The sequence below is a fragment of the Mesorhizobium sp. WSM4842 genome, from assembly GCF_055901575.1.
The window spans coordinates 568,659-796,027 of record NZ_CM148372.1 but is presented as its reverse complement, the minus strand read 5'-3'; the positions used below and the strand labels follow the sequence as shown (position 1 = coordinate 796,027).

Sequence of the window (227,369 nt, the reverse complement as noted above, 5' to 3'; positions counted from 1 at the left end):
AATATCTGATCAGATCGCGATGCCGGCGTTGCGCAGCCCCTCCACCAGCCGACCGAGCTGACCGGGATCCCGATAGGGGAGTATCTGACCGAGGCGTTCGACGGAAAAATTCGGATTGACCTGCTGCGTCTCCTGCCAGTAGCGGCGCGCTTCGTCGTGGCGTCCGGTGAGGCCATAGAGGCAGGCGAGATAGAAGCGCGTCATGTCCGTCCGCGGCGCTAGCACCAGCCGCCGCTTGAACGCGATCTCGGCTTCGTCCAAGCGGCCAAGCGCCAGGAGGGCCCTTCCCATTAAATGCAGGGACAGGTCGAACTGGGGATCGAGCCGATGGGCTCGGGTGAAAAGCGCAACCGCATCTTCATGCCGCCCCTGAAAATCCCTCACGTTGCCGAGTACGCTGAAGGCCTGCGCGGAATTGGGGTCGAGAGCGATGGCGCGCTCCGCTTCATGCTCCGCCTCGTCCAGGCGCCGCATCCAGGAAAGGCAGATCGCAAGCGCGACATGGCCTTGCGGCTCGGTGTCGTCGGTTTCGATCGCCTTGTGCGCCAGTTCCCGCGCCTTGGTCAGGTTGTCCTCGGTCGCGCCGTTCCACTGGTTGGCGTAGTCGGCGAAGGTGACCATGGCGAGCCCCGAATAGCCGAGAGCCAGCCCCGGATCTATCGCCAGTGCGCGCTCCAGCATCTTGCGCGCTTCCACCGATGCCTCGGGACGAAATTGCAAGGCGGTCTGGCGGGCGCGGACGATCAGATCGTAGACCTCCGGATCGACCTTGCCGTGCTTCCCGCGCCGCGCCTCCTCGCCGGTGGTAAGCTTCACCTCGAGCGCGCTGACGATGGTGCGGGTCACCTCGTCCTGAACCGCGAAGATGTCTTCGAGACCGCGATCGTAGCGCTCCGCCCAGAGATGGCCGCCCGTCGTTCCGTCGATCATCTGGGCGTTGATGCGGATGCGATTGGCGGCCCGACGCACGCTTCCCTCCAGCACGTAGCGGACGCCGAGCTCGCGGCTCACCTTGCGCACGTCCGGTGCCTGGCCCTTGTAGGCGAAGGAGGAATTCCTGGCGATGACGAACAGGCCCGAGACCTTCGAAAGGTCGGTGATGATGTCCTCGGTGATCCCGTCGGCAAAATAGCCCTGCTCGGGATCGCCCGACATGTTGTCGAACGGCAGCACCGCAATCGACGGCTTGCCGCGCGGCGGCTGCAATCCACCGACTGCATCGGCGGGCGCGGCTGTCTTCGGCGACCAGGTCCAGATGTGCAGCGCGCGCTCGATGTTCTTGACCTCGCGATTGCCGCCGTCGACGAAATCGATGCCCAGGCGGCCGCGCATATGCTCGTGGATACCATCTGAAATCACCACGCCCCCCGGATCGGCGAGCCCCTCGATGCGGGTGGCCACGTTGACGCCGTCGCCATAAAGATCGCTGCCCTCGACCATTACATCGCCGAGATGGACACCAATGCGCAGCACGATGCGCCGTTCCGCGGGAACGTCGGCATTCGCCGCGGCCATGGCCTGCTGCACTTCGATCGCACATTCGACGGCGCCAATGGCACTGCCGAACTCGGCCAGTATCGCATCGCCGATCGTCTTAAAGACACGGCCCTGATAGCGGGCGACGAGCGGCTCCACCATATCGCTCCACCGGAGCTTCAGCTCCGTCAGCGTGCTTGCTTCATCCCACTCCATGAGCCGACTGTAGCCGACGACGTCAGCCGCCAGAATGGCGGCAAGCCGACGTTGAATGCGTTCGTTACTCATATGCCTAACATTCGCTGAGAACGTATTAGCAGATAGGTACGCATGGCCTTCAAGTCCACTCGGTTTGACAGATCCGAGACCAGAAACGGCAGCGTCGCCTTACTTAGTAGCTGCGCCACCGCAAAAGAGTACTGCAATGGCACAGAAACCAAAGATAACGACAGGCACCAACGACCGGCCGCGCAACGAAACCATCGGCCAATCCGGCGAAGGCCCGCCGGGCAGCAAGCCGCTTGAAGTCGACGAGACCGCCGCCCGGTTGCGAGGCAAGCTGCAAGGCAAACCTGTGCAACTTGCGGAAGATCAAGCCAATGCCGACGCGGCAGGCATTGCCGGCGCCGGCGAGCATATGTGTCACCGCTGCGCCGGGACAGGCATGATCGACGGCCGCACCTGCCCCGAATGCGGCGGAACCGGAAAGGTGACGACGCCGATAGGCTGAGGCGATCAGGACAGCGATCTCGCGGCAACCTCGATCCCTGAAGCGCCAAGGGCGATGCAAATTGCGCGGATCAGATCGCCGGCACCCACTTCCAGAACACGCCCTCCATCCGTTCGGGGTAGTATTTGAACTCGCATTCGAAGCGCCATCCGTAAGTCTTGGCCGCCGCCAGCGCTGCCGGGCTGACCGGGTTCATGCCCGTTCCCGGCGCGAACCAGTCTTCCAGCAAATCGTCGGGCACGTAGGCGCCGATCCTCAAAGGCAGCTTTTCGAGGACGACATCCATTTCCTGCGGTGCGGACAATGGTTTCTCCCTTCGAGATCTACCGACAACAAACCATTCGAGGCCGATTGGGTTCCAGACTATCGCGAACTCGTTGATCGCAGGTGCCGCCCTGGATCGCAAGTCACGGAGAGCGCCCTCGAACGTTTCCTGCGCAGCGCCGTCGGCGATGAAGTCGAAGAGCAAGCCCTGGAGACGCGCGAAGCCGCCTAGCCGAGAACGTCATATTCGATCAGTGTCGACGCAGCGTGGACAAGCTGCTTCAAGCGCGAGGCAATTTCGTTCGCAGAGCTAACGTCAATGGTCGCTGTTTCAAGGCGATGGTCACTGCCGGTGATCACATTCGAGACCAGCACCCCGGCATCGTGTTGTAAGCCGAAATGGTGGGGATAGAGCAACGTCAGTCGGCTGCATCCATAGAGCCGTCCATAGGCCATCATCTGATAGACGTCCGCTTGTGACACGCCCTGCTTTGGGTCGTCCATACGCGATGAGATACGCTTCCACTTCGTATCGATGACCTGCACGACGACGTCGCTGCGCTTGATCAGAATGTCCGGCCGTGTCTGGAACAGCCCACGACGATCCTCGGTTTCGAGGCAGTAAAGCCGGCCACCCTGGCTCACCACGCGCAGATTCGTCTCGGCCAGCGCTCTCTTCAACACCCGAGCGACATATTCCTCGAACAGCGTGTTCATCTCGAACAGCAGCGAAAAGCCGTCGCTGCCGCCGGCGGATGTGGTCTGGAATCGCTCCCCTAGCAGCAGGCGCGCGAGGTTGATCAGTTCGCGCCAACGGCTGTTTGTGCGGTCCAGCACAACTTCGTCCCACCTGAGCGCAGCGGCGGGTATATCGGCGATATCGACATAGGCGAACGCCAATTCGCGAAGCCGTCGCTGGTTGTCCGTGGTGCGTGCGATGCGGGAGAGCTGGGTGACCGCCGCCTTCATGATTCGGTTGAGCGAGATATCTGGAGTTAGCCCGTCGAAGCGGCAAGCCAGCCGCGACGGCTCCACCGCGAGCGTGGTGAATTGGCGGGACACATTCAGGCGTCCGCGCAGCGTCGGCAGATCATCGGCGTGCTCAATATAGCGACGCGGCATGCCACGGCGTACCGCCTCGACCAGCTTTTCCGAAAACAGGCGGATCAGGATCTCGAGCAGTGTCTCGCGCTGCCAGTCAAGCGTAGTGATCTGTCCTGCGTCGATCTTCAGGTCGAGCGCGACGGCGAGCATGTGGACGAGGCGACGGCGGATGCTGCCGGTCGCCTGAGCGCCGTCCTCGCCGGGAATGTCGATTTTTGGCAGGATTTCCAGCGCGCAGCCATCAGCGGCGATGACGCCCACGACACCACGCGCGCGAAGCCCCTTGCGACCATGTTCGAGAACACCGTCACCGCCTCGCCCGGCAAGGGGCGACGCGGCCGCGACCGTCGCGATCCGATCGGCGGCCCGTACCGGCATTTGGCGCTCTGGGTGATCGCCATAACCGATTGTCTCCCATTCCAGAATCGTCCGTCGGATCACGCCGCAGTGAACCCGTCATAGGAGAAATTCCCGCGGCGAACGCTCCAGCGATAGCGCGGCGCGGTATCCTCATCGCTGCCCATGCCCTTTGGCGCCCCGAGGCGGCGCCGGTCGATGAAACGACCTTCTCGATCGCCCTCGCCATCGTCCCCGTCACCCAGCACCGCCGCGACCTTGGCCCAGTCTTCGTAGAAGTATTCGGCGAGGAGTGGGATCACCTTGTGCCGCATCACATCGTCCACGTCGGCGCGGGTTTCGCAACGGATGAAATAGGCGTGACCGATCTGGTGCTCGCGATCGAAGAGATATTCGATCCGCTCATTGATGGTCGCAAGGAGTGTGGCGAGGTCGATCCCGTCGACCGGCTTCAGCAGCGACGGATCCGGCATCAGCTCGCGGAACTCGAACCGGCGCCGGAGCGCGGTGTCGAGGAGCGCGATCGATCGGTCGGCGGTGTTCATCGTACCGATTATATGGAGGTTTGCAGGTACGCCGAACCGCGCATTGCTGTACGGCAAGGAGAGGCGCATGCCCTCGTCCATGCCGAGGCGCTTGTCCGACTCGATCAACGTGATGAGCTCACCGAACACCTTGGAGATGTTGGCGCGGTTGATCTCGTCAATGACGAGGACATGCTCCTCCGCGCTGGTCTCGGCCGCCTCGGCCATCTGGCGCAGGATGCCGGGCTGCGCCTTGAGGGTGAAGCCGATGCCGTCGGTTAGCGGCTGAGGGCGCAGCCCCTCGACGAAATCCTCGTACGCGTAATTCTGATGGAAGGTGACGAAGCCGATCTGACCCTGGCCCTTCAACTCCTCATAGGCTTGGCGCAGTTCCTGCCGTCGCGCCGGGTCGTTCAACAGGGGATCGTTGTCAGCAAGACCGCGGCACAGCCGCACCGCCTCGGCAATGGTTCGGTAGGTCTTGCCCGTGCCCGGCGGACCGTAAAGTATCAGGTTGAGCGGCGAGCGCTTGACCGGATCCGGCGGCGGTGCCTCATCGGCCGGCAGCCCGCCCCAATGCGACAGGTTTTGCAGGAACCAAGCATAGTCCTGCGCCTCACCGTAGAAAGCGAAGCGGATCAATCGCTGCGCCATCTCGTTAGAGGGGTACACTTCCCAGATCGTCGGCTGGTAGGTGTAATGATACCATTCGCGAGGGCTGAAGCTCGGTTCCCAATTGACCGATATCTGTTCCCCGTTGCCGGCGTTTGCGGTGATCGTACCGATCGCCTTGATCGACATTACAGATACCGAGCGGCCGCGGCTGTCGAACGGCAGTCCATTCTTCCGGACATACGTCGCCTTGATCGCTATCCGCTCGCCTGGCTGCATCCGCAGTACCTGTTCGCGATGCCGATCGCTGGGAGCGTCGATCTCCCAGATGCCCTCGGCGATGAAGCGATCGAATTGGTCGCTGGTGCGACCGAAGGACGCGCCCACGAACCAGTAGGGTCCGTGCTCGAGAACACTGACTTCCTCGGCGACTATAGTTTGCGGTTCCGTAGGCGGGGTGCCTTCTTCGTCGTCCCACTTGCCCTCGAGCGCGACCCAGACGAAGCCCTGCACGTCGAACAGATCGGCGGGATTCCAGCCTATCTCCCCTGCGAACAACGCGAACAGGGCCCGCATGAGCTGGAGGAATTCGTCGAGATCAGCCGGCTTGAAGTCGTTGTGCGCGAACAGCTTGCGGCCGAAGAGCCGCTGCCCCATCGCCTCAATGCGGCTGACCTTGAACCAGCTTGCTGCCTCAGGGTGAACGGTGCCGACGACGCTGATGGCGATCCCGAGCACCTCACCCCGCCGAAGCCCGGCAATGCCGTCCGTCCTCAGTTGCTCGAGCGCCTTGGCACCGTCGCCGATCGCGGCGAGAGGATCATCCTCGCTCCGCGCCAGCCGAGCGACCGTCTCATAGAAGCGCTCGCGCAGGTTGGCGTCGGCCTTCTGCACCTCGTTGAGCGTTCGCCAACTGAGCGGGGCGCCGTCTGGGATTTCGATGCTAAGCGCGCGATAGATCTGTTCGCCGGCAGTGCGATTGTCCGCTAAAGATGCCGCAATCGTTTGGACCTTCTTGATCGCTTGGTCCTTGTAGCGACGCTCACCTGTCCAATAATCGCCGTCCTGACGGCGGAAATCTTCAAACCCCGTCATACGAGCGAGAAAGGTATCGCGCAGCGACTTGAAGGCGGGCCAGTCGATGACGACAAAGCCGAGGGCGTCGAGGGCGGTCTTACACTGGGCGCCGCCCGGAAGCACGTCGCTGCCAACATGGCCTAGCGCGTCGCGGGCAATAGCCTTGCTGGGATAGCGCTTCCCGTGGTGCAGGATCCAGAACTTGGCTGGAGGTCCCAATCCCTCGTGGCTGGCGATGAACGCCTCAACCGAACCCGCGGAGTCGCAACGATCTATGGCCTCAAGAATATCCTGTGGTGTAAGACCGTATGTCGATTCAGGACGCACTGTCGATTGGGCATTGAGGAAGCGCTGGTAGAAATTAAGCGCGGCGCGATAGTGCGCAAGATTTTCGTAAAGATCACCGTCGATAGCGAACTTGCAGGGGTTGGGCCTCCCGGCGCGCTGATCAGCCTTGGAATATGTAAGCGATTCTCTAATACTGGCAAGCGATTGACCGTTAGCTAGAGCATCGAGATCGCCATAGGCCTTATCTAAGCGACGTATGTCGGCCATTTGCGTGTTGACGGTGGCCTTGGAATAGCCTTCTGCTTCCATCCAGGCCTTGAATTCAGCTTCTCTCACGTCTTACCTTCCCCCTATGCTGCCGGAACAGCCCCTTTTTCCTGACAGAGACGCCGAGCCAGTACGATCATGGTCTCGGTGTCGCGGCTGCAATAGACGCGCAACGCCATATCCAGCGCGCTTGGGGCACTGCTCGAAGGCAGTTAACTTCGATTTTGAGGGGCCGAAGCGACGCGGCTGGTTCGTCACTGACATCCTCAATGTCATCCTGCCGGAAGGGAAACGTGCTCGTCGTTTCCACTCAGAAAGACCTCGAGAAACTTTGAGCGGCTGATCGCACTTCGGGCCATTCCATTGATATGGAACGGAAAGAGAGTAGGCGTGCTCTGGAGCGCGGAAAACGACAATGATGATCGAGAATAACGCAGCGCAGCCTCGACAAGCCAAGAGATTAGCTCGGGGGCGGTAAGTTTCAGTTTGGCCATACGCGCTATGCGCTTCCCGCGCATTGTGCGTTCTATCGCGCCCCAGCTTGCCTGAGATTGAAGTACCATATTCGTCATGCGTCGAGTTCCCTCGCGCTCGCCGTAGATTTCGGCCATGCGCCTATGGACTTCGGTCGACGCACAGTCCCCTTGCAGCGCCGTCAGCCGCCCAACGATCTCTGAGGCCTTGCCGAAGAACGGATAGGTAGTGAGGGCCATGCCCCAGGTCAGCGCGGAAATGGGGGTCTCAGGGCATTGTCGATAGATGCGGACGCCGCGGTCCGCGAAGTCAACGAGATCTGGTCTCGGCTCAAGCCACAGGCGATTGAGCACAGTACGAGTCTTCTTCTTGGCGGCTACGCCGGCATGGCTCGCGTCGATCAACGCGGTCAGTTCGTCCACCCCGGTTAGGCCAGCGCGAACGCCAAGCGCCGCTGCTGCCCAGTCGAGTTGAATAAAGCGATCGAAACCGATCTGTGGGGTCACTGAACTCATTTTCTCGTGATCGCCTGCGTGACTTTGATGAATGGGACGATGAGTTCCTCGACGGAGACACCGCCATGCGAAACGATTGGCTCTCCGCGCGGAATGAATGCACCACGGCCGCCCGCGAAGAGCGGCAAGAAGTCTGAGGGGAGCCCTCCGATGTCGAGCCGAAACGCATCGATACCATCAGGAGTCGAAGCGGCTATGGCCTCGCTCCGGTAGGCCCGCACTCGCTCGCCGCGAAGCTCGGCCGCGACACCCTGATTGAGCCGGCCGATACCGACGGCTTCTACGTTGCCATGGTCGGCCGTCACGTAGATGTGAAATCCTTGATCGAGGAACATGCGGAACAGCCTCTCGACGAAACCGGAGTCGCACCAGGATGCAATTTGATTGGCAATCCCGCGCTTGCCGAAGATCGCCCCGTGTACGATCTCGTCAACCGTATCGACAACGAGTCCCACCGCCTTGATCGTCGGGTCGGCAATCCCTGTTTCGATCTCAAAGAGTTGCTCCGTCCGCTTGATACCTTTCCGATAATAAATCTCGTTGGCACGCAACCCATGGTCTTGCCAGAAGTGTGACCAGAGCGTCGGCTCCTGCGCGGTAGTTTCGATCGAGTTCGCAAATTCCCGAGGCTTCAACCCCGAGAACAACGCCTGACGTGACACGGATGTGAGCGTAGGGAGCCAAGCAAAGCAGGCATTCTCCTCAAAAGCGAATACGGGCGCCCGCTCCGCCAAGCGCTCCCGGATCTGAACCCATTGGTCCATGGCCAGCCCGTCAAACACGAGAAGAGCCACGCGTGCCTCGCCAGCGTCGCGGCGAAGCGAGAGGTATCGCGGCATATGATGCACCATCACCGGCCCCTTCGCGGCAGGCAGGGATGGCAGGTCAGCGTAGTGAATGCTCACCCATTCACGAAGGCGCTCGTCGGCCGCCTTCTGGAGATCGAGCACCTTGTCACTTATGGGCTCGGTCTGTGCGGGTGCCAGACTGTGGAAGCGGAAAATCACCTCGCCGAGACGGCGCGAAAGCTGTGTCCAGTCGCGATGGGACGCGTCGTTTCCGGGCAATGAACCGGCGAGACGCGAGGCTCCTTCCACGACGAGCTTCGCTAGGGCGTCAGGATCTTCGACGGTTCCGACCTTAGCCCAGTCTGGTAAGCCAGCCGGCTTGCCCTCGAGGACCATCGGATGAAGCGTCCCGTCGAGGAACATCGAATCGACCAGCACTCTGACGTCGGGATGTTCGAACGGAATCTCCGGCGCGGCTTCGCGATCAGGCCCGGCGGCATCAGTCAGGCGCGGACCGGTTACGCCGTTCCGGGCCAAGAACTGCCCCCAAGCGTCCTGGACCACCTTTAGGCAATAGCCCTTCGACGAGAACAGCTCCTCGAGTGCCAAGGCTTTGAACACGCCTTGCCCGGCGACGACGCTGGCGACATGGCTTGCAAGAACAGGTGGCAAGACCTTGTCACTGAAATGCAAGCGCAGCAGCTCGCGCCATAGAGCCTCCGGCCGGGATATCAGATAAGGGCTAAAGCCAAAGATATGAGTGAGAACAAAATCCTTCGTCCCGGCATCGCCGAGCGCCTGGGCTGCATGCTTCGACTGCGCGTCGAACAGCCCCTCGAGATGCTCGGACCCGATCGCACGCACGACGCCATAGCTGAGCTTCGGAAAGAGGTTCGCAAGGCTTAGGCTGATCCGCCGGCCATCGCGTAGATAGTCCCACGGCAGCTCGTCGACGCTACCGCTCCTCAGGTGGAGCACCAACGCATCGAACGGACCAGACTCTCCGCGATCCCATGCCGAGCGATACCGCTCCTCATAGTCCGTCCGAAACGCCACGGAATCCTCGAACGGCAGCACTTCGAAACCGAGGCGCCGCAGGCTCGCGAGGATATGCTCGTCGAGAAGAACGTCATCGGGATCGGCTACCAGCCAGAGGCGCGAGAGCTCCGATGGAAACTCCTTCAATATGCGTTCGATCCAGCGGCTCATGGCGCGATTGCCTTCTCCCGGCCGACCCGGAGCATCAGCACCGCATTCAAGTCGGGCGAGTAAGACTCGGCGATGTCCAGCATCGCCATGCGGGCTTCGTGGTCGGCGAGGAGACGCTTACGCCGATGGTCGCGCACCGCGGGGAGGCCGATGCGTCCGATTGCCTGGCGACGAGCCTCATAGGCGTATTGCGCCTTTGCCCGCTCTTCACGGAGACGCGTTTGGTGTTCTTCCACCAGTTCGGAAAACTGCCGCTCTCCTTGCGCGCGCGCCGCCTCATAGGAGGCTTCGTACCAGTGCGCCGCATGATGCACAGACGGCGCGGCCGCAAGATCGATCTGCTCCGTCAAAAGCAGGTCCCAGATGCGCTTGGCGGTCGGCATGAAGGTGCGGCCATCGTCTGTAACGAAGACGCTCAGGAATCGCCTCCGGCTGAAATCCTCGGCCGACAGGCTGATCTCCCAAAGCGACCAGATGCCGTTAACCGTGTTGGGCAATCCACCAATCTGGACCGAAGGGAGAAGCTGTCCCGCTACGCAGCGCGGCAGTTCGGTAATGACGGCGCGGGCGCGTGGATCTTCCAACGTGATCCATTCTAGTTCGGGATGCTCCTCCGCCGATCTGGCATCGAAACAGACCCGGGCGGACTCGCTTCCATCCACCCAGCGCACGCGCCAAGCATCGCCCTCCTTGATCGCAGCTCCGCCGCGCCCCGGCAACCCCGTAGTGATGGCCCGTTCCAGCCAGAACTGCGCCGGATGATCGCGCCACTTGCGAGCGTCGTCGGCGTCGAGCTCATGACTGGAGGCGATCAGGTCGCTGCTCTCCCGGCTGTCAGCGAGCCTTGACCGAAGCTGTGAGACGACCGCATCGCATTCCTTTTCGATCGCGTCCGGGTTCTGGAGCCCCTGGACGAAAAGCTCATCGAACAGCGGCGCGGTTTCGACCGAGTCCATGACGTCCGCCGCCTTGTCGAAGCCGAACTCCTCGGCGATCACAGCGAGCTTGGCTTCCAAAACCTCCCGGACGCGATGTTCGACGGTCTCTTCGAGCACGAAGTTGAACGCGCGCACGATATGCGGCTGACCGATGCGGTCTACGCGACCAATGCGCTGTTCGACGCGCATCGGATTCCACGGCATGTCGAAGTTGACGATCACGTGGCAGAACTGAAGGTTCAGACCCTCACCGCCGGCATCCGTTGAAATCATGATGCGCACGTCTTGCGCGAATGCCTGCTGCGCCTTGGTGCGCGCATCAAGGTCCATCCTCCCGTTCAGGGTGGTGACGGAGAAGCCGCGGCTCTCGAGAAACTCCGCCAGCATCGCCTGGGTCGGCACGAACTCGGTAAATACCAGCAGCTTCAGCGCGGGATCGTTTTCCTCCTGCTGCAGCTTGTAGATCAGCTCCAGCAGCGCTTCTGCCTTTGCGTCCGTACCCTGAGCTTCAGTGGTTCGAGCGAGTTCAAGGAGCGCGTCGACCTCGACTTTTTCCATTTCCCAGCCCTTCGCCTGAACGGCGACATCCACCTGGGCCTGGCCGTCGAGTTCGGCCCATTCGTCCAAATACGGCGCATCGAACAGCGACTGCTGAAGCTCTGGCTGATCGAGTAGGGCCTGCCGCTTCTCGAGCGTGGTGCGGATCGCGGCAGTGCTCGACGTCACCAGCCGCTGCATCAGGATCATCAAGAAGCCAATGTGGCGCTGCTTGGCGGCCATGGCCTGGTTGTAACCATGGCGCACATAGTCGGTGACTGCCTCATAGAGCCGCTGCTGGGCCGCGTGGCGATTCTGCCAGGCGACGGCTTGGAGGCGCGTCCTTCGCGGCTTGAACAGCGGCTGCCCTTCCGCATCGATCGCGGCGCGCTTTTCCGTGCGGATCACGAATGGACGGACGCGATCGCGATTGACGGTACCCTCGTCGGGGAAGGAATCCCGGTCGACGAGCTGCATAAGCCGCATGAACTGGTCGGTCTTACCCTGGTGGGGAGTCGCCGACAGGAGCAGCAGGTAAGGCACGGCCTCCGCCAGAGCCGCGCCCAGCTTGTAGCGCGCTACCTGCTCGGTGCTGCCGCCCATGCGGTGCGCCTCGTCGATGATGACCAGGTCCCATGATGCCGAAATCAAATCCTCGAACCGCTCCCGATTGTAGGTGCTGAGCTGATCCAGGCTCCAGCCACGGCGACCCTCGAGCGGCTTCACCGAATCCAGCGAGCAGATCACCTGATTATGAAGACGCCAGAGGTTCTCCTCATCATTCCGCCATTGACGGAATGCAGTCAGCTCAGCCGGCTCAATAAACTGTAGTGTCTCGCCGAAGTGCAGCCGCATTTCTGTCTGCCACTGACGCACCAGCCCCTTCGGTGCCACGACCAACACGCGGCGGACCATACCGCGCAGCTTTAGTTCGCGAAGGATCAGCCCAGCTTCAATTGTCTTTCCCAGCCCAACCTCGTCGGCCAGCAGATAGCGGATCTGATGCCGGCTCATTGCCCGGTTCAGCGCATACAGCTGGTGCGGCAGCGGCACGACGCTTGACTGGATCGGCGCCAGCAGCAGGTTGTCTTCCAGAGCGTCCAGCAGCTTCGCCGCCGCCGCCGTATGGAGGATGTGCTCTACGGTCAGCTGAACGGAGTCGAGCGGGACCAGATCCTTGGCACCGGAACGAACGACGGCATCTTTGGTCGGAAGCCAGACGCGATAGGCGATCTCACCCCAGACCTCCTGTCGTTCGACGACGCGGCACGGCCCGGCTTGACGCTCATGCCAGCACCAGTCGCCAACGTTGTGCCCGCCGCCGCCATGCGTCACGCATCAGCCTCCATGCGGGTGAGCGCCTGGTCATACCAAAGCAGCAGCTTCTCGTCTTCCTGGAGCGCCTCCTCCGGGATCTTCTGCGCGATGGCGATGATGGTCTTGTAGTCCTTCGCCGCCCACGCGGTCTTAAACCCAGCTCGAAGGGCCTCCAGACGGAATTCCTTCAACCGCCGCCCGGGCGCGGCCAGGTAAGCTTCGAATTCCTTGAGCAACGCCTTGTCGCGCTTCTGTTCCAGATCCTGCGCCTTGTTCGGATCTGGCACGTACCACCGGTCCTTGGCCTTCGCCTTCAGGCGCGAGTCGCTCTTCTCTAGCCCGCGCAGATCTTTGTGGTTGGTAGACAGATAGCTGTGGATTTGGCTCGGCACGTCGCCGACGGCGTCGTGGCGGAGGAAATTGTCCTCCAGCAGAGCGGCCAATTCCGGCCTTGTTTCGTGCTTCTTCCAGCCCGCCCCCAGTTGGGTGATAAATTCGGGATGGAGTTCCTGGTAAGTGGAGGGGCGCCTTTTCAGGAAGTCGGTCAACCAATCGATCGCCGAGCGCTCATCGCTGACGAACAACTCCATTTGAGGCGCGTCCGCAACCTGAGCTCGCGCTTTGTCGTATTCAGCTACCTGTTTGGGGAGAAAAACCATGCCGTCGCGCTCTTCAAAGCGCTGCCGCAGTCCTTGTTGAAATTCCTGGCTGGAAAGAGGCACCGGGGTATTGTGCCGAACAAACCACGCGACCATCCGATCAAAAACAATTCGTGGATCTCGTTCAGCTATAAAATCCAATGCCCCACTCTTCGACTTGACTACAGGTAGGTAGCCTAAGTGAGTGCCAACGAAATCCCAGACTGACTCCTCAGTACCCCCAGACCTCACAAATCGTGCTTCAAGACCACCGTTCGGCTTGTAGGCCGAAATGACAAGGTCTTGCTTTACTGCCGTCGTCGTCGTGACAGCTTTGAAGCTGCCCTGCTTCTTATCGAGCGCAGAGACGTTCGCGACGACGAACCCGGCTTCCTGCAACGCGGTTTGAATCGCGTTCCAGACGGATGCTTGAGTGTTCGAGAACTCGACGGTCATCCACCGTCCCGGCTTAAGTATCCTATGGGCCTCTCGAAAGCACGCGGTCATCAAGAGACGATAGTCGTTGAGGGACTTCCCGTGTCCGTTATTCTCGGTGGCTTCAGCCCGTACATTTGTAAAAACCTTCAGCCACGACTCCCAAAGAAAGTTAAGCTCAGAATAGCTAATATTCGCACCAAATGGCGGATCAACAAATACATAGTCCAAGCTATCGTCTGGAATCAGCGTATTCGTCGACGAACCGGTAAACACGAACTGACGAGTACGTCCATCCCTCTTCCCCAGGTACGATGCTACATCCGCAATGCGGTAAGATATCATCTCGAGAACGGAATACTCGATCTGATTCGATGGCACGTAAAGCGTTCCGGCGAGAATGCCGGCCGTTTTGGAGAGATTCGTATTGAGTCGACTCACCGCAATCTTGTGCATTTTACTCGCTCTGGGAAGTTGATCTCCCACAAGGCATAGTAGTTGAGCAGCCATGCTTGACTTCGCGATGTGCGACCTCAAGCTAGCCAAGACAGACAGGTTCCGCTTGGTATAGAAGTGATGAACGTTCGTAATCCCAATTGGATCGTTCCTCCGCGCCTCCCGCCCTTCCATCATTCTGTCGGTCGGGTACCAATCCTTGATAGCGGAGCTTTCAATCTTCTCGACGATTGCCAGATCCACGGGGTCGGGGCGCTTCTCAAAACGCTTCTTCCCAATGCTATAGTTTATTAGGACGGGAGATTGCTTGGCCTGCCGCACGGGTTGATTTGTAATGTCGTCAACGCGAGAGACCCACGCGCGTTCAAGAGTGCGCTTCGTGAGTTTCGCGGAGCAATGCGGGCAATCGAACACTTCACGGACAGCCCCCGCTTCCTCGTCAACAGCCGCATCCCAGAAAATCAGTTCTCCTGCGCATTCATTACAATGGAATACATCGGACCAGACGGTATAGTTTATGCGCCCCACCGGACATATTTTGGACAACCTTGGACGCGGATCGGACGTAACAAGCTTAACCCCGGCTTCTACCTGCTCTGGTGAAGGAGAATGCAGAGTCTGATACATCCAGCCACAATCGTCTTCCACTGCCGCGAGCGACTTTCTCGCTTCGAGATCAAAGGCGCGGACATCGGCAGGGGTATTGTAATTATACGCGATAAATGTCGCAGCAGGGGAGGTATCGTTTAGTATCGCTCGCCTAATTCCAATTTTGGAGAACGGCCTCCACCCAGATCGCCCATTATCATGGTGCTGTTCGTAAACGACCCCATCGGCATCGACCCGGAACCCTAGTGACTCCACGGCAGAACGGTCGCCGCACATTTGCGCAGCAACGCCAGTCATACCGGTTCCGCAAAATCCATCGTAAATGACGTCTCCGGGTTGGGTATAATGCAGTATATACCGCATGATAGCTCTGTGCGGCACTTTCGTGTGGTAGCTGTGCGCATTGTAGATGGGATCGTTTTTACCTTCGCTTACGTCTGCGGCAAACGGCTCCTTGCTGTAGACATTCGTGGCGTCATGCGACGATGCATAAAGCCTCACGAATTCTTCGACGAAGGGGTTGGGACAGGCGGTATAGTAAGGGGGATCAGAAAGGGCGAGGATGTCCGCGTCCGTGCCGACTGGGAACCCATCCAGCGCACGGAACTTCGGGTCCTTTAGCTTCGCCGCCAAGAGATTCAGAAAGTGCTCCCGACGGGCCGCTTCACTTGGAAACGTCAAACCCAGGCATTCCGCGGCCCGGCCGTGCAATTCTGTATTCATTTGAAGAAAATCGTTCATCTATTCGGTCTCATTTTTTTGGCTGCAGGCGGCCATGACGGATCACTCCACCACAAAGCGAAGCTTTGTGGTGTCCCGGCCCTTGCAGCGATCGTTTAGAAATGTCTCAAAGCGCTTGCGCAGATCGTCCGGCGTCGCTGGCGACCCACCTTGGAGCAAGGCCGCCTTGATATCGTCGCCCGTTACATTGATCTTCTCGAGATCCGACAGCGCTTCCTGAACCGCCGCCACGAATTCAGGAGTCACTATGTCTGGAAGCGTCTTCTTCTCTGCGAAGCCCGTCACGATCATTCGGGACGATGCCTTGAGAAGCTCGAAGTTCGACTGGATGATCGGGTCCTCGAGGTTCCCCACCAGCGTCTGAACCCAGTTCTCCAACAGCTTGTCGAGTTCCTCGTCGAGCTGCTTCAGCACATTGGCGGCGGGCAACAGATCGCCCTGCTCATTGGAAGGTCGGTACTGGCAGTGGGGACAGACCGGGCTGGCGGAGAGCTCCGATTCCATCAGCGCGGCGCAGCTCTTCAGCTTGTCCAGCTTGTCGTCGAAGCTCGTCAGTTGACTGGTCGGCATCAGCGAGATCCCGGCCAGCGCGCGCATTGCCACGAGCCGCGGATCCTTCCTCAGCGACGTCTTAGTCTTGTCCTCCGCGACACCCAAGCGGGCCTTGCTGTGCTGGGCAACGTAGGCATTGACGTAATCCTTCTTCAGCTGGGCCAGCGTCTGACGATACTCGGCGCCCTTCTGAGCGGTCCGGTCCTGCGCGAGTTTATCGAAGACCTCCCTCCGCGTGGCTTCCGCCCGCTTGGCCCATGGGTGTTCGGGCGAGAGCACCATTTCGGCTTGCGACAGGTAGCTCGCCGTGCCGCCGAGTTCGGCGACCATCTCCAGCATCCGCTCGACAGCGACGAGGGCCTCAAGGTTCTTTTTCTGCGCGTCGATTTCGTCCGAGCCGATGCGCAGATTCTTGAGCTTGCCCACCGTGTTGTAGGGCGACAGGCTCTCCGTGAAGGCCTTCAAGGCCTCCAAACGGCTGCGCCATTCCCGAATTTCATCCTCTCGAAGCAGCGGCTGCCCCCAGAAGCTGAGCCGGCCCTGCATATCCGTGGTGGCATGAAGCACCCGCCGGACCAGTCCGCCTACGGCTTCCATCAGCTGCTTGACGGGCTCTTCGGAGCCCTGTGTCGCCAGCTGCGCCAGCCCCGGGGAGAGCCCGAGCAATTCGAACAGCGAGCGCAGAACGGCGACGTTGATCTCCTTGGGCGCCTCGACGTGCTTGAACTGCCTCAGGTCATCCAGCGGCCGCTCGGAGAGCAGTGTGACCTTGCCGGAGTCGATCTTGTCGCCGGTGATCGCCAAGACGATGTCACCGGAATGGACGAGCCCGCCGAGCACTGTGACCAGCAGATCCGGCTCTAGGCGATATTTGAGAGGCGCGAAATGTTCGACGTCACTTGTCCCGCTCAGCAGTTCGCTGCGGTTGAGAACCTGGCCATGCCCCTTGCCCTTCAGACGGGATAGCACCTCCCGCGCGTAACGCGATCGCGTGGGATCCACGCGATCGCCATCCAACATCTCCAGGGCGTCTAGAATCCCAATGGCGTCCTTGGTCCGCGTGCCACCAGCCAACGACTTCAGCGCATTCGCCACGAGCTGCTTGCGGTTGGATTCCGTGACCAGCGCCGAGAATGTCGGATATTCGGGTGAGACCTCGGCGAACTGGTTGTTGAGCGCCAGGCCGGAGATGACGTTCACGACATCGCGGAAATTGATCCGGTCATCCGGCCCGAGCCGGGCCTTGTCGCGGAGCGAGACTCCCTTGGTCCATTCCTGCAGAGTCTTGGTCTTGCCCTGATAGGTGACCTCGTAAGCGGTCATCTGCTTCTCTTGCAGCCATTTTCTCATGTCACGCAGGGCGTCGTTCACCTTGTCGAGATAGGTGGACTTGGCGCCGCCGCTGGCAGTCGAAGCGAGATCCTGAGCGGCCGCATAGAAGGACAAGTGACGCTTGAAGGATTCGTCCAATCCCTTTAGCCTGAGGAACACTTCGTCAGGCTTGGTTTCGTCGCGGAACCGCGGCGGTTCGAATGGCTGGATGAAGTAGATGTAGAAATCCCGCTCGGGCTGAGCCGTTGGTCGGTCGTTCGGCGCGCCGAAGAAAAGATAGCCGTTGCGCTCGACGCGCCGGTCCTGCCACTCGATCTGATACTGCCAGATTTGATGGCCTGTGACGTAAGCAGTGTCGTCGGTACGCTCCATCAGCTGGCGGATCGCGCCGTAATAGGCACGGTCGAGGGCATCATCCGACAAGGCCTCCGCACGCTTTTCAATCTGGGCGTCGTAATCGACGTCCTTCTTCAGATCGAGATAGTACTGCTCGGTATCGGGCGTCTTCGAGATGAACTGGCCGTTCACGGTCTTGATCGTTTCGCGTAGCACTGTTTGCACGAGCGAGAGGAGATCGGTGGCCGGCTCACCACCCATATCCTCGATGCCCGGCTGATAGAGACACAACGTGTCGCGCAGCTCCTCGGCCGTCGGCCCGATCGGAACGTATATGTCGCCTCCCGTCGTGAGCCTATAGACGGAGAGGCCATTGACAATGCGTAGCGCCATCGGGCGGTACGAAGGACGCGTAAAGGCCTTCTGAACGCGCTCGGCCAAGATCTCTGATACCTTGAGAACCGGCCCGATGTTGGGGTCGGCGCGCAGCACTGAATTCGACATCACCGTGTCCCAGAACTTGTCATAGCCGATCAAGCCGGGCCGGTCGGTCGGCACCTCATCGTTGAGGATGGCCTGGATTTGGTCTCGCAGCGTCACCAGCGCGCCACGCTTCTCCGTGAAGATCAAGCGCTCGAATGTGCTGATATATTCTGGATGGACGGGGAACAACCTGACGTACTCGTCCATCCGTTCATTCATCGAGCCATAGAATTTGGCGAATGATGTGAGATGCGTCCGGATCTTGTTCTGTTGATCGGCCGACTTTTTGAGCAGTCTCTCGGCGACCACGAAGCTAACGTCCTGCCGCGCCAGCAGCACCTGGGCGAACCGCTCCTGAACGCGCCGCAGGCTGTCGGCGACGTGCTGGAAGCGGCTGCTATCGAAGATCGCCTCCTGAACACCGGCCACGAAACGGAATCGCAAATGCTTCGTCACTTCTCCGATTTCGCGCAGGAACGAAAGGTCCAGGATCAGATCATGATCCTTGCGGGACCGAAGATACTCGAGGAACTCATCGACGACGAGCAGCACGCCCTGGTTCGGATGGACATCGGCGAACGCAGCCATCATCTCCTCGAAGGCTGGCTTATTGCTGACAACCTTGTCGGCCGGGGGGAAGGAGAAGCTGACGCCCTGCCTTTCGAGAAAAAGCTCCAGCTGCTGCGTGATGATATCCCGTAACGACATCTGGCTGGAGATCTCGATCCGGTGGACTTTGAACTTTCCCGCGATAGCGTTGGCAGCTTCGGCTACCTTGGGATGGCGGATCATCGGCACGTAGGCGGCATCCTCCGCCACCAACGAAAGAACAGACATCAGGTGCGATTTACCTGTGCCGTAGTTGCCAACGATCAGAACACCTTTGTGGTCGACCGACTCGTCGAAGGAGAGCTGCGGGATGATCTGCTTGCCGATCCTCTCGGCCATGTCGTTGGAAATAACGTAGGTCGCGACGAGCTTCTTGGCCTCGTCCGGACGGTTGGCGTCCAGAAGCTGGATCACCGACTCAATCGGCTCAAACTGAATTAGATCGCTGTAACGCATCGAAAACTCGCCTTCCCCCATCAATTGGTCTTGAACGGGACCAGGCCATCGACGCCACAGTCCTGATATTCTGGATGCCCCCGCACCGCGTAGGTGAGCCGACTGCCGTTGAATTCGCCGGGCCAGACAGCCACGACCCGACGTACGTGCGCCTGTCGCTTCAACAGATCGAGCGGGTTGAGCTGCAGGGACCGATCGAACAGCAGCTCGATATTGTCGAGCAGGACGAGCCCATCTGCTGCGTGAGCAGCGGCTACGTCCTTAAACAGGCCACCCGCCTCAGCGTGCCGACGAGTCCCCGGAACCTCCAGCAACAGGTGGCCCAGCACCACTCCGACGTTGACCGCACCGACCTGCCGCTGCTTCGCCAAAGCATTCAGCAGTCTGGTCTTCCCAGATCGGGGCGGACCAATCACAATGATCAGCTTGCTGTTGAGGCTCGCGACATCGTCAACTCGCTGGTTCAAGGCTTCAAGCATCTATCCCTCGATCACCGATGAAGAGCCGTCAGCGGATAGAGCGCAGGGTAACGCACCAGCGTTTAGGAGCACGATTTGCTGGTCCTGTGGCCGACGCGCTGCCGGATCCGTGTCGAGTCCCAGCCGCTTCCGCGTGTAGTAAAGCAGCGCCTTTCGCACGGTGATCTTCGCCTTGCGGCCTCGCATCCCGTAGTCAAGCGCGATCACCTTTTGCTGAGTCTCCGACAGCTCCGGATGCGGGCCAATTTCGAGCGTGACCAGCTCGCACCAGTCGGCATCGTCTTCCGGCTTCACATCGCTCGGCCGCGTCCCGCGCGTCTCCATAATCCGCGAGAGCACGAAATCCTTGAACGCCTCATCGATCTCGCAGAAAGCGCGCACGTGCCACCGAAAGCCGTCGAATCCGATCGCATGCGGCGCAATCCAGCGCCATTGAGGCTCGGGCCGCGAGAGGGACTGGTATTTAACCTCAATCGCGTTCGACAACCGAATGGCCGCGATAACAGAACGCAGGGTCCCGGTCCTCACGCCCCGCGCCGGCGTGGGCGTCGCGTCATAGAGCGGAAACTGCCCGATCCACGCATGGGACTGGTCCAAAATTCCCTCGGCCACTGACCGAAGTTGGTTCAGATACGCGGCGGAGTCCGGCTTCAAAAAGCAGGGCTGGAATTGATCGCTCGCGATATAGCGTTTCGCGCTCTTGTCGTAGACGGCGTTGTGCTGGGCACGCTCTTGGTAGAGCGTTAGATCCTTCGATGCCTGTGGGACCGATACGTCGAACATGTTGACGATGTCGGCGCGATTGACGCCGCCATCCCAGAACAGCCGAAACTCGATAAATTCGAGCCGACGCTCAACGCCCCATTTCAGGCTCGCGCCCCCTTGCCCCACTCTGCCCCCTAACAAGCGCACTGCCCACGCGTATCTACGCGATCCATCGAGTTTCTATGCCCATCCCCTTTGGTGGGTCAAGATAGACAGTGAGAGTGTGGATCTGGTTTTCCGTGAAGGGTTAAGGATTGGGAGAGAAGGCTCCCGGCGCCCGTCATGGAGACCATGACCCCATGTTGAGATTCTGGACGCTGCTCGCGATCGTGCTGGCGGCTCCAAGGTGGCTACCCGCCCGACTTGGAGCAGAGGCAGTCCAAACTGTGCTGGCGCAGGGTGAGCTGATGTTGCGTGAGGTGGCGGGACATATCTGACATTGGCGCACCCGACAGGATTCGAACCTGTGACCTCTGCCTTCGGAGGGCAGCGCTCTATCCAGCTGAGCTACGGGTGCCTTCAGGATCGACGATCCGGAAAACGAACCAGCCGGTAAACCGGCCGGCCACGGCTTCTTAGCGGAAGCCGGCGTAGCCTTCAACGGGCAAGTGGGCGGCGGCAAGGCTGCGAACTCGGAATAACGCATTTTTCCGATCGCTCATTCCACGGAGGCCCGCGAACTGGAGCCTGCCATGACCCTCGAAAGTGCCAGAAGCAGGCCCGCAGGCCGGCAAACCTGCGGTTTTGTCGGACCTATGAAGATTGGCGCCGAAGCCTAAAATGAAAAACCCGCATCAGCGGGCGGGTCGTTGGCGCAATCAGCACTACGAATAAATTCCTAGCATAATTGCCGTCACCCGTCAAGTTGAAACCGCCGATCACCAGCTCGCCCCCGTCACTGCCAAACGCCACCCCTCACTGCTCCCCGGCATGCAGCAACCTTGTCGTCGTGTTCGACGCCGGCGACAGGTTGCGCTGGATCAGCGCCTCGACGTGGTCGTTGCGCTGGCGTGCGCTGTCGGCGCCCATCACCACGAGGATGAGCCGGCGGCCGTCGGCATCGTAGGAGGTGACGATGTTGAAGCCTGAGGCTCTGATATAGCCTGTCTTGATGCCGTTGACGCCGCGGACGCGGCCGAGCATGTCGTTGTGGCCGCGCACCACCCTGCCCCGGAACATGAAGTCGCTTTCGGAGAAATAGTGGAAATGCTGCGGGAAGCGGGCGCGCAGCGCCGTGCCGAGCACCGCCATGTCGCGCGCCGTCGTCAGCTGGCCGGCGTCCGGCAGGCCCGACGCGTTGCGGAAGACGGTGCTGCGCATGCCGATCTGGCGCGCTTTGGCTGTCATCATCGCGGCAAACGCCTGTTCGCTGCCGCCGAGATATTCGGCGACGGCGACCGCCACGTCATTGGCCGATTTGACGGTGATCGCCCGGATCGCCGATTCGACATCGATCGTCTCGCCGCGCCTGAAGCGCAGCTTGGTCGGCGGCTGCCTGGCGGCGTTGTCCGAGATGGGGATCAGCGTCGTCTTGCTGACGCGGCCCTGATCCAGCGCCTCGAACAGCAGGTAGAGCGTCATCATCTTGGTCAGCGACGCCGGATAGCGCGGCGCCGTCGAATTGGCCTCGAACAGCGTCTTGCCGGTGCTGCCATCGATGACAACAGCCGCATATTTCTGCGCCGGCGCCGGCACCGCCAGCATGGTCTCCGTCGGCGTCGTCGCGCAGCCGGCGACGAGCACCAGCAGCGCCAGCGCCGCGACAAATCTTTGGATGAACGGAAAGAGGCGCGGGTGGGACAAGGTGGATCTGTTCTGAAGGTAAGCTGTTGCTGAAACGAGTGGGAAACTAGCGTAACCCAATGGCGCCGTCTATTTCGTTAACACCGGTCTTCAGGGTAATCGCTTCAGGTTTGAATTCGCCCCCCGGGCGTTGGCGCTGCCCCTCACCTGCCTGCCGGCATCCTCTCCCCGTAGAACGGGGAGAGGGGCGCTATCATCAACGGTTTCGCCAATCACCGGCGTTTGCATGGCCGCCGGCGTTGCGGCCAGCCCCTTCTCCCCGTCACTATACGGGGAGAAGTGCCCGGCAGGGCGATGAGGGGCAACGCCGACGATCGACAATTGAGCTCCACATGGAGTTCCGGCCTGACATGAAATGCCCATCACCCAGCTTGCGCAACCGGCACCGAGCGGGTTTGCTGGCGCCGGCAGAATCAGCAGGTGCGCCATGGATACGCTCACGATCAAGGCAAAGGGCATTTCGGTAACGGTCGATCTCACCGTCGGCCATCTCGCCGACATGACGGTCGATATCGACGGGCGCCGGCTAAAACCGCTGCATCGCGCGCCGTGGATCGACGAGCCGCGCGAGACGCTGTCGCAAGACCTGCCCGAGGGCACCGTTCGCCTGTCCGGCGATTTTCTCTGCGCGCCGTTTTCGCGCAGCGATGTCGAGGAAGCACCCCTGCATGGCTGGCCGGCCAACAGCCGCTGGGATGTCGTCGCCTCCGAGGCGACTGCCGATGGCTGGCGGGCCGTTTTCAGGCTGCAGCACAAGGTTATGGGCGCCACGGTCGAGAAAATCCTGACCCTGCGCGACGATCATCCCTTTCTCTACCAGGAGCATGTCTTTTCCGGCGGTTCGGGCGCGATTTCCGTCGCCCATCATCCGATGACGGTGATGAAGGACGACGGCAAGCTCGCCTTTTCGCCGAAGCGGTTTGCGGCAACGCCGGACGACCCGCTCGAGCCCGATCCGGCCCGCGGCCGTTTCCGCTTCGCCTATCCCGCGCGCTCCGCCGACCTGACGCGTTTTCCCGCCGCAGATGGCGGCACGCTTGATTTGACTGACTATCGCATGGACCAGAGCCGAGAGGATTTTGTCACGCTGGTCGAGGCCGACCATGGCGGGCCCGGCTGGACCGCGCTGGCGCGAAAGGCGGAAGCCGATCTCGTTGTGGTGCTGAAGAACCCGGCCGAACTGCCGGTCACCATGCTGTGGATCAGCAATGGCGGGCGCGACTACGCGCCGTGGAGCGGCCGCCATCGCGGCGTGCTCGGCATCGAGGACGGCCGCACCGCGCTCGGCCATGCCGCGTCGCTGGGTGACAACTGGCTGAAGCGGGAAGGGGTGGCGACCGCCTTTGCCCTTGGCGAAGGCCGCAACGTCTCGTTCCGCCACGTCATCGGGGCACTGCCCTTATCTGGCGGCGAGCCGCCGCGCGACATCGCCACCGAACAGGGGCAAATGCGCCTCACGGCTGCCGACGGTTCGATGCGGGACGTACCTTTCGACGGCGATTTCCTGCGGATTGGCCGATCCGTGCCCGCCTGATTGGGCTGTGTCGTGGGCGGCGCTTCCGGTTGGAGTTAGCCCTCCTATTGCGAGCGTTGGCGCTGCCCCCTCACCCGGATTGCCAACCGAATTGCAAAGGGCAATTCGGGGCAATCCGACCTCTCCCCGAGGGGAGAGGAGATCGCCAGCGCCGACGCTTCTCTCTTCTCCCCAACGGGGAGAAGGTGGCCGCGAAGCGGCCGGATGAGGGGGCAGCGGCGTCGACCTCGACAATTGGTCGGTCTTCAACACAAGTAGCAAGAGATCACTACTGAAGCGACTACCCTGGGCAACGCCATTCCCGCGTTTGAAATTCCCGCGAACTATCGCCAAGATGCGATCCAAAACACCCAGCCAGAAAGGCTCCGATGTCCGAGACTGCTCATCTCGCCGCCACCATCTTCAAGCGCGCCGGCAAGGCGCGGCGCTTTGTCGTTGCCATCGCCGGTCCTCCGGGCGCCGGCAAGTCGACGCTTTCGGCCCGCCTGCATGAGCTGCTGCCGGAAGGGGCGGCCGAAATCGTGCCGATGGATGGCTTCCATTACGACGATGCCGTGCTCGAGCAGCGCGGCCTGCGCGCGCGAAAGGGCGCTCCGGAGACCTTTGACTTTGCCGGCTTCGAAACCTTGCTGAAGCGCATCCGCGCGGCCGAGCCCGACATCGCCATTCCGGTGTTCGACCGCAGCATGGAGCTCTCTCGCGCTGCCGCTTCGATCATCGCCGCCGACACCAAGTTCATCCTGGTCGAAGGCAATTACCTGCTGCTTGACGAGGAACCCTGGTCGCGGCTGGCGCCGCTGTTCGATTTCTCGATCTTCGTCGATGTGCCGCGCGCCGAGCTCGAGCGCCGGCTGTTGGAGCGATGGCATGAGCATGGCCGCTCCGACGAGGACGCCCGCGCCTGGATCGCCTACAACGACATGCCCAACATCGACCGCGTGCTTGCCCGCCGCCGCCCTGCCGATCTGGTGATCGGCGATCACGCCTGATTTGCAGGACAGCCCGCGCCTGGAACCTTAGGACTTTCCGGCCGTTATGGCAGATACGGCAATGATGCTGACATGAGGAAACTGTCCGATGGCAACTCCGATGGCAACCAAAGCAAGAAAGCCTGCGCCCGGCAAGGGCAGGGCAACTCGATCAAAGGCAACTGAATCCAAGACCGGCGCTGGCCCGGCGGTCGCCGCCCGCTCCAAGGATGCGACTAAGCGCACCTTTGGCAAGGCAGCACCGAAGAAGGTGATGCCCGCCGCAGCCAAGACCACGGCAAAACCGGCCAAACGCAGGAAATCGGCAAATGGCGGCTCGATGGCAGACAGCGCAATGCGCACCGTGAAGGCAACGGCCAATGTTGCGGCCGGCGCGGTTGTCGCCGCGGCCAAGAGCGCTAAGTCCCTTGCCGCTTCCGTCATGGGCAAAGGCAGCCATGGCCAAGGCCGGCGCTAGATCCAAAGCCAAGGCGAAATAGGCCGAGTTTCAGCGCTACGGTCGGTTTGATCAGCCGCGAGCGGGGATGGTGAGGCCCTTTTGCACCGCCGGGCGGGCAAGGCCGCGTTCCAGCCATGCCGCGACATTGCGAAAGTCGTCGAAGCCAACCAGCTCTCTTGCTTCGTAAAAACCAATCAAATTGCGCACCCAGCCCAGCATCGAGATATCGGCGATGGTGTAATCGTCGTCCATGATCCAGCTGCGGCCCTTCAGCCTCGTCTCGAGCACACCGATCAGCCGCCGCGATTCGTCGCGATAGCGCGCCAGCGGCCGCTTGTCGGCGATCTCGCGTCCGGCGAATTTGTGGAAGAAGCCGACCTGCCCGAACATCGGCCCGATCGAGGCCATCTGGAAGAACACCCACTGGATCGTTTCGTAACGCCGCACCGGGTCGGCCGGAACCAGCTTGCCGGTCTTGTCGGAGAGGTAGAGCAGGATGGCGCCGGATTCGAACAGCCCGATCGGCTTGCCGCCCGGGCCGTCCGGATCGATCATCGCCGGAATCTTGCCGTTGGGGTTCAGCGACAGGAATTCCGGCGTCCAGCTCTCGTTCTTGCCGATGTTCACCGCATGCGCCTCGTATAGCAGGCCGAGTTCCTCCAGCGCGATCGACACCTTCACCCCGTTCGGCGTCGGGTACGAATAGAGCTGGATGCGGTCGGGATGGCTGGCCGGCCAGCGCGTGGCGATCGGAAAGGCGGACAGGTCGGTCATCGAAACTCCTGGGCGGATTTTTTCGCGCGCAATCGCGCGGTCGTGGCGAGTGGCAACAAGTGTCGCCGTATCTGGATGATCCGGTTGCGGTCAGACCGCCTTGAACGCCAGCACCGCATTGGTGCCGCCGAAGGCGAAGCCATTGCTGATCGCCGCGCGCACCTTGCGCTCGCGCGCCACATTCGGCGTGATGTCGAGATCGCAATCGGCGTCGGTTTCGCGAAAATTGGCCGTCGGCGGCACGATGCCTTCGCGGATCGCCATAACGCAGGCGATCAGCTCCAGCGCGCCCGACGCGCCGAGGCAGTGGGCGTGCATCGATTTGGTCGAGGAGATCGAAAGCCTGTGGGCATGATCGCCGAAGACGCGCTTGATCGCCGCCGTCTCGATCTGGTCGTTGGCCTTGGTGCCGGTGCCATGCGCGTTGATATAATCGATGTCTTCCGGGTTGAGCCTGGCATCGACGAGGCAGAAGCGCATCGCCGCCTCCGGCCCTTCGATGGTCGGCGCGACGATGTCGGAGGCATCGCCGGAAAGGCCGGCGCCGGCAATTTCGGCAAGAATCGCAGCGCCGCGCGCCATGGCATGCTCGTAGGTTTCCAGCACAACCATGCCGGCGCCCTCACCGAGCACCAGGCCCTGGCGATCGGCCGAAAACGGCCGGCAGGTGTCGGGCGCCAGCACCCGCAGCGCCTCCCAGCCTTTCAGGATGCCCCAGACCAGCGGCGCATCGGTGCCGCCGGCGAGCATGACATCGGCGCGGCCGAGCCTGATCTGGTCGACCGCCGAGGCAATGGCGTGGTTGGACGAGGCGCAGGCCGAGGTGATGCCGAAGACCGGCCCGCGCAGGCCGAGATTCATGCTGACATGACCGGCCGCAGCGCCCGGCATCACTTTCGGCACGGTGAAGATGCCGGTGCGGTTCTTGCCTTCGAGCAGGATGGCGCGATAGCTCTCTTCGATCGCCTCCCAGCCGCAGACGCCGACGCCGACGATGGCGCCCATCCGGTAAGTGTTGGCCGCGTGCGGGTTCAGCCCGGCTTGTTGCGCGGCCTCCCGCGCGGCGATCGTCGCCAAAAGGCTGAAGCGGTCCATCGAGACGACCTGCTTGCGGTCGATGCCGTGATCGGGAAGCGTCCTGATTTCGCAGCCGACCCTGATTTTCAGGTCATGCAGCTCCGAATTGACGATCGGGCCGATGGCCGAGCGGCCGGCGCGCATCTCGCCCCAGATCGCGGGCACATTGGTGCCGAGCCCGCATATGCCGCCGATGCCGGTAATGACGACGCGCTTGTGCATTCAGTCAGGCTTTTTTCGCGATCAGCGCGCGAACCGCCTCGACCATGTCGCCGACGTTCTTCAGGTTGCTCCAGGCATCGACCGTGTTCATCTCGATCTCGATGCCATACTGTTCCTCGAGGTCGAAGATGATCTCCGTCAGTTCCAGCGAATGAATGCCAAGTGAGGTCAGTTCGGTGCTGGTGGTGATTTCATCACCACCGGGCTCGGCATGAGCCTTGATCTTCGCGATGATGTCCGTTGCCAGCTGGTCAGCCATTCGGTTCCTTCCCCAACCCTTGTCGTTTCTCGACGCCAACTGATCGGCGCCTCTTTTTCCCCAGGCTCAAATCGTCATCATCGCCTTTTATCCCGCCAGGCGCTGCGTGACCGTACCAAGACGGCTCCTCTATAGAAACCGAAACGTTGTCAAGCAACAAGCTATATGTCGACAAAGCCGGCTGAGTGCTTAAGTTGGCGCCGTGGATATCATCGAACGTGGCCTGACCTTTGTGCCGCCGGCCCAGCGCGTCGCCGGAACGGCGCAGCTCGGCTGTGACAGGAATGGCGGCCGCACGCGTCTTCGGCGGCTTTATCAGGATGGTTCCGCCAAGATCCGCATGCCGGCCGTCTCGGCCGATCCGCTCGAAGCCGTCCTGATCAACACCGCCGGCGGGCTGACCGGCGGCGACCGCCTCGGCTGGGAGGTCGATGTCGGCGCCGGCGCCTCCGCCACCATAACCACCCAGGCCTGCGAGAAGGTCTACCGCGCCGCGTCCGATCGTGCCGAGGTGCGGGTGAAGCTGACGGTCGGCGCCGGTGGCCGCATCGCCTGGCTGCCGCAGGAAACCATCGTCTTCGATCGATCGGCCTTTGCCCGCAGGCTCGACCTGGAGCTTGCCGCCGGTGCCGAGGCGCTGGTGCTCGAGGCGACCGTCTTCGGCCGCCTCGCCATGGGCGAACGCGCGGCGCATGGCAGCTTCCACGACCGCTGGCGCATCAGCCAGGACGGAGCGCTTGTTCATGCCGAGGATTTCCGCATCGGGCCCGGCATTGCGGCCATTCTGGGCCGTTCGGCCGTGGCCGGCGGCGCCATCGCCATGGCGACGGTGCTGATGATCTCGCCGCGGGTGGAGGCTTTGCTCGATCCGGCCCGGGACATCATCGGCGGCCAGGGCGACGCCAGCGTCTGGAGCGTGAAGAAATCTGGCAAGCTTCTTGCGAGGCTGTTTGCCGAGGACGGCTACCAGCTCCGCAAGCGGCTGGTTCCGCTCGTCGAATTGCTCAACACACGGGCGGGTCTGCCCAAATTATGGTCACTCTGATTCCGATTATGTCATTGCAATTTACGCTATCTTAGGGAAACGCATGAACCTGACGCCAAGGGAAAAGGACAAGCTGCTCATCGCCATGGCGGCGATTGTGGCGCGCAAGCGGCTCGAACGCGGCGTCAAGCTCAATCACCCGGAGGCGATCGCGCTGATCACCGATTTCGTCGTCGAGGGCGCCCGCGACGGCCGCCAGGTCGCCGAGCTGATGGAGGCCGGCGCCCATGTCGTCACCCGCGCGCAGGTGATGGAGGGCATCGCCGAGATGATCCACGACGTCCAGGTCGAGGCGACGTTTCCCGACGGCACCAAGCTGGTGACCGTGCATGAGCCGATAAGGTGAGGGCCGATAAGGTGAGGAGAGAAAAGATGCTTGAACTGCGCCCCAACTGCGAATGCTGCGACAAGGACCTGCCGCCTGAGGCGGCGGATGCGCTGATCTGCACCTTCGAGTGTACCTTCTGCGCCGAGTGCGTGGAACATGTGCTGGGCGGCGTTTGTCCAAACTGCGGCGGTGATTTCGCACCGCGCCCGATCCGCCCGGCAGCGATGCTGACGAAACATCCCGCCTCGACAAAGCGCGTCCGCAAGGCCGAAGGCTGCGGCCCGGCCCGCAACGCCGCGTGACGGCACGATCCTGACAACGAAAAGGCATACCGATGGTCCCCGCAACGATCAAACGCACGTCGCTCTCGGCGATCCTGCTTTTCGCCGCCGGCCTCGCCTTCGGCGTCTTGTGAGGCTGGCGATGATCCCGGGCGAAATCATCACGGCAGGCGGCGAGATCGAACTCAACAAGGGCCAGCCGACCGTCACCATGAAAGTGGCCAACAGCGGCGACCGGCCGATCCAGGTCGGCAGCCACTACCACTTCTTCGAGACCAATGAGGGGCTGAAATTCGATCGCGACATGGCGCGGGGCATGCGCCTCGACATCGCCGCCGGCACGGCGATGCGCTTCGAGCCCGGCCAGGAGCGCGACGTCACCTTAGTGCCGCTCGGCGGCAAGCGCGAGGTCTACGGGTTCCAGCAGAAGATCATGGGCGCGCTGTGAGATCCAAGGCGTCGAGCAGTTTCGGCTCAGCTGGGCGGCTTGGCCGCCGCGTAGATGACGACCCTTCCAGGATCGTCGAATTCCACGGCGAGAACGTCTTCGGTCAGCACGCGTCGAGAGTCGATGGCGTTGAACAGCAATGCGTTCGCCTCGATCTCCTGGCGCAGTTCCGCAATGTCGTCCTGATGCTGTTCGACCTTGCTTTCTATCGCCGGCGGCAGACCGCCTTCCGTGCGCGCGGCGTCGGTGAGGAACACGATATCGACTTTGTCGAGCTTGGATGTCTTGCGCACCGTGCCGATGTTTTCACGCGTCCGGTCGATCGCCGTGGCGACTTTGCCGGCTTCCACAGCCGTGTTGGTCTCTTCCTGGCCGACCTCCGAGCCGATGATCTTGTTGACCGTATCAGGGCCTTCAAGGCCCTGCGCATTCAGCGCCGCCTGGGGAATGCTCGCCGCGAGAAACGCAGTTGCGGCAATCAAATGCAGCCATCTGGTGTCGGGGAAGGTGGTGATCGCCATCGCTCGCTCTCAGAGCCTCTTTCGAGACTCGCTTCTACGCCAAAAAGTCGAAACGTATTCCGCCCTGCGAAGGTTCCCTCCCCGATGCGGCAGGCCGACCTTGTGCCGGCCCGCCACAGCGCATCGTCAGCTCGCTTTCTTGGTGATCAAGGTCAGCGAGCCGTTGGCGTCCATGCTGGCGGCGATCACTTGCGCCGAGGTGAGTCCTTTGGCTTCGAGCGCGGATTTGACCTGCGGGGTCGCGTCAATCGAGCTGCGCAATTTCTGCAGGCCGTCCTCGCCGCGCTTGGCGATCACTTCGTTGACCTTCGTCTGCGTTTCCTTGGGCAGTTCCTCGATGTCGACGACGTTGACGGTCTGAATCGCCGGAACTTCCGGCTGAGCCGGCTGAGCGCCGGGCGCCGCGGGGGCGGGCGAAGCCGGCGGCTCGCCGGGTTGCGGCGCCGGCTGTTGCTGGGCGCTGGCAGCGGTCGCGAGCAGGAGGGTGGCGGCGGCTGCGAGACTTATCGTTTTGCGCATGGATCTTCCTTTCCATCGATTGGCAGACGGTCGTTTTGGGGTGACCCGGCCACCTCAAACGTTAAATGGGATCGGAAGGTGTCGCTCAGCGGGTCATTGCGTGACCATAGGATGGCGACAATGTGGGGCCGGGCTTCGACCGGCTATGTTTTGGGCCGTATTTCGGGAGCAATTGCTGATGGCTAGAATCACCCGCGCCGCCTATGCGCAGATGTACGGCCCGACCGTCGGCGACAAGGTCAGGCTTGCCGATACCGAACTGTTCATCGAGGTCGAAAAGGATTTCACCCTTCATGGCGAAGAGGTGAAATTCGGCGGCGGCAAGGTCATCCGCGACGGCATGGGCCAAAGCCAGGTATCCCGCGCGCAAGGCGCGGTCGACACCGTCATCACCAATGCACTGGTCGTTGATGCGTCAGGCGGCATCTTCAAGGCCGATATCGGCCTCAAGGACGGACGCATCGCCGCGATCGGCAAGGCCGGCAATCCGGACATGCAAAACGGCGTCACCATCATCATCGGTCCCGGCACCGAGATCATCGCCGGCGAGGGCAAGATCCTCACCGCCGGCGGCTTTGACGCGCATATCCATTTCATCTGCCCGCAGCAGATCGAAGAAGCGCTGATGTCAGGCATCACCACCATGCTCGGCGGCGGCACCGGACCGGCGCATGGCACGCTGGCGACGACCTGCACGCCGGGGCCGTGGCATCTGGCGCGCATGATCCAGTCCTTCGACGCCTTCCCGATGAACATCGGCCTGTCGGGCAAGGGCAACGCGTCCTTGCCGGCCGCGCTTGAAGAGATGGTGCTGGGCGGTGCCTGCTCGCTTAAGTTGCACGAGGACTGGGGCACGACGCCCGCGGCAATCGACTGCTGCCTGTCGGTCGCCGACAACTACGACGTGCAGGTGATGATCCACACCGACACGCTGAACGAATCCGGCTTTGTCGAAAACACGGTGGCGGCGATCAAGGGCCGCACCATCCACGCCTTCCACACCGAAGGCGCCGGCGGCGGCCATGCGCCTGACATCATCAAGGTTTGCGGGCTGCCCAACGTCATCCCGTCCTCGACCAATCCGACCCGGCCCTACACCGTCAACACGCTGGCCGAGCATCTCGACATGCTGATGGTCTGCCATCATCTGTCGCCGTCGATTCCCGAAGACATCGCCTTTGCCGAAAGCCGCATCCGCAAGGAGACCATCGCCGCCGAAGACATTTTGCACGACATTGGCGCCTTCTCGATCATCTCGTCCGACAGTCAGGCGATGGGCCGCGTCGGCGAAGTCGCGATCCGCACCTGGCAGACCGCCGACAAGATGAAGCGCCAGCGCGGTTCGCTGCCGCAGGAGACCGGCGACAACGACAATTTCCGCGTCCGCCGCTACATCGCCAAATACACGATCAACCCGGCCATCGCGCATGGCCTGTCCAACGAGATCGGTTCGGTGGCGGTCGGCAAGCGCGCCGACCTGGTGCTGTGGAACCCGGCCTTCTTCGGCGTCAAGCCGGACATGGTGCTGATCGGCGGCATGATCGCCGCCGCCCCGATGGGCGATCCCAACGCCTCGATCCCGACGCCGCAGCCAATGCACTACCGGCCGATGTTCGGCGCCTATGGCAAGGCGATGACAAACTCGTCGGTAACCTTTGTCTCGAAAGCCGCGCTCGATGCCGGCCTGCGCGGCAGGCTCTCCGTCGACAAGCAGATGGTCGCCGTCGACAACACCCGCGGCGGCATCGGCAAGCATTCGATGGTGCTCAACGACGCCACCCCGCACGTCGAGGTCGACCCCGAAACCTACGAGGTCCGCGCCGACGGCGAATTGCTCACCTGCGAACCGGCCACGGTGCTTCCGATGGCGCAGAGGTATTTTTTGTTCTGACACCGACCATCGCCTTGGCGGCATCGTTGCCTCAGAGCGTTACGACGGTGCAGAACCTTTGAAGGCCGAGGGACAGCGCCCCCCTCTGTCCTGCCGGACATCTCCCCCACAAGGGGGGAGATCGGCAGCTTGGGCGCACCGCTCGCTTCTGCGACAGTGGCGGTTCGCGAAGGCGGTGGTGACGGCTGATCTCCCCCCAAGTGGGGGAGATGTCCGGCAGGACAGAGGGGGGCGCGAAGGATCACTACAGATCAGCATTTATCCTGCGGCTCTTCGACACGATTGTTTGAGCACCATTGGGGCGGCGGACGCGATAGGCTACGCTTGTTGGGAAAGGCAGTTTTTACATGAAGCTCGACATCCGCACCGATTTCACCAAATTCCCGCGTGCCGTCTCGGTGCTCGCCGCCGGCCAAGCGGGAGCGGTCACGCCCTATGATCGTGCCGTGCTTGCCCATGACGAGCGGCATCTGCGCCGCCGCGCCATCGAAACGGCCCGTAGCGATAGAGTGCTGGTTGACCTGCCCGAACCGGTGACCTTGAACGATGGCGACCGGCTGGTGCTGGAGGATGGCCGTCATATCGAGATCGTCGCGGCCGAGGAACCGCTCTACGATATCCGTGCCAGCGGCCCTGTCCATCTGTCCGAGCTTGCCTGGCATATCGGCAACCGGCATCTTGCCGCCGCCATCGAGGCTAACCGCATCCTCATCCTGCGCGATCACGTCATCAAGGCGATGCTTGAAGGGCTGGGTGCAACCGTGAGCGACGTTTCCGAACCGTTCGCACCGATGCGCGGCGCCTATTCAGGGCACAGTCACGGTCATACCCATGCCGAGGCGCATGCACACAGCCATGCTGAAGCGCATTCCCACGCCCATGGGGAGTCGCATTCCCACAGCCACTCGCACGACCATGACTGACCAGCCTTCCAACATCGCTCTGTTGCGGCTGATGGCGTGGCTGTCGCCTGCCTTCCCGGTCGGCGGTTTTTCCTACAGCCATGGTCTCGAACAAGCCGTGCATGCCGGGCTGGTCGCCGACAGCGAAAGCCTCGCCGCATGGCTGGAGACGCTGGTCGAGATGGGCTCGGGCTGGAACGATGCCGTGCTGTTTGCCGAAAGCTGGCGGCGCGCCCGCCAAGCCGGCGATCTCGCCGAAATCGCCGCACTCGCCGAGGCTTTGGCCGGCTCGCGCGAGCGCCATGCCGAGACCATGCTGCAGGGCGCCGCCTTCCTGAAGGCAGCATCGGCATGGCCGTGTCAGGTGCTGGACCGTCTGCCGGCCGAGTGCGCCTATTGCGTCGCCGTCGGCGCAACTGCCGGTGGCAATGGCATCGCGCTGCAGGACGCGCTGTCGGCCTTCCTGCAGAGCTTCTTCTCCAACCTCGTCCAGGCTGGGATCCGACTCGGCGTCGTCGGCCAGACCGGCGCCACCGCGCTGCTCGCCGGCTTCGAACCGCTGGCGCTCAGCGTCGCCGCCCGCGCTGCCGGCTCGACGCTGGATGATCTCGGCAGCTGCGCGTTCGTCTCGGATGTCATGGCGATGAAGCACGAGACGCAATATTCGCGGCTGTTCCGCTCATGATCGTCCTCGCTTTCGCCCTCTCGCTAGTCCTGCTGCTGATCACCGCGCTGCATGTCTATTGGGGTATTGGCGGGATCTGGCCGGGCAGGGACGCTGCCTCCTGCGCCCGCGCGGTGGTCGGCTTCCTCGGCGTCGACGAGATGCCGGCGCCCTTCGCCAGCTTCGCCGTCGCCGCCTGCCTCGGCCTGGCGACGCTGTGGCCGATGGCGCTCGAAGGCGTGTTTGCCACGCCCTTTCCCAAGGCCGGGCTCGCCGCGACAGCGCTGCTCATCGCACTGGTCTTCCTGGGGCGCGGCATTGCCGGTTTCACGCCCTGGTGGCGCCGGCTGGCGCCCGAACAGCCTTTCGCGCGGCTCGATGTCAGCTATTATTCGCCGCTCTGCCTGGTTATAGGGCTCGGCTTTGCAGTGCTAGCCATCACGGAGTTCCCTAGATGACACAAGCCAACGGTCCTCTTCGCATCGGCATCGGCGGCCCCGTCGGCTCCGGCAAGACGACGCTCACCGAAAAACTCTGCAAGGCGCTGCGCGACGAGTTTTCGATCGCCGTCGTCACCAACGACATCTACACCAAGGAAGACGCCATGATGCTGGCCCGGCTTCAGGCGCTGCCCGAGGATCGCATCATCGGCGTCGAGACCGGCGGCTGCCCGCACACCGCCATCCGCGAGGACGCCTCGATCAATCTGCAGGCGATCGCCGAGATGACCAAAAAATTTCCCGATCTCGACATCGTCTTCATCGAATCCGGCGGCGACAATCTTGCCGCCACGTTTTCCCCCGACCTCGCTGATCTGACGCTCTACGTCATCTCGGTCTGCCAGGGCGAGGAAATCCCGCGCAAGGGTGGGCCGGCGATCACCCGGTCCGATTTCCTGGTCATCAACAAGAGCGATCTCGCTCCCTATGTGAACGTCAATCTCGACGTCATGGAGAGCGACGCCGCCCGCATGCGCGGCAAGCGGCCGTTCGGCTTCACCGACCTGTCGCGCGGCAGGGGTCTGCAGGAGGTGATCGATTTCATCGTCGAGCATGGCGGGCTACGCGTCGACGCCGCCAGAAGCACTGCGGCGTAAGGCAAAGCGCTCGTCTGCACCAAACGAAACCGGTTGCGCGCATCTGCGGCGCGCGGCATCCTTGTTTCTTTCACGGAGGTTTTCGATGAGCATCGCCCGCCTGCAGAAGGAAATGCTGACCAACCTGCCCTTCTACGAGGAGCGCGTCGATCTGGCTTGCGCCTTCCGCTGGACGGCGCGGCTCAACATGCATGAGGCGGTGGCCAATCATTTTTCGCTGGCCGTCAACGATGACGGCTCGCAATTCCTGATGAATCCCAACCAGGTGCATTTCTCACGCATCAAGGCGAGCGACCTGCTGCTGATCGACGCCAACGATCCCGATACGCTCTCCGGCCCGAATGCGCCCGACCCGACGGCATGGGGCCTGCATGGCGCCATCCACCGCAATGTGCGTCATGCGCGCTGCGTCATGCATGTGCACTCGATCCACGCCACGGTGCTCGCTTCGCTCGCCGACTCGACGCTGCCGCCGATCGACCAGAACTCGGCGATCTTCTTCAACCGCCACGTCGTCGACGGCCACTATGGCGGGCTCGCCTTCGAGGAAGAGGGCGAACGCTGCTCGCAACTGCTTGCCGATCCGAAGGTCAAGGTGATGGTCATGGGCAACCATGGCGTGCTGGTCATCGGCGATACCGTTGCCGACACCTTCAACCGCATGTTCTATTTCGAACGCGCCGCCGAGACCTACATCAAGGCGCTGTGGACCGGCCGACCGCTGCGGGTCCTGTCGGACGAAATCGCCGAGAAGGCAGCAACGGAGCAGGAAGATTATCCCGGCCAAGCCGAGCGGCACCTTTCCGAATTGAAGGCGATCCTCGACGAGCAGGAGCCGGTTTACCGGAACTGAGAGCCCCTTCTCCCCGTAAAGTGACCAGCGCAATCGCATTTGGATTCTTGCGAAGATGGACCCCCACCCTAACCCTCCCCACAAGGGGGAGGGAACGCTGCCGCGCGCCCTTACTTCCCCTTTGGCGCCGAAAGGCAGGCAATTTGCCGAGGTCAGCGCCAGCGGAAGTCTCCCTCCCCCTTGTGGGGAGGGGTTAGGGGTGGGGGTACATCGTAGAGCGAAAGCCTCGGCTCTCCACCTGCGATAGCCCTGCCGTAGTGACGGGGAGAAGGGCGCTCTCGTCGCCGGTTTCGCCAATCATCGGCGTTGCAGGATGCGCGTCTAGGTTGCGGCCACTCCACTTGCCAAGCTTAAAGCCCCAGCTCAGCCCGCAATTCGTCGGCGCTGTTGATAATGAGCGCGCCGGGCGGCCCTTCCATGGGCGCCTCCGGCCAGAAGATCGTCCTCATCCCCGCCGCCAGCCCTGCCGTGGCGCCGGTCACGCTGTCGTCGACGGCCACGGCATCGGCCGGATCGACACCGGCCAGCCATGCCGCGCGCAGGAAGGGCTCGGCGTGCGGCTTGCCTTCGCGCACGTCGTTGCGGCTGATCGTCTTCATGCCGGGATAGAAAAGACCGACCATGCGCAGATTGGCGTCGACGACCAGCCGGTCGGAATTGGACACCACCGCTTGCGCCACGCCAAGCGCGCGCAGTTCTTTATAGATCTCGATCGCGCCGGGGCGCGGCTTCAGCGTCTCGGCCATCGGCAGATAGTGGTCGTATTTGCGCACGATCCAGTCGTCGAAGGGTAGGTCGAGGCCGAACTCGTCGCGCAGCATTTCGTAGACCGGCCATGCGGCAATGCCGAGCACCCGCTCATGCAGGTTGGTTGGCGCCGCGATGCCGACGCTGTGCAGCGCCGCTATCAGCGCCGCCTCGTGCAATGGCTCGCTGTCGACCAGCGTGCCGTCCATGTCCCAGAAAACCGCTTTCGGCGTCATGCGAGGCTCCTTTGTCCGAATCCCTTAAAGGGTTTGCGTCGGGAGATAAACCGCCGCGCCGACATTGCCGGAGTTCATGAATTGCCGGACTTCAAAAATTGCTTGGCTACGATCATCCACTGGAAACACCACAGGCACATCGAGTACCTGCTAAGCAATTGCTCTGGCGGTAGGCAATTGCGCACACGCGCGTTTCGCCGTAAAAGTAAGGCGCTCCCGCCTCGATGCTCGGGGGCAGGGAGGCAGCAAGTTGAATTCCCGGCAGGACAGCGGCAGCAACAGGCTGGACGACGCGGCGCGCGCCGGCTGGCTCTATTATGTCGCCGGCAACACGCAGGACCAGATCGCCTCGAGCCTGGGCATTTCGCGGCAGACAGCGCAGCGGCTGGTATCGCTGGCGGTGTCGGAGGGGCTGATCAAGGTGCGTGTCGACCACCCGATCGCCAATTGCCTCGACCTCGCGGCACGGCTGAAATCGCGGTTCGCGCTCGATCTGGTCGAGGTGGTGCCGAGCGATCCCGCTTCCTCCTCCAACATCGGCGTCGCCGTGGCGGCGGCTGCCGAGATCGAGCGGCGGCTGCGCTCGCCGACGCCGATCGTCATGGCGATCGGCACCGGCCGCACGCTGAAGGCGGCGATCGAGCAGCTGCCGCCGATGGAATGCCCGCAGCACAAAATTGTGTCGCTGACCGGCAACATCTCGCCCGACGGTTCGGCCGCCTTCTACAACGTCATCTTCACCATGGCCGACAGGGTCAAGGCGCGGTCCTTCCCAATGCCGCTGCCGGTCATCGCCTCCTCGCCGGCGGAGCGCGAGATGCTGCTCAGCCAGCCGATGATCCAACCGACGCTGGCGCTTGCCGCGGAAGCCGACGTCACCTTCGTCGGCATCGGCGATCTCGGCCCCAAGGCGCCGCTTTACGAGGACGGCTTCATTTCGGAGAGTGAATTGAAAGCGCTGCAAAAGGCAGGCGGCGTCGCCGAGATCGTCGGCTGGGTGTTCGATCGCGAAGGCCGGATGATCGAGGGCATCACCAATGACAGGGTGTCGTCGGCATCGTTGCCGTCGCGTGAAAAATCGCTGGTGATCGCGCTCGCCATGGGCGAGCGGAAGCTGCCGGGCATCCTTGCGGCTGTCAATCGGCGGCTGGTCAACGGCCTCATCACCGACGAACGGACCGCCGCCGCCTTGCTGGCCACCAGCTGATTTGCGATAAGTCCAGCAAGGCTATTTGCGCCGGCCACAAGGATCGTTGCCGTCAAGAAAACCCATGTCGCGCTGTAGATGCGGCGGCAATTCCCTGATGTCGAGATAGGCCCGAGTCCTGGGTCCGTGCCGTGCCAATCCGCGCGCCAGCCGCAAAAACCAGCCTCGGCCTGGCGTCAGAAATAGCTTTTCCTGTACCGTGGTCATGATCGTCAGCCTTCGTTATGCCTGGCGCATGACCCGAAAATCGATATCGATTTTCGGAAAGGATCATGCGCAAAATCAAAAGTGCTACAGCGTCCTTTGCGCGTCCAAAAGGACGCGCGGCGCTGTAGACGAGAGTGATCGTCGACCTCAAATATCGGCTGGATCGGGCCTTGCTGCCAATCAAACGTCGATCACGGCCCATAAGGAGGGCTTATGCCTGAACTCAAGTCACGGCAGGTCTCCCAGCTCCCGCCGCTTCAGGCGATCCGGGTGTTCGAGGCGGTGGCGCGGCATCTTTCCTTCACCAAGGCCGCCGGCGAGCTCGGCATGACGCAGGCGGCGGCGAGCTATCAGATCAAGCTTCTGGAGGAGCGCGTCGGGGCGCCTTTGTTCCTGCGCCGGCCAAGGCAGATCGTGTTGACCGAGGCGGGGCAACGCATGGCGCCTGCGGTCAGCGAGGCATTCGCCCTGTTGGGTGGAGCCTATGCCGCGGCGCGCAGCGGCGCCGATGGGGTGCTCTGCGTCTCGACGCTGCTGACCTTTGCCTCGAACTGGCTGGCGCAGCATCTCGGCTCGTTCCAGGTCGCGCATCCATCGCTGGCCGTGCGTCTCGATACATCGAACCGCCTCGTCGATTTCGCCCGCGAGGACATCGACATCGCCATCCGTTCGGGCGGCGGAAACTGGCCGGGCGTGGAGGTGCACAAGCTTTTCAATGCGGACTTCACGCCGATGCTGAGCCCGAAACTCGCGGCGACCATCGGCGGGGTGAAGGAGCCTGCCGATCTGTTGCGCCTGCCGATCCTCGACCCCGGCGACATCTGGTGGCGGGACTGGTTTATTGCCGCCGGCCTGCCGGTCGAGGAACTCGCCAAGCGCCCCGGCACCAGCATGGGGGCGCAGGCCTACGAGGCGAACGCCGCGATTGCCGGGCAGGGCGTGGCGATCGTGACGGCCGCTCTCTTCAAGGCCGAGCTTGCCGATGGCCGCCTGATCCAGCCTTTCGATCTGGTCGGCGACGACGGCCACGCCTATTGGCTGGTCTATCCCCAGGCGCGGCGCAACGTGCCGAAGATCCGCGCTTTTCGCGAATGGATCCTGGCCGAGATTGCCGGCCAATAGGTCGTTCCACGCGGATGCCGAGATCCATCGCAACCGTCTTCAAAATACCCCCGAACGCGTCTGGAACCGGATGCCGCACGAGGCTGCGTGCTGCGCTGCAGCAACGAATCCGGCTTGACATAAACCACGCGAGGTGAGTAATTGCTCATAGCCAAGGCAAATGCTCAGCTTGGTCTATGGGAGGAATTTGATGAAACTTCGCACGCTCACCCTGGGTCTGTTGTCGGCCAGCACCCTCGCGTTCGCCGCGCATGCCGAATCCATCACCATCGCCACCGTCAACAATGGCGATATGGTCCGCATGCAGACGCTGACCGACGACTTCACCGCCAAGAACCCCGACATCCAGCTCCAGTGGGTCACGCTCGAGGAGAACGTGCTGCGCGAGCGCGTCACCACCGACATCGCCACCAAAGGCGGCCAGTACGACGTGATGACCATCGGCACCTACGAGGTTCCGATCTGGGCCAAGCAGAGCTGGTTGCTGCCGCTCGACAAGCTCGGCGACGACTATGACGTCAAGGACATCATCCCGGCCATCGCCAACGGCCTCTCGGTCGATGGCAAGCTTTATGCGGCACCGTTCTACGGCGAAAGCTCCTTCGTCATGTACCGCAAGGACCTGATGGAGAAGGCCGGGCTGACGATGCCCGACGCGCCGACCTGGGACTTCATCAAGCAGGCCGCCGAGAAGATGACCGATCGCGCCAATGGCGTGAACGGCGTCTGCCTGCGCGGCAAGGCCGGCTGGGGCGAGAACATGGCTTTCCTGACCGCCATGTCGAACTCCTTCGGCGCACGCTGGTTCGATGAGAACTGGAAGCCGCAGTTCGATCAGCCCGAGTGGAAGAACACGCTGCAGTTCTATGTCGACCTGATGAAGGCCAATGGCCCCGAGGGCGCATCTTCGAACGGCTTCAATGAAAACCTGGCGCTGTTCCAGCAGGGCAAGTGCGGCATGTGGATCGACGCCACCGTCGCTGCCTCCTTCGTCTCAGACCCGAAGAGCTCAACTGTCGCCGACAAGGTCGGCTATGCGCTGGCGCCCGACAATGGCTTGGGCAAGCGCGGCAACTGGCTGTGGGCCTGGTCGCTGGCCATTCCCGCCGGCACGCAGAAGGCTGACGCGGCTCAGAAGTTCGTGTCCTGGGCAACCAGCAAGGACTATCTCGAGCTCGTCGCCTCGAAGGAAGGCTGGGCCAATGTTCCGCCCGGAACGCGCACCTCGCTCTACGCCAACCCCGAATACCAGAAGGCCGCCCCGTTCGCCAAGATGACGCTGGACTCGATCAACGCCGCCGATCCGACGCATCCGACCGTCAAGCCGGTGCCTTATGTCGGTGTCCAGTTCGTCGCCATCCCTGAGTTCCAGGGCCTTGGCACCACCGTCGGCCAGCTGTTTTCAGCGGCGCTCGCCGGCCAGACCAGTGTCGACGACGCCTTGAAGCAGGCCCAGGACGCTTCCACCGCGACGATGACCGAGGGCGGTTATATCCAGTAGGCTCCTCCCGGTGCCGAAAGCCGGTTGCCCATCATGGCCGGCAGGGGCCGCCCGAATCCCAGTTCGGGCGGCCACCTTCAAGCTCTGAAAACTTGGCAAACTCTGAAAATTTGGCTGACCTTCGAAGGGTGACCGTCATGGCTACTCAGCAGACCCGTTCGCTTGCCCGCTACATGATAGCGCCATCCGTGGTGCTGCTGTTCGTCTGGATGATCGTGCCGCTGGCATTCACCCTGTGGTTCTCCTTCCAGCAGTACAACCCGCTCAACCCGATCCGCGACGGGTTCGTCGGCTTCTCGAACTACGCGCTTTTTTATTCCAATCCGGCATTCCTGCAGTCGATCCTCAACACGCTTATCCTCGTGGCCAGCGTGCTTTTGATCACGGTGATCGGCGGCATCCTGCTGGCGCTGCTGATCGATCAGCCGATGTGGGGACAGGGCATCGTCCGCATTCTCGTGATCTCGCCGTTCTTCGTCATGCCGCCGGTGGCCGCGCTGGTCTGGAAGAACATGATCATGCATCCGCAATACGGCGTCTTTGCCGACATTGCGCGCTTCTTCGGCGGGCAGCCGATCGACTGGTTTGGCCAATATCCCATGCCGGCGATCATCATCATCGTCGCCTGGCAGTGGCTGCCGTTTGCGACACTGATCCTCTTGACGTCCCTGCAGTCGCTCGACGCCGAGCAGAAGGAAGCCGCCGAGATGGACGGGGCCGGCTTCATCAGCCGCTTCATCTATTTGACGCTGCCGCACATGTCGCGCGCCATCACCGTCGTCATCCTGATCCAGACGATCTTCCTTTTGTCGGTCTATGCCGAGATCCTGGTCACCACCAATGGCGGCCCGGGTTACGCCTCCACAAACCTGCCCTTCCTCGTCTACCAGAAGGCGTTGCTGGAGTTCAAAATCGGCCAGGCATCCGCCGGCGGTATCCTCGCCGTCATTCTCGCCAACATCGTCGCCTTCTTCGCCATGCGCGCGGTCGGCAAGAACCTGGACAAATAAGGGAGGAAACGATGGCACGTGCAGTCAGCACCCAGCACAAGACGATCGCGACCGCGGCCGCCTGGATCGTCGCACTGCTGATCTTCTTCCCGATCCTCTATACGATCATCACGTCGTTCAAGTCGGAGCAGGAGGCCATCCAGGGCTTCAACCTGTTTCCGTCGGGAACCATGGAGAGCTATACCGCGGTCGAGGCGCAGCGCGGTTACTTCAAGTTCTTCCTCAACTCGGTGTTCCTGTCGGTCGGCTCGACCATCCTTGCCTTGCTCGTCGCCATACCGGCGGCCTGGTCGATGGCGTTCTCGCCGGGCAAGTGGACCAAGGACATCCTGATGTGGATGCTTTCCACCAAGATGATGCCGGCGGTTGCCGTGCTGTTCCCGATCTACCTGATCTTCCGCGACACAGGATTGCTCGACAGCCGCATCGGCCTGATGATCATGCTGATGCTGATCAACCTGCCGATCGTGGTGTGGATGCTCTACACCTATTTTCGCGAAATCCCGGGCGAGATCCTGGAAGCGGCGCGCATGGATGGCGCATCGCTCTGGAACGAGATCGTCTATGTGCTGACGCCGATGGCGGTGCCGGGCATCGCCTCGACGATGCTGCTCAACATCATCCTGGCATGGAATGAGGCGTTCTGGACGATCCGGCTGACCACCACCGAGGCCGCCCCGCTCACCGCCTTCATCAGTTCCTTCTCAAGCCCTCAAGGGTTGTTCTGGGCCAAGCTTTCGGCCGCCTCGACCCTGGCGATCGCGCCGATCCTGATCATGGGTTGGTTCAGCCAGAAGCAGCTGGTGCGCGGCCTGACCTTTGGCGCCGTGAAGTAGCACCGCCGCAAGCGATGTACGACGGACAATAACCCCTCGGGGAGGAAACCATGGGAAACATCACGCTCAAGCACGTCTCGAAGTCGTTCGGGTCGACGGTCATCATTCCGGGCATCGACCTGGTCATCGAGAACGGCGAGTTCGTCGTCTTCGTCGGCCCGTCGGGCTGCGGCAAGTCCACGCTGCTGCGGCTGATCGCCGGGCTGGAGGACACTACCGCCGGCACCATCAACATCGACGGCCGCGACGTCACCGGCGAGGCGCCGGCCAAGCGCAAGCTGGCCATGGTGTTTCAGTCCTACGCGCTCTACCCGCACATGACCGTGGCCAAGAACATCGCCTTCCCGCTGAAGATGGCGGGCGAGGACCAGGCGACCATCGATCGGAAGGTCAAGGACGCGGCGCGGATCCTGAACCTCACCAATTATCTCGATCGCCGCCCCGGCCAGCTCTCCGGCGGTCAGCGCCAGCGCGTCGCCATCGGCCGCGCCATCGTGCGCCAGCCTTCGGCTTTCCTGTTCGATGAACCTTTGTCCAACCTCGATGCGGCGCTGCGCGGCACCATGCGGCTGGAGATCAGCGAACTGCATCATCAGCTCAAGACGACGATGATCTACGTCACCCACGATCAGGTCGAGGCGATGACCATGGCCGACAAGATCGTCGTGCTCAACGCCGGCAACATCGAACAGGTCGGCTCGCCGATGGAGCTCTACAAGACGCCGAATAACCTGTTCGTCGCCGGCTTCATCGGCTCGCCCAGGATGAACCTGATCGAAGGCGCGCCGGCGGCCAAACATGGCGCCAAGACCGTTGGCATCCGTCCCGAGCATATGAACATCTCCAAGACTTCAGGCGAATGGAAAGCCACGGTCGGCGTCGCCGAGCATCTCGGCTCCGACACGTTTTTGCACGTTCAAGCCGACGGTGTCGGGCCGCTGACGGTGCGGGCCGACGGCGAACTGGCCGTCCATCACGGCGACACGATCTATCTGACGCCGGACAAGACCAAGCTGCACCGCTTCGGCGTAGACGGAAAGGCGATGATGCAATGAGGCTCGAGGGTAAATCGGCGCTGATCACCGGATCGGCGCGCGGCATCGGCAGGGCGTTCGCCGAAGCCTATGTCCGCGAGGGCGCCACGGTTGCCATCGGCGACATCAATCTCGAAGCTGCGGAAAAGACCGCTTCGGAGATCGGCGCAAAAGCCTATGCGGTCAAGCTCGACGTCACCGACCTCGCTTCGATTGAGGCGGCGGTGAAAGCGGTCGAGACAAGGACCGGCGGACTGGACATTCTGATCAACAACGCCGCTCTGTTCGACCTGGCGCCGATCGTCGAGATCACCAAGACGAGTTACGAAAGGCTGTTTTCCGTCAATGTCGCCGGCACGCTGTTCATGCTGCAGGCAGCAAGCCGCTCGATGATCGCGGCTGGTCGGGGCGGCAAGATCATCAACATGGCGAGCCAGGCCGGGCGCCGCGGCGAGGCGCTGGTTGCCGTCTATTGCGCCACCAAGGCCGCCGTCATCTCGCTCACCCAGTCGGCCGGGCTCGACCTGATCAAGCACCGGATCAACGTCAACGCCATCGCGCCGGGCGTCGTCGACGGCGAGCACTGGGACCATGTCGATGCTCTGTTCGCCAAATACGAAAACCGTCCGAAGGGCGAGAAGAAGAGACTGGTCGGCGAGGCCGTGCCGTACGGCCGCATGGGCACGGCGCAAGACCTCACCGGCATGGCGGTGTTCCTGGCCAGCGACGACGCCGAATACATCGTCGCTCAGACCTACAATGTCGATGGCGGCCAGTGGATGAGTTGAGGGGGCGAAGGCGCTCTTCTCCCCGTCTCCTCCACGGGGAGAAGAGCCGTCCGGCCAAAGGATAAAAGCAGATGACCGTGAAACTCTCTTCTTCCATCCTCGCCAAGCTTCCGCCAAAGGTCGCCGGCCCGAAATATAATCGCGCCGCGCTCAAGGCCGGCATCGTTCATTTCGGGGTCGGCAATTTCCATCGCTCGCATCAGGCCGTCTATCTCGACGATCTGTTTAATGCGGGCGTCGGCCACGACTGGGCAATTGTCGGCGCCGGCGTCTTCGAGGGCGAAAAGGTCGGCCGCGGCAAGTTGCAGGAACAGGACTGGTTGACCACCGTGGTCGAGCAGGATTCTGGCCACATGAGCGCCCGCGTCACCGGTGTCATGATCGATTTTCTGATGCCGGGCGCCGCGGCCGCGGTCATAGAACGGCTTGCCGACCCGGCGATAAGGATCGTTTCGCTGACCATAACCGAGGGCGGCTATTTCATCGATCCGGCGTCCGGCGTGTTCAACCCGACCCATCCCGACATTGTCGCCGATGCTGAGCCCGGGGCGACGCCCAAAACCGTGTTCGGCATCATTCTTGCCGGGCTGTTGCGCCGACGCAAAGACGGCATCGTGCCCTTCACAATCATGTCCTGCGACAACATCCCCCACAACGGCCATGTCACCGCCGATGGCGTCATCGGGCTCGCCCGGCTGATCGACGAGAATCTGGCGAAATGGGTGAGCGAGAACGTCGCCTTTCCCAACGGCATGGTCGACCGCATCACGCCGGCCACCACTGACCGTGAGCGTGGCATCCTGTCGAGCGAGTTCGGCCTCGAAGACAACTGGCCGGTGTTCTGCGAGCCCTTCAGGCAATGGGTGCTGGAGGACCATTTCACCGACGGCCGCCCGGCGCTGGAAAAGGTCGGCGTACAGTTCGTCAGCGATGTCGCGCCCTATGAGCTGATGAAGATCCGCATCCTCAATGGCGGTCATGCGACCATCGCCTATCCGGCCGGGCTGATGGACATCCATTTCGTCCACGAGGCGATGCAGGAGCCGCTGGTGCGCGGCTTTCTCGACAGACTGGAGCACGACGAGATCATCCCGACCGTGCCGCCGGTGCCGGACACCGTGCTGGAGGATTATTACCAGCTCATCGAGCACCGCTTTTCCAATCCGAAGATTGGCGACACCATCCGCAGGCTTTGCCTCGACGGCTCCAACCGGCAGCCGAAATTCATCATCCCGACCATCGCCGACCGGCTGAAGGCCGGCAAGGGCGTCGCCGGCCTGGCGCTTGAATCGGCACTTTGGTGCCGCTACTGCTTCGGCACGACCGATAGCGGCGCCGTCATCGAACCCAACGATCCGAGCTGGGACCGGCTGCAGACCACAGCCAGGGCGGCAAAGGATGCGCCTGCCGCCTGGCTGGCCATGGAAGACATCTATGGCGATGTTGGCCGCTCGGCGGCGTTCGTCGAGGCCTTTGCCAATGCGCTCAAGGCGCTCTGGGGCGATGGCGCGCGTACGACGCTGACGCGCTACCTCGCCGGCAATCTCTGAATGGCGCCTGAACTGGTCATTTTCGACTGCGACGGCGTGCTGGTCGACAGCGAGGGGCTGTCCGTTTCGGCATTGCTCGGCATGATCGCGCTCGCCGGCGGCAGTGTCAGCGAGGACGCCGCCTATGAGCATTTCCTCGGCAAGAGCATGAAAAGCGTTCGCGAAATCCTCGACCGCGACTTCGGACTTGATATCACCGACCAGCATCTGAGCGAGATGCGCGTCGGGCTGATGCGCAAATTTCGCGACGAGCTGAGGCCTATCCCCGGCATCGGGCAGGTCCTGCCGAGGCTCGCCATGCCATGCTGCGTCGCCTCCTCCGGCACGCTGGATCGCATCCGCTATGCGCTCGACGTCACCGGGCTGCTCGGGCTGCTCGAGCCGCATCTGTTCAGCGCCGCCATGGTGGCGCGGGGCAAGCCGGCGCCGGACCTTTTTCTCCACGCAGCCGCCAACATGGGAGCGATCCCGCAAAATTGTCTCGTCGTCGAGGACAGCCCCGTCGGCGTCGCGGCGGCACGGGCGGCGGGCATGCGCGTCCTTGCCTTCACCGGCGGTTCGCATGCCGGCAACCCGGCACTGAAAGCGCGGCTTGCGTCGAGTGAACCGGACTTTATATTCGCTGACATGCTGCAACTGCCCGATCTGATTGCAGGCCTGGGAGCGAGAGTAAGAACACCTTGACGAACAGTTTCGTTTGCGCGGTCGATGTCGGCACCGGGAGCGCCCGTGCAGGCATTCTCGACACCGGAGGCACCTTGCTCGGCCGCGCCGAGCACCCGATCGTCATGAACCGGCCGAAGGCCGACCACGCCGAACACGATTCGCAGGATATCTGGTCGGCGGTCTGCATTGCCGTGCGCGCCGCTCGCGAAAAGGCCGGCGTGGCAGCGGAGGGTATCGTCGGCATCGCCTTCGATGCCACCTGCTCGCTGGTGGTGCGGGACAGGGATGGTGGCCAGCTCAGCGTGTCGGTGTCAGGCGAAAGGCGCTGGGACACCATCGTCTGGCTCGATCACCGCGCCATTGCCGAGGCCGATGAATGCACCGAAAGCGGCCACGCCGTGCTCGACTATATTGGCGGCGTGATGTCGCCGGAAATGGAGACGCCGAAGCTGATGTGGCTGAAGCGCAACCTGCCCGGAACATGGAACGAAGCCGGCTATCTATTCGACCTCACCGACTTTCTCAGTTGGAAGGCGACCGGTTCGCTCGCCCGCTCGCAATGTACGCTGACCGCCAAATGGACCTATCTGGCGCATGAAGAGACCGGCTGGCGGCACGACTTCTTTCAAGCCGTCGGGCTCGGCGACCTTTTCGAGCATGGCAATCTGCCTGACAAGGCCAGCCCGGTCGGCGCCGATATCGGCCGTCTCAGCGCGGAAGCTGCGGCTGAGCTCGGCCTGACAGAAAAATGCCGGGTCGGCGCCGGCGTCATCGACGCCTATGCCGGCGCGCTCGGCGTGCTCGGCGGTTTTGCCGGCGACGAAACCAACATCGGCCGGCATCTGGCGCTGATCGCCGGCACCTCGAGCTGCGTCATGGCGATGTCGCCCGACCCGCAACCCTTTGCCGGCGTCTGGGGCCCGTATTATGGCGCGGCCCTACCCCGGCTTTGGCTGTCGGAAGGCGGCCAATCGGCCACCGGCGCGCTGCTCGATCATATCATCCGCTGGCATGGCGCCGGCGGGGAACCGGACGCCGCCATGCACGCCAGGATCGCCCGGCGCGTTGCCGAGTTGCGCGCCGTCGAGGGCGAGAACCTTGCGGCAAGGCTGCATGTGCTGCCGGATTTCCACGGCAACCGCTCGCCGCTCGCCGATCCGCATGCGGTCGGCGTCATAAGCGGGCTGACGCTGGAGTCCTCGTTCGACAGCCTGTGCAAGCTCTATTGGCGCACCGCCGTAAGCATCGCGCTCGGCGTGCGCCATGTGCTGGAAGCACTGAACGAGAACGGCTATCTGATCGACACGCTGCATGTCACCGGCGGTCACACCAAAAACCCGCTGCTGATGGAGCTTTATGCTGACGCCACCGGCTGTATGGTGGTCGAGCCGCTGGCCGACGAGGCGGTGCTGCTCGGCACCGGCATGATCGCGGCCACCGCCGCCGGGCATTTTCCTGATCTCAACGCCGCTTGCCTCGCCATGCAGCAGGGCGGCAGGAAGCGGGCGTCGAATCCGGCCGCCGCCAGCCGGTTTGATCGCGACTACCGCGTGTTTTTGGAGATGCACCGGCAGAGACAGGCGCTGGACGAAATCAGGTAGGCGCGGCGCGAACAACCCTGCAATGCGTCTGCTATCTCTGGTTCCATCGCCGGATAATTGGTTCGCCAAGGTCGTGCTCGTAGCCGAGAACGCTTGTGCTGGCGGTATCCAGCACAAACAAGGCGCCATCTTGCGGCGGCAGGCCGAGCCAGCGCGCGGCCAGCACCCGCAGGAAGTGAGAGCTTGAAAACACCAGGACATTGCCGTGGACGTCACGCAACTCGCTGACGATCCGATCCGCCCTCGCGCCGACATCCTCTGCCGTCTCGCCGTCAGGGCAGCCGTCGCGAAACAGACGCCAGCCGGGGCGCTCGATGAGGATCTGCTTTGTGGTCAGTCCCTCGTAAGCGCCGTAATCCCATTCCGCCAGATCGGCCTTTTTCGCGCCGGCCGAACCGAAGCCGGCCAGCGTACAAGTCTTGAAGGCGCGCTGAGACGGGCTCGACCAGACAGCCTGGAACGAAAGGCCCTGTAACCGCTCAGCGACCCGCCCGGCGGCCTCCTCACCGGCAGGCGTCAGCGGTATGTCGGTCAGGCCGGTATGCTTCCCGGAGGCACTCCATTCCGTCTCGCCATGCCGAACCATATAGATTTCGGGAAACGCGCTCATCCGCATGCCTTTCGATGGAATCCGATATGATGCCCGCTCTTCAGATCGGCCAACGACGCAACCATAACGGCTTGCGCTCTCTCCAAACAGACGGGCCAAACAGGCGGGCCAGACAGGCGGAGTTGAGACCGTACGCCCTTGCTGGCTCAACTCTTACTCTGAGTCAGCCTCTTGCCATAGCTGCCCCTTTCGTAGACAAGCCGTGCTGTTAATGCGGAATCCGGACCGATCACGGCCATTTTCCGCGCTGAGACGCGGCTTCCGGCTTTTAGCCGATGCGCCGCAATCGGATAGGCGAAAAAATGTCTGCGATCGAAGCCGGTGCCCGCGCGCCGGAAAACCTTTGGCGTCAGGAAGTCAGGGCGACGCTGGCGCTCGCCTGGCCGATGGTTCTCACCAATCTCGGCCAGACCGCGATGACCGCCACCGACGTCATGATGATGGGGCGGCTGGGTCCGGACACGCTGGCCAGTGGCGCGCTCGGCGCCAACCTCTATTTCATGCCTCTGATCTTCGGGCTCGGCCTGATGCTGGCGACCTCGCCGATGATCGCCACAGAACTCGGCCGCCGTCGCCATTCCGTGCGCGATCTGCGCCGCACTGTGCGGCAGGGCCTGTGGCTGGCGATCCTCATCTCAATCCCGATATGGATATTTCTCTGGTACGGCGAGGCCGTGTTGCTGGCCATGGGCCAGGAACCGGCGCTGGCCTATCAGGCCGGCATCTACCTCCGCTGGCTCGAATGGGCGGTGCTGCCCTTCTACGGCTATATCGTCCTGCGCTCGTTCATCTCGGCGCTGGAGCGGCCGGGTTGGGCGCTGGTCATCGTCTTCGTTGCCGTCGCCTGCAATGTTTTCTTTAACTGGGTGTTCATGTTCGGCAATCTCGGCGCCCCTTCGATGGGCATCGCCGGATCGGGCCTCTCCACCACGCTGTCCAGCACGCTGATGTTCGCCGGCATGGCGGCGGTGGTGATGCTTGAGCCGAAGTTTCGGCGCTACCAACTGTTCGGGCGCTTCTGGCGGGCCGACTGGCCGCGCTTCAAGGGCTTGCTGCGGCTCGGCTTGCCGATCGCCGGCCTCCTCGCTTTCGAGGTGACGATCTTCAACGCGGCAGCCCTTCTCATGGGCCTGATCGACGCGGCCTCGCTCGCCGCGCATGCCATCGCCATCCAGATCGCCTCGATCAGCTTCATGGTGCCGCTCGGCCTCAACCAGGCGGCTACGGTGCGCGTCGGGCTCGCCCATGGCGCCGGCAATCCGGAAGGTGTTTCCCGCGCCGGCTGGACCGCTTTTGTCATCGGCGTCTCGTTCATGGCGCTGATGGGGCTGGTGATGATCCTGTGGCCGCAGCTGCTGATCAGCGCCTTCATCGATCTTGGTGACCCGGCCAATGCCACAGTGATCGGGCTTGCAGTGTCGTTCCTGGCCTTTGCCGCGCTGTTTCAGATTTTCGACGGCGCACAGGCCGTGGCGGCCGGCATGCTGCGCGGCCTGCACGACACCAAGTTGCCGATGATCTATGCCGCGATCGGCTATTGGGGCATCGGCCTGCCGCTCGGCGTGCTGCTCGCCTTCTATTCCGGGCTCGACGGCGTCGGCATCTGGATCGGCCTGTCGTTGGGGCTGGCGGTGGTGGCGGCGCTGCTTCTGGCGCGCTGGCTGCGCCGGGATCGTATCGCGCCGCCGCTCTCCTTTGGGCATTGATGAAAGCGGCTTCCTCACGAGGAGGGCGGGGTCGTGAGGTCTATGGATATTTCGTCTGATTTGCACTCGCGGCCTGTGGGCTTAAGTCGCTTTGCAACTCCTTTGGCAGTGGAAGGCTTGAGCACCGCAAGTGCACCGCGCGAGCGAACAATTTTCGTTGCTTCTGCTGGTGCTCCTTGATGGCTGCTGCGAGCCCCAATCCGTACGGGCCAAGAAAGACGCCGGTTCCCCAGCCCGGCTGCTTTTTTTCGCGAGCGTCGTAGTCCGAAGCCTCCATGCGGGCTTGCTGGCATTCCGGCGACGCCCATTTCCGGTCTTGCTTCGAAAGCGACGCTCCATAGTCGACCGGAGAGGTCGCGCATCCAGCCGCTGTCGCGGCCAACGCGACGAATATTACAATTCTCATCCCCAAGCCCTTGATAAAGCATTGTGAGAGTACACAGAACTCTTCTTCCAACAAGGAGATAGCTCCGAAGAGGCAGCCGGAAACACGGTTATCGTCACCAATCGTTCTTCACAACGCGGAACCGGATAATCCCCAATGACTGCTTTTGACCCAAAAGATGGCATTCGAAACGCTAAGCGCAGAGGCAGCTTGCTAGTTTGTAGTCGCCCGTCGTTCAAGCGAGCGTGCATATTGCGTCAGCGGGAAGCACATGACGAAGAAGATCAAGGCGACCAACCCATAGACGGTGAACGGCTCGAAGGTCGCGTTGTTGATCGCGTTCGATGTCCTGCTGGCCAGGCCCCGAAAATCGTTTGATAATCAGCGTTTTCGGGGTTCTCTGAGACAACAACGACCGGGCGCATGGCTGGACCCATCGAGGGCGACTTGGCGTTTATACCCAGACTTAGACCAAGGTTTGTTAGAATCAGGTGATGCCGGCCTGCAAATAGCGGCTTTCTGCGCGACCAAGCCGATCTAGCGGGTGATAGGGAGGACACAGGAGTCACCAAGCTCATTCGACCCCCCTTTCACCAGGTTTCCCGTCGAAGGCACTGGCGCTTGGGCATCCAAACGCCCTCTTTCTTTCGGACGCTTGCGCCCTGTCTTCCCACTGGGGAAGGTGATAGCGCATGCGGGCCTCGCGGGGTTGGAAGGTCGCGATCCGAAGTACTTCCATTAAGATATCTTTAAAGTCCGACACGGCTCATCTCTTTGTTGGAAAGATTAAGCCTCGGCTGGCCCAAACGAGTTTGCCGTCGAGGTCGAATAGCATGCGGTTATGCGTATGAAGCGGGCTGTTAAACGATGCCTTGAGCAGCCTTGGTGACGCGGCGTGGAATCCTCGGCCGGAGGCTCCTCTTGGCGCGCGGGCTGCCGACACCGATGGGAGCACGCGCACTTGCACTCCTGGAGGTGCTGCTCGAAGCAGGCGGCGGTGTGGTGACCCGCGCGGAACTAATGGACGCGGCCTGGCCAGCGACAAGCATCGAGGAAAGCAACCTCACCGTTCAGATTGCCGCTCTCCGGAGGAGTCTGAGCGAAGCGAGCGACGGCATGGAGTGGATCAAGACCGTGCCGCGCGTCGGCTACCGGTTTGCAGGATCGATCCATGACGATGAAGATGGGATGGAGCCTCAACCGCAGGGCGATGCAGCACGACGATCCGCACAGGGCCATTTGTCGGTTGCCGTCCTCCCGTTCAGAAACCTCGGCAACGACCCTGAGCAGGTGCCTTTTTCCGAGGGCTTGTCGGAAGACCTGATTACCGACTTATCGAAAGTACCGGGCATGACCGTGATCGCGCGGCATTCATCCTTTGCCTATCGAGGAAAGCAAATCGACCTCCGCGCGATCGGAGCGGAGTTGGGCGTCGCATACATTGTCGAGGGAAGCGTCCGCCGCGCCGGGGGACGCGTGCGTATCAATGCCGAGCTCACTAAAGTGGCTGAGATAACGCAAGTTTGGGCTGATCGTTTCGACGGCGACCTCGATGATGTCTTCAAGCTTCAGGATGACGTAGTCGGACGAATCGTCGCCGCACTTGCAGGGGCGCTTCCTCGTGGGCGACTCTCAGTGGGGCCGCGTGCAACAAGCATCGACGCGTACGACCATTTTGTTCGTGGTCGAGCATTGGTCATGCAATCGACGAAGGGCAACGAAGCGGCTCGACCGCTGCTCCGGGCGGCAATTGAAAAAGACCCCGGCTTTGCCGCGGCACATGCATGGCTTGCAATGAGCCACTGTGCGGCTTGGGCGATGTGGGGAGAGGATCTGGAGCGTCACCGTGCGACAGCTCTGAAGGCTGCCGATCGCGCGGGAGCCCTCGACACGGAAAATGCAGATGCCCGGATGATATTGGGCTACATCCATGCTTATGAGGGAGATCTTTCCCGTGGTGACATGGAGTTCGGCGAAGCCCTGCGTCTCAATCCCAATCATGCTGACGCATGGGCCTTGCAGGCGGATCTACGTGTCTTCCAAGGAAGGGCGAGTGAAGGGGTCGAAAGCGTCAAGAGGGCCTTCCGGCTCAACCCATATCCCCCGCGAGTCTATTTTTGGGTGCTGGGCTTCGCCAACTATGCCGCGCGCCGATATGGGGAAGCGATCGAGGCGATCGAGGCATTGAAGCACGAAGCAACGTATCGAACGGGCTCCCAGCGTGTTCTGGCGGCCAGCTTGGCGCAACTTGGTCGTCTCGATGAAGCGAAGGCGGAGGCTGCACTGTTTCTTTCCGACAACCCTAATTTTAAGGCTCGACGCTGGGCTGACATACATCCGTTTCAAAATCCCGCTGACCGGGAGCACTTTGTCGAAGGGTATATCAACGCCGGTCTCCCGAACTGAAGAAGCTTCCCAGGCCGCGCCGCTCAACGGCGCGTGCCACCCGTTGCGGACGTTCGAAGTTCAACTCGCGAACGACCTCCTTGGGTCAGAACCGGACGTTGGTGAACGGCAGTTCTGACCCAAAGGAGACATTCGAGCGCTGACCGCAGAGGCAGATCCCTAGTTTGTAGCCGTCGCGCGTTCAAGCCTGCGTGCATATTGCGTCAGCGGAAAGCACATGACGAAGAAGATCAAGGCGACCAGCCCATAGACGGTGAACGGCTCGAAGGTCGCGTTGTTGATCGCGTTGGATGTCCTGACCAGTTCCTCGAAACCGATGATCGAGGTCAGTGCGGTCGACTTGATCAGCTGCACCAGGAAACCGACGGTCGGGGCGCGGGTGATCGAAAACGCTTGCGGCAGGATGATCAGCCTCAGTTCCTGCAGATAGTGAAGGCCGAGACTGGCGCCGGCGTCCCACTGGCCGCGCGGCAGCGCATCGACACCGCTGCGCCAGATTTCGGCGAGATAGGCACTGGCGAAGAAGGTAAGGCCAAGTGCTGCGGCGGTCCAAGGTTCGATGCGCAAGCCCAGCATCGGCAGGCCGAAGAACATCAGGAAGAGCTGCATGAGCAGCGGCGTTCCCTGGAAAAGCGCGATGTAGCCCGACGCAAGCCGCCGCGCCCATTTATTCTTGGCGATCCTGAAGAACAGCACGAGCATGCCGACCACACCGCCGCCGACGAAGGCCGCCAGCGACAGAAGCACCGTCCAGCGCGCGGCGAGCAGAAGGTTGCGGACGATATCCCAAAAGGTAAATTCGATCATGACACGCCGGCTCCCAGAGCGTGGCGGCCGCCGCTGACCAGCAGCCGGCGCAGCCCCACGGAAAGAACGAGATAGACGATCGTCACCACGAAATAGGTCTCGAAAGCACGGAAGGTGCGCGCCTGCAGCATGTCGGCCTCGTAGGTCAGTTCGCGCACCGCGATCTGCGACACCACGGCCGACTCCAGCATCATGATGATGATCTGGCTGGTCAGCGCCGGATAGATCACCTTGAGCGCCTGCGGCAGCACGATCTTGACGAACACCTGGCGCAGCCTGAGCCCAAGCGCAAGGGCTGCTTCCGTCTGCCCGCGCGGCACGGCGTCGAGCCCGGCGCCGACGATCTCGATCGTGTAGGCCGCCATGTTGAGCGTCATTGCCAGCATGGCGGCCAGCAGCGGATCGAGCCTCACGCCGATGCTGGGCAACCCGAAGAAGATGAAGAACAACTGCACCAGGAACGGCGTGTTCCTGATAATTTCGACATAGACGCCGATTGCCCGCTTGAGCAGCAAGGGGCCGTTTCGCCGCCCTGCCGCGCCGAGGATGCTGAGGAACGTTCCCGCGAGCGTGGTCACGGCGATCAAAAGGATCGTCATGGCCGCCCCGCGCGCGATCGCACCTATCGCATCGGCAAGCCAGCCGAAGTCGAGGCTGTAGCCCATGATAGGTCCTTACCCCGGAGATCAATCCTTGAGGTTGTCGGGATTGAGCGGTGTTTTGAGCCAGGCTTTCGAGCTTTCGTCCAGCTTGCCGTCGGCCAGCATCTTGGCGACCGCGTCGTTGACCGCCTGCTTCAGGCGGTCCTCGTTCTTGTTGAGGCCGATATGTGAGGGCGAGGTGAGAAGCTGGAACTTCTGTTCAGGCTTCAGTGCCTCCTGGCGGGCGAGCACCTGGGCGCCGACATCGTTGCCGACGACCATCAGCTGGGTCTGACCCGAGATGAAGGCCTGGATGACGGAGTTGTAGTTGTCGAAACGGCGGATGTCGGCCGAGGCGGGTGCTGCCTCGGTCAGTGACGTATCTTCCAGCGTGCCGCGGTTGACGGCGATCGACTTGTCGGCGAGGTCGTCCTTGCCTTCGACCTTGAGCGCGGCCGGGCCGATGACGGCGATATAATAGGGTGCGTAGGCGGCGGCGAAATCGATCACCTGCTCACGCTCCTTGGAATAGCCGACGCTCATCAGGATATCGACGCGCTTGTCGGTAAGATACGGAATGCGGTTCTGGCCGGTCACGCTGACCAAATTGAGTTTGACCTTGAGCTGGTCGGCGATGAACTGCGCCACGTCGATGTCATAGCCCTTGATGCTCATGTCGGCACTGGCCGAGGAGAAGGGCGGAAAGTCGGAGAAAATGCCGACATTGATGGCGCCGGCCTTGGTGATGTCGTCGAGCGCGTCGGCATTGGCGGCCTGGGTGGCAAGACCAAGGCCGGCGAGCATCAGCACGGCTGCGATGGATGATTTGAGCTTCATGTGAAGTGTCATTTTCGTTCCCCTGCTGGAAGCTTGTTTTGTTTGAATGCGGCCGCCGGCTCCAGCGCGGCGGTCGCCTTGGAACTTCATGGTCTGATGCGTCAGGCTCCCTTGCCTGAGATCGCCGGGCTGAACACCATCAGGCTGAGGATCTCGAACAGCACCTGCGCGCCGGCATGGGCCGTGTTGGTGGTTGCGTCGTATTGCGGCGCCACCTCGACGACGTCGCCGCCGACGATGTTGAGCCCTTTGAGGCCGCGCAGGAGTTCAAGCACTTCCCGCGTCGTCAGCCCGCCGACTTCCGGCGTGCCGGTGCCCGGCGCGAAGGCCGGGTCGATGCTGTCGATGTCGAAGGAGACATAGGTCGGGCCATCGCCGACGATCTGGCGCGCCTTCGCGATGATGGCAGGGATGCCGAGGCCGGTCACCTCTTCGGCATGGACCACGGTCATGCCGGATTCGTAGGTGAACTCCCATAGATACTCGGCCGAGCCGCGAATGCCGATCTGGATGGTGCGCGACGGGTCGAGCACGCCGTCCAACACCGCGTTGCGGAACGGCCCGCCATGGTGGAATTTGGTCATGTCGAACAAGCCGCTGGTGTCGCAGTGGGCGTCGATATGGATCATGCCGACCGGCGCTTTTTTGCCGACAGCCTTCAGGATCGGATGGCTGATCGAATGATCGCCGCCGACCGAAAGCGGGATGACGCCGGCATCGACGATCTGGTTGGTGCGGCGCTCGATGTCGTCATGGCTGGTCTCCAGCCGGTAGCGGCTCTGGAACGGCACGTCGCCGATGTCGGCCACCTTCAGCTCATGCGTCGGTGCGCATTCCAGTACATGGTTGTAGGGGCCGATGCGCTCGATGGCGCGCAGCGCCCTTGGCCCGAAGCGGGCACCCGGCCGGTTGGTGACGCCGAGGTCCATCGGCACGCCGATCATCGCCACCTGCAGGTCGCCGAAATCAGGATTGTCGGCGGCAATTTCCCGGTAGGGCGCGGCGAGGAAGGTCGGGATGCCGGAATAGGGCGCCAGCCGTGTGCCGCTCTTGGAGAAGATCTTGTCGGCGACGCGCCGGAATTTCGGGTCGAACATCTCGCCGCCATGGCTCTCGCCATATTTGCGGCGCAACGCTTCGAGCTTGCCGCGATCATAACCCATGTCGGTCCTCCATGGCTGGTGCGGAGCGGCCATCAATGACGGTCGCCATCCTGCCGGCTGCCTGCGGATTTCACGTCTTGATGCTGTTCGACCCAAAGTGTCTTGCAGCTGCATTGAAAAATCAATTGATATTGTTAGGGTCTTTGCTGTGAGAAAATCTCACATTAATGTTGAGCACGATCTTATCCGAAAACCGGGTCCCCACTTTTCGGGATCGTGCTCCTTTGAGGCCCCGATGGCCAAGCGTCTACCTCCCCTGAATCCTTTGCGGGCCTTCGAGGCGACGGCGCGCCACGCCTCGCTGACCAAGGCCGCGGCTGAGCTCAACGTCACCCATGGCGCCATCAGCCACCAGATCAAGGCGCTCGAACAGTCGCTTGGCGTCAAGCTGTTCGAGCGCGCTGGTCAGCGGGTGAAGCTGACGCCGCACGGCGCCGAATTGCTGCCGGCGGTGTCGACCGCCTTCGACGGTATCGCCGCCGCCACGCAGCGCATGACGAGGCCGGCGAGCACCGGCGCCCTCTCGGTGTCCTGCGTGCCGGCGCTGCTGCTGTTGTGGATGATCCCGCGGCTCGGCAGCTTCACCTCGCAATATCCCGACATCAGGCTGACGCTGATTCCGTCCAATGACGCCAAGGACATCCGCGCACCGCATATCGACGTCTGCGTGCACTATGGCGACGGCAGCTGGACCGATTGCTGGATGCGCAAATGGTCGGGCCTCGAACTGTTCCCGGTGGTCAGCCCGACGCTGATCAACAATCGTCCGATCCGCACCGTGCGCGATCTCGCCGATCATGTCTTCCTGCATGGCGACGACGGCCGTGAGTGGCACACCTGGCTGGCCGCCGCCGATGCGCTGGATCTGGAGCGCGGCCGCCGCCATCATCTCGGCGATGCTCGCATGGCGACCGAGGCGGCGGTTCATGGCCATGGCGTGGCGCTTGGCGATACGGTGACCGCAAGCGGACTGCTCGCCAGGGGACTGCTTGTCGCGCCGTTCAGCCTGTCGGTGCCGGCGGTCGACGATTTCTACGTCGTCTGCCGCAACGAGATGAGGTCGGCGCCGATCGTGCAGCTGTTCATCGACTGGCTGTTTGCCGAGAAGGAACAGGCCGACAGCCGCGCCGATGCGCCGGTGGCGGGCCGCATCGGCATCCGCAGGAAGCGCCCGGCGCTGCGAGTGATCGGCGCCAAGACCGCGTCCTGAGGCTGCAATTGCCGGAGCCGCGCGCTTGCCGCAGGTTTTCTTTTTGTCGGGCCAGCCCGCCAAGCGGGAGGCGCATTCAAAAATTCAATGCTAAGAGGCATTCCGCAGGGAGCCAGCAGTGAAGGCGGCATCGAGACATGACTAAGACCGATATAGCGCGGCGCGTCTACAACCACACCTGGAAGCTCGACCCGATCGTCCGCAGCCTGCTTGACACCGATTTCTACAAGCTGCTGATGCTGCAGATGATCTGGGGCATGTATCCCGAGGTCGATGCCACCTTCTCACTGATCAACCGCACCACCTCGGTTCGCCTTGCCGAGGAGATCGACGAGGTGGAACTGCGTGATCAGCTCAACCATGCCCGCACCTTGCGCTTCTCGAAGAAAGAGATGATCTGGCTCGGCGGCAACACCTTCTATGGCCGCAAGCAGATTTTCGAACCGGAATTCCTCGCCTGGCTCGAAAATTTCCAGCTGCCCGAATACGAGCTTTCCAAGCGCGATGGCCAGTACGAATTGAGGTTCAGCGGCCCGTGGATGTACACGACGCTGTGGGAGATTCCGGCGCTGGCAATTATCAATGAACTTCGATCTCGCGCGGCCATGCGGGCGTTCGGGCCCTTCGCGCTCGACGTGCTCTATGCCCGCGCCAAGGCCAAGATGTGGGCCAAGACCGAGCGGCTGAAAGCGCTGCCCGATATCCGGATTTCGGATTTCGGCACCCGCCGCCGCCATTCCTTCCTGTGGCAGCGCTGGTGCGTCGAAGCGCTCAAGGAAGGTATCGGCGAGGCTTTCACCGGTACGTCCAACGTGCTGCTCGCCATGGACAACGACCTAGAAGCGCTCGGCACCAACGCGCATGAACTGCCGATGGTGTTCGCCGCGCTCGCCAATTCGGAAAAGGAATTGAAACAGTCGCCCTACAAGGTGCTGCAGGACTGGCAGCGCTACTATGGCGGCAATTTGCTGATCGTGCTGCCGGACACCTTCGGCACCGCGGCGTTCCTGCGTGATGCGCCGGAGTGGATCGCCGACTGGACCGGTTTCCGCCCCGACAGCGCGCCGCCGATCGAGGGCGGCGAGAAGATCCTTTCCTGGTGGCGCGAAAAGGGCAAGGACCCCAGGCAGAAGCTGCTCATCTTCTCCGACGGGCTCGAGGTCGAGACCATCGAGGAAACCTACCGCCATTTCCACGGCAAGGTGCGCATGTCCTTCGGCTGGGGCACCAACCTGACCAATGATTTCGAGGGCTGCGCGCCGACCAACACCAACCGGCTCGACGCCATCTCACTGGTCTGCAAGGTCACAGAGGCCAATGGCCGCCCGGCGGTAAAGCTCTCCGATAATCCAGCCAAGGCCACCGGTGACGAGAAAGAGATCGAGCGGTATCTGCGTTTATTTGGCGAGAAAGACCGCGTGGAGCAGCTGGTCAAGGTGTGAAGGCTGCGAATGGTTTCGCGTCGCCAAAAGGGAAATCTCGGATAGCGTGAGTTCCCGCCCACCCCCCTCTGTCCTGCCGGACATCTCCCCCGCAAGGGGGGAGATCGGCAGTTCGTTCGAACGGCGCCCTTCCTGCAACGTCGAAGATTGGCGAAAGCCGACATGCCAGCCAATCTCCCCCCTTGCGGGCGAGATGTCCGGCAGGACAGAGGGGGGTGCGAAGGATCACTGCGGGCGAGCATATTCTTTCTGGACGGGAGCTTTCATCTGTTCGGATTTCATCGCATCACCCACCCCCGCCTTCGCCCATGCCTCCGATCGCGGCCACGTCCTGCTTCTGCCCACCGGCTACTATGTCGCCGGCGGTGCGCTCGCGGTCGCCGCCAGTTTCCTTGTCCTGGGACTGCTGCCCTCAGACTTTCCTACCCGCTTCTGGCGGCGGCGTCTGCCGCTGTTCGCATTCGGCGACGGCGCACGGGCAACCGTCAGCCTGATATCCTTTGCCGGCTTCGCGATTCTCGTTGCGGCCGGCCTGTTCGGCAGCCGCGATCCGCTCTCCAACCCGCTGCCGCTAGCGATATGGACGCTGCTCTGGGTTGGGCTGGTCTTGCTGCAGGGGCTGCTCGGCAATCTCTGGTCGTGGCTGAACCCCTGGTACGGGCCTTGGCGTGTCATTTCCGGCCTGTTCGGCGCGCGCGAGACATGGCGCCCGCCCCCGTGGCTCGGCTGCTGGCCGGCCGTCGTGCTGTTCTTCACCTTCGCCTGGTTCGAACTGATCGACCCGGCGCCCGACGACCCGGCGCGGCTCGCCTGGGCTGCCGGCCTCTATTGGCTGCTGAGTTTTGCCGCCATGCTGGTGTTCGGCTACCGCGACTGGAGCCGGCGCGGCGAGTTCCTGACCGTCTTCCTCGCCATGATTGCGCGCTTCGCCCTCCTTGAGCGCAATGAAGGCAAGCGCAATGAAGGCGGGCGCAATGAAGGTGGCCGGCTCAGTCTGTGCTGGCCGGGCGCCAAGCTCAGCGATGCCGCGCCGCTGTCGCTCAGCGGCATTGCTTTCCTGCTGCTTGCGCTGTCGTCGGTCTCCTTCGACGGCCTGTCCAAAACCTTCTTCTGGTTCGGCCTGTTCGGCATCAATCCGCTGGAATTTCCGGGCCGCACGGCGGTGATCGGCATCGGCACCTTCGGGCTCGTGCTGACGTTCGTCCTGCTTGCGGCCGCGTTCATCCTTGCAATTGTCCTCGGCCAGCGTCTTGCCGGCAGCCCGCATTCCCTCGGTCAGGCTGCAGGGCTGCTGGTCTGGTCGATCGTGCCGATCGCGCTCGCCTATCATGTTGCGCACTATCTGACGGCGCTGCTCGTCGACGGCCAATACGCCATGGCTGCGCTTTCCGACCCGTTTGCGCTGGGCTGGAACCTGTTCGGCACCGCCGACATGCGGATCGAAGCCGGCGCGGCCGCCGGCGCCGGCTCGGCATGGTGGCTGTGGAATTTTCAGGCCGGCGTCATCATCGCCGGCCACATGCTCGCCGTGCTCGTCGCGCATGGCCTCGCCTGGCGATTGCATCCGGTTCCCGCCCGCGCCGCGCTCAGCCAGTTTCCGCTCACCGTGCTGATGATCGCCTATACGGTCTTCGGCCTGTGGCTGCTTGCCACGCCGGCTGCCGGATGAGACAAAAAGCCCGCTTCGACGGCGTCGATTGATCCCTAGGGGAAAGCCCGCTTGCCACATCAGGGCTTTGATGATTTAGTTTGTACACATGCAATTTCGGCGCTCTTACCAAGAGTGGCCCGTCTCGCTACAGCCATTGGTCAAAACTCAAAAAACAAGGGGAACTGCCGTGACTGACAAGAATGGGTTTTTCGATCTCTCCAAGACCGGTCTCACCCGCCGCACGGCGCTCAAGGGGTTGGCCGCGGGCGCCGGTCTCGCCGTCGCGCCCGGGTTCGTGCGCTACAGCCAGGCGCAGAGCGCGGCGCCGATAAAGATCGGCTTCCAGTGCCACCGCACCGGCATTGGCGCCGCCTATGGCCGCTGGTACGACAGGACCACCGCCGCCGCGGTCAAGGCGATCAACGAAGCCGGCGGCATCAACGGCCGGCCCGTCGAGGTGATCATCGAGGATGACGGCACCGATCCCGGCCGCGGCGCCGAAGTGGTCGGCAAATTCGCCACCCAGCACAAGACCGACATCGTCTACGGCACGCTGTTTTCGCATGTCGTCATCGGCTCGGCGCCCGCCGCCGGCGAGGCCAAGATGCCCTATTTTGTCGTTAGCGAAGGCCACCACGTCGCCTCGACCAAGCTCAACCGCTACGTCTTCCAGCCCGGCATCACCGACGTGAAGAGCCAGATCCAGGCGATGGCGCCGTGGATCGCGGCGAATGCCGGCAAGAAGGTGACGCAGATATTCCCCGATTTCGCCTTCGGCTACGATCATCGCGACTACCTGCCGCCGGCGTTGAAGGCGCAGGGCGCCGAGGTCATCGCCCAGATCGCCATCCCCCCGACGGAATCGTCCTTCACCAAATACTTTCCGCAGATCCCGGCCGAAACCGAGGTGATCTACCACGTCATGGTCGGCCCGGCGGTGCTCACCTTCGTCAAGGAACTCGGCGAGTTCTACGGCTCCAACCGGCCGCAGCTGTTCGGCTTCATCGATTCGCTCGAAGCCACCGATATCAACAGCCCCGGCCTTGAATTCCTCGACGGCAGCCATTTCTGGGAGGGCTCGCCGCGCTATGCGCAGCCTGATGATTCCGCCGCGCAGAAGGCCTATCGCGCCGCCGTCGGCATCGACGACAATGGCGCTGCTGTCGGCGATCCGAAGGACGTCTCCACCGCCGCCCACATGTTCGGCTGCTGGGAAACGCTCTATGTCGTCAAGAAGGCGATGGAGGATGCTGGCTACAAGGGTCCCGAAGACCGCGCCAAGCTGGTCGAGGCGACCGAGGCCTTGACCGAGTTCGCCGAAGGCCCCGAGCATCCGCAGGGGCCGAAGACCTTCAACGGCAAGATCCACCAGTGTTTTGGCATCCAGAACATCTCCAAGGTCGAAGGCGGCCGGCTGAACGTCGTCCACAAGACCAAGATCGAGGACGGCCTCTACGAGCCGGAAGGGGATTACACGACCCAGCCGCTGTAAGCTTGGTTCTTTAAGCACAGTGCGCTTCGATCCACCCCCCTCTGTCCTGCCGGGCATCTCCCCCTCAAGGAGGGAGATTGGCAATTCGTACGAAGGCGGCCACTCACTGTCTTTGGTGATTGGCGAAAGCAGTCATGACAGCCGATCTCCCCCCTTGAGGGGGAGATGGCCGGCAGGCCAGAGGGGGGTGCTTCGCGCATCCGCCGGTGCTTAACCGATGCACTTCGGACCTCATCTTCTCCTCGCCGCCCTCGAAGGCCTCGTCACCTCGGCGGTGCTGGCGCTGACGGCGCTTGGCCTGTCGCTGGTATTCGGCGTCATGCGTGTCGTCAATGTCGCCCATGGCGAGCTCTTCATGCTGGGTGCGGTGCTTGCCTGGGCGATCTCCACGGCGATATCGGGCCATCCGGCGCTCGGTTTTCTGGCGGCGCTGGTGCTGGCGCCGTTGATCGTCGGCCTGATCGCGCTGGTCGCCGAACGGCTGGTGCTGCGCCGGCTGAATTACAATCCGGAAGCCACCATCGTCGCAACCATCGGCATGCTCTACATCATCCAGCAACTGGCGCTGACCTTCTACGGTCCCGAGGCACGGCCGGTTGAGGCGCCCTTCAGCTACCGCATCCTTTTGCCGTGGTTCGGCTATTCCGGCTACAAGCTGTCGATCATCGCCGCGTCCGCGCTTCTGCTTGTCGCGACGTGGTTCGTGCTGACGCGTACGAAAATCGGCCTTGTCATGCGCGCCACGCAATACGACAGCGAGACGGCGCAGGCCTTCGGCATTCCGGTCGACCGCGTCTATGCCGGTGTCTTCGCGCTCGGCGCCATGCTGGCGGCGGTGGCCGCGGTGCTGATCGTGCCGATCAGCCAGGCGCATTATCTGATGGGGCAGGACCCGCTGCTGCTATCCTTCATCGTCGTCATAATCGGCGGGCTCGGCTCGCTGCGCGGCACCGTCGTCGCCGCCGTGCTCATCGGCCTGTCGGACGGCATCATCTCGGTGTTCTTCTCGCCGACGCTGGCCAAGATCATCGCCACGCTGCTGGTTGCGATGGTGCTGGTGTTCCGGCCGCAAGGTCTGTTCGGGACGGCATCGCGATGAAGGAGGCTTCACCGGCAAAAGCCTATGCGTTGCATCTGGGCGTCATCGCCGTGCTGTTCGCCCTAAGCTTCGTCCTGCCGGAATACCATCACGGCTTGCTCGCCCGCATCATGGTGCTGGCGGTCTTCGCCATGGGCTACAACATGCTGTTCGGTTATGTCGGGCTGCTCAGCCTCGGCCACGCCATGTTCTTTTCGGCCGGGCTCTATGGCGCCGGCCTTGCCGTCATCCATCTCGGCTGGAGCGTGCCGGCCGCCTTCGCCGCCGGGCTTGCCTGCGGTGCGCTTCTTGCGCTGGTGATCGGTCTGCTGGCGCTGCGCACTTCCGGCGTTGCCTTCATGATCGTCACCATGATGTTCGCGCAGGTGTTCTATCTCATAATCCTCTATCTCGCCTCCTGGACCGGCGGCGATCAGGGCCTGGTCGTGCCACAGTCGGCGCGTGTGCTTGTTTTGGGCAGCACGTCGCTCGGCCTCACCAATCCGACCGTGCGCTACATGAGCGCACTCGTCCTGTTCTCGATCGTGCTGCTGGTGACGCTCGCCGTCGTCCGCTCCAGGTATGGCCGTGTGCTGGTCGCCATCCGCGAAAACGAGGAGCGGACCAAAATGCTCGGCTACGACACGTTTTCCAACAAGCTTGCCGCGGTCCTCGTCTCCGGCACAATCTGCGCGGCTTCGGGCGCCGCCTACGCGCTGCTGTTCGGTTATGTCGGCTCGACCTTCGCCTCGGTGCAATATTCCATCCTGCCGCTGCTCTGGGTGCTGCTCGGTGGTGCTGCCACCACGCTCGGTCCACTGATCGGCACGCTGTTCATGTACTATGTCGTCGACGTCACCAGCGGCTACACCTCGGCCTATCTGCTGATCGTCGGCATCGCCCTCATCCTGCTGGTGCTGTTCTTCCCCAGGGGCATCCTCGGCACCATCCGCCAGCGCTGGCTCGGATGGCTGCCATGATGCCGCTGCTGACGACCAAGGGCCTGTCCCGCAATTTCGGCGGCCTGCGCGCCGTCGACGGCGTCGACTTCGCCCTCATGCCGGGCGAGATTCGCGCCGTCATCGGCCCCAATGGCGCCGGCAAGACCACCTTCATCAGTCTGGTCAGCGGTCGCATCCAGCCGTCGTCGGGCATGATCGTCTTCGACGGCGCCGACATTACCAACCTGCCGGCCTACGCCAGGGTCCGCCTCGGCATCGCCTATACCTTCCAGATCACCAGCGTCTTTGCCAATCTCACCGCCTACGACAACGTCGCGCTGCCGGTGCAGCGCACGCTGACCGATGGCCGCTCCAAAGGCGCCGTGCATGTCGGCGTCATGACGGCGCTTGAGCGCACCGGCCTTGCCGACCGCGCCCACATGCCGGCCGGGCAATTGTCCTATGGCCATCAGCGCCTGCTCGAAGTGGCGATGGGGTTGGCGCTAAAACCGCGCCTGCTGATCCTCGACGAGCCGACGCAGGGGCTGGCCGACAGCGAGATCGACAATTTCATCGGGCTGGTGCGCGAGATCGCCAAAAGCGCCACCGTGCTTCTAATCGAACACAACATGCCGGTGGTCATGCAGCTTGTCGACCGCATCACCGTCTTCAACGCCGGCAAGATCTTGGCCGAAGGCACGCCCGAGCAGGTCCGCGCCAATGGCGAGGTGCAGGACGCCTACCTGGGGACGACCCCATGACTCAACCACGGGCTGAAGCTCTGACCATCTCCGGGCTCGACTGCTTCTACGGCGAGGTCCAGGTGCTCTACGGCCTCGACCTCGTGCTGCACAAGGGCGAGGTGCTTTGCCTGTTCGGCCGCAACGGCGCCGGCAAGACGACGACGCTGAAGGCGATCATGGGCCTCGTTCCCTCACGCGCCGGCTCGATCAGGCTCGACGGCAAGGAGTTGACCGGCCTGCCGGCGCATGACGTGCCGAAGGCGGGCGTCGCCTATGTGCCGCAGGGCCGGCGGCTGTTCGCCGAGATGACGGTGGCGGAAAACATCGAGATCGGCCTGATGGCGCGCGGCAAGGGCAAGACGACGCGCGAAAACGTGCTCGACCTTTTCCCGCTGCTGCGCCAGCGGCTGAGACAACGCTCCGGCACGCTGTCAGGCGGCGAGCAGCAGATGCTGGCCATGGCGCGGGCCCTGTGCCTCGAGCCGCAGGTGCTTCTGCTCGACGAGCCGACCGAAGGGCTGATGCCGTCGATGATCGCCAGGATCCGCGAGACGGTGTCGAAGCTGCGCGACCTTGGTGTCTCGACGATCCTGGTCGAGCAGCGCGTCGATGCCGTGCTGTCCGTCGCCGACCGTGTCTCGTTCATCGAGAACGGCCGCAACCGCGAGACCGTCGATGTCGAGGAGCTCCGCGCCGATCCGTCGGCGGTCCGCCGCTATGTCGGCGTCGGCTGATCAGCCAAGGAACAGAAAACCCGCGATCAGGAATATCGGGATCAGCACCGCGCCCGACCACGCCATGTAGCCGAAGAAGCCCGGCATTTTCACGCCGCGATGCCTGGCAATGGCGTAGACCATGAAGTTCGGTGCATTGCCGATATAGGTGTTGGCGCCCATGAACACTGCGCCGGTCGAGATCGCCGCCAGCGTCGAGGCGAAGGTGGTCATTAGATGCTGCGGATCGCCGCCGGCGAGCTCGAAGAACACCAGATAGGTCGGCGCATTGTCGAGGAAGGACGACAGCGCTCCGGTCATCCAGAAATAGACAAGGTCGTTTGGCTCGCCCGTGGGCGAACTGACAAGCGAGACCAGCGGCGCCAGCGCGCCGTCGGCACCGGCCCTGAGAATGGCGATGACCGGCACGATGCAGATGAAGATGCCGGCGAACAGTTTCGCCACCTCGGCGATCGGCTCCCAGTGGAAGTTGTTCGCCTGCCTGTGACTCTTGCGCGAGACGCCGAGCGAAAGGAAGGCAAGCGCCAGGATGATCGCGTCGCGCACGAGGTTCTGCAATTCAAGGCTCACGCCCTGGACGGAGAAAGCCACGCCTGGCTTCCAGGTCGCGGAAAGCAGGATCGCGCCGATCACTCCGGCCAGCAGCGGGACGTTGGGCAGGCCTCGAATGCGCACCTTCGTGTCCGGTGTCGGATCTTTGATCTTCGGCGCACCAGCCTCGCGGTGATGCAGGATGATGTCCATGGCCAGGAAGACCGCGAGCACCAGGCCGCCGACGAACAGTGTCTCCTGATAGAGGTTGGTGGTGGTCCAGAAGAAATCGATGCCGCGCAGGAAGCCGACGAACAGCGGCGGGTCGCCGAGCGGCGTTAGCGAGCCGCCGATGTTGGACACCAGGAAAATGAAGAAGATGACGACATGGGCGTTGAACCGCCGGTTGTCGTTGGCGCGCAGGATCGGCCGGATCAGGATCATCGAGGCGCCGGTCGTGCCGATGACCGAGGCGAGCATCGCCCCGATCAGCAGCAGTCCGGCATTCACCAGCGGCGTGCCGTGAATGTTGCCGGCGACGAGGATGCCGCCCGAAATGGTGAACAGCGCAAACAGAAGAATGATGAACGACATATATTCGGTGAGCAGCGCATGCAGCACCGCCTCCGTGGCCGAAGGCATGCCGAATGCAACCGCCAGCGGCACGACCGCAAGGGCGGCCCAGAAGAAGGTGATCTTGCCGTAGTTATGCTCCCAGACATGGTGGAAGAGCAAAGGCCCAGTGGCGATCGACAGAAGCAGGCCAGCAAAGGGCAGCGCCCACCACAGCGACATTGTTTCGCCCGGCAACTCGTGGGCCTCGGCTGCGAGCGCTATTCCTGGAAACAGGGTTGCGACTGCCACCACAGCGCCCGCCGTCAAAGCCGCCGCAAACCGCATAAAGCCCCCTCTGGAAGTGTGTCGAATGCGATTGGTGATGTTCAAGCCAGCGTCACGCCGGCATCGCGCATTCGGTTCAGCATCGTCTCGACGGAGCCATTGAGATCGATGCCGCGGCAGGCGTCGAGCCGCACTGTTGTGTGAAAGCCGTGCTTGACCGCGTCGAGCGCCGAGAAGGCGACGCAATAATCGGTCGCCAGGCCGACCAGGGTCAACGTGTCGATGCCGCGCTCCTGGAGATAGCCGGCAAGGCCAGTCGGCGTCGCATGGTCGTTCTCGAAGAAAGCCGAATAACTGTCGATCTCCGGGCGGAAGCCCTTGCGGATCACCAGTTCGGCCTTGGTCCAGGCAAGGCCCGAATGGAAATCCGAACCCAGGCTGCCCTGGATGCAGTGGTCCGGCCACAGCGTCTGCTGGCCGTAAGGCATGCCAATCGTTTCGAACGGCTGCTTGCCGGGATGACTGGAGGCAAAGCTCGAATGGCCGGCGGGATGCCAGTCCTGCGTCAGCACGACATGCTCGGTCCGCCGGATCAGATCGTTGACCAGTGGCACGATCTCGTCGCCGCCGGTCACCGCCAGCGCGCCGCCTGGGCAGAAATCGTTCTGCAGGTCGATGATAACAAGCGCTTCGTCGGCCATGGAGCCTCCCTCTTGTTTGTCCCGGAGGCATGAAGTCTGCCGAAACGTGGAATCCGGTGTTCGAACCCACCGAAAAATGCCGCTGACGCAACGGATGCAGAAACTTGACCAGATGGCCGGCTGCGTCAACTCCAACGGCGTAACAAATGCGTGCCGTCGCGCCGATGCCGGCGCTGGCGCAAAACTCTGGCTTTGACAATTCCTGCCGGCTTGATATCATTTGCATACGAATGAATTTGACCGGTTCGGACGCCGGAAAGGCTCCGTCGGGAAGCCCCTTTCGAGGAGGCCCATTATTCTGGGAAGGCAAAGCGTGATCCGTTACGCGAAACCCACCACCATAGACGAGGCGCTCGCTTTGCTTGGCGAGGCTCCGTGGCGCATTCTTGCCGGCGGCACCGATTTCTATCCGACGCAAGGAGCCACGCCTTTCCGCGAAAATGTCCTCGACATCAACGGTCTCGCAATGCTGCGCGGTATCGCCGAAACCGAGGTCCATTGGGTTATCGGTGCGCGCACGACCTGGACCGATCTTGTCCGTCATCCGCTGCCGGCGGCTTTCGATGCGCTGAAGCAGGCGGCGCGAGAAGTCGGCTCCGTGCAGATCCAGAACGTCGCCTCCATCGCCGGCAATCTCTGCAATGCCTCTCCGGCCGCCGACGGCGTGCCGGCGCTGCTCGTCCTCGACGCCGAGGTCGAACTGCGCACGGTTGCGATGGTCCGCCATCTGCCGCTGGAAAAATTCATCCTGGGAAACCGCCGCACAGAACTGCAGCCGGGCGAAATGGTCACCGCCATCCGCGTGCCGAAAAACGCGGCCACCGGCACGTCGGCTTTCGTGAAGCTCGGCGCGCGTCGCTATCTCGTCATTTCGATAGCCATGGCGGCGGCCCGCTTGACCATTGAGGATGGCCTCGTCGGCAACGCTGCCGTCGCCGTCGGGTCCTGTTCGGTTGTCGCCAAGCGTCTCTCGGGCGTCGAAGCAGCCTTGCGCGGCCTCCCGGTTGACCACGCCCTCGCCACTGCGATCCAGTCTGCACCGATGGACGAGTTGTCGCCGATCGGCGATGTGCGCGGCAGCGCCGAATACCGGCTGGACGCCGCGCGCGAGATTGTCGCCCGCGCCGTTCTCGGTGCCGCGGGTCGCGCGTTGAATGACAAGGCGGTGGCCGCATGAGCAAAGCGCAGCCTGGCATGACCAAAGCTCAGCCTGGCATGAGCATGGCTCAGCCTGGCATGAGCATGGAACGCGTCGACATCATCTTCGAGGTCAACGGCGCCGCCGTTTCTGTCTGCGTGCCGCCGGTTCGCCGTCTCTCTTCGGTGCTGCGCGACGAATTGCGCCTGACCGGCACCAAGATCGGCTGCGACGCCGGCGACTGCGGCGCCTGCACGGTGCTCGTCGACGGCGAACCCGTCTGCGCCTGCCTCATGTCAGCGGCTTCTGCCGCTGGTACCGTGGTGACGACGGTCGAGGGTCTCGCAAACGGCAGATTGTCGGCGCTGCAAGCCTCGTTCCTCGATCATGGCGCGGCGCAGTGCGGCATCTGCACCCCCGGCCTGCTAATCGCGGCGACAGCACTTCTGGAGAGGACGCCCAACCCAACCGAGGCCGAAACCCAGGATGCGCTGGGCGGCGTCCTCTGCCGCTGCACCGGCTACCGCAAGATCATCGCTGCGGTGATGAATGCTGGACGTTTCGCGAGCGAACTCTCGACCGACGGCGCTGCCCCTCATCCGCCTGCCGCCACCTTCTCCCCGCATTGTGAAGGGGAGAAGGGACAAGCTCCAGCGCCGGCGTCCCCCTCTCCCCGTCTTTCACGGGGAGAGGGGGAGGGTGACGGGCAGCACCAACGTCAGCGGCTGGATCTCGACCTTGACCGCAAAATGCCAATCTCAGGCCACGCCGTCGGTTCCTCTCCGATCAGGCTCGACGGCCTGCCGAAAGTTACCGGCGGCGAAAAATTCGGCGGCGATTCCTTCCCGGCCGACGCGCTGGCGGTGCTGGTGGTTCGCTCGCCGCATTATCACGCCCGCTTCGCCTTCGGCGATCTCGACGCCTGGGTGAAAGTCCATCCCGGCATCGTCGGCGTCTTCACCGCTGCCGACATTCCGGGAAAGAACTGCTTCGGCGTCATTGCGCCTTTTGCCGACCAGCCGGCGCTGGCTGAAGGTTTTTCGCGCTTTCGTGGCGAGGCGGTGGCGCTGGTTGCCGGCGAGCGCGAGGCCATCCTCGATCTCGATCTTTCGGATTTTCCTGTTCGTTGGACCGAGATGCCGCACCTTCTGCAGCCTTGCGAGGCGCAGGCCGGCGGCGTGCAGCTGATCCACGAGAACCGGCCGACAAACCTGCTCACATCAGGCTTTGTCGAGCGCGGCGACCCGGAGGCCGCCCTTGCCGGCGCTGCCTTCATCGTTTCGGGCGCCATCGACACGTCCTATGTCGAGCACGCTTACATCGAGCCTGAGGCCGGCTATGCCTATATGGACGACGGTACGCTCGTCGTCGTCGCCTGCACGCAGGCGCCCTACATGGACCGCGACGACGTGGCCAAGGTGCTTGGCCTTGCCGTCGACAAGGTGCGGATCGTGCCGACCGCCACCGGCGGCGGTTTTGGCTCCAAGCTCGACGTTTCGTTGCAGCCGCTGATCGGTCTGGTCGCGATCAAGACCGGGCGGCCGGCGGCACTCGCTTATACCCGTCATGAATCGATGATCTCGACCACCAAGCGTCATCCCGCCGAGATGACGGCGACCATCGGCGCCGATGCCGATGGCCGCATCACCGGCATGGTCTTTGCCGGCGATTTCAACACCGGCGCCTATGCGAGCTGGGGACCGACCGTCGCCAACCGCGTACCGGTGCATGCCTCCGGTCCCTATGCGACGCCGAACTATCGCGCAGAGGGCCGCGCCATTCACACAAATGGCCCGATCTCCGGCGCCTTCCGCGGTTTCGGCGTGCCGCAGGCGACGATCATGCAGGAAACGCTCTACGACGAGCTGGCCGAAAAGCTTGGGCTGGATCGGCTCGATTTTCGCGTTAGGAACTGCCTTCGTAACGGCTCCGAAACGGTTACCGGCCAGAAGCTGGAAGCGGGCGTCGGCATTGCCGAGTGCCTTGAAGCGCTGCGGCCGCATTGGATGCGTGCGCTTGTCGATGCCGATACATTCAACAGTGCCAATGACAGCAGGAGACGCGGGGTCGGTGTCGCCTCCTGCTGGTATGGCTGTGGCAACACCTCGCTGCCCAATCCGTCGACCATCAGGGTCGGCATCTCCGCCTCTGGCGATGTCGTCCTGCATCAGGGCGCAGTCGATATCGGGCAAGGCTCGAACACGGTCATCACCCAGATCTGCGCCGACGCGCTTGGCTTGCCGCTGGAAAAATTCCGGCTGAAAAGCGCCGACACGGCGATCACGCCGGACGCCGGCAAGACGTCCGCCTCGCGCCAGACCTTCGTGACCGGCAAGGCCGCCGAAAAAGCCGGCCGCGCCTTGCGCGAGACTATGCTGCGCTTCGCCAATGTGTCGGAGAAAGCCGCGATCGCTCTCGATGGCACAAGCCTGGTCATCCGCGAGGGCGAAGCGACACGGCATATCGATTTGTCCACGCTGAAGGCCGATGCCGACGACTTGGTCTTTCGCGCCGAGGAAAGCTATGACCCGCCGACCCTGCCGCTCGACGCCAAGGGCCAGGGCAAGCCCTATGCCGTTTATGGCTACGGCGCGCAGATCGCCGAACTGGAGGTTGACCTCAAGCTCGGCACGGTGGAGCTGATCAAGATCACCGCAGCGCATGATGTCGGCAAGCCGATCAATCCGCTGCTCGCCGAAGGCCAGATCGAGGGCGGCATCGCACAAGGCATCGGCATGGCGCTGATGGAGGAGTACATTCCCGGCCGCACCGAGAATTTGCACGATTACCTGATCCCGACGATCGGCGACGTGCCGCCGATCGAGACTATCCTGATCGAAGTTCCGGATCCGGAAGGACCCTTTGGCGCCAAGGGTCTGGGCGAGCATGTGCTGATCCCGACGGCGCCGGCGATCCTCAACGCCATCCGCCATGCCACCGGCGTCCTGGTCACCAAAATTCCCGCGACGCCGACCCGTATCCGCGCCGCGATACGCGACAAGGAGGCACGCCGATGAGCGAGCTTGCCGAACGCTTCGAGACGCATGATCCCGGCGAGAAGCAGGTGGCGGAAAAAATCCGCTGCGATGCCTGCCCGGTCATGTGCTACATATCAGATGGCCGCACCGGCGCCTGTGATCGCTACGGCAACGTCGGCGGCAGGATCGTGCGGATGGATCCGCTGACCATCCTCGACCACGCGACCGAGGCCGGCGGCGCGGTCGTGCCGTTTGTCGCCGAGGGCGAAGAATGGGACGGCGAACTGGTCAACACCGGCCGCCGCTTCGTCACCGCGATCGGCGCGGGCACCACCTATCCCGACTACAAGCCGGCGCCATTCATCGTCAGCCAGGAGGTCGAAGGCGTCGATCTCGTCACCGTCGTCACCGAGGGCATCTTCTCCTACTGCGGCGTCAAGGTGAAGATCGATACCGACCGTCATATCGGCCCCGAAACGGCGACGGTCCGCTCGGCGGGCGAGGCGATCGGCCATGTCACGACAGGCGAATATGGTTCGCAGATGCTGTCGCTGGGCGGCGTGCATCATCTGACCGGCGGCTCCAAGGCCGAAGGTCGCGCCACCTGCGATGCGCTGCTCAATCTATGCAACCGCAAGCCGGTCGAGCTCGCTATCGACGGCGGCGCTGTGGTCATCGTCGAAGCCGGCAAGCCGCCGGTCATCGACGGCAAGCTCGAACATCGAATGCGCGTCGGCTGCGGCTCTGCCACCATCGGCATGTTCGCCACCCAGTGGCGCGGCCTGGTCGACGAGGTGGTGGTGGTCGACGACCACATCACCGGCGTCGTCTCCGAGCATCAGGCGGGCAAGGTGCTCGGCTGGCAGGACACGGGGATAAAAATCGTCGGCCGCCGTTCGACGCCGGGCCGCTATTTCAAGGTGTCAGAGCCGGGCCTCGGCTGGGGCGGCACCAGCATTTCCGATCCGCTGTCGATCCTTGGCGAATGGAATGCGAAGAAGGGCGCGCGTCCCGGCCTGTCGCTGCTTATGGTCTCGACCACCGGCGAGCAGTTCGCCTATTACGAGCTCGACGACGCGTTGAAGCCGGTGCAGAAACCATTCCCCGAGCGGCTGCAGAAATCCGTCGGCCTGATCGAGGAGAATTGCGAGCCGGCGCTATGCACCGTGCTGTTCGTCGGCGGTGCCGGCGGCTCGCTGCGCGCCGGGGTCACCGAGAATCCGGTCAATCTGACCCGCTCGGTGCAGGGCCTGACGACTTATGTGACGGTCGGCGGCGCGCCGGTCTATGTCTGGCCGGGCGGCGGCATCACGCTGATGGTCGATGTCACCCGCGTGCCGGAAGGCGCCTTCGGCTATGTGCCGACGCCGGCGCTGGTGGCGCCGATCGAGTTCACCCTGCGCCGCGACGATTATATCAGGCTCGGCGGCTACGAAGCCGAGATCCGCAGCGTTGACGACATTCTGGCCAAAGGTGGCGAGTATCTCAACCCGCGCCGCGGCACGGCTGCGCCGGCCCGCAATCCGTGGCCGCCGCTGGCGCAGTTGCGGCGTGCAGCCGGCAACGGGGTCGGGTGATGAACGGGCCGCAGGTACGTTGGCTTGAGGACGGCAGGCGGCTGCATCTCAATCATGGCCCGATCGACCTGATCATCGAGGCATTTGGCGATGCGGACGAATGCCGCGCCGCCTATGGCCAGGCGGTGGCGCGGTTTCAAACAATCCTGCAGGAGCTCGTCGACGAATTGCCAGAACTGCGCCGCCCGGCCTCGTCGCGACCACGTGCTTTCGCTGGCCCGACGGCGCGACGCATGGAGTCGGCGGTTGTTCCGCTGGCGAAACAATTCATCACGCCGATGGCCGCGGTCGCCGGTTCGGTAGCCGACGAAATGCTTGGTGCGGTGCTGGCTGGCCGCCGGCTCGATCGCGCCTACGTCAACAATGGCGGCGACAGCGCGATCCATCTCGGCAACGGCCGGTCCATGACCGTCGCCATTGCCGGGACGGGCCACGGACTGGCAGACCGGATCACGATCCGTGCCGAAGACGGGATCCGCGGCATCGCGACAAGCGGCTGGCGCGGCCGTTCCTTTTCGCTCGGCATCGCCGACGCTGTTGCCGTACTGGCGCGGACCGGTGCTGAAGCCGATGCCGCCGCGACCCTGATCGGCAACGCCGTCGACCTGCCCGGTCATGGCGCCGTCGAGCGCATGCCGGCGCGCGATCTGGCGCCCGACAGCGACCTTGGCGATCGCCTGGTCACCCAAGCCGTCGGCGCGCTTTCATCAGGCGAAATAGCCGCCGCGCTCGACAGTGGGATCGCCGTCGCCGAAGAGTTTCGGCGACATGGCCTGATTGCCGCTTCAGCCCTGTTCCTTGCCGGTCAGGCACGGATCGCCGGTCACATGGCGCTCGTTGCGCCCAACGAGAAATCAAGGAAGGAAATTGCCCATGCCTGAGTTTGCGATCCGCAAGATTGCGGTGCTGACGGAGGAGATATTTCATGAGGGCGGGCCGGTGGCGAAGGTGCCGCGCCGCCGCGCCGCAGCCATGGCGGTGGTGAAGAACCCTTTCGCCGGCCGTTACGTGGAAGACCTCCAGAGCGCCATGGACGATCTGAAGCCGCTCGGGCTGCTGCTCTCCGACAAGCTGATTGCCGCATTGGGTGGCGACGTGAAACAGATCGACGGCTACGGCAAGGGCGCCATCGTCGGTATCGCCGGCGAGCTGGAGCATGGCGCGCTGTGGCATGTGCCTGGCGGCTATGCCATGCGCGAGCGGCTCGGCGACGCCAAGGCGATCGTGCCATCGGCAAAGAAGGTCGGCGCGTTCGGCTCGCGGCTCGACGTGCCGCTCGGCCATATCAACGCCGCCTATGTGCGCAGTCATTTCGATGCCATGGAGGTCGGCATTAGCGACGGGCCGCGTCCCGACGAGATCCTGTTCTGCCTCGCCATGACCTGCGGCCCGCGCGTGCACGACCGCATGGGCGGCCTCGCGGCAAAAGACATCAAGGCGTGGGACGGACTGCGGTGAGCGCCGAAGACATCAAGCTCAAGCTGGTCGAGGCAGAGGAGCCTGACGAAAACGATTACCGCTTGCAGGAGCAGGTCGGCTTCATCCTGCGCAAGGCGCACCAGCGCCATGTCTCGATCTTCGCCGCGCACATTGCCGACCTGACACCGCCGCAATTCGCCGCCCTGGCCAAATTGCACGATGTCGGCGAGACCTCGCAGAACCAGCTTGGCAGCCTGATCGCGATGGACGCGGCGACGGTGAAAGGTGTCATCGACCGGCTCAAGGCGCGCGGCCTGGTCGAGCTTTCCAAGCACGAGGTCGACAAAAGGCGCCTGCTGGTCAATCTGACCGCTGAAGGCCGCAATGCCGTTGAGCGGCTGATCCCGATCGCCCGCGAGATCACCGAGGAAACGCTGGCGCCGCTTTCGGCCAAGGAGGCCGCGATTTTCATGAGGCTCTTGGCCAAGCTGGCGTGAGCGCGGCCTTGGTCAGCGCTGCCCCTCACCTGCCTGCCGGCATCCTCTCCCCGTAAAACGGGGAGAGGGGCGCCGTCATCGACGACTTCGTCTCAGAGACCATGCTCCTTCAGGATCTGGGCGGCATTTTCCTTGGTGATCTTCTGCGTCGGCAGCGTGATGGTCTTTTCGACCTTCTCGCCGTTCAGAAACTTGATCGCCTGCCGCAGCCCTTCGGCACCCGGTGTCACATAGGTGAACGTCGCCGTCAGCTCACCATTGGCAACAAGCTGCACGCCTTCATTGGGCAGGCCGTCGATGCCGATGAACTTGATGTCCTTCTCGCGGCCGACATCCTTGGCGGCAAGATAGGCGCCGTAGGCCATCGGATCGTTGTGACCATAGACGAGGTCGATCTTCTCGTTGTTGCGCAGTGCCGTGGCCATGATGTTGTAGGCCTGGTCCTGTTTCCAGTCGCCCGACTGCTGGTCGAGCAAATATTTTATGCCCGGCGCCTTGTCAGTGAATTCATGGAAGCCGTCATGGCGGTCATGTGCCGGCTGAGTACCCATTCCGCCCCAGATCTCGACGACATTGCCGGCGGCCTTGCCCTTGCCGCCGAGCAATTCGACGGCGTATTCACCGGCAGCCCGGCCGATCAGCTTGTTGTCGCCGCCGACGAACTGCGTGTAGTCCTTGGTCTCGACGTTGCGGTCGAGCACGAAGACCGGGATCTTGGCGTCGATCGCCTGCTGCACGACGCCGGTCAACCCAGCGGATTCCTTCGGTGACACCAGCAGCGCGTCGACTTCTTGGCGGATCAGGTTTTCGACATCGGCGACCTGCTTTTCCGTCTTGTCCTCGCCGTCGGTGACGATCAGCTCGACTTCCGGATGCTTGGCGGCCTCCGCCAGGATGTCCTTGTTGAACTGGGCGCGCCAGGGCTCGATGGTCGTCACCTGCGAGAAGCCGATCTTCCACTTCTTGTCCTGCGCGTAGGCGTTGCCGCTGGTCAAAAGCGCGGTCGTGGTCAGCAGTGCCGCGGTGACAACGGCGAGCTTCAACAATTCACGTCGTTTCATTTCTTGTTTCCTCCAAGATTTAGAGACGGGGTCTCTTTTGACGGCCGCTTTGCTGCGGTCGTTTCCTTGTGCGCCTGCCCGCCCCAGAGAGGCGCAAATACCAGGCGTAGATAGAAGAGAAGATCAACGGCATTGCGCTCCTGGACGAGCACGGTGCCGATGATGATCATCCCCTTCAGTACGAGCTGAAGGTTCGAATTGATGTTGTGCAATTGCAGGATATTCGAGAGCAGGCCGAAGATCAGCACGCCGCAGAATGTGCCGATGAGGCTGCCGCGTCCGCCCATCAGGCTGGTGCCGCCGATGACCACGGCGGCGATGGCATCGAGTTCCAGCCCGGCGCCGGCATCCGGCTTGCCTTGCCTGTATTGCGCGACATAGAGCACCGCCGCCACGCCGGCCAGCAGCCCGGACATGGCGTAGGTGGCGATCTTGACGCGGCCGGCGGCGATGCCGGACAGCCGTGCCGCCTCTTCGTTGCCGCCGATTGCATAGACGTAGCGGCCGAACGGGGTGAAGCGCAGCGCCGCGCCGTAGATCAGGATCGCTCCGAGAAAGAACAGGCCCGGCATCGGAATCACGCCGAAGACCAGCGAGCGCAGCATTTCGAAATCGGCGGTGGCGTTCGACCCGGTGTAGACCGGCAGCACCGCATTGTTCTGGCCGGCGGTCAGCCGGGCGATGCCGAGCGCCGTCACCATCATCGCCAGCGTGACGATGAAAGGCTGCAGCCGCCCGGCAACGATGATGACGCCGTTGAGTGCGCCGAACAGCAGGCCGACGCAAGGCGCCACCAGCAACACGCCGACCACGCCGAATTTTGAGCCTACCTGCGGCAGCAGGTACCACAGCACGAGACTGCAGAGGATCACCCCGACAATGCCGGGCGTGACCAGCCCACGAACGCTATCCAGCCTGATGGCGTGGGTGGCCTGCGGGCCGGCACGGGATTTTTCGATGTTCAGGAAGATGAAGCGGGTGACCAGAATGCCGAGGCAAAGGGCGACTACGGCAACTGTCGGCACCCCCAGCACCACCGCCGGCGTGACGCCCGGAACCGTCAGCAGCATGGCGCAGACCACGGTGCAGATCGCCATCAGCGAGCCGACGGAAAGGTCGATGCCGCCGGTGATAATCACCGCCGTCATGCCGGTGGCGATCAGGCCGGTGGTCGACACCTGGCGCAGCACATCGAGCAGATTGCCGTAGGACAGGAAGATGTTGTTGCCCTTGGAGCTGATCGGCGAGCCCAGCACGCCGATCAGGAAGATGGCGATCAGGCCCCAATAGAGCTTTGTCCGGGACAGGATGTTCAAGATGCTCATGCGGCAGGCCTCGTCATGGTCCGGCGCGGCGCCGCGAGCCGCATGATGGCCTCCTCGCTTGCTTGCTTGCGCGAGAGGATCCCCGTCTGGCGACCATCGGCCATGACCAGGATACGGTCGGAAAGATGCAGCAGCTCCGGCAATTCCGAGCTTATGACGGCGATGGCGAGGCCGTCTCGCGCCAGCTTGAAGATGAGATCGTAGATCTCCCGCTTGGCGCCGACATCGATGCCGCGTGTCGGCTCGTCCAGCAACAGCACCCGCGGCCGCGCTGCCAGCCATTTGCCGATGACGACCTTCTGCTGGTTGCCGCCGGACAGTGTGCCGGCCGGCTGCTCGATGGTCCCGCAGCGAATGCCGAGCGCCTTGACCGCTTGCCGCGCCAGGCCTTGCTCGGCGGCCCGCGAGCGAAGGCCGAACCGCGCCAGCGCGCCGACCAGCGGCAGCGCGACATTGTCGGTAATCGAGGCCTGAAGATGCAGGCCTTGCGTCTTGCGGTCCTCGGTCACCAGAGCGATGCCGAGCCGGCGGGCGTCGCGCGGTGATCGGATTTCCACCGGCTCGCCATCGAGCCGGATTTCGCCGTCGGCACGTCCGCCGCTGGAGCCGAAGATGGTCTCCAGGATTTCGGTGCGTCCCGAGCCCAGCAGCCCGCCTATCCCCAGTATTTCCCCGGCGGCAAGATCGAAGGCGACGCCGTCGAGCGCGGTGCGCCAGCCGTGGCGGTCTGGTTTCGACAGCGACAGGCCGCTTACGGAGAGGACGACCTTGCCGCCGGGGCCACGCTCTTCCTGGGAAGAGGCAAGCAGGTTTCGCCCGACCATCGCCGAAATGATGGTGTTTTCGTCGAGCTTTGCCATCGCCTCGGTCAGCACATGGCGTCCATCGCGAAACACGGTGACCCGGCTGGCCAGCTGCATGACCTCGTCGATGCGGTGCGAGATGTAGACGATCGCTACGCCGCTTTCGGCGAGCTGGCGGATGATCCGGAACAGCCTTTGGCATTCGGCCGGCGAAAGCGCCGAAGTCGGCTCGTCCATGATCAGGATGCGCGCCGACATCGACAGTGCCTTGGCGATCTCGACCAGCTGCTGCTCGCCGACGCGCAAGCTGCCGACCCGCGCTTCCGGATTGAGCTCGATACCGAGCCTATGCAGCAGGGCGCCGGCGGCATGGCTGCTTGCCTTGTGGTCGACGATAAGTCCGGCGATCAGCTTCTCGCGCCCCAGGAAGATATTATCCGCAACGCTGAGCTCGGGGACGAGATTGAGCTCCTGGTGGATAATGGCGATGCCGGCATGCTCGGCGTCGCGGACCCCGGCGAAACGGACCGGATGGGCATCGACGTTCACCGTTCCGTCGTAATCCGTATAGATGCCGGAGAGGATTTTCATCAGCGTCGACTTGCCGGCGCCGTTTTCCCCCATCAGCGCATGGACCTCGCCGCGCCGCAGGTCGAAGCCGACATCGACAAGTGCGGCGATGCCGCCGAAGGTCTTGGAGATGTGCTCGGCGTTCAGAACGATGGCCGGGTCGGCGTCAGCCGCAACATCTCCGGACGTGCTGGAATTGCCAGGCTCCATGACAAGAACGGCCTCCCTTCCGTCGTCGTCGAATGTCCCAAACGCTAATCTAAACGTTTCGATCATGTCAAGCCGGTATCTGATGAGACGGGATTGATGCATTTCAATTCTTGCGCAAATCTGCGAGATTCCGTAGATATTGCAGCCAGAGGGCGGTGAAACGTTTCGAAAATGATGGCGTCAAGGCGAAAAAAGCAGCGAAAGTCCACGGCCCCGACCATGCTGCACGTGGCTGAAGTGGCGCGTGTTTCGGTCGCCACCGTCTCGGCGCTGATCAACGGCACCGCGACCGTCAGTCCCGAGCTCAGCCAGCGCATCGAACAGGCGATCCGAGACATCGGCTACAAGCGCAACGCGATTGCCCGCAGCCTGAAGATGGGTACGACCCGCACCATCGGGCTTACCGTTCCCCACATCACCAATCCGTTCTTCACCGATGTCGTTTCGGTTATCCAGCAGGCATTCGACCGCGCCGGCTATGCGGTTATGCTGTGCTGCACGGACGAGGATCTGAACACGCAGGATGACCAGATCAGGCTGCTGCTCGACCGGATGGTCGACGGGCTGATCGTTGCGCGCGTTGGCGACGGCGCGATCCTGAAGAGAATTGTCGACGACGCCAACGTGCCGGTGGTGCTGCTCGACCGCGTTTGCGAAGGCGTCGATACCGACACCGTCGTTCTCGACAACCAGCGCGCGGTGTTCGATGCCATCAGCTATCTGATCGATCTCGGCCACCGGCGGATCGGCTACATCTCCGGCTCGTTCGACATCTCGCCCATGCATGAACGCATGACAGGGTATCGCGAGGCACTCCAGGCCGCCGGTCTGCCGGTTGAGAATGAGCTCGTCCGTTTCGGCAATTTCCATGAAGTCGACGGCTACAACGCGACGATGCAGCTGCTTTCGCTGCACGACCGCCCGAGCGCGATCTTCTCGGCCAACAACCCGATGGTGATCGGCACCATGAAGGCGATCCGCGATATCGGGCTGTCCTGCCCCGAGGATATTTCGGTCGCCTGCTTCGACGATTTTCCATGGTCGGACGTGTTCCAGCCGCAACTGACCACGGTCGCACAACCGGTCAAGGCGATCGGCGAGCAGGCGGCCAATCTGCTGCTCGACCGGCTCGCCGGAAACAGGGACGCGCCGCCGCGCAAGTTGGCGCTCAAGGGACGCCTGATGATCCGCAATTCATGCCGGCCACTGGGGGCGATCGCACAAAGCGTCAGCGCCTGATGCATGTCGCCCAAAAGCATGCCCTCGGGCTTGAACCGAGGGTGCGCAGCGGTTTTGGGATAACAACATGCATCAAATAAGAAAGACCAATCATGCCGCTTCCGACAGCGATTTGTGGATGTCGGCCAGGATCTCGAACGACCGCACCCGCGCGGCGTGGTCGAAAATCTGCGCGGTAACCATCAGCTCGTCGGCGCCGGTGCGCTGCACGAACGCCTCGATGCCTTGCCCGACCGTTTCCGGGGCGCCGACGACGGCGCAGGACAGCGCCTGGCCAAGCATGGTTTTGGTCATCGGGTCGAGGTCGCGCTCGTACCCTTCGACCGGCGGCGGCAGTCGGCCGGGCCGGCCGGTGCGCAGATTGACGAAGGCCTGCTGCAGCGAAGTGAACAACAGCCGCGCCTCGGCGTCGGAGGGCGCCGCGAACACGTTGAGACCGAGCATGACGTAGGGCTTGTCGAGCTGTTTCGACGGCTGGAAGCGCGAGCGATAGATCTCCAGTGCGTGGTCGAGTTCGGCCGGTGCGAAATGCGAGGCGAAGGCGTAGGGCAGGCCGAGCATGGCTGCGAGCTGCGCGCCATAGAGGCTCGAGCCCAGAATCCAGATCGGCACCTGCTCGCCCTCGCCGGGCACGGCTCGGATACGCTGACCGTCTTCGGCCGGCTGGAAATAGCCCATCAGCTCGACGACATCCTGCGGAAAACTGTCGGCGCCGGCCTCGAGGTTGCGGCGCAGCGCGCGCGCCGTGCCCATGTCAGTGCCCGGCGCCCGGCCGAGGCCGAGGTCGATGCGGCCGGGATGCAACGCCGCCAGCGTGCCGAACTGCTCGGCGATGACCAGCGGCGAATGGTTGGGCAGCATGATTCCGCCGGCGCCGACGCGTATCGTCCTGGTACCGCCGGCGACATGGGCAATGACGACGGAGGTGGCGGCGCTGGCGATGCCCGGCATGTTGTGATGCTCGGCCAGCCAGTAGCGCCTGTAGCCCAGCCGCTCGGCATGGCGGGCAAGATCGAGCGAATTGGCGAGTGATTGCGAAGCGTTGCTGCCTTCGACGATCGGCGACAGGTCGAGAACGGAAAGAGCGGTCATGGCGTCTTAGGCCTCCAGGATTTTCTTCTGTCGCGCCATGGCCTCGAAGGCTGCACGGTCGGGAATGGCGATTTCGAGCGGGCCTTCCAGCACGTCGGCGAGTTCGGCGGCTGTCGCTATCTCGATCTGCTCGGTACGGCCGCCGAGATGATGCGTCGACAGCCGGTTGTTGCGGAGCGCATAACGGCGGCCCGGCAAGGCTCGTGCCGCGATTACGGAGGAAAGGAAGTGCGAGGTTGGGTGGGTCGATAGGAAATGGTTGCTGACCGAATAGTCGACCTCATAGTTCTGCTGCATGTCGAAGCGGTAAATTGTCCGCCAATCGCCGCCGACATTGGCCTGCAGCCGAAAATGATCGCCTGTCGCAACCATGCGGAATGTCTCATGTGGGGTCTTTTGCTCGAGACCCGGTCGAAGCAGGAGCGGCGCTGTCAGCGTCAGTCCGCCGAAGCCGACATCGGCAATGTAGGTTCGGCCGTCGAGTTCGACGCGCAGCAACATATGGCTCCGTGCGGTTATGGCATCATCGGGCTGGCCCCAAAGAACGCGTGCGGCAAGGCCGCTGACGACGAAGCCAAGCGCCTTCAGCACATGCATGAAAATGAGATTGTGCTCGAAGCAATAGCCGCCGCGACCCCGAGCGACGATCTTTTCCTGCAGCGAGGCGAGATCGAGACGAACCGGATGGCCTAGAAACGGATCGAGATTTTCGAACGAGATTGCCTGCGGGTGTAAGAGATGGAGCGACTTCAGCGTTTCCAGCGAAGTGTCCCTCAAGCCGGTGTATCCGATGCGGGCGAAATAGGCGTCGATGTCGAAGGAGATGTCGGTCATGGAAGGGAGCCCGGCTTTGACCGGCTCGATATAGGCATTCAATCCGGGCGCCGCAAACGCCGCGCGCCGGTTTGCGCTGCAGCACTGTCCATCTCCTCGATGAGTTCTTCTTCAACCACCGCCGTATGCTGCGCCGCCAGGAAATTGCCGACGTGGCCGAGGCCGTCGAAATGATCGCAGAACACCTTGATGACGACCAGCAGCGGCACCGCCATCAGCGCGCCGACGAAACCCCACAGCCAGGACCAGAAGGCAATTGCAATGAGGATCGCCACGGCGTTGATCTCTAGGCGCCGGCCGACCACCGTCGGCGTCACGAATTGGCCTTCGACGGTATCGCACAACAGCACGAAGGCCGGCGCCAGCAGCGCGTAGGAGATGCTGTCGAAGCTGATCAGCGCGATGATCGTGACAAGCGTGATCGTAATCAGCGCCCCGATATAGGGCAGGAAATTAAGCAGAGCCGCTGCTGCGCCCCAGACCTGCGGGTTGGGCACGCCGAGGGCCCAGAGGCCGAGTCCGATGACCACGCCCAGGCATGTATTGATGACGGCGACGGTAAGCAGGTAGTGCGAGATTTCACGTTCGACATCATAGACGACGCGCAGTGCCCGCTTCTTTTCGCTGAGACTGGGGAAGGATTCGACGATCTTCTCATAGAACATCGTGCCGGAGGCGAGCAGGAACAGCGACAGGACGAAGACGATGATGAGGCTGGTGCCCGCCGACAGCAAATTGCTGGCGGCTTGTGGGAGAAGGCCGGATTGCGCCATGGCTACCCTCTGGACGCCCGGCCCTTGGGAGGTCTGCGTCAGTCCCTCTATCTGCCGCGAAATCTCCATGATCCTTTCGAAAGGCCGCCGCAGTTGCGCGAGACGTTCGGTCAGCTGCTGGCCAATCACCGAGGTGTTATTGATGAGGTCGATGACCGGGCCGCTGAGCAGATAGCCGGCCACGGCAAGGATGCTGACCGACAGCACCACCAGCAGTGTCGCCGATATCACATCGGGCATGCCGTGTTTGCGCAGGAAGCGGACGATCGGCGTCAACGTCAGCGCCAGCAGGAAGGCCAGGATGACCGGCATGAAGAAGGCACGGGCGAAGGAGAGCGCGTAGATCGCCATAAGGATGAAGATGCCAACGAGCAGCGAACGCATCAGATGCATGTCCGCACGCGCCTCGACGCGCGGATCGGGGCTCTCTGCGGCGCCCGAAGCGGCGGGTTCGGCTTTCATTCTGGCCCTCGGCGGCACACTGCGATTGGTGTACGCTGTTGGCGGAAACGTCTTTGCGGCTTCAAGGTTCCGTTAGAGCGACGTGCGTCCGCTTGGACGCACAAAGTACGCTCTAACACTTTTGAATCTACGCCTCGTGCTTTCCGAAAATCGATTCCGATTGCGGGCCGATGCGTTAGCCGGCGCTGACGATGACCTTAGCCCTACGATCTTGCCGGCGAATCAGGCGGCTGGCGCAGCCACGGCGGGAATGGCCTTCGCCGTTTCCTTGCGCACGATCGGCGCCACCTTGGTGCCGTAGAGTTCGATCGCCTTCATGACCGTGGCGTGCGCTATGGTGCCGATTGCCATTTGCAGCAGGAAGCGGTCGTTGCCGAATATCTTGTGCTGGGCAACGATCTTTTCGGCCACCTGTTCTGGATTGCCGACGAACAGCGCGCCGCTCGGGCCGCGCGACTGGTCGAAATGTGCTCTCGACGTCGGACCCCAGCCGCGCTCGCGGCCGATGCGGTTCATCACCTCGGCCTGCGGCCCATAAAAATCATCAGCCGCCTGGTCGGTGGTCTCGGCGATGAAGCCGTGGACATTGAGGCTGGTGGCGAGATCAGCCGGATCGTTGCCGGCCCGTTTGGCCGCCTCCCTGTAGATGTCGAACAGCGGCGCGAACCGCGCCGGCTCGCCGCCGATGATAGCCAGCGCCAGCGGCAGGCCGAGTGCGCCGGCCCGCGCGGTGGATTGCGGCGTGCCGCCAATCGCGATCCAGATCGGCAATCTGTCCTGGAACGGGCGGGGGTAGACGCCGCGATCGTTGATCGGAGCGCGCAGCCTGCCCGACCAGGTCACCTTGACGCTGTCGCGGATGGCAAGCAGCAGGTCGAGCTTTTCGGCAAAGAGCTCGTCATAGTCTTCGAGATTGTAGCCGAACAGCGGAAAGGATTCGATGAACGAGCCACGTCCAGCCATGATCTCGGCCCGGCCGCTTGACAGAAGGTCGAGCGTCGCGAACTGCTGGAAGACGCGAACCGGATCGTCGGAGGAAAGCACGGTGACCGCGCTGGTCAGCTTTATACGCCTGGTGCGTTCGGCCGCTGCGGCCAGGGCCACGACGGGCGCTGAAGCCGCATAATCGGGACGGTGATGCTCGCCCAGCCCAAACACGTCGAGGCCGACCTGGTCCGCCAGCTCGATCTCCTCGATCAGGTTGCGCAGCCGCTCATGCGCACCGATGGCACCTGGGCCCGGTTCCGGACTGACGTCGGCGAAGGTGTAGAGACCGAGTTCCATCATCTGTCATCCTGGCGTTTTTGTTTTTCGCGCTACAGGTAGCGACCAGTCCGCCGCGCCGCCAGAGGGCCGGATGGTGAACAGTGCATGTCCGTTTCAGCCGAATTCAGCCGAAAAGGCGTCTCCCGGCTGCAACAGCTCAGAATTTCATGGCTGGCATACCGTTTTGGCGCTTGAACTCTGGGTTTTCACGCGTATGTAAGCCTCGCAAATTGACTCCAGGGAAGTGGACTTGGCTATCTATAGGGAAAAAGACGTTTTCGAGCGGCGCAATGCCGCAAACGAGGCAAAGAAGGCGCTTCTCGAGCGCTTCAAGGCAAAGCCGGCAGCGGACGATCCAGCGGTGCTGGCACGACAGGCCGAACGCAAGGCAATCCTCGAAGCCCGTGCGATACGCGAGGCCGAAAAGGCCAGGCTGAAGCAGGAAAAGCTGGCGCGCGAAGCTGCCGAAAAGGCCGAGCGCGAAGCTGCTGCCGAAGCAGCGCGTATTGCTGCGGAAGAAGCGGCGCAGGCGGAAGCGAAGATCCGGGAAGCCGAAGAGAACGAGCGCATCGCTCGTTTGCTTGCCGACGAGGCCGAGCGCAAGGCGAAGCGCGACGCGCGCTATGCGGCGCGCAAGCAGCGCACCGGCAGGACGCCTCCGGGCTTTTCCGCTCGCTAGCGCTCCTACAGCCCGATTTCACCAATCAAATTCAGGGCCGCCTTGCAGCGGCCCTGAAGGCGTTTGTGCTGCGGCCTTGCTGCAAAACTAGGCCGCGAGTTTCAATCCCATGATGCCGCAGACGATGAGTGCGATGCAGGCCAGCCTGATCGCGGTCGCAGGCTCGCCGAGCAGCCAGATGCCAAGCAGCGCCGTGCCGACGGTGCCGATGCCGGTCCACACAGCATAGGCCGTGCCGACCGGCAGCATCTTCAGTGCCAGTCCGAGCAAGGCAAGACTGACGACCATCGAGACAACCGTCAGGACAGTCGGCAGCGGCTTCGAAAAGCCATCAGTGTATTTGAGGCCGATCGCCCAGCCGATCTCGAACAGGCCAGCGAACAAGAGAACAATCCACGACATCGGAACGCTCCATTGGATTGCGGGTCGTCCCGGTCTTTTCGGAAAGCGCGAAGTCGTTTTCGCTGCATTGATCGCGAAGTCGCCTTCGCTGCATTGATATGGAAATTTCGGGTGCCCAATCAACAGCAGCGCCGACGGCATTTCAGGACCAATCGCTGGATGTCGATTGGTCCTGAAATGCCGTCGGTCATGACCTTGCGCCGAAACGCCGAGGCTTACTTGTCCTTGAGTTTGGTCGCCTTGACGGGCGGCGCTTTCAGGGTCGGGGCAGCGGCGGGTTTCTTTGCGTCCTTCTTCGGCTTGCGGGCTTCTTTGCCCGCCTTCATCGCACCTTTAGCCATGATTCGTTCCTCCGATTGTGGCAAGCGAAATGAACCAAGAGAAACGTCCGACCGCAAGAGGCATAATCTGGCGCGCCTGCGTCAGCCGGCGGCCGTCAACCGTTTCTAATTCGCTCGTAAACCGCGCTGGTCCGTGCGATGATCCTTTTTTGCACTGCAGCACAGCCCGTGCCTTCGCCGGGTGATGATCCGGCAGGCCGGTCAGGACGACAATGCGAATCCATATCGGCTGCGAGATGAGCTTCGATTTTCCGCAGGAAACGCCGTTGATCGCGATGCTCAACGTCCACTATTCCCGCGCGTCCGATCTCGATCGGCCGGATTTCCTGACCTCGAACCCGCCGGTACCGATCGAGAGCTACCGCGACAGTTTCGGCAATTGGTGCAACCGTCTTGTTGCCCCGCCCGGGCGCTTTACCTTCGGCACAGACGCGGTGATCCGCGATCCCGGAACCTTCGAGATCGGCGATCTGGTGGCGTGGCAGCACGAGGTGCGCGACCTGCCGTCGGAGACATTGCTGTTCCTGCTGCCCAGCCGCTATTGCGAGAGCGACGTGCTGGCGAGCGAGGCGTGGCGGCTGTTCGGCCACACACCGCTCGGCATTCCACGCGTGCAGGCGGTCTGCGATTTCGTCCACAACCACATTATCTTCAATTACGGCAATGCGCGGCCGACGCGCACCGCGGCAGAGGCCTATCGTGAGCAAAGCGGCGTCTGTCGCGACTTCGCCCATCTCGCCGTCGCCTTCTGTCGCGCCTTGAACATCCCGACGCGCTACTGCACCGGCTACATCAGCGACATCGGCCTGCCGAAACCGTGGTCGGACATGGATTTCGCCGCCTGGATGGAGGTCTATCTCGGCGGCCGCTGGCATGCCTTCGATCCGCGCAACAATGCGCCGCGCATCGGCCGTATCCTGATCGCCTCCGGCCGCGACGCAGCCGATGTGCCGCTGACCCATATTTTCGGGCCGGGCACGCTGGCCGGCTTCAAGGTCTGGACGGAAGAGGTCATCGAACAGGCGTCGGCGCAGCAGTCTTGAACCGCCGGATGCTTCGCGCGTTGTGAATGCCTGTGGAACTGCGGCGGCTGCGCCGTTAAGCTCGAACGCGTCGAGGCGCAGCCGAAGGGAGGAGCGAAGATGAAAATCGACGGCGGGTGCCATTGCGGCGCTATCACCTACGAAGCGGAGGTCGATCCGGAAAAGACCAGTATTTGCCACTGCATCGATTGTCAGCAGCTGACCGGCACGGCCTTCCGCGTGACCGTGCCGGCGCCGGAGGACCACTACCGGATCACCAAGGGCACGCCGAAGATCTACATCAAGATCGCATCGAGCGGCGCCAGGCGCGCCCAGGCCTTTTGCGGCGAGTGCGGTTCGCACCTCTATGCCACGTCGGTCGGCGACGGGCCGAAAGTCTACGGCATCAGAGTCGGCACGGCGCGGCAGCGCGAACAACTGATCCCGAGAAAACAGATATGGCACCGCTCGGCGCTGCACTGGCTGCCCGAGTTCGAAGGCATGACGACCGTCGAGGAGCAATAGCCTCTCAGTCGTCGCCTTCGACGACCCTTAGTCTCAGCTGACCGGTCTTGGAGTCGGCGACGCGCGCACCCGCTTCGGCCTTCGCGCTGGCCCCCGATCCGGCGTCGCCCTCCGTCGGCTGCGCGCCGAACTCCAGCGCCTCGATCTTCTGGCCGCGCTTGGTCACCTTCGACGTCGAGACGAGGATATCGTCGATATCCTTGGCCGACTGGCCGAAATGGCTCTGCAGCTTGCGCACCCGCTCGTCGAGGCGCGAGACATCCTCCATCAGCCGGATGACTTCGCCCTGGATCAGATGCGCCTGCTCGCGCATGCGGGCGTCCTTGAGGATCGCCTGGATGACCTGGATCGACAGCATCAGCAGCGACGGCGAGATGATGACGATTCGGGCACGGTGCGCCTTGTGGACAATCCCCTCGAAATTCTCGTGGATCTCCGCGAACACCGATTCCGACGGCACGAACATGAAGGCGGTGTCCTGCGTCTCGCCCTGGATCAGGTATTTTTCTGAAATATCGCGGACGTGCACCTCGATGTCGCGCCGAAACGCTTGGGCTGCGACCTTCTGCAAATCGACGCCTTCGGCGGCACGGATGGCGTTCCAGGCTTCCAGCGGAAACTTGGCGTCGATGGCAAGTGCGGGCGCGCCATTCGGCATCTTCACCAGGCAGTCGGGCCGGCTGCCGTTCGACAAGGTCGCCTGGAATTCGTAGGCACCGTGCGGCAGGCCGTCGGCGACGATAGCCTCCATGCGAGACTGGCCGAAAGCGCCGCGCGTCTGCTTGTTGGAGAGGATCGCCTGAAGCTGAACGACCTGGCCGGCGAGCGACTGGATGTTGCCCTGCGCCGTATCGATGACCGCCAGCCGCTCCTGCAGTCTGGCGAGGCTCTCATGCGTCGATTTCGTCTGCTCGGTCATGGTCTGGCCGAGACGGCCGGTCATCGCGTCGAGGCGTTGACCGATCGATTGTGTGAGTTCGGCCTGCCGCGCCCCGAACACTTCGGCGATGGCGCCGATGCGGCCCTGCATCTCGGCCTGGCTTTGCAAAATGCCGGCCATCCGCGCCTCCGCGTCACGGGCGTGGTCGGCGGCTTCGGCGGCAGCCACCGCACGCGCCTTGGCCGAGCGCCAGAGCGCGACGGCGAGCGCCACGAACAGGCCCAGAAACAGGATCGCGCCGAATGCCAGTGCGTGACCGAGCGTGATCGTGGTGGCGCCGAGCCGGGCGATTGGTTCGGACAGGATGGTGGTCAGGTCATTCATATGGGGCAGCATAGATGATTCGGTCTGACGGCACAGATCAAAACGTGAACGGCGCTGCAAATGCCCCGGTTGACGCTTTTCGTGCGAGGTCTTAGGTGAGACGCCATGTCGATCAAGCCGCTCATCATCCTTCCCGATCCCGTCCTGCGCCAGGTTTCGAAACCGGTCGAGCGCGTCGACGCCGCTTTGCGCAAACTGGCCGACGATATGCTGGACACCATGTATGATGCGCCGGGCATCGGTCTGGCGGCGATCCAGGTCGGCGAGCCGCTGCGCATGCTGGTGATCGACCTCGCCAAGGAAGACGAGCCGCCGGCGCCGCATGTCTTCATCAATCCCGAGATCCTCGAGAGCGCCGATCAGCGCTCGGTCTACGAGGAGGGTTGCCTGTCGATCCCGGATTACTATGCCGAGGTCGAGCGCCCTGCCGCCGTACGGGTGAAATATCTCGATCGCGATGGCAAGCTACAGGAGATCGGGGCCGAAGGGTTGATGGCGACTTGCCTGCAGCACGAAATCGACCATCTCAACGGTGTTCTGTTCATCGATCACATCTCGAAATTGAAGCGCGACATGGTGGTGAAGAAATTCAAGAAGCTTGCGAGGGAGAAGACGCCGGGCAGCAAGGCGCCGGGTAAGTTGGTGGGATAGGGCTCAAAAATGCCCCTGCGCGTCATCTTCATGGGTACGCCCGAATTCTCCGTGCCGACGCTGCGGGCGATCGCCGAAGCCGGGCATGAGATAGAAGCCGTCTATACCCAGCCACCGCGCGCCGCCGGTCGGCGCGGCCTGGAACTGACGCCGTCGCCGGTGCTGCGCGAGGCGGAGCGGCTGGGCGTCGAGGTGCGAACGCCGGTGTCGCTGAAAAGCGAGGCCGAGCAGCAGGCGTTCCGCGCCCTGCGGGCCGATGTCGCCGTGGTCGTCGCCTATGGATTGCTGTTGCCTAAACCAATTCTCGAGGCGCCGCGGCTCGGCTGCCTCAATGGTCACGCGTCGCTGTTGCCACGCTGGCGCGGCGCCGCCCCTATCCAGCGCGCCATCATGGCCGGCGATACTGAGACAGGCATGATGGTGATGCGGATGGAGGAGGGCTTGGACACCGGCCCGGTGGCGATGGTCGAAAAATGCGCCATCGGCCCCGACATGACGGCCGGCGAACTGCACGAGCGGTTGATGCACATTAGTGCCGCGCTGATGGCGAAAGCGCTGGCACGAATGGAACGGGATGCCCTGACATTCACCGCACAGGCGACGGAGGGGGTGACCTACGCCAAAAAGATCGATAAAGCGGAGACGCGCGTGGACTGGACGCGGCCTGCTGGCGAAGTCCACGATCATATTCGCGGCCTGTCGCCCTTTCCCGGCGCATGGTGCGAGACCGAAATTGGCGGCCGCTTGGAGCGGCTGAAACTGCTTCGCTCGACGCTTTCGGATGGCGCCGGCGAGCCGGGAGGAATTCTCGACGACCGGCTGACGGTCGCCTGCGGGTCAGGCGCGATCAGGCTGGTCGAAGTTCAACGTGCGGGCGGAAGGCCCATTGCCGCGCAGGAATTTCTGCGCGGGGCCAAGCTCGAAGAAGGAATGAAATTCTCATGAGCATGATGTCGATACGCGCGGCAACGCCGCGGGACCGCGAGGCGATCCGCCTCGTCGAGGAACACGCCTTCGGCCAGCAGGCGGAGGCCGGACTGGTCGACGCGCTGGTCAGCGGCGGCGATGCCATCGTCGAACTGGTGGCGGAAGAAGATGGACAGGTGGTCGGCCATATCCTGTTTTCGAGGCTTTTCGTGCAGAACGGCGGCAAGAGCTTTCCGGCGGTGGCGCTGGCGCCTCTGGCGGTCGAGCCGTCATTCCATGGCACTGGCATCGGCGGTGCGCTGGTCCGCGAGGCGCATATCCGGCTGAAGGACGCCGGCGAGGTGCTGGCGGTTGTGCTTGGCGATCCCGCTTATTATGGCCGCTTCGGCTACAGTCATGCGCGCGCCGAAAGGTTCGAAAGCGAGTATCAGGGCGAAGCCCTGCAGGCGCTGGCCTGGGGCGAGGCGCCTGAGACCGGCAAGCTGGTCTATGCTTCGGCTTTTAGCTCCGCGCTCGCCGCCTAACCTCATCCTGCTTAGGAATGCCGCGTTTTCGCCTCGACATCGAATATGACGGCAGCCTTTATGCCGGCTGGCAGCGCCAGGCAGACCAACCTTCGGTGCAGCAGGCGATCGAACAGGCGATCGAGAAATTCTGCGGCGAACGGGTCTCGCTGCGCGGCGCCGGCCGCACCGATGCCGGCGTCCATGCGACCGGTCAGGTGGCGCATGTCGATCTCGTCAAGGCATGGCCTGATGACAAGGTGCGCGATGCCGTCAATGCCCACCTGCAAACGGCCAAGGCGCGCATCGCCATCCTCAAGGCGGCCGTCGTGCCTGATAGCTTCGATGCGCGTTTCTCGGCGATCGGCCGCCACTATCTCTACCGCATCGTCAACCGGCGCGCGCCGGCGGCACTCGACAAGGGCAAGATCTGGTGGGTGCCGAAGCGGCTCGACGCCGAGGCCATGCACGAGGCGGCAAAGGTGCTGCTGGGGCGGCATGATTTCACCACGTTCCGCTCGACCCAATGTCAGGCCGACAACCCGGTGCGGACGCTCGATCGGCTGGATGTCAGTCGGCTGGGGGACGTGATCGAAGTGCGAGCCTCGGCGCGCTCGTTCCTGCACAATCAGGTGCGCTCGATGGTCGGTTCGCTGAAGCGCGTCGGCGAAGGCGGCTGGACAATTGCCGACCTGAAGGCGGCGCTCGGCGCGCGCGACCGTGCAGCCTGTGGCCAGGTGGCGCCGCCCGACGGCCTTTTTCTCGTTGGGGTAGATTATCCGAAAGTCGACTAATTCGGCGCACCGATGCCGAGCAGCGCCTGCAGGCCGAACAGAATGACCAGCGACGCCAGGAACATGCCGGCGAAGACGGCGGTGCCGACAGCCGCGCCCCTGCCGATGGCGACGTTTGTCATCCGCCAGGTCAGGATCATCGACAACGCAAACAAAAGCAGCGACGCCAGTACGGCGAACTCGTTGGTGGACGGCAGGAAAAGCCTGATCAACGCCGCTGGCAGCATCAGCCAGGCGATGATCGCCGACGCCCAGTTGCTGGCGACGACATAGTGGACAAAGCGTCCGCCAATGCCGGCGCGCGGCGCGACCAGGGCAAGGCCAACGAGCGGCAACACCCAGGCGCCGATGTCGACCGTCGCCAGACGGATCAGCATGCTGAAGCGCCCCGCGAATGCATTCGGATCGCCGATCTCGTTGGCAAGGCCGACCCAGCCGACGATCAGCGCCGGTGCCGCGACGATGATGGCGAAGAAGGAATTCCAGAAACCGTCGGCCGAAAGGTCGAGCTGGCGCAGCCCGTCGGCCTTGCCGAGCATCAGTCGCCAGGCGCCGGTCAGCGAAGCATAGGTTTCATCCGACGAAAGCATGATTACGGTATGCCTCGCTCGAACCAGTCTTCGATAAAACGCTGATAGATCTGCGTCAGCGTCTCGAGGTCGGCAAGCGCGACGCGTTCATCGACCATGTGCATGGTCTTGCCGACCAGCCCGAACTCGACCACCGGACAATAGTCCTTGATGAAGCGCGCGTCGGAGGTGCCGCCGGAGGTGGAAAGCGCCGGCTTCCTGCCGATCACCGCCTTGACCGAACCGCTGAGCGCTTCGATCAGCCGGTCGTCTCGGGTGAGGAAGACGTGACTCGGCCGGTCGCGCCAGACGAGTTCGTAATCGACTGGGGTCGTCTTGCCGGCCCGGTATTTCTTGCGCTTCGCCGCCTTGTCGAGACGGTTGTGGATTTCCGCCTGGATGGTGTCGGCGGTCCATGTGTCGTTGAAGCGGATGTTGAAGGTGGCGGTCGCCTTTGCCGGAATGACATTGGTGGCTGGATTGCCGACATCGATCGAGGTCACCTCCAGATTGGTCGGCTGGAAGTCCTTGGTGCCTTTGTCGAAGACCGGATGCAGCAAGGCGTCGACCAGCGTCATCAGCCCGCGCACCGGGTTGTCGGCAAGCTGCGGATAGGCGGCGTGGCCCTGGCGGCCGCTGACGATGATGCTGCCGGACAAAGAGCCGCGCCGGCCGATCTTGATCATGTCGCCCAGCGCCTTGGGATTGGTCGGCTCGCCGACGATCGACGCATCCCATTTCTCGCCCTTGGCGGCCGCCCATTCGAGTAGCTTTGTCGTGCCGTTGATGGCCGGCCCTTCTTCGTCGCCGGTGATCAGCAGCGAGACCGAGCCTTTCAGACCGCCTTTCGAACCGAGATGGCGCGCCACCGCGGCGATAAAGCAGGCGATGCCGCCCTTCATGTCGACGGCACCGCGGCCGAACATCTCGCCTTTGGCGATCTCGGCGGCGAAAGGCAGATGCGTCCATGAGGCCTCGTCGCCGACCGGCACCACGTCGGTATGCCCGGCGAACATCAGGTGCGGACCGTTGCCGGACCGCCGCGCATAGAGATTTTCGATATCGGGTGTGCCGTCCTCGGAAAATACCGGCCGCTCGACGGAAAAGCCGAGTGGTTTCAACATTGTTTCCAGTGTGCTCAGTGCCCCGCCCTCAATGGGCGTCACCGAGGGGCAGCGGATGAGGGCGGCGAGATTTCCAGCAGGATCGGTCGGCAACGTCATGGGCAAAAGCGATAGTCGAAAGCGCAAGGCCTGTCACGGCCAGACATAAGGGCCAGCCATCCCGCCGACATTATGGTTCTCATGGCGTATAGTCGAAGGCCTAACGCATGTCGCCCAAAAGCATGCGCTCGGGCTTAAAGCGCGTCGCACGAATCGCTTCAGACCCAACGCGCTTTTAGGCTGGATATTGGATGGACGGAGGCGACAAAAGGCCCAATGCTCACTAGGATCGTCAGTTCGCGGCCCGCACATGCGCCCAGTAACGGCCCTTGCCGGTGCGCTTGGCTTCGTAGAGCGCGTGATCGGAACAGGTGAGGAGGAGTTCCGGCTCGCCGCCGTCGGCAGGCGCAAAGGCGCTTCCAATGCTCAACCCGATGGGTATTGCGGTGCCCACGCCAAGGTCGAAAGGCACCGAAATCTTCTCAATGGCCCGCTTTGCCAGGTAGGTGGCTTCAATCTCGGATGTGTCGGGCAGCAGGATGACGAATTCGTCACCGCCGATGCGAAAGACCACATCCCCCGCTCGGAAAGCGCGTTTCAATCGTTCGGCCACCTTGCGCAGCAGCATGTCGCCGACCGCGTGGCCGAAGCGGTCATTGACGTGTTTGAAGCCGTCGAGATCCATGCTGAGCACGGCAAACGGCCTGCCGCCGTTTGCGGCCGGCGCCGCAAGCTCGCTGCACATGCCGCGCAGTTTCTCCTGGAGGAAGATGCGGTTCGGCAGGCCGGTCAGGGCGTCCTTGATCGCCAGATCGCGATTGTCCAGTTCGGCGCGGATCATGCGGGCGTTAATCGCATGATTTTGAAGCAACACGATGATGACGCCGGCCACATAGAACGGCACTTGAAATCCGACGATAGACATTCCGGGCGCTGGAGAAAACAGCGCGCCAACCAGGAAAGGCAGGCCTACGGCCAGCATAACGAATATGGCGTAGCGCGGAGTCGCTGCGTTGCGCGACGACACCACGCCGACGACGCCTGCGACATTCAGGGCAGCCAAAACGGCGAGCGCCATATGCCCGCTGACGACGCAGCCATAGCAGCCGAGGCCGAAAATCACCGACCACGGGCCCCCGGCGGCCATGAGGCCTGCCAGCGGCCCCGTTCCCCCACGCTTGCGGGCCCGCTCACATTCCCGCATCAGCAGGAAGCGGACGGCAAACAGGATGAGGTCGGCCGCGATCCAGGCGTAAGGCCACCGGTCGCCGGTGACGACCGCGGCGCTGACTGCCAGCACCAGGACGCTGATGGTGCCGAACAGGACAGCGAATTTGCGGTCGAAGGCGGTATCGAGAAGCCGCGCACGGACAGCTTCCGGTTCCGCTCTCATCGGCGAAGAAAACCAGGCGAACAGCCGCGCGCCGGCACTTCGCTTTCCGCGCGTTTTCGGGTTGGCCAAGGGTTCGTCGTGTGCCAGTCGAGCGCTCCGTGCCGGGCGACACAGTCTCCACGGGCATGCTGGACCAAGGTGATTAAGATTAGCTTAGGTACCTGGACGAGCCGACCGCAACGAACCGTCGATCAGGGTGATCTTTTGCCAGATCTTCCGCGACAGGTTGGAGCTCAGGGTTTCGATGTCGTTGACACCATCGACGACCACATTGTCGTTGACCGACTGGGCGAACAGCGCGGCGATCTTGCCGGTGATCGACAGCATTTCGGAGCAATAGTCGAGGTAGCGGGCGAGATCGGCACGGTCGGTTATGCGTGCCGGTGAATGCGATGTCGGCTTGAAATCGGTTGAAAGCGCTGCCGGATCTTTGGTCAGCTGATGCATGTCGATGACATGGATCAGCGATCGCAAGCTGTGAAGCTTGCGAAACACCTGCTTGCGCTTGATGCGCTCCTCGGTTCGGATCAGGGCCAGGAAGCCGAGCACCGCGAGGATGATCATGTTGATCAGGGATTCGATGCCTTGCACCGACTGGACGGCATCGTTGGTTCCCGAGATACGGCCGAGCGGCAGGATGGTGCCGACGAACAGGAACATCAGCGCGCCGGCGGCAATGGCGGCGATGACGACGCCGCGCAGCCACCAGATCGGCGCTTCCAGCGCCTTCGCCGCCTTGGCCAGATCACGCGACAGCGACACGAGTTCGATGGCGACGCCACGCAAGCCTGCATCGGGAAAACGCTCGGAGACGCGTTTTTCCAGTCGCTCGGCAGTTTCGATGATCAGTTTCGAATCAAGCGTGCGGTAGCGCATGGCTAGATACCCGACCGGCGCTCAGGATTCGGCCGGCGCATTGGTGCGTTTGCCGTAGCGATTGGGTCCGGGATCGCTTTTGAAGAAGGCCAAAATAATAAGGAGAATGGCGCCGACGATGAGAGAGATCAATGCGTAGTAGGTAGGCTTGCCGAAATCATGGAACCGCTTCGCCGTTAGCGCAAAGGTCGACCATGTCGAGACAACCACGGCGATCCACCAGGCGAGCGCCCAGTACTGACTTGCGGCAGTGCCTAGCGGCGTTCGCGAGAACTGGTAGAGCAGGAAAAGCTGAACCAGGAGCGGCAAAAGACCGGCCAAAACGTAGGCACTGGGGTTCACTCGCCCGGAAAGGCTGAAGAAAAGCCATAGAAATCGAGGTTTGTCGAGCAAGCGGGTGCGTCCGTTTTTTGCGAACGATCAATCGCGAAGCAGTTCGTTGATCGAGGTTTTGGAGCGGGTCCTGGCATCGACGCGCTTGACGATGACGGCGCAGTAGAGGCTCGGACCGGGCTCGCCATTGGGCAACGGCTTGCCGGGCATCGAGCCGGCGACGACGACGGAATTGGCCGGCACTTCGCCGTAGAAGACCTCACCGGTGGCGCGGTCGACGATCTTGGTCGACTGACCGATGAAGACGCCCATGCCGAGCACCGAGCCCTCGCGCACGATGCAGCCTTCGACCACCTCGGAGCGTGCGCCGATGAAGCAATTATCCTCGATGATGGTGGGGCCGGCCTGCATCGGCTCCAGCACGCCGCCGATGCCGACGCCGCCCGACAGATGCACATTCTTGCCGATCTGGGCGCAGGAGCCGACCGAGGCCCATGTGTCGACCATGGTGCCGCTGTCGACGTAGGCGCCGACATTGACGAAGGACGGCATCAGCACGGCACCTGGCGCGACATAGGCGGAGCGCCGCACGATCGACGACGGCACGGCGCGGAAACCTGCCTTCTCGAAATCGATGGCGCTCCAGCCGTCGAATTTCGACGGCACCTTGTCCCACCACACAGCCTGGCCGGGACCACCCTTGATGATCTCCATCGGGTTGAGCCGGAACGACAGCAGCACCGCTTTCTTCAGCCACTGGTTGACATGCCATTTGCCGTCGGCCTGCCGCTCGGCAACGCGGGCGATACCCCGGTCGAGCAGGTCGAGCGCCGACTGGATGGCGTCGCGCGTCGCGCCGCGGGTTGCCGTCGAAATCGTCTCGCGTTCCTCGAAGGCTTCTTCGACTGTGTTTTCGAGACTCGCCAGTTCGGGCTTCGACATGAATTCGCTCCATTACCAAGCTGTTAAGGGGCCGCACCTTAACCTGTTTTGAAAGTCGCCGGACCCTATGTGAAGGCTTGGTGAGGGTCAATCGCGGCTGCGTCACGGGACGGCGCCAGTGAATAATTGGGCAAGTGAATAATTGGACGGGTAGGTAATATGACTCCTATGGAAAAGGCGGGGTGGACGCCGCTGCCGCATTCGGACGAGGATCTGGAGCGGTCGAAAAGCGTGCCGGACACGCCGCAGACGCGTGCCGAGACCTACCGGCTGGCCTGGAACGATCCCGACTTCATGACGCGGCGCGAATTGCGCGCGGTCAGACTGCAGCTCGAACTGTTGAAGCCGGAGATGATCCTGGCCGAACGCGGCATCCGCTCGACCGTCATCCTGTTCGGCGGGGCGCGCATCCCCGAGCCGGACGGTGAAGCCTGGGCAGCCAAAAACGAGACGCAGAAGAAGAACCTCGAGAAAAACAGTAAATATTACGAGGAAGCGCGAAAATTCGCCCGCCTCTGCTCGCAGCAGTCGGCCACCTCTTATTATCGCGAATTCGTCGTGGTGACAGGCGGCGGACCCGGGGTCATGGAAGCCGGCAATCGCGGCGCCGACGATGTCGGCGCACCGTCGATCGGCCTCAACATCGTGTTGCCGCACGAGCAGGCGCCGAATGCCTATGTGACGCCGGAGCTATGTTTCAACTTCCACTATTTCGCTGTCCGCAAGATGCACTTTGTCATGCGCGCCAAGGCTGTCGCGGTGTTTCCGGGCGGCTTCGGCACGATGGACGAATTCTTCGAGACGCTGACCCTGATCCAGACCGGCCGCATGGAGCGCGTGCCGGTGATCCTGTTCGGCAAGGCGTTCTGGAAACGGGCGATCGACCTCGATTTCCTCGCCGAGCAAGGCACGATCACCCCCGGCGACCAGGACATCATCGATTTCGTCGACACCGCCGACGAGGCCTGGGGGATCATCAGCCGCTTCTACAAGCTTTAGCCGTGGGCTGTATCGATCCGGCTGCACGAAGCAACTGCCTCAAGCGGTGACGTCGACGATCGCGGTGAGGAATTCGGCAAGGTCGTCGGTGACGAAATCCACATCGTCCTCGTTGGCCGGGTCACGTTCCCAGATCTCCGAGAAGGTCGGCTCGAAGTTGCGCGGCACGACCAGCACCGTGGTCATGCCCAGCGATTTCGGCACGGACAGGTTGCGGGCCAGATCCTCGAACATCACCGCATTGTGGCCGGTGACGGCGTGGAGTTCCGCAAACTTCTCGTAGGTGCGGCGCGCCGGCTTGGGGTTCAGCCCGGCAGCGACGATATCGAAGATGTCGTCGAAATGGTCAAGGATGCCGAGTTGGCGCGCGGTGCGTTCGGCATGCCTGCGGTCGCCATTGGTGAAGATGAACTTGCGGCCGGGAAGCTGGCGGATGGCGGTGCCGAGAACGGGATCGGGAACCAGCCAGGAATAGTCGATATCATGGACCTTCTCGAGAAAATCGTCGGGATCGATGCCGTGGCGCGCCATCAGACCGTTCAGCGTCGTGCCGTATTCCCGGTAGAGTTCCTTCTGCAGCTTGCGGGCATCGTCGCGTGGCAGCGTCAGCAGTTCTCCGACATAGGCGGTCATCTTCACGTCGATCTGCGAGAACAGGTTCGAATGGTGCGGATAGAGTGTGTTGTCGAGGTCGAACACCCAGTCGGAGACATGGGCAAAACGGGCGGGATCCGGGAGCGTGGTCATGCAATCCTTATGGCACGAAGCAGTGCTTTTGGCAGAGGCTTTATCCACAACTTATGCGCGTTGCGAGTGGCGAAAATGGCGCCATGATTCAAATTTTAAGCATCGCCGAAAGGTGGCATTCAGGGCTTGCTGGCACAGAGTCGGTTCAGGGGGAACCAGCGATGAGCCGCATATTTCTGAAGTCTGCCGCCGTCGCTTTCGCCTCCGTCGCGGCCTCGCTTTTGTTGACGCTGATCATCGTCCCGGCAATCGGCTTCCCGTTCAACCGCACGATCTGGCTAACATCAACGGTCTGCCCGCTCGCGCTTGCCTGGATCGCTAGCGCCTACACCTTCTGGCAGGGTGAGAGGTTGAAAAGCGCCCATCGCGACCTCGCCCGCGCTCATGCACAGCTCGCCGCAGCGCATCGGCGCCTGTCGGAAAAGGCGAGCCGCGACGACATGACCGGCATGCTCAACCGCGAGAGCTTCTTTGCGGCGCTCGAGGCCTCCCGGCGTAAATCCGATCGCGGTGCGTTGCTGATCATCGATGCCGACCACTTCAAGATCATCAATGACAGCTACGGCCATCTGACCGGCGACGAGGCGCTGCTTCTGATTGCAAGCGCGATCGAGCGCGGCGTGCGCAGCGGCGACGTGATCGGCCGCATCGGCGGCGAGGAATTCGGTGCGTTTCTGGTCGGCGCCACCGAACAGGAAGCCAAACGCGTCGCCGAACGCATTCGCGGTGAAGTCGAGCTGATCCGCTTCCGTCCCGTCGATGAGCGGGTCATACCCCTCACCGTCAGCATCGGCGGTGTCACCTGCGGCGAGGATGCCGGCGTATCGGATCTGATGCGTGCCGCCGACCACCGCCTTTACCAGGCCAAGCATCGCGGCCGCAATCTGGCCATCTTGGACAGGGACATTTCCGAAGCGGCCTGAGCGGTCCCGCTCATTGAGAAATCCTAACGCTGTTTGGGCGCAGCCGGGCCGCTTACACGGCTTAAGCAAAGTGTGCAGCTAGGTCTTGGCACGGAATTGGCATTGGCCTGCCGGCTGGGCGACCACCTCGGCAAGGTGATCGGCGTGTAGAAGGCCGGCTCAGCCGGCCTGCCGAGGGATCGTGGCCACAGTGCGCCACCAATAACGCCGGCGCCGATCGGCTGGAGCGTCCGAGCCTGCCCAGCATCTAAAGTTTCGCCGGGTCGAGCGGCGGCTTGCCCTTGTGGCGTCCGATGATCGCTGCCATTTCGGCGACGTTTTGGAAGGCATCGCGCAAAACGTCGAAGGACGGCAACACGAAATAGGCGCGCTGGAACTTGTCGATCTCGTAGCTGGTGCGCATCACTGTTTCCAGATCGAAGGGGACATGGTGCGCGTCCTTGCTTTCAATCGCGAATTGAAGTTCCGCAAAGGACGACATCAGCCCGGCGCCGAAAGCCTTCAGCGGTTGGCCTGCTTCCTGTATCAGCCCGTATTCGACAGTGTACCAGTAGAGGCGGCTGATCATCTCGTCGCCGCCGAGCGCGATCAGATGCTCGGCCTTCTCGCCATACATCTGCATGAAATCGGCAAAGACCGGCTGCGTCAGCGCCGGCACATGGCCGAAGAAGTCGTGGAACATATCCGGCTCGACGATGTAGTCGAGCTCTTGTTTCGTCCGCAGCCAGTTGGTCACCGGGAAGCGGCGGTTGGCGAGGTGGACGAAGAAGGCTGGCGCGGGAATGAGGCCCGGCACGGCGACGATTTCCCAACCGGTAAGCTTGCGCAGCTTTTCGCTGACGACACCGAAATCCGGAATCTTGTCGAGCAGACCCAGCGTGGCGACGCCGTCGAGATAGGACCGGTGTGCCAACTTTTTAGTCAGCTTCGTCTGGCGGTCGCACAGTGTACGCCACACCGCCTGCTCGTCAGCAGTGTAGTTGTAGCTCTGCTCAACGGTGAAATCGGCACGGCAGACCGAATAGTCGCCGCGAAGGCCTTGTGCCGCGCATTCGCGGGCGTAATCGGCAACGCTCATCGTCATGGCTGTTCTCCCTGGAAATCACGATTAACATTATAAAAGTTTAGCCGGGTCCGGTGAGGCAAATCCGCTTTGATGATGGCCCGAACAGGCGATTTGAGGTAAAAGCCACCACAGAAAAGCTGCAGGAGAGTGAAAGTGCCTCAGTTTGACGATTTTGAGATCAAGATGCTCGATATCTTGCAGCGTGATGGGCGCAAGCCGGTGTCCGAACTGGCCCAGGAGATCGGCCTTTCGACGACGCCATGCGCGCGCCGCTTCGAGGCTCTTCAGAGCGCCGGCATCATCAAGGGCTTTGCCGCTGTGCTCAGCCGCCGCGCCATCGGCCTGATGGTCGAAGTGTTCATTCAGGTGCGCTTGGTAACCCACAGCGACGGTTCGCCCGAAACCTTCATCGCCGCCGTGCAGCGCATGGACGAGGTGTCGTCCTGCTGGACGATGACCGGCGACTACGATTTCCTGCTGCATGTGATGGTGCCGTCGGTCGATGAGCTCAACGCCTTTGTCATGCACCGGCTGATGCGGCTCGACGGCGTGCGCGATGTCCACACGCAGCTCGTGCTGCAGAACATCAAGGGGCCGGGCCACGTACCGCTTGGGCACCTCAGGCGATGAGTCTATATCTCGCCGTCTGCATTTCTGCGGAAAAGCTGCACGGAAACTGCTGAACCGGGCCAGCTGCAGGCCCAGATCGCCGACCAGGATGACCGGACCGCCATCGCAAAAGGTCCTTCATGAAAATCGTCCTGATCAATCCGCCGCATACCGCAATCGGCAGCCGCGTGCCCGACGACCATTTGCCGCCGCTCGGCCTGCTGGCACTGGGCGGCCCCCTGATCGACGCCGGCCATGACGTGCGGCTCGTCGATGCCGAGTTCGGACCGATGCCGCTTGCCGCGGCTGTGCAAGATGCGTTGAGCGATCATCCCGATTGCATTCTGATCGGCCATTCCGGTTCGACCTCGGCGCACCCGACAGCCTTGGAGATTGCACGAATGGTCAAGCACCGCGGCCCGGCGACGATGGTGATCTATGGCGGTGTGTTCCCGACCTATGACTGGCGCGACATCCTTGCCGAAACGGATGTCTTCGACTTCATCGTGCGCGGCGAAGGCGAGGCGACCATCGTAGCCCTGGTCGAGGCGCTGGACAGGCGCCGGCCGCTGTCTGACGTGGCGGGCATCGCCTTTCGCGACGATTTGCGCCGTCCCTTTGCCACCAAGCCGGCAGGCACCATCGCCGACCTTGATGAATACCGCGTCGGCTGGGACCTGATCGATGTCAGTCGTTACAGTTATTGGGGCGGCAAGCGCGCGGTGGTCATGCAGTTTTCCCGAGGCTGCCCGCATCTGTGCAACTATTGCGGCCAGCGCGGCTTCTGGACGCGATGGCGGCATCGCGACCCCGTGAAATTCGCGCAGGAGATCGCCTGGCTGCACCGCGAGCACGGCGTCGAGCTGATCAACCTTGCCGACGAGAACCCGACCTCGTCCAAAAAAGCCTGGCGCGCCTTTCTCGATGCGATGATTGCGCAGAACGTGCCGGTGCTGATCGTCGGCTCAACCCGCGCCGACGACATCGTTCGCGATGCCGACAGCCTGTATCTCTACCGCAAGGCAGGGGTCATCCGTTGGCTGCTGGGCATGGAAAACACCGACGAGCAGACGCTTGCGTTGATCCGCAAGGGCGGCAGGACTTCATCCGACCGCGAGGCGATCCGGCTGCTGCGCCTCAATGGCATCCTGTCGATGGCGACCTGGGTGGCCGGTTTCGAGGACGAGCGTTTTCGCGATCTCTGGCGCGGTTTTCGCCAGCTCATCGCTTATGACCCGGATCAGATCCAGGCGCTCTATGTCACGCCGCACCGCTGGACGCCGTTCTTCCGGATCGCCAGAGACCGCAAGGTGGTCCAGTTGGACGCCCGCCTGTGGGACTACAAGCATCAGGTGCTGCAGATGACCCGGCTCAAGCCGTGGATGCTGTTCTTCAGCGTCAAACTGATCGAACTGGCGGTGCAGTCCCGGCCCAAGGCCCTGGCGCGCATCCTGTTCCACAAGGATCCAGAGCAACGGCATTCGATGCGCTGGTATACGAAAATCGGCCGCCGCGTCTGGTTCCGTGAAGTCTGGGGCTTTCTCGCGCGGGATCGCCGTCTTGAGGACGGGCCGACGCTGGCCGCGTTCTGGGGTGCACCGCAGGACGAGGAAGAGCAATCGATGACGTTCGTACATCAGGTCCGCAAGCCTGCCGAACCCGCCATCGGGATTTCGCCGAGCGCCTGAGCCCAACAATGCCCGGCAAGCTGTCAGCCTGCGCTCAAGGCACGATCAGCGTGCCGGCGCCGTGTTCGGTAAACAGTTCGAGCAGCACGGAATGCGGCGTCTTGCCGTTGAGGATGACGACGCCCTCGACGCCGCGCTCGATCGCCTCGATGCAGGTCTCGACCTTGGGGATCATGCCGCCCGACACCGTGCCGTCCTTGATCAAGGCCTTGGCCTCGGCCACGGTCAGCTCATCGATGAGCTTCTTGCTCTTGTCGAGCACGCCGGGCACGTCGGTGAGGAACAGAAGGCGTGTCGCCTGGCAGGCACCGGCAATCGCGCCGGCGAAGGTGTCGGCATTGATGTTGTAGGTGTGGCCGTCGCGGCCCGGCGCCACCGGCGCCAGCACCGGGATCATTTCGGACCGCGCCAGAAGGTCGAGCAGCGTGCGGTCGACCTCGATCGGCTCGCCGACGAAGCCGAGATCGAGCACGCGCTCGATATTGGAGTCCGGGTCGATCATGGTCTTGCGCGCCTTTTCGGCGAAAACCATATTGCCGTCCTTGCCGCACAGGCCGATCGCCCATTCGCCCTCGGCATTGATCAGCGCGACGATCTCCTTGTTGATCGAGCCGGCCAGCACCATCTCGACGATCTCGACCGTCTTCTGGTCGGTGACGCGCAGGCCGCCCTCGAACTTCGATTCGATGCCCATCTTGCTCAGCATGGCGCCGATCTGCGGCCCGCCGCCATGGACGACGATCGGGTTGACGCCGGATTGTTTCAGCAGCGCGATGTCGCGGGCGAAGGCCTTGCCGAGTGCAATGTCGCCCATGGCATGGCCGCCATATTTCACCACGACCGTCTTGTTTTCGTAGCGCTGCATATAGGGCAGCGCCCTCGAAAGCAGAGCGGCCTGCATTTCGGCGGTGGCGGCGAGGTCCGTCATCGGCATGGTTCCCAGCTTGGCATGAACGGCGGCGTCTTAGCGGGAATTGGAGCAGGGGGCAAACGGCTTTGCTGTCACATCAGGTGAAATCGGCCCGCTTTTATGCCGGCAACTGCAGCGGCGCCCGCCGCTCCTGCCATCCCGAAATCTTTTCCATTTGCGCGGCGAAGGACAACAAGGTCTCCTCGTCGCCGGGTCGGCCGGCGGCCTGGATGCCGAGCGGCAGGCCGGCATCGGTGACATGGACAGGCAGCGCGATCGACGGCTGGCCGCTGACGTTCTGGATCGCCGGCCAGTGGGTGAACCATAGGCTCTTGTCCATCAACTGGCCGAACAGCGGCTTGAATTTCAGCAGACGGGCAAGCCGCAGCCTGTCGAGCACGTCCTCTATGAACGCATCGGCGCCCTTCGGGTCCATGGCGCCGCAGGCGAGCGGCGGATGGGCGATAACAGGCATCAGCACGGCATCGTACGGCGCGGTCTCGGTGATCAGGCGGCGCGACGTGGCGTGCAGCCGCTGCAGGCCGGCGTAGATCTCGCCGGCCGAGACGATCTCGCCGAAGCGGCTCATCAGACGCGTGGCGCGCTCGACGTCGCCCGAAACGGAGCGGCCGACGCGCAAGACTTCAATGCGCATCGCGCCGGCAACTGCCGCAGCCACCGTCCTGGCGAAGTCGGCGATGAAGTCGCGGCCGATATAGGACAGATCGATCTCCTCGATCGTGTGGCCGCCTTCGCGCGCCAATGCCACAGCCGTGTCCAGCGCCGTCAGCGTCTCGGCCGATATCGGCAGGCCAAGCGGCGATTTCCGATAGACGGCCAGTTTCAGCTTGCCGGGGTCGCGCGCCGCCGCGGCGGCAAAAGTTCCCCTCGGCGGCGGCGCCGCATACGGTGACAGCGGATCGGGTCCATGCGTCAGGTCGAGCAGCAAGGCCGAATCCCGGACCGAGCGGGCAACGGCGTGGTCGACGACCAGACCGTACCAGCTTTCGGTGACGAGCGGCGACAGCGGCACACGGCCGCGCGAGGTTTTCAGCCCGACCAGCCCGGTGCAGGCGGCGGGAACACGGATCGAGCCACCGCCATCCGAAGCATGTGCCACCGGCACGACGCCGGCCGCGACCAGCGCCGCCGCACCCCCGGACGAGCCGCCGCTGGTATGGGCCGTATTCCACGGATTGCGGGTGATGCCGAAAGCGGTGGATTCGGTCATCAGCCTCAGCCCATGTTCGGGCGAGGTGCTGGTGGCGATCGGGACAAGGCCGGCGGCCAGATGGCGTTCGGTCATCACCGAGTCGAAATCGGCAACGAAAGCCGGAATGCGGCTGCCGCCGTGCGTCGGCACGCCTTTCATGGCGATGCCGAGATCCTTCAGGGCAAAGGGCACACCGGCCAGTGGCAGCTTGCGGTCGATGGTTTTCGCCCGCGTCCGCGCCGCCTCGTAAAGCGGCTCGGCGATGGCATTGATGTCCGGGCGAGTGGCCTCGGCCCGCGCGATCGCCGCATCGATGAGCTCCTGCGGCGAGATTTCTCCCTTGCGCACCAGGCCGGCCAGGCCGATTGCGTCATGTTCCCACAAGGCCTGTTCGACGGACATTCTTGCTTCCCCCAAATATTGGCAAGCTAGAGCATCGGACCCAAAAGTGGAAACCGGTTTTGAGAAAATCCGATGCTCAAACAAAATCGGCTCTTTTCTTGGCAATCGAAGTTCACGACGCTCTCGCTGCCCAGAACGCTTCCGCCGTTGCAAATAGATTGCAATCGCCTAATTTGACAGCCGATGACGCCGCAGGATATCAGCAATCTGATTGTCCGGACTTCGATGAAGGACCGGGCTGCGTTCGATCTGCTCTACCGGCAGACCAGCGCGAAACTTTTTGGCGTCTGCCTTCGTGTATTGAAGGACCGGGGAGAGGCAGAAGAGGCGCTGCAAGAGGTCTTCGTCAAGATATGGACGAAGGCGGATCGTTTCGCCGTCTCGGATCTAAGCCCGATTTCCTGGCTGGTGGCCATTGCGCGCAATCATGCGATCGACCGGATAAGGGCGCGGCGAGAGCCTGCCGCCTACATCGATGCCGCGCTGGACGTGGCCGATCCGGCGCCGGGACCGGAGGCTGCGGCTGTTGCGGGCGGTGAATCCGAGCGCATCTATCGTTGTCTCGATGAATTGGAAAAGGACCGGGCGGCGGCCGTCCGGGGCGCCTATCTGGACGGCGAAAGCTATGCCGAACTGGCCGCACGCCATGGCGTGCCGCTGAACACGATGCGGACCTGGCTGCGGCGCAGCCTGTTGAAGCTCAGAGAGTGTCTGGAAAGATGACGCCGGCAGAGGATAGCGGACCGGAACCTGGGGGCGACGACCTGTTCGCCGCCGAATACGCTCTTGGCGTGCTTGACGCGGACGAACGCGAGATCGCGTCACGCCGCATCGACGCGGACGCCGCTTTCGCGCGCCTTGTCGATGCCTGGGAGGCGCATCTTTCGCCGATGGCCGCCGCCTATCCGGAGACAGAGCCCCCGATCAGGGTCAAGGAGGCATTGGATCGCCGGCTGTTCGTTGCAGGGCCTCGCGCCGGTCTGTGGTCGAGCCTTGCCTTCTGGCGCGGCCTTGCCGCCGCTGCTGTCGCGGCGCTGGCGATCTATGTCGCCGTGCCGTACTTCAATCCGCCGGTCGAGCAGCCGCGGCTCATCGCCTCGCTGGCTGCCGACGGCAGCGACGTCAAATACCTTGCCGTCTATGACGCCGCCCATCGCGAGGTTGGCTTGTCGCATGTCTCCGGCGAGCGCGCCGCCGGCAAGGATTTCGAGCTGTGGATGATCGAGGGCAAGAACGCGCCGGTCTCGATGGGCGTCATCCCGGCCGGTCAGACCGCGCGTATGACCATCTCCCCGGCCGTGCAGGAAAAACTTGCGCAGGGCGCCGTTCTTGCGGTCAGCCTTGAACCGGCCGGCGGTTCGCCGACCGGCCAGCCGACCGGCCCTGTGGTCGCTGCGGGCGATCTGAAGAGCATCTGATCGCCTCTGTCTGCCGACTTTTCGAGAAGATTTTAAATCTATCGCCTGTGGTGACGTTAGCTTGGAAGCATGCAGGCTGTAAGGTTCCTGCCCTGAAAATCATGCTCGCCGTTATAAAAAATAAAATTTTCTCCTGAACGGGCGAAACTCGGGCATTTATCCCCCGTATCTCCTTGCGCCCCAAAAGAGGGGAAGAAATAAACTGAGGAGATAGAAATAATGCGTAAGTTCGCCACCCTTTTGCTTGCCGGAACGGTCGCCGTCTCCGCGCTCGCCACCGCGGCCTATGCCGAAAATCCGATGGTCGGCGGCGCCGCCATGTATGCCACCAAGAACATCGTCGAGAACGCCGTCAATTCGAAGGATCACACGACGCTGGTCGCGGCCGTCAAGGCCGGCGGTCTCGTCGACTCGCTGCAAAGTGCCGGTCCCTTCACCGTGTTCGCGCCGACCAACGAGGCCTTTGCAGCACTTCCGGCCGGCACCGTCGACACGCTGCTCAAGCCCGAAAACAAGGACAAGCTGGTCAAGATCCTGACCTGCCACGTCATCGGTGCCAAGGCGATGGCCGCCGACGTCGCCAAGATGGCCATGGACGATGGTGGCGCGCACAAGGTCAAGACGGTTGGCGGCTGCGAGCTGACGCTCAAGGCCGACGACGGCAAGGTCACCGCGACCGACGAGAACGGCAATGTCGCCAATGTGACGGTCGCCGATGTCGAGCAGTCGAACGGCGTCATCCACGTCATCGACAAGGTTCTCCTGCCGAAGATGTAACGAAGGGGTCGTCGCCAGCGAAGATATGGCGGAGGCACGATGCCGAGTGCGCGGGTTCCGCTTGCGTGACCCGCGCAATCGGCAACCGTACACTCCGCGCCGTCCGCTGTAGGCGTGGGGCAGGTGCGGAGTGCCCGTTGTCGGGAGCTGGCCGTCACCAGCTTTTGATTTCCATGTGACGGCCGAATTTGGCAAAGGACATAGGGAGGAATGGTGATGATCCGGCGCGATTTTCTTTGGAGCGGTGCCGCTGTGGCATTGTTGGCAGGCACGGCAGCAGCGCTGCGCATGGGCCGGCCGCAGGACGCACACGCGACCGAAACCTTCGAGGTCACCAAGACCGAGGCCGAGTGGCGCGCGATCCTGTCCGATGCGGCTTTCAATGTGCTGCGCAAGGAAGGCACCGAATATCCCGGCACCAGCCCGCTGCTCAACGAACACCGCAAGGGCATCTTCGCCTGCGCCGGCTGCGACCTGCCGCTCTATTCCTCCGAGACGAAGTTCGATTCCGGCACCGGCTGGCCGAGCTTCTGGCAGGAGATTCCCAACGCCGTCGGCATGACCGTGGACAGGTCCCTCGGCATGACCCGTACCGAGGTGCATTGCCGCCGCTGCGGCGGTCATCTCGGGCATGTCTTCGACGACGGCCCGCCGCCGACCGGCTTGCGTCATTGCATCAACGGCGTCGCCTTGACCTTCAAGCCGGCCACCGCCTGACCTAAAGCGCTCGCGTTTGACCGGCCTCACGCGACGCGCTTTAGGCTGTTGTCTTATGCATGTCGTTATCGCAAAACCGCTGTGCACTTTTGCGCGACATGCATTAGAGCGCCGCGCGTCCTTTGGACGCGCAAAGTTGCGCTATCAGTGTCCGCCACCTCCGCCCGCCGGTTCTGCCGTTTGCGGATGACCATGGTGAAGATCGCCAGCGTGGCGAACAGCGCCGTCAAGAGATAGAACACGTCCATGAAGGACAGCAGCGAAGCCTGCTGCTGGACCATAGCAGACAGTTTGGAGATCGCCGCCTTGGACGCGTCCAGGCCGGCATTCTGCTGGAAGTCGAGCGTCATGTTCTGCAGCTTGGTCTGCGCCTCGGCACTGCCCCATTGCACATGCTCGGCCAGCCTTGCGTAGTGGAAGGCGTTGCGATCGATCAGCACGGTGTTGATGACGGCAAGGCCGACAGCGCCGCCGAGATTGCGGGTGAGGTTGAACAGGCCGGATGCATTCTTCAGCCGGTCAGGCGGCAGCGTTCCCAGCGCAATGTTGTTGATCGGCACCATGCACAGCATCATCGAGGCGCCGCGCAGGATCTGCGGCACCAAAAGCTCCCAGAAATCCCAGTCGGCTGTCAGATAGGTCATGCGCCAGGTGCCGGCTGCGAAGCCGAAGAAGCCGATCATCATCATCAGCCGCGGATCCATCTTGCGCGACAGGATGCCGGAAATCGGCGCGGTCGCGAACATCGCCAGCCCGCTGACGAACAGCGCCTCGCCGATCATCAGGGAATCGTAGCCGCGGATACGCCCGAGGTACACCGGATAGAGATAGGTCAGGCCGTAGAGGCCGATGCCGATGACGAACGAGAACAGCGAGCCGAAAGCGAAGTTGACATTGGCGAAGGCTTTCAGGTCGACGATCGGCTCCTCTGCGGTGAAGGCGCGCCAGAAGAACAGCACCGCGCCGGCCGTCATCAGGATGGCGCAGACGGACACGGCCTGGTCCTGAAGCCAGTCGTTGTTGGGACCTTCCTCGAGCACATATTCCAGCGAGCCGAGGAAGGCCGCCATGCCGGCAAGGCCCCACCAGTCGAACTTGCGGAACAGGCTGAGATTGGGCTTGTCGAAGTCGATCAGCGACCACGCCGCGGCGGTCACCAGGATGCCGGGCACCACATTGATCAGGAACAGCCAGTGCCAGGACGTGGCATGGCTGATGTAGCCGCCGACGGTCGGGCCGATGGTCGGCGCCAGCGTCGCCACCAGGCCGATCATCGGCGACACCATGGCGCGACGCGACGGCGGGAAGATGGTGAAGGCGGCAGCGAAGACGCTTGGAATCATGCCGCCGCCGATGAAGCCCTGGATGGCGCGGTAGACAATCATCTGGTCGATGTTGGTGGCGGTCGCCGCCAGCGCGCTGGCCGCGGTGAAGCCAGCCGCGGAGACGGTGAACAGCACGCGCGTCGACAGCATCCGGCTGAGAAAACCGGACAGCGGGATCATGATGACTTCGGCGATCAGATAGGCGGTCTGCACCCACGGGATTTCGTCGGAACTGGCGCTCAAACCCGCCTGGATCTCGGCCAGCGAGGCCGAGACGATCTGGATGTCGAGGATCGCCATGAACATCCCGAACACCATCGCCAGGAAGGCGATGATGCGGCGTGTGGGAATGGTATCAGGCGTAGCCGGCCTCGCCGGCGGCGATCCTGCTGTCAAGGTTGCGGTTGCCACGGCATTGCTCCCAAGCGGCCGCTCAGTTCGACGCGGCCGGTGCGGTGCGGCTGTCGACGGCGACGACGACGCTGAGGCCGGCGCGCAGCTTGCCTGTCTTCAGCACAGCCGCCGGCACGTCGATGCGAACCGGGACGCGCTGCACGACCTTGGTGAAATTGCCAGTGGCGTTTTCCGGCGGCAGCAGCGAGAACACCGCGCCGGATGCCGGCGCCAGCGACGAGACGGTGCCTTCGAAATCCTGGCCGTCGATCGCGTCGACCGAAATCCTGACCTTTTCGCCAGGCACCAGGCGGGCAAGCTGGGTCTCCTTGAAATTGGCGACGATGTAGAGCTTGTCCATCGGCACGATGACGGCGAGCTTCTGTCCGGGGCTGATCAGGTCGCCTTGCTCGACCGAGCGGTTGCCGACGACACCGTCATAGGGCGCGCGCAGCACGGTGAAGGACAGGTCCCGCGCGGCCTTGTCCCGGGCAAGCTGCAGCGACGCCAGCGTGCTTGCCGTCTCCACGCGCTGCGCCTGGAGCACACCGATATTGGCCTCAGCCGCCGCGATCTGGGCGTCGGCGCCTACAAGGGCGGCATTGGCCTGCTCGACCGCGGTCTGGGCATCATCCAGTTGAGCCTGGGTGCCGACATGCGTCTTTAGCAATTGGGCGGCGCGCGCTTGAACACGCGCCGCATTGGCGGCGGCGGCCTGGTCGGCGGTCTTCTGCGCCTGCGCCTGCTCGAGCGATGCGCGTGCCGCCTCGGTCTGGGCGTCGATGCGGTCGAGAGTCTTGCTCAAGGTGGCGATCTGCGCCTCGGCCTGGGCGACCGCTATTTTGTAGTCGCCATTGTCGACGACCAGCAGCGGGTCGCCGGCCTTGACCTGCTGGTTCTCGGTCACCTTGACCTGATCGACATAGCCGGAGATTTTCGGCGAGATGAACGCCATGTCGGCCTGGACATAGGCATCGTCGGTTGAGATCATGAAACGTCCGTCGGTCCAGTAATCGTAGCCATACGAGGCGCCTGCGCCCAGCAAGCCAAGCGCGATGATCGGCAACAGAAAGGAGCGTGCCGAACGCTTCTTTTTCGCCGGTGCCTCGGCCGGAGGACTTATTGCGGGCTCAGTCGGTGGGTTCGGCGCTTCGATTGCTGGCGCAACCTTGGCGTTGGGGAATGGACGGACTTCGGCGGTGGGGGTCGCGTTCGAGGACATGGGATCTCTCTTGGCATTCTCTCTGGAAACTGGGCATCTCTCTGAAAAATTAGTCATACTGAACCGTTCGGTTCGATGCGAACGTTGACTTAGCGCGGAGAGAGGCCCATATCAAGGGCGATCGAACCGATCGGTTCGAATATTTTTCGAGGTGTGACGTTATGACCGAACCCGACAAGGACCAGTGCGAGCTGCTGGATGGCCTGCGTCGCGGCCGCCCGGCGGCGGGACAGGACCCGGTCAAGCGCAGCCAGATCATCGAAGGCGCGCGTCGTGTCTTCATCGACAAGGGCTTTGAAGCGGCGTCGATGAACGACATCACCCGCGAGGCCGGCGTTTCCAAGGGCACGATCTATGTCTACTTCGCCAATAAGGAAGAGCTGTTCGAAGCGCTGATCGAGGAAGAACGCGGCACGATCTTCAAGAACATGTACGATATGCTCGACCGCGCCGACGACCTTCGCGAGACGCTGGTGAAGTTCGGCAAGGTGCTGTCCCTCAAGATCACCTCGGCCAAGGTCATCCAGGCGCAGCGCACGGTAATCGGCGCGTCGGACAGGATTCCCGAACTTGGCGCGCGCTTTTACGAACGCGGCCCGAAACGCGGCCATGACAAGGTCGTTGCTTTTCTCAATGCCGCCATCGAGCGCGGCCTGCTCAAGATCGACGATGTCGATCTTGCCGCCTATCAGTTTACCGAACTGTGCCTGGCGGGCCTTTTCCGTCAGTGCATATTCGCCTACCGCACCAAAGCCCCGAGCCAGGATGAAATCGACCACATCGTCAGGTCGGGCGTCGGCATGTTCTTGAAGGCTTACGGCACCGAAAGGCTTGCCGCGGAAGAAAGCACCCAGACGATTGCCCTAGAGGCAAAGTCTTAAAGCGCGTCGCGTTTTGACCGGCCTCACGCGACGCGCTTTAGGTTGTTGTTTATGCATGTCGTTATCGCAAAACCGCTGCACACTTTTGCGCGACATGCATTAGCCGCCATTGGCCGCCAGCACGATCGTCGCGCGCAATTCCTCGAGGCCCTCGTTCTTTTCCGACGACGTGGCGAGAACGAACGGAAACGCGGCCGGCCGCTTCTTGATCTTCTGCAGTGTCTCTTCGGTCAGCCTCGTCAAACCGGCCACCTTGATCTTGTCGGTCTTGGTCAGCACGATCTGGTAGGACACCGCCGCCTTGTCGAGCAGCGACAGCACTTCGTCGTCCTTGGCCTTGATGCCATGGCGGGCGTCGATCAACACGTAGACCCGCTTCAGCGTGACGCGGCCCTTGAGATAGTCGAAGACGAGTTTCGTCCAGTCGTCGACCTTCTCCTTGGGCGCGGTGGCGTAGCCGTAGCCCGGCATGTCGACCAGCGCCATCGGCGGCAGATCGGCGCCTTCGCCGGAAAATCCGCCCGGAACGAAATAGTTGAGTTCCTGCGTCCGCCCCGGCGTATTTGATGTGCGCGCCAGTCCCTTCTGATTGACCAGCGCGTTGATCAGCGACGATTTGCCGACATTCGAGCGGCCGGCAAAGGCGATCTCAGGCGGCCCTTCAGGTGGCAGGAATTTCATTGCCGGCACGCCGCGGATGAAGATCCACGGCCGCGTGAACAGCTCTATGCCGATCACGGTCTTGTTCAACGCGTTCAAACCGCTGCCTCCAGAAGAGAAATATCGGCGCCACGAATGGCATTGAGATTGTGGCTGATCTTTTCCACCGGCCAATCCCACCACGCGGCCGCCAAAAGCCGCCGGATGGTCCTGTCGTCGAAGCGCATCTTCACCGCCTTGGCCGCATTGCCGGCGACGATCGCATAGGGTGGCACGTCATGCGTCACCACCGATTTTGCCGCAACGATGGCGCCATGGCCGATCGTCACGCCGGGCAGGATCGCCGCTTCCATGCCGATCCATACATCATTGCCGACCACTGTGTCGCCGCGCAATTCTCTCGACCAGGTTGCCGGGTCGAAACCCTCTTCCCAGCCATGACCGAAGATGTTGAACGGATAGGTCGAAAAGCCGGACATGGCATGGTTGGCGCCGTTCATGATGAAGCGCGTGCCCTCGGCGATGGCGCAGAACTTGCCAATGATCAGCCGGTCGCCGATGAATGGATAATGATGCAGCACGCACCGCCCGGCGAATTTGTCCGGCCCGTCCGGATCGTCATAATAGGTGAAGTCGCCGATCTCGATATTCGGCGCCGTGACCAGTCCCTTCAGGAAGCCGACGCGGGTATGCATCGGGATCGGGTGCTTGATGTTGGGGTTGGGTCCTATCATAGATGGCTCCATCGACGAAAAAACAGGCAGGTCAAAAATAGCGCGATCCGCCCGGCAGCACCAACCGCGTGCGCAGCGGATCATCCGCGGCGGCGTCTACCGCCGGGCCGACTGGTTTCGCCGTTCGCCGGCGGCTCGGCTTGTGCGAAAAAAGCCCCGTTCGAACCGGGGCTTTCCTGGATTCGCAAAAAGGGAGCGCCGGCTATTCCGCCGGTGACGGTTTCTTCCGGAACAGCGCGACCAGATTGTCCCACAACTCGATCTTGGCGCCCTGTCGCTTCATGATCACGCCTTGCTGAATGATCGAAAGCAGATTGTTCCAGGCCCAGTAGATGACGAGGCCGGCCGGAAAACCCGCCATCATGAAAGTGAAGACCACCGGCATCCAGGTGAAGATCATGGCCTGCGTCGGGTCGGGCGGCGTCGGGTTCATGCGCATCTGCAGGAACATGGTCACGCCCATGATCAGCGGCCAGACGCCGATCATCAACATATCCGGTAGCGCGATCGGAATGAGGCCGAATAGGTTGAAGATCGAGGTCGGGTCGGGCGCCGCCAGATCCTGGATCCAGCCGAAGAACGGTGCGTGCCGCATCTCGATGGTGATGTAGAGCACCTTGTAGAGCGCAAAGAAGACCGGAATCTGCAGCGCCACCGGCCAGCAGCCGGCGAGCGGATTGATCTTCTCGGTCTTGTAGAGCTCCATCATCGCCTGTTGCTGCTTCATTTTGTCGTCCGCGTATTTCTCGCGGATCTCAAGCATCTTGGGCTGCACCTTCTTCATGTTCGCCATCGACGCGTAGGACTTGTTGGCGAGCGGGAAGAAGAGCGCCTTGACGACGACGGTAGTGGCCAGGATAGCCACGCCGAAATTGCCGAAGAATTTGTAGAGCGTGTCGATCAGATAGAACATCGGCTTGGTGATCCAGATGAACCATCCCCAGTCGATCAAACGGTCGAACAGCCTGATGTTGCGGTCTTCTGCATAGGCGTTGACCTTGGCGACTTCCTTGGCGCCGGCGAAGATTTCGGTCTCGACCGTCGCCGACTGGCCGGCATCAACGGTGATCGGGTCGGTGAGGAAGTCGGCCTGGTAGCGCGGGCGGCCGTCCTCGAAATAGGCGTAACGCGGCTGGAACGGCTGCTTCTCCGTCGGAACCAGCGTCACCGCCCAGTATTTGTCGGTGATGCCCAGCCAGCCATCGGTCGACTTGCCCGGCGTAAACTGCTTGTCCTCCTCGACCGCCGCATATTTGTGTTCCTGCAGGCCTTCCGTGCCGGTGACGCCGATCAGCCCCTCATGCAGCACATAGATGCTGGCAACGGCAGGCTTGTCGAAGCGGGTAACACGACCGTAATTCGACAGGGTAACGGCGGCCGACCCCGAATTCTGCACCGTGTCCGACACCGTGAACATGTAGTCGCTGTCGACGGAGAAGGTGCGCTTGAAGGTCAGGCCCTTGTCGTTGGTGAAGCTCAGCGTGACCGGGGTCGCCGGCGTCAGCGTCGTATTGCCGTCGACGGTCCACACGGTTTCCGGGCCCGGCACCGTGCCGGTCTTGTCGCTGCCGACAAAGCCGATCTCGGCATAGTAGCCCGTAGGCAGCGCTGCCGGGTTGAGCAGTTCGATCTCGGGCGAGTTCTTGTCGACCGTCAGCGTGTAGTGCTTGAGCTTGAGGTCGTCGAGACGAGCGCCGGTGAGGTTGATCGAGCCCTCCAGGCTCGGCGTGTCGATCCTGACGCGCTTGGTCGACGCCAGCGCCTGCTCGCGGCCGGCCGGCGTCGTGCCTTCGGTTCCCGGTGCGCTAGGAATGGCACCTTGCTTCGGCACCGGCGTTTCGCTGCCACCCGGACTGGTGCCTTGGGCCGCCTTCTTCTGCTCCGCTAGCCGCTGCTCTTCGATACGGGCCGCCTCGCGTTGCGCCTCGCTGTGCGGCAGCACGTAAAAATACTGCCAAAGCGACAGGATCAGCACCGACAGCGCGATGGTGATGAAGAAGTTCCGGTTGTTTTCCATCGAAAGCCTTGGCCTATCGTGTTCCGCGCAGTCGGCGGGAGAGTTCGGCCTTCAACTGGCCGAACGGAATGGTAAGCACATCTTCGCGCCCGACGATGACATAGTCATTGCCAGGCTTCATGTCACCCGCGGCATGCGTGCGCACGGCTTCTCTCAGTCGCCGCCGGATGCGGTTGCGGGCGACTGCGTTGCCGACTTTCTTGGTGACCGTGTAGCCGACGCGAGGCGCCTCTGCGTCGCTGCGGTCCAGAACCTCGACGAGAAAAAGCCGCCCGCGGCGCTTTTCGCCACGCCGGACGGCCAGGAATTCCGCGCGCTTCAGAAGCCGCTTGGGATGTGCTCCCACTGGCTTGCCGGTTGCGGGCAACGATCTCGTCTTCCGTTCAGGCGCTGAGCCGCTTGCGACCGCGGTTGCGGCGGGCTGCGACGACGCCACGACCACCTTTGGTGGCCATGCGGGCACGGAAACCGTGCCGGCGTTTGCGGACGAGTTTGGACGGTTGGTAGGTACGCTTCATTTGTTTTAATACCGCGGGGTGCGGCCCTTCTTGATTCTGTCACTCTGTAACAGGAGCTTTGCCCGGCCGGTTTTGGCGCGATCGAAACCGCGCCGGGACGAATGGCCCGAGCGTGAGCGGGCTTATAGAAAGAAGGGTTTTGGAAGTCAATCCGGCGCCGACATCCGGCACCGTCAGTCCGATGGCTGAAGTCTGGGCGGCCTTATCCCGTATTGGGACGAAGGATGAAATTGGCAAAAAAGCCGAAAATAGCCTAATCTCGCTCGATCAAGTGATCGTGAAGAAAAAAGCAGCATGAGTGAAATCCTATCCGATGAAAGGACCGATCGGGCGACGACCGCCGCCCGGAGGGTGCCGTTGTCGCGAGGATTGTCGACCAAGCTCCTGCTGCTCACCATCGTCTTCGTGCTCCTGGCCGAGGTCCTTATCTTTCTGCCCTGGATCGCCAGCTACCGGATGAGTTGGCTGAAGGAAAGGCTGAGCACCGCTGCGGCCGTCTCGATCGTGCTGGTGCAGGGAGAGCCCGCCTCGCTGTCCCGCGCCGCCCAGAACGATGTGCTGATGGCGATCGGCGCAAAGGCGATCGCCGTGCGCGACGGGGGTGTCTCGCGGCTTCTGGTCGTGGCTGAGATGCCGCCGCAGGTCGACGAGCATATCGACATCGCCAATGTCGGCCTGGTCGCGGGCATGACCGGCGCTTTGGACACGCTGTTTTTCGGCGGCGAGCGGATGCTGCGCGTTTTCGGCCCGGTCGGCGACAGCGACAAGGAATTCGAGCTGATCATGCCCGACTACAGCCTGCGCAATGCCATGCTCATCTATTCGCGCAACGTCGCCTTCGTCTCGCTGCTGATCTCGTTGTTCACCGCCATGCTGGTCTATGCAGCCATAGACCTGATCATGATCGGCCCGATCCGGACGATGACGCGCTCGATGCTGGCCTTTTCCGAGGCGCCGGACGACCCCGGGCGGATCATCCACCCTGCCGCCCGCGCCGACGAGATCGGCGTTGCAGAGCGCGAGCTCTCGCAGATGCAGGAGCGGCTGCAAAAGATGCTCTCCGAGCAGAAACATCTCGCCGACCTTGGCCTCGCCGTGTCGAAGATCAACCATGATATGCGCAACATCCTGGCGTCGGCGCAGCTGATGTCGGACCGTCTGCGCCAGGTCAAGGACCCGACCGTGCAGGCCTTCGCGCCGAAACTGCTGCGGGCGCTCGATCGTGCCGTATCCTATTCGGAAGGTGTGCTCGCCTATGGCCGCACCCAGGAGCCGCCGCCCTCGCGCCGCAGGCTCAGGCTGCGCCAGCTGGTCGACGACGTCCACGGCCTGCTCGACACCGAAGGCGGCATCGAATTCGTCAACGCCGTCGATCTGGCTTTCGAGGTGGATGCCGATTCCGATCAGCTTTTTCGCGTGCTCACCAATCTTTGCCGCAACGCCGTGCAGGCGATGGCGGCGGACGCGGAAAGTGCGGTGGTACGCCGGCTGGAGGTGTCGGCCGAGCGCGTCGGCAGCGTCAGCCGCATCACGGTCACCGACACCGGCCCCGGCCTGCCGCCGAAGGCGCGCGAGAACCTGTTCGCGGCGTTTCGCGGCTCGGCCCGCAGCGGCGGCACCGGCCTTGGCCTGGCGATCGCCTATGAATTGATCCGCGCCCATGGCGGCACGGTGGAGCTTGTCGAAAGCAGAGGTGGCCGCACCGCATTCGCGGTTACCATTCCGGACCAGCCGGTCCGGCTCGACCAGGCCCGCAACGGCCTGCGCCGCCCGGCCTGATCCTTGCCCCGCCCGATCCTCGTCAAGGCACAACAGCAAAACTTTTGCCGGATCGGCTTGCTTTTCGGAAATTCAGTCGCTAGGGAACACGTCACATCGCGGCCGGTCGTCAAGGATCGGATCGCGGGCCATGCAAAGCATGGCCTGTTGCGCGCCCGTAGCTCAGCTGGATAGAGCACCAGACTACGAATCTGGGGGTCAGGAGTTCGAATCTCTTCGGGCGCGCCATATTTCCCAAGGGGTGCAGGCGGATGGTAGGTAAGAACCCGATCGCCGGGGGCACACCAGGGGCACAAAGCGTAACCGGCGCTCTGGCCGACAGCCTATCCGTACAGTTCAAATTTGATGCGGCCGTGGTCGCCAGGATGGTCGATTTGTGCCCGCCGACGGCCGAATGGCTTGCACTGCAGCGAGACATTACGGTCGACCCAAATTATGGGCCGGAACAGGCCTTCGAGATGTGCGCTCGCCGGTTTCTGAGGCGAAAGGTCGAGCGAATACGTCGAGCCGATCAAGCGCAATACTTTGAGAATCTGGACCGCCATTTGGCTGCGCTCGCGCAACTATTGCTGGCGTACCCGCAGTTCAATTACACCGCTGCTGATCCAATCGAGTTTCTGGCGAAGATGGATCGGACTCGAGGGAAGCCTCCTCGAAGTAGAAACGGGATTTTGACGGAACTGACCGAGCCGCTGCTTTCCCTGCGGCTCTTTGCGCAATTTCAGATGCGAGCCCTGGGCAACGAAAGGAAGGGGTCTGCCGAGGCTATTCGCCGTCGGAACGATTTTCCGCGCTTTGTTCTGATAGCCGATATCATCGCCACATATCAGCGAGTGACGGGTAAGGAGCCGACCGCCTATGCGGCCGACGATGAGCATCTAAGCCCGGCGGCCGAACTGGTCACCATCCTTGTTCCTCCGATCATGAAGGCTGCCAGACTCACAAAAAGTCACATCGGCGCCCAGACCGCAAAGACCGAGATCGCAGCCATCAAGCGACTGTGGGCAGAGGGCGCACGACCTGAAATGGCCGGTGCCCTACCAAGCTGGGCGGACGTAGGATAAACTTTTACCTGCATTTCGCGCAGAGCAAATTCCTATCAATCGTGACGCCTTCCACACTCTAATGCGCACCATCGCATAGGAGGCGAAGCTGGATGCTGACTCGTATTCTTCCGATTGAGCAGGTGCTGGACCGCACTGGCTTGTCCCGTCGGACGCTTTACACCGAGATATCCGAAGGGCGTTTCCCCAAGCCGGTCCAGCTGACCACGCGCCGTGTTGGATGGCCCGAGGCGGATGTTGAGGCCTTCCTCACCAGCAAGATCGCCGCGCGCGACGGGCTGGCCACATGAACGCCGCCTTGCCTATCGGTGGCACGACAGGCCTTTGCCACGAAAGTTCATCCGCGATCGACGAGGCTGCCAACTGGCTGGCGACGACGCCCCGTCGCCAGCGCGATCAGCCGGCCGTGCCTTTGTTGCGGCAGCGATTCGGCCTGTCGACGAAGGAGGCGTGCCAGGCGATCGCCGCGGCTAATTTGATCTTGGCTCGTGCCGCATGACCCAGATTACGCCAAGCCGTAAAACTGGTCGGCCGAAGGGCTACATCGCCAATTACCAGCCTCAAACCAAGACACTGGCGCTGCTCGATGCCGTCGACATGGTGCTGAAGGAATATCGCCAACACTGGCCGCTGACGATCAGACAGGTGTTCTATCGCCTCGTCGGCGCCTACGGCTACCCCAAGGACGAGCCGTTCTATTCGAAGTTGATCGACCACATCGGCAACGCTCGGCGCGGCCGTGTCATCCCCTTCGATGCCATCCGTGATGATGGCGTCGTCGCCCACCGCATGGACCACTTCGACGACCAGGACGACTTCCTGCGCCATATCCGGGTGCTCGGTCAAAACTACCGGCGCAACCTGCTCGCCAACCAAAACCTGCATGTTGAGGTCTGGTGTGAGGCGGCCGGCATGCTGTCCCAGCTGTTCAAGGTCAGCAGCGAATATTCGGTGCAGGCCTACTCGTCGGGCGGCTTCGACAGCCTGACGGCGAAAAAGGATCTCGCCGACCGTATCTGCGCTATCGCCAAGCCGACGGTGATCTTGCACCTGGGCGATTATGATCCGAGTGGCAAGTCGATGTTCGACGTTATCGCTGAGGACGTCTCAGCCTTCGTCATGGCGGATCGCCCTTGGAATGACGTCACGGTTGATTTCCGACGCATTGTGCTGACTGCCGACCAGGTCTTTCGTCACTCGCTTCCGACCGTGCCGCCCAAGAAGACCGACAGCCGCACAGCCCGGTGGGAAGGCGAGACATGCCAACTCGAGGCGCTGTCTCCAGACAACATCGCCCATATCCTGCGATCGAACATCGCCGATCTGTTCGAACCGCATCAGCTTAATGACGACCTCCACACGCAGGCCAAGGAACGTCAGCAAATTACGCATGCCCTGCCGGCGCCGAGGAGCGAGCCATGAGCAAGCGACACGACAGGCGTGGCCGAGGCGAGAGCGATGGCCATTTCTTCCAGATGTACGAATGGTTCATGAAGTCCACAGCTTGGCGGGCGGCAACGGTCTACGAGCGGTCGCTCTATCTGGAAATTAAGCGCCGCTACAATGGTCGGAACAACGGCGATATTTCCCTGTCGCATCGTGAGGCGGAAGCGCTTCTCGGTTGCAGCAATACAGCGGTGGAAAAGGCCTTCAGGGGGCTCCAGTCCAAGGGCTTCATCAAGCCGCAGCAGAAAGGCTCGTTCGGCTGGAAGATCAACAAGGATGGCCGGAGACAAGGCCGTGCTACTCGCTGGCGTTTGACTGAGTTGCCGCAAGACCTGCCAGCGCGAGAACTGACCGGCGGCACGAAAGAGTTCATGAGGTGGGAGCCCGGCATCGACTTCTTGGAAAAATCAGCGGCCCGCTCACAGCGGACCAATGGCCCGTCCACAGCGGACCATTCTGAAAATATGGCCCGTTCTGAGCGGACCATAGATGACGGAGTGTCCGCTCATGCCGGACGATAAGCCCTGTTTTTACCCCATCAGTGACCGCTCACAACGGGCAGTCTTAGTTACCATGTCTGAGCGCAGCGGCGGAGGCTCCGATGACGCACGATGAACTTCCCCTGTTCACATGGCATTCGTCCCACCAAGTGATCGTCTTCCCGATGATCAAGAGGACAGGTCGCATCCGTGACGTCGCGGCCAAAATGCTGGACAAACGAACTGACCGGGCGGGCGCTTTCTATCGGGAGCAGGTGACCGACGCGATGCTCCGTTCAATGACCCGTGCTGGCATTCCGGAGATCGAGCAAGACGAGCAAATCGGCGCCTTCTGGGATGCCGTGCAGGCCGAGATCGTTCGGCTCACCTACCGCGGCAGCCGACCAGGCGGGAACGCCGCATGACGCCGGCGGCGTTCAAGGTTTCCGCGCCGTTCAAGACCGACCGCGCCAGTTCCGGCTCGGTGCGCAGGACAAAGCGCGCCATGCGGACGGAACGCTCCGAGAAACCCGGCAAATTTGCCGGATTTTCCTCGCCTTTTTTGGGACGGCCAACCTTCCCCTTCGGTTCAAGCATCGCCCGCGCCATCGCGCGCTGCCCCGGCGACAGGTTCCGGCGCTCGACATTCTCGGCCAAGATCAGCGCGGCGATGTCGACGCCGTTCAACCGCTCGAATGTCGGCTCGACGTCAGCGCGGCGGCAGGCCTCAAAGCGATTGCGACCGTCGACACGTTGAAGCGCTGCTCGACAGCAAGATGATTGGGCTTCGGCAATGCCCGACCGCCACAGACAAGAACTATCATCGCGTGGCCGACAATCCAGAAATCGCCTGTGACGCGCAAAGGGACTACATTACCCTCCGCGGCAAGGGCGCTACGTTGCCGCTCGCCCAGAACAAGCACCGCAGGATCGACTTTGTCTGCTTGGACCCGTTCGTGAAGACCCACGGCCTTACTGAAAACGACAACAACCAGATGGACCAGGTGATCGAGTTCCTCGCCAACCTCGCAATCGAAATGAATATCGCCGTTGATGTGCCGCACCATACCGCAAAGGGCGGCGCCAACCCCGGCAATGCGGATCGGGGACGCGGCGCGAGCGCCATCAAGGATGGCGCTCGCCTTGTCTATACGCTCACGACAATGAGCGACGAAGAGGCCGAGAGGTTCGGGGTGGCCCCTGCCGACCGGCGGCTTTACATCCGGATGGACAGCGGCAAGGTGAATATTAGCCGACCTGCTACCGCTGCGAAGTGGTTTCAGTTAGTCGGCGTTGCCCTTGGCAACAGCAACGACCTCTATCCCGACGGCGACAATGTGCAGACCGTCAAGCCATGGACCCCGCCCGAAACATGGGACGGACTGACCGACGATCTGGTGAACCGAATCCTCAACCAGATCGAAGTAGGCATGCCGGACGGCGAACGGTACTCCGACGGCGGCGCTGCCAAGGCCCGCGCCGCTTGGAAAGTGGTGCAGAAGCACACCGCGAAGAAAACGGAGAAGCAATGCCGTGACATCATCGCCACATGGGTCAAAAATGGCCTGCTCCTCAAGGAAACATACCATAGCCCTGTCGATCGGAAGGATCGCGAAGGGCTCCACGTCGATGACATGAAACGACCGGGAAAGGTCAATTGAAGTGCGTTCTGGCCCTGCGCCATTGGTAAAATTTGATGGCGCACCATTGGCGCAAATCGAGGTGCGCCATTGATGAAGGTGCCCTAAGGAAATTCAATGGCGCATTAAGATGCGCCAATTGTATTTCCCGATGGCGCACCAATGGCGCAATGGCGCCGACGGGAAGGGCCGGCAGAGCCGTCCGACAAAACGGATTGTCCGGTCTTGTCGGTCTTGCGCTCCGACCGCGCGACAGGTCTTGATAGGCGAAGCCAGGAGGACACATTATGCCGGTGATCACAGCCTCGCCGATCACGCCACTCGAACGGGCCGCCCACTGGCTCTCAAAGCAGCCTGTCGGAAGCGTAGAAAATACCTTGCCGACCCTTATGACACTGTTCAAGCTCTCGGCGCCGGATGCCATGCGAGCCATTAAGCGTGCCAAAGCGTTGCGCGCCTCCCTCGCACGCAGGCCCGCGTCATAAGCCCAACTCAACCAGACTGGCTGTCGCCTATGGCCGAGAGGGTTGGGAAGTTGCCGTTCGTCTCAGCCATGGGACGAGCAAGTGGCGCCACCTCCGGACCTACGGGATCGCCATTGGGACTGTCGTGTATCGACCCTTTGCGGAAGTTCACTCACCCTCGGTTGAAGGTCACGCCCATGACCCGTCCCGGCTCTTGGCGACGCCGAGATAGAACGTCTGAGAAGGGAAGAACCCTGCCGTTCACCTCGACGTGACGAACGAACCGACGTCGCCAAAGCGGCCGTAAACGCAGCCGAACTACACCCCGCAGAACGGTCGTGTGCTTGACTAAATGCACCGGCCTGTAGGCGTAGCGCGCTTTGGATTCCGCATTCATGGGATAGAGCCCCGGTAATGCGGCGCCACGACTGACCTCATCCGTCATCCACTCTTCGATCTACTCTTGCTCGACGGCCTCCGCCGGTACCTAACGAGGCGGCGAAGAAAGGTATTGCTTGAGCCTGGCTCGTCGTACAATCCGCCATTGGCTGCTTGCTTGGACATGCGATATTGTGGATGGCAATCGGCAACGGCAAAAATATGCCAGGCGGTCATTTGGGTCGATCGCCGTGAGGGAGCATCTGGAGGATTGGGTCTTGCCTGAAACCGACAATGCCGGCCAGATCGCCTATTGGAACGCCGAAGCCGGCGAGACCTGGGCGGCCTTGCAGGAGCAGATCGACGCCCAGCTGGAGCCTCATGGTTTGAGGGCGATGGAGGCTCTCGCTCCCGCGGCGGGTGAGCGCATAGTCGATGTGGGCTGCGGCTCCGGCCAGACGAGCTTGGCGTTGGGGCAAGCCGTGGGTCACAGCGGCGCGGTCATGGGACTCGATATCTCGCGGCCGTTGCTTGATTTGGCCCGCCGGCGCGCTGCCGAGTTCGGCGCCGCCAACGTGTCGTTCGCCGAGGCCGACGCCCAGACCTACGCCTTCGCGCCGGCGACCTTCGAAGCAGTTTTCTCGCGCTTCGGCGTAATGTTCTTCGCCGACCCGCCGACGGCCTTCGCCAACGTCCGGTGGACGCTGAAGTCGGGTGGCCGGTTGGCGTTCGTGTGTTGGCGCACGCCCGCCGAAAACGTCTTCATCACGCTGCCGTACACGGCCGCTGCGGCGCATCTTCCGCCTGCGCCGCCGCCTACGCCCGGTGAGCCTGGCCCTTTCGCCTTCGCCGACCCGGCTCGCGTGCGCCACATCCTGTCCAGTGCCGGCTTCCGCGACATCGAGCTGGCCCAGTATGATCGAAAAATCGGTAGCGGGGACCTGGAACAGACTTTGACCGTGAGCCTTAAGTTGGGGCCTCTCGGCCGTGCCTTGCGCGAACATCCCGAGAAGCGGGCGCTTGTAATCGATGAGGTACGCGAGGCGTTGCGGCCGCATGTCAACGTAAACGGTGTCGTGCGCCTGGATTCGGCGAGCTGGATCGTGACGGCACGTGCCTAAAGCATGATCCAACCCCAAGGTCCGCGTTCAGCAAGAGCTGCAGCCTTTTTGGAAAGCTGCTGAGCCGAACCGCAAAGTTCCGCCCATCTCGGTCATTGGTGGCGGCCAGCCGATTGAGGTTTGACCCTGATAGCGGTGGAGGTGGATGGCGTCGGTTCTATCGCGCCGAGTCGAAGTAACCTCGAACCAATTTGCATCAGGCAGTATACTGCCTGTGCGCCCATTCACCGCCTGCAGAAAGGTCCGGACGATGCAAACACATAATCAGCTTCGAAAGCCAATGGGCCGGCTGACCGACAAGCAGGACGCTTTCGCCAGGCAATATGTGGTCGACCTCAACGCAACACGTGCGGCCAAGGCTGCCGGCTTCTCACCTCGAACCGCATCCCAGCAGGGCATAGCCTTGCTGAAGAAAACTTCAGTCCTCGCGCGCGTAATCGAGCTTCAAGCCGAGCGGAACCAGAGGATGGACATTGATGCAGACTTCGTTCTGGCGCGCTTGGTCGAGGAAGTGCAGGCTGATGTCGCCGATCTGTTCGAAGCCGATGGCACGCTCAGGCCGGTCGAGACCTGGCCGCTGCCCTTCAGGCGCGGACTGATCGCCGGCATCAAGGTCAATGAGTTGTGGGAGACAGGCGCAGACGGCCGAAAGGCGAAGGTCGGCGTAACGAAGGAGGTCATGTTCAGCGACCGCGTCAGGCGCGTCGAACTACTCGGCAAGCACGTCGCAATTGGCGCTTTCAAGGAGCGGGTGAGCATGAGCACAGAGAGCCCGCTTCGCCAGCTGTACGAGCAGATCGCAGGGCAGGCGATCAGGCCAGCCATCGAGCACCAGCCCGAGGACCAGAACGAGGGGGATGCATGACGCGCAGGCGGCAAAGGCTCCCTTGGGATGCCTGGGGATGTTTCCGAAGAAGCCTCGATCCAGCCTGCGCAGGAGCCTTCGCCGGGCGGGAAGATAGGTGTAGCGGCCGGCAAAGGCAAACGCGCACCCTCATATGGCACATGGCATTGAGCACATTGCGTGTTGGTTGCGAAGGACAGAGGCATGTGCTGCGGCGAGCGAAGAGAAACGGCGTCCTTCGGACTGGTTTGTCTCTTGGATTGGCGTTTCGGTCCGAGGTGGGGGGGTAGGCTTCAAACGGAAGTACCACCCACCGTGGGACTCCATATGACTTCCCGGTTGCAGAAACCCGATGGAATGCTCGGGCGGTCGAAAATCGTTTTCCCAAACGGCCCGGGCAATTATACAGGTTCTATGTCGATTACCTCCCCTATGCGGGTGGTCACAGTCTGGAAACAGCGGCGCGCAGTGTTTGGTTGATGCGGGTTTGCCAGCCTGGGCCTGTTGCGCGGAAGGCAGCGATGATGTCGTCGTCGAGGCGCAGCGTGATGGCCTTTTTGAGCGGCAGGATCGGTACTTGTGGCGCCGGTGGTGGCTTGGCCGGCCGCGGGGAGGGCGCTGGTGGTGGGGTTGGCTGCGCGCGCGGTGGCGCCGCGGGCTTGGTGAATGCGGCCAGTGCGGGGTCCTTTGGCACATATTTGAAGGCCATGGCGAGGCTCCTGGGCGTAGTTACAGCGTAGTTACGATAGCGCGCCGTGTAGTGACGCGCAAAGTCGGTTTCCTATCGTCGCGCGGTCGGTTGCAAACTGACTATCTGACTTACCCCCACATGTGGGGGTGGCCGTCATGAACGCGCCGCTGGTGTTTCCGCCGATCGACCAGATGCGGCCGGACCAGTTGATCGAGGCCTGCAAGGACCCGCACTGGCGGCTGCGGCACCTGTACAAGATCAAGAACAAGGAAGGCCAGGTGGTCACTTTTTGAGTGACCGCAGGTTGTACCAACAATCTGGCAAACGGCAGGTTGTGACCCTGAACGGCCCTTCATCAGCTTATTTTGCTGCCCGATAGCTGACCTTCGCGGCAACCAGCACTGATGACCCTACCGTGACATTGCGATTCCACTTGAACTGTCCCAGTCACGCAGCCGCAACTTTGTCGGCAACAAAGAGGTAACGATTGAGGCTGAAGAAGAACTTCCCCTGCTTGCCAAGCTCGGCGAATTCAGCAAGCCAGGCGTTTGCTTCCTCCTGGGACACGCCTCTGCGTCCGACCGCAAACGACGCCATGATACCCAGCGCACGCTTGCCGTAGGTGTTATCGTGGTATTCGGGATTGAACATCGGGATCACGTTGCGCTGTCGGATCGTGAAACCGGCGTCGCGGAGGTGCCCTGACAAGATGCGGGGTAGCCCGGCGTGTACGAAATGTTCTTCCCAGGCCGATAACACCCGCCCCATGCGCGCCTCGTCCTCCGTGTGAATCACCAACGACCTGTAATCCGTGTCCAGAACGACCACGCGACCGCCCGGACACGTTACCCGATAAAGCTCCGCAAGGGCTGCCGGAATATCCGCAACATATTCGTAGACCTGAGTCGACACTGCGGCATCGAAACTACTATCCGGATACGGTAGGTTGGTTGCATTTGCCCGCTGGTATTCGGTCCAAGGCAGGTCGGCGCAGCGCTTTCTCGACATGGCTAGCATGTCTTCGCTGATATCAATGCCGCACACACGGCCGTCACGCCCGACTGAAGCTGCCATGTCATAGGCCAGGAGTCCGGGGCCGGAACCGATATCGAGAACCCGTTCACCCTCCCTCAGCTGCAGAGCCTTTAACACTTGGCACCGCTGTGCGACCACGTCCGGGGTTAGATAGAGCGCCTCGACCTTTCGGCTGGTCTCTTCGTCAAATTGCAGCCCACCGCTCATTTGGTTTGACCTCCCTAAATAGCGCCAGCGCGACAGGCATAGCCACCATCTTAGATTATCATATCGTTATCATATCCGCCTCCCCTCAGCCGGCTCGCGGCGATGTGGTCATGATGCTCGATCTCAGGAACTTCGGCTATTGGCGCGAACAAGCCTGCCAGCGGCGGGCGAATGGAACCCATTCGAAGAACCAGCGTCGCAATCGGGTGGTTTTCAGACGTTGGCCACGAAAGTATTATTGCAGGTCCGTTAACATCACAGCGGCTTCGAGAGGTGTCCCATGCCCAGAGCGAGACGCCGAATGGCGCTTACGGTAGATTTGGTCGCACGCGCATATCGGGCGATTGAGAACACCGGGCCAGCCCCGGATATGGTTCGAAATACCGAAACTGAGTGGAATGCCACCGTTCGGGAGATGCTGGCATCGCGTCCCGGAGGACAGGATGTGTGGATCTTCGCCTACGGCTCACTACTCTGGAATCCGGCGGTGGAACATGTGGAAGAGCGTGAGGGCGTCGTGCGGGGTTGGCACCGTTCGTTTTGCATTCGGATGAAGGACTGGCGCGGAACCGTGGACCAGCCAGGCCTCATGATGGGGCTCGACGGGGGTGGGCAATGCAAGGGGATGGTCTACCGGCTGGCCGACGATACCGTTGAGGCTCAGTTCGGAAAACTGGTCCGGCGCGAAATGCCCGTGAGACCGTCCGGTAAGCCGTTCACCCACGCCCCCCGTTGGGTGCGAGTTCAGACAGCCCAAGGGCTTATCCACGCCATTGCGTTCGTGGTTGATCGAAAGGGAGCTAATTATGTAGGAGGCCTCACGCCGGATGAGACGGCGGGTATTTTGGCCAAAGCATGTGGCCACGGGGGGTCATGCGCCGAATATCTTTACAACACAATCTCGCAATTGGAGGCTTTAGGAATTCGGGATCGCAATTTGTGGCGCTTGCAGTCGCTTGTCGCGAACAAGCTTGTTTCATTGCATCCGTGATAGGGCCGCTGGCGGACCTCCCCGACCCGGCCGGAGTTGCGCGTTGAAAAGCAGCGCAATCACCACGTTCACGGAAGAGAAGAGCAACCACTAGCCGTCCGGTAAGGGTCGTATCAGGCTGTAGCGCGAACGGCAGGTTTGGAGAAACGCAATTAAGGTCGGCAAATGGCGCGTCCCGCTGGTTCAAAAACACCTGAGCCGCAGAACGCCCGAAATGAGCGTCGAAGGTCTGGCTGGGGTGGGAAGCGGACACCGTAGCTTGGTTGTCGTGGCATGTGCGCAAGTGCGGTGCGAATGTGGTCTCGACTGGCACCCTCTTTGGACTCGATATAGCCGATCAGGTGCTGGCGTCGGTGCTGCTCGGGTTGTGGATGATTTCCCACAGGTGTCCGTCGAGGTCGCGGAAGTAGCCGGAGTAGATGCCCCAGGGCCGGTCGTGTAGGGCGGTGACGGGCGCCCCCGCCGCCTCGGCTTTGGCCAAAAGCGCGTCTACCTCGTCGCGAGTCGCGACAATGTGACCGAGACTGAACTCGCCGCTCTGCGCTGGCCCCTGCGTGATGCCTGCGTCTTTCGCGAGTTCGCTGCGCGGATAGAGGGCGAGGATCTGCCCCCCGTTGAGGCGAAACATGACTATTGCGCCCGCGGGGTGGGTGTCGTCGCCAGCGAATTCAGTTGCTGTCACACCGCGCGACTCGAGCCCAAGCGCCCGGTAGAAGGCAAGCGCCCGCTCCAAGTTCTCAACGGCCAGCGTGATCACGTCGATCTGAGGTTTCATTGGTCCTCCTCATACGCTCGCATGATAGCACGGCCGCAAGTAGTCTTCAGCCCAGTCGCCGCCTGGCCCTCGCGCTGAGTGAACTCGCTGCCGTCAATGTTCCGGTAGTACCTTCCGGTTCAACATTTTTTGAATTATGCACCGGATCGGACTCTGCTTCGGGTCGACACCAGCTGTCACGCGACGAACGGCAGCTCATGGCGCGAGCTCGCCCATTGTTGAGCCTTGGCCTCGAAGCGTTCGAAGCCGGTAGCCACCAGAATCGAATCCTTCAGAGCACCCTGAGGGCATGCGCTACAGTTCGCCGGCTCATTGGGAGTGCTGAGGCTGCGGAGGGCGGCATGGGAGATGAACCATGCCCTTGAACAGAGGCCACATCGTTGGCCAGAAGCCTCCTCTCAAGCCCCGAGAGGTCTGGAGCATTCGAACACGGCTGCAGGTGTCAGGTGCGATACGGGACCTGGCACTCTTCAATCTCGCCATCGACAGCAAGCTGAGAGGTTGTGACTTGGTGAGCATCACGGTCGGTGACGTAGCGCTTTCTGGCACTGCCCGGGATCGAGCCGTGATCGTTCAGAGGAAGACAGGTCGGCCGGTACAATTCGAGATCGCAGAGCAAACCCGTGTCGCACTTACTGCTTGGATTATCCGTCGCGGTCTCAGCGAAAGGGACTATCTGTTCCCAAGCCGCGTACATAAGAAACCGCACATGTCGACGAGGCAGTACGGAAGGATTGTCGACAAATGGGTTTCGAGCATCGGACTCGACCCCAAGCGGTACGGGACGCATTCGATGCGCCGCACGAAAGCTTCCCAGATTTACAAGAAGACCGGCAACATTCGCGCCGTGCAACTGCTACTCGGGCATACCAAGCTTGAAAGCACCGTCCGCTACCTCGGCATCGAAGTGGACGACGCATTGGCGATTTCCGAACAGGTCGAATTGTAAGCCGTCACGGAGCGGCGCTACCCGAAGCGGCGCTCCGTGACCCATCGGGGACCTTCATTGTCCGCGTTGCGAATGGCAGCAATGCGCCTCAAGCACGAACCCGCTTCGCGGGAGGGGCGCCTGATTCTGAGATGGCGCGGTATTCATAGGCCTTGAGCGGGTAGAGACCGCGATCCGACCATGGAGTTCCCTTCAACGAGAGGAACTTGCCATGGCTACCTTGTCGACCGACGCTCCGATCACGCCACTTCGCCAGCGCATGCAGCAAGACATGCTGATGCGGGGCCTGGGACCGCATACGCAGCAGGATTACGTTCGTCATGTCCGGCGCTTCGCCGCGTTCCTGGCGGCGAGCTACGGCCATCTGGGGCGCTGCGAAGAAGCCCGACATGAGTGGCAGGAAGTATTCCGCGTCAACCCTGATTATTCTCTTGAACACCGCCGCAAAGTGTTGCCCTACAAGAACCCCGACGATTTCGAGCTAGTCGTGGACGGGCTTCGCAAGGCCGGCCTGGTGTAATTACAGGCCCGGGCGAGTGTCCGGTCTTGCACCTTCTGCAGCCATTCGCTCAAGGATGAGCAATGACCGGTGCTGGCGCGACCGCGCCCGTTGAACGCGCTGCCCCTTCCACCAACTAACGGCCAAGGCTATTCCCGCCGACCCGAGGGCGTGTCATATAGCGTAGCACGCTCCAGCTCGCTGAGCAGGGCCTCGGCCTCTCTGACGTCGGCGGTTTCGAAACCCTCGGTGAACCAGTCGCGAACGGGTGTCAGAAAACCGTGGGCTTTCTCCCCGGCGCCTCGCTCTGCCCACAGGCGTGCGAGCTGCGTCGCAGCTCGCAACTCCCACCATTTGGCGGCCTGCGCCCCGGCAGTCTCTACCGATTTGCCGAAAGATTCCGCCGCCAAGTCGCCGTCGCGACCAGGCTCGCGCAAAGCAAACTCCCCTTTCAGTCGGTACAGCTCGGCATCAAACCAACGCTCGCCGGTCGAAGTCGCACGCTCGAACGCGTCGTCGAGCACGCGTCGCGCATCTTCAACGTTGCCACTACTAAGGTAAGCCTCAGCCAGAATGGACTCGAAGTACGGCATCATCACCAGGTAACCGGCGTTCACGTCGTGCTCGTAGCAGGATTTGAGGGTCTCGAGGCCTTCGGTTGCATTTCCTTCAGCGATGAGTGCGGCAGCTCGAAAGCCCCGTCCCTTGTTCAACATTGCAGGCATGGCCTTTTCGGACGCGAGAGCAATCAGGCGCTCGCTGTCGCGCCGAAGGGCGAGCCAGTCTTTGCACAAGTGGTAGTAGACGCACGTGTTGGCGAGAGCCAACACGATCGCGAAGGGCTGGCGCGTTTTCTCCGCAGTTTCCAGACCCTGCCGGCACCGCCGGTACCCCTGCTCGGGGTAGCCCAGAATGAGCAGCGTCCGGGCAAGGTAGAGGATCGGTCCGGCGTCGGCGATGTCCGCACCGAGCAGAGGGTCCAGGTCAGGTGCCCTTGTCGAGACCCGCTGCTCCAGGAAAGAGCGTGCGGTGGCAAAATCGCCCATCCAAAGGGCAACGAATCCGGCTGCGTCCGCTCCGATTGGGCCACCCTCGCCGTATGCGCGCGCCGCCGCGCGCATCAGCTCGTTGGCGACTTCGCGCGCGCGATCGAGCTCCGCGCGATTGTAGTAACAGAGAAACTCGCCGTAGCCGGCCCGGAGGTTCTCGTGCTCCGCTCCCGTTTGCCCTGCCAGGAATCGGGCGCGAGCATAAGCGGTGCCCGTTTCGACCGCCGCCGTGCCCCTAGCCGCCCGGAGCGCATCCCCGAGCGCAAGGCGGAGCCCGAGTTCAAATCGGTTGCGCTCCAAGCCTTCCGGCAGCGGTTCGAGAAGCGAGAGACCGTTATCGAGCTGGTCCAGCGCTTCCCTTGTCGCCGAGCGCATGATCGCCGTGCGTGCCGCAGCCTGATAATATGGCACTGCCTGCTCGACGAGCCCGGCCCTGCCGTAGTGGCCGGCGACGAGTTCGGGATGAGCTGTGGCCGTGTCCTTGAATCTGTTGACCAGCGCGTCGGCAATCGCGCCGTGCAGTTCCCGGCGGCGCCTTTTGAGGAGCGATTCGTAGGCGGCGTCCTGAATGAGAGCGTGCTTGAAGATGTGTGCCGGGCTGGCCGCGGTGCCGCCGCTCAAGATTAGCTCGGCTCCGATCAGTTCCGAGAGCGCCGTCTCCAGTTCACCGGCAGGCATGTCGCTCACGCTCGCCAGCAGCGCACGATCGAACTCCCGCCCAATCACGGCACCGACTTGCGCGGCATGCCTTGCGGAGGGCGGCAGGCGGTCGAGCCGAGCCATCAGCGTGTCCTGAAGTGTCACGGGAACCGTGACTGCAGGCAGAGATCCCAAAAGGTCGAAGTGATCTCCTGCGTCGACAAGAACGTTGAGATCGCGCATCGCCTTGGTCAATTCCTCGATGAACAGCGGAATGCCGTCGGTGTGCGCGACGATCTCGTTCAAGACTTCCTGCGGAAGACGCTTGCCCGCAACGGCCTCGGCCACTGCGGCCGCCTCAATCGGATCGAGCCGTTCGAGCACGATCCAGTCAACGTGTGCGCCGCTCCAGGCCGGCTTGAACTCCGGCCGGAAAGTGACGAGCAGCAGCACTGGCAATTGGGCGATCCGATCGTTGATCCGATCGACCAGTTCCAGCGTCGTCGGGTCGAGCCATTGTGCGTCCTCGACGACCACGAGCAGCGGATGCCGCGTCGCGAGCCCCTCAACCCAGTTCAGCAGCGCTGCAAACGTCATGGCCTTCCTCTGCTGAGGGGTCAGATCACGTAACGAATGCTGCTCGCCGGTTCGAACGCCGAGCAGATCGGCGATGACAGGGATGGCGCCGCTGGTATCGGACAAAGCCCTTCCCAGAAGAAGCTCGAGCTTCCTGAGCTGTGTTTCGTCCGGGTCAATGCTTGCAAATTCCGCGGAGCGCCGGATTTCCGAGATGACGGGCCGTAGCGCCGAGTTCGCGTAGTACGGCGAGGCGTCGAAATGGATTTCCTGGAGCCGGTCCCCTCTCAGTCGATCCCCGAGAAAGCGCACCAGTCTCGATTTTCCGATCCCGGGCTCCCCGGTTACGAGGACAACCTGGCCCATCGTTCGCCTGACCCGCCCCCAGCGCTCGAGCAGAAGATCGATCTCGCGGCCTCGGCCGACGAACGGCGTGAGCATCGTGCCGTGAAGTCCCTCGAACCGACTTTCACTGCGCCCGATGCCGTGGACCCGCCAGAGGGCTACCGAGGGGCCGATCCCCTTGATCGGCTGCCTTCCCAGGTCCTCCAGGTCGAAAATCCCTCCGACGAGGTGCCGGGTGGTTTCGGAAATCACAACCTGGTCCGGCCCTGCCGCCTGCTGCAGCCGTGCTGCGAGGTTCGGCGTCTCCCCGACGATCTCGTCCGGGCGCTCTGCCTCCCCTTCCCCTAGGCTTCCGATGATCACCAACCCTGTGGCAATGCCGATGCGTGCACGAAGGTGAGGAACCTCTTGCGTCTTGATTCCACCAGCTGCTGCCACAATGCGAAGGGCAGCCTTGACCGCCCGTTCAGCCGCGTCCTCCTGTGCCTTCGGCCAGCCGAAATATGCAAGAATGCCATCGCCCAAGAACTTGGCGACGTGCCCCCCGAAACGGTCCACTTCTTCGGTTACCGCGCTTCGGTAACGCCGCATCACCGCCCGCAGCTCTTCGGGGTCGAGCTGATGGCTTAGCTCGGTCGACCCGACGAGGTCGACGAACATCATCGTGAGCTGCCGCCGCTCTGCCTCTGTCGGGGCGGATAAAGGCAGCGCCGTCTTCAGCGATGCGGATGCGCCAATGGGCGCCGACCTCGAAACCAGGGCCAGTGAGGCAATCGCATCGAGCAGCTTGCGCCGGTGACCGACGGAGGTCACGCCGATTCCCGTCAAATCCTCGGCCGTCAGGTGGGCAAGAACCTCTTCACTAATATCGTTGTCGCGGAAGGCCTTCTCGTATTGTCCCAGGCCGATACCACGAAGCCAGGTGGCGACGTCCATGTCCCCCTCCTGTATGAAAGTACAATCATACACCAAAAGCCCATCATGGACGCGTGAAAACGGGTCCGAGAAGGCCTCAGCCTGAAGGTCCACTTTAATAGGACCAGAAATGTCGGGAAATGGCGGCGCAAGAATGTCCTTCCGGAACCGGAACTGATGACCCCAAGCCGACCTTCATCAACCCATTTTGCTACCCAATAGCCGACATTCGCGGCAACCAGTGCTGGTGGACCCAACTCGGACGTTCGTGATCGCAAGCTAAATGGAGTGCGTTCCCCTAGGTCGCTGCTCCACAAGCGGCCGCCGCGTGGTAAGGTGCGTGCTGTTTGAGCCTCAAGGCGGAGAAGCATGGAACGCCGTTTGGCTGCTATCCTCGCTGCGGACGTGGTCGGCTACAGCCGCCTCATGGGCGCCAATGAGGCCGGCACACTTACGGCGTTGAAGGCTCATCGGGAAGAGCTTGTCGAAGCGAAGATTGCCGAGCACCGAGGGCGCATCGTCAAGCTGACCGGCGACGGCATCCTGGTGGAATTCCCGAGCGTGGTGAACGCGGTCGCGTGCGCGACAGACATCCAGCGTAAGATGCGCGAGCGCAACGTCGACGTGCCACAGGACCAGCGGATCGAGTTCCGCATCGGCGTCAATCTCGGTGACATTATCGTCGAGGAAAACGACATCTACGGCGACGGCGTGAACGTTGCGGCGCGTATCGAGGGCATTGCCAAGCCGGGTGGCGTTGCTGTCTCGGGCACTGTCCGTGACCACATCGGCAACAAGCTCGACCTCGCATTCGAGGATAGGGGCGAGCAGACCCTGAAGAACATCGATCCCCCGGTTCGTGTCTTCGACGTAATGCTCGATCTACCGACCAGCAGGCGGATCGCCACACTCTCCTCGAGTTCCGCGACCTTCGCAAAGGCGAAGCTCTCGATCGCGGTGCTTCCGTTCGCCAACATGAGCGGCGATCCTGAACAGGAATACTTTGTCGACGGCATCACCGAGGACATCATCACCGATCTGTCGAAGGTCTCGGCGCTATCCGTCATCGCGCGCAACTCGGTGTTCACCTACAAGGGCAAGCACGCCGACGTCCAGGAGGTGGGTAGGCGCTTCAACGTCGCCTACATTCTCGAAGGCAGCGTTCGAAAGGCTGGCCAGCGCGTGCGCATCAATGCACAGCTCATCGACGCGAAGGACGGCACGCACCTCTGGGCCGATCGCCACGACCGCGACCTGACGGAAATCTTCTCCATGCAGGACGAGATCACGAAGAAGATCGTCGAGCAGCTGAAGGTCAACCTGCTGCCGCATGAAAAGAAGGCGATCGAGACGGCACCGACGCAAAACATCGACGCCTATAACTACTATCTCCGGGGCCGCCATCTCTATCATCTACATACCCAGCAGCATGTGTTGCTTGCACAACGCATGTTCAGGAAGGCGGCGGAGCTGGACCCGAGCTATGCGCGCGCCTATGCCGGCCTCGCCGATTGCGCCTGGTTTCTCTATATCAACCAGCATGAAGACACGACTGTGAACGATATTCACGTGGCGAGCCTGAAGGCGCTTGAGCTGGATCCCAATCTGGCGGAAGCGCACACCTCCTACGGGATGGCGCTCCACTACAAGGATCGCTACCCCGAAGCCGCCGCCGAATTCGAGCGGGCGATCGAACTGGCCCCAAGCCTCTATGAAGCTTACTATTTCTACTGCTTTGCCGCGCGCGATCGGGGCGACCTTGAGACATCGGCACGGATGGACGAACACTGTGTTGCGCTCTCGCCCGATGATTACAAGGAGTGGCTCATCCTTTCGCAGACTTATGCTGACCTTGGGCGTGACGAAGAAGCCAGACGGACCGCACTGATTGGCGTTGAGCGAGCCGAACGCGCGCTCGCCGCACATCCCGACATCCCGCTGGCGGCCAGTCTTGGGGCCGGTGCGCTGGTCCGACTCGGCGAGAGAGCGCGCGCGCTCGAATGGGTGTCTCGCGCCTTAACCATCGCCCCGGACGATCCGCTGACGCAATTCAACGCCGCATGCGACTATTCGCTGTTGGGCGAAAGCGAGCAGGCCCTCGACTTGCTCCAGCGCTGGGCCGTCAACGCGCCCCAAGCAACCGCTCGCTGGCTGATCGACAGCGATTTCAAGAATGTCTACGACCATCCGCGTTTTCAGGCGCTGCTGACGCAAGTTGGACTGCCAACCGGACCGTTCATACAGACCAGGCATCGGCCAGAAAACGAAAGCTAACCTACGTGGCCATCAGCCACTCGGACAGCTCGACGATGAGGGACGAAAATACTCAAGGCGATGTTGATACTGGCAAAGGCGATCGTGCTCGGCATGGTGCTCGCTTCTCGAACGCCGGAAACGCGGCGTGGAGATGGGCGGCGGCTTGCGATTTGCCGGACAATAGCTGACCTGCGCAGAAGCATTGGGCTGAGGGATCGACTGAGTGCTGGCCCCAGTACATTATTGGGACACAGATTCACGGTAGAAATTTGAGCGGCTTACCGTCCCGACGTTATGGCGTGAATAGGTGGATTGGAGACAGACTGCTTTGCATCGTTCATTGCGATGTAGCTGCCGAACAGACTGGATCGATGACATGCCAAATTTGCCGTTCTTCACGATCGACGTGTTCACCGGCACTCGCTTCGGCGGCAATCCTCTCGCCGTCGTAATCGGCGGCGATGCGCTGGATGATGCGACGATGCAGGCGATAGCTGCTGAATTCAATCTAAGCGAGACGACCTTTGTCTTGGCGCCTGCCGACCCAAATAATGTCGCCCGCGTCCGTATCTTCAACCGAACGGCGGAGATGGCGTTCGCCGGTCATCCGATGGTCGGCACAGCCTTCGTTGTCGCAAAGCAGCGTCCCGATCTGAGCACCGCGGTGTTCGAGATTCCCGCCGGGATTGTGCGCGTTCAGATCGAGCGCGATGCCAATGGCGCACCGGTCGGCGCCGCTATCGATGCTCCCCAACCGTTGACTATCGGAGAAACGGTTGCACCTGAGTTCATCGCTCGTGCGCTGCAATTGACGCCGGCTGACGTGGTGACAACGCACCACGCGCCCGTATCAGTCTCAAACGGCAACGCCTTTGTCGTTGCGGAAATTACAGGCGAGGCGCTGTCACGTTGCGATCCCAATCTAGCTGCGTTCCGCGAAGCTCTAGATGCCCATCCGCAGTTCGGCAGTCGCTTTCCCGTCCACGTCTATACCAAAGAGGGAAGTACGCTCCGCGCGAGGATGTTTGCGCCACTTTCCGGAACCTGGGAGGATCCAGCCACAGGAAGTGCCAACACGCCTCTCGCCTGCTTGCTGTTATCGCTCGAGCCGGACGCGCAGGAAGCCAGTTTCCAAATCCACCAGGGCGTTGAAATGGGAAGGCCCAGCCTGTTGCATGTCGATGCGCGCCGAACACCGGAGGGGATCGTTGCGACCTTGCGCGGATCATGTGTGGCGGTCATGCACGGCGAGATCGAACTATGACCGCTTACGGCTGCACGGCAATGTCGCTTTAGCGACAACAAGTGGGTGGGAACTGCCATTGCATTCAAGCGGGTACCTGCCGTGCAGCCGCGACGATGCGGCTGATGGTTGGTTCGCTGACGCCGTAAAGACGCGCCATTTGCGCCGCAGTCTTTCGTCCTGAAATGATGTTTTCGACGACATCGCTTCGTTGCGTGAGAGAGAGTTTTGGGCGACGGCCGCCAACACGGCCTTCGGCACGGGCCTGATCAAGTCCGGCTGAGGTGCGCTCGCGTATCATGGCGCGTTCGAATTCAGCGAAGCAGCCAATCATCTGCATCATCATCCGCCCCGCTGGTGAGGTGGTGTCGACATTCTCGGTGACTGACCTGAATCCTCCTCCGCGCTCCTCGATCTTGTCAAGCAAGTGCAGCAGGTCCTTGAGTGACCGCGAAAGCCGGTCAAGCTTCCAGACGATGACGACATCACCGTTGCGGAGTTGATCGATCATCCGGTGCAGTTCGGGCCGATCCCAGCGCCCCCCGCTCGCCGTCTCCTCAAAGATGCGTTCGCATCCGGCTTCAGTCAACGCCCGGAGCTGAAGCGCCGTGCTTTGATCGTCACCCTTCGAGATGCGGGCATAGCCGATGAGCAATTCGATGCCTTTCACAAACGAACGTTTTCGTTGCCGATTTGATGCCGACGAAAATCTGCGGCGTTGTGTCTTGCAATAACCTCTTTCAAAACGGTGGTAAATAGCAAGAGGTTTTTGAAAGGAATTTTGTAATGCCCGCCCGAATTCCGATGACAGAGAAGCAGCGAGCGGCACTGCTGGCGCTGCCCGACACCGAAGAAGCTGTCGTCCACTACCACAGCTTGCCGATGAGCAGGGGCGTGCGCGACTGACGCGCATCGCGGCGGTGCTTGAAGCTTTGACCAAGGCGGCTCGCTGCGGCTCCGATATCACTGCTGCCGTCACAGCCATCGCCGAAATCGACATCATCGAAGCCGATGCCGCGCTGATCAGGCGAACAATCAAGCCGGGGCGTCCAGATGTCCTGGGCGAGCTTGCATCGGAATACCGGGTGTTCAAGCAAGTGGGCAACCGATTCCTGGCGTCTTTCGCGTTCGAAGGCCGAACGGCAACCGCCCCGCTGCGCACTGCAATGGGCGTATTGACCGAACTCGCTGGTGATTGGCGCAAAGCCCTGCCTGAAGACATCCCCCTCGGCCATATCGAACTTCGCTGGCATCGCCACGTCGTGAATGGGGGCAGGATCGACCGCATCTATTGGGAACTGGCGACCTATTTCGCTGTTTCAGCCGCACTGGCGTCCGGCGATCTCTGGGTTCCGACATCGCGCATCCATCGCTCGCTTGAAGATTTGTTGACGCCGCGAACACCAGCTACCGCGAAAGTTCTTGCGCCCTTTCCGCAACTGCCACGGCTGAGTGCCGACGAATGGCTCGCCGAGAAGGCGGCTCAACTCGACGCCGCCCTCCTCGAAACGGCCAATGGACTGTCTGGCAAGGATCCACTGCTGTTCACCGGTGACAAGCTCAGATTTCCTAAAGGACCCAAGGCGGAAGAGCTTGAGAATGACGCGGCAAAGCTGCTCGCCTCGCGCACCTACGGCGCGCTGCCAACGATCCGGATCACTGATGTTCTGTCGCAGGTTGTCCGCTGGACGGGCTTCACCGATCATTTTGGGCATGTATCATCGGGCCTCCCGCCCAGCGACGAGCGGGCATTTCTCGCCGCCCTGATCGCGGAGGCAACCAACCTCGGTTTAACGCGCATGGCCGATATCTGCGGTGTTGCATCGCGGCGGGCGCTGCTGCGGATGCAAACCTGGCACATGCGCGAGGATACATTCAGTGCCGCCCTGGCTTGTCTGACTGATGCCATTCATGCCGAGCCGATGGCAGCCTGGTTCGGCGAAGGTTGGCGAGCTTCGGCTGACGGCCAGCATTTCTACCTTGGCGGTCCAGGCGAAGGCGGTGGGACGGTCAATGCGCATTATGGCCGTGATCCCATCGTCAAAATCTACACGACAATCACGGATCGCTACGCACCGCTGCACCAGACTGTCATTGCGGGAACAGCAGGAGAGGCGATCCATGCCCTTGACGGCATCCTCGGGCACGAAAGCGGTGTTGCCATTTCATCGTTGCACACCGATGGCGGCGGTGTGTCGGATATTGTGTTTGCCGTCATGCACCTCCTCGGCCTGAATTTTGAACCGCGCATCCCGCGCTTGTCTGACCGGCGGCTCTACGCCTTCGAGCCGAAGGCGCGTTATGGAAGGCTGGCTCCGCTGTTTGGTTATCGGCTCGATGCAAATCTGATCGGCGCGCACTGGGATGACATCAACCCCCTGATTGACGCGATGCGCAACAAGGTCGTGACGCCGTCGCTGATCTTCAAGAAGCTCTCAGCGTTCCGCCAGCAAAACACATTGGCGGCAGCACTGCGCGAAATTGGCCGCGTCGAGCGCACCCTGTTCACGCTCCGCTGGTTCGAGGATCCAGCACTGCGCAAGCAGGTCACTGCGGAACTCAACAAAGGCGAGGCCCGGAACACACTGGCACGGGCCGTGGCATTCCATCGCCTTGGCCGCTTCCGTGATCGCGGCCACGAAAATCAGCAGACCCGCGCCGCCGCGCTCAACCTTGTCACAGCGGCGATCATACTGTTCAATTGCCGATCTCTCGATCGTGCAATCGGCGCGCTCAATATACGAGGTAGCGGCTACGAAGACGCGCTCCGGCAACTTTCACCACTCGGTTGGGATCACATCAATCTGACCGGTGATTATGTCTGGTCGGACCCGGCAAAATTTGACGCCGACGGCTTCCTTCCGCTCAAAATCAGCCAACGTTGACCGGGTCGCAGTGCCTACCGTGAATCTGTGTCCCAATAATGTACTGGGGCCACATAGCGACGGTAGTCGGCCTCCGTGTCAAAAACCTCGGCCGGGATGTCCGCCTTGGGATGTGCTGGAGTGGCTCCGGGGCATGCGGTTGTAGGTATATGGACAGGGAGCTCGCCTAGTTCTCCCTGAATCCGCGATTGAGCGAATCGCGAACCGGCGCGAGCACATAGTCGAACAGCGTATGCTCGCCGGTCAGTATCATGACTTCCGCGGGCATGCCCGGCGACAGTCGAACCTCATGGAGCTTTCCCAGCTCGGCGGCATCGACTTTCACCTTGGCGAGGAAATAGGGTTCTCCGGTCCTCTCGTCGGTGAGCCGGTCGGCCGATACGGATGTGAGCAAGCCGTTGATTTGCGGAAGATGCCGGCTTGGATAGGCGGACAGCACCACGCGTGCCGGCATATCAGGGTGTACCATGTCTATATCAGTCGGCCTGATCCGCGAATCGATGACCAGGTTAGGCTCGTCCGGAACGATATCGAGAAGGGGCTGGCCGCTGGAAATCACACCTGATTCGGTGGTGATACGCACGTTCATCACCGTTCCTGCAATCGGCGCGAGGATGGCGGTCCTGGCCAGCACATCCTGACGCGAGGGCAGCTGACTGCGCAATTCGGCCAGCTCGCCGCGCACCTTGCCAAGATCCTCGTTAGCCTTCTCACCATCCTGCTGTCGCAAATTGAGAAGCTGCAGCTCGGTCTCGCCGATCTGCTGTTCATTGCGCGCAACCTGCGACCGGTTCGATGCCTGGTTTGCCCGGATGTCGGCCTGGGCGCGCTGCAGTGCCAGGATCCGCGGCAGGCGTTCCAGTCCCTGTTTGTACATCTCCTGCGCCGAAGCGATCTCGCGGTCGATCAGCCCCAGTTGCTCGCCTTGGGCTGCGATCACTTCCCTGGACCCTTGGATTTGCTCCTCTATCTGCCGGATGCGCTTTTGGAGGATCTGCTCGCGCCCCGCGCGGGTTGCAAGGCGGCTGCGCAGCAGTCCCTGCTCTTCGGCGGCCACTTTCTGCGCGGCCTCGTTGTCAGCCGATATCAATTCCCTGGGAAAAATGATCAGATCTTCTCCGGCAAGCTCCGCACCCAGGCGTGCTTCGACCGCCAGCAAGCGAATGTAGCGCTCATGCAGCTCGTCGTAGCGGCCCTGTGCATCGATCGTCTTCATCCTTATCAGAACCTGGCCGGCGGTAACCTTGTCGCCTTCCCGCACATGGATTGTCCCGATGATACCGCCTTCCAGATGCTGGACGGTCTTCCGGTAACCTTCGGGGCTGACGACGCCGGGGGCCACGACGGCGTTTGCCAGGAGGGCCATATTTGCCCAGGCCACGGTACCGCCGACAAAGAACATGGCGGAAAAGTAACCGAGCATGCGCGCTGGCCGCGTCCGGCGTTTCAGGTCGCGTCCGCTCGCGTGAGACGCGCGCGACCGCCGCCCGACAAGCCCGCCGAGTACGAGCAGAAGCAGTGCTGTGGCGGCTGCCGCCAGCGCAGCGCGCACCGGCATGTCCAGCACGTCGCGCAGGCTGGCCACCAGCATGTCCAGTATCTTCGACAGTTCGTCAAATCGGTCGCTCATGGCTCACTCCGCCGCCTTCAATCTTGCCGGCACATTGATGGCAGTCTTGTCTTGCCCGGGCGTCGGCACGGCAGTCGGTTTGTGCTGGCCGCCCAGCGCGCCCAGCACCTCGTCACGCGTGCCGAACATCTTGACGGCGCCATCGTGCATGAAAACAACATGGTCCGCCGTGCGCAAAAGGTACGTCTGGTGGCTGACGAGAATGACGGTGCAGCCTCGTTCCTTCAAATCCCGAAGCACACTGAGCAGTGCCATTTCACCGTCGCCGTCGAGGCCGGTGTTCGGTTCGTCGAGCACGATGAGTGCGGGATTGCCGAACAGGGCTCGGGCGAGAGCGATGCGCTGACGTTGGCCACGCGAGATTCGTGCCCCGTGCGGCCCCACCTCGGTTTGATAGCCGTTCGGCATCCGCAATATCATCTCGTGAATGCCGGCAGCCTGCGCCGCGGCGATGACGGCGGCGCTGTCGACATCGCGCAGGCGCGCTATGTTCTCGGCGATCGTCCCGGGAAACAGCTCGACCTGCTGCGGCAGATAGCCGATGTGCATCCCCAACTGGTCGCAAGGCCAATTGGCGACCTCCGCTTCGTCCAGCCTTACATGGCCGAGCGACGGGCGCAGCGCTCCCACCATGAGGCGGCAGAGCGTGGTCTTGCCGGAGCCCGACGGACCGATCACGCCAAAAGTCTCGCCGGCCACGACGTTGAAGGATACTTTGTTCATCAGCGCCTGCTGTGTACCCGGCGCATAGTAGTACACGTCCTCGAGCTTCAGCCGGCCTTGCGGGCGAGGCAAGATTACGCCACCGCTCTGCCTGGGCCCGGTGTCGGCAAAGAGGCGCGTGAGGTTGCGACGCGCGGTGCGAGCGGTAACCAGGCTGCGCCAGGCTCCGATCGAGCGTTCTATCGGCGCCAGCGCGCGGCTCAGCAGGATCGATGCTGCGATCATCGATCCGGCCGTCAGTTCGCCACGCAGGACGAAATAGGCGCCAAGCCCCAGCACGGCCACCTGGAGGGCCAGGCGGAGCGAGCGCGACAGGCTGCCGATGGTGGTTGTGCGGCCGAGAAGCTGCGCCTGGATGGTCATGAACGACTGCTGCTTTTCTTCCCAGCGCTGCAGCGCCGGCTCCGACATGCCGAGCGAGCGCAGCGTCTCGGCGCCATCGATGTATTGGCCGGCCGCAGCCTGGTTACGGCGCAGCCCCGCCGCCGCCTCCTGGCTCTTGCGGCGGGTAAGGAAATCATTGGCGAGCGCGCCGCAGAATAAAAGGATCGCCCCGGCTATTCCGACCAGACCCAATGCCGGGTGCAGAAGCCACATGAACGCCAGGAAGACGGGCGTCCACGGCGCATCGAGAAAGGTCAGCATGCCGTCACCGGCAACGAAACCGCGCAGGTCCGACACGTCTTTCAGGCCGGTCTCGAGGCTGCTGACGCCCGCGAGCCGAGCCTCCATGGCTCGCTCGATCACCGGGACACTCAGCTGGTCGTCGAGCCATTGGCTGATATGTCCGAGGATCATGCGGCGGGCTTGCTCCAGCAAGCCATAGACGGCGATCGCGCCGATCACCGCCAGGGTGAGCCACATCAGCGTGTCGATCGACCCGCTCGACAGGACCCTGTCGTAGATCTGCAGCATGTAGACGGTGCTGGCGAGCAACAGAAGGTTGGCAAGCAGGCTGAAGATAAGCAGGGCGGGCACCTGGCGCCGCGCCAGATGCATCACCTCCTGAAACTGCGGTCTTGGCTGCGTCACGGATTGCCCCCCGTTGCGATGCTTTGGATTGGGCCCGGCCGGGCGCCAAGGCTGGCACCCGGCCGGTATCGCGTCAGGCTATGACGACGCCGTCTACGAGGCCGTCGTCGAAGATGCCGGTCCCGTCGATGCCAATGGAGAAGCCGTCGCTTGCCGTGTCGCCGTCGGCATCGGCGATCTGCACGGTGAAGTCGAGCTTCTCGTCGGGCGCTGGCTGCGTCTGGGCAAGGCCGAAGCCGCCGATGTCGAAAGTGTTGTTGTCGTTGCCGGCAACGAGGTCCGTGTTGCTGATGTTTTCAATCAGGACGCGGTCATGGGTTCCGCTCGTCGTCCATTGCACCTTGTCGCCGGTGCTCAGGCCGGTGATTATCAAGTTGCCGTCGGCGTCGATCGAGGCGGCCGGAGTAAATTGCGTATTGCCTGTCTTGACGACGAAGTCGGTGATCGAGAACGACGTGATGGCGACGTGCGTGTCGTCGGTGAGCCCGTCGACGAAATCCCCCCCCGGCTCCGCGTCGGTGCTGAAGGCCGAGATCTTGACGGTGACGGGTCCGACGCCCGGATTGGTCTGGTTGACAGTGAAGGACGCCGTGGTTGCATTGAAGACGCCCGTGAAGGCGATGTTGGCTTCGACATCGGCCTCGTTCTGGTCCAGATTGGGCACGAGGAAGTTCGTGTTCGCGCCCGTGACGTAGGTGATGAACGCCCCCTCATCGGGGTTGATCGCGTTGCCGTTGACGCCGAACGAGGTGGTGCTGCCGGCCTGGCTGATATTGAGCACATCCTTGGTCGTGATGTTTCCGCCCTGGGACTGATTCAACGGGTCTTCCCCGATCACCACGATCTGGGTGGAGGTCGGATCGCCGAAGGTCATGAACAGGTTGCTGCCGGAGGGTGCCCCGGCGAAGCTGAAATTCACCTCCGCGGGCGGAGGATTCTGGAGGACATCGAAGGTGTAGTTGCCGCCCGACAGGGTCAACTTGAAGAAATCGATGTCCCCGACGGTGTGCGTGCCGCTGCCATCAACATCCTTGAAGTAGGTAGCGACAGTATTGCTGTTCGTAAGGTCCCTGAGCAGCGTTACCTGCGAGGATGTGCCGTCCAATATCGTCAGGGTCGTCGGCGAGCTCGTGATGCTATAGGTTGCCGGGTCATCCGCCCCGACCACCCCGCTGAGCGTCTTGGTCACGGTGCTGCCAGCAGCGAAGTTCACCAGGCCGTCGCTGATAGGCCCGATGGCCGGTCCGTCGTCCTGGAACTGCACGGCATCGCCGATGCCGGTCGAGGCCGTCGCTGTGTCGCCGTCACCGTCGGTGACCGTCACCACCGCCAGCAACGCGCCGTCGGTGATGCTCACCGACTCGTCGTAACTGGCACCCGGGGTCGGATGATGGAGCGAAGCGTACTGCGCCACGCTCACGACCCCGGTCGCGCTGTCGATTGCGACGGCGAACGCCGCCGCTCCCGCGGCTGAGCCTATGCGGCCGACCACCAGGTTGCCTTCCTTGAACAGGAAGATGCTGGTGCCGGCGGTCGTGTCGAGGCCGGAATCCACCCCTGCCGCGGACACAGCCAGCGAGAACGCCGTCGTCCCGCCCTCCTGGTCCGCGCCGAACGCGCTTCCCGTCGAGCTCACGACCGGGCTTGCGTCCTGCGCGTAACCGGTGGGGCTCAGGTCGGCACTTTTATTGGCGACCCCGGCGAACAGCGCCACCACCGCTGCCGCCGTGGTGTCGTCGGCATCGGCGTCGACGCCCGCGGTCTCGTCATGCGCCACCGTCGCGGCGCCCTGCACGATCGCCGCTGTCGGCCCGTCGTCCTGGAACTGCACGGCATCGCCGATACCGGTCGAACTGGTCGCGGTATCGCCGTCGCCGTCGGTGACCGTCACTACCGCCAGCAATGCGCTCTCGGTGATATTCACCGCCTCATCGTGGCTGGCACCGGGGGTCGGATGATGGATCGAAGCGTACTGCGCCACGCTCACGACCCCGCTCGTGCTGTTGATCGCGACGGCGAACGCCGCCGCCCCCGCGGCTGAGCCTATGCGGCCGACCACCAGATCGCCTTCCTTGAACAGGAAGATGCTTGTGCCGGCGGTCGTGTCGAGGCCGGAATCCACCCCTGCGGCGGACACAGCCAGCGAGAACGCAATCGTGCCCCCGTCTGTACCCGTAGAACTGCCGGTTGAGCTCACCACCGGGCTCGCGTCCTGTGCGTACCCGGTCGGGCTCAGATCGGTGCTGACATTGCTGACGCCCGCGAACAGGCTGATGACTCCTGCGGCAGTGGTGTCGTCGGCATCGGCCTGGTTGCCCGCGGTCTCGTCATGCGCCACCGTCGGAGCGCCTTGGACGATCGCCGCCGTCGGTCCGTCGTCCTCGATGACGATCTGCTGGCCGACGAACGTCGAGGCGCCGCTGGATGTCACGATGCCGAAGCCGCCGATGTCGAAGGTGTTGTTGTCGTTGCCGGTAATGCCATCCGCGTTGCTGATGTTTTCGATCAGCACGCGGTCATGGGCTCCGCTCGTCGTCCACTGCACCTTGTCGCCCGTGCTCAGGCCGGTGATTATCAAGTTGCCGTCGGCGTCGATCGAGGCGGCCGGAGTAAATTGCGTATTGCCTGTCTTGACGACGAAGTCGCTGATCGAGAACGACGTGATGTTGATGTGCGTGTCGTTGGTGAGCCCGTCGACGAAACCCGTGCCCGGTTCTGCTGCGGTGCTGAAGGCCGAGATCTTGACGGTGACGGGTCCGACGCCCGGATTGGTCTGGTTGACGGTGAAGGACGCCCCCGTCGCATTGACGACGTTCGTGAAGGCGATGTTGGCTTCGACGTCGGCCTCGTTCTGGTCCAGATTGGGCACAAGGAAGTTCGTGTTCGCGCCCGTGACGTAGGTGATGAACGCCCCCTCAGTGGGGTTGATCGCGTTGCCGTTGACGCCGAACGAGGTCGTGCTGCCGGCCTGGCTGATATTGAGCACATCCTTGGTCGTGATGTTTCCGCCCTGGGACTGATTCAATGGGTCTTTCCCGATCACCACGATCTGGGTGGAGTTTGGATCGCCGAAGGTCATGAACAGGTTGCTGCCGGAGGGCGCTCCGGCGAAGGCGAAGTTGAGCTGCTCACTCGCCGCGAGCTTGAGGGTGTTGCCGAGATCGACCGCGTCATCCGGGTTGGTGCTGTTGCCATGGAAGATCGGAACGTAGGTGACGATGTTGAAGGTCACCTGGTCGCTGGTCGCGCCGGCGTTTACCACGTCCTGCTTGAAGATGACGAAGGCGATCGCGTCGGCACTGCCGTTGCCATCGCTGTCATATCTCCCGATCACGGTGTCGTTTGCGCCGGCGAAGAGCAGGATATCCTTGCCGTCGACGGTGTTGAGCCCGCTATCATCGCCGTTGAGGGTGCCGCCACTGCCGTCGGTGAACGTAGTGCCGACGAGCTGGGAGCCGGCGGTGGCGTTGACAGTGACCGAGTTCGTCTTGGTCGCGACGCCGACGCTGGTCGGGAACGCGGAGTTCAGCCCGAGAGTCGTCTCGAGATAGGTCCGGAACGAAGCCGGAAGAGAGGAGTACGCAACATCGGTATCCGTAAAGGCGTCATCGATGTTGTCGCCGGTTTGCAGCCCGGTGGTCTGGTCATTGACGGCCTCGTCGTTGAGAATGAAGGTGATTGCCATGGTCGTTTTCCCCTTCGTTGAATTTGTTTCTAACGATCCGCACATCGGATGACGCCGGAATGCACCTGCATGGGTGCACCCCATCGCGTACTGAATGGCGGCACTCAATTCTTCATTGTGTCGCCGATGGAGAGGACGCGTCCATTCGCGGTTCGATAGTGTTATGGTCAATGCCCCTATCTGATCGAACGATATACATCCTTCGATAGGGTGAGCCGCGACACGCGCTTGCGGATGACCGCGCTGGCGTACGGGCGATCGATATGCTGGGGGTTTTCCGGCCTGTTGCCGGTATCGCGCTGACGCAGGCGGCCTCGCCGCCTGACCGAAAGTGAAGATCAAAGGCCGCTCTTGTAGCCTATTCCCGAGCGCCTTTGCCATGTGCCGCCCAGGCCAGCTCTGCCCTGCTGCCGAGGTGGAGCTTCTCGTAGACGTGGTGCAAGTGCATCTTCACCGTGCCTTCGGAAACATGCAGCCGCTGCGCGATGATCTTGTTGCGCAAGCCACGCGAAACCAGGTCGGCGATTTCCTTCTCGCGCCCTGTGAGCTTGTGTGCGGCCTGGGGCACCGATCGCGGCATCAGGAGATGCTGGAGGATGTTGTTATCGACCCATTTTCGACCGGCCGCCACGACATTTACGCATTCGACAAGATAGCTATCGCTGATGCCGTCCAGCAGCAAGCCGTCGGCGTCGAGCTCCTGTATGTCCTTGACGCCGAACCCGCCGTTTGGTTGCAGGATGAAAATTATGCCCAGCGCGCTGTTCATAGTTCTCAGTCGAGAGGAGAGAGCGGCCGTCTGCTGACCGGCAATGTCCACGCCTATGACGACTATATCAGGCCGATGACGCTCTACATGCGGGACAACGTCAATTATGCTATGGCAGTTTGCCACAACGCTGTGGCCAGCCTTCCGCAGGACCCACTCCAGACCGGCGAGATAGACTCCCCGCGGGTCCGCAACAACCAAGGTTGACATGCGAACACCGTCCCCAAAAAACGCACGACTTACTTAATTATCAATGAATCAAGGAAAGCAGAGCTCCGAGCGTTTGTCAAGAAATCTCTAATATACCTGCAGCAACGTGCCAGGCGCTCAACCTCTATCAATGCCCGAGCCGCGTCCGACGTGCGCTCCTGTCTGTCGTGTTTTCTTTGAAGGTTTGCCTTTCCCTCATTGTTGGCCCCGATCTGACCCAGCGCAGTGTTGCCCCACCGAACCGCTGTCGGGAGATCGTGTTCCCCTAAGATAACAAAAAAAGCCCGCCGCACCTTGCGGCACGGCGGGCGATCAGTCGGTTCACCAGGCACGAGGGGTGGGCGCAGCTTCGAAGGCCTTTCTTACGTCGTCGGCTGTGCCCTCGCCATCATGGACGGCCATGCAGGCCTCGACCGCCTTCTTCCACTTAGGCTGATTCAACGTCGCTTTGATCGAGACGGTGTCCCCATTGGTCCGTCCTGTTGAGGATTGCGTCGATTGCCTGATCTAGAACTGGACCGACCCGTGCAGTATTATCATACACCAAAAAGCGCACCCCGTTGCAGAATCGCAGAGCGCGAGAAATGATAGAACCCTTGAAGCTGGTTATTGGGTAATAACCAGACGCCACCGGAAGTGATTGCGGATGTGGTCGTTGAAGAAGCGGCCCTTGGCGAAGGCGGCTTTGAACGCGGCGAAGGTCTCCGGCGGCACGTCCTCAAACTCGTACCGTTTGCCGCTGGCGACGAACCACACCGAGAGGATTCTGCTGTCGGGATCGTATTCCGTTTTGCGTATCGAGGTGGATGGCATGACGGCAGCTCAATCAAAAGTAATCGACGAGCGGAGCGGCGGTCGCGTTCCCTCGTGGTATCGCTCCCGAGCAGCGCATGAGGATTTTCTCTGGCCACCTAACGCATCGCGGCGTCGCAACACGCGGCAGGTACGGTGCTCCGGAAGCCAGTTTTCGGTCCCTCTTTTGTCCGAAATCGGCGTGAAGGGTCGGATCGTTCCGTAGCCCCACGCGTTGGAGAAAACGCAACGGGAGGAACGAACATGTCAGACGAGAAACACGACATTAGGCGCCGCGCTTATGAGATATGGGAACGAGAAGGCCAGACGCACGGCTTGCATGAGCGCCATTGGAATCAGGCAACCCTAGAGATCGAGACCGAAGACCGCTCGCTCGGTGCTCGTCCACCGGCAATAACTGGTGCCGATGTACCAGGTCCCGCGCAGACCCCAAGCCGAGAGAAGAAAGGCAAGCGCGCTGCGGGTCAATCGGATGTTGAGGCGGCGGAAGCACTGGCGATGAGAACAGGCATCACCGGCGATCAAGCTCAAGAGCTTATCGACCGCCTCGGTGACGATCCGCTGGCGCTCGATGAGGCGGCGCGGACCCTTAGGGCGTCCGAACGGTAACCGCCGGCTTTCTCAGGCAGCCCATCGTTGTAACTCGACAGATCGCCGCAGATTTTCAATCTCCGTCCCCCCGCCAGCGGACCGCCGCATCGGTCGAGCAAATGAAAGCCCGCGCCTCAGGCGGAGAGAGCGGGCCGCTCGGGTCGCGGTCTGAGTTTCATGACGTTGGACCGAGATCGCGGTTTCGCCTTCGACGCTCGATGATGCGAGCGTTTCGACGAGCAACTCTAAGTTCGGTAAGCGTCGGCTGCCACCAGCCGCGGGAGTGCTCCATCGGTCCGGCCTCACGACGAGCGGGCCATGTCCTGATGAGTTCCGTCAGTGTCGCCGAGCGCCACGTTCCCCACACCAAGTCGAAGTCCGCCCGCATCGCGTGTGGGTAGAAAGCAGTTACTACCGACGGCTCGGCGACTTCACCTGACGATTCGGTAAAGACGACAACGCCGTACTGTTCTGTTGCGACAGCTCGGCCCATAGGCGGCAAGTCTTCGGCTGGCAACGGATAGCGATGGCGGCGGCGTTCTGCGTATCGCAACCGCGTGGCTCTTTGAGCCTCCGAGTTCTTCTCCGCCTCGCGTCGATGCTTCCTTTCCTGGGGTTCGTTACGTCTGGCAGCCTTTTCGATTGTTGGCCACCGGCGCCGCAGTTCTTCATACGATCGAAACGGCACACGCCACGCCCGGAGTTCATCATCCCAACTTGCCCAGGGAATTTCGTGTAGTTCCCGAAGGAGGGTCTTCGAATAGGGTGTCCGAATGCGCAAGTCGTCGGCTATCTCGAGATAGGGACTGGAGATCGGATCGAAAGCGAAGGCGTCGCGCCCCTTGCTGTCGGCGTGGATCGCCAGCAACTCGGCCTCACGCGCCAGCCAGCGGTCAACCCGGCGGGCCGCCGTCTTGCCTGGTACAAAACCAGCTCCTGCGCTCGTCGCTCCACCTCGCTCGCGGAAATGCCGCCCGAAATCGTTCGACAGTCATTCGGTCATAAGGAAAGTTCGCCAAGGCACCAGGCGTGCCTTGTTTCTCCAGCGCATGCTGATGCTTTGGTTCCTCCACGGTCATGCCGTCAATTGTGTTGGATTCGCAGAGAAACGTGCCGCCGGCCCTAATGGTTCACACGCGAACCAGAACGTGAGTGCCCTTCGCAAGGGACGCCGCCAATCACGACGGACGCCCCCGAGTGCGTCACAGGCTGAGCATAACGCCTTGAGGGATTGCCCGAGAAGAGAACGACGCTGCGCTCCTTTCAGCTCTGCTTGCAGCTCTAATGTGCAGTGTTCGCCATGCGCACCTTGCGGGGCGAAGCTTGCGCGCCATGCTGATCGCATGAGGGGTCTTACAATTGCGCTGACGACTATGCTGGTCGGGATCGTACCGGCCAGCGCTGACGTCGCGTTTGATACCTGCATCAAGCAACTCTGCACATCGACCAAACAGGCCGATTGTTGGGTTAAGGCAGGCGCCGCGCTATGCGATCTCGATCAGATCCAGTGCAAGGAGCTTCCCGATCACGCGCCGGCGGCGGTGAAGCGTAAAGTCGCTCGGCGGTGGGAAGTGCGGACCGCCTACGGCAATGGCTGGGTGAGCGACCGAATGATGACGATCAACGGTTCAAAATGCGGGTATTGACGCGACCGCAGGCTGGGAAACTGGCCATTCTGATCTTGCTGATTTCGACGGCTCCTGGCGTAGCTGCGGAATGCCGCTCCGTGGGCGGGCATCTGTTGGTGAGCCGGTGACAGCTACACGCCGCGCAACACCGAGCGGAGATCGGGCCGCGAACAGGCTGGCATTGCGTATGTCTGTGATCGGGCCATCAAGTTCTGACGTTGGATTTGCCCCTGCGAGAAACCAGAGCCAATCTATCACTGCCTATTCGGCACCAGCCTGGGCGGCGATTTCGTCACCCGTCATGCTTTCCACTGGTGGGCTTGGCGAGGCTCAGACTTCCGTAGTCTCGAAGGGCAAAAGCTCCACTCCGCCGTCCGCAAAATTGCCAAGATCGGCCGCCGTGGCCTGACCCTCGGGAGATGAAAGGGCCGCTTGAATGTCCGCAACGGAATCGAAGTGGAGCGTAGCTACAAGATGGTAACCTGAGGCCCCGCCCGGCGAATCGACGCCGCCATCGCTAATTTCGTATTTCCTCAAGCCGGGAATCGTTTTGGCGAGCGGAATGTGGGTCGAAACATAGTAACGATCGAATGCGGTCAGGTCTTTCGGCGTCTTGAAGAGTGCGACAAGTCTGGCCATGCGCCCCCCTTTTCAACCGACACTCGCCGCCGGCTACTTGCGCAAAAGAATACTCCTCAGCAAGGGCGCTGGCAAATGAGGTCGACCCTCCCTCCGCAGACCAAGATGAGCTGGAGATCAAAGCTCTTCGTGGTGGCCTTATGGATATATTCGGAACAACGGTCGCCCCGCAAAGTGCGGCCTAAGCGCAATCGAACGTGTTTGGTGGCGTGAGCAGGCTTTCCCTGTCCGGCACCTACGGTGCGGAGCGCGCCCGGCCAGAAGATATTGTTGGTCGCAGGCAGCTTTCTTCCGCGCCTCATCTAGTGGTAGGAATCTGACGCTTGGTATCCGATACGGATTACCTGTTCCGACCCTTCTTTGCCCTTTGTTCGGAGGACTTCTAAGGCAAGAATTGTGAAGGGTTACGGATGCCGGCCATCGACGTTGTGCCTGGCGCTGGGCCGGCGTCCGGAAGCCTCCAGAGAACGAATCCGCGGGATGGAGAGCGCGGTTCCCGGTCTATGGGGATTTAAGGTTTGAGCCTGGTCCGCTTCGGTCGAAGTGATGGCCTTGGACGGGGGAGCGGGTGTCGCCGATATCGCTCATATTTGCGCGTGATCGTCGCATGCGGGGCGGTTTCAGCGTGGTGAGCCGGGAGGTTGGGGGTTGTGGGCGGCGGCGCACGAAGCCGTCCCTCCGGGGACGATAAGGTCCCTCGGCAGAGATGACGCGCGGTGATGAGCGGGGCATGATCATGATGCTCGGGCTCCGCTTGTCGCGTTGCCGGATGGGGGTGCTCGGGCGTTGCCGCCGCGCTCGAAGGTCTCAATGATGATCATGCGGCCGCCGCAGCACGGACACGGCGGCCGCCAGTCGGTTGGGGCGGCATCGGCGCTATCGGATCCGCCGCATTCGACCTTGGGCTGGGGCGCGGCGAGAAGCGCGCGAGCGCGCGCGATGTTGGCCTTGCGGCCGGCGCTGGCGAGCAGCCCGTAGTGACGGATGCGGTGGAAGCCCTTGGGCAGCACGTGGAGCAGGAAGCGGCGGATGAACTCGCCCGGATCGAGCGTCATGGTCCGATAGCGCTCGCGCCCGTTGCAGCGGTAATCTTTGCAGCGGAACGTCACGCCGGCTTCGTCGAGGGCGATCAATCGGCTGTTGGAGATCGCGACGCGGTGGGTGTAGCGCGACAGGTAGGCCAACACCGCCTCAGGTCCGGCGAAGGGCGGCTTGGCATAAACGAACCAGTTCTTCCTCCGAAGCGGTGCCAGGAAGGTAGCAAAGGCGCTGTGCTCAATCAGACCGTCGTGATCACCGAAGAACTGCAGGCGCCCAGCAGCATGGGCGTCGGCGAGCTTCGCCAGGAAGAGCCGTCGGAACAACCTCGACAGCACGCGCACGGGCAGGAAGAAGCCCGGCCTGCAATGCACCCAGCGCTCGCCGTCGAGCGAGATGCCGCCACCGGGCACGATCATGTGCACATGCGGGTGATGGGTCATCGCCGAGCCCCAGCTGTGGAGCACGGCGGTGATGCCGATGCGCGCGCCGAGGTGCTTTGGATCGGCCGCGATCGTGAGCAGCGCCTCGGAGGCGGCGCGGAACAAAAAGTCGTAGATCACGGCCTTGTTGTAGTAGGCGATGTCGGCAATCTCGGCCGGCAGCGTGAACACGACGTGGAAGTAGCCGACCGGCAAGAGATCGGCCTGGCGCGCGGCGAGCCAGTCCCGTGCCGCCGCGCTCTGGCATTTGGGGCAGTGCCGGTTGCGGCAGCTGTTATAGGCGATGCGGCTGTGGCCGCAGTCCTCGCACGCCTCGACATGGCCGCCGAGGGCAGCGGTACGGCAGCTCTCGATCGCCGACATCACCTTCATCTGGCCGAGGCTGAGATGACCGGCATGCGCCGCGCGCCAGGTGGCGCCATGGCGATGGAAGATGTCGGCGACCTCCAGTGACGGGCGGCTCACCGCCGCAGCGTCATCTGTCCGGTCGCGTCTCGTCCTGCGTCAGCAGCTTGATCCGGTCGAGCGGGCTCATCACGGTGCGGATCGTGTTGGTGGCGACGCGGGCATAGAGCGCGGTGGTGTCGAGCTTGGCGTGCCCGAGCAGGACCTGGATGACGCGGATATCGATGTCCTGCTCCAGGAGATGGGTGGCGAAGCTGTGGCGCAACGTGTGCGGCGTCACCCGCTTCCTGATCTCGGCCGCCTCCGCAGCGGCATGAACAGCGCGGTTCAGCTGGCGGCTGGAGAGCGGTGTGACCGGATTGCGTCCTGGGAACAGCCAGCCCCGCGGCAACATCACGCCGCGGCGCTTGCCCTCCCGCCACCAGGCGCGCAGCAGTTCGAGCAGACGCGGCGACAGCATGGCGTGGCGATCCTTGCGGCCCTTGCCTTGTTCGACGCGGATCAACATGCGCGCCGAGTCGATGTCGGTCACCTTGAGCGCCACCACCTCGGAGACCCGCAGCCCAGCGCCGTAGGCCGTGCCGAGCGCGGCCTTGTACTTCGGCCCCGGCGCCGCTTCGAGCAGCCGCGCTACCTCCTCAGCGCTCAGCACCAGCGGCAGCTTGCGCGGCTGGTGGACTATCGCGAGACGACGAGAGAGATCGGGTCGGTCGAGCGTGACGGTGAAGAAGAAGCGCAGCGCCGAAACCGAGCTGTTGATGCCCGGCGGCCGCATGCCGCTCTCGGTCTGGTGCACTTGGAAACGGCGGAGATCCTCAGCCGTCGCCGCGTCGGGCGAGCGGCCGATGAACGCCGCAAATCTCTTCACGCAGCGGATGTAGTCACGGCGCGTGTCCTCGGTGAAGCCACGCACGTTCATGTCTTCGATCATGCGCTCGCGAAGCGCGCTGCCGGGCGGATGCGAAGGGAAGGTCATCGGATGCTCCTCTCAAGCTGAAGGTTGACCCTTCATGCTCGGAGGCCGATGCCTGTCCGTCACCCCTCGTCGATTACAACCTCACCGGCGCTGCCGATAAACCAGCAGGCCTCGAACCTGCGCCCTCCCGCGCGAGCGCGTTCGTTCCCTGACCCAAAGGCGACTGCCAAATTGTTCGGATAGATGTCCGCTTCGGCTGAAAGCTGACCTTTAGGACCTTTAGTTCGAATCTCGTGTGGCGCGCCAATTTTCTACCACTCCAGAACAAAACTGGGAACCGGGCAGTTTCTCACCGGAGGCAGGGGAGCACTCAAGAGACACCCGGGTTCCGCTCAGCGACCGGCGGCTCTTGCGCCACATCTCGGCCGTAAAGGCCAGCTTGGCCTGCGCCCCGAAGCACATTGTCCCCTTCCGCCGAGTAGCCGTCATAGTAACCCAGTCAGATCGGCGCTCTATAGTATTTGGATAGACAAATCCGGCGCTATCTCAAGGACGCCATGACCCAACAACTCGCTGCTATCAGGCAGCCCGATGGACATCTCCGCATGGTCCCAATACCATTTGTGGAAGTGAATTTTCTGAGGCACCTACCTCAATGGCCGAAGAACGCGTCCAGCGCCGTCTTGCCGCAATTCTGGCCGCGGACGTTGTCGGCTACAGCCGCCTCATGGAAGCGGACGAGCAAGGAACGCTCGAGGTCCTCAAGGCCCGACGGCGCGATATTCTGGCTCCCCTGATCACTCGATATCGAGGCCGCCTAGTCAAGGTCATGGGTGACGGCGTTTTGGTCGAGTTCGCCAGCGCGGTCGATGCCGTACAGTGCGCAATCGATCTCCAATACCGCACCGCCGAGGCCAACGATAGTTTGCAGGACTCCCGGCGAGTAATCCTGCGCATCGGCATCAATCTCGGCGATATCATCGTGGACGGTAGCGATCTTTACGGCGACGGCGTCAACGTTGCCGCTCGGCTGGAGGCGTTGGGCGAACCTGGAGACATCTGCGTTTCGGGGAGCGTCTACGATCAGGTCAAGCGGAAGGTGGAGAGCGGGTTCGACGATCTCGGGCAGAAGTCGTTGAAGAATATTGCTGAACCTGTGCGCGTCTACCGGGTGCGGCACTTGGCAATTGCGGACCGGAAAGATGGCGAAACCGGACCACTGCCGCTGCCGTCAAAACCCTCTATCGCCATCCTGCCTTTCACCAACATGAGCGGCGACGCCGAGCAGGACGTGTTCACGGACGGGTTGACTGAAGACCTCATCACCGATCTGTCGCGAAACGCCAGCCTGTTCGTGATCGCCCGCCATTCGACCTTTGCCTACAAGGGAAAGTCGATCGACATCCGGCTGATTGCTCGTGATCTTGGCGTCCGCTATTTGCTGGAAGGCAGCGCCCGCCGTGCCGCCGGTCGTGTGCGCATCAACGTTCAGTTGATCGATGCCGTCAGCGGAACTCATCTTTGGGCGGACCGCTTTGACCGCGATCTTGAAGATATTTTTGCTGTGCAGGACGAGGTGACCGCCAAGATCGTCGAGGCTCTGATCGGCCGCCTGGTGACACAGCCGCCGCGTAACCGGCCAAACAGCATGGAAGCCTATGATCTTTGCGTGCGTGGCCGGACGCTGATCGGGATTTCGCCGGAGGCGTCGCGCGAATCGCGTCTTTTGTTGCAGCGGGCGATCACGCTCGACCCGGACTATGCGGAGGCGCATCGGCTCCTGGCCTTTCACCTCTGGCAGGCTTGGGCGCAGTGGGGCGAGCCAGAAGTGCCCAACCGGCTTGTGGCCGTTGCCATGGCAGAAAAAGCCGTGAAGCTCGACCCGAACGATGCCGGCTGCCGCTTCGTCCTTGGCCACTTGCTGGCATATGAACGGCGCTGGCCCGCGTCGGATGCGGAGTTCGCGACCGCGCTCGAGATTGACCCGAATTATGCCGATGCCTGGGCGGACCTGTCGGACTTTTCGGTGTTGAGCGGTAAGCCCGCCACCGCGATTGAACAGGTCCAAAAGGCACTGCGCCTGAACCCGCACCCGCCCAGATGGTACTATTGGGATCTGGGATTCGCGCAATACGCCGCCCGCCAGTATGAGTTGGCAGTCGTCACGTTACGCAATGAGGCCACGTACCGAACGATTTCGCGGCGCGTGCTTGCAGCAAGCCTTGCACAACTGGGACGAACGGACGAGGCCCACCAGGAAGGCGCGCTGTTCATGGCGAGCAATCCACATTTCACGATCAGCCATTGGGCCGCTTCACAGCCCTTTCGAGATCAGGCAACGCGTGACCATTTCGTCGACGGATATCGCAAAGCAGGCCTGCCAGATTGAACGAGAACCGCTGAATCGACGGCATCTTCATGATCTTGGCTGATATTGGATGGCAGGTATGATTCAGCTTTCCCGCTTACCTCCAGGAGGGAACGCCCGCCTTGCAGGCAAGTGGCGCTAGTTGCCCGTTCCGGCAGCCGGCTCAAACGCCAAAGTTTGACCCAAGGCGGACGCCTGATCACTAGGAGCGTATCGTCCGCTTTGCTGCCAGAAGCTGTCACCGCCGCGGTAACCATGTCGGACTACAGCATTTCCCTGGCATCTGAGTTAATATTGCGGCTGAGGGACCCGAATTCAGCCTTGGGAGAGCTGTGTGGACGTTGCCGCTTGGTTGCGAGGCCTCGGCCTCCAGCAATACGAGCAGGCATTTCGCGACAACGCGATCGACGCGGAAGTCCTGCCGGAGCTGACCGATGCCGACCTCGAGAAGCTCGGTATGCTCCTCGGTCACCGCAAGCGATTCCGCAAGGCGGTAGTGGGGCTGGGGCCGTCGTCAAGCCATCCCGACGCGAACACCGATGACATCGCGGCTCAGAGCCGCACCCGGGAGCTAAGCGCGGAGCGTCGACAGCTGACCGTCATGTTCGTGGATCTCGTCGGCTCGACGGCGCTGGCGACGCGTCTGGATCCCGAGGACCTGCGTGAGATCATCGGAGCGTATCACCGCTGTGTCGCCGATACGGTCGCCCACTTCGGCGGCTTTGTCGCCAAGCACATGGGCGACGGAGTTTTGGTGTATTTCGGCTACCCGCAGGCGCACGAGAACGCCGCCGAACAGGCGGTGCGCGCTGGCCTTGCTCTCGTCGATGCCGTTAGGCGACTCCCAGAGCCCGAGCCATTGCGGGTTCGTATCGGCATCGGCACCGGACAGGTGGTCGTCGGCGATCTGATCGCCGCCGGCGAAGGGCACGAGCGCGGCGTCGTGGGCGAGACGCCGAACCTCGCCGCCCGCCTGCAAGCTCTTGCCGAACCCGACGCGGTCGTGATCGGGCCGCAAACGCGGCAGCTGGTGGGCGATCTTTTCGAATATCGCGATCTTGGCGCCGTCGAGGTGAAAGGCGTTCCGGAGCCGATCCATCCCTATCAAGTGCTTCGCGAGAGCGCTGTCGAAAGCCGGTTCGAGGCGCTGCATGGGACGACGCCCACGCCGCTGGTCGGGCGTGAGGAGGAGGTCGACCTGCTGCAGCGCCACTGGCATCGCGCGAAAAGTGGTGAAGGTCGTGTGGTGCTGCTCTCAGGCGAGCCCGGCATCGGAAAGTCGCGCCTCACCGTCACCTTGCAGGAGCGGATCCAGAATGAGCCACACACCCGTTTGCGCTATTTCTGTTCGCCGCACCATCAAGACAGTGCGCTCCACCCGACCATTGCGCAGCTAGAACGTGCCGCCGGGTTGGGGCGCGACGACCCGCCTGAGAGGAAGCTGGATAAGCTTGCGGCCCTGCTTGCCCCGGCCTCGCCGGAGGACGGGGCGCTGCTGGCCGAGCTGCTGTCGTTGCCGACCGAAGGCCGCTTCCCGCCTCTCCAACTGACGCCCCAGCGTAAGAAAGAGAAAACTTTCGATGCGCTGCTCCGGCAGCTCGAAGACCTGGCGCGACAAGGTCCGGTGCTGATGCTCTTCGAGGATGTGCACTGGATCGACCCCAGCTCGCGCGAGCTGCTCGACCTTGTAGTCGAGCGGGTGCCGCTCCTGCCAGTGCTGCTTCTCCTCACGTTCCGCCCCGAGTTTCAACCGCCGTGGACCGGGCAGGCGCACGTCACGGTTCTTGTCCTCAACCGCCTCGACCGTCGTGAAGGCGCCGCGCTGGTCCAGCGGGTCGTCGGCACCGGGGAGCTGCCGAGCGACGTTGTCGCGGAGATCATCGAGCGCACCGATGGGGTGCCACTGTTCGTCGAGGAGCTGACCAAGGCGGTGTTGGAGGGCGGCAACACCATGACAGTGCTCTCAAGAGCTGCTGCGACGGCGTTGAACGTCCCCGCCACGCTGCATGCCTCGTTGATGGCGCGGCTCGATCGCCTCGGCTCAACCGTTAAGGAGGTCGCACAGGTCGGCGCGGTTCTCGGTCGGGAGTTCTCCTACGAATTGCTGGCAGCGGTCGCACAGCGAAATGCCGCTGAGCTAGATGGCGCACTGGATCAACTCGTCAGCGCCGGTCTGGCGTTCTGCCGCGGGACGCGGCCACTGGCCACTTACCTCTTCAAGCATGCGCTCGTTCAGGACGCAGCCTATGGCACGCTGCTGCGCGCTAAGCGCCAGGAGCTACATAAGCGTGTCGCAGATGTGTTGGAGGAAAAGTGGACCGAAATCACTGAAGCGCAACCCGAGCTCCTCGCGCACCACTTTCAGGAAGCTGGGGATTGGGCGGGCGCGCTCGATCACTGGCAAAAGGCGGGAGGGGCCGCCGTGGCCAGAGCTGCCACTAGGGAAGCCGTGTCGCACTTTGCCAGTGCGATCGACTGCAGCAGGAGACTTGGCGACGTCTCCGGCGGTGCCGAACGGATGACACGTCTCCACCTAGCGATGGCCAATGCCTTGATGCAGGCTGAAGGGTATCGTTCTGAGCGCCTTGGGAAGGCGCTTCAAGATGCACGTCTTGCTGCCGCGAACACTGCATCGGTCGAATTGCAATGTGACGTTGCGCTTTCACTCGCTCCATTTTTTTATGCCACTGGGCGCAATCAAGATTACCTGACCCTGGCCGAAGAGCAGCTCGCAAACGATGCCAATCTCGTTCCAGGGGCCTATCTGAGTGCACTTTGGGCGGCAAAGGGGATTGCTCACTACAACCGGGGAGAACAACCGCTGGCAGCGGAGGCCCTACGCAAGGCCTTAGCTCTGATTGAACGTGTTGAAGCAAGTCGTCGTATCTTGTTCGCTGGTGCGGATCAACGTCTCTCTGCCCAAGAGTATCTTAGCGGTTCACTGATCATATTGGGCTTCTTTGACGATGCCGTCGAACAAAAAGAGCAACTGATTCGAACTGTCGGTCAGCTCGATAAACCCTTCGACCTCGCCTGGTATCTTCTCGCTCAGTGTGAATTTTTTGCTATATTCAGTCAATACGAGGAACTCCTTGAGAACGCTACGAAGATCGTCGAAATTTGCGAGCGGCATGGCTACGCGGCGCGTCGAAGCAGCGGCATTAGGTGGCGTGGTCATGCCCGCTCGCATTTAGGTGAACTGGATGCCGGCATCGATGACGTCCGGGAGAGTATGGTTCTTTGGCGTGGGCAAGGCGTGGTATTTCACTCCGCTGACAAAACATGCGCACTTTGTGATCTTCTCCTGCGGGCCGGTCGCATCGAAGACGCATCGCAAGTGCTTGATGACGTCGATGCGCTCGTTCTCGATACGGACGAAGCATGCTACCTAGCAGAATGTATTCGCTTCCGTGGCCAAATCGCCGCTGGCCGAGGTGACCTGACGGGTGCCGCTCGGCTATTCGAAACAGCGATTGCAACTTCAAAGCGGCAGAAAGCGCGACTTTTTGAACTCCGCGCCACAACGCAACTGACACTGGTTCTCGCACGACAAGGTCGTGTCAATGACGCCAAAGCGCGCCTACAATCTGTGATCAACACATTTGAAACCAGATATCCAATCGTCGACCTCATCGCGGCACAAAGGGCGCTGGACGCCCTGAGTCGCTGAGGTCGCATCGTCTGCGTCGGTTCCGACAACGTAGTTTGCGTCGATTTGATGCAGGCTTGGCTCATTGCGCACCCGAGACGCGCGTTCGTCCGTTTGGACTGGAATGTAACGGAATGGTTGAGATGAGACGTTCACGCTTGTCCCCGCGTAGGTCCGAACATGGCGCGACCGCGCCGATCAGCCAGCGCGACCGGGTTTCACGGTGAATGTGGCTCGTCGGCCGAAGAGGGTGGAAAGTTCGCATTGGCGCACTTCAATCTGGACCGGCTGGGTGCGCCATTTGCTGACCTTCATTGCGTTTCTCCAAACCTGCCGTTCGCGCTACAGCCTGATACGACCGATATTGTTGAAAAAAGTCCGACGCACCACAAAGTAGGCGCCGGCGGTAAGCGAGCTTTGTAGCGCCGGTCAAGCAGCCGGGCACACCACCCACGGCGGCGTTACCCCAGCGAGGTTGCCAACTTGCGCAGGATGCCTGTCGTATTGTTGTCGATGGTTGAGCCATGAGAGACGAGGATCCGCTTTAATGACGGCAGTTCGGCCCAGCGTCTGAGTTGCGCAGCGAACTCCGCCTTGTCCCTGATCATCGTCAGCCTGACGGGAATTGGTATGCGCGGCTCGTTGCCAGCGAAGCGCATCAGCCGCAGGAACCATCCGCCGAAGCCGGATGTCTTTTGGATGTTGCCAACCACGTCGTTGAGGATCAGCGTGGTGCCGTTTGGGCCGCGGACTTCGAGAGCGGCCTCCTTCTGGCTTGTTCCGGGAACCGTGACCAATGCAACATGGGGGTCGTTGAAGTCCGCGTGCGTTGCGTCAACCGGGACCGCCTTCTCAACCTTCGCGCGCGCGCCAGCAGGCGCAATAACTTGTAACCGCGGATAGCGGTCCTTCCAGATCTTGGCGTCAAGCCGGTGATGACCATTCGGCACGATCATGAACGTTGGCGTGCCAAAATCCTCAAGTGTCCGCATTTCATGTTCGTCGAGCGCGATCGCGTTGAAATGACAAGTCGCCCGTCAAGCAGACGCACCACAGTCATCCGCCGCGGAAGGCTGGTCAACGGCATCTGGATCTCTCCGACGACCGAGAGAATACTGTCGTCAACTTTGGTCAATTTACCGTGGGGCAGGACCTTCCATTCAGTGAGCGTTTTGGACACGGAAAGGCACCTCGATCGCATGTGAAAAGTCAACGCACCCGAGCCCCAAAGCGTTCCGCCGACGAACTGATCGAACAGGCTGGCCAATATCGGCTTCTGGCGCACGCGGTCGGGTTGGTGCGTTCAGCCTTCAGATTGCCCGATGTGGCTCGGAAAGGTCCCGCCGGGTGGGACGAAGGTCATCGTCGCCGAAGTTCTGACCAACGACCGGACTGCACGACCTTCCGGACCTTCCGTGACAGTGTCTGAGCGAACCGAGGCCTTCGACAGCCACCTCGGTGGTCCTCCAATTTGGGGAAGCGTTACGCTCGCTCCATTCTGCTAACGTGCGTTGACACTCGAGGAAAAAGCCATGCCCAACCCGTCGCAACAGATCATGAGGCTAGGATTCGGGTTCGCCGTGTCACAGGCGCTGCGCGTCGTGATCGAACTTGGTGTCCCCGATCTCCTGGCCGCCGGCGAGCAGTCGGTGGATGAACTGGCGGCTGCCACTCGGTCAGATGCTGACGCGCTTTATCGTGTCATGCGACTTCTCGCGGCTGAAGGTGTCTTCAGGGAAGTATTGCCCCGGCATTTCGAGTTGACCGAGGTTGGCGCAGTGCTGCGCTCCGATCGGCCGGGTCCCCGTGACTTCGTGCGTATGATCAACAGCGAAGCTTATCTTGCCTTCGAGCAGCTTGTGTATTCTGTCCGCACAGGAATGCCAGCCTTCGACAAGGTGTTCGGGAGCCCAAGGTTTGACTGGCTGTCGGAACACCCGGAACAGGCTGCCTTGTTTCAGCGTGCGATGGTAGCCTTGAGCCAAGGCAGCAACGAGGCCGTTGCCGAAGCCTATGACTTCGGGCCATTCACGCGGATCATCGACGTTGGCGGCGGACATGGTCAGCTTCTCTCGGCGATCCTGGCCCGTAACCCCCATTTGAGCGGCGTGCTTTTCGATCTGGCGTCAGGGGTCGCGGCAGCACAGCAGGGTGCCGGAGGCGACCTGCCGCGCACCGATTTTATCGCCGGTGACTTCTTTGAGAGCGTCCCCAGTGGTGACATCTACGTCATCAAGAAAGTCGTTCACGATTGGGATGATGAGCGTGCTGCAGCGATCCTGCGAAATTGCCGTAAGGCTATGCTGGCGAACGGGAGAGTGCTCGTGGCCGAGACGCTTGTGCCGCCGGGTGGCGAACCGGACCTGATTAAAGAAATCGACGTGGTCATGCTCGCCGTCACCGGCGGCCTGGAGAGGACGGAGGCACAATATGCCAGCCTGTTCGACGCCGCCGGGCTACGGCTTGAACAAGTGATTCAGACCCAAGGACCCATTTCCATCCTTGAGGCGTCTCCGGCCTAAGACTGGATTGCGGTCGGGCATCCCTTTGGGAAAGGCGAAGTTGAGCCACAGTCCGGACGTTCCAACTTCCTTTCGGGAAGGACTGTGTTGGGTCGACACCGGTCGGAACGCGAAGGGCGGCTCTGGAGATGCGCCGGGAAGGTCGGCAATTGGCGCGAGCGCGACTTTGCTCAAGGAGAAGTCATGACCCCAAGCGGAAGTTCGGCCGGATAGACTCCTTCAAACTGCGTCAATACAATCTCTTTCGCCGAGTTTTAAGAGCCAGCGGTCAAGCAGGGGCGACGTTGTGGAACTGGTCATTGGTCGGCTGCCACTCACCAGAGTCAAAGAGGCAGTTGCCCTGCTGACGCGGGCATTCATGCCCGATCCGATCTTCTCGTATTACTTTCCTGAAGCCAACCGGCGCGCCGAGGTGTTCCGAGCCTTCTTTAACGATGTGGTGCGTGCGCACATCAGGTTTGGGCACGTCTATGCGGCCATGATGGATGAGAAGATTGTGGCGGCGGCGGTCTGGCGGCCACCAGACGCTGGACAGTCGACCGCCAGGGACCTCAGGCGCCAAACGCTGACTGAAAACCGGGTACGCGCGATCGACCCAAAAGCTGCGGTCGCCCTATTCGAAGGCTTCGCTGGGCTCGAATCCGGGCATCCCTCCGAGCCGCATTGGTACCTTTTCTTCACCGGTGTTGAGCCTGAGATGCAAGGTAGCGGCATTGGATCTCGCCTGCTTGCCCCGGTATTGGAGAACGCCGACCGGTCGCGCGCGCCATGCTATTTGGAAACGCCCTTTCCGCGAACCCACGACTTCTATCGTCGGCTTGGCTTCGTAATCGCCGTGGAGGGGCATCCGTTTGCGGGGGCGCCCACGCTCTGGGCAATGACTCGGGCACCGAAATGAGTCAAAACCGATGTATTAGGGCCGAAATCTACTTGTTCAAGCGCTGGTCCGCTTCTAACGCAAAGCCGACCCCTCGATGCAGTGATGGACTTCCGTCGTGACCCGTTGACGACCTCGCGCACGGCGCATTTGACCTCCTCTGGGAGCGACAGGAACACCTGCCCGGCCGACCGATGGAGCACCGGATGCCAAGCCAAGTGAGAAAGCTGAGCTTGACCGTCGACCCTGTCGCGCGGGTCGGCCGCGGCTAGCCCTCTTCCAGCCCTGCGATGCGCAAGCCCGCGAGGATCGCTGCCATGCGCGATGGATCGTATTCCGGCTGTCCTGCCCTTATGCTGGCGATCGAAACGTCTGGAGCGAGCGCCCGGAACTTTGCCAGGTGGCGTCGTGCCTCATCCATTCGGCCGAGCTGCGCATTTGCCGCGATTAGCATCCAGTAAGTGGGGTCGAAGCCCGCGTTGACCGCTATTGATAGCTCCGCGGCTTTTAGCGCTTCGACATAGTTGCCGAGCGCCATGTGTGCATGCGCAATCGTGGTCATGGCCACGGCGCGGTCGGGTCGCCCGGGCTCATCAGGATCGCGCGCCGACTATGGGTGAGCGCATCCTCCAGATTCCCATAATGGAGTTCGGCGATGCCTACGACCATCAACACAAAATGGCTGTTGGGGTTCGCTTCGACGGCATTGGAGACGATCTGCATGCCTCGGTCGTACTCCCGCATGGTCACCAGCGTCAGGCCGCACACCGCCAGTACGGTTGCATCGCCCTGCGGATCGGCAAGGGCGCGGCGCACCAGATCGAGACAAGCGGTCCGGTCGTCGCCGGTCAGCGAAGGCCAGCCCAAGGCAACGCGGAATTCAAGGGCAAAACAGGCGCCGGTGAGGAACGGGGCGTAGTTCGGCTCGAGCGCGACTGCCTGCATGAATTGCGCAAAAGCCTCGGCATTGTCCTCGGGCCGCGCGGTGTAAGCCTTCGACAGCGCCCTAAGGTAAAGATCATAGGCATCGAGACTTTCCGGGCGCTTCCTGCGGGAGCGCTCGATCTCGGCTTGTCGAATCTGCGGTTCTATGACGCCGATCACGCTTTCAGTAATGCGGTCCTGCGCGTCGAATATGTCTGCGACGGCGCCGTCGAATCTGTCGGCCCAAAGATGCGCCCCGGCTATCGTCTCGATGAGCTGTGCGGTGATGCGCAGCCGCTCACCAGAGCGTCGCACACTGCCTTCAAGCACGTAGCGAACTCCGAGTTCCTTGGCCACCTGCCGCACGTCTACGGCCTTGCCCTTGTAGACGAAGCTCGAATTGCGGGCGATCACCGCAAACGACTTGAAGCGGCTGAGGGCGGTGATGATGTCCTCGACGATGCCGTCTGCAAAGTAGTCCTGCTCCGGGTCGCCGCTCATGTTCTGGAACGGCAGCACCGCAAGCGCCGGCCTGTCGGGCAGGCGCTCCGTTGGACGCGATGGGCCGAGATGCTTTGCTCCATCCGGGCGCAAACGATAGGCGCGGACCGGCCGGGCGATGTTCTTCAGCGCCTGCTCGCCAATATCCTGGAAGCGCAGGCCGATCTTTCCCGCTGCATCTTCCTCCACGCGGGCGGAAACACAGATCCCACCGGGCTCGGCGATCCTCTCCAGACGCGCGGCGATGTTGACCCCCTCGCCGAAGACGTCGCCGTCCTGTTCGATGATGTCCCCGACATTGATGCCGATCCGGAATTCGAGCCGTTCGTCAGCTGCTACGGCGGCGTTGCGTTCTGCCATGCCGGCCTGCACCTCGACGGCGCAGCGCACCGCGTCGACGACACTGGCGAAATCCGCCAACAGCCCGTCGCCCGTCGTTTTGACGATCCTGCCGCGATGCCTGGCAATACAGGGATCGACGTGCTCACGGCGATGGCTGTTCAAGCGGTCGAGGGTACCTTCTTCGTCAGTACCCATCAGCCGGCTGTACCCGGCGACGTCAGCCGCAAGGATCGCCGAGAGCTTGCGCTCGACGCGGCCGATTTCCATCCGAGTCTCCTCCAAGGCGTCAGGATCATATCCGCCCAGGTCAACCGATCCAAGCCGCTCTTCCGGTTCTTTGGGTCGCGTCAACCATGCCCACCAGAGTGTCGGCTTTTGGCGCAACCTTCCCCTTCAGGAACCGGAAGAATTGACCCGTTGAAGACGTTCATCCGGCCCCGTGACGCCCGGCGCCGGCTACGTGCTGGTCGACGACGTCAACGTTCTCGGCGGCACGCTCGCCGACCTCGCCAATCACATCATCCAAGGCGGTGGCAAGGTCGCCGGCGTGATCACTCTTGTCGATCAGAGCCGAAAGGCGGTATTACATGCGATGCCCAAACCCTCCGCACCCTCGAAAGCCGATTCGGCGACATCATCCAGAACGAGTTCGGCATCGGGCCAAAAGCCCTCACCGGCGCCGAAGCCGAAGTCCTTGCCCGTTTCAAATCAGCTGACGCCCTCCGAGATCGAATCGCTCAGGAACGAGACGAAGGCGGCTTCGAAGCAGGCCGACGAGGCCTTCGCGAAGCTCCGGAAAATTTAGCGCCCGAGACCACCAGCGCCGACCTGACGTCGCCATCAGTCCGAGCGCCGCTGGCTCAACGATATCAAGGGCGCCGGCGAGCTTGAGGATTGATCCGGGTAGACGTTCCAATCTGCGCTGTAGCCGCAAATATCGTGTGACCGACGCACCGTCGGGGCCTACCGTCTTCCAATGATCGGCACGCTCAGCGAATCGGCAATAGTCCAACAGGTCGCGTTGGAGGCGGCGCGGCGCCTGACGCGCAGGGTTCCTCTTCCGGCATGGCGCCGATGCGCTGCGATAGCGGTCGGCTTGGCCAGGCCAAGCGTCGTCAGCAGCGCTTTGAAAGAAACAGGTAACCCGGTTACCCCTTTTCCCTTTCGGCCCGGTTGCCCGCGCGCTTCCTTCGCCAGCAGCTGGCCGAGCTTCCAGCGGGCGCGCATGCGCATTTCGTTGACCGGCCGGATCTCCGACGTCGAGTAGAGCCCGGTCGTGCGCATGAAGCGCTCGATCGCGTCGATGCGGGCCTCGACGTCGAGAACCTCGGCGACGGTCCTCGCCTCGGCCAGGGCGACGGCGAGTGATTCCGCTTCGACTTTGGCGACGGTCTGGTCCATCAGTGCAGCCTCGTCGTGCCGGTGCAGCAGATCGCGTGGTGGTAGGCGCAATAGGACGGGCTGTCCTCGGCGCGCGCCGCGCTGCAAAACAGGAAATGCCCGGTGACGCTGCGATCCTCCTCGACCGGGAACCGGCATGTGTCGCCGGCTTTGTCGATCAAAGGCACCAGCCCCCGACATCCGGCCGATTGGCGGCTGGCGCTTGCGGGGTGGCGAGGGCGTCGCCGGCGGCTGCTTGGCTGGCGGCTGCTTGGCAAGCGCCTTGAAATCCTTGAGACGGTGGACGCGGCCACTGACGGTGTTGCGGGGTTGGGGCCGCCTGCTATACCGATGGCGACGAAGTCGCGCCTCCGGCTCGACATGTTGCGCGAACTCCCGATTCTGAGAAGTGCGGGGAATGCAGCTTTCGGAGGAGAAATTGTCGGTGGGGATGTTCCGGTGGGACCAGTGGACGGCGATGTGGATTTCATGAAGTTGTTCGACGCATGAACAAGCGCCCGGACGAACGCGCGGCGTCAAATATGTTGACTTTCTGGGGCAAGACCTATGCCGGGCAGGACCTTCCCAGGTTCAAGCCCGTGGTGCACCACCTGTTCGACGCCGCCGCGGTGGCTTACGAATTGCTGGAACTCCGTCCAGCATTCCTGACCAGGCTTTCGCATGTCCTCGGCGTGCCGCGGGAGGTCGCCAGGAACTTCGGCGCACTCCTTGCCGGGTTGCACGACCTTGGCAAGTTCTCGAGGCCCTTTCAGGCGAAGATGCCCGATCTATGGCCAGCCGCCGCGCTCGGTCCGATTGGTGACGTAGGTAAGGATGCCGGCCACTGGCGCTACACCGCGCTTCTGATGCATGAGGCCGGCGTAGCCGAAGTGCTGGGGAATGCGTTCGGTCCTGGTTGGATAGACGTCCGAGACGAGATCAAAGCCATTGCCGCCGGCCATCATGGCCAGCCGCCTGAAATTGAATGGATGGGAGTTTCAGGTCCGCTCGGGCCGGCACGATCGTTCCGTTCCGAGGCGGCGGCGCTGCCTGAGGGGTGCCGCAATGCCGCCACTGCAGCCGCCAGATCCTTGATGTCCGTGTTGTCGGAGCCTGGGTTTCAATCCGTTCGGAAAGGCCGGCTGAAGAAGGTGTCGCTGCTGCTCAATGGCCTTGTGACGGCGGCGGACTGGATCGCTTCCGGTTTTCCGGCTCCGGAGAGCGAGGCACGCGAGCCGTTCGATGCCGCGGCCTACTGGCGCGACGCGCGCGCGATGGCGCGAAGTGAGATCAAGAGGTGCGGTCTTGTGCCGCTCGCGATCGCCGAGGTCGCGTGGCAGGCGCTCGGGCTGACCTCTGGCGGCCTGCGCCCGATGCAGGCCGCAGTCGACCAGGTCACGATTGTGCCAGGTCCCAACCTCTTCATCATTGAGGATATGACCGGGGCGGGCAAGACCGAAGCCGCATTAATGCTGGCTGCGCGCTTGATGCGCGCCGGCAAGGGCGAGGGCATCTATTTCGCGCTCCCGACGATGGCCACTGCCAACGCCATGCACGATCGGCTTGCGGCCTGTCACCAGGCCTTCTTTGTTGCTGGAGGAGGAGCCGAGCCGTCGTTGGTGCTTTCCCACGGCAGGGCTCAAGTTGCCCGGCGGATCGCACAACTCGGCGCCGGCAGGACAATGTCGGGCGATGTCGCCGCGCACTGCAACGACTGGATCGCCGACAGCCGTCGCAAGGCGTTGTTTGCCGACATCGGCGCGGGCACGATCGACCAGGCATTTTTGGCCGTGCTGCGCAAGAAGTACCTCACGCTCCGGCAGTTCGCCTTGGCCAACCGCATCCTGATCGTCGACGAGGCGCACAGTTTCGATGCGTATATGGGCGAGGAAATGCTGACCCTGCTGCGGCTGCACGCGATGAATGGTGGTTCTGCGATCGTCCTTTCCGCGACACTGACCAGCGATCTGCGCCTGAGGTTCGCATCGGCTTTCCGGGAAGTATGCTGGCAGCCCCCGTCCGGAATCGACATCGCGGCGCTGCCCCGTCGCGACCAGGCCAGGGCGCTGAAGCCGCCGCCGATGGAACTGTCGAGCCGTGCCTTTCCTCTGCTGACGCAGGTGCATGGCGGCGGCGCAGCAGAGCAGCCGGCGGCGTATTTCGACCCCGGACGTCCGCGTGTCGATGTAAAGCGCCTGGAAAGCCGCATGGAGGCCGTGGTCGAGGCGATTGCCGCCGCGCAGCGGGGCGCGGCGGTGGCAATCGTTTGCAATGCTGTCGACGAGGCGATCGCCACCCATACCAAAGTGCTTGCCGAGCTCTCCGATCCGGATGCGGCGCTACTCTTCCATGCCCGCTTCGCCATGGGTGACCGCATGGCGATCGAGGAGCGCGTGCTGACCATGTTCGGTAAGAACGCTGATGCCGGCACGCGCGCCGGCAAAGTCCTGGTCGCGACCCAAGTGGTGGAGCAGAGCCTGGATCTCGATTTCGATTTCATGGTCACCGATCTGGCGCCCGTCGATCTGATCGTTCAGCGCGCCGGCCGGCTTTGGCGGCACATGTCGCAACGCCCGGCGTCGGAACGGCCGATGTCGAACCCTTGTCTGGCGGTTGTCGCGCCGGACCCGGCGGGCGTGCAATCGCCGCGCTGGCTGGAGCCGGCTCTTGGCGCGGGCGCCTTCGTCTATCGTCATCCTGGTTTCATGTGGCGCACGGCAATGCAACTGTTCGGGCTCGGATTTCTGCCGCAGCCGGATGATCCTGCCTTCCGGGCCATCCTGGACACGGCCTATGCGGCGGGCGAGGACGATCTGCCCGATTGCCTGCGCGCCGCATCGCTACAGGCATCGGGCGAAGCGCATGGCGAGCGGTCCCTCGGCGAATGGAATGTCATCAAGCCCATAGAGGGTTACGCAATCTTGGCGGGCAGCCTCGGCAACAATGAAGACATCGGCACGCGCCTGGGTGAGGAACAGGTCACGGTACGCCTGGCTCGCCGTGTGGGAGGCCGAGCCGTTCCATGGGCTTGCATGCGCAACGCCGATGAACCGCTGTTGTGGGCGTTGTCCGAGGTGACGTTGGCGAAGCGATGGTTGGGAAGCAACCTGCCGGCGCAACAGGCGGCAGAGTTCGAAGCGATCAAGGCGATGTGGCCAGACTTCGAGCAGGCGATCCCCATCGCCGAGGTGGCTGGTGACGGCTCGCTTCTGCTCGGCGGCGGCCTGGCCTATAGCGCCAAGACAGGGCTGACACGCGGCGGGCGCGAACCTCATCGTGAGCGATAGTAAGGCGGATGCCTAAAACTTGTTGATTGTAGCCGATCGCAACTTGTGCGGGAGCCCCAATAAAGGAAAATAGCACCATCCTTAGGGGGGAGTCGTGCAATTCAATCTGCTACGCGATGCGCTGTATCCGGTCGTCACCCGGTCGAGACAGCAGCGCTGGGTAAGCTTCGCGCAACTTGCTGTGGTGGACGGGGAGGACGCACCTGTCGCCTTCGACTGGCCGCGCGCCGACCTCAACATCGCCTCCTACGAGTTGGCTATCGGGCTGGCTTTGCTGTTGTTTCAGCCGCAGACCGATGAGGACTGGCGCAACCTGTGGGACAATCCGCCGGCGCCCGACGAGGTGGAGCGCGATGCGAAGGCGTTCGTCCACGCATTCAACCTTGTCGGCGACGGGCCGCTGTTCATGCAGGATTTCGAAGCCTTTGACGGCCAGCCGACGCCGATCGAGGCGCTGCTTATCGACACGCCCGGCGCCAACGGCCAGATGAAGAATGCTGACCTGCTAACGTGGCGTGGGCGCTATCCGGCGCTCGGGCTGCCTGCTGCGGCTATGGCACTCTATGCGTTGCAGCAGTTCGCACCCGCCGGCGGGGCCGGCAACCGCACTTCAATGCGAGGAGGTGGGCCGCTGACAACGCTGGTCGGGCTGGACGACAGAGCGGACGAACCTGTGCCGTTGTGGCGCGTCATCGTGGCCAACCTGCCCCTGTTGCGCGATGAAGTTACGGGAGCCTCGCTGCCGCGCGCCTTGCCCTGGCTCGCCCTCACCCTGCTGTCTGACGCCGCGCATGGCAAGCGCGAGCTCGCCGCGGCAGACCCCGATGCCAACGAACTCCAGGCCCTCTTTGGTCAGCCTCGCCGTATGCGCCTCTTGGTCAACGGAGAAGGCGTCTGCGCCATGACCGGTGTTGCGGGCAAGGTCGCTACCGGCTTCGTGCAGAGGGCTTGGGGCGTCAATTACGGTCTGTGGAGGCATCCTCTGACGCCCTATCGGCGGCAGAAAGAGGATGGCGAGCCTTATAGCGCCAAGCCGAAGTCCGGGCACTTCGGCTACCGCGACTGGGTGGCGGCCGTCTATGGCGCGGCCGCCGGTGGTCTGGCGGAAACGTCGAGGGTTCTCAAGCTGGCCGAAAGTCGCGCGGCCGCGTTCGAGGCGAGCGGATTCCGGCCCTCGCTCATAGTGGGGGGCTGGGCGATGAACAATATGGAAGCCATCGCATATCTCCATGCGATCAAACCGCTTTATGTCAGCGCGACGCCGTATCTCGCCGAAGACCTGGGACGGCTCGCTGTGTCCTTCGCCGACGCCGGCGAACTCGCCCATCAGGTTCTGCGCATGGCGCTGCGCAAGGCGCATTTCTCGGAGGGCGCCACGGTTTCCACGGCCAGCGGCCTGTTCGAACAGGCGCGAACCGCCTTCTATGAACGCTCTGAAGGCGCGTTCCACGAGCTTCTGCACGACACGTTCGCGCAGGGCCGGGTCGACAGGCCGGCATCCGGCAAGGCCTGGCTTCGGCGGTTGCGAGGCCACGTGTCGGCGCTGTTCACGGACCTGACGCCGGACATTGCCGCAGATCCCGAGACAGGCCGGCGTGTCGCGAAAGCCTGGAACGACCTGCAGGCCAGTTTCGCCGGATATGGCAAGCTCGGGGGCGCAATGTTCGAAAAGCTGGACATTCCGGCGCCGGCCGTAAAACGCAAGGCACGGGGGGCATGACAATGCAGGTCAATCAAGGAAACAGCCCCAGGCTGGACGCCGTCATGCGGTGGTGGAGCGCGCTGCACGACAAGAATCCGGGCAAGGGCGACCGTGCCGGTCGCGCGGAACTGCGCCGCTGCTCGAGCCCGCTCGAGGCTATGATGACGCCGGCCGCGCACCGTCTGCTGCGCGCCGCCAGGGGACCTGCACGGGAGGAAGACGAAGACAAGCTGCTGCTGGTCGCCATCGTGCTCGCCTGGATCGACACCGCCAGCAGCCCGCCCATCACCTTCGCCAAGGCGCTCGGCCAGACCGCCGACGGACGCGCGCCAGCCGAAGGCGACAGCCAGCGCATGTCGCCGCTGCGCTTCCAGTCGCTGCTGGTCGCCATGAAGTCGGGCGACGCGGCACTGCGTATCCGTGCGATGCGCCGCGCCCTGGCGCTGGCCGGCGAAGGCGGCTTCAACGTGCGGCGTCTAGTCGACGACATGCTCCACTTCAATGACGGCGTGCAGCGGCGCTGGACCTTTGACTACTGGCAGGCGTTCGAGCCCACCGAAGCCACGCCCGACGCCGGCCAGACAGAAACCGGGAACAGCTGAGGGAACGCACCATGAGCCGCTTTGTCCAGATCCATCTCCTCACCCATTATCCGCCGTCGAATCCAAATCGCGACGACCTTGGCCGGCCGAAGACTGCGATCGTCGGTGGCGCGCAGCGCCAGCGCATTTCCAGCCAGGCCATGAAGCGCGCACTTCGCACGTCGGCCGCCTTCGTCAATGCGCTGGCCGGCAACAAGGGCGAGCGAACGCAGCGGCTCGGCGAGGTCTTGCGTGATCATCTGATCGCCGGCGGCGCGGAGGAAGCGGCAGCGGTCGCCGCGGCGCGCACGGTCGCCGCCGCCTTCGGAAAGGTGAAGAAGGACGGCGCGCAAATCGAACAACTCGCCTTCGTCTCGCCGCAGGAAAAGGTTCGTGCCGTGCAACTCGCCGAAAGGGCTCTGGGCGGCGAAAAGCTGCCGGCAGAAAAGGAACTCGCCAAGGAGGTGCTGCAGCGGGCCGACGGCGCGGTCGACATAGCCATGTTCGGGCGTATGCTTGCCGACAATCCGGACTACAACCGCGAGGCGGCGGTTCAGGTGTCGCATGCGCTCACCACCAACGCGGTGACGATCGAGGACGACTATTACACCGCTGTCGACGACCTGAAGAAAGCGGCTGAGGACGCCGGTGCGGGCTTCGTCGGCGAGGCGGGGTTTGGCTCCGGCGTCTACTACATCCATGTCTGCGTCAACACCGCGCTCCTGACGCGCAATCTGGACGGCGACGCGGAGCTTGCGCGCCGCGGCGTCGCCGCGCTGATCAGTGCGCTCGGCGAGGCGGTGCCAAGCGGAAAGATGAACAGCTTCTCCAACCATGTGCGACCGGAGTTCATGCTGGTCGAACGCGGCGACGGCCAGCCGCTCAACCTGTTCTCGGCCTTCGAAATACCAATCAGCGGGCCAGGTCTGATGGTGGCTTCCATCGATGAACTGACGAAGCGGCGCGCCGCCTTTGCCAAGAGCTACGGGAAATGGTGGGATAGTGACCTGCATCTGCGCGTCGGTGACGATGGCGCCGCAACGCTCGACGCGCTGGCCGGATTCGCCGCAGCGGCGGTGACGGATGACGAGGAACGGCCATGACAGGCTTTCTCGTGGTGCAACTCGGCGCGCCGCTTGCAGCCTTCGGCGACGTCGCCGGCAATGTCGAGCGCAAGACGCTCGACCGGCCGACGCGCTCGGCGCTGCTCGGCCTGGCCGGGGCGGCGCTCGGCGTAAAGCGCAGCGACGCGGAAGGTAACGCCGCTCTGGGCACCTCCTTTTCCACGGCATCCCGGACGTTGAACCCCGGCAGGCTGCTGCGCGATTTTCACACCTATGAATCGGTGCTGCGCGCCAGGGACACCTATTTTACGCGCGCCGACGCATTGGCGCGAGGCGCGCGCAACACCTCGATTACCCGTCGCGACTACCGCACCGGCGGCCTCTGGCTCGCCTCCTATGTAGTGCGGGATGGCGCATCGCTGACGCTTCCGGGGCTGAGGGAGGCCTTCCTCAAGCCGGTCTTCACGCTCTATCTCGGGCGAAAGGCGTGCTCGCTTTCGCTGCCCATGTCGCCGGAGATCATCGACGCCGACGACGTCGCGCAAGCCTTTGCGGCCTATGCCTCCGTGCGGGATCTGCCGACGACCGGGTTGATTGCAGCCGACGACAAGGCCCTTTTGCCGGCCGGCGGCAACCGGCTGGAGCGACGCTCGACGATTCGCGATGATCCGCGCGACCGCCGCTCCTGGCAGTTCGGCGCGCGGACCGAATATCTCCTGGGGGCGGACGTGCCGGAGGCAAGCCAGTGACTGCCACCGGCATGACATACCTGGCCCGGCTCACCCTGAAGCGCGACGATGCAGCAGTGGCGCCCTTGCTGCGCGATCTCATGCCGGCAGCAGCCGAGGACGCGATGATACTGCACCACCGCCTGCTGTGGACGCTCTATGCGGACAGTCTGGAGCGCCGGGCAGGGGAGACGACCTTCCTGTGGCGGCGTATGGACGATAGCGGACGTTTCATGGTGCTCGGCCCGCAACCGGCCACTCAGAGCCCCTATTTCAAGATCGAGGCAAAGCCGTTCGACGTGCAATTTCTGGGCGGCCAGCGCCTCGCCTTCCAACTGCGGCTGAACGCAACCGCCGATCTCAAGGCTGGGGTTGACGCGAGGGCGCGCGGCCGGCGCACTGACATCGTGTTGGCCGCACTGCACCGGCTGCAACGGGCGGGCGATGACCGCGCGCGCAGCGGCGCGCTGCGCCTCGAAGCGGCACAAACGGCCGTGGAGGCCTGGATGAACGACCGCGCCGCCGCTGACGGCCTTGTCGTCGAGGGGCTGAAAGTGACGGGCTATCGCGCCGTGTCGCCGCCCATCCGCAAAAAGCCGAAGCAATCGCTGGTCGGCGTTTCCGATGTCGAGGGTGTGTTGCGCGTCATCGAACCCGCCGCCTTCAAGGCGCGCCTTTTCAAGGGGTTCGGCCGCATGAAGGCCTATGGCTGTGGCCTCATGCTGGTGAGGCCTGCGCAGTAAGATGACCCGGACCGGGCAGACATTGCCGGGCGCGCCCCCGCCGAGCCCGATCCCGCTGAAGGAAAGGGGCCTCCATAGTCTTCGTCGAGCGCGGGCAACTTGACGTGATCGATGGCGCCTTCGTGCTGGTCGACGACGGCGACGCTGTGCTCGTCTGGTCAGCCGCCAACGACGCCGGCTTCGACTTTGAAACCTTCGGTCGCAACCGCCGCCGGGGCGGTCGATTTCGACGGATTGAAACTGGTTGCGTCCGATCCTCTGCGGTGACCGGGCTTTGATGGTCGCCGCCGGCCCTAAGGCAATTCTACCGGTAGAAATTCAGAGCTTGAAAAAAGCCAGTTCTTTGAACAGTTTATAGTTGGAGTGTCCTCCGCACAGGCGGGGATGAACCGTCCATGTCCAGCATGCCCATGTCCCGCATGGCGTGTCCCCCGCACATGCGGGGATAACCGCAGCCCCCCACAGGTGTATTCCGGGGCGATGTAGTGTCCTCCGCACATGCGGGGATGAACCGCCCATCCACCGAAGCCAGCGCTTGGAAACCTCGTGTCCCCGCACATGCGGGGATGAACCGCGCACCGCGGCGCTGTTCGGCGCGTTCATCACGTGTCCCCCGCACATGCGGGGATGAACCGGTCGGGGATTGAATGAAGTTCCCCCGGACGAGGTGTCCCCCGCACATGCGGGGATGAACCGTCATCGACGTCAACCTGAACCAGGCGCTTGTGGTGTCCCCCGCACATGCGGGGATGAACCGACGGTGTTTCCGTTAATGAGGAAATCGCCCTGGTGTCCCCCGCACATGCGGGGATGAACCGCCCTCGATCAAGGTCCATGCGGCCGACAGTGGGTGTCCCCCGCACATGCGGGGATGAACCGGTCTGGCAGGGCGGTGCGCCGGTTCTTGCGGCAGGTGTCTTCCGCATATGCGGGGATGAACCGTCGACCACGATCGTTCCGATCATCGCGGCGGTGTGTCCTCCGCACATGCGGGGATGACGCGGATGAGTTCGTGTCTGGCTGGGCAAGGCGACGTGTCCTCCGCACATGCGGGGATGAACCGCATAGCGGACGAGCCGTCTGGTTCAACATCGGGTGTCCCCCGCACATGCGGGGATGAACCGTGTCATGGCTTCTAAAGGACGAAAAAAAGCTCGTGTCCCCCGCACATGCGGGGATGAACCGACAAACAGCGCCACGATGGACAGCGAGATCGGGTGTCCCCCGCACATGCGGGGATGAACCGCGGTCATCGCCGGACGGAAATACATCGGTTCCGTGTCCCCCGCACATGCGGGGATGAACCGATTTGGGACATCTGCTACGGCGAGACCAAGAAGTGTCCCCCGCACATGCGGGGATGAACCGGGCTATCACGGCAACGACTATGTGCCGCATGAGTGTCCCCCGCACATGCGGGGATGAACCGACAAACAGCGCCACGATGGACAGCGAGATCGAGTGTCCTCCGCACAGGCGGGGATGAACCGTGATGCCCGCCGATCACATCGAAGAACTGGCAGTGTCCCCCGCACATGCGGGGATGAACCGCCGCTGCTGGCCGGCAAAGACCCCGGCGTGCAGTGTCCCCCGCACATGCGGGGATGAACCGCAAGAAACAACAGGGCGGAAACATGCGTGAAAGTGTCCCCCGCACATGCGGGGATGAACCGGAGACGGCGCTCTTCCAGGCTGCCTCGCCCGGGTGTCCCCCGCACATGCGGGGATGAACCGAAAATTCAAGAAACAGCGGGGGTTCAGTACAAGTGTCCCCCGCACATGCGGGGATGAACCGATTGATGGCGGCGAATGGCATGGCGTCAATCGGTGTCCCCCGCACATGCGGGGATGAACCGCGCGTTTTGCTGGGAGTTTGACCATGCGCAAAGTGTCCCCCGCACATGCGGGGATGAACCGGTCGTCCAGGACGAAATAACTAGCCCGTTTCCGTGTCCCCCGCACATGCGGGGATGAACCGAACCCTTCGAACAGGTCCAGTTCAATCGACGGGTGTCCCCCGCACATGCGGGGATGAACCGTGTGCACTGTTTTGCGTGTAGTGTGGGCTTGCGTGTCCCCCGCACATGCGGGGATGAACCGGTGGCAACCAGGGTGCGGCCGGGCTTCGGGGAGTGTCCCCCGCACATGCGGGGATGAACCGAGATAGTTTTCCTTGACGCCTAGTCTCTTGGCGTGTCCCCCGCACATGCGGGGATGAACCGGCGAGTGTAGGCGTCTGCCATTGTCGTTGTCTGTGTCCCCCGCACATGCGGGGATGAACCGTTGTCCTGCAGGATGGCGTTGTAGAGCCACATGTGTCCCCCGCACATGCGGGGATGAACCGCAAGAAACAACAGGGCGGAAACATGCGTGAAAGTGTCCCCCGCACATGCGGGGATGAACCGGCGGCCAGAACGCGCCGGCGACGCAGCGAAACGTGTCCCCCGCACATGCGGGGATGAACCGTTTTCGTCGGCGATCGCATTCAGCGCCGTCCGGTGTCCCCCGCACATGCGGGGATGAACCGCCGACGATCGGGTTGGCGGTCGTCTGTGTCGGGTGTCCCCCGCACATGCGGGGATGAACCGTGCTATCACGAGGCGTATAACGAAATCTGGAAGTGTCCCCCGCACATGCGGGGATGAACCGTTCCATATGCCGCGCTAGGCCACGCACGGATTGTGTCCCCCGCACATGCGGGGATGAACCGGCATCATAGGCGGTCAGGCTGGACATCAGGGTGTGTCCCCCGCACATGCGGGGATGAACCGCTTGGCAAGCAGGCAGAGGACGCGCTGGAACGGTGTCCCCCGCACATGCGGGGATGAACCGGGCTTGGTATGGATGTTGGTGCACAGGTAGAAGTGTCCCCCGCACATGCGGGGATGAACCGGCGGGCTTCAATCCGTTGACGGCCATTCGCAAGTGTCCCCCGCACATGCGGGGATGAACCGCCGAGGCTGTCCGCCAATTACGTGCTATGCCAGTGTCCCCCGCACATGCGGGGATGAACCGCACTGGGAAACTGATCGCTTCTGCAACCTGGTGTGTCCCCCGCACATGCGGGGATGAACCGCCTGCGTATGGGGTGTCCTCTGTTGCCGTCGTGTGTCCCCCGCACATGCGGGGATGAACCGAAATCGGGAAGCTGGCCAAGCTGCACGGCTTCGTGTCCCCCGCACATGCGGGGATGAACCGACCAGCGTATTATCCGCGGCACCGCCACCACAGTGTCCCCCGCACATGCGGGGATGAACCGGCAAAAGAAGAGCGCGAATTGCTCCAAAAAGCGTGTCCCCCGCACATGCGGGGATGAACCGCGAGACGATCAGGCGTTCGACGTCGGTTGCCACGTGTCCCCCGCACATGCGGGGATGAACCGCCAATGTCGGCGTCCGTAAACCCGATGCGGGCTTGTCCCCGCACATGCGGGGATGAACCGATCAGCGCGTCACGCCCGCGCCCGGTTAGCACGACCGATGCGCCGCCTCAGCCAATCGCCTCGCCCCGCCCCCGGCTGCCGTCGGTGACCACCGCACATCGGACGTGGAGCGACAGCAGGTTATCAAACGGTTGGGATGCGGGAATCGAAAGGAACGGGGCCGCGTTGTCGAGTACGAGCCGCCAATGCGGCGGACCGATCGGTCGGCCTTCCTTGGGTAGAACCGGGCGAACGCCTCTCTGCGGGCCTCGATGGCCGATTGCGGGGGTGTTCGACCGGCGACGGACCGGTGGCGGGCGAGGCGAACAAAAGGACACGACGACATTCGTCTAACCCGGAATCAGCGGCGCTCGACAGGCGGCGAAAGACGGCGAGCGCCTCGAACGCGGCGATCTATCGAACAGAAATAGAAACTGCTCGCTCTTCGGTGACCGATGCTTCGATCTGATCGCGGGTAGAAAGATCGAAATGCAGGCCGAACTTCTCGGACATTTCCTCCTGCCACTGTTCGACGAGGCCGCCGGGGGCGACGATCAGACAGCGCTCCTGATCGCCACGGACACGGATCAGAAGCTCCTTGATAAGCAGCCCTGCCATTGATCGTCTTGCCGGCGCCGGGATCGTCGGCGAGTAGGAAACGGAGCGGCTGGCGCGGCAGCATCTCGCCATAGACGGCGGTGACCTGGTGCGGAAGCGCCTCGAGCCAACGCGGCGAAACGTTTCCCCATTGTAGTTCCACCTCCCGCACTGGATTGCAACTCCCAGTGATTTTCGGAGCAGTACGCGCGCGCGGTTCAGGCCTGGCGGCCAATCTCGACAACGTTCTTGGCCCTCTTCGATCCGCAGACGATCTCCTCAAGAAGAAGGCCCCAGGCATCGAGCGCCCGGCGCTTCTCGGGCAGATAGTCGTTGTGGTCATAGTGCTTCCCCGTGACCACCGCCGCGCCGCCTGTATCTCCGGCATGGGCAATCACCTGAGACACGATGAATCGCGAGAACCCAATTCGCTCGCTGGTCAGCAGCGTGGCGCCGGTACGGCGCAGATCATGGGGGGTGGCGGCGCCGATCTTCACCGCTTCGACGATACGCTTCATAGCGCGCGAGAATGCCCGCCTGTCGAGGTGGTCCTCGTCCGACCGGGGCGACGGGAAAACATAGTCGCTTCCGTTCCCCTCCATCGCGGCCTTTGCCTCGTCGAGCAGCGCCAGCGCCGTCGCGCTCAGCGGGACCATGTGCGCCTTTTTGCCCTTCATCCGCTCGGCAGGTATAAGCCACGTCCTGGCGCTCCGGTCGACCTCATGCCAGCGCTTGCCGACCACCTCACCGCCGCGCTGCAGGGTCACAGCTGCCATCCTGAGGGCGATGCCCATCAATGGCGACAGAGTGAGGTCGTCGACATCCTCCGGGCTCTGACAGGCGGCCCAGAAGCCTTTGAGGTCATCATCCTTCATCACGGTCGTGCCGACCTTAGGCATGGCGACGGCGATATCGTGGGCCGGATTGTGATCGATAACGCCCTCGCGCACCGCGAAGCTCATCAACTGGCGAATGATGTTGCGGCAGTGGCGGCCGTTCGACTTCGCGCTCTTGGCTTGCTTGGCGACAAACTCGCGGATCTCGATCCGCGTGATATTGGCCACCGCGCTGTCGCCGAACTTCGGTTTCACCAGCTTGTCGAATATTCGCCGCTCCTCGGCAATGGTGCTGGCACGCTTCGGCGCCGCCTTGGGGCCGCCCCTATGCGTTCCTTCGGCCGCAGCGATGAAATAGGCGTCGGCCAGGCCGGCGAGCTTATGGAGGTGCTTCCGTCGTTCCTCGGCCTTGCTGGCCCGCGCAATGGCCACGACGTCGGCGCCTGTCGCCACAGCGCCTTTCGCCTTCCTTGCCTCCTCCCGAGCTTTGGCGAGGCCGACAGACGGGAAAGAGCCCAGGTTCTTGCGGCGATGCTCGCCGGCGGCATTGCGGTAGCGCACCGACCACGACCGGACGCCCTTGTCAGTCACCCGGAAAATCAGGCCTGCCTCAACATCGTCGCGCAGTTCCAGCCGCTTGCCAGGGTCAGGCATGGCGTTCTTAACGATGTCGTTCGTCAGCTTCGCCATCGAGGCGCATTCCTTCAGGGGCACATCGGGGGCACAAACATGTTGCGCCTTGCCGCGTTATCTCGCACGTTGCCGCACACAAGGTAAATCAGGGAATGGCCGTTTTGCAAGGTTTGTGGAGATTTAGGGAACGCCTTCGCACAAGCTCGCACGCGAAAGTCACCAGACTACGAATCTGGGGGTCAGGAGTTCGAATCTCTTCGGGCGCGCCAATAATCTCAAAAGCTTAGCCAAGTTGCACCGTTTCAAATCAGCAAACTGAAACGGTTTTTGAAACGGTTTTGTAGTTTCGGATAGTGCAGCGCGCGATTGAGCGGGCGCAGCGAAAGATCGGCAACGCCTCTGTGTGAACAGTTCACGTCCTGACCGCTCAGGGGCCGAAAGCTGCCTGCCTGCGGCCATCGACGATCAGCGTCGCCAGATAGCCCTCTAGGACCTCGACCACGGTCGCTGGATCGCAGATGCAATCCACTTCGAGCTCGAAGGCCGGCCCATGCGAGACCGCTTACCGTTACCGCCCGGCCCCCTGTGGTCCTCGTCTCGCCCTCCATGAGAGTACGAACATAATTTAATCCTTGCCTTGCGACCGCCCAACGGCTATTGTCGTATGAACGTAATTCAAAACTTCAGGAGCTTATGATGACAACAACTCCGCAGGTTGCGCTCGTAACAGGCGCCACCTCAGGCATCGGCAAGGCCACAGCGATCGCCTTGGCCGCCGCAGGTTTCCAGGTGATCGGAACCGGCCGCAACACCGCAAAACACACCGCGCCCGCCGGGGTGAGCTACCTGGACCTCGACGTGACCCGCGACGAATCGGTCGCCTTAGCGGTCAAGCAGGTGATCGACCGGTTCGGGCACATCGACGTCCTGGTCAACAACGCCGGCGTTGGCACAACCGGCGCAGCCGAGGAGTTCTCGATCACCCAGACGCAGGACATCTTCGACATTAACGTCTACGGCGTCATGCGGACGACCAAGGCGGTCCTGCCGCACATGCGCGTCCAAGGCCGCGGACGCATCATCAATGTCTCCTCCCTCAGCGGGTTCGTCCCCAGCCCGTTCATGGCCCTCTACGTCTCGACCAAGCACGCGGTCGAGGGCTACTCCCAGTCGCTGGACCACGAGGTTCGCGATTACGGCGTCCGGGTCCTGCTCGTCGAGCCCGGCCCGATCAACACTCCGTTCGCAGGCCACAGCGTGGAGGCCGATACCGCCATGCCGCTCTACGCGGCGGGACGGCGCAACTACGACGAGCTGCTGGAGAAGAACCTCAGCAGCGGCGACGACCCCGCCGTCGTCGCCAAGGTGATCGTCGCGGCGGCCACCGACCGGAACCCGAAACTACGGCGCACCGCCGGTACGACCGCCCGGATCATCAACGCGGTGCACCGCGTCGTCCCGGCGCGGATCTTCGACCGCGTCATCCGCAGATTCAACCGGATGCCGAGCTGATCGCTGCCGAGATCCACTAACCAGTCATTCGCAGGTCTACCGAGGAGAGTCATGCAGCAGCAGAGCCAGCAGACGGCCCGCCACCACGCACCGTACATCACCAACGGCGGGCTCCCCGAGCCCCACGACTCGAAAGTGCAGACCGCGAGGATCAACGTCCCGGCTCTCCTTGCCAACGCTGCACACTGACCTGGCCATAGTAGTATCCGGAGCGCAAGCCCGGCTGAGATAGAGGAACGCATGGTGCGTTACACGAAAGAACACAAGCAGGAGACAAGGCAGCGGATCATTGCGACGGCCGGTCGACGGCTCAAGCGGGACGGTATCGACGGCTCCGGAGTCGCGACGCTCATGAAGGACGCGGACCTGACCAACGGCGCCTTCTACGCCCACTTCGAATCCAAGGACAGCCTCGTCGCGGAGGCGGTCACCGACCAACTGCACACACTGCACGCGAACATCGTCGAGCTGGCGGAGCCCGGCCCGGCCGGGCTCGAACAGCTCGTGCGCTGGTACCTGTCGGCCCACCACCGGGACAATCCCGGCGACGGCTGCCCCAACGCCGCCCTGCTCGACGAGATCGGGCGCAGCGCGGACGCAATCAGGCAGGCGTACACCGACGGCGTGCTGGTCGTCATCGACGGCCTCGCCGCCCGCATGGCACCCGAAGATCCGCCCTCGGCCCGCGTGAAGGCGCTCAGCCTCCTCGGCCTGATGGCCGGGACGCTACAACTCTCCCGCGCCCTGACCGACCGACAGCTCTCCGACGACCTCCTCGAGCAGGGCCTCCGCAACGCCCTGGCCCTGGTGGACGCCGAGCTCCGACCATGACCTTCATTTCTGCGATTACCCCCCCGGCACTCCCGGCGACGTCGCCCTCCATCAGATAGGAACACGATGACCGAGCAACCCTTCAACCCACAGCTGCGAGCCGCGCGGTTCCTTCCCCGCACCATCATCAACGCCCGAACGCTTCCCGCGCTCCGTGTCCTCACCAAGCTCACCGGGATCACTCGGCGGCCGGACGCGCAGGTCGTATCCGTGAACGCCGATGTGTCAGTACACGTCTTCCGCCCGGCTTCGGCCCGGCCTCGGACTCCGGCACTGTTGTGGATCCACGGCGGCGGAATGGTGCTCGGCGACGCGGCGCAGGACAGCGGCTTCTGCCGCCGGATCGCCGATCAGCTCAACATCGTCGTCGTCTCGGTGGAGTACCGGCTCGCGCCCGAGCACCCGTTTCCGGCGCCGCTGGAAGACTGCTACACCGCGCTGCAATGGCTCGCCCGCCAACCCGACATCGACCCCGCACGCATCGCCATCGGTGGCGCCAGCGCCGGCGGTGGTCTGGCCGCCGCGTTGGCGCTGCTGGCGAAGGAACGCGGCGAGATCCGTCCGGTTCTGCAACTGCTGTCCTACCCAATGCTGGATGACCGGACCACCACCCGCACCGACATCGACCCGCGGCGGCTCCGCCTCTGGAGCCCGGCAAGCAACCGGTTCGGCTGGCGCGCCTACCTCGGCCCCGCCACCGCGGACGGCAACGTGCCCCCGCTGGCCGCGCCGGCCCGCTACGACGACCTCTCCGGCCTGCCGCCCGCATGGATCGGCGTCGGCACCAACGACCTGTTCCACGACGAGAACGTCACCTACGCCCGGCGGCTGCAGCAGGCGGGCGTCGCCAGCACCCTGCACGTAGTGCCCGGCGCCTACCACAACTTCGACGCCATCGAAGCGAAAGCCGCCATCTCCCGGGCCTTCGTCAAGGCCCAGACGACGGCACTGGACGAAGCACTCAACGGCGGCTGAACGGACGTACACGACAGGTCAGCCTCGCGCGCCTACCTCGCGCGGCTGAAGGAACGCACGACCGGGCGCGACATGCCGGCCAGCCCGGGGACGTACCGCGCGAGCCGACCGCCCTGCGCCGCTGGGGCCTGCAGGCGCCCGCCGAGTGGTCGTCGGCGGTCGGCCCAGGTGCTCATCGTCCACGGCGACAGCGACCGGCTGGTGCCGCCCGCGAACGCCAGAATCGGGGTCCCTCGGCGACGTTGGCACACACTGGTGCGGCTGAGCCCGTAGAGGTGGCGCAAGCCGAAAGCACGGTGCGAGGCCCGCTTCGGGTCGGATGCGGCGAGAAGATCGGGGGCCGGGTGGTAACGGAAATAGAGCTGCGCCCGCTCGACCGGCGTAATGACCACCGCCAGGCATTCAACGCCTTTCTCACGCAGGGCCGGCTTGAGTTGCGCCATCACCGCGACATGGCGCCGGCAGAACGGACAGCGTAGGCCTCAGCCGCTGCACGGCGTAGCCCTATCCGCTCCGGGCGGATCAGCATTGTCGGCAATCGCCTCTCCGAGGTAGAGGGTCTGCTCGGGGACGCGCGCTCCAACGAAGGGCCGGACGTGAGATTGGCTGATGGCTACGTGACGATCGGGCGCGGGAAAGCCCCTGCAGGCAGCACAGACGTATGGTTGGTTCGCTACGACCCGAAGGTGATCGAGGTGCCGGTCGCACGTGGCGAGAACAAGGGTCACAGACTGCCCCATTCTCACGTCGTCCGCGATCTGGTGAAGCTGGGCCAGTGGAGCGGGGGAGAGGCCACGCTGGCGGTGCCGACTCGCGCCGGCTCGCTGCGCACGGCGATATTGGTGCAGGAGAAGAACGGCGGCCCTATCATCGCAGCCAGTACCGACTGACGTTCTGTGAAATTGTCGCAATGATTGACAGGGCAGATAGTTAAATAAAAGCAGATAGTTATCGGGGGAATGATCTCGTGTCAAAGCCACACAGGGAGGCTGTCCCCCTCGTCGATTTCCGTTCCCGCGATGGGCGGCCTCAAGATCTCTTGAGGCGCCCTTTTGCCGACGGCATTGGCGGGTCTATGCCACGACCCATCCACTAGCCGCGCATCATCTACTGCTGTGAAATGTCGGCAACGGCGAGCTAACTCGTGTGCTTGTGGGACATCAATTGATGCGCAATGATGCGCGGACGATCGAGGCCTCCATCGGCGAGCCAAGCGTCGGTGCTTGCTGCAGCTTCCTCGATCAACTCGTTCGTATGAGAGAAATCATAGGGCGATCCGACTAGCGGACACAGTGGTGGCACGACAAAATAATCAATGCGGTCGTCAAGCCCTTGCAATTCGGTCATCAACTGCCGTGCAATCAGCAAGGTCAGTGCATGCAGCGCGTTTGCAACCGCCCCGACGGGGGGCTTGTCGAGCGCGCAGGCAAAACCGGTGGGCATGACGATCAGGCGCTGCGCGCCGTGATCGACTGCTACCTTGATCGGCGTGTTGCTCGATACCGCGCCGTCGGCAAGATAGAGATCATTGAATTGCACCGGTGCGAAGGCCGCCGGTATTGCGACACTCGCCATGATGGCTTGCGCGGCTGAACCTTTCGACAGCACGACGGTTCCGCCCGACAGTATGTCGGTCGCGACGACGTAGGCCGGGATGCTTGCGTCCTCGAGGTTGCGGTAGGGGAGATGACGGTCGACGAGCCCCTGAAGCGCGTCCGACGCGACAAGGAAATCCCGCCGACGCAAGAATCCGACCATCGTCCGCCATGTCAGCGGAAACACGTCGTTCCGACGCAATCCGCGCCAGATCGTCTCCAACTGCCGGACTCCTTCAATCGTTGGGTTGCCCGCGTAGTAGGCGCCGTTCAGCGCGCCGACGCTTGAGCCGACAACCATATCCGCTGAAATGTCGAGGCGCGCGAGCGAACGCAACATACCGACTTGAATGGCGCCAAAGCTGCCCCCGCCTGCAAGGACAAACGCCGTTTTGCGTCGAGCGCCATCGCTGGGCATGGGTACGGCCCCCTTAGCCTATGCGCGAGCTATGCGCACGGACCCCGCGTAACGTCATCCAGCCATGCTCGGCCTCGATGAAGACAGCGATTCTGTCTGGCTGCACGGCGTCGTCGATTGCGAGAGCGGTATCGTACATCAGGCGCTCCTGTATCTGCAAGCGCCGCGCGCAGCGGGGCAATCGAGTGAAGTCGCGCGTGGAATTCAGTCGCCAGCTCCTTGGGCGCCGCCGTCTTACAAGGTCGCGTTGACGACCAAGGATGGGGCGCAGAGGGAGCTGATGTAAGTCGCCAAGCAACCTGTTTTGCCTGCATACGATAGGTTTTGGTATGGAAACGAAAGACACAGAGCATTTCTCTTTGTGCGCCTGGCCAGTGACACTCCCGTCATACCCCGCCCCATACGTTGGGCCCCACGGAGGAGAACTGGACATGGCCTATGAAGTGATTGCGTCCCACACCTGGCTTGAGCCATTGCTCCTCGCCCTTGTCCTGCTCGGCTCCACTGCAGCGTTCGCCGAATTCGGTCTGCTCGCCCGTTGGCAGAACAACGGCAAGGTGCCGGCCATCCTTTACTCGACCGATATCCTGCCGGCTGCCATGGACGAGCACACGACGTGAACCGGCGGCCTTTCGCGCCGCCACCAGTCCGCTCAGGTACGGAACGTCGAATCGTTCCCGGAGAATATGAATGACCAGCGTCGAACAGACTGCCCCTGCCACGCTACGCATGGTCGCCGCTGACAGTTGGCGATTCGGACTCATAGCTCTCATCGCTTTCCTTACGCTTGTCGATCTCTTCGCCACGCAGGCGATATTGCCGTCGCTGGTGATAAAGTTCGGGGTAAGCCGCGCGACGATGGGCTTTGCGGTCAACGCGAGCACGTTCGGCATGGCCATTGCCGGCATCGTCGTTGCGCTGTTCGGCCGCAACGTCGATCGGCGCAACGGGATCTGGATAAGCCTTGCGGTGCTCGCCATTCCGACGACGCTGCTTTCGATGACCGACGACATCACGACATTTGCCCTGCTGCGGGTCGCGCAAGGGCTCTGTATGTCGACCGCCTTCACGCTGACCGTGGCCTATCTCGCCGAGCATTTTTCGCCAGCGCAGGCGACCGGCGCGCTCGCCGCATACGTCACCGGAAATGTCGCCAGCAATTTCTTCGGCCGTATCATGTCGGCGGCGGTCGCCGATACGTTCGGCATCTCGACCAACTTCCTGACCTTCGCGGCTCTAAACATCGCGGGCGCATTGCTTGTCGCGCTGACGCTTAGGAAGACGGAACGGATGATGGCGACCGGCGGCGCGATGCCTGGTATGCACGCTTGGACCACGCATTTCAGAGATCGCCAGCTGCTCCATTCTTTCGCGATCGGCTTCCTCATCCTGTTCGTTTTCATCGGCACGTTCACCTATGTCAACTTCCAGCTCACCGCCCAGCCGATCAGCCTGTCGCCGATGGCGCTCGGCCTCGTCTATTTCGTGTTCCTGCCATCGATGATCACGACGCCGCTGGCCGGCCGCGTCGCCAGGCGCTTCGGCCCGAAGAGCGGCATAGCGCTGACGCTTGCCCTGGCGATCGCAGGGCTTGCCGCGCTGCTGTCGACCAGCCTGTCCGTCGTGCTTGCCGGCATGGCGCTGGTCGCGGTCGGCACGTTCCTCGCCCAGGCGATTGCAACAGGCCATGTCGGCCGCACTGCCAAGCGCGACAAGGCAGCGGCAAGCGGGATCTACCTCGCCTCCTACTATGCTGGTGGTCTCGTCGGCGGTTTTGTCCTCGGCCAGGTCTTCGACCGGTTGGGATGGACTGCGTGCGTGGCGGTTCTCGTCGCAGCCCTGATCTCCGCGATGGCACTCGCACGCGTGCTGACGGCCCCGAACAACTAGTCAGCGGGATCGCCTGCGGCGGCGATCGACAGCGGCCTTTGTTCCGCGGTTCGGCCGTAACCTTGCTGCCCAGAGGCCACGTTGCGAGATCGCTATCATTTCAATGTCCAAACGGCATTTCCGATCCTTTGGCAGGCCGGCCACACTGCTTTTCTGAAACGAGCTACCGGAAGGAACCGGCTGCAGTTGCCTAGAGAGCCAGGAGAACCATGATGCTTCGAGGAAAAACAGCACTTGTGACGGGTTCGACCAGCGGCATAGGCCAAGGCATTGCAGAGGCATTCGCGGCCAAAGGCTGCAATATCGTCCTTAATGGCTTCGGCGACACCAAGGAAATCGAGAAACTGCGGGATGGCATCGCAAGCGAACACCACGTGACAGTCCGTTACGACGGCGCCGACATGAGCAAGGGAGACGCCATCACGGCCATGATGGACAAGGCGATCGCCGAGTTCGGGGCGGTCGACATCCTGGTCAACAATGCCGGCATCCAGCACGTTGCGCCGATCGATGAATTCCCCGTCGAGAAATGGGAAGCCGTTGTCGCAATCGACATGATGGCGTCGTTCTACACGATCCGACCCGCGCTCAGTGGAATGAAGGAACGCAAATGTGGCCGCGTCATCAATGTCGCATCCGCGCATGCGCTGGTCGCCTCGCCCTTCAAGTCGGCTTACGTTGCTGCCAAGCACGGCGTCGCCGGCCTGACCAAGACGGTCGCACTGGAGGTTGCCGAGCAAGGGATCACCGTCAACGCAGTGTGCCCTGGCTACGTGCTGACGCCGCTCGTCGAAAAGCAGATCCCCGACACCTCCAAGGCGCGCGGCATCACCGAAGAGCAAGTGGTGAAGGACGTATTGCTCGCTGCGCAGCCGACCAAGAAATTCGTCACCGTAGAGCAGGTCGCTGCGCTTTGCTTGTTCCTGGCATCGGAGGAAGTAGCGTCGATCACGGGCGCGATCCTGCCGATCGAGGGCGGCTGGACTGCACATTGAGGCGCCCCTGCGCGTTCCTCGGACGCGCAGCAAGACGCCCCAGCAAATTGAATCTGCACTCGATCTTGCCGGCAGAGCGATCCGCTCTTCGGGATCGTACGCAAGCAAGCAAGGACAGCAGCGATGAACAAGATGACCCGAAATCCCCCCGAGGCGAAGGTCACCGTGCTGCCGATGGCCGACCACGCGGCGAAGCCGCAGACGGTCTTGGTGCTGCAAGGCGGCGGCGCGCTCGGCGCCTATCAGGCCGGCGTCTACCAGGCTCTGGTCGAGGGCGGCATCAATCCGGACTGGGTGATCGGCACCTCGATCGGCGCCATCAACGCCGTGCTGATTGCAGGCAACAAGCCCGAAGATCGTCTGCCGCGGCTGCAGGAATTCTGGGATCAGGTCGGCAAGGGCAGTCCGCTCGACCTGATGTGGTCGGCGCCTTTCCTTGGCAACGCCTTTGCCAACATGAATACCATCGTACGCGGCATTCCGGGCTTCTTTGAGCCCAATCCGACCGCGCTGTTCGGCGTCAACCACGCGGCGGGTGTCGAGCGCGCGTCTTACTACACGACCGATCCGCTGAAGAAGACCCTGACCCGGCTGGTCGACTTCGACTACCTCAACGAGAAGCACACACGGCTGACCGTCGGCGCCGTCAACGTCAACACCAGCCAGCTTAAATACTTCGACACGCGCGAAATGGACCTCGGTCCGGCGCACGTCATGGCGTCGGGGGCGCTGCCCCCGGCCTTCCCGGCGGTCTGCATCGATGGCGAGCCCTATTGGGATGGCGGCGTCTATTCGAACACGCCCATCGAAGTCGTGCTCGACGAGCGGCCGCGCCGCGACTCGCTCATCTTCGCCGTCAACATGTGGCAGCCCTCCGGCTCCGAGCCGCAGACCATCTGGCAGGTGATGGGCCGCCTGAAGGACCTGCAATATGCCAGCCGCGGCAAGAGCCACGTCGCCCGCCAGGAACAACTACATCGGCTGCGCCACGTCGTGCGCGAGCTAGTCAAGCACAATCCCGAATCCGAGCGCGACGATCCGATGGTCAAGGAACTCGCCTCCTATGGATGCAGCACAATCATGCACCTAGTGCGGCTCTTGTCGCCGCGGCTCGACGGCGAGGATCACACCAAGGACATCGACTTCACCCGCTCCGGCATCCGTTCGCGCTGGCAAGCCGGCTACGCGCATGCCGAGCGCGTGCTGTCAGAAAAACCGTGGGAGTGCGACGTCGACATGCTGCAGGGCGTCGTGATCCACGAATCGAACGAATGAAAACCATCCGGTTTCCCGATCCCCGCGAGGAGCTATTGCAATGCATGCCGTGACATCGATGACGCCACCAATCGCAGTCGTGCCAGGCACGGCGCCGGAGAAGGACATGTTCGCCGGTATCCCGGAAACGCCGTCCCACAAGGATGCCTCGCTGCATCGGGTGCTGATCGTCGGCGGCGGCGCGGCCGGATTGGAGCTTGCCACGCGGCTCGGCCAGAAATTTGGCAAACGACGGCGTGCCTCGATCACGCTTGTTGACCGCAACCGCACCCATATCTGGAAGCCGTTGCTGCATGAGGTCGCATCAGGCTCGCTCAATGCGACAAGCGATTCAGTGGAATACATCGCCCATGCGCATGGCCATCACTATCGCTATCGCATCGGCGAGGTAGTCGGTATCGACCGCAGTAAGCGCCAGGTGCTTGTCGCGCCCAGCCTCGATGAGGACGGCAGGCAGGTCATTCCGCCGCGAGTGCTCGGCTACGATACGCTGGTGATGGCGGTGGGCAGCGTCTGCAATGATTTCGGAACCCCCGGCGCCGCCATGAATGCGATCGCGCTCGACAGCGCCGAGCAGGCGGCCCGCTTCAACCGCCGCATGATCGACGCGTGCCTTCGCGCCAATGCGCAATACGAGCCGCTGTCGCCGGGTCAGCTGCACTGCGCCATCATCGGCGCCGGGGCGACCGGCGTCGAGCTTGCCGCCGAGCTGCACAAGTCGATGCGGGAAATCGCGTCGCACAACCTCGACAACATCGATTTCGAGAAACTGATCCGGATCACCGTGATCGAAGCGGGACCACGCATCCTCCCGGCTTTGCCGGAGCACCTGTCGCGCGACTCCGCACAGCTGCTTGTCAACCTTGGGATTCAGATACGCTGCGGTGTGCGAGTAACCGAAGTGACGCCGGACGGAGTGAAGCTTGGCGACAAGCTGTTTCTCCCGGCCGAGCTCGTTGTCTGGTCAGCCGGCATCAAGGCACCGGACTTCCTGAAAAATCTCGACGGCCTCGAACCCGATCGCATAAACCGCCTGGTCGTGCACGAGACGCTGCAGGTGAAGGGCGACGAGAATCTCTTTGCTATCGGCGATTGCGCGAATTGCGTCCTACCCGGTGAGGAAACGCCGCTACCACCACGCGCACAGACCGCCCACCAGCAGGCCGATCACCTCGTCAAGGTTGTCGCCGCGCGGCTGAACGGACGACCGCTGCCGGCCTTCCACTACCGCGACTTCGGCTCGCTGGTCTCACTCGCCGACTACCGTACCTTCGGCAATGTCGTTGGTGGGCTCAAGATCGAGGGGCTGATCGCCAGGCTGATGTACCGGGCGCTCTACAAGATGCATCTGCAGGCGATCCACGGCACCTTCAAAACCGGACTCGACACCATCGCTGCGATCGTGGCTGGCCGTACCAAGCCACGCGTCAAACTGCACTGAGCCGACGGGAGCGCGACATGGAATTTGATGCCGTCCTGCTCTCTCGTCTGCAATTCGCGTTCACGATCGCGTTTCACATCCTGTTCCCGACGCTGACGATCGGACTTGGGGCTTTCCTCGTCCTGATCGAGGGCCTGTGGCTCAAGACCGGCGATCGAATCTACGAACTGCTCTACAAATTCTGGACGAGAGTGTTCGCGCTGACCTTCGGCATGGGCGTGGTCACCGGCGTCGTGCTCTCCTATGAGGTTGGGACGAACTGGAGCCGGTTCGCCGACGTCACCGGCAACGTTCTCGGACCGTTGTTCATCTACGAGGTGCTTTCGGCGTTCTTCCTCGAGGCCGGGTTCGTCGGCATCATGCTGTTCGGCTGGAACCGGGTCGGTCCGCGCATGCATTTCTTTGCGACGGCCATGGTGTCGTTCGGTACGCTCGTTTCCGCATTCTGGATCATCGCAGCGAACTCGTTCATGCAGACCCCGGCTGGCTTCCACATCGAAGGCGGCCGGCTGTTCGTCGACAGCTGGTTCGACGTCGTCTTCAACCCATCACTGCCGACCCGGTTCCTCCATATGGTGCTGGCATCCTATGTGACGGCGATGTTCGTCGTGGCCGGCATCTCGGCGCTGCACCTCCTCATGGACCGGCCACCGAAGGTGGCGCGCCGCGCTCATTCGATTGCAGTCGCCGCGCTCGCGATCCTCGTTCCCTTGCAAATCTTCGTCGGCGACGCCAGCGGTCTGGTCGCGGAGAAGCATCAGCCGGCCAAGATTGCGGCGTTCGAGGGCCGCTGGGAGACGATGGCCGGCGCACCTCTGCTACTGTTTGCCTGGCCGGACCAAGGCGCAGAAGCCAACCATTTCGAAATCGGCATCCCCAGGCTCGCGAGCCTCATCCTGACGCACAGCCTCGACGGCGAGGTTCGCGGCCTCAAGGAGTTCGCCCCGCAGGACCGGCCGCACGTCCTCACGGCATTCTGGGCTTTCCGGGTGATGGTTGGCATCGGGGTGCTAATGCTCGCCGTCGCCGGCTGGAACCTGTTGTGGTGGTGGAAAGGCCGGCTTCACGAGAGCGGGCTCTTGCTCACCGTTCATGTGGCGATGATCCCGCTCGGCTTTGTGGCGACGCTGGCCGGATGGACCGCAGCCGAAGTCGGGCGCCAGCCCTGGGTTGTCTACGGCGTGCTTCGAACGCTCGACGCGGCTTCGCGGCTGCCGGTCGCATCGGTAGCGACGTCGCTGGTGCTGTTCTTCGTGGTCTACAACGTGCTGCTTGCCGCCTACGCCTATTTCCTCACCCGGCTCGTCTGGCATGGCCCGGACGACCGGGTCGAGCTGCCGTCCGCAACCGAGCCGACTATCGCCAAGCGCGCCATGATGCCGGCTGAGTAGGGAGGGACGTTTCAAATGGATCCCGCATTCATATCGGCATCGGTCGTCGTCTTCGCGCTGTTCATGTACGTGCTGCTCGACGGTTTCGATGTCGGCGTCGGCATCCTGTTCTTCCTCGATCCAGAAGGCGAGAACCGCGACCACATGATGGGCTCGCTGACACCGTTCTGGGACGGCAACGAGACGTGGCTGGTGTTCGGCGGCGTTGCACTATTCGGCGCGTTTCCCGTCGCCTATGCGATACTGCTGCCGGCCCTTTATCTGCCTGCGATGCTGATGCTGTTTGCACTGGTCTTTCGTGGCGTCGCTTTCGAGTATCGCTTCAAGTCCGGCACTTCGCGGCGCTGGTGGGATCTATCCTTCAGCGCCGGTGCAGCACTTGCGGCATTCGTGCAGGGCGTGATGCTCGGCACTGTCGTCGGCGGATTCGAAGTTGACGGACGCGTTTTTGCCGGCGGCGCTTTCGACTGGCTGTCGCCTTTCACGCTGATGTGCGGATTGGGCCTTGTCGCGGGCTATGCGCTCTACGGCGCGACATGGCTCATCATGAAGACGGAGGGACCAGTGCAGGCGCGGGCACGGCGCAATGCACTCCATTTGCTGCCGGTCTTCATTGCCTTTCTGGTGCTCGTCAGCATCTGGACGCCCTTCATGCATCCAATGGTCGCCGCACGCTGGTTCACTTTGCCGAACCTTTTCTATCTGGTGCCGGTGCCGCTGCTGACGGCGATGGCGCTGCTTCAACTGTGGCGCGGGCTGGTGACCGGCGCGGAGCGAACCCCGTTCCTGTGCATGGTCGCCATCTTCAGCCTGAGCTTCGTCGGCCTAGGCACAAGCCTCTACCCACACATCGTGCCGTACAGCATGACCATCTGGGAAGCCGCCGCCGCGCCTCGCTCACAAATGTTCCTGCTGGCTGGAATCGCTGTCATGCTGCCGATCGTGCTGGTCTACACCGGCTACAATTACTGGGTGTTCCGCGGCAAGCTCGGCAAATCGGTCGCCTATCATTGAGCCCGGAGGACATGATGAAGACCGAAAAATACGATGTCGTGATCCTTGGCGGCGGCAATGCCGGCATGGGCGTCACGGTGGCGACACGGGCAGCCGGGCTCTCGGTGGCGATGGTCGAAGCGCGGGATCTCGGCGGCACCTGTCCCAATCGCGGCTGCAGCCACGCGCTGCACGAGATCGAGAGGGCGTGCGAGCACCGGATCACGGTTGCCGCCCCGCGCCTCGACTGGGCCGCATTGATCGATCGCGAGCAGGCGATGGTCCGCGACATTCCCGATCGCCTGGCCGGCGTGATGGCGATGCGCGGCGTCGACGTCATCCACGGCGAGGCGGCATTCGTCGGCAGCAATGCCGTCCGGGTCGGCGAGCGCCAGCTTGACGCCGCCAGCATCGTGATTGCCACCGGCTCAAGGCCAAGGGAGCTGTGCTTTCCCGGCGCTGAATTGATGACGACCTCAGATGACGTGCTGAGCGACCGTGCGTTGCCAAGCGATGTCGTGTTCATCGGCGGCGGCGTCATCGCCTTCGATCTCGGCCACGTCTACGCCCGCGCCGGCGTCAGGGTCACTATCCTCGAGGCGCTGCCGCAAATGCTCGGCGGTTTCGACCCCCACGCGGTGGACCAGATCCGCAGCGAAAGCGAGCGCATCGGCATGCCCTTGCTAACGCTCGCCCTAGTGAAACGGATCGACCGAGTCGGCGAACGCCTGCGCGTGCTGTTCGCCAACGACAACTCCGAGCATACCATCGAAGCCGATCGCGTCGTCAATTGCGCAGGGCGAATCGCCAACACTGACGGTCTTGATCTCGCCGCGGGGCACGTCGCACACCGTGACGGCCGTATCGAAATCGACGCGTTCCTGCGCTCGCGCTCGAACCCTGCCGTTCATGTCTGCGGGGATGCCGTGTGGAACTCACCCCAGCTTTCGCCGATCGCTACCTATGAGGGCCGGATTGTCGGCCGCAACATCGTCGAAGGCGCGAAGCACCAGCCTGACTACGGCCAGATTCCATCCTCGGTCTACACCGTGCCGGCGGTGGCCAGTGTCGGCCTTACCGAGGCCAAGGCCGCCGAGGGCGGACTGAGAATCAAGGTGCAGGTCAATGACATGCGTGGCTGGCTGTCGGCCAGGACTTATGCCGAGACCGTGGCGTGGTCGAAGATCATCGTTGGGGTTGAGAGCGACCATATCCTCGGCGCCCACGTTGTCGGACATGCCGGCGAGGAGTTGATCCACATCTTTGCACTCGCCATGCGGCACGGCATCACCGCGACCGATCTCGCCGACAATCTCTACGGTTTCCCGACATTCTCGTCGGACAACAAGAACATGATGTGAGCCAGTCCACGGTGGACATCACCAGCTGCGACCGCGGAGGAACGGAATGCGTTTGGATCATGATTATCATGAGAAAAGGGGTTGTTCGACAGAGCGTCCTCGGGGCTATTCGGCACCGAGAAATGCGGAACTTTGCATATGGCTGCAGTTGAACAAGTCATGACATTCGAACAGGCGGTGCAGGCGGCGATCGATCTCGACGCGCCGCTCAGCGAACGGCTTGCGGTGATCGCTGCGGCAATACGAAGGCTCGACGCCAGCTACGCAGACGCGGCCGACCGCATGGTGATGCGGCTGCAGGACAAGGGGGCAGGCGCCACGGCGCCTAGGCCCGGCGATGCCATGCCGGCCTTTCTGCTCCCTGACGAGGACGGCAGATTGGTAAGCCTGGCCGACGTCCTCGCGAATGGGCCGGTGGCGATCACTTTCCTGCGTGGGCATTGGTGCCCCTTCTGCCGGTTGAACGCGATCGGCATCGTCGAGGTGCAGCAGGAGATCGCTGCCATGGGCGGCCAGGTCGTGGCGATCACGCCGGAGCGGCGAAAGTTCTCAACGGCGCTGAAGAACCGGGTCGGGGCTGAGTTCCCGTTTCTGACCGACATGGACAATGGCTATGCACTTTCGCTCGATCTGGCGATCGGGATCGGCGTGGAAATGCAGCAACTGCTTGGCGCCGGCGGTGACGACTTGCCGAGTTACCAGGACAACGCCGCCTGGCTTCTGCCGATCCCCGCCACTTTCATTGTCGGCGCTGATAGCATCATCACAGCGCGTTATGTCGATCCCGACTACCAGCAGCGCATGGAGATCGAGGACCTGGTGTCCGCGCTCGAGCGCGCTCGCTGACTGCGAGAGGCCGACCGAACGTTGACCAAGTCGAGCGTCGTCCTGGGCGGGGTGGCGGCGATTTCTGGCATCTGAGTGACCCGCATTACTTTGACTCATCGTTTCCATGCGAAAAAGGCATCGTCTCGCGAACCTTTCATTAATCTACGGCATGGACGTTGGCTGGCAGTAGGCTACACTGCGCAGAACTGCGAATTTGGAGTTGCCGTCATGGCTGCCAATGAATTGGTCGTGAAGCTCGAAGAGGCCGTCCAGGCTGCGATCGCGCTTGATGCGCCGCTGAACGAGCGGATGGCGGTGATCGCCAATGCAGTGCGCTCGCTCAGCACCACCTTCGCTGAAGCGGTCGACCGGATGGTGCAGCGCCTGCAGGACCAGCGTGCGGGCGCGATGGCACCGGCGCCCGGCGATGTAATGCCGCCGTTTCTGCTCCCCGACGAGAACGGCAGGCTGGTCGGCTTAGCCGAAATCCTGCAAAAAGGACCCGCAGCGATTTCTTTCCAGCGCGGACACTGGTGCCCTTATTGCCGGTTGAATGCGATCGGCATGGCTGAAGTCGAGAAGGAAATCACTGAATTAGACGGCCAGTTCGTGGCGATTGTGCCCGAGCGGCGCAAATTCACGACGACGTTGAAAGAGGAGGCGGCTGCATCCTTTCCCTTCCTCACCGACATGGACAATGGCTATGCGCTGTCGCTGAACCTGGCGATCTGGGTCGGGACGGAAATGGAAACGCTGATCGGGGGCGCCGGCTGGGATGTGCCCAGCTATCAGGGCAATGCCGCCTGGTTCCTGCCGATTCCGGCAACCTTCATTGTCGGCACCGACGGCATCATCACAGCGCGCTACCTTGATCCCGACTATCGCCAGCGAATGGAAATTGACGACCTGCTTGCGGCTATCGAGCAGGCTCGCGAACCCCAAAGGTTGACCAGTCGGTTGCGCGCAACAGGTTGAGCAGCGTCGTGGCGACAGGCGCACGCTGCCGGCCCGCTACGCTATAGGCGGCCACGGTTCGGGAAATATCGATATCGCGCAATTTGAGCCTGCGAACGTTGGGTGAGCGTGGCGCAGTCATCGAAACAAAGCCTACCCCAGCGTTGGCCTCCAGCAGCGCCAACAGGTCATGGTCCGTTTCGACTTCATGTGCCGCTTCATGCGCCAACCCATTGGCCTTCAAGGTGCGGGACAGGTCTTCGCTCGTCTCCCAATCGACCCGGCTCAGTATCGGCTCACCAACTAATTGACTCAGCGCGACATCGGCTTCGTTGCGTCTGCCGAGCGGGTGCTCTGAATTGACCACCAACTCGATCTCCTCATCGAACAACGGCCACGTGTCGATCCTGTCCCAGGCCTGCCCGAGCGGGCCGGCGATCGCCAGCTCGGCGTCGCCATTTTTGAGCGCCTCGACCACGATCGTCGGAGCGCCGCGGCTGATCTTGAGGTGAACACCTGGGTAGGCACGAAAGAGCTCGCTAAATGGCGATATCATCAGCGCTATGTTGATGCTGTTGGAGATCGTAACGTTAAGTGGCGCAACATCGCTGCTTTTGACAGCCTTGGCGAGTGACTTCGCAGAACTCGCCGCGTCGTAGCATTGCTGCAGGAATGGCAGCATGCGGCGACCGAGCTCGGTCAGATGCGAATGCTGACGCTCACGTCGGATGAGCTCGCCACCAAGCTCATCTTCCAGATTCTTGATGGCGCGCGTCAGCGCCGGCTGAGTGACGTTGCACTCCTCAGCAGCCCGCGTAAAATTGAGCGTGCTGGAGAGCGCCAGGAAATAGCGAACCTGCTGCATTTCCATTCGTGGTGGCCCTTAACGCGACGTGAGGTTGGTCACGTATTAAGACGTATTCTCGAGTCGATCAATGGACGCGCGGTTCGAAGGACGGTTAGCACGGCGTTGTGCCCAAAAGCGGTAGGGAGAGAGAACATCTGACACCGCTACAGATGAGGAGCTTAAAGCTGTGGCAAATGACGTGGTGGCTCACGGCGGGATGCGTAGACTCTGGAGCTAGGCCGGGTGGTGGGTATGCTGATCAGACCATTCTCTGACAAGGACGCGTCTGCGGTGCGAGACATCTTTGTCACTGTCAACAGACTGCTCGCGCCGCAGCATTTGGCTGCGCAATTCGAAGCCTACATCGCCCTATCCTTGCGCGAGGAAATCGAACGCATCTGCCAATATTACGATGAGCGAGAGGGAGGCTTCTGGGTCGCCGAACATAGCGGCGCGGTCATCGGCATGTTTGGCCTGGAAACCGCTGTAACGGGAGTAATGGAACTGCGACGAATGTATGTTTGCCCCCATTTCCGTAGACGCGGAATTGCCCGAGCGATGCTGAAATATGCCGAAGAAGAATGCCGAAGACGCAGTGCCGTCAAAATCGTGTTGAGCACCTCAGAACTGCAGTCAGCGGCGCTGAATCTCTACCTTGTGAATGACTATCGGCTCACGGACGAAAAGGTCGCCGCGACCCCGAGTAGCAAGACGATTGGCGGTGGGATTCGACGATATCATCTCACGAAGTGTCTGTCGGCGACGGGCCATCAAACTGATGACAACCGGTAGCCCCGGCGGCTCCGCGGCGGAATTCTGGCGGCGGCTTGGATAATAGAGATGATAGCCTGGAAAGGGCGGCACCAGTCCTCAAGCACCTGCTGAAGCCGTCCTTCAGCAAGGAAGGGGCGCAGCGCGTGGTCGGGCAGGCAGGCAAGACCCAGGCCGTTCAATGCGGCGTCGCCCTCCGCCAGTGCGACGACGGACGGCTCCGGACGAAGCAGATGATGGCGGACGAAGGCCAGAACGGGATAGGCCACAAATCGTCACGCATTTGTGAGCTGTGTTGATAAGCCTATCCGGGATTGTGGGTCTAGTCTTGGGGCGTGCGTCGCCTTAAGTGTCAGCAGTTATAGTCCGCGCAGGGCCCGCCGCTCAGGAATAATGCTGATGGAACGCAAGCTCGCGGCAATCATGGCCGCCGATATCGTCGGCTACAGCCTGCTGATGGCTGAAAACGAGGCTTCCACCTACGCGAAGCTGCGCGCTGTTTTTGATGAGCTCATTGACCCGACCACTGCTCGCCATGGCGGGCGCATCGTCAAGACGGCGGGAGACGGCTTTCTCGCCATGTTTCCCAGCGTCAACGAAGCGGTTGATGCGGCGCTGGCCATCCAGGAAGGCTTCGACAAGGGCCCGTTCGAGCTGCGCATCGGCATCAATCTTGGCGATGTCATCGAAGACGACGGCGACGTATACGGCGACGGCGTCAATGTGGCCGCCCGTCTTGAGGCCATGTGCGATCCGGGGCAGATATTCGTCAGCGGCGCCGTGGTGATGGCGGCCGACCGCAACAGCGCGGACAGGTTCGTCCGCATCGGCCGCAGGCGGGCCAAGAACATTCCCGAACTTCTCGACGTCTACCGCGTAAGGCGCGCGGGCTCTCCGTGGTCGCCATGGCGGCAGGTGCCGCAGGTGCTGCGCAGCACCGCCGCCCGCTGGTCTTATGGCGCGGCCGCCATAGCCCTCATCCTCATCGGCACCCAAATCCAGCCGCTCCCCCTGGCAGCTATGGTCAGCCGCATCCCGGCGGTCTTGTCGATGGACCAGAGCCGCGCCGACCCCCGGCCGTCAGTGGCGGTCATGCCTTTTGCCGCGATGAGCGGCAGCGGCGAGCAATCGTATTTCGCGGACGGACTGACCGAGGATGTGACGACAGCCCTTGCCCGCAATTCAGAGATGCAGGTAATCGCGCGCGATTCCACCTACGCCGTGCACGGGCAGGATACGGACGTGCGCAAGCTCGGGGCGAAGCTCGGCGTTGATTATGTGGTTGAAGGCAGCGCCCGCCGTGAAGGCGACCAGCTTCGCGTGTCGGCGCAGCTGATCGATGTAAAGACAGGCGCGCATCTTTGGTCGCGCAGTTTCGACCGGCAGGTCGCCGACGTGTTCACCGTCCAGAGCGAGCTGACCACTGAAATCGTCGCGCAGATCGCGCCCTATATCGGCAGGAGCGAGGCGGCGGCGGCAGCGGAACGCCCGACCGACAATCTGCAGGCCTATGACCTCGTGCTGCAGGCCCGCAACCGCTACCGGCACGGCGCCGATGACCCGCAGGACATTCTGGAGGCGCGGGGCCTCTACCAGCGCGCCCTTGAAATGGACCCGTCCTATGCGGCCGCCCGCGCAGGCCTCGCGCTGACCTTTATCGCCAGCGTGGCGCAGAGCGGTGACGGCCGGGCAAACGCGCCGGAACTCCATCTTGGGCTTAGCGAAGCCCGGCAGGCGGTCCGTCTCGATCCCAATCTTGGCCTTGGCTATCAGGTCATCAGCTTCGGGCTTGCCCTGCAGGGCGACTATTCAGGCGGCTTGCAGGCCGCACGGCGCGCTGTGGAGCTCAACCCTAACGATCCCGACAGCATGATGGCGCTTGCAAAGGCGCAGGTTCGCTTCGGGGAATATGATGATGCCGTCGCCAACGCAGAGCGGGCCCGCCGCCTTCATCCTATGGCGCCCGAGTACTATGCCTATGTGCACGGGCAGGCGCTCTACGCGGCTGACCGCCGCGATGAGGCTTCCGCCGTCATAGAGGAATGCCTGGTCCGGGCGCCGCGCGATGCAAACTGCCTTCTGATTCAGGCCGCTTTGCAGGCCGGGGGCGGAGAGGTCGAGGCAGCCCAGCAGACGATGGCAAAGCTGGTCGAGGCGCACCCGGCATTCTCGCTGGAAGCAGAGCGCGCTTACCGCCGGTTCGGTGACAGGCCGCTGATGGAAGAGTTCCTGCAGGACCTCGCACAGGCCAAGGCTCCTGAAACCGGCTGAGAGTTTTTACAGAGCGACTTCAATCACATAGCGGTGCCCAGTTTCATCCTCTCCGGCGCGCCAATTTTGCCATTTCCACCACGCCAACACCGAAAATTGCCGCCCATTGCCGCTGGAACTACGTCCGCGCGAGGAGCGCGAAATAGCCAAGAGGCGAGAGAGCGTAGTAACGGCGGTGATCGGTGGTGAAAACGTTCGAATCGTTTGCGGCCGAATGACGTATTTTGGCCCAAGGCAAAGCATATTGATCGTTGGACGGACATCGCGAGCCCGTGCCGGGGCGCGCCGCGCTGCCGTTTCCGCCGTCCGGGTGCAATCGCCAATACAGAAACTGCAGGGCGAGCGATCAGCGCTTGTCCGCCGGATGACTGCTCGTCGTCGAAGGGATGCGGGCGATGACCTTGATCTCGAAATCGAAGCCGGCAAGCCAATTGACGCCCACTGCCGTCCAGTTCGGGTAGGGAGGTCCGCCGATCTCTTCCGCCCGGACGGCCAGCACCGTTTCGATCTGTTCGTCCGGGTTGGTGTGGAAGGTGGTGACATCGACGACGTCGTCGAAGCTGCACCCGGCGGCGGCCAAGACCGCGCGCAGATTGGCGAAGGCCCGCCGAACCTGATCCTCGAATACGGGCTCGGGCGAGCCGTCCTCACGGCTCCCGACCTGACCCGACACGAAGAGAAGATCGCCGGAGCGAATGGCTGCGGAATAGCGGTGGATATCGTATAACGCGTGGCGGTTGGCCGGATAGATGGCGTCACGTGCAGGCATTTCGTGTTCCTTTCTGTCTTGATAACGGGAGCGGACCGGCAGCGGGCCGGAGCCGGGGTATCTCCGAGTTGAAACAAGCAGGAGATAGGGCAATCGCATTGCGCGCATTAGCCGTTGAAATCGGCATGCGATGATGCAAAATTCCCATCAATGCCCCGCCCGTCGCTCAACGATCTCACCGCCTTCGTGGCCGTTGCCACACACCGCAGCTTCCGCCGCGCAGCGGACGAGATCGGCACGGCACCTTCCACATTGAGCCATGCGATGCGTGCGCTCGAGGAACGCATGGGCGTGCGCCTTTTGAACCGCACCACACGCAGCGTCTCACCAACAGAAGCCGGGTTCCGGTTGCTCGACCGCCTTCAGCCGGCGCTCGCCTCGCTGGACGAGGCGCTCGACAGCGTCGCGGGGTTCCGGGGCAATGTCGCGGGCACGGTCCGCATCAACGCACCGCGATTGGTGGCCGGGCTTCTCGTTCGCTGGGTTCTTCCGCAGATGGCGGAGCGCCATCCGGACGTGACCGTGGACATCGTCGTCGAGGGGCGGCTCATCGACATCGTGTCCAGCGGGTTCGATGCCGGCGTGCGCCTCCTCGGATCTGTCCCCAAGGACATGATCGCCGTGCCGTTTGCACGCCCGTTGACGTTCATCTGTGTCGCCTCGCCCGCCTATCTCGATCGCTTCGGCGACCCGGGAACGCCCGAGGAATTGCAACGCCACCGTTGCATCGGCCATCGTATGCCCAGCGGCAAATTCTATCGATGGGAGTTCGAACGCGCCGGCCAGGAACTCGTGATCGACGCAAACGGCTCCATCGTCCTCGATGACGAGGAACTGATGGTCGAAGCCGCAATAGAGGGTCTGGGCGTCGCCTATGTGGCGGATTGGGCCGCCGAAGCGGCCATATCCAATGGCCGGCTGCGTAAGGTCCTGACCGCATGGATGCCCGCTCCGGAAGGGGTCGCGCTCTACTATCCCGGACATCGAGCCGTGCCGCCGGCACTGCGGGCTTTTCTCGATGTCGTGAAGGACTTGCGAAAGAAAGAACCTTAACTGGATCAAAGAAGCAGCAATCCGGGCAATCGTAGTGCAGAAGGAGATCCGGCATGATTTCTCGCTTCTGTCGATCGCCATCAGTCGATCTAGCTTACAACCGATTGCATAACGCAGTCAGAACCGCGCGGATGTGCCGCGTGAGGAAAGGAGGCGGGTATGGCTAAGCTCGTTTTCGGAATGAACCAGTCCCTGGACGGCTACGTCGACCATATGGCGTTTGCGCCAGGCCCCACGCTCTTCCGCCACTTCATCGAGGAGGCTCAGAGGCAGGCGGGCAGTGTGTACGGTCGCAAAATGTATGAGGTCATGCGTTACTGGGACGACGATCATCCTGAATGGGATGCAGAGCGACACGCCTTCGCGGCGGCGTGGCGGAACCAGCCGAAATGGGTCGTTTCGCGCTCGTTGAAGTCGGTTGGCCCCAACGCCACGCTTGTTGGGGATGATCTTGAAGGCGCGATCCGCGAGCTGAAGGCCGAGCGCGACGGGGAGATCGAAGTTGCTGGCCCGGACTTGGCGCGAAGCCTCACCGAACTTGGCCTGATCGATGAGTATCGAATCTACCTGCACCCCGTCGTGCTTGGCCACGGCAAGCCATATTTCGCCGGCCCCCGGCCGCCGCTCCGCCTTATGACCAATGATCGGATTGGCGAGGACGTTATCAGGTTGACCTACGTCCCTGCTTGATCTCGGGACTCGCCGGCCTAAAGCGACGGGAACTATGTGAGTCTCTCCTGTGTTCGCTTGATGAACTCGATCATGAGGGAGAGTGCTGGTTCGGCATGCGTCTCAAGCAGGAAATGCCCGCCGTCGAAAATATGCGCCTCCATACGCGGCAGATCCTGCATCCAGGACAGCGTTTCCGCGATATCGAAATAGGGCTCGTGACGGCCCCACAGCATAAGCGCCGGCGGTTGCCATTTTTCTAGATAGCCGGCGATCGCATCGAAACGCGCGGCGTGGCTCTTATAATCGGCGATGAGCGCGCGGTGGGTCTCCATGCGGCGGGGAAGATTCATCACGTTCCAGTCCTCGACCCAGGGTTCGCCTCTGATCGTCGCGGCGACCTCCTCCGGCAGACCGCCCGTATATTGCCCGCGCGTGAATTCGAACGTCAGATGCACGGCCGCCTTCGCTTCGTTCTCTTTTGTCGGATTCGACCAGGCCGGTCTTCCTCATGGTCGCATATTTGTCAGTGTCCGCGCAGCGACCGGCGCGAGCGAGTACTGTTCCGAGATGCTTTTGGCGCACCCAAGGACGAGGAAGACGGTATCGGCTTCGCGATCTTGCGGCGACGAGGATTATCGCCGCCAGAAGGGCTTGGCGATCTCTGCCTCGACCTGCCGTCTCGTCAGACCGATATCGTCGATCAAATGAGGATTGTCCTTCGACATTTGCTCAAGTTCCCAGCGAAAGCGTTTCCGCTCGTCCCAGGCCGCGATAATGCTTCGCAGGGTCGTCAGGTGCCGGCGCGACATTTCCGCCGGCCGCACGGGCGTTCCCGGCCGCGCTGCCTGATGCGGGGCTGATGCAAGGATATCGTTCATAACAACCTCCATAGGTTTGAAGGTCCGGGGACCCTCGACCTGAAAGAGGCTGAATTCTGCAGGATACGAACAGCGTCGTAATTAAGCTCTCCCAAATAGTTCTCAAAACTTCCAAACCGGCTATAGATACGCCGCATGCAGGGATCGCGCTTTGCCTTTGGTCCGTTCGTGCTTGATTCCGGTGCGGGAGCGCTGCTTCGCAACGATGTCCCCGTTGCCGTTGGTTACCGCGGGCTAAAGTTGCTTGCGGCACTCATTGGACGGCCCGGCGAAATCTTGAGCAAAGCCGAGTTGATGGACGCGGCGTGGCCGGGCACGGCCGTCGAGGAAGGCAACCTCACGGTCCAGATCGCGTCGCTGCGGAAGCTGCTTGGTCCGGCCGCCGACGGCGGTGAATGGATCGCCACGGTTCCGCGCGTCGGTTACCGCTTCACGGGGGCCGTCGAACAGCTAGGTGGCGCGAAACGAAAACCTTTGCCGCTGCCCGGCAAGCCATCGATAGCCGTGCTGCCCTTCGTTAATCTCAGCAACGACCCCGAGCAGGAATCCTTCGCGGATGGGTTGACCGAGGACCTGATTACCGGCCTGTCCAGGATCTCCGGCCTGTTCGTCATCGCACGCAACTCGGCCTTTGCCTATAAAGGAAAGGCGATGGACGTGCGCGATATCGCACAGGACCTTGGCGTGCGCTACCTGCTGGAGGGGAGCGCACGACGCGCTGCGGGGCGCGTGCGCATCAACGCCCAGCTGGTCGACGCGGTGAGTGGCGACCATCTATGGGCGGAACGCTTCGATCGCAGCCTGGAAGATATCTTTGCCGTTCAGGACGAGGTCACCGGCAAGATCGTGGAGGCGTTGCTCGGCAGGCTGCGCGCACCGCCGCCACGCAACCGGTCCAAAAATCTCGAGGCTTACGATCTCTGCGTGCGGGCGCGCAAGCTGATGGATGATTCGCCGCAGACGGCGCGCGAAGCGCATCTGATGCTCACCCGCGCGGTTTCGCTCGATCCGGAATATGCCGAGGCCTATCGCTGGCTTGCCATGAACCACTGGATGGGATGGGTGCATTCCGGCGGACCAACCGAAACATCCCGTAGCGTTGCTTTGGAACTGGCGCGCAAAGCCGTGGCGATCGACCCCGACGATGCCGGCTGCCGTTGGGTTTTGGCTTACCTGCTTGCCTATGAGCGTAGCTTCGCCGAGGCGGATGCGGAATTCGCCAAGGCGATCGAGCTCGACCCGAACGAGGCCGATGCCTGGGCGGCATTATCCGACATCGCGGTCCTGGCCGGACGGGTCGAGGAGGGCCTTGAGCACATTCGCAAGGCGTTCCGGCTGAACCCGTTTCCGGCAAGTTGGTACTATCTGGCGCTCGGCCAGGCGCAATATGCGGCTGGCGAATACGAAGCCGCTATCGAGACACTGCGCAGGGACGAGACTTATCGTACGAGCTCACGCCGTTTCCTGGCGGCAAGCCTTGCCCAATTGGGCCGGCTCGACGAGGCGCGCGCAGAGGCTGAACTGTTCCTCGTCGGCAACCCGCATTTCACCACCCGCCACTGGGCCACGACGGAGCCATTCCGCGACGCTGCGACGCTCGAGCATTTCGTTGATGGCTTCCGCAAGGCCGGTCTTCCGGAGTGACATCGCCGGCGTGACCTCCCAACGCTTTCGCACCGTTCGTACGACTATTCCTCAAAGCGACTCGTTGCGTCACGATCGCGCTCGTATCGTTTCGTGAGCGGAAACGGCGGCAACCAGGACTCGCGACGGATGATCCAGCTTTCGTAGGTTGGCATCAGTTGGTCAGGGGCGTCCAGGGATCCCAGGTTCACTTCGATTTCGTCTGCGGTGCGTCCGAAAACGGTCGAGCCGCAGCGGGGACAGAAAAACCGCCCGGCGTAGTCGCGCGTCTCGCCTTCGATCGTCACCGCATCTTGGGGGAACACTGCGGAAGCGTGAAAAAGCGCCCCATGATGCTTGCGGCAGTCAAGACAGTGACAAATGCCGACCCGGTATGGGAGTCCCGACGCCACAATTCGGACGTTGCCGCACAGGCAACCGCCAGTGAATCGGTCCATGCTGCATCTCCTCCAAAATCAAGCGGTCGCAATGGCTACAACGAACGGCACTGTCATTGCAATTGCCCGGCTGCGGGCGGGGGGATGCGTTCGGTAGTGGCGACAGATAGGTCGCTCGCTGCAGCCGCATGCCGTTTGGGAGCGTCGGCTTTTCGGGACGAAACGATCCTTTCGCTATTGACAAATATACTCGTCAACAGCTTTGACAGGAAAGCTTGTCAATGTGAGGGCTGCATGCTCGATATCGAAGTCATAGATCGCCCGAGCGCGGCCGCCGCCGCGTTGGAGCCCGTTCGGAGTCAGCTCCTCTCGGAACTGCGGGAGCCCGCCTCGGCCGCCACCCTCGCCACACGCCTCGGCCTCAAGCGGCAGAAGATCAATTACCACCTGCATGCTCTGGAGGAGCACGGGCTTGTCCAAGTTGCAGACACGCGGAAGTGGGGTGGCCTGACGGAGCGGCTCATGGTGGCGAGCGCCACAAGCTATGTCGTCTCGACGAGCGCACTGGGTCCCGTCGGCGCCGATCCGGACCGCACCCCGGACCGCCTGTCGGCGAGCTACCTCATCGCGCTCGGCGCTCGGCTGGTGCGGGAGATCGGGGCCCTCCAACGCGCCGCAACGGATGCCGGCAAACGCCTGGCGACCTTGGCGATCGACACCGAAATCCGCTTCCGCTCCGCCGCCGACCGCGCCTCGTTCACGCGTGATTTGACCGAGGCCATCACCACGCTCGCGGCACGCTATCACGACGATACTGCGCCGCAGGGACGGTCCCATCGCCTTGTCGTGACGGCGCATCCTTCACCAGCCAATCCGCAAGGAAAGGACGTTCAATGCCAGTAAAAAAAGACACGGCCGGCAATCGCTCGGTCGAGGCGCAAGTGGATGTCCCCGGTACACCGGAGGACGTCTGGAACGCGATCGCAACGGGACCTGGAATATCTCAATGGTTCGTGCCGAGCGAACTCGAAGGCCGCATCGGAGGAACCGCCGTTTCGCATTTCGCTGCCGATGGAAGCATGGATGCGGTCGCCACCATCGCAGCTTGGGAGCCGCCCAAGCGGTTTGTCGCAGAAGCACCGGGTGAGCCGGGAACGGTAGCGACGGAATGGACCGTTGAGGCAAAATCCGGTGGGCTTTGCACCGTTCGCGTGGTCCATCGTTGGTTCGCGACTTCTGATGATTGGGACGACCAGTTCGAGGGCCACAGCCATGGATGGATCGCTTTCTTCCGCCTGCTCCGCCTCTACCTCACGCATTTTCCCGGGCAGCACGGCTCGGCCTTTCAGCTCTTGGTCCCGTCCTCTGAACCTTTAGCTGATGCATGGCGAAAGCTGGTTGAACCCTTGGGCCTGGCGAATGCGACTGAACAACGGCGCGTGGCTTCGGACGCGCAGGCATTCGAGGGCGTCGTCGAACGAACAGGGCCGCAAGACCATCCCGAGCTGGTGGTGCGGCTGGACCAGCCCGCGCCGGGCTTCGCGCACCTCTTCGCCTTGCCGATGGGCGGGATGACATACCTGTCCGTGCGGTTTTTCCTCTTTGGCGACGATGCAGCGAGCATTGCAAAACGGGAGGAGCCACGGTGGCGAACCTTGCTCGAAAAACATTTCCCAACTTCCGCGGAGTAGGAGCCGGTCACGCAACCGTCTGGTCTACGCGCAATATAGGAGCGCGCGGTTTTCAATCTCCCCCGCGTTCTCAATCTCCCGCGTTCTCAATCTCCATTGCGAGGCGTTTTGCCTAGGGCAAAGGGCTGAGCCTCGTGCTCGACCGCGGTTGCTCTCAGTCCGTCCCCCCCAAACCGCTGCGCACTTTTGGGCGACATGCATTTAGGCCGCCTTCGGTTGGGTACAGGCTAAAGTGGACTTACGTGGGCGGGAGCCAGCCGCCACGTTTCATTGGCGTCGCTGCAGCCGCTAATCAGGGGGGCTCGAGCGCCTATGGTTAGCGTCGCGCACGCATGCAGCAGTCACGAATTTTGCCCGACGACGCCGGCAACTGACGCCGCCGCCAGCATCATCCCGGTCGCTCGTAGCGGGCGTGGAGCTCCGCCTGGTCCAGCACGTGCCCTTTGATCGCGCGCTCGAACGTCTTCCAGTCGAGTCCAGGCTCCAGATCCATGGTGCGGTCAAGCGCGAAAAGCCGAATGCGGTAGCGATAGGTGCGGCCAACGGTGCCCGATGGCCCGTCATAGCCGATATTGCCCAGTCCGTTGCTGCCTTGCAGCACGTGCATCGGCTCCTCTGGCTCGCGTGCATGCTTGAAACCGCTGGGCAGATCTTCGGCGTCCGCCGGAATCTTATAGACGAGCCAATGGACCCACGGCTCGTGCGTGGCTGGCGTCACCCCCTCAAAAAGGAGCGCGAGCTCGCGCGTGCCGTCCGGGAGACCACGCCAGCTGAAGGGTGGCGAGGTGTTGTAGCCGTCCTTGGTGAATTTCACTGGAACGGCCTCGTTCTCACCGAACGCATCGCTCCCTACCCGCATGGTGACAGCCTCCACTGTCTCCGGGTTTTCCGGTCCAACGCATTCTCAGCCACGCAAGTTCCGGTCTTCACCTCGCGCGCTGGCTTGTGTGCGGCGGGTGCTGCAGGTTGTTGTTCCGGGCCGGGAGCTCGGAACTGCCAGCGGCGGCAGGCGTTTCGCCTAGAACAGGCGGAGCTGTGCGGACCTCGAACATGGCGCGAAAACCGGCAAGAGAGCAGATCGTGGCAGCGTTGCTCGACCGCTCGGGCCGCACCTACTGCTCGGAACTGGGAATCGATATCCAGAAAAACACGCCTTCACCGCTCTTCCGCTGGCTCTGCGCATCAATTCTCTTCAGCACCCGCATCAGCGCGAAGCTTGCACTCATGGCGGCGAAAGCTCTGTCCGATCAGGGCTGGACCACCCCGCGCAGAATGGCGGAGGCGACCTGGGCCGATCGGACGCGCGTGCTGAACCATGCAGGGTACGCCCGCTACGACGAGAGCACGTCGCGGATGCTGGGCGACACCGCGCACCTGCTTCTGAGCAAATACGGCGGCGACCTTCGGGCGTTGCGCGGGCTCGCGCGAAACGATCCGGCGACGGAACGACAACTGCTGAAGGAATTCAAAGGTATCGGTGATGTGGGGGCCGACATCTTCTGCCGCGAGGTGCAGGTCGCGTGGCCCGAGCTTTATCCTTATGCCGACACGAAGGCGCTTGCTGCAGCGGTGCAACTGGGGTTGGGAAACGATGCTCGCGCTCTGGCGGGGCTGGTCGATCGGCGTGACTTCCCGCGTCTCTTGGCGGCACTGATCAGGACAAGCCTCGGCAAGGATTACGAGGGAGTGATCGAGGCCGCCTTGGCACGGCCGACGGTATGACCATGCCGACCGGGACCTGCGGATAGATGTTTGGTCAGGGCGTATACGCCTCAGAAGGATGGTCGCTGGGCTCGCTATATCCCGCTTGCTTATGCGTGCAGTTCGGCTTCGATGGAGGACAGCCAAACCCGTGCAACTGTGGCGATGACCGTGAGCGTCGCTTTTGTTCCGTTCGCCTCGCCCTTCTCAAAATCTCCCTCGGTTTGCGCCATGGCGTTCGTCACATGCGCAAAGCACACGACGGGGTGGTGTGTTGCAGCGGCAAACGCATACAAAGCCGCGGCTTCCATCTCGACGGCGAGGGCGCCCAGATCCCGCGCAGATGCGATCGCGGTCTCGGTTTCGCGATAAGGAGCATCGGTCGTCCAGGTTGAGCCCCGGCGGGCGACAATGCCGGAAAGCCCCGACAAGGCGTCTTCAATGCGAGCGATAAGCCTCGCGTCTGGCGCCTCCGCGAAGATTGCCGGCGGCAGATAATGATAACTCGTCCCCTCGTCCCGGAGAGCGCGGTCGATCAGAACAAAGTATGGCGTGGGTCCGTTGTCGGTGATCTGGCCGGCGGATGTGATGCTGACGAGCAGCCGGCAGCCGGCCGCAAAAAGCTGCTCGGCAACGAGCACCGCAAAGGAGGCGCCCACCGCGCAGCCGATGATGCCGACCTCTCCGACGCCGTCGAGATCGAAGGCAAGAAGTTCGGTGTGGTAACACGCCCACCCCTCGTGTGCGCGGCTCTGTCCCGCAAGTTTGAGGTGCCGCACCACGTCGCCGTCGGGATCGAGGACACACACCGGAGGGACAGCGGCGAGCGGCAGTCGCTTCTGCCGGCGCGCCTCGCGCAACAGCGCCTCCGGCCGGAACACGGAAGGAGAAGCATGATCCTTGTGGTTCACGATCAGCCATGCGGGCTTCTGATCCATGGGATTCGCCCCAGTGTTCTGCTTCCGGCGGCCGTTTCGACCGGCAGGCCGGCGGCCTTCCATTCGGGATAGCCGTCCTCGAGCCGACGGACGAGATAGCCCCGCTCTCGCAAGGCGGCGACTGCTTCGAACGACAGAACGCAATAGGGGCCGCGGCAATAGGCGATCACTTCCCGATCTGCCTCTAGCTCGCCTAAGCGACGCTCCAGCGCGGCCAGCGGGATGTTGAGGGCGCCTGGAAGATGTCCGACCGCAAACTCGTCCTCTGGCCGCACGTCGAGAACCGTGACCATGCCGTCATGCAGCCTCGAGACGAGATCGTCTCGCGACACCGGTTCCATTGCATCGCGAGCGCGGAAGTAGTCGGCCATGACGCGGCCGATTTCGGCCACGTTTCGCTCGCCGACCCGGCCGAGCGCCTTGATCAGCGCCACCACCTCGGCGTCGCCGGCGAGGCTATAGAGCACGTGCTTGCCGCGGCGCTCCGTCTCGACGAGACGCGTCCGCCGCAGGATCTGCAGGTGGCGCGACGTGTTGGCGAAGCTCAGATGGGCTCGCGCGGAGAGGTCCTCGACACTGCGCACACCTTGCGCCAGGTGCTCCAGAAGCTCGAGCCGGTGCGGATGGCCGAGTGCCTGAGCCACTTCGGCAAGGCTCGTGTAGATCGCCTGTTTCGGTCCGGTGCTTGACACGGCTTCTCCTCAGTGAAACATTCAGCGGAATGATTGAATGTTTCTAGCCCTTTGCAACGAGGAGCGCAAGACCATGATCCTTCGCCAGTTCCTTCACACCGATCCGGTCGGCGTCTCCTACCTGTTCGGTTGCGGCGGCAAAGCAGCTGCGGCCGTCGTCGATCCGGCCTGCGACATCGAGTTCTACCTGCGTGCCGCCGAAGACGCCGGCATGCGCATCCATTTCGTCGTCGACACGCATGTTCATGCCGACCATCTCTCTGCCGGCCGCGCGCTCGCCGAAGCGGCGGGCGCCGCCTACGTGCTCTCGGCGGAGGCGGATGTTGCGTTCCCGTTCAAAGGCGTGCGCGACGGAGAGGTCCTCTCGCTCGGCAACGTCACCGCAACCGTCCTGCACACGCCGGGTCACACGCCGGAGCACATCTGCCTTCTCGTCAGCGACCGCACGCGTGCCGACGAGCCGTGGTTCGTGCTGACCGGCCACACGCTGATGGCCGGCGATCTCGGTCGCACCGAACTCGCCGTCAGCGCCGAGCAAGGCGCAAAGGATCTGTTTCGCAGCGCCGGTCGGCTCAAGGCTCTTCCCGATCATGTCGAGGTGCTCCCCGGCGCCTATGCTGGCTCGGTCTGCGGCCGGCGCCTGAGCGGCAAGCCGTGGTCGACCATCGGTTTCGAGAAACGCCACAACGAGGCCCTCCGGATCGAGGACGAAGCCGCGTTCATTCGCTTCATGCTCGCCGAGATTCCGCCGGCTCCGCCGGAGGCCGCGGCGCTCCGGGCCGCCAATTCCGCCCTGGCTGCGGCGGCGGCCTGAGCCATGGACGAAGCGGCATCGGTTCCAGGCAAGGCGGGTTCACCTGTCAGGCTCGGCCTCAGGGAGAACTGGCCGCAATTCGCGCTGCTCGTCGTGATCAACGCCTTTGTCGGCGGCATGGTCGGAATAGAACGAACGGTGGTGCCGCTGATCGGATCGGAGGAGTTCCATGTCACGTCGACGACGCTGATCGTCTCCTTCATCGTCAGCTTCGGCGTCGTCAAGGCGCTGGCCAATCTGGTCTCGGGCCAGCTTGCCGACGCGTGGGGCCGCAAGCGCGTGCTCGTTTTGGGATGGCTGGTCGGCCTGCCGGTGCCGTTCATGATCATCTGGGCGCCGACCTGGGAATGGGTGATTGCGGCCAACGCATTGCTCGGCGTCAACCAGGGGCTCGCCTGGTCGATGACGGTGATCATGAAAGTCGATCTCGTCGGGCCGAAGTCGCGCGGCCTTGCCGTCGGCCTCAACGAGTTCGCCGGCTATCTCGCCGTTGGGGTGACGGCGTTCCTCACTGGCTATCTCGCCTCGCAATACGGACTTCGGCCAGTGCCGATCTATCTCGGCATCGGCTATGCCGTCCTCGGTGCCGTACTGTCGATCCTGCTCGTGCGCGACACGCGCGGCCACGTTCGGCTGGAGGCCTCATCCCACGCGCAGCAGTCCGCGCCGATCAGCTTTAGGCAGGTCTTCGCGCTCACCTCGTTCGGGGATCGCAACCTGTTTGCCGCCTCGCAGGCCGGTCTCGTCAACAATCTCAACGACGGCATGAGCTGGGGCATTTTCCCGTTGTTCTTCGCGTCCTTCGGCCTCGGTGTCGAGCGCATCGGCATCCTCAAGGCGATCTATCCCGCGACATGGGGTGTCTTGCAGATCGCCACGGGTCCGTTGAGCGATCGCTGGGGGCGCAGAGGCCTGATCGTCGCCGGCATGTGGGTTCAGGCCGCCGGTCTGTTTCTCACCGCAGCGACGCGCCAGTTCGAGTGGTGGATCGTCGGCAGCCTTCTGCTCGGCCTCGGCACGGCGATGGTCTACCCGAGCTTGATCGCAGCCGTCTCCGATGCCTCGCATCCGACCTGGCGCGCCCGCTCACTCAGCGTCTACCGGTTCTGGCGGGATCTCGGCTACGCGATCGGGGCGCTCTCCGCCGGCCTCATCGCCGACAGCTTCGGGCTGTCATGGGCGATCACATCGATCGCCGCGCTGACGTTTCTCTCAGGGTTGGTCGTGGCTGTTGTGATGAGCGAGACCGAGCCCCATCCGTCCTCGAGGAGGGCAACATGACAGCGGCGGCAGATCGCTGCCCGAGCAATTGATCCGGCGCAAATTCGCCACGCCTTTGGCTTACATTGAAATTTGACCGCGACCGGCGGTTTGCCGGCAGTAGGGAAAGAGCTGAAAGCATCTCCGGCCGCAGAGCCGCCAGCGAGTTGGAACGAGCTCTGCCGAGCCCCATGAGAGGAAGGAGCATATTATGACGTTGATTGCACTGATGCGCGCGGCCACGCTCGCCGCCACTGTCGCCGCCGGTGCGACGGCTACAGCCGCCGCGCAAACAACCGCAGCCGATCCCCACGATACGACAGTCGCGCAGGCGGCGCCGTCTCCCGAGCCTGGAGGTATGGCGGGACAAGACCAAGGTGCACAGCCCGCTCAACCCGGCATGATGCCTCCCGGCATGATGGGCCAGGGCATGATGGGCCAAGGCATGGGCCGGGGCATGATGTGCCAAGGCATGGGTCAGGGCATGATGGGCGAGATGATGCAGCCCGGCATGATGGGCGCAATGCCGATGATGCGCATGCGCGGGCACATGATGAAGATCATGTTCGCCATTGCCGACACGGACGGTGACAGCGCACTTTCCTTCGAAGAGATCACCGCCATCCATAAGCGAATCTTCGACAAGGTGGACGCAAACAAGGACGGCAAAGTGACATCCGAAGAGGTTCAGGCATTCATGCGGGAATAGCCGCGCAAGCTGATCGCCGGGCGACAAACCGCGAAGGAGGCTCCCGGGCATGACATCGATCTACCTCGACTACAACGCCAGCACGCCGATCGATCCTTCGGTCACGGCTGCCATGCGGCCATATCTTGAAGAGGCTTTCGGCAATCCGTCGAGCGGCCATTGGGCGAGCATGCCGGCGAAGGCTGCGCTGGAGAAGGCCCGCTGCCAGGTTGCGGCGCTGCTCGACTGCGCACCCGACGAGATCGTGTTCACAAGTGGCGGCAGCGAGGCCAACAACCTGGCGATCAAGGGCACGTTCTTCGCCCTGCGGGACAAGGGCGAGCACATCGTCAGCACCACGGTCGAGCATCCGGCCGTTCTCGCTCCTTGCCGGTTCCTCGAGCAACAGCTCGGCGCGGCAGTGACCTATGTGCCGGTTGACAGCACGGGCCGGGTCGATCCCGAGGATGTGCGTCGTGCCATTACGCCGCGCACCATCCTGATCAGCGTCATGCACGCCAACAACGAGGTTGGCACGATCCAGCCGATCGAGGAGATCGGTGCCATTGCGCGGGAGCATGGCGTCCGGTTTCACACCGACGCTGCGCAGTCGGTCGGCAAGATTCCAACCAAGGTCGACACGCTTGGCGTCGATCTGCTGACCATCGCCGGCCACAAGCTTTACGCGCCGAAGGGTGTCGGTGCGCTCTATGTCCGAAGCGGGCTCAGGCTCGAGCCGCTGATCCATGGCGCCGGGCACGAACATGGCCGTCGCGCAGGCACCGAGAGCGCCTTGCTGGCGGTCGGCCTCGGCGCCGCCTGTGCGCTCGCCGGCGACCTGGAGCCGATGGCACGCGTCCGCGTGCTGCGTGATCGCTTTTGGGACGCGCTGCAGGAGAGTTTTGGCGACCGTGTCGCGCTCAACGGGCACCCTCAGCATCGCCTTCCCAACACGCTCAGCGTTTCATTCGTCGGCATGATCGGTGCCGAGGTGCTTTCGCGTCTCGACGGCGTCGCGGTGTCGACCGGTTCGGCCTGTCACGCCGGCCGGGTCGAGCTCTCCCCGGTGCTCACGGCCATGGGCGTGCCCGAGAAGCTCGGCATGGGCGCCGTTCGCTTCAGTCTTGGTCGAGCCACGACCAGCGCCGAAACCGACGCTGTCGTGGATCAGCTTCGAGCCGTCACATCATAAGGCCTGTCGCGCCGGCGGTTCTTTCGCCGCTGCGGTTTCCTCTGGGCTGAGGGCGCCCGGCCGGAGCTTGAACAGGATCAGCAGCGGCCCGGCGACGAAGATGGAGGAATAGGTGCCGGCGAGGATGCCGAAGATCATCGCGACCGTGAAGGACTGGATGACCTCGCCGCCCCAGATCGAAAGCGCCGCCAACGCAAACAGCGTGGTCACGCCGGTCAGGACCGTTCGCGCCAGTGTCTGGTTCATCGACAGGTCGAGCAGTTCGGCAATCGGCATCCTTTTATAGCGGCGCAGATTCTCGCGGACCCGATCATAGACAACAACCGTATCGTTGATGGAATAGCCGACGATGGTCAGGATCGCGGCTATCGAGGTCAAATTGAACTCTATGCCCGCGACGACGTAGAAGCCGACCATCAGGATCACGTCGTGGAACGTCGAAATGATGGCGCCGAGTCCGAACTGCCACTCGAACCTGATCCAGATGTAGACGAGCATCGCCAGCAGCGAGGCGAGCACGCCCATTGTGCCGTTGAACGCGAGTTCGGAGGACACTGTCGGACCGACAACCTCGATGCGGCGGAACTCGTAGTCGGTCTCGAGTGCGCTCCTCACTTTCTCAACGGCGGACTGTTCGGCAATGTCGCCGCCCCCCTGGGTGCCGATGCGGATCAGCACGTCCCGGGTCGACCCGAACTCCTGCACCTGCACCTCACCCAGTTCGAGGCCCGTCAGCCGCTCACGGATGTCGCCGATATCGGCCTGCTGGCCCTTTGCCTGCACCTCGATGCTCGAACCGCCGCGGAAGTCGATGCCGTAGTTCATGCCGACAGTGAAGAACAGCGCAGCCGAAGCGATCGACAATAGCAAGGACAGCGTGAAGGCGTACTTTCGGAATGCCATGAACGGCACCCGCGTGTCGTCGGGCACCAGGCGCATGACACCGCTGGGCATCGCTTTCGGGCGCTGCCGGCGAAGCCAGAATGCGACCAGCCAGCGCGTCAGCGTGAAGGCCGTGAACACGGTGGTGACGATGCCGATGGCGAGGGTGACGGCAAACCCCTTGATCGGCCCTGAGCCGAGGAAGAACAGGATGACGGCGGCGATCAGCGTCGTCACATTGGCATCGACGACGGTCGCCAGCGCCTGTTTGAACCCGGAATCCATCGACTGCACGATCGAGCGCCCTTGGCGGTTCTCTTCGCGGACGCGCTCGAAGATGATGACGTTGGAATCGACCGCCATGCCCATCGTCAGCACGATGCCGGCGATGCCAGGCAGCGTCAGCGTTGCCCCAAGAACCGACAGGACGGCGATGATCAGTGCGACGTTGGCCAGGAGCGCGACATTCGCGATCAGTCCCAGTCGCCCATAGGCGAACAGCATGAAGCCGACGACGAGGAACCCGGCGATGATCGACGCGAACTGGCCCGCCTCGATCGAATCGCTGCCGAGGCTCGGACCGACGGTGCGTTCCTCGACAATGGTGAGGTCGGCAGGCAGTGCGCCGGCGCGCAGCAGGACCGCAAGGTCGTTCGCGCTCTCCACCGTGAAACTGCCGGATATCTGCCCGGTGCCGCCCAGGATTGGTTCGCGGATCTGAGGCGCGGAGATCACCTCGTTGTCGAGGATGATCGCGAACAGGCGCCCGACATTGGCCTGAGTAGCCTGACCGAAGCGGGTGGCGCCGCGGCTGTCGAAGCGAAACGAGACCACCGGCTCGTTGGTGCGCTGGTCGAAGGTTGCCTGCGCGTCGACGAGGTTTTCGCCGGAGACGATGATCCGGTTCTCGATCAGATGGGGAACCCGCGGCTCGTCAGTCGAATACATCACCGTCGAGCCCGCCGGCGGGCGGCCGGAGATCGCCTCCTCGACCGGGATCGACTGGTCGACCATCTGGAAGGTCAGCTTCGCCGTCTGTCCGAGAATATCCTTCAGCCGCTGCGGATCCTGCAGGCCCGGCACCTGGACCATGATGCGCTCTGATCCCTGTCGCTGGATGATCGGCTCGGTCGTGCCGAGTTCGTTGACGCGTCGGCCAACCACCTCGATCGATTGAGTCAGCGCCGCGGCGATCCGGTAGTCGACCCCGGCTTCGGTCAGCGTAAAACGCAGCAGGCCCGGTTCCGGCTCGGCCATCTCCATCTCGGTCACCGAGCCGCTCATGAAAAGGCCGGTCGAGATCGGCTGTGTCAATCTTTCGAGTGCGGTCTTCGCAGCTTCGATCTGGCCTTGGTCGCGAATGCGGACCTGGATGGAATTGGCGGTGCCGGCAAGCCCGGTATAGCCGATCTGGGCATCGCGCAGCGATGTGCGGACCTCGTCGCGTGCCGATTCGAGGCGTTCGTTGGCGAGGTCCTGCCGATCGATCTGGAGCAGGATGTGCGAGCCGCCCTGCAGGTCTAGGCCCAGCGTCAGTTGCTGCTTTGGCAGCCAATTCGGCAGCGATGCCAGAGTGGAGGCGGGAACCAGATTGGGAGCTGCGTACAGGATACCGGCTAGGACCGTCAGCCAGATGAGAATGGTCTTCCAGCGCGAAAAATGCAGCATGTTCTTGTCCGTTCAGCCCATATCGGGCGGAAACCGCCTCCGACAAGAGCTTTGGCGTTCCGATCGGCGAGCAACTCGGCGAGAGCCCGAACGAAACGCGATGTGAAAGTTTTGGGAGTCGGGGGCCGCGGTCGCGCGGCCAGGATCATGCCGGGAGAAGCGGAGGCGCGCGCGCATCGAAGGCGCGGATCGGCGACAGTTTGGGCCGGTCTTCAGACCCTATTCCAAACGATGCGGCTGACGCGGTTTCGAGCGGCAGGCGCAAATCCGGGATTATGCAAAAGGGCTTGCCGTTTCCCGCAATGGCAGGCGTTCCCGTTTTGAAACGGGAAGTCTCAGCACCAAGGTGGCGCGCAATGCCACGGGCAATGATGATAGTCGGGTGTGTGACTGGTTTGGACGCAGCGAGCCTCATTTGCTCTTTGGCCTGTCCGACCTGGTCGGCTGTTGCCGCAGGAATGGTCCAGATCAGAAAGAGTAACGAAGCGAGCAGCCGCAGGCCAGCACCCGCGCTGAGCAGAACGCCGGGCCTTGTGCTAGCCTGTCTTGGACCGCTTCGTCTCATCTCACCGGTACGGCTCTCATAACACTGCGACTAATACGCTTTCGCCTTCGTTGCCTCAGTAAGCGGCAGGCCGCACTCTTTGTCTAACTACAGCACTTGCATTGCGAATTGAAGCGCACCTTTCACGGACTCAAAGGCGTTGGCCGATGCGCTTCCTTTTCGACGAGGAGCACAAAGGAGGAGGCCGCTCCAGAGCACCACTCGATGTAGCTTGGAGTAGGCGCGTACACTCCTATACGAATAACCAACGAGAAGAATGCCCCGAACAGGGCTCATCTGCCTAGCTTTCCTGGCTTTCTCGGGGAACGTTCAGGCTGCGCGCCGGGACGCGGCCTAACGTGCCACTGCCGGTATTCCTGCCAGACCATTTTGGAGACGCTCATGGCCGACACCTCGAAAAGACTGCGTATTGCCGTGCTCTTTGGCGGACGCTCCGCCGAGCATGACGTTTCGGTGCTGTCGGCAACCAACATCATGCGTGCGCTGGAACCCGCGAAATACGATGCCGTTCCCGTCTTCGTCACCGGCGAAGGACAATGGCTGCTGAGCAGCTTCGAGAATGGCACGCTGGCGAAACCATCGAGCGGTACCGAAGTCTACCTCGTGCCGGGCGGGCAGGGACGGATGATGGCGATCCCGACCCGTGGCGCGGCCCACGAACTGCCTGACGTCGACATCCTGTTTCCCGCCCTTCACGGCCTCCACGGCGAGGACGGCTCCGTGCAGGGGCTGGCGGAAGTGGCGCGCGTGCCGCTCGCCGGCTGCGGCATTCTCGGTTCGGCCGCAGCCCTCGACAAGGACATTGCCAAGCGGCTGCTGAGTGAGGCGGGCTTGCCCGCCGCGCGGTCCGTCACAATCCACCACGGCGGCGCGCCGGCCTTTGCGGAACTGCAGAGCGCGCTTGGGCTTCCGCTTTTTATCAAACCGGCCCGGCAGGGCTCCTCTGTCGGCGTCAGCAAGGTTTCGGCTGAAAAAGACTATGAGGCAGCGCTGACAGAAGGCTTTAGGCACGACCGCAAGCTGCTGGCCGAAGAATTCATTCGAGGCCGCGAGATCGAGTGCAGCGTGCTGGAGGATACGGAAGGCGGCCTCTTCGTTTCCCGTCCCGGCGAGATCGTGCCGGCACAGAGCCACGGTTTCTACAGCTACGACGCCAAATATATCGACGAGCACGGCGCAGCGCTGAAAGTCCCGGCCGAACTGCCGCAGGAGATCGAAGGCAGTATCCGCGCGATGGCGGCAAAGGCCTTCCGTGCGGTCGGCTGCGACGGCATGGCCCGCGTTGATTTCTTCGTGACGCCGGACATGCGCGTCCTCATCAACGAGCTCAACACCATTCCCGGTTTCACCGATATCAGCATGTATTCCAAGGCGATGGCGGCAAGCGGCGTCAGCTATTCCGAGATCATCGATCGGCTGGTGGCGCACGGGCTGGCACGCGCTGGTCGATCAGCTTGACCGTGCCAACGGCCCAAAAAAGCCGATGATACGCGTTATTCGCTTCTGGCCAGAGTCGAGGAAGGCTATGTCCAAACCCTCAGGGAAGGACGATCCATCAGGCACCACAAACTTCCACGCAAAGCGTGCGATCCCATGATGAACATCCACGTCACTTGTCCGTAGGATGCGGGCACCGGGATGCTTGGCCAGAACTCTTGCGATGTGCGCGAGCAGTTCTTCCGCGCCAGTCGCATGGACTGTAGGATCCGTGTATGTCGCGCCATCGCTCCAGATCGGTAACAGCAACGCCCGCCGCTGCTCGGCGTTCTGATCGGACCAAGCAGCACAATACGAATCGATGAGAAGCGTCAAAGGCATTCTATTCCCCTAATGTAGGCCACTGGTCTGACTCGGCCGACGCTCGGACAACAAAGCCCGAACCCGTCGGCCGACGGCAAAGCGTGGTCCGCCTCAATAAGGCCGGAGACCAAATCCGCTCAGCCAGCCAGAAGGGATCCCTCGCGCGGTCCGGATCGGAGAGATCTCTTATCCGGACTTTCCAGAAATTGCGATAACGCCGCGAAATCATCATGTAGGTGGCCAGCTGCAATCGCCCGTTGGAAGATTGCGTCGTAACTGTCGACCACGGAGCGGTCGATCTTGCGCGCCTCCATCAGCTCCAGGAGATGCTGGAATGCGCCGTAATGCGGGGAGATCGACGAGAGCGTCTCGTCGTCGCTGGCAAACCGGCCAGCATTCGTCCGGTTGATGAGGTCGGCGACAAGCCCGTCAACAACAGGCGCTGTTGCGGTCCACTGCCGTCCCAACTCGCCCAGGTCGATCTCTTCGGCCTGACACACGGCGATCGCATGCAGCGTGCCGAACAGCGCGCCCCACATGAGAGCAAGCAGCGCGCTATCAATTGCGTTCGCACGTCCCGGCTCTTCCCCGATATGCTGTACATTGCCGCCCAAGGCACGAAACATCTCCTCGTTCGCGTCGAAAGCCTGCCTTGGCCCCGAGATCAGTATCGTCCCGGCATCAGTGCCGATGAAATCCGGCGTGGCCATGATCGCGCCATCGAGATAGCTGGCTCCGTGCGCAGCAAACCATTCAGCGGCTTCGCGTGCGCCATGCGGCGTTCCCGAAGTGAGTTCCACGACCAGCTTGCCGCGAATGGCTGAAGCAACGGCATCGTCGTGCAGAACTGCAGCGGTTGCCTGGTAGTCGCTTACGTTCACAATGATAATTTCAGCCGCATTGACAGCTTCCAGGACGGACCCCGCGACAGTGGCGCCGAGCGCGGCCAGCGGTTCGGCCTTCTGTTTCGTCCTGTTCCAGACCGTCGTCCGATATCCCGACCGGAGCAGGGCGCGGGCGAGCGCCGATCCCATACGACCCGTCCCCACAACGCTGATTGAAAGCTTCATTGCAACACTCCATACCAATAGATGCCAATAGGCGCGCGGCCATGGTTTTGCCGTCAAGGGCAGAGGTATGTCGGAGTGAATGGCGCGCACAATACGCACCTGGAGGTAAGTGGTTACCCAAAGGTAAGGAGAGCATCATGAATAAGCCGACGGGCAATTGCGGCTTCGCAATCGCGATCAAGGCGATCGAAGGGAAGTGGAAAGTGGATATTCTTTGCGAGCTTGGAACGGCATCTCGCAGGTTCGGCCGGTTGAGGCAGTCGATTCCGGCGATCAGTGAAAAGATGCTAACGCAGCAATTACGCGAACTGGAGGCTGACGGGCTTGTGAACCGAGAAGTCTATCCGGGATCGCCGACTAAGGTCGTCTATTCGTTGACGGAAAGCGGAGCGGCGCTCAATGCTGGAGCAGAGGCGTTATGCCGTTGGGGTGAGCAATTCCCTTCCCGCACCGATGCTTGAGGATGCCGTTCGCCGCGCGAGTTGGACGTTGGTTCATGGCGCTTCGCCGTCGGCCGGAAACAGCGACAACCAATACCGGGCGATATCGTTGCGGCGCATGAAGACGGCCTCCGGCCTGGACAGAACCGTCTCGATTATGCCTTCCAGTGCCGCAGCCCGGTTGGGCTGGCCGGTCCATCGCGCATGGACGGCTATCGTCATCATGCGCGCGCCTTCTTCCCTGGCTTCCCTGATCAGGAAGTCCAGATAGGCTTCGACGTTGTCGACGAAGTCCTTCGGCGTCACATAGCCGGGGCTGACCAGATAGCGGCTGTCGTTCAAGGTCTTGGAATAGGGGACGACCAGAAGGCGCCCGTTCTGTGCCGGCACGAAATAGGGCAGGTCGTCGTTGCACGGATCCGAATCGTACAGGAAGCCGCCTTCCTCGATCAGGATGTCGCGCGTGTTGACGCTGGGAAAGGAACGGCTGTTCCAGCCGATCGGCCGCTCGCCGAGCATCTCGATGAACAGCGCGACGGCGCGCTGCAGATGGCCGCGCTCCTCGTCACGGCTCAGGGTCCATTGTTCGGTCCAGCGCAGGCCATGGCCGAGCAGATCGTGACCCGATTGGCGCAGCCATGCCGTCACCTCCGGGTTGCGCCGCAGCGCCTCGGCACAGCTCGAGATCGTGGCGTGGACACCGTGTCGCTCGAGCAGTCTGGCGATGCGCCAGATGCCGACGCGGCTGCCATACTCGAAATGCGTTTCGGTGCCGAGATCGCGGATGCCGGCCGGCGCCGACAACGGATATTCGCCCCAGCCATCGCTATGGTCGTCGCCCTCGAACAGCGAATATTCCGACCCTTCCTCGTAGCAGACCACGAGATTGACTGCGATCAGACGTCCATCCGGCCAGATGATCTGCGGCGGCCGCCGGCCGTAACCGACGAAATCGCGCAGCGGGCCATGGCGATGCTGGAGCTTCATGGCAGTATAACTCCTGGCGGGTTGCCGATCCGGGTCAGCGAGGAAATCGGGCTCGAGGGCCGGCGCGGAACGGCGACCCAGATCAGATTTACCCTTGGATCCAGGATTTCGCCACAACCAGACTGCAGCAAACCGTATGTCAAACCGCAGAACTCGGGATACAAGAATCCCGATCCACCATGCCAGGCGACAATTTCGGGGCCAACCGCCCTTTGCGGGGCGCTTGTCTGGCCTGGAGCGGCATCAGTACGGCGTATGCATTGATGGAAGTCTGGAGGTGCTCAGCGGGCTGTCAGTCCGTGTGTGCGCCCAGGCGCCACAGCACTGACCGATTCCCGCTCGACCAGCGGGCATTCAAGCTTGGTAATGGGGTAGCGGCCGCGGCCGGGCGGTGCAGGGACTTCCAATTGCTCGATCGCCCATTGCCCCATCGCCATATGCGGCAGGATCGACGTCGTCAAAGGCGGGAACAGATGCCGGGCAATTTCCTCGTCGTCATAGCCGATCACCGAAATATCTCCAGGGATGTGCAGGCCGGCTTCTTTCAGCGCTTCGTAGCAGCCGATCGCGGTGCGGTCGTTCTGGCAGAAGATGGCGGTTGGGCGGTCCTTGAGCGCCAGAAGCTTGACGGTCGCAGCGTAGCCGGCGCTCGCCGACCAGTCGCCCTCGACCACCAGCTCCGCATCGAACGGGATGTCGGCCGTCGCCAGCGCCCGGCGGTAACCCTTCAACCGATCCTGCGCCGCATGCATCCACGGCTCGCCGGTGATGGTGGCGATACGGCGGTGGCCATGGCTGATCAGGTGGCGGGTGGAGCTCTGCCCGCCGGCGATTTCGCTCGGCACCACGGCGGGGAAGGCGTAGTCGGCGGTATAGCAATTGAGCAGGATGACAGGGATATCGAGGTCGTAGAGATAGTCGGGCGCGGCGATCTCGCGCGTGAAGATGGTCATGTAGATCAGCGCCGAAATGCCTCGCTTGGTCAGTGCCGCAATCGCGCGCGGCTCCATGACGGAATCACCCAAAGTCTGAGCGACCAGCACGACGTTCCCGGCATTCCACGAGGCCTGGCGCGCCCCTTCTATGGCGACGACCGCTTCGGGACTGGTCGCCAGTTGATCGACCGCGAAGCCGATCACCCCGTCCAGACCTTCGAACGAGGCGATAGGGCTGCGAAGAGCAGAGAAGGCTGGTGGCGCATAGCCGAGACCCCGCGCGGCCTCGATCACCCTTTCGCGGGTCTGCTGCGAGAGCCTTATGCCCGGCGTGTTGTTGAGGACGAACGAAACCGTTGCCTGCGAGCAGCCGGCGGCCCTGGCGATATCGGTCATGGTGACGCGACCCTTGGGATTCTTAGCCGATGGCTTTCGGCGCCGGGAGGCTTCAAGGGCAGGATCGCGCAGATCCGTCGGTTCGCTCATGGCATTGTGTTCCAAATTCCCGGCTTGGCTAACCAGAGGTCGTCCTGGACGTCATTAAAGACGGCAGGACGGCCGACGACGCTTCGGTTTATAAAACAGGCACTCGATTAATCGTTATTATCATCCTGGCAGCCGAATGGCTAGCAGCGCGTAGAGAGCGATACGCGGTTCTGGAAGATCGATTGCTGGGAATGTGAGCCAATTTCAAGGCGGTTAGACGGCTTCGGAAGCCTCCCTTTCTCACCACACGGCAGGCAGACCATTCGCCAGCGGCACCAGGTTTCCAACCAGAGACTAATACTATTTACTAATAGGCGTGAGCGTTCTATTGTCAATTCGTCATGCCCGGCTCGGGACTGAACGGGCCATGACGGGAAGCAGGCGCGTGGCGCGGCATCCGCGGCTCTTGGGCCGGCAAAGCAACACCACGCAATTACGGAAATGTCAGACAAATCCGACTATACGAACAGCCAATGAGTCTCTAAAGTCCAAAATCGCGGCTGGAATGGCGCCGTTCTTTCGCTGCCAGCACCCCTTGAGGAGGAGGCGTCCAGCCGCATTCGACAAGTTCAGATCAGCGAAAATGACTGAATCAAATGGGAGGTTGAACATGAAATCTGCGATACGAAATGCGTCCGTCGCTGCCGCGGCCTTGGCTCTCGGCCTGTCCATCACGGCGATTGCCCGTGCCCAGGATAAACCGACGCTGGCCTTCGTCGTCAACGGCGCTTCCGATTTCTGGAAGGCGGCCGAAGCCGGCGTCAAGAAGGCCCAGGCCGAACTGCCCGACTACAATCTCGAGCTCAAATATCCGGAGCAGTCGTCGGTCGCCATCCAGCAGCGGCTGATGGACGATCTGGTGACGGCCGGCGTCAAGGCGATCATGGTTTCGGCCGTCGATCCCAAGACGTCTACCGACGGGCTCAACAAGATCGCCTCGGAGACGGCGCTGTTCACCACCGACAGCGACGCGCCGCAGACCAAGCGGGTCGCCTATATCGGCTCGTCCAACATCGATGCCGGCAAGCAGGCGGCCGAGATCGCCAAGAAGGCGATGCCCGACGGCGGCAAATGCCTCGGCTTCGTCGGCCTGCTCGGCGCCGATAATGCCAAGGAGCGCATCGAAGGCATGAAGGAAGGGCTCGCCGGCACCAAGATCGAGCTGATCGACGTTCGTGGCGACGACATCGACCAGGCCCGCGCCAAGAAGAACGTCGAGGACGCGCTGGTCGCCAGCCCCGACGTCACCTGCATGGTCGGCTTCTATTCCTACAACACGCCGCGCATCTATGAAGCGCTGCGCGACGCCGGCAAGCTCGGCCAGATCACGGTCGTCGGCTTCGACGACGATCCGATCACGCTGGGCGGCGTCAAGGAAGGCACTGTTGCCGCCACCGTCGTGCAGCAGCCCTTCGAATGGGCCTATCAGGGCATGAAGCTGATGGCCGCATATCTCAAGGGCGACAAGTCGGGCGTTCCCGCCGACGGATTGATCATCGTGCCGACCAAGATCATCGGCAAGGACGACGTCGACGACTATGCCGCCAATCTGAAGGCGATGTCCGGCAACTGATGGAGGCAGGTGGCAA

206 protein-coding genes, 2 tRNA genes, 9 pseudogenes and 1 CRISPR repeat array are annotated in these 227,369 nt (G+C 62.5%); of the genes and pseudogenes, 120 read left to right on the top strand and 97 right to left on the bottom strand.

Features of this window, described 5'->3' with window-relative positions; translation table 11 throughout:
• Positions 1–9: 9 nt before the first annotated feature.
• Entirely contained in the window at positions 10–1,764 is a 1,755-nt protein-coding gene (locus AC0NIE_RS03695) for an adenylate/guanylate cyclase domain-containing protein (protein WP_473489404.1), read from the bottom strand.
• Positions 1,765–1,900: 136 nt separating this feature from the next.
• On the opposite strand from AC0NIE_RS03695, the gene AC0NIE_RS03690 reads away from it, so the two are divergent.
• Positions 1,901–2,206 carry a hypothetical protein gene (locus AC0NIE_RS03690; protein ID WP_473489405.1) on the top strand — a complete coding sequence of 102 codons (306 nt, stop codon included), beginning with the start codon at positions 1,901–1,903 and terminating at the stop codon, positions 2,204–2,206.
• A 70-nt stretch (positions 2,207–2,276) separates the two neighbouring features.
• Here AC0NIE_RS03690 and AC0NIE_RS03685 read toward each other — a convergent pair whose 3' ends face one another.
• The 12 genes from AC0NIE_RS03685 to AC0NIE_RS03630 form a co-directional block, all read right to left on the bottom strand.
• On the bottom strand, positions 2,277–2,510 hold the full coding sequence (locus AC0NIE_RS03685; protein WP_473489406.1) for a hypothetical protein: 234 nt from the start codon (positions 2,508–2,510) through the stop codon (positions 2,277–2,279).
• Between the two features lie 188 nt (positions 2,511–2,698).
• Positions 2,699–3,952: an McrC family protein gene (locus AC0NIE_RS03680; RefSeq protein WP_473489407.1), complete on the bottom strand. Its 1,254-nt coding sequence runs from the start codon at positions 3,950–3,952 to the stop codon at positions 2,699–2,701.
• 59 nt (positions 3,953–4,011) lie between these two features.
• Positions 4,012–6,768 (bottom strand): McrB family protein, encoded by a 2,757-nt coding sequence (locus tag AC0NIE_RS03675; RefSeq protein WP_473489408.1) that lies wholly within the window; start codon positions 6,766–6,768, stop codon positions 4,012–4,014.
• A 203-nt stretch (positions 6,769–6,971) separates the two neighbouring features.
• Complete coding sequence (locus AC0NIE_RS03670) at positions 6,972–7,688, bottom strand: hypothetical protein (RefSeq protein WP_473489409.1); 717 nt, start codon at positions 7,686–7,688, stop codon at positions 6,972–6,974.
• Complete coding sequence (gene pglZ / locus AC0NIE_RS03665) at positions 7,685–9,685, bottom strand: BREX-3 system phosphatase PglZ (RefSeq protein WP_473489410.1); 2,001 nt, start codon at positions 9,683–9,685, stop codon at positions 7,685–7,687. The genes AC0NIE_RS03670 and pglZ overlap by 4 nt, the downstream gene beginning before the upstream one ends.
• Positions 9,682–12,495, bottom strand: a complete 2,814-nt coding sequence (locus AC0NIE_RS03660; RefSeq protein ID WP_473489411.1) for a DEAD/DEAH box helicase — start codon at positions 12,493–12,495, stop codon at positions 9,682–9,684. Before AC0NIE_RS03660 ends, pglZ begins: the two co-directional genes overlap by 4 nt.
• A complete protein-coding gene (locus AC0NIE_RS03655) occupies positions 12,492–15,356 on the bottom strand; it encodes a DNA methyltransferase (RefSeq protein ID WP_473489412.1) in 2,865 nt (954 codons plus the stop codon). Before AC0NIE_RS03655 ends, AC0NIE_RS03660 begins: the two co-directional genes overlap by 4 nt.
• 42 nt (positions 15,357–15,398) lie before the next feature.
• A complete protein-coding gene (locus tag AC0NIE_RS03650; protein WP_473489413.1) occupies positions 15,399–19,124 on the bottom strand; it encodes a DUF6079 family protein in 3,726 nt (1,241 codons plus the stop codon).
• A gap of 20 nt (positions 19,125–19,144) precedes the next feature.
• Positions 19,145–19,603: a BREX-3 system P-loop-containing protein BrxF gene (gene brxF, locus AC0NIE_RS03645; protein ID WP_473489414.1), complete on the bottom strand. Its 459-nt coding sequence runs from the start codon at positions 19,601–19,603 to the stop codon at positions 19,145–19,147.
• A complete protein-coding gene (locus tag AC0NIE_RS03640) occupies positions 19,604–20,494 on the bottom strand; it encodes a BrxR family helix-turn-helix transcriptional regulator (protein ID WP_473489415.1) in 891 nt (296 codons plus the stop codon). It abuts the gene before it with no gap.
• A gap of 314 nt (positions 20,495–20,808) precedes the next feature.
• Positions 20,809–20,885: transfer RNA gene (locus tag AC0NIE_RS03635), tRNA-Arg, on the bottom strand.
• A 398-nt stretch (positions 20,886–21,283) separates the two neighbouring features.
• Positions 21,284–22,171 (bottom strand): D-alanyl-D-alanine carboxypeptidase family protein, encoded by an 888-nt coding sequence (locus AC0NIE_RS03630; RefSeq protein ID WP_473489416.1) that lies wholly within the window; start codon positions 22,169–22,171, stop codon positions 21,284–21,286.
• Positions 22,172–22,598: 427 nt separating this feature from the next.
• Here AC0NIE_RS03630 and AC0NIE_RS03625 point away from each other — a divergent pair, with 427 nt between their 5' ends.
• A complete protein-coding gene (locus AC0NIE_RS03625; RefSeq protein ID WP_473489417.1) occupies positions 22,599–23,705 on the top strand; it encodes a hypothetical protein in 1,107 nt (368 codons plus the stop codon).
• A gap of 368 nt (positions 23,706–24,073) precedes the next feature.
• Positions 24,074–24,694, top strand: coding sequence for a nucleoside triphosphate hydrolase (locus AC0NIE_RS03620; protein WP_473489418.1), 621 nt, complete (start codon positions 24,074–24,076; stop codon positions 24,692–24,694).
• 27 nt (positions 24,695–24,721) lie between these two features.
• Here the strand turns inward: AC0NIE_RS03620 and AC0NIE_RS03615 are convergent, their stop codons facing one another.
• The 4 genes from AC0NIE_RS03615 to AC0NIE_RS03600 form a co-directional block, all read right to left on the bottom strand.
• A complete protein-coding gene (locus AC0NIE_RS03615; RefSeq protein WP_473489419.1) occupies positions 24,722–25,087 on the bottom strand; it encodes a hypothetical protein in 366 nt (121 codons plus the stop codon).
• Between the two features lie 115 nt (positions 25,088–25,202).
• Complete coding sequence (locus AC0NIE_RS03610) at positions 25,203–25,907, bottom strand: glutathione S-transferase family protein (RefSeq protein ID WP_473489420.1); 705 nt, start codon at positions 25,905–25,907, stop codon at positions 25,203–25,205.
• Positions 25,908–25,997: 90 nt separating this feature from the next.
• Positions 25,998–27,206 carry a beta-ketoacyl-[acyl-carrier-protein] synthase family protein gene (locus AC0NIE_RS03605; RefSeq protein ID WP_473489421.1) on the bottom strand — a complete coding sequence of 403 codons (1,209 nt, stop codon included), beginning with the start codon at positions 27,204–27,206 and terminating at the stop codon, positions 25,998–26,000.
• 4 nt (positions 27,207–27,210) lie between these two features.
• On the bottom strand, positions 27,211–27,465 hold the full coding sequence (locus tag AC0NIE_RS03600; RefSeq protein ID WP_292183389.1) for an acyl carrier protein: 255 nt from the start codon (positions 27,463–27,465) through the stop codon (positions 27,211–27,213).
• A 202-nt stretch (positions 27,466–27,667) separates the two neighbouring features.
• Here AC0NIE_RS03600 and AC0NIE_RS03595 point away from each other — a divergent pair, with 202 nt between their 5' ends.
• The 4 genes from AC0NIE_RS03595 to AC0NIE_RS03580 all read left to right on the top strand — a co-directional run bounded on the left by AC0NIE_RS03595 (position 27,668) and on the right by AC0NIE_RS03580 (position 29,567).
• Positions 27,668–28,510: an urease accessory protein UreD gene (locus tag AC0NIE_RS03595; RefSeq protein WP_473489422.1), complete on the top strand. Its 843-nt coding sequence runs from the start codon at positions 27,668–27,670 to the stop codon at positions 28,508–28,510.
• 43 nt (positions 28,511–28,553) lie between these two features.
• Positions 28,554–28,856, top strand: coding sequence for an urease subunit gamma (locus tag AC0NIE_RS03590; protein WP_023801505.1), 303 nt, complete (start codon positions 28,554–28,556; stop codon positions 28,854–28,856).
• Between the two features lie 26 nt (positions 28,857–28,882).
• Positions 28,883–29,140: a DUF1272 domain-containing protein gene (locus AC0NIE_RS03585; RefSeq protein ID WP_473489423.1), complete on the top strand. Its 258-nt coding sequence runs from the start codon at positions 28,883–28,885 to the stop codon at positions 29,138–29,140.
• Between the two features lie 121 nt (positions 29,141–29,261).
• Positions 29,262–29,567: an urease subunit beta gene (locus AC0NIE_RS03580; protein ID WP_473489424.1), complete on the top strand. Its 306-nt coding sequence runs from the start codon at positions 29,262–29,264 to the stop codon at positions 29,565–29,567.
• Between the two features lie 26 nt (positions 29,568–29,593).
• Here AC0NIE_RS03580 and AC0NIE_RS03575 read toward each other — a convergent pair whose 3' ends face one another.
• Together AC0NIE_RS03575 and AC0NIE_RS03570 are read right to left on the bottom strand one after the other, a co-directional pair.
• Positions 29,594–30,088 (bottom strand): hypothetical protein, encoded by a 495-nt coding sequence (locus AC0NIE_RS03575; RefSeq protein ID WP_473489425.1) that lies wholly within the window; start codon positions 30,086–30,088, stop codon positions 29,594–29,596.
• 126 nt (positions 30,089–30,214) lie between these two features.
• Complete coding sequence (locus AC0NIE_RS03570; RefSeq protein ID WP_473489426.1) at positions 30,215–30,607, bottom strand: hypothetical protein; 393 nt, start codon at positions 30,605–30,607, stop codon at positions 30,215–30,217.
• 178 nt (positions 30,608–30,785) lie between these two features.
• Between AC0NIE_RS03570 and ureC the strand changes: the two genes are divergently transcribed.
• The 6 genes from ureC (at position 30,786) to AC0NIE_RS03540 (ending at position 36,013) form a co-directional block, all read left to right on the top strand.
• Positions 30,786–32,498 (top strand): urease subunit alpha, encoded by a 1,713-nt coding sequence (gene ureC / locus AC0NIE_RS03565; RefSeq protein WP_473489427.1) that lies wholly within the window; start codon positions 30,786–30,788, stop codon positions 32,496–32,498.
• Between the two features lie 347 nt (positions 32,499–32,845).
• A complete protein-coding gene (locus tag AC0NIE_RS03560) occupies positions 32,846–33,421 on the top strand; it encodes an urease accessory protein UreE (protein WP_473489428.1) in 576 nt (191 codons plus the stop codon).
• The gene (locus AC0NIE_RS03555; RefSeq protein ID WP_473489429.1) at positions 33,414–34,085 is read left to right on the top strand and encodes an urease accessory protein UreF; all 672 of its coding nucleotides are present in this window, start codon (positions 33,414–33,416) and stop codon (positions 34,083–34,085) included. The genes AC0NIE_RS03560 and AC0NIE_RS03555 overlap by 8 nt, the downstream gene beginning before the upstream one ends.
• On the top strand, positions 34,082–34,522 hold the full coding sequence (locus AC0NIE_RS03550) for a DUF3995 domain-containing protein (protein ID WP_473489430.1): 441 nt from the start codon (positions 34,082–34,084) through the stop codon (positions 34,520–34,522). Before AC0NIE_RS03555 ends, AC0NIE_RS03550 begins: the two co-directional genes overlap by 4 nt.
• Positions 34,519–35,160: an urease accessory protein UreG gene (ureG, locus tag AC0NIE_RS03545; RefSeq protein WP_473489431.1), complete on the top strand. Its 642-nt coding sequence runs from the start codon at positions 34,519–34,521 to the stop codon at positions 35,158–35,160. The genes AC0NIE_RS03550 and ureG overlap by 4 nt, the downstream gene beginning before the upstream one ends.
• 85 nt (positions 35,161–35,245) lie before the next feature.
• Positions 35,246–36,013 carry a class II aldolase and adducin N-terminal domain-containing protein gene (locus AC0NIE_RS03540; protein ID WP_123146120.1) on the top strand — a complete coding sequence of 256 codons (768 nt, stop codon included), beginning with the start codon at positions 35,246–35,248 and terminating at the stop codon, positions 36,011–36,013.
• A gap of 350 nt (positions 36,014–36,363) precedes the next feature.
• Here the strand turns inward: AC0NIE_RS03540 and AC0NIE_RS03535 are convergent, their stop codons facing one another.
• A complete protein-coding gene (locus AC0NIE_RS03535; RefSeq protein ID WP_473488383.1) occupies positions 36,364–36,996 on the bottom strand; it encodes an HAD family hydrolase in 633 nt (210 codons plus the stop codon).
• 250 nt (positions 36,997–37,246) lie between these two features.
• Between AC0NIE_RS03535 and AC0NIE_RS03530 the strand changes: the two genes are divergently transcribed.
• The 10 genes from AC0NIE_RS03530 to AC0NIE_RS03485 all read left to right on the top strand — a co-directional run bounded on the left by AC0NIE_RS03530 (position 37,247) and on the right by AC0NIE_RS03485 (position 48,518).
• Positions 37,247–38,203, top strand: coding sequence for a sugar-binding transcriptional regulator (locus AC0NIE_RS03530; RefSeq protein WP_473488384.1), 957 nt, complete (start codon positions 37,247–37,249; stop codon positions 38,201–38,203).
• 420 nt (positions 38,204–38,623) lie between these two features.
• The gene (gcvA, locus tag AC0NIE_RS03525) at positions 38,624–39,532 is read left to right on the top strand and encodes a transcriptional regulator GcvA (RefSeq protein ID WP_473488385.1); all 909 of its coding nucleotides are present in this window, start codon (positions 38,624–38,626) and stop codon (positions 39,530–39,532) included.
• A 190-nt stretch (positions 39,533–39,722) separates the two neighbouring features.
• A complete protein-coding gene (locus AC0NIE_RS03520) occupies positions 39,723–41,033 on the top strand; it encodes an ABC transporter substrate-binding protein (protein ID WP_473488386.1) in 1,311 nt (436 codons plus the stop codon).
• Between the two features lie 137 nt (positions 41,034–41,170).
• Positions 41,171–42,043, top strand: coding sequence for a carbohydrate ABC transporter permease (locus tag AC0NIE_RS03515; RefSeq protein WP_473488387.1), 873 nt, complete (start codon positions 41,171–41,173; stop codon positions 42,041–42,043).
• Positions 42,044–42,054: 11 nt separating this feature from the next.
• Positions 42,055–42,879: a carbohydrate ABC transporter permease gene (locus tag AC0NIE_RS03510; RefSeq protein WP_473488388.1), complete on the top strand. Its 825-nt coding sequence runs from the start codon at positions 42,055–42,057 to the stop codon at positions 42,877–42,879.
• Positions 42,880–42,929: 50 nt separating this feature from the next.
• Complete coding sequence (locus AC0NIE_RS03505) at positions 42,930–43,934, top strand: ABC transporter ATP-binding protein (RefSeq protein ID WP_473488389.1); 1,005 nt, start codon at positions 42,930–42,932, stop codon at positions 43,932–43,934.
• Complete coding sequence (locus AC0NIE_RS03500) at positions 43,931–44,701, top strand: L-iditol 2-dehydrogenase (protein WP_473488390.1); 771 nt, start codon at positions 43,931–43,933, stop codon at positions 44,699–44,701. The genes AC0NIE_RS03505 and AC0NIE_RS03500 overlap by 4 nt, the downstream gene beginning before the upstream one ends.
• Before the next feature lie 71 nt (positions 44,702–44,772).
• Positions 44,773–46,251, top strand: a complete 1,479-nt coding sequence (locus tag AC0NIE_RS03495) for a mannitol dehydrogenase family protein (RefSeq protein WP_473488391.1) — start codon at positions 44,773–44,775, stop codon at positions 46,249–46,251.
• Entirely contained in the window at positions 46,252–46,935 is a 684-nt protein-coding gene (locus AC0NIE_RS03490; protein ID WP_473488392.1) for an HAD-IA family hydrolase, read from the top strand.
• Complete coding sequence (locus AC0NIE_RS03485) at positions 46,932–48,518, top strand: FGGY-family carbohydrate kinase (protein WP_473488393.1); 1,587 nt, start codon at positions 46,932–46,934, stop codon at positions 48,516–48,518. Before AC0NIE_RS03490 ends, AC0NIE_RS03485 begins: the two co-directional genes overlap by 4 nt.
• A gap of 31 nt (positions 48,519–48,549) precedes the next feature.
• On the opposite strand, the gene AC0NIE_RS03480 is transcribed toward AC0NIE_RS03485, so the two are convergent.
• Complete coding sequence (locus AC0NIE_RS03480; protein ID WP_473488394.1) at positions 48,550–49,128, bottom strand: histidine phosphatase family protein; 579 nt, start codon at positions 49,126–49,128, stop codon at positions 48,550–48,552.
• A 302-nt stretch (positions 49,129–49,430) separates the two neighbouring features.
• Here AC0NIE_RS03480 and AC0NIE_RS03475 point away from each other — a divergent pair, with 302 nt between their 5' ends.
• On the top strand, positions 49,431–50,834 hold the full coding sequence (locus AC0NIE_RS03475) for an MATE family efflux transporter (protein ID WP_473488395.1): 1,404 nt from the start codon (positions 49,431–49,433) through the stop codon (positions 50,832–50,834).
• 40 nt (positions 50,835–50,874) lie between these two features.
• Here the strand turns inward: AC0NIE_RS03475 and AC0NIE_RS03470 are convergent, their stop codons facing one another.
• Positions 50,875–51,240: a hypothetical protein gene (locus tag AC0NIE_RS03470; protein WP_473488456.1), complete on the bottom strand. Its 366-nt coding sequence runs from the start codon at positions 51,238–51,240 to the stop codon at positions 50,875–50,877.
• A gap of 192 nt (positions 51,241–51,432) precedes the next feature.
• Positions 51,433–51,570 (bottom strand): annotated as a pseudogene (locus tag AC0NIE_RS03465) (amino acid ABC transporter permease); the annotation flags it as partial.
• A 594-nt stretch (positions 51,571–52,164) separates the two neighbouring features.
• Here AC0NIE_RS03465 and AC0NIE_RS03460 point away from each other — a divergent pair.
• Positions 52,165–53,625, top strand: coding sequence for a winged helix-turn-helix domain-containing protein (locus AC0NIE_RS03460; RefSeq protein ID WP_473488457.1), 1,461 nt, complete (start codon positions 52,165–52,167; stop codon positions 53,623–53,625).
• A 159-nt stretch (positions 53,626–53,784) separates the two neighbouring features.
• On the opposite strand, the gene AC0NIE_RS03455 is transcribed toward AC0NIE_RS03460, so the two are convergent.
• The 4 genes from AC0NIE_RS03455 to speB all read right to left on the bottom strand — a co-directional run bounded on the left by AC0NIE_RS03455 (position 53,785) and on the right by speB (position 57,073).
• Positions 53,785–54,432, bottom strand: coding sequence for an amino acid ABC transporter permease (locus tag AC0NIE_RS03455; RefSeq protein WP_473488396.1), 648 nt, complete (start codon positions 54,430–54,432; stop codon positions 53,785–53,787).
• Positions 54,429–55,097 carry an amino acid ABC transporter permease gene (locus tag AC0NIE_RS03450; RefSeq protein ID WP_473488397.1) on the bottom strand — a complete coding sequence of 223 codons (669 nt, stop codon included), beginning with the start codon at positions 55,095–55,097 and terminating at the stop codon, positions 54,429–54,431. The genes AC0NIE_RS03455 and AC0NIE_RS03450 overlap by 4 nt, the downstream gene beginning before the upstream one ends.
• 21 nt (positions 55,098–55,118) lie before the next feature.
• Entirely contained in the window at positions 55,119–55,922 is an 804-nt protein-coding gene (locus AC0NIE_RS03445) for a transporter substrate-binding domain-containing protein (RefSeq protein ID WP_254024590.1), read from the bottom strand.
• An 89-nt stretch (positions 55,923–56,011) separates the two neighbouring features.
• Positions 56,012–57,073 (bottom strand): agmatinase, encoded by a 1,062-nt coding sequence (gene speB / locus AC0NIE_RS03440; RefSeq protein ID WP_473488398.1) that lies wholly within the window; start codon positions 57,071–57,073, stop codon positions 56,012–56,014.
• A 235-nt stretch (positions 57,074–57,308) separates the two neighbouring features.
• On the opposite strand from speB, the gene gcvA (AC0NIE_RS03435) reads away from it, so the two are divergent.
• The 8 genes from gcvA (AC0NIE_RS03435) (at position 57,309) to AC0NIE_RS03400 (ending at position 66,364) form a co-directional block, all read left to right on the top strand.
• A complete protein-coding gene (gene gcvA, locus AC0NIE_RS03435; RefSeq protein ID WP_123146136.1) occupies positions 57,309–58,283 on the top strand; it encodes a transcriptional regulator GcvA in 975 nt (324 codons plus the stop codon).
• Between the two features lie 137 nt (positions 58,284–58,420).
• A complete protein-coding gene (gene pncB, locus AC0NIE_RS03430) occupies positions 58,421–59,725 on the top strand; it encodes a nicotinate phosphoribosyltransferase (protein WP_473488399.1) in 1,305 nt (434 codons plus the stop codon).
• Between the two features lie 193 nt (positions 59,726–59,918).
• Positions 59,919–61,394, top strand: a complete 1,476-nt coding sequence (locus tag AC0NIE_RS03425) for a hypothetical protein (protein WP_473488400.1) — start codon at positions 59,919–59,921, stop codon at positions 61,392–61,394.
• Between the two features lie 169 nt (positions 61,395–61,563).
• Complete coding sequence (locus tag AC0NIE_RS03420; protein WP_473488401.1) at positions 61,564–62,868, top strand: ABC transporter substrate-binding protein; 1,305 nt, start codon at positions 61,564–61,566, stop codon at positions 62,866–62,868.
• 217 nt (positions 62,869–63,085) lie between these two features.
• Positions 63,086–63,967, top strand: coding sequence for a branched-chain amino acid ABC transporter permease (locus AC0NIE_RS03415; RefSeq protein WP_095491192.1), 882 nt, complete (start codon positions 63,086–63,088; stop codon positions 63,965–63,967).
• Positions 63,964–64,926 (top strand): branched-chain amino acid ABC transporter permease, encoded by a 963-nt coding sequence (locus AC0NIE_RS03410; protein ID WP_473488402.1) that lies wholly within the window; start codon positions 63,964–63,966, stop codon positions 64,924–64,926. Before AC0NIE_RS03415 ends, AC0NIE_RS03410 begins: the two co-directional genes overlap by 4 nt.
• Positions 64,923–65,648: an ABC transporter ATP-binding protein gene (locus AC0NIE_RS03405; protein WP_473488403.1), complete on the top strand. Its 726-nt coding sequence runs from the start codon at positions 64,923–64,925 to the stop codon at positions 65,646–65,648. The genes AC0NIE_RS03410 and AC0NIE_RS03405 overlap by 4 nt, the downstream gene beginning before the upstream one ends.
• On the top strand, positions 65,645–66,364 hold the full coding sequence (locus AC0NIE_RS03400) for an ABC transporter ATP-binding protein (protein ID WP_473488404.1): 720 nt from the start codon (positions 65,645–65,647) through the stop codon (positions 66,362–66,364). Before AC0NIE_RS03405 ends, AC0NIE_RS03400 begins: the two co-directional genes overlap by 4 nt.
• Here AC0NIE_RS03400 and AC0NIE_RS03395 read toward each other — a convergent pair whose 3' ends face one another.
• On the bottom strand, positions 66,365–67,795 hold the full coding sequence (locus AC0NIE_RS03395; protein WP_473488405.1) for a sodium:proton antiporter: 1,431 nt from the start codon (positions 67,793–67,795) through the stop codon (positions 66,365–66,367).
• A 41-nt stretch (positions 67,796–67,836) separates the two neighbouring features.
• Positions 67,837–68,436: a bifunctional nicotinamidase/pyrazinamidase gene (pncA, locus tag AC0NIE_RS03390; protein WP_473488406.1), complete on the bottom strand. Its 600-nt coding sequence runs from the start codon at positions 68,434–68,436 to the stop codon at positions 67,837–67,839.
• A gap of 313 nt (positions 68,437–68,749) precedes the next feature.
• On the opposite strand from pncA, the gene AC0NIE_RS03385 reads away from it, so the two are divergent.
• Genes AC0NIE_RS03385 through AC0NIE_RS03360 form a run of 6 tightly spaced genes read left to right on the top strand, consistent with a single transcriptional unit; the run spans position 68,750 to position 76,045 of the window.
• Positions 68,750–69,613, top strand: a complete 864-nt coding sequence (locus tag AC0NIE_RS03385) for an FAD binding domain-containing protein (RefSeq protein WP_473488407.1) — start codon at positions 68,750–68,752, stop codon at positions 69,611–69,613.
• Between the two features lie 38 nt (positions 69,614–69,651).
• On the top strand, positions 69,652–72,591 hold the full coding sequence (locus tag AC0NIE_RS03380) for a molybdopterin-dependent oxidoreductase (protein ID WP_473488458.1): 2,940 nt from the start codon (positions 69,652–69,654) through the stop codon (positions 72,589–72,591).
• Entirely contained in the window at positions 72,588–74,129 is a 1,542-nt protein-coding gene (locus AC0NIE_RS03375) for a 6-hydroxynicotinate reductase (protein ID WP_473488408.1), read from the top strand. Before AC0NIE_RS03380 ends, AC0NIE_RS03375 begins: the two co-directional genes overlap by 4 nt.
• Positions 74,129–75,010, top strand: a complete 882-nt coding sequence (locus tag AC0NIE_RS03370) for a UPF0280 family protein (protein ID WP_473488409.1) — start codon at positions 74,129–74,131, stop codon at positions 75,008–75,010. Before AC0NIE_RS03375 ends, AC0NIE_RS03370 begins: the two co-directional genes overlap by 1 nt.
• On the top strand, positions 75,003–75,587 hold the full coding sequence (locus AC0NIE_RS03365; protein WP_192358270.1) for an amino acid synthesis family protein: 585 nt from the start codon (positions 75,003–75,005) through the stop codon (positions 75,585–75,587). The genes AC0NIE_RS03370 and AC0NIE_RS03365 overlap by 8 nt, the downstream gene beginning before the upstream one ends.
• Complete coding sequence (locus tag AC0NIE_RS03360; protein ID WP_095491183.1) at positions 75,584–76,045, top strand: MarR family winged helix-turn-helix transcriptional regulator; 462 nt, start codon at positions 75,584–75,586, stop codon at positions 76,043–76,045. Before AC0NIE_RS03365 ends, AC0NIE_RS03360 begins: the two co-directional genes overlap by 4 nt.
• A gap of 92 nt (positions 76,046–76,137) precedes the next feature.
• On the opposite strand, the gene AC0NIE_RS03355 is transcribed toward AC0NIE_RS03360, so the two are convergent.
• Genes AC0NIE_RS03355 through AC0NIE_RS03345 form a run of 3 tightly spaced genes read right to left on the bottom strand, consistent with a single transcriptional unit; the run spans position 76,138 to position 80,014 of the window.
• A complete protein-coding gene (locus AC0NIE_RS03355) occupies positions 76,138–77,106 on the bottom strand; it encodes a substrate-binding domain-containing protein (protein ID WP_473488410.1) in 969 nt (322 codons plus the stop codon).
• Complete coding sequence (locus AC0NIE_RS03350; RefSeq protein WP_473488411.1) at positions 77,103–78,431, bottom strand: ABC transporter permease; 1,329 nt, start codon at positions 78,429–78,431, stop codon at positions 77,103–77,105. Before AC0NIE_RS03350 ends, AC0NIE_RS03355 begins: the two co-directional genes overlap by 4 nt.
• Positions 78,428–80,014 (bottom strand): sugar ABC transporter ATP-binding protein, encoded by a 1,587-nt coding sequence (locus tag AC0NIE_RS03345; protein WP_473488412.1) that lies wholly within the window; start codon positions 80,012–80,014, stop codon positions 78,428–78,430. Before AC0NIE_RS03345 ends, AC0NIE_RS03350 begins: the two co-directional genes overlap by 4 nt.
• Before the next feature lie 219 nt (positions 80,015–80,233).
• Between AC0NIE_RS03345 and AC0NIE_RS03340 the strand changes: the two genes are divergently transcribed.
• Positions 80,234–81,253, top strand: coding sequence for a LacI family DNA-binding transcriptional regulator (locus tag AC0NIE_RS03340; protein WP_473488413.1), 1,020 nt, complete (start codon positions 80,234–80,236; stop codon positions 81,251–81,253).
• 90 nt (positions 81,254–81,343) lie between these two features.
• On the opposite strand, the gene AC0NIE_RS03335 is transcribed toward AC0NIE_RS03340, so the two are convergent.
• The 4 genes from AC0NIE_RS03335 to AC0NIE_RS03320 all read right to left on the bottom strand — a co-directional run bounded on the left by AC0NIE_RS03335 (position 81,344) and on the right by AC0NIE_RS03320 (position 85,698).
• Positions 81,344–82,345: an LLM class flavin-dependent oxidoreductase gene (locus AC0NIE_RS03335; RefSeq protein WP_473488414.1), complete on the bottom strand. Its 1,002-nt coding sequence runs from the start codon at positions 82,343–82,345 to the stop codon at positions 81,344–81,346.
• A 6-nt stretch (positions 82,346–82,351) separates the two neighbouring features.
• A complete protein-coding gene (locus tag AC0NIE_RS03330; RefSeq protein WP_473488415.1) occupies positions 82,352–83,179 on the bottom strand; it encodes an arylamine N-acetyltransferase family protein in 828 nt (275 codons plus the stop codon).
• A 38-nt stretch (positions 83,180–83,217) separates the two neighbouring features.
• Complete coding sequence (locus AC0NIE_RS03325) at positions 83,218–84,414, bottom strand: AI-2E family transporter (protein WP_473488416.1); 1,197 nt, start codon at positions 84,412–84,414, stop codon at positions 83,218–83,220.
• Positions 84,415–84,636: 222 nt separating this feature from the next.
• Positions 84,637–85,698: an LLM class flavin-dependent oxidoreductase gene (locus AC0NIE_RS03320; protein ID WP_473488459.1), complete on the bottom strand. Its 1,062-nt coding sequence runs from the start codon at positions 85,696–85,698 to the stop codon at positions 84,637–84,639.
• A gap of 232 nt (positions 85,699–85,930) precedes the next feature.
• Here AC0NIE_RS03320 and AC0NIE_RS03315 point away from each other — a divergent pair, with 232 nt between their 5' ends.
• Entirely contained in the window at positions 85,931–86,359 is a 429-nt protein-coding gene (locus AC0NIE_RS03315) for a DUF6481 family protein (protein ID WP_023801556.1), read from the top strand.
• Between the two features lie 87 nt (positions 86,360–86,446).
• Here the strand turns inward: AC0NIE_RS03315 and sugE are convergent, their stop codons facing one another.
• The 3 genes from sugE to AC0NIE_RS03300 all read right to left on the bottom strand — a co-directional run bounded on the left by sugE (position 86,447) and on the right by AC0NIE_RS03300 (position 87,385).
• The gene (sugE, locus tag AC0NIE_RS03310) at positions 86,447–86,761 is read right to left on the bottom strand and encodes a quaternary ammonium compound efflux SMR transporter SugE (protein ID WP_473488417.1); all 315 of its coding nucleotides are present in this window, start codon (positions 86,759–86,761) and stop codon (positions 86,447–86,449) included.
• 215 nt (positions 86,762–86,976) lie between these two features.
• Positions 86,977–87,102, bottom strand: a complete 126-nt coding sequence (locus tag AC0NIE_RS03305) for a hypothetical protein (RefSeq protein WP_023801558.1) — start codon at positions 87,100–87,102, stop codon at positions 86,977–86,979.
• On the bottom strand, positions 87,095–87,385 hold the full coding sequence (locus tag AC0NIE_RS03300) for a hypothetical protein (protein ID WP_473488461.1): 291 nt from the start codon (positions 87,383–87,385) through the stop codon (positions 87,095–87,097). Before AC0NIE_RS03300 ends, AC0NIE_RS03305 begins: the two co-directional genes overlap by 8 nt.
• Between AC0NIE_RS03300 and AC0NIE_RS03295 the strand changes: the two genes are divergently transcribed.
• Together AC0NIE_RS03295 and AC0NIE_RS03290 are read left to right on the top strand one after the other, a co-directional pair.
• The gene (locus AC0NIE_RS03295) at positions 87,315–88,145 is read left to right on the top strand and encodes a transglutaminase-like domain-containing protein (protein WP_473488418.1); all 831 of its coding nucleotides are present in this window, start codon (positions 87,315–87,317) and stop codon (positions 88,143–88,145) included. The two genes, AC0NIE_RS03300 and AC0NIE_RS03295, sit on opposite strands and share 71 nt — an antisense overlap.
• A gap of 99 nt (positions 88,146–88,244) precedes the next feature.
• Positions 88,245–88,649 (top strand): GFA family protein, encoded by a 405-nt coding sequence (locus AC0NIE_RS03290; protein WP_123147327.1) that lies wholly within the window; start codon positions 88,245–88,247, stop codon positions 88,647–88,649.
• A gap of 4 nt (positions 88,650–88,653) precedes the next feature.
• Here the strand turns inward: AC0NIE_RS03290 and AC0NIE_RS03285 are convergent, their stop codons facing one another.
• The gene (locus AC0NIE_RS03285; protein ID WP_473488419.1) at positions 88,654–89,913 is read right to left on the bottom strand and encodes a DNA recombination protein RmuC; all 1,260 of its coding nucleotides are present in this window, start codon (positions 89,911–89,913) and stop codon (positions 88,654–88,656) included.
• Between the two features lie 105 nt (positions 89,914–90,018).
• Between AC0NIE_RS03285 and def the strand changes: the two genes are divergently transcribed.
• From def to truA, 4 genes are read left to right on the top strand one after another with little or no spacing between them, the layout of a single operon-like run.
• A complete protein-coding gene (def, locus tag AC0NIE_RS03280) occupies positions 90,019–90,564 on the top strand; it encodes a peptide deformylase (protein WP_473488420.1) in 546 nt (181 codons plus the stop codon).
• Positions 90,565–90,573: 9 nt separating this feature from the next.
• A complete protein-coding gene (gene fmt / locus AC0NIE_RS03275; protein ID WP_473488421.1) occupies positions 90,574–91,509 on the top strand; it encodes a methionyl-tRNA formyltransferase in 936 nt (311 codons plus the stop codon).
• Positions 91,506–92,015 carry a GNAT family N-acetyltransferase gene (locus AC0NIE_RS03270; protein ID WP_473488422.1) on the top strand — a complete coding sequence of 170 codons (510 nt, stop codon included), beginning with the start codon at positions 91,506–91,508 and terminating at the stop codon, positions 92,013–92,015. The genes fmt and AC0NIE_RS03270 overlap by 4 nt, the downstream gene beginning before the upstream one ends.
• Positions 92,016–92,032: 17 nt before the next feature.
• The gene (gene truA / locus AC0NIE_RS03265) at positions 92,033–92,788 is read left to right on the top strand and encodes a tRNA pseudouridine(38-40) synthase TruA (RefSeq protein ID WP_123146159.1); all 756 of its coding nucleotides are present in this window, start codon (positions 92,033–92,035) and stop codon (positions 92,786–92,788) included.
• Here truA and AC0NIE_RS03260 read toward each other — a convergent pair.
• The 6 genes from AC0NIE_RS03260 to dapD all read right to left on the bottom strand — a co-directional run bounded on the left by AC0NIE_RS03260 (position 92,785) and on the right by dapD (position 98,064).
• The gene (locus AC0NIE_RS03260; protein WP_473488423.1) at positions 92,785–93,378 is read right to left on the bottom strand and encodes a transporter; all 594 of its coding nucleotides are present in this window, start codon (positions 93,376–93,378) and stop codon (positions 92,785–92,787) included. The two genes, truA and AC0NIE_RS03260, sit on opposite strands and share 4 nt — an antisense overlap.
• Before the next feature lie 2 nt (positions 93,379–93,380).
• Complete coding sequence (dapE, locus tag AC0NIE_RS03255) at positions 93,381–94,580, bottom strand: succinyl-diaminopimelate desuccinylase (RefSeq protein WP_473488424.1); 1,200 nt, start codon at positions 94,578–94,580, stop codon at positions 93,381–93,383.
• A gap of 232 nt (positions 94,581–94,812) precedes the next feature.
• Positions 94,813–95,982: a GGDEF domain-containing protein gene (locus tag AC0NIE_RS03250; protein WP_123146162.1), complete on the bottom strand. Its 1,170-nt coding sequence runs from the start codon at positions 95,980–95,982 to the stop codon at positions 94,813–94,815.
• Positions 95,983–96,066: 84 nt separating this feature from the next.
• Complete coding sequence (locus AC0NIE_RS03245; RefSeq protein ID WP_473488425.1) at positions 96,067–96,789, bottom strand: hypothetical protein; 723 nt, start codon at positions 96,787–96,789, stop codon at positions 96,067–96,069.
• A gap of 21 nt (positions 96,790–96,810) precedes the next feature.
• A complete protein-coding gene (locus AC0NIE_RS03240; protein WP_473488426.1) occupies positions 96,811–97,182 on the bottom strand; it encodes a DUF805 domain-containing protein in 372 nt (123 codons plus the stop codon).
• Between the two features lie 27 nt (positions 97,183–97,209).
• Positions 97,210–98,064, bottom strand: a complete 855-nt coding sequence (gene dapD / locus AC0NIE_RS03235; protein ID WP_473488427.1) for a 2,3,4,5-tetrahydropyridine-2,6-dicarboxylate N-succinyltransferase — start codon at positions 98,062–98,064, stop codon at positions 97,210–97,212.
• 159 nt (positions 98,065–98,223) lie between these two features.
• Between dapD and AC0NIE_RS03230 the strand changes: the two genes are divergently transcribed.
• Positions 98,224–99,063, top strand: coding sequence for an LOG family protein (locus AC0NIE_RS03230; protein ID WP_082982714.1), 840 nt, complete (start codon positions 98,224–98,226; stop codon positions 99,061–99,063).
• A gap of 39 nt (positions 99,064–99,102) precedes the next feature.
• Here AC0NIE_RS03230 and AC0NIE_RS03225 read toward each other — a convergent pair whose 3' ends face one another.
• Complete coding sequence (locus AC0NIE_RS03225) at positions 99,103–99,810, bottom strand: pyrimidine 5'-nucleotidase (protein ID WP_473488428.1); 708 nt, start codon at positions 99,808–99,810, stop codon at positions 99,103–99,105.
• 161 nt (positions 99,811–99,971) lie between these two features.
• Between AC0NIE_RS03225 and AC0NIE_RS03220 the strand changes: the two genes are divergently transcribed.
• Complete coding sequence (locus AC0NIE_RS03220) at positions 99,972–100,733, top strand: GGDEF domain-containing protein (RefSeq protein WP_473488429.1); 762 nt, start codon at positions 99,972–99,974, stop codon at positions 100,731–100,733.
• A gap of 247 nt (positions 100,734–100,980) precedes the next feature.
• Here AC0NIE_RS03220 and phhA read toward each other — a convergent pair whose 3' ends face one another.
• Positions 100,981–101,817, bottom strand: a complete 837-nt coding sequence (gene phhA, locus AC0NIE_RS03215; protein WP_192364451.1) for a phenylalanine 4-monooxygenase — start codon at positions 101,815–101,817, stop codon at positions 100,981–100,983.
• Positions 101,818–101,952: 135 nt separating this feature from the next.
• Here phhA and AC0NIE_RS03210 point away from each other — a divergent pair, with 135 nt between their 5' ends.
• Both AC0NIE_RS03210 and bchE read left to right on the top strand, forming a co-directional pair.
• The gene (locus AC0NIE_RS03210; protein ID WP_029347288.1) at positions 101,953–102,429 is read left to right on the top strand and encodes an Lrp/AsnC family transcriptional regulator; all 477 of its coding nucleotides are present in this window, start codon (positions 101,953–101,955) and stop codon (positions 102,427–102,429) included.
• Positions 102,430–102,548: 119 nt separating this feature from the next.
• Positions 102,549–104,096 (top strand): magnesium-protoporphyrin IX monomethyl ester anaerobic oxidative cyclase, encoded by a 1,548-nt coding sequence (gene bchE, locus AC0NIE_RS03205; RefSeq protein ID WP_473488430.1) that lies wholly within the window; start codon positions 102,549–102,551, stop codon positions 104,094–104,096.
• Between the two features lie 34 nt (positions 104,097–104,130).
• Here bchE and argB read toward each other — a convergent pair whose 3' ends face one another.
• The gene (argB, locus tag AC0NIE_RS03200) at positions 104,131–105,024 is read right to left on the bottom strand and encodes an acetylglutamate kinase (protein WP_473488431.1); all 894 of its coding nucleotides are present in this window, start codon (positions 105,022–105,024) and stop codon (positions 104,131–104,133) included.
• A 100-nt stretch (positions 105,025–105,124) separates the two neighbouring features.
• Positions 105,125–106,621: an amidase gene (locus AC0NIE_RS03195; protein ID WP_473488432.1), complete on the bottom strand. Its 1,497-nt coding sequence runs from the start codon at positions 106,619–106,621 to the stop codon at positions 105,125–105,127.
• 183 nt (positions 106,622–106,804) lie between these two features.
• Here AC0NIE_RS03195 and AC0NIE_RS03190 point away from each other — a divergent pair, with 183 nt between their 5' ends.
• From AC0NIE_RS03190 to msrB, 4 genes are all read left to right on the top strand, one after another.
• Positions 106,805–107,344, top strand: coding sequence for a sigma-70 family RNA polymerase sigma factor (locus AC0NIE_RS03190; protein WP_473488433.1), 540 nt, complete (start codon positions 106,805–106,807; stop codon positions 107,342–107,344).
• Entirely contained in the window at positions 107,341–108,039 is a 699-nt protein-coding gene (locus AC0NIE_RS03185) for an anti-sigma factor (protein WP_473488460.1), read from the top strand. Before AC0NIE_RS03190 ends, AC0NIE_RS03185 begins: the two co-directional genes overlap by 4 nt.
• A gap of 219 nt (positions 108,040–108,258) precedes the next feature.
• The gene (locus AC0NIE_RS03180) at positions 108,259–108,816 is read left to right on the top strand and encodes a fasciclin domain-containing protein (RefSeq protein WP_473488434.1); all 558 of its coding nucleotides are present in this window, start codon (positions 108,259–108,261) and stop codon (positions 108,814–108,816) included.
• Positions 108,817–109,032: 216 nt separating this feature from the next.
• Complete coding sequence (gene msrB, locus AC0NIE_RS03175) at positions 109,033–109,533, top strand: peptide-methionine (R)-S-oxide reductase MsrB (protein ID WP_095494149.1); 501 nt, start codon at positions 109,033–109,035, stop codon at positions 109,531–109,533.
• Between the two features lie 144 nt (positions 109,534–109,677).
• Here msrB and AC0NIE_RS03170 read toward each other — a convergent pair.
• Both AC0NIE_RS03170 and AC0NIE_RS03165 read right to left on the bottom strand, forming a co-directional pair.
• A pseudogene (locus tag AC0NIE_RS03170) lies at positions 109,678–111,209 on the bottom strand (DHA2 family efflux MFS transporter permease subunit).
• An 82-nt stretch (positions 111,210–111,291) separates the two neighbouring features.
• A complete protein-coding gene (locus AC0NIE_RS03165) occupies positions 111,292–112,473 on the bottom strand; it encodes an HlyD family secretion protein (RefSeq protein WP_473488435.1) in 1,182 nt (393 codons plus the stop codon).
• A 161-nt stretch (positions 112,474–112,634) separates the two neighbouring features.
• Here AC0NIE_RS03165 and AC0NIE_RS03160 point away from each other — a divergent pair, with 161 nt between their 5' ends.
• Positions 112,635–113,354, top strand: coding sequence for a TetR/AcrR family transcriptional regulator (locus tag AC0NIE_RS03160; protein ID WP_473488436.1), 720 nt, complete (start codon positions 112,635–112,637; stop codon positions 113,352–113,354).
• A 99-nt stretch (positions 113,355–113,453) separates the two neighbouring features.
• On the opposite strand, the gene yihA is transcribed toward AC0NIE_RS03160, so the two are convergent.
• The 5 genes from yihA to rpmH all read right to left on the bottom strand — a co-directional run bounded on the left by yihA (position 113,454) and on the right by rpmH (position 117,283).
• Positions 113,454–114,113 carry a ribosome biogenesis GTP-binding protein YihA/YsxC gene (gene yihA, locus AC0NIE_RS03155; protein ID WP_473488437.1) on the bottom strand — a complete coding sequence of 220 codons (660 nt, stop codon included), beginning with the start codon at positions 114,111–114,113 and terminating at the stop codon, positions 113,454–113,456.
• A complete protein-coding gene (locus AC0NIE_RS03150; RefSeq protein ID WP_473488438.1) occupies positions 114,110–114,748 on the bottom strand; it encodes a CatB-related O-acetyltransferase in 639 nt (212 codons plus the stop codon). Before AC0NIE_RS03150 ends, yihA begins: the two co-directional genes overlap by 4 nt.
• Before the next feature lie 202 nt (positions 114,749–114,950).
• Positions 114,951–116,765 (bottom strand): membrane protein insertase YidC, encoded by a 1,815-nt coding sequence (gene yidC / locus AC0NIE_RS03145; RefSeq protein WP_473488440.1) that lies wholly within the window; start codon positions 116,763–116,765, stop codon positions 114,951–114,953.
• 13 nt (positions 116,766–116,778) lie between these two features.
• Positions 116,779–117,132 (bottom strand): ribonuclease P protein component, encoded by a 354-nt coding sequence (gene rnpA / locus AC0NIE_RS03140; protein ID WP_473488441.1) that lies wholly within the window; start codon positions 117,130–117,132, stop codon positions 116,779–116,781.
• 16 nt (positions 117,133–117,148) lie between these two features.
• Positions 117,149–117,283 carry a 50S ribosomal protein L34 gene (gene rpmH / locus AC0NIE_RS03135; RefSeq protein ID WP_008833937.1) on the bottom strand — a complete coding sequence of 45 codons (135 nt, stop codon included), beginning with the start codon at positions 117,281–117,283 and terminating at the stop codon, positions 117,149–117,151.
• Between the two features lie 112 nt (positions 117,284–117,395).
• Between rpmH and AC0NIE_RS03130 the strand changes: the two genes are divergently transcribed.
• The 11 genes from AC0NIE_RS03130 (at position 117,396) to AC0NIE_RS03080 (ending at position 123,712) form a co-directional block, all read left to right on the top strand.
• Positions 117,396–117,581: a hypothetical protein gene (locus AC0NIE_RS03130; RefSeq protein ID WP_473488442.1), complete on the top strand. Its 186-nt coding sequence runs from the start codon at positions 117,396–117,398 to the stop codon at positions 117,579–117,581.
• A complete protein-coding gene (locus AC0NIE_RS03125; protein WP_473488443.1) occupies positions 117,578–119,062 on the top strand; it encodes an ATP-binding protein in 1,485 nt (494 codons plus the stop codon). The genes AC0NIE_RS03130 and AC0NIE_RS03125 overlap by 4 nt, the downstream gene beginning before the upstream one ends.
• A gap of 151 nt (positions 119,063–119,213) precedes the next feature.
• A tRNA-Arg gene (locus AC0NIE_RS03120) sits at positions 119,214–119,290 on the top strand.
• A gap of 23 nt (positions 119,291–119,313) precedes the next feature.
• Positions 119,314–120,126 carry a hypothetical protein gene (locus AC0NIE_RS03115; protein WP_473488444.1) on the top strand — a complete coding sequence of 271 codons (813 nt, stop codon included), beginning with the start codon at positions 119,314–119,316 and terminating at the stop codon, positions 120,124–120,126.
• Between the two features lie 92 nt (positions 120,127–120,218).
• Positions 120,219–120,416, top strand: a complete 198-nt coding sequence (locus tag AC0NIE_RS03110) for a helix-turn-helix transcriptional regulator (protein WP_473488445.1) — start codon at positions 120,219–120,221, stop codon at positions 120,414–120,416.
• Entirely contained in the window at positions 120,413–120,625 is a 213-nt protein-coding gene (locus AC0NIE_RS03105) for a hypothetical protein (protein ID WP_473488446.1), read from the top strand. The genes AC0NIE_RS03110 and AC0NIE_RS03105 overlap by 4 nt, the downstream gene beginning before the upstream one ends.
• The gene (locus tag AC0NIE_RS03100) at positions 120,622–121,548 is read left to right on the top strand and encodes a hypothetical protein (protein ID WP_473488447.1); all 927 of its coding nucleotides are present in this window, start codon (positions 120,622–120,624) and stop codon (positions 121,546–121,548) included. The genes AC0NIE_RS03105 and AC0NIE_RS03100 overlap by 4 nt, the downstream gene beginning before the upstream one ends.
• A complete protein-coding gene (locus AC0NIE_RS03095) occupies positions 121,545–122,093 on the top strand; it encodes a hypothetical protein (RefSeq protein ID WP_473488448.1) in 549 nt (182 codons plus the stop codon). Before AC0NIE_RS03100 ends, AC0NIE_RS03095 begins: the two co-directional genes overlap by 4 nt.
• An 80-nt stretch (positions 122,094–122,173) precedes the next feature.
• Positions 122,174–122,476, top strand: a complete 303-nt coding sequence (locus AC0NIE_RS03090) for a DUF6074 family protein (RefSeq protein ID WP_473488449.1) — start codon at positions 122,174–122,176, stop codon at positions 122,474–122,476.
• A complete protein-coding gene (locus tag AC0NIE_RS03085; RefSeq protein ID WP_473488450.1) occupies positions 122,473–122,808 on the top strand; it encodes a hypothetical protein in 336 nt (111 codons plus the stop codon). The genes AC0NIE_RS03090 and AC0NIE_RS03085 overlap by 4 nt, the downstream gene beginning before the upstream one ends.
• A gap of 70 nt (positions 122,809–122,878) precedes the next feature.
• A complete protein-coding gene (locus tag AC0NIE_RS03080) occupies positions 122,879–123,712 on the top strand; it encodes an AAA family ATPase (RefSeq protein WP_473488451.1) in 834 nt (277 codons plus the stop codon).
• 810 nt (positions 123,713–124,522) lie between these two features.
• On the opposite strand, the pseudogene AC0NIE_RS03075 reads toward AC0NIE_RS03080, so the two are convergent.
• Positions 124,523–124,633 (bottom strand): annotated as a pseudogene (locus tag AC0NIE_RS03075) (ribonuclease activity regulator RraA); the annotation flags it as partial.
• 178 nt (positions 124,634–124,811) lie between these two features.
• Here AC0NIE_RS03075 and AC0NIE_RS03070 point away from each other — a divergent pair.
• Both AC0NIE_RS03070 and AC0NIE_RS03065 read left to right on the top strand, forming a co-directional pair.
• Positions 124,812–125,654 (top strand): class I SAM-dependent methyltransferase, encoded by an 843-nt coding sequence (locus AC0NIE_RS03070; protein WP_473488452.1) that lies wholly within the window; start codon positions 124,812–124,814, stop codon positions 125,652–125,654.
• Positions 125,655–125,934: 280 nt separating this feature from the next.
• Complete coding sequence (locus AC0NIE_RS03065; RefSeq protein ID WP_473488453.1) at positions 125,935–126,519, top strand: terminase small subunit; 585 nt, start codon at positions 125,935–125,937, stop codon at positions 126,517–126,519.
• A gap of 421 nt (positions 126,520–126,940) precedes the next feature.
• Here AC0NIE_RS03065 and AC0NIE_RS03060 read toward each other — a convergent pair whose 3' ends face one another.
• The gene (locus tag AC0NIE_RS03060) at positions 126,941–127,207 is read right to left on the bottom strand and encodes a BrnA antitoxin family protein (protein WP_473488454.1); all 267 of its coding nucleotides are present in this window, start codon (positions 127,205–127,207) and stop codon (positions 126,941–126,943) included.
• A 137-nt stretch (positions 127,208–127,344) separates the two neighbouring features.
• Between AC0NIE_RS03060 and AC0NIE_RS03055 the strand changes: the two genes are divergently transcribed.
• On the top strand, positions 127,345–127,482 hold the full coding sequence (locus AC0NIE_RS03055) for a hypothetical protein (protein WP_473488455.1): 138 nt from the start codon (positions 127,345–127,347) through the stop codon (positions 127,480–127,482).
• A gap of 154 nt (positions 127,483–127,636) precedes the next feature.
• Here AC0NIE_RS03055 and AC0NIE_RS03050 read toward each other — a convergent pair whose 3' ends face one another.
• Positions 127,637–128,431, bottom strand: a complete 795-nt coding sequence (locus tag AC0NIE_RS03050) for a methyltransferase domain-containing protein (RefSeq protein WP_474045892.1) — start codon at positions 128,429–128,431, stop codon at positions 127,637–127,639.
• Between the two features lie 301 nt (positions 128,432–128,732).
• Here AC0NIE_RS03050 and AC0NIE_RS03045 point away from each other — a divergent pair, with 301 nt between their 5' ends.
• Positions 128,733–129,422: a gamma-glutamylcyclotransferase gene (locus AC0NIE_RS03045; RefSeq protein WP_473489829.1), complete on the top strand. Its 690-nt coding sequence runs from the start codon at positions 128,733–128,735 to the stop codon at positions 129,420–129,422.
• 337 nt (positions 129,423–129,759) lie between these two features.
• On the opposite strand, the gene AC0NIE_RS03040 is transcribed toward AC0NIE_RS03045, so the two are convergent.
• Positions 129,760–130,197 (bottom strand): VOC family protein, encoded by a 438-nt coding sequence (locus tag AC0NIE_RS03040; protein ID WP_473489827.1) that lies wholly within the window; start codon positions 130,195–130,197, stop codon positions 129,760–129,762.
• Between the two features lie 355 nt (positions 130,198–130,552).
• Between AC0NIE_RS03040 and AC0NIE_RS03035 the strand changes: the two genes are divergently transcribed.
• Together AC0NIE_RS03035 and AC0NIE_RS03030 are read left to right on the top strand one after the other, a co-directional pair.
• Positions 130,553–131,146, top strand: a complete 594-nt coding sequence (locus AC0NIE_RS03035; protein ID WP_473489826.1) for a tyrosine-type recombinase/integrase — start codon at positions 130,553–130,555, stop codon at positions 131,144–131,146.
• Between the two features lie 337 nt (positions 131,147–131,483).
• Positions 131,484–131,666 (top strand): annotated as a pseudogene (locus AC0NIE_RS03030) (adenylate/guanylate cyclase domain-containing protein); the annotation flags it as partial.
• A 128-nt stretch (positions 131,667–131,794) separates the two neighbouring features.
• Here AC0NIE_RS03030 and AC0NIE_RS03025 read toward each other — a convergent pair.
• Positions 131,795–135,190, bottom strand: a complete 3,396-nt coding sequence (locus AC0NIE_RS03025; RefSeq protein WP_473489825.1) for an adenylate/guanylate cyclase domain-containing protein — start codon at positions 135,188–135,190, stop codon at positions 131,795–131,797.
• Positions 135,191–135,538: 348 nt separating this feature from the next.
• On the opposite strand from AC0NIE_RS03025, the gene AC0NIE_RS03020 reads away from it, so the two are divergent.
• Together AC0NIE_RS03020 and AC0NIE_RS03015 are read left to right on the top strand one after the other, a co-directional pair.
• On the top strand, positions 135,539–137,443 hold the full coding sequence (locus AC0NIE_RS03020; RefSeq protein ID WP_473489824.1) for a TPR end-of-group domain-containing protein: 1,905 nt from the start codon (positions 135,539–135,541) through the stop codon (positions 137,441–137,443).
• A gap of 358 nt (positions 137,444–137,801) precedes the next feature.
• Positions 137,802–138,689 carry a PhzF family phenazine biosynthesis protein gene (locus tag AC0NIE_RS03015; protein WP_473489823.1) on the top strand — a complete coding sequence of 296 codons (888 nt, stop codon included), beginning with the start codon at positions 137,802–137,804 and terminating at the stop codon, positions 138,687–138,689.
• Between the two features lie 64 nt (positions 138,690–138,753).
• Here AC0NIE_RS03015 and AC0NIE_RS03010 read toward each other — a convergent pair whose 3' ends face one another.
• Complete coding sequence (locus AC0NIE_RS03010; protein ID WP_473489831.1) at positions 138,754–139,329, bottom strand: recombinase family protein; 576 nt, start codon at positions 139,327–139,329, stop codon at positions 138,754–138,756.
• Positions 139,330–139,600: 271 nt separating this feature from the next.
• Between AC0NIE_RS03010 and AC0NIE_RS03005 the strand changes: the two genes are divergently transcribed.
• The gene (locus AC0NIE_RS03005; RefSeq protein WP_473489822.1) at positions 139,601–141,553 is read left to right on the top strand and encodes a Tn3 family transposase; all 1,953 of its coding nucleotides are present in this window, start codon (positions 139,601–139,603) and stop codon (positions 141,551–141,553) included.
• Positions 141,554–141,719: 166 nt separating this feature from the next.
• Here the strand turns inward: AC0NIE_RS03005 and AC0NIE_RS03000 are convergent, their stop codons facing one another.
• The 5 genes from AC0NIE_RS03000 to AC0NIE_RS02980 form a co-directional block, all read right to left on the bottom strand.
• A complete protein-coding gene (locus AC0NIE_RS03000; protein WP_473489830.1) occupies positions 141,720–143,144 on the bottom strand; it encodes an HlyD family type I secretion periplasmic adaptor subunit in 1,425 nt (474 codons plus the stop codon).
• A gap of 42 nt (positions 143,145–143,186) precedes the next feature.
• Positions 143,187–144,938, bottom strand: a complete 1,752-nt coding sequence (locus AC0NIE_RS02995) for a type I secretion system permease/ATPase (protein WP_473489821.1) — start codon at positions 144,936–144,938, stop codon at positions 143,187–143,189.
• Between the two features lie 73 nt (positions 144,939–145,011).
• The gene (locus AC0NIE_RS02990; protein ID WP_473489820.1) at positions 145,012–148,623 is read right to left on the bottom strand and encodes a beta strand repeat-containing protein; all 3,612 of its coding nucleotides are present in this window, start codon (positions 148,621–148,623) and stop codon (positions 145,012–145,014) included.
• 358 nt (positions 148,624–148,981) lie between these two features.
• Entirely contained in the window at positions 148,982–149,392 is a 411-nt protein-coding gene (locus tag AC0NIE_RS02985; protein ID WP_473489819.1) for a helix-turn-helix domain-containing protein, read from the bottom strand.
• Between the two features lie 816 nt (positions 149,393–150,208).
• Positions 150,209–150,415 (bottom strand): KTSC domain-containing protein, encoded by a 207-nt coding sequence (locus AC0NIE_RS02980; RefSeq protein ID WP_473489818.1) that lies wholly within the window; start codon positions 150,413–150,415, stop codon positions 150,209–150,211.
• Between the two features lie 243 nt (positions 150,416–150,658).
• Here AC0NIE_RS02980 and AC0NIE_RS02975 point away from each other — a divergent pair, with 243 nt between their 5' ends.
• Positions 150,659–151,024 carry a DUF2934 domain-containing protein gene (locus tag AC0NIE_RS02975; RefSeq protein ID WP_474045884.1) on the top strand — a complete coding sequence of 122 codons (366 nt, stop codon included), beginning with the start codon at positions 150,659–150,661 and terminating at the stop codon, positions 151,022–151,024.
• Positions 151,025–151,181: 157 nt separating this feature from the next.
• Here AC0NIE_RS02975 and AC0NIE_RS02970 read toward each other — a convergent pair.
• A pseudogene (locus AC0NIE_RS02970) lies at positions 151,182–152,085 on the bottom strand (hypothetical protein).
• 294 nt (positions 152,086–152,379) lie between these two features.
• On the opposite strand from AC0NIE_RS02970, the gene AC0NIE_RS02965 reads away from it, so the two are divergent.
• Positions 152,380–152,652 carry a hypothetical protein gene (locus tag AC0NIE_RS02965; protein WP_474045881.1) on the top strand — a complete coding sequence of 91 codons (273 nt, stop codon included), beginning with the start codon at positions 152,380–152,382 and terminating at the stop codon, positions 152,650–152,652.
• 312 nt (positions 152,653–152,964) lie between these two features.
• On the opposite strand, the gene AC0NIE_RS02960 is transcribed toward AC0NIE_RS02965, so the two are convergent.
• The 3 genes from AC0NIE_RS02960 to AC0NIE_RS02950 all read right to left on the bottom strand — a co-directional run bounded on the left by AC0NIE_RS02960 (position 152,965) and on the right by AC0NIE_RS02950 (position 156,135).
• Positions 152,965–153,273, bottom strand: coding sequence for an EthD family reductase (locus tag AC0NIE_RS02960; protein ID WP_473488463.1), 309 nt, complete (start codon positions 153,271–153,273; stop codon positions 152,965–152,967).
• Between the two features lie 734 nt (positions 153,274–154,007).
• A complete protein-coding gene (locus AC0NIE_RS02955) occupies positions 154,008–155,219 on the bottom strand; it encodes an IS91 family transposase (protein WP_473488464.1) in 1,212 nt (403 codons plus the stop codon).
• 10 nt (positions 155,220–155,229) lie between these two features.
• The gene (locus AC0NIE_RS02950; protein ID WP_473488465.1) at positions 155,230–156,135 is read right to left on the bottom strand and encodes a tyrosine-type recombinase/integrase; all 906 of its coding nucleotides are present in this window, start codon (positions 156,133–156,135) and stop codon (positions 155,230–155,232) included.
• 595 nt (positions 156,136–156,730) lie between these two features.
• On the opposite strand from AC0NIE_RS02950, the gene AC0NIE_RS02945 reads away from it, so the two are divergent.
• Positions 156,731–158,464, top strand: a complete 1,734-nt coding sequence (locus AC0NIE_RS02945; RefSeq protein WP_473488466.1) for an adenylate/guanylate cyclase domain-containing protein — start codon at positions 156,731–156,733, stop codon at positions 158,462–158,464.
• 313 nt (positions 158,465–158,777) lie between these two features.
• A complete protein-coding gene (locus AC0NIE_RS02940) occupies positions 158,778–162,113 on the top strand; it encodes an AAA family ATPase (protein WP_473488467.1) in 3,336 nt (1,111 codons plus the stop codon).
• 440 nt (positions 162,114–162,553) lie between these two features.
• Here the strand turns inward: AC0NIE_RS02940 and AC0NIE_RS02935 are convergent, their stop codons facing one another.
• Entirely contained in the window at positions 162,554–163,084 is a 531-nt protein-coding gene (locus AC0NIE_RS02935) for a hypothetical protein (protein WP_473488468.1), read from the bottom strand.
• Complete coding sequence (locus AC0NIE_RS02930) at positions 163,045–163,359, bottom strand: hypothetical protein (protein WP_474045876.1); 315 nt, start codon at positions 163,357–163,359, stop codon at positions 163,045–163,047. The genes AC0NIE_RS02935 and AC0NIE_RS02930 overlap by 40 nt, the downstream gene beginning before the upstream one ends.
• Positions 163,360–163,624: 265 nt before the next feature.
• Here AC0NIE_RS02930 and AC0NIE_RS02925 point away from each other — a divergent pair, with 265 nt between their 5' ends.
• Both AC0NIE_RS02925 and AC0NIE_RS02920 read left to right on the top strand, forming a co-directional pair.
• Entirely contained in the window at positions 163,625–164,614 is a 990-nt protein-coding gene (locus tag AC0NIE_RS02925) for a methyltransferase (protein ID WP_473488469.1), read from the top strand.
• Positions 164,615–164,900: 286 nt separating this feature from the next.
• Positions 164,901–165,512, top strand: a complete 612-nt coding sequence (locus tag AC0NIE_RS02920) for a GNAT family N-acetyltransferase (RefSeq protein WP_473488470.1) — start codon at positions 164,901–164,903, stop codon at positions 165,510–165,512.
• 247 nt (positions 165,513–165,759) lie between these two features.
• Here the strand turns inward: AC0NIE_RS02920 and AC0NIE_RS02915 are convergent, their stop codons facing one another.
• Together AC0NIE_RS02915 and AC0NIE_RS02910 are read right to left on the bottom strand one after the other, a co-directional pair.
• Positions 165,760–166,029 (bottom strand): hypothetical protein, encoded by a 270-nt coding sequence (locus AC0NIE_RS02915; protein WP_473488471.1) that lies wholly within the window; start codon positions 166,027–166,029, stop codon positions 165,760–165,762.
• A gap of 20 nt (positions 166,030–166,049) precedes the next feature.
• The gene (locus AC0NIE_RS02910; protein WP_473488472.1) at positions 166,050–167,525 is read right to left on the bottom strand and encodes an adenylate/guanylate cyclase domain-containing protein; all 1,476 of its coding nucleotides are present in this window, start codon (positions 167,523–167,525) and stop codon (positions 166,050–166,052) included.
• Positions 167,526–167,697: 172 nt separating this feature from the next.
• Here AC0NIE_RS02910 and AC0NIE_RS02905 point away from each other — a divergent pair, with 172 nt between their 5' ends.
• Complete coding sequence (locus AC0NIE_RS02905) at positions 167,698–168,063, top strand: phosphoribosyltransferase (protein ID WP_473488473.1); 366 nt, start codon at positions 167,698–167,700, stop codon at positions 168,061–168,063.
• 158 nt (positions 168,064–168,221) lie between these two features.
• On the opposite strand, the gene AC0NIE_RS02900 is transcribed toward AC0NIE_RS02905, so the two are convergent.
• Positions 168,222–168,659 (bottom strand): hypothetical protein, encoded by a 438-nt coding sequence (locus AC0NIE_RS02900; protein ID WP_473488474.1) that lies wholly within the window; start codon positions 168,657–168,659, stop codon positions 168,222–168,224.
• Complete coding sequence (locus AC0NIE_RS02895; RefSeq protein ID WP_473488475.1) at positions 168,659–168,826, bottom strand: hypothetical protein; 168 nt, start codon at positions 168,824–168,826, stop codon at positions 168,659–168,661. The genes AC0NIE_RS02900 and AC0NIE_RS02895 overlap by 1 nt, the downstream gene beginning before the upstream one ends.
• Before the next feature lie 318 nt (positions 168,827–169,144).
• Between AC0NIE_RS02895 and AC0NIE_RS02890 the strand changes: the two are divergent.
• The 8 genes and pseudogenes from AC0NIE_RS02890 to AC0NIE_RS02855 all read left to right on the top strand — a co-directional run.
• Positions 169,145–169,780: pseudogene (locus tag AC0NIE_RS02890) on the top strand (CRISPR-associated endonuclease Cas3''); the annotation flags it as partial.
• Positions 169,781–169,945: 165 nt separating this feature from the next.
• Complete coding sequence (cas3, locus tag AC0NIE_RS02885) at positions 169,946–171,925, top strand: CRISPR-associated helicase Cas3' (protein ID WP_473488536.1); 1,980 nt, start codon at positions 169,946–169,948, stop codon at positions 171,923–171,925.
• A gap of 94 nt (positions 171,926–172,019) precedes the next feature.
• Positions 172,020–173,645: a type I-E CRISPR-associated protein Cse1/CasA gene (gene casA, locus AC0NIE_RS02880; protein WP_473488476.1), complete on the top strand. Its 1,626-nt coding sequence runs from the start codon at positions 172,020–172,022 to the stop codon at positions 173,643–173,645.
• On the top strand, positions 173,642–174,229 hold the full coding sequence (casB, locus tag AC0NIE_RS02875) for a type I-E CRISPR-associated protein Cse2/CasB (protein WP_473488477.1): 588 nt from the start codon (positions 173,642–173,644) through the stop codon (positions 174,227–174,229). Before casA ends, casB begins: the two co-directional genes overlap by 4 nt.
• Positions 174,230–174,240: 11 nt before the next feature.
• Positions 174,241–175,311 (top strand): type I-E CRISPR-associated protein Cas7/Cse4/CasC, encoded by a 1,071-nt coding sequence (cas7e, locus tag AC0NIE_RS02870; protein ID WP_473488478.1) that lies wholly within the window; start codon positions 174,241–174,243, stop codon positions 175,309–175,311.
• Complete coding sequence (gene cas5e / locus AC0NIE_RS02865) at positions 175,308–176,021, top strand: type I-E CRISPR-associated protein Cas5/CasD (RefSeq protein ID WP_473488479.1); 714 nt, start codon at positions 175,308–175,310, stop codon at positions 176,019–176,021. The genes cas7e and cas5e overlap by 4 nt, the downstream gene beginning before the upstream one ends.
• Entirely contained in the window at positions 176,018–176,743 is a 726-nt protein-coding gene (cas6e, locus tag AC0NIE_RS02860) for a type I-E CRISPR-associated protein Cas6/Cse3/CasE (RefSeq protein ID WP_473488480.1), read from the top strand. Before cas5e ends, cas6e begins: the two co-directional genes overlap by 4 nt.
• A 104-nt stretch (positions 176,744–176,847) precedes the next feature.
• Entirely contained in the window at positions 176,848–177,021 is a 174-nt protein-coding gene (locus tag AC0NIE_RS02855) for a type I-E CRISPR-associated endoribonuclease Cas2 (protein WP_473488481.1), read from the top strand.
• Between the two features lie 85 nt (positions 177,022–177,106).
• A CRISPR array of direct repeats spans positions 177,107–180,185; the repeat unit is 29 nt; unit sequence GTGTCCCCCGCACATGCGGGGATGAACCG.
• A 432-nt stretch (positions 180,186–180,617) separates the two neighbouring features.
• Here AC0NIE_RS02855 and AC0NIE_RS02850 read toward each other — a convergent pair.
• Together AC0NIE_RS02850 and AC0NIE_RS02845 are read right to left on the bottom strand one after the other, a co-directional pair.
• Positions 180,618–180,888, bottom strand: a pseudogene (locus tag AC0NIE_RS02850) (SNF2-related protein); the annotation flags it as partial.
• 91 nt (positions 180,889–180,979) lie between these two features.
• Positions 180,980–182,287, bottom strand: a complete 1,308-nt coding sequence (locus AC0NIE_RS02845; protein ID WP_473488482.1) for a tyrosine-type recombinase/integrase — start codon at positions 182,285–182,287, stop codon at positions 180,980–180,982.
• A 636-nt stretch (positions 182,288–182,923) separates the two neighbouring features.
• Between AC0NIE_RS02845 and AC0NIE_RS02840 the strand changes: the two genes are divergently transcribed.
• The 3 genes from AC0NIE_RS02840 (at position 182,924) to AC0NIE_RS02830 (ending at position 185,548) form a co-directional block, all read left to right on the top strand.
• A complete protein-coding gene (locus AC0NIE_RS02840) occupies positions 182,924–183,742 on the top strand; it encodes an oxidoreductase (RefSeq protein WP_473488483.1) in 819 nt (272 codons plus the stop codon).
• A 240-nt stretch (positions 183,743–183,982) separates the two neighbouring features.
• Positions 183,983–184,573 carry a TetR/AcrR family transcriptional regulator gene (locus AC0NIE_RS02835; RefSeq protein WP_473488484.1) on the top strand — a complete coding sequence of 197 codons (591 nt, stop codon included), beginning with the start codon at positions 183,983–183,985 and terminating at the stop codon, positions 184,571–184,573.
• A 66-nt stretch (positions 184,574–184,639) separates the two neighbouring features.
• On the top strand, positions 184,640–185,548 hold the full coding sequence (locus tag AC0NIE_RS02830) for an alpha/beta hydrolase (RefSeq protein ID WP_473488485.1): 909 nt from the start codon (positions 184,640–184,642) through the stop codon (positions 185,546–185,548).
• Between the two features lie 272 nt (positions 185,549–185,820).
• Here AC0NIE_RS02830 and AC0NIE_RS02825 read toward each other — a convergent pair.
• Positions 185,821–186,030: pseudogene (locus AC0NIE_RS02825) on the bottom strand (thioredoxin domain-containing protein); the annotation flags it as partial.
• 24 nt (positions 186,031–186,054) lie between these two features.
• Here AC0NIE_RS02825 and AC0NIE_RS02820 point away from each other — a divergent pair.
• Positions 186,055–186,438, top strand: coding sequence for a DUF1223 domain-containing protein (locus AC0NIE_RS02820; protein WP_473613716.1), 384 nt, complete (start codon positions 186,055–186,057; stop codon positions 186,436–186,438).
• A 247-nt stretch (positions 186,439–186,685) separates the two neighbouring features.
• Here AC0NIE_RS02820 and AC0NIE_RS02815 read toward each other — a convergent pair whose 3' ends face one another.
• Complete coding sequence (locus AC0NIE_RS02815; protein WP_473488486.1) at positions 186,686–187,561, bottom strand: patatin-like phospholipase family protein; 876 nt, start codon at positions 187,559–187,561, stop codon at positions 186,686–186,688.
• A 13-nt stretch (positions 187,562–187,574) separates the two neighbouring features.
• Positions 187,575–187,994 carry a GTP cyclohydrolase I gene (locus AC0NIE_RS02810; RefSeq protein ID WP_473488487.1) on the bottom strand — a complete coding sequence of 140 codons (420 nt, stop codon included), beginning with the start codon at positions 187,992–187,994 and terminating at the stop codon, positions 187,575–187,577.
• On the opposite strand from AC0NIE_RS02810, the gene AC0NIE_RS02805 reads away from it, so the two are divergent.
• The 10 genes from AC0NIE_RS02805 (at position 187,993) to AC0NIE_RS02760 (ending at position 198,710) form a co-directional block, all read left to right on the top strand.
• Positions 187,993–188,181 carry a hypothetical protein gene (locus tag AC0NIE_RS02805; RefSeq protein ID WP_473488488.1) on the top strand — a complete coding sequence of 63 codons (189 nt, stop codon included), beginning with the start codon at positions 187,993–187,995 and terminating at the stop codon, positions 188,179–188,181. The genes AC0NIE_RS02810 and AC0NIE_RS02805 overlap by 2 nt on opposite strands.
• Before the next feature lie 70 nt (positions 188,182–188,251).
• Positions 188,252–189,451 (top strand): MFS transporter, encoded by a 1,200-nt coding sequence (locus tag AC0NIE_RS02800; protein WP_473488489.1) that lies wholly within the window; start codon positions 188,252–188,254, stop codon positions 189,449–189,451.
• 212 nt (positions 189,452–189,663) lie between these two features.
• Positions 189,664–190,446: a 3-hydroxybutyrate dehydrogenase gene (locus AC0NIE_RS02795; protein WP_473488538.1), complete on the top strand. Its 783-nt coding sequence runs from the start codon at positions 189,664–189,666 to the stop codon at positions 190,444–190,446.
• Between the two features lie 174 nt (positions 190,447–190,620).
• Positions 190,621–191,721 (top strand): patatin-like phospholipase family protein, encoded by a 1,101-nt coding sequence (locus AC0NIE_RS02790; protein WP_473488539.1) that lies wholly within the window; start codon positions 190,621–190,623, stop codon positions 191,719–191,721.
• Positions 191,722–191,827: 106 nt separating this feature from the next.
• The gene (locus AC0NIE_RS02785) at positions 191,828–193,162 is read left to right on the top strand and encodes an NAD(P)/FAD-dependent oxidoreductase (protein ID WP_473488540.1); all 1,335 of its coding nucleotides are present in this window, start codon (positions 191,828–191,830) and stop codon (positions 193,160–193,162) included.
• Between the two features lie 17 nt (positions 193,163–193,179).
• The gene (locus AC0NIE_RS02780) at positions 193,180–194,553 is read left to right on the top strand and encodes a cytochrome ubiquinol oxidase subunit I (protein ID WP_473488490.1); all 1,374 of its coding nucleotides are present in this window, start codon (positions 193,180–193,182) and stop codon (positions 194,551–194,553) included.
• A 15-nt stretch (positions 194,554–194,568) separates the two neighbouring features.
• Positions 194,569–195,567 (top strand): cytochrome d ubiquinol oxidase subunit II, encoded by a 999-nt coding sequence (gene cydB / locus AC0NIE_RS02775; RefSeq protein WP_473488491.1) that lies wholly within the window; start codon positions 194,569–194,571, stop codon positions 195,565–195,567.
• Between the two features lie 14 nt (positions 195,568–195,581).
• Positions 195,582–196,907: a dihydrolipoyl dehydrogenase family protein gene (locus AC0NIE_RS02770; protein WP_473613713.1), complete on the top strand. Its 1,326-nt coding sequence runs from the start codon at positions 195,582–195,584 to the stop codon at positions 196,905–196,907.
• Positions 196,908–197,045: 138 nt separating this feature from the next.
• The gene (locus AC0NIE_RS02765; protein WP_473488493.1) at positions 197,046–197,753 is read left to right on the top strand and encodes a peroxiredoxin-like family protein; all 708 of its coding nucleotides are present in this window, start codon (positions 197,046–197,048) and stop codon (positions 197,751–197,753) included.
• Positions 197,754–197,963: 210 nt separating this feature from the next.
• Positions 197,964–198,710 (top strand): peroxiredoxin-like family protein, encoded by a 747-nt coding sequence (locus tag AC0NIE_RS02760; protein ID WP_473488495.1) that lies wholly within the window; start codon positions 197,964–197,966, stop codon positions 198,708–198,710.
• Here the strand turns inward: AC0NIE_RS02760 and AC0NIE_RS02755 are convergent.
• Positions 198,652–199,560 (bottom strand): LysR family transcriptional regulator, encoded by a 909-nt coding sequence (locus AC0NIE_RS02755; RefSeq protein ID WP_473488496.1) that lies wholly within the window; start codon positions 199,558–199,560, stop codon positions 198,652–198,654. The genes AC0NIE_RS02760 and AC0NIE_RS02755 overlap by 59 nt on opposite strands.
• Positions 199,561–199,788: 228 nt before the next feature.
• Here AC0NIE_RS02755 and AC0NIE_RS02750 point away from each other — a divergent pair, with 228 nt between their 5' ends.
• Positions 199,789–200,328, top strand: a complete 540-nt coding sequence (locus tag AC0NIE_RS02750) for a GNAT family N-acetyltransferase (protein WP_473488497.1) — start codon at positions 199,789–199,791, stop codon at positions 200,326–200,328.
• A gap of 12 nt (positions 200,329–200,340) precedes the next feature.
• Here the strand turns inward: AC0NIE_RS02750 and AC0NIE_RS02745 are convergent.
• A pseudogene (locus AC0NIE_RS02745) lies at positions 200,341–200,498 on the bottom strand (LysR substrate-binding domain-containing protein); the annotation flags it as partial.
• A gap of 208 nt (positions 200,499–200,706) precedes the next feature.
• Here AC0NIE_RS02745 and AC0NIE_RS02740 point away from each other — a divergent pair.
• Positions 200,707–202,578 carry a tetratricopeptide repeat protein gene (locus AC0NIE_RS02740; RefSeq protein ID WP_473488499.1) on the top strand — a complete coding sequence of 624 codons (1,872 nt, stop codon included), beginning with the start codon at positions 200,707–200,709 and terminating at the stop codon, positions 202,576–202,578.
• A gap of 346 nt (positions 202,579–202,924) precedes the next feature.
• On the opposite strand, the gene AC0NIE_RS02735 is transcribed toward AC0NIE_RS02740, so the two are convergent.
• Positions 202,925–203,347, bottom strand: coding sequence for a RidA family protein (locus AC0NIE_RS02735; protein WP_473488500.1), 423 nt, complete (start codon positions 203,345–203,347; stop codon positions 202,925–202,927).
• Between the two features lie 150 nt (positions 203,348–203,497).
• On the opposite strand from AC0NIE_RS02735, the gene AC0NIE_RS02730 reads away from it, so the two are divergent.
• Together AC0NIE_RS02730 and AC0NIE_RS02725 are read left to right on the top strand one after the other, a co-directional pair.
• Positions 203,498–204,400: a LysR family transcriptional regulator gene (locus AC0NIE_RS02730; protein ID WP_473488501.1), complete on the top strand. Its 903-nt coding sequence runs from the start codon at positions 203,498–203,500 to the stop codon at positions 204,398–204,400.
• 159 nt (positions 204,401–204,559) lie between these two features.
• On the top strand, positions 204,560–205,090 hold the full coding sequence (locus tag AC0NIE_RS02725) for a dihydrofolate reductase family protein (RefSeq protein WP_473488502.1): 531 nt from the start codon (positions 204,560–204,562) through the stop codon (positions 205,088–205,090).
• A 32-nt stretch (positions 205,091–205,122) separates the two neighbouring features.
• On the opposite strand, the gene AC0NIE_RS02720 is transcribed toward AC0NIE_RS02725, so the two are convergent.
• Together AC0NIE_RS02720 and AC0NIE_RS02715 are read right to left on the bottom strand one after the other, a co-directional pair.
• Positions 205,123–205,527 carry an alpha/beta fold hydrolase gene (locus AC0NIE_RS02720; protein WP_473488503.1) on the bottom strand — a complete coding sequence of 135 codons (405 nt, stop codon included), beginning with the start codon at positions 205,525–205,527 and terminating at the stop codon, positions 205,123–205,125.
• Positions 205,528–205,704: 177 nt separating this feature from the next.
• Complete coding sequence (locus AC0NIE_RS02715) at positions 205,705–205,950, bottom strand: DUF1127 domain-containing protein (RefSeq protein ID WP_473488504.1); 246 nt, start codon at positions 205,948–205,950, stop codon at positions 205,705–205,707.
• A 135-nt stretch (positions 205,951–206,085) separates the two neighbouring features.
• On the opposite strand from AC0NIE_RS02715, the gene AC0NIE_RS02710 reads away from it, so the two are divergent.
• Positions 206,086–207,594 carry a winged helix-turn-helix domain-containing tetratricopeptide repeat protein gene (locus AC0NIE_RS02710; RefSeq protein ID WP_473488505.1) on the top strand — a complete coding sequence of 503 codons (1,509 nt, stop codon included), beginning with the start codon at positions 206,086–206,088 and terminating at the stop codon, positions 207,592–207,594.
• 44 nt (positions 207,595–207,638) lie between these two features.
• Here AC0NIE_RS02710 and AC0NIE_RS02705 read toward each other — a convergent pair whose 3' ends face one another.
• Positions 207,639–208,031 (bottom strand): GFA family protein, encoded by a 393-nt coding sequence (locus tag AC0NIE_RS02705; RefSeq protein WP_473488506.1) that lies wholly within the window; start codon positions 208,029–208,031, stop codon positions 207,639–207,641.
• Positions 208,032–208,265: 234 nt separating this feature from the next.
• Here AC0NIE_RS02705 and AC0NIE_RS02700 point away from each other — a divergent pair, with 234 nt between their 5' ends.
• Both AC0NIE_RS02700 and AC0NIE_RS02695 read left to right on the top strand, forming a co-directional pair.
• A complete protein-coding gene (locus AC0NIE_RS02700; RefSeq protein WP_473488507.1) occupies positions 208,266–208,874 on the top strand; it encodes an ArsR/SmtB family transcription factor in 609 nt (202 codons plus the stop codon).
• Entirely contained in the window at positions 208,865–209,662 is a 798-nt protein-coding gene (locus AC0NIE_RS02695; protein ID WP_473488508.1) for an SRPBCC family protein, read from the top strand. The genes AC0NIE_RS02700 and AC0NIE_RS02695 overlap by 10 nt, the downstream gene beginning before the upstream one ends.
• A 388-nt stretch (positions 209,663–210,050) precedes the next feature.
• Here the strand turns inward: AC0NIE_RS02695 and AC0NIE_RS02690 are convergent, their stop codons facing one another.
• The gene (locus AC0NIE_RS02690) at positions 210,051–210,476 is read right to left on the bottom strand and encodes a YbhB/YbcL family Raf kinase inhibitor-like protein (protein ID WP_473488509.1); all 426 of its coding nucleotides are present in this window, start codon (positions 210,474–210,476) and stop codon (positions 210,051–210,053) included.
• A 236-nt stretch (positions 210,477–210,712) separates the two neighbouring features.
• On the opposite strand from AC0NIE_RS02690, the gene AC0NIE_RS02685 reads away from it, so the two are divergent.
• On the top strand, positions 210,713–211,384 hold the full coding sequence (locus AC0NIE_RS02685; RefSeq protein ID WP_473488510.1) for a hypothetical protein: 672 nt from the start codon (positions 210,713–210,715) through the stop codon (positions 211,382–211,384).
• A gap of 89 nt (positions 211,385–211,473) precedes the next feature.
• Here AC0NIE_RS02685 and AC0NIE_RS02680 read toward each other — a convergent pair whose 3' ends face one another.
• The gene (locus AC0NIE_RS02680; protein WP_473488511.1) at positions 211,474–212,301 is read right to left on the bottom strand and encodes a nucleoside phosphorylase; all 828 of its coding nucleotides are present in this window, start codon (positions 212,299–212,301) and stop codon (positions 211,474–211,476) included.
• Positions 212,277–212,993: an ArsR/SmtB family transcription factor gene (locus tag AC0NIE_RS02675; RefSeq protein ID WP_473488512.1), complete on the bottom strand. Its 717-nt coding sequence runs from the start codon at positions 212,991–212,993 to the stop codon at positions 212,277–212,279. The genes AC0NIE_RS02680 and AC0NIE_RS02675 overlap by 25 nt, the downstream gene beginning before the upstream one ends.
• A 37-nt stretch (positions 212,994–213,030) precedes the next feature.
• On the opposite strand from AC0NIE_RS02675, the gene AC0NIE_RS02670 reads away from it, so the two are divergent.
• The 4 genes from AC0NIE_RS02670 (at position 213,031) to AC0NIE_RS02655 (ending at position 216,947) form a co-directional block, all read left to right on the top strand.
• Positions 213,031–213,807 (top strand): MBL fold metallo-hydrolase, encoded by a 777-nt coding sequence (locus tag AC0NIE_RS02670; RefSeq protein WP_473488513.1) that lies wholly within the window; start codon positions 213,031–213,033, stop codon positions 213,805–213,807.
• A gap of 3 nt (positions 213,808–213,810) precedes the next feature.
• Positions 213,811–215,088 carry an MFS transporter gene (locus AC0NIE_RS02665; protein WP_473488514.1) on the top strand — a complete coding sequence of 426 codons (1,278 nt, stop codon included), beginning with the start codon at positions 213,811–213,813 and terminating at the stop codon, positions 215,086–215,088.
• Between the two features lie 190 nt (positions 215,089–215,278).
• On the top strand, positions 215,279–215,776 hold the full coding sequence (locus tag AC0NIE_RS02660) for an EF-hand domain-containing protein (RefSeq protein WP_473488515.1): 498 nt from the start codon (positions 215,279–215,281) through the stop codon (positions 215,774–215,776).
• Between the two features lie 49 nt (positions 215,777–215,825).
• Positions 215,826–216,947 carry a cysteine desulfurase family protein gene (locus tag AC0NIE_RS02655; protein ID WP_473488516.1) on the top strand — a complete coding sequence of 374 codons (1,122 nt, stop codon included), beginning with the start codon at positions 215,826–215,828 and terminating at the stop codon, positions 216,945–216,947.
• Here the strand turns inward: AC0NIE_RS02655 and secDF are convergent.
• The gene (gene secDF, locus AC0NIE_RS02650; RefSeq protein WP_473488517.1) at positions 216,942–219,497 is read right to left on the bottom strand and encodes a protein translocase subunit SecDF; all 2,556 of its coding nucleotides are present in this window, start codon (positions 219,495–219,497) and stop codon (positions 216,942–216,944) included. The genes AC0NIE_RS02655 and secDF overlap by 6 nt on opposite strands.
• Before the next feature lie 946 nt (positions 219,498–220,443).
• Between secDF and AC0NIE_RS02645 the strand changes: the two genes are divergently transcribed.
• Complete coding sequence (locus tag AC0NIE_RS02645; RefSeq protein ID WP_473488518.1) at positions 220,444–221,520, top strand: D-alanine--D-alanine ligase family protein; 1,077 nt, start codon at positions 220,444–220,446, stop codon at positions 221,518–221,520.
• Here AC0NIE_RS02645 and AC0NIE_RS02640 read toward each other — a convergent pair.
• Both AC0NIE_RS02640 and AC0NIE_RS02635 read right to left on the bottom strand, forming a co-directional pair.
• The gene (locus AC0NIE_RS02640) at positions 221,512–221,880 is read right to left on the bottom strand and encodes a hypothetical protein (RefSeq protein WP_473488519.1); all 369 of its coding nucleotides are present in this window, start codon (positions 221,878–221,880) and stop codon (positions 221,512–221,514) included. The genes AC0NIE_RS02645 and AC0NIE_RS02640 overlap by 9 nt on opposite strands.
• A gap of 119 nt (positions 221,881–221,999) precedes the next feature.
• Positions 222,000–222,932 (bottom strand): NAD(P)-dependent oxidoreductase, encoded by a 933-nt coding sequence (locus tag AC0NIE_RS02635; RefSeq protein WP_473488520.1) that lies wholly within the window; start codon positions 222,930–222,932, stop codon positions 222,000–222,002.
• Positions 222,933–223,069: 137 nt separating this feature from the next.
• Here AC0NIE_RS02635 and AC0NIE_RS02630 point away from each other — a divergent pair, with 137 nt between their 5' ends.
• A complete protein-coding gene (locus AC0NIE_RS02630) occupies positions 223,070–223,393 on the top strand; it encodes a winged helix-turn-helix transcriptional regulator (RefSeq protein ID WP_473488521.1) in 324 nt (107 codons plus the stop codon).
• A 33-nt stretch (positions 223,394–223,426) separates the two neighbouring features.
• Here the strand turns inward: AC0NIE_RS02630 and AC0NIE_RS02625 are convergent, their stop codons facing one another.
• Both AC0NIE_RS02625 and AC0NIE_RS02620 read right to left on the bottom strand, forming a co-directional pair.
• Positions 223,427–224,359 (bottom strand): polysaccharide deacetylase family protein, encoded by a 933-nt coding sequence (locus tag AC0NIE_RS02625; RefSeq protein WP_473488522.1) that lies wholly within the window; start codon positions 224,357–224,359, stop codon positions 223,427–223,429.
• A 281-nt stretch (positions 224,360–224,640) separates the two neighbouring features.
• Positions 224,641–225,780 (bottom strand): LacI family DNA-binding transcriptional regulator, encoded by a 1,140-nt coding sequence (locus tag AC0NIE_RS02620; protein WP_473488523.1) that lies wholly within the window; start codon positions 225,778–225,780, stop codon positions 224,641–224,643.
• Positions 225,781–226,390: 610 nt separating this feature from the next.
• Here AC0NIE_RS02620 and AC0NIE_RS02615 point away from each other — a divergent pair.
• On the top strand, positions 226,391–227,353 hold the full coding sequence (locus tag AC0NIE_RS02615; protein WP_473488524.1) for a sugar-binding protein: 963 nt from the start codon (positions 226,391–226,393) through the stop codon (positions 227,351–227,353).
• Positions 227,354–227,369: the final 16 nt, after the last annotated feature.

Excerpts from the sequence above, each read along its gene's own strand:
- AC0NIE_RS03470 (WP_473488456.1), bottom strand. The coding sequence starts at position 51,240 with ATGAGAATTGTAATATTCGTCGCGTTGGCCGCGACAGCGGCTGGATGC.
- sugE (WP_473488417.1), bottom strand. The coding sequence starts at position 86,761 with ATGTCGTGGATTGTTCTCTTGTTCGCTGGCCTGTTCGAGATCGGCTGG.
- AC0NIE_RS03405 (WP_473488403.1), top strand. The coding sequence starts at position 64,923 with ATGATGCCGCTGCTGACGACCAAGGGCCTGTCCCGCAATTTCGGCGGC.
- AC0NIE_RS03090 (WP_473488449.1), top strand. The coding sequence starts at position 122,174 with ATGACGCACGATGAACTTCCCCTGTTCACATGGCATTCGTCCCACCAA.
- AC0NIE_RS03605 (WP_473489421.1), bottom strand. The coding sequence starts at position 27,206 with ATGCACAAGCGCGTCGTCATTACCGGCATCGGCGGCATATGCGGGCTC.
- secDF (WP_473488517.1), bottom strand. The coding sequence starts at position 219,497 with ATGCTGCATTTTTCGCGCTGGAAGACCATTCTCATCTGGCTGACGGTC.
- AC0NIE_RS02660 (WP_473488515.1), top strand. The coding sequence starts at position 215,279 with ATGACGTTGATTGCACTGATGCGCGCGGCCACGCTCGCCGCCACTGTC.
- AC0NIE_RS03580 (WP_473489424.1), top strand. The coding sequence starts at position 29,262 with ATGATCCCGGGCGAAATCATCACGGCAGGCGGCGAGATCGAACTCAAC.
- AC0NIE_RS03670 (WP_473489409.1), bottom strand. The coding sequence starts at position 7,688 with ATGAGTTCAGTGACCCCACAGATCGGTTTCGATCGCTTTATTCAACTC.
- AC0NIE_RS03225 (WP_473488428.1), bottom strand. The coding sequence starts at position 99,810 with ATGACCACGCTCCCGGATCCCGCCCGTTTTGCCCATGTCTCCGACTGG.
- AC0NIE_RS03415 (WP_095491192.1), top strand. The coding sequence starts at position 63,086 with ATGCACTTCGGACCTCATCTTCTCCTCGCCGCCCTCGAAGGCCTCGTC.
- AC0NIE_RS03150 (WP_473488438.1), bottom strand. The coding sequence starts at position 114,748 with ATGATAGGACCCAACCCCAACATCAAGCACCCGATCCCGATGCATACC.
- AC0NIE_RS03610 (WP_473489420.1), bottom strand. The coding sequence starts at position 25,907 with ATGACCGACCTGTCCGCCTTTCCGATCGCCACGCGCTGGCCGGCCAGC.
- AC0NIE_RS02620 (WP_473488523.1), bottom strand. The coding sequence starts at position 225,780 with ATGAGCGAACCGACGGATCTGCGCGATCCTGCCCTTGAAGCCTCCCGG.
- AC0NIE_RS03270 (WP_473488422.1), top strand. The coding sequence starts at position 91,506 with ATGAGCATGATGTCGATACGCGCGGCAACGCCGCGGGACCGCGAGGCG.
- AC0NIE_RS02705 (WP_473488506.1), bottom strand. The coding sequence starts at position 208,031 with ATGGACCGATTCACTGGCGGTTGCCTGTGCGGCAACGTCCGAATTGTG.
- AC0NIE_RS03550 (WP_473489430.1), top strand. The coding sequence starts at position 34,082 with ATGATCGTCCTCGCTTTCGCCCTCTCGCTAGTCCTGCTGCTGATCACC.
- pglZ (WP_473489410.1), bottom strand. The coding sequence starts at position 9,685 with ATGAGCCGCTGGATCGAACGCATATTGAAGGAGTTTCCATCGGAGCTC.
- AC0NIE_RS03575 (WP_473489425.1), bottom strand. The coding sequence starts at position 30,088 with ATGGCGATCACCACCTTCCCCGACACCAGATGGCTGCATTTGATTGCC.
- AC0NIE_RS03620 (WP_473489418.1), top strand. The coding sequence starts at position 24,074 with ATGTCCGAGACTGCTCATCTCGCCGCCACCATCTTCAAGCGCGCCGGC.
- AC0NIE_RS03560 (WP_473489428.1), top strand. The coding sequence starts at position 32,846 with ATGAAGCTCGACATCCGCACCGATTTCACCAAATTCCCGCGTGCCGTC.
- argB (WP_473488431.1), bottom strand. The coding sequence starts at position 105,024 with ATGACGGACCTCGCCGCCACCGCCGAAATGCAGGCCGCTCTGCTTTCG.
- AC0NIE_RS03260 (WP_473488423.1), bottom strand. The coding sequence starts at position 93,378 with ATGCTTTCGTCGGATGAAACCTATGCTTCGCTGACCGGCGCCTGGCGA.
- AC0NIE_RS02730 (WP_473488501.1), top strand. The coding sequence starts at position 203,498 with ATGCCCCGCCCGTCGCTCAACGATCTCACCGCCTTCGTGGCCGTTGCC.
- AC0NIE_RS03600 (WP_292183389.1), bottom strand. The coding sequence starts at position 27,465 with ATGGCTGACCAGCTGGCAACGGACATCATCGCGAAGATCAAGGCTCAT.
- ureC (WP_473489427.1), top strand. The coding sequence starts at position 30,786 with ATGGCTAGAATCACCCGCGCCGCCTATGCGCAGATGTACGGCCCGACC.
- speB (WP_473488398.1), bottom strand. The coding sequence starts at position 57,073 with ATGGGTTATGATCGCGGCAAGCTCGAAGCGTTGCGCCGCAAATATGGC.
- AC0NIE_RS02815 (WP_473488486.1), bottom strand. The coding sequence starts at position 187,561 with ATGCCCAGCGATGGCGCTCGACGCAAAACGGCGTTTGTCCTTGCAGGC.
- dapE (WP_473488424.1), bottom strand. The coding sequence starts at position 94,580 with ATGACGTTGCCGACCGATCCTGCTGGAAATCTCGCCGCCCTCATCCGC.
- AC0NIE_RS03100 (WP_473488447.1), top strand. The coding sequence starts at position 120,622 with ATGACCCAGATTACGCCAAGCCGTAAAACTGGTCGGCCGAAGGGCTAC.
- AC0NIE_RS02900 (WP_473488474.1), bottom strand. The coding sequence starts at position 168,659 with ATGGACCAGACCGTCGCCAAAGTCGAAGCGGAATCACTCGCCGTCGCC.
- AC0NIE_RS02670 (WP_473488513.1), top strand. The coding sequence starts at position 213,031 with ATGTTTCTAGCCCTTTGCAACGAGGAGCGCAAGACCATGATCCTTCGC.
- AC0NIE_RS02715 (WP_473488504.1), bottom strand. The coding sequence starts at position 205,950 with ATGAACGATATCCTTGCATCAGCCCCGCATCAGGCAGCGCGGCCGGGA.
- AC0NIE_RS03695 (WP_473489404.1), bottom strand. The coding sequence starts at position 1,764 with ATGAGTAACGAACGCATTCAACGTCGGCTTGCCGCCATTCTGGCGGCT.
- AC0NIE_RS02925 (WP_473488469.1), top strand. The coding sequence starts at position 163,625 with ATGCCCAACCCGTCGCAACAGATCATGAGGCTAGGATTCGGGTTCGCC.
- pncA (WP_473488406.1), bottom strand. The coding sequence starts at position 68,436 with ATGGCCGACGAAGCGCTTGTTATCATCGACCTGCAGAACGATTTCTGC.
- AC0NIE_RS03015 (WP_473489823.1), top strand. The coding sequence starts at position 137,802 with ATGCCAAATTTGCCGTTCTTCACGATCGACGTGTTCACCGGCACTCGC.
- AC0NIE_RS03570 (WP_473489426.1), bottom strand. The coding sequence starts at position 30,607 with ATGCGCAAAACGATAAGTCTCGCAGCCGCCGCCACCCTCCTGCTCGCG.
- AC0NIE_RS02795 (WP_473488538.1), top strand. The coding sequence starts at position 189,664 with ATGCTTCGAGGAAAAACAGCACTTGTGACGGGTTCGACCAGCGGCATA.
- AC0NIE_RS03085 (WP_473488450.1), top strand. The coding sequence starts at position 122,473 with ATGACGCCGGCGGCGTTCAAGGTTTCCGCGCCGTTCAAGACCGACCGC.
- AC0NIE_RS02725 (WP_473488502.1), top strand. The coding sequence starts at position 204,560 with ATGGCTAAGCTCGTTTTCGGAATGAACCAGTCCCTGGACGGCTACGTC.
- phhA (WP_192364451.1), bottom strand. The coding sequence starts at position 101,817 with ATGACGATGAGCGTTGCCGATTACGCCCGCGAATGCGCGGCACAAGGC.
- AC0NIE_RS03500 (WP_473488390.1), top strand. The coding sequence starts at position 43,931 with ATGAGGCTCGAGGGTAAATCGGCGCTGATCACCGGATCGGCGCGCGGC.
- AC0NIE_RS02665 (WP_473488514.1), top strand. The coding sequence starts at position 213,811 with ATGGACGAAGCGGCATCGGTTCCAGGCAAGGCGGGTTCACCTGTCAGG.
- AC0NIE_RS03535 (WP_473488383.1), bottom strand. The coding sequence starts at position 36,996 with ATGACGCCGAAAGCGGTTTTCTGGGACATGGACGGCACGCTGGTCGAC.
- AC0NIE_RS02710 (WP_473488505.1), top strand. The coding sequence starts at position 206,086 with ATGCAGGGATCGCGCTTTGCCTTTGGTCCGTTCGTGCTTGATTCCGGT.
- AC0NIE_RS02655 (WP_473488516.1), top strand. The coding sequence starts at position 215,826 with ATGACATCGATCTACCTCGACTACAACGCCAGCACGCCGATCGATCCT.
- AC0NIE_RS02740 (WP_473488499.1), top strand. The coding sequence starts at position 200,707 with ATGGAACGCAAGCTCGCGGCAATCATGGCCGCCGATATCGTCGGCTAC.
- AC0NIE_RS02625 (WP_473488522.1), bottom strand. The coding sequence starts at position 224,359 with ATGAAGCTCCAGCATCGCCATGGCCCGCTGCGCGATTTCGTCGGTTAC.
- AC0NIE_RS03555 (WP_473489429.1), top strand. The coding sequence starts at position 33,414 with ATGACTGACCAGCCTTCCAACATCGCTCTGTTGCGGCTGATGGCGTGG.
- AC0NIE_RS03690 (WP_473489405.1), top strand. The coding sequence starts at position 1,901 with ATGGCACAGAAACCAAAGATAACGACAGGCACCAACGACCGGCCGCGC.
- AC0NIE_RS03065 (WP_473488453.1), top strand. The coding sequence starts at position 125,935 with ATGGGCCGGCTGACCGACAAGCAGGACGCTTTCGCCAGGCAATATGTG.
- AC0NIE_RS03350 (WP_473488411.1), bottom strand. The coding sequence starts at position 78,431 with ATGAGCATCTTGAACATCCTGTCCCGGACAAAGCTCTATTGGGGCCTG.
- AC0NIE_RS02615 (WP_473488524.1), top strand. The coding sequence starts at position 226,391 with ATGAAATCTGCGATACGAAATGCGTCCGTCGCTGCCGCGGCCTTGGCT.
- AC0NIE_RS03040 (WP_473489827.1), bottom strand. The coding sequence starts at position 130,197 with ATGAAACCTCAGATCGACGTGATCACGCTGGCCGTTGAGAACTTGGAG.
- AC0NIE_RS03180 (WP_473488434.1), top strand. The coding sequence starts at position 108,259 with ATGCGTAAGTTCGCCACCCTTTTGCTTGCCGGAACGGTCGCCGTCTCC.
- def (WP_473488420.1), top strand. The coding sequence starts at position 90,019 with ATGTCGATCAAGCCGCTCATCATCCTTCCCGATCCCGTCCTGCGCCAG.
- AC0NIE_RS03650 (WP_473489413.1), bottom strand. The coding sequence starts at position 19,124 with ATGCGTTACAGCGATCTAATTCAGTTTGAGCCGATTGAGTCGGTGATC.
- AC0NIE_RS02680 (WP_473488511.1), bottom strand. The coding sequence starts at position 212,301 with ATGGATCAGAAGCCCGCATGGCTGATCGTGAACCACAAGGATCATGCT.
- AC0NIE_RS03680 (WP_473489407.1), bottom strand. The coding sequence starts at position 3,952 with ATGCCGGTACGGGCCGCCGATCGGATCGCGACGGTCGCGGCCGCGTCG.
- AC0NIE_RS03450 (WP_473488397.1), bottom strand. The coding sequence starts at position 55,097 with ATGGGCTACAGCCTCGACTTCGGCTGGCTTGCCGATGCGATAGGTGCG.
- AC0NIE_RS02840 (WP_473488483.1), top strand. The coding sequence starts at position 182,924 with ATGATGACAACAACTCCGCAGGTTGCGCTCGTAACAGGCGCCACCTCA.
- AC0NIE_RS02640 (WP_473488519.1), bottom strand. The coding sequence starts at position 221,880 with ATGCCTTTGACGCTTCTCATCGATTCGTATTGTGCTGCTTGGTCCGAT.
- AC0NIE_RS02915 (WP_473488471.1), bottom strand. The coding sequence starts at position 166,029 with ATGGCGCTCGGCAACTATGTCGAAGCGCTAAAAGCCGCGGAGCTATCA.
- AC0NIE_RS03190 (WP_473488433.1), top strand. The coding sequence starts at position 106,805 with ATGACGCCGCAGGATATCAGCAATCTGATTGTCCGGACTTCGATGAAG.
- AC0NIE_RS03245 (WP_473488425.1), bottom strand. The coding sequence starts at position 96,789 with ATGCGCTACCGCACGCTTGATTCGAAACTGATCATCGAAACTGCCGAG.
- AC0NIE_RS02935 (WP_473488468.1), bottom strand. The coding sequence starts at position 163,084 with ATGCGGACACTTGAGGATTTTGGCACGCCAACGTTCATGATCGTGCCG.
- AC0NIE_RS03195 (WP_473488432.1), bottom strand. The coding sequence starts at position 106,621 with ATGTCCGTCGAACAGGCCTTGTGGGAACATGACGCAATCGGCCTGGCC.
- AC0NIE_RS03060 (WP_473488454.1), bottom strand. The coding sequence starts at position 127,207 with ATGGCCTTCAAATATGTGCCAAAGGACCCCGCACTGGCCGCATTCACC.
- ureG (WP_473489431.1), top strand. The coding sequence starts at position 34,519 with ATGACACAAGCCAACGGTCCTCTTCGCATCGGCATCGGCGGCCCCGTC.
- AC0NIE_RS02785 (WP_473488540.1), top strand. The coding sequence starts at position 191,828 with ATGTTCGCCGGTATCCCGGAAACGCCGTCCCACAAGGATGCCTCGCTG.
- AC0NIE_RS03305 (WP_023801558.1), bottom strand. The coding sequence starts at position 87,102 with ATGGCTAAAGGTGCGATGAAGGCGGGCAAAGAAGCCCGCAAGCCGAAG.
- AC0NIE_RS02630 (WP_473488521.1), top strand. The coding sequence starts at position 223,070 with ATGAATAAGCCGACGGGCAATTGCGGCTTCGCAATCGCGATCAAGGCG.
- AC0NIE_RS03655 (WP_473489412.1), bottom strand. The coding sequence starts at position 15,356 with ATGAACGATTTTCTTCAAATGAATACAGAATTGCACGGCCGGGCCGCG.
- AC0NIE_RS03295 (WP_473488418.1), top strand. The coding sequence starts at position 87,315 with ATGCGAATCCATATCGGCTGCGAGATGAGCTTCGATTTTCCGCAGGAA.
- AC0NIE_RS03045 (WP_473489829.1), top strand. The coding sequence starts at position 128,733 with ATGGCGCTTACGGTAGATTTGGTCGCACGCGCATATCGGGCGATTGAG.
- AC0NIE_RS03425 (WP_473488400.1), top strand. The coding sequence starts at position 59,919 with ATGTCCGGCAGGACAGAGGGGGGTGCGAAGGATCACTGCGGGCGAGCA.
- AC0NIE_RS03285 (WP_473488419.1), bottom strand. The coding sequence starts at position 89,913 with ATGAATGACCTGACCACCATCCTGTCCGAACCAATCGCCCGGCTCGGC.
- AC0NIE_RS03625 (WP_473489417.1), top strand. The coding sequence starts at position 22,599 with ATGGATACGCTCACGATCAAGGCAAAGGGCATTTCGGTAACGGTCGAT.
- AC0NIE_RS03165 (WP_473488435.1), bottom strand. The coding sequence starts at position 112,473 with ATGTCCTCGAACGCGACCCCCACCGCCGAAGTCCGTCCATTCCCCAAC.
- AC0NIE_RS03455 (WP_473488396.1), bottom strand. The coding sequence starts at position 54,432 with ATGATCGAATTTACCTTTTGGGATATCGTCCGCAACCTTCTGCTCGCC.
- AC0NIE_RS02790 (WP_473488539.1), top strand. The coding sequence starts at position 190,621 with ATGGCCGACCACGCGGCGAAGCCGCAGACGGTCTTGGTGCTGCAAGGC.
- AC0NIE_RS03095 (WP_473488448.1), top strand. The coding sequence starts at position 121,545 with ATGAGCAAGCGACACGACAGGCGTGGCCGAGGCGAGAGCGATGGCCAT.
- AC0NIE_RS03340 (WP_473488413.1), top strand. The coding sequence starts at position 80,234 with ATGCTGCACGTGGCTGAAGTGGCGCGTGTTTCGGTCGCCACCGTCTCG.
- cas7e (WP_473488478.1), top strand. The coding sequence starts at position 174,241 with ATGAGCCGCTTTGTCCAGATCCATCTCCTCACCCATTATCCGCCGTCG.
- AC0NIE_RS02845 (WP_473488482.1), bottom strand. The coding sequence starts at position 182,287 with ATGGCGAAGCTGACGAACGACATCGTTAAGAACGCCATGCCTGACCCT.
- AC0NIE_RS03410 (WP_473488402.1), top strand. The coding sequence starts at position 63,964 with ATGAAGGAGGCTTCACCGGCAAAAGCCTATGCGTTGCATCTGGGCGTC.
- brxF (WP_473489414.1), bottom strand. The coding sequence starts at position 19,603 with ATGCTTGAAGCCTTGAACCAGCGAGTTGACGATGTCGCGAGCCTCAAC.
- truA (WP_123146159.1), top strand. The coding sequence starts at position 92,033 with ATGCCGCGTTTTCGCCTCGACATCGAATATGACGGCAGCCTTTATGCC.
- AC0NIE_RS03000 (WP_473489830.1), bottom strand. The coding sequence starts at position 143,144 with ATGCTGGTGGCCAGCCTGCGCGACGTGCTGGACATGCCGGTGCGCGCT.
- AC0NIE_RS02735 (WP_473488500.1), bottom strand. The coding sequence starts at position 203,347 with ATGCCTGCACGTGACGCCATCTATCCGGCCAACCGCCACGCGTTATAC.
- AC0NIE_RS02810 (WP_473488487.1), bottom strand. The coding sequence starts at position 187,994 with ATGTCCAGTTCTCCTCCGTGGGGCCCAACGTATGGGGCGGGGTATGAC.
- AC0NIE_RS02830 (WP_473488485.1), top strand. The coding sequence starts at position 184,640 with ATGACCGAGCAACCCTTCAACCCACAGCTGCGAGCCGCGCGGTTCCTT.
- AC0NIE_RS02635 (WP_473488520.1), bottom strand. The coding sequence starts at position 222,932 with ATGAAGCTTTCAATCAGCGTTGTGGGGACGGGTCGTATGGGATCGGCG.
- AC0NIE_RS02835 (WP_473488484.1), top strand. The coding sequence starts at position 183,983 with ATGGTGCGTTACACGAAAGAACACAAGCAGGAGACAAGGCAGCGGATC.
- cas5e (WP_473488479.1), top strand. The coding sequence starts at position 175,308 with ATGACAGGCTTTCTCGTGGTGCAACTCGGCGCGCCGCTTGCAGCCTTC.
- AC0NIE_RS03055 (WP_473488455.1), top strand. The coding sequence starts at position 127,345 with ATGAACGCGCCGCTGGTGTTTCCGCCGATCGACCAGATGCGGCCGGAC.
- AC0NIE_RS02760 (WP_473488495.1), top strand. The coding sequence starts at position 197,964 with ATGGCTGCCAATGAATTGGTCGTGAAGCTCGAAGAGGCCGTCCAGGCT.
- pncB (WP_473488399.1), top strand. The coding sequence starts at position 58,421 with ATGACTAAGACCGATATAGCGCGGCGCGTCTACAACCACACCTGGAAG.
- AC0NIE_RS03475 (WP_473488395.1), top strand. The coding sequence starts at position 49,431 with ATGTCTGCGATCGAAGCCGGTGCCCGCGCGCCGGAAAACCTTTGGCGT.
- AC0NIE_RS03330 (WP_473488415.1), bottom strand. The coding sequence starts at position 83,179 with ATGACCGACATCTCCTTCGACATCGACGCCTATTTCGCCCGCATCGGA.
- AC0NIE_RS03505 (WP_473488389.1), top strand. The coding sequence starts at position 42,930 with ATGGGAAACATCACGCTCAAGCACGTCTCGAAGTCGTTCGGGTCGACG.
- AC0NIE_RS03115 (WP_473488444.1), top strand. The coding sequence starts at position 119,314 with ATGGTAGGTAAGAACCCGATCGCCGGGGGCACACCAGGGGCACAAAGC.
- AC0NIE_RS03460 (WP_473488457.1), top strand. The coding sequence starts at position 52,165 with ATGGGAGCACGCGCACTTGCACTCCTGGAGGTGCTGCTCGAAGCAGGC.
- AC0NIE_RS03050 (WP_474045892.1), bottom strand. The coding sequence starts at position 128,431 with ATGAGCGGTGGGCTGCAATTTGACGAAGAGACCAGCCGAAAGGTCGAG.
- AC0NIE_RS03290 (WP_123147327.1), top strand. The coding sequence starts at position 88,245 with ATGAAAATCGACGGCGGGTGCCATTGCGGCGCTATCACCTACGAAGCG.
- casB (WP_473488477.1), top strand. The coding sequence starts at position 173,642 with ATGACAATGCAGGTCAATCAAGGAAACAGCCCCAGGCTGGACGCCGTC.
- AC0NIE_RS03125 (WP_473488443.1), top strand. The coding sequence starts at position 117,578 with ATGAGTGAAATCCTATCCGATGAAAGGACCGATCGGGCGACGACCGCC.
- AC0NIE_RS03370 (WP_473488409.1), top strand. The coding sequence starts at position 74,129 with ATGAACGGGCCGCAGGTACGTTGGCTTGAGGACGGCAGGCGGCTGCAT.
- AC0NIE_RS02990 (WP_473489820.1), bottom strand. The coding sequence starts at position 148,623 with ATGGCAATCACCTTCATTCTCAACGACGAGGCCGTCAATGACCAGACC.
- AC0NIE_RS03495 (WP_473488391.1), top strand. The coding sequence starts at position 44,773 with ATGACCGTGAAACTCTCTTCTTCCATCCTCGCCAAGCTTCCGCCAAAG.
- AC0NIE_RS03345 (WP_473488412.1), bottom strand. The coding sequence starts at position 80,014 with ATGGAGCCTGGCAATTCCAGCACGTCCGGAGATGTTGCGGCTGACGCC.
- AC0NIE_RS02645 (WP_473488518.1), top strand. The coding sequence starts at position 220,444 with ATGGCCGACACCTCGAAAAGACTGCGTATTGCCGTGCTCTTTGGCGGA.
- AC0NIE_RS03020 (WP_473489824.1), top strand. The coding sequence starts at position 135,539 with ATGGAACGCCGTTTGGCTGCTATCCTCGCTGCGGACGTGGTCGGCTAC.
- AC0NIE_RS02755 (WP_473488496.1), bottom strand. The coding sequence starts at position 199,560 with ATGGAAATGCAGCAGGTTCGCTATTTCCTGGCGCTCTCCAGCACGCTC.
- AC0NIE_RS02765 (WP_473488493.1), top strand. The coding sequence starts at position 197,046 with ATGGCTGCAGTTGAACAAGTCATGACATTCGAACAGGCGGTGCAGGCG.
- yidC (WP_473488440.1), bottom strand. The coding sequence starts at position 116,765 with ATGGAAAACAACCGGAACTTCTTCATCACCATCGCGCTGTCGGTGCTG.
- rpmH (WP_008833937.1), bottom strand. The coding sequence starts at position 117,283 with ATGAAGCGTACCTACCAACCGTCCAAACTCGTCCGCAAACGCCGGCAC.
- AC0NIE_RS02910 (WP_473488472.1), bottom strand. The coding sequence starts at position 167,525 with ATGGAAATCGGCCGCGTCGAGCGCAAGCTCTCGGCGATCCTTGCGGCT.
- AC0NIE_RS03400 (WP_473488404.1), top strand. The coding sequence starts at position 65,645 with ATGACTCAACCACGGGCTGAAGCTCTGACCATCTCCGGGCTCGACTGC.
- gcvA (WP_473488385.1), top strand. The coding sequence starts at position 38,624 with ATGCCTGAACTCAAGTCACGGCAGGTCTCCCAGCTCCCGCCGCTTCAG.
- AC0NIE_RS02770 (WP_473613713.1), top strand. The coding sequence starts at position 195,582 with ATGAAGACCGAAAAATACGATGTCGTGATCCTTGGCGGCGGCAATGCC.
- AC0NIE_RS03445 (WP_254024590.1), bottom strand. The coding sequence starts at position 55,922 with ATGACACTTCACATGAAGCTCAAATCATCCATCGCAGCCGTGCTGATG.
- AC0NIE_RS03335 (WP_473488414.1), bottom strand. The coding sequence starts at position 82,345 with ATGACCGCTCTTTCCGTTCTCGACCTGTCGCCGATCGTCGAAGGCAGC.
- bchE (WP_473488430.1), top strand. The coding sequence starts at position 102,549 with ATGAAAATCGTCCTGATCAATCCGCCGCATACCGCAATCGGCAGCCGC.
- AC0NIE_RS02780 (WP_473488490.1), top strand. The coding sequence starts at position 193,180 with ATGGAATTTGATGCCGTCCTGCTCTCTCGTCTGCAATTCGCGTTCACG.
- cydB (WP_473488491.1), top strand. The coding sequence starts at position 194,569 with ATGGATCCCGCATTCATATCGGCATCGGTCGTCGTCTTCGCGCTGTTC.
- AC0NIE_RS03520 (WP_473488386.1), top strand. The coding sequence starts at position 39,723 with ATGAAACTTCGCACGCTCACCCTGGGTCTGTTGTCGGCCAGCACCCTC.
- AC0NIE_RS03035 (WP_473489826.1), top strand. The coding sequence starts at position 130,553 with ATGCCCTTGAACAGAGGCCACATCGTTGGCCAGAAGCCTCCTCTCAAG.
- AC0NIE_RS03590 (WP_023801505.1), top strand. The coding sequence starts at position 28,554 with ATGAACCTGACGCCAAGGGAAAAGGACAAGCTGCTCATCGCCATGGCG.
- AC0NIE_RS02750 (WP_473488497.1), top strand. The coding sequence starts at position 199,789 with ATGCTGATCAGACCATTCTCTGACAAGGACGCGTCTGCGGTGCGAGAC.
- AC0NIE_RS02700 (WP_473488507.1), top strand. The coding sequence starts at position 208,266 with ATGCTCGATATCGAAGTCATAGATCGCCCGAGCGCGGCCGCCGCCGCG.
- AC0NIE_RS02800 (WP_473488489.1), top strand. The coding sequence starts at position 188,252 with ATGACCAGCGTCGAACAGACTGCCCCTGCCACGCTACGCATGGTCGCC.
- AC0NIE_RS03110 (WP_473488445.1), top strand. The coding sequence starts at position 120,219 with ATGCTGACTCGTATTCTTCCGATTGAGCAGGTGCTGGACCGCACTGGC.
- gcvA (WP_123146136.1), top strand. The coding sequence starts at position 57,309 with ATGGCCAAGCGTCTACCTCCCCTGAATCCTTTGCGGGCCTTCGAGGCG.
- AC0NIE_RS02945 (WP_473488466.1), top strand. The coding sequence starts at position 156,731 with ATGGCCGAAGAACGCGTCCAGCGCCGTCTTGCCGCAATTCTGGCCGCG.
- AC0NIE_RS02960 (WP_473488463.1), bottom strand. The coding sequence starts at position 153,273 with ATGGCCAGACTTGTCGCACTCTTCAAGACGCCGAAAGACCTGACCGCA.
- AC0NIE_RS03185 (WP_473488460.1), top strand. The coding sequence starts at position 107,341 with ATGACGCCGGCAGAGGATAGCGGACCGGAACCTGGGGGCGACGACCTG.
- AC0NIE_RS02980 (WP_473489818.1), bottom strand. The coding sequence starts at position 150,415 with ATGCCATCCACCTCGATACGCAAAACGGAATACGATCCCGACAGCAGA.
- AC0NIE_RS03585 (WP_473489423.1), top strand. The coding sequence starts at position 28,883 with ATGCTTGAACTGCGCCCCAACTGCGAATGCTGCGACAAGGACCTGCCG.
- AC0NIE_RS03395 (WP_473488405.1), bottom strand. The coding sequence starts at position 67,795 with ATGCGGTTTGCGGCGGCTTTGACGGCGGGCGCTGTGGTGGCAGTCGCA.
- AC0NIE_RS03230 (WP_082982714.1), top strand. The coding sequence starts at position 98,224 with ATGACTCCTATGGAAAAGGCGGGGTGGACGCCGCTGCCGCATTCGGAC.
- AC0NIE_RS03365 (WP_192358270.1), top strand. The coding sequence starts at position 75,003 with ATGCCTGAGTTTGCGATCCGCAAGATTGCGGTGCTGACGGAGGAGATA.
- fmt (WP_473488421.1), top strand. The coding sequence starts at position 90,574 with ATGCCCCTGCGCGTCATCTTCATGGGTACGCCCGAATTCTCCGTGCCG.
- AC0NIE_RS03480 (WP_473488394.1), bottom strand. The coding sequence starts at position 49,128 with ATGAGCGCGTTTCCCGAAATCTATATGGTTCGGCATGGCGAGACGGAA.
- AC0NIE_RS03325 (WP_473488416.1), bottom strand. The coding sequence starts at position 84,414 with ATGAAAGCCGAACCCGCCGCTTCGGGCGCCGCAGAGAGCCCCGATCCG.
- AC0NIE_RS02950 (WP_473488465.1), bottom strand. The coding sequence starts at position 156,135 with ATGACCTTCCCTTCGCATCCGCCCGGCAGCGCGCTTCGCGAGCGCATG.
- AC0NIE_RS02805 (WP_473488488.1), top strand. The coding sequence starts at position 187,993 with ATGGCCTATGAAGTGATTGCGTCCCACACCTGGCTTGAGCCATTGCTC.
- AC0NIE_RS02985 (WP_473489819.1), bottom strand. The coding sequence starts at position 149,392 with ATGAACAGCGCGCTGGGCATAATTTTCATCCTGCAACCAAACGGCGGG.
- AC0NIE_RS02685 (WP_473488510.1), top strand. The coding sequence starts at position 210,713 with ATGGCGCGAAAACCGGCAAGAGAGCAGATCGTGGCAGCGTTGCTCGAC.
- AC0NIE_RS03540 (WP_123146120.1), top strand. The coding sequence starts at position 35,246 with ATGAGCATCGCCCGCCTGCAGAAGGAAATGCTGACCAACCTGCCCTTC.
- AC0NIE_RS02965 (WP_474045881.1), top strand. The coding sequence starts at position 152,380 with ATGCTGGTCGGGATCGTACCGGCCAGCGCTGACGTCGCGTTTGATACC.
- msrB (WP_095494149.1), top strand. The coding sequence starts at position 109,033 with ATGATCCGGCGCGATTTTCTTTGGAGCGGTGCCGCTGTGGCATTGTTG.
- AC0NIE_RS03510 (WP_473488388.1), top strand. The coding sequence starts at position 42,055 with ATGGCACGTGCAGTCAGCACCCAGCACAAGACGATCGCGACCGCGGCC.
- AC0NIE_RS02975 (WP_474045884.1), top strand. The coding sequence starts at position 150,659 with ATGTCAGACGAGAAACACGACATTAGGCGCCGCGCTTATGAGATATGG.
- AC0NIE_RS03490 (WP_473488392.1), top strand. The coding sequence starts at position 46,252 with ATGGCGCCTGAACTGGTCATTTTCGACTGCGACGGCGTGCTGGTCGAC.
- AC0NIE_RS03355 (WP_473488410.1), bottom strand. The coding sequence starts at position 77,106 with ATGAAACGACGTGAATTGTTGAAGCTCGCCGTTGTCACCGCGGCACTG.
- AC0NIE_RS03025 (WP_473489825.1), bottom strand. The coding sequence starts at position 135,190 with ATGGACGTCGCCACCTGGCTTCGTGGTATCGGCCTGGGACAATACGAG.
- AC0NIE_RS03380 (WP_473488458.1), top strand. The coding sequence starts at position 69,652 with ATGAGCATGGCTCAGCCTGGCATGAGCATGGAACGCGTCGACATCATC.
- AC0NIE_RS03320 (WP_473488459.1), bottom strand. The coding sequence starts at position 85,698 with ATGGAACTCGGTCTCTACACCTTCGCCGACGTCAGTCCGGAACCGGGC.
- AC0NIE_RS03105 (WP_473488446.1), top strand. The coding sequence starts at position 120,413 with ATGAACGCCGCCTTGCCTATCGGTGGCACGACAGGCCTTTGCCACGAA.
- AC0NIE_RS03220 (WP_473488429.1), top strand. The coding sequence starts at position 99,972 with ATGAGCCGCATATTTCTGAAGTCTGCCGCCGTCGCTTTCGCCTCCGTC.
- AC0NIE_RS03515 (WP_473488387.1), top strand. The coding sequence starts at position 41,171 with ATGGCTACTCAGCAGACCCGTTCGCTTGCCCGCTACATGATAGCGCCA.
- AC0NIE_RS03160 (WP_473488436.1), top strand. The coding sequence starts at position 112,635 with ATGACCGAACCCGACAAGGACCAGTGCGAGCTGCTGGATGGCCTGCGT.
- dapD (WP_473488427.1), bottom strand. The coding sequence starts at position 98,064 with ATGTCGAAGCCCGAACTGGCGAGTCTCGAAAACACAGTCGAAGAAGCC.
- AC0NIE_RS03375 (WP_473488408.1), top strand. The coding sequence starts at position 72,588 with ATGAGCGAGCTTGCCGAACGCTTCGAGACGCATGATCCCGGCGAGAAG.
- AC0NIE_RS02695 (WP_473488508.1), top strand. The coding sequence starts at position 208,865 with ATGCCAGTAAAAAAAGACACGGCCGGCAATCGCTCGGTCGAGGCGCAA.